The organism is Pandoraea cepalis (assembly GCF_902459665.1).
GTDB classification, from domain to species: Bacteria; Pseudomonadota; Gammaproteobacteria; order Burkholderiales; family Burkholderiaceae; genus Pandoraea; species Pandoraea cepalis.
On record NZ_CABPSL010000007.1, the window covers coordinates 1 to 224710 of the forward strand.

A 224710-nucleotide genomic window follows, 5' to 3' on the forward strand; every position below is an offset into this window, starting at 1 on the left:
AATTGCCCGTGAGGCTTGATCCTATAACCAGTGTGTTTTTCCTGGTGTGAGTGTCGTGCAGTGTGCCGATACAACTCGCAACCCAACCAATGTAGTACTACGCTTCTTCCGAATTGGTTTTGTTGAGCCCCGCTCAGCAAAACATACAAGTTATGCCTGATGACCATAGCGAGTTGGAACCACCCCTTCCCATCCCGAACAGGACCGTGAAACAACTCCACGCCGATGATAGTGCGGATACCCGTGTGAAAGTAGGTAATCGTCAGGCTCCCCTAAAAACCCCTTGCTAACTCGTGTAGCAAGGGGTTTTTGCTTTTCCCCGGTGATAACGCCCAGCTCTGGCGCGGCTGCGCGGCTCGACGACATGGTCGTGTCGACAGCGATAACGCCCAGCGCCGGCGCGCCTGCATGGCTTAATGCCATGGTCGTGTCCACGTCGGTAATGCCCAGCGCCGGCGTGGTCGCGCGGTTCAATGCCCAGGTCGTGTTGCGTCACCCTGACCCATAGGGCGAATCGGCGCCAGGATTTCCGCGTCGTTCGCGGCCCCCATCGCTCTACGCCGTGGCGAGTAAAGGCTTGGAGGCGACGGGGGCGTGGGAAAGTCCTCGAAATATGGTCAAAATCTCGTAATTTGGTCTTTTGTTCGCTATCGTGCGGCGATTCCAATTTGCAGGATAGGCGCCGCGCCGTCGCGGCGCGAGCGCGCGGCGATGTTCCAGAATCCTATTTCACCCTCCAAGTTTCCCCCGGTTGTCGTCATCTCTCTTGTGGACAGCGATGTTCGTCGCGCACACATGATCGAGCAGTTGGCGGCAGCCGACGTTCCCTTTCAATTCTTCGACGCCAAACGTATCAGCGACTATCCGTCGACGTATGACGTTTCCGAACGCCTTCGGATATACGGCAATCATCTGACGCTCGGAGAGGTCGGCTGCTATGACAGTCATTACCGGGTCTGGGAGGCGCTGGCGAACTCCAACGACGATATCTGGTGCGTCCTGGAAGACGATGTCGAACTGACTCCTGGGTTCTCGCAATGTCTCGCGTCGACACTGAATGTGACGGTCCCCTGGGGCATCATGCGATTGAAGGAGGGGGGCGCCGCAGGGGCATGGCGCGTTGGCCAACTGCCTGGTGGTGGGATTCTGCGCGACCACAGGAAGCAGCCGGGCGGCGCGCATGCCTACCTCATCCGGCGCGCGGCAGCGCTTGTGCTTCTGGCCTACGCCAGGCGCACCATTCACCCCGTCGACGACATGCTCAACCGGAACTGGGAGCATGGCATCGACATGATCTCGATGACGCCGGATATCGTGCTGGATCGAGGCGATGATTTCGGTACCACCATCGTCGGCCGTCATAAGGTCAGGCGCAATCCATGGCAGAAACTCAAACGAGAATTCCACCGGGGGAGGGATAGTCTGAGTCGCTATGCCGCCGCCTGGCGTCGGCGTTGGTTTACCCCGGTGCGTCATTGGCATTGAGTCAACGCTTGAGCGAATCGATATCATCAAGTAAATCAACGGCTTGCTGCTAATGGTGAAAATCCGCAGAGCAGCAGGCACAAAAACTGCGTATTTAACGCATGGCAGGTGTTGACAAGGCGGGGCGACATCTCCATAATTGCAAATTCTCTGCGGAGGGGTGCCCGAGTGGCTAAAGGGGGCAGACTGTAAATCTGTTGGCTTACGCCTACGTTGGTTCGAATCCAACCTCCTCCACCAGAATGCGGAAGTAATGAGCGCCGGAAACTAAAATTTCCGGCGCTTGTTGCCTGAGGCGAGAGTCGGAATCCAAGCGGGTGTAGCTCAATGGTAGAGCAGAAGCCTTCCAAGCTTACGACGAGGGTTCGATTCCCTTCACCCGCTCCAGGTGACGCGCAGATGCAGCAGTAGTAATGGATTCGCCCATGTGGCTCAGTGGTAGAGCACTCCCTTGGTAAGGGAGAGGTCGGCAGTTCGATCCTGCCCATGGGCACCAAAGATAGTGTGAAGCGCGGCAATCATCATGCCGAGCAACCTCGGCAAAAGATAACCTCGTTAGGAGTCGGAAATGGCAAAGGAAAAGTTTCAGCGGACCAAGCCGCACGTCAACGTCGGCACCATCGGTCACGTCGACCACGGCAAGACGACCCTGACGGCCGCTATCGCAACGGTGCTTTCGTCGAAGTTCGGCGGTGAAGCCAAGAACTACGCGGACATCGACGCGGCACCGGAAGAAAAGGCACGCGGCATTACCATCAACACCGCGCACATCGAGTACGAAACGGCTAACCGCCACTACGCACACGTTGATTGCCCGGGCCACGCCGACTACGTCAAGAACATGATTACCGGTGCTGCCCAGATGGACGGCGCCATTCTGGTTTGCTCGGCTGCCGACGGCCCGATGCCGCAAACGCGCGAGCACATCCTGCTGGCCCGTCAGGTTGGCGTGCCGTACATCATCGTGTTCCTGAACAAGTGCGACATGGTCGACGACGCCGAGCTGCTCGAGCTGGTCGAAATGGAAGTTCGCGAGCTCCTGTCGAAGTACGACTTCCCGGGCGACGATGTGCCAATCATCAAGGGTTCCGCCAAGCTGGCGCTGGAAGGCGACAAGGGTCCCCTGGGCGAAGAAGCCATCATGCAACTGGCTGAAGCCCTCGATACGTACATCCCGACGCCGGAACGCGCCATCGACAAGGCATTCCTGATGCCGGTGGAAGACGTGTTCTCGATCTCGGGTCGCGGTACCGTGGTGACCGGTCGTGTTGAGTCGGGTGTCGTCAAGGTCGGCGAAGAAATCGAAATCGTCGGTATCACCCCGACGGTCAAGACGATTTGCACGGGCGTCGAAATGTTCCGCAAGCTGCTCGACCAAGGTCAAGCAGGCGATAACGTCGGTATTCTGCTGCGCGGCACGAAGCGTGAAGACGTCCAGCGTGGTCAGGTTCTGGCCAAGCCGGGCTCGATCACGCCGCACACGGAATTCACCGGCGAAGTGTACGTGCTGTCGAAGGACGAAGGTGGTCGTCACACCCCGTTCTTCAACAACTACCGTCCGCAGTTCTACTTCCGTACGACGGACGTGACGGGCTCGATCACCCTGCCGGAAGGCAAGGAAATGGTCATGCCTGGCGACAACGTGTCGATCACCGTCAAGTTGATCGCTCCGATCGCCATGACTGAAGGTCTGCGTTTCGCAATTCGCGAAGGTGGCCGTACTGTCGGCGCCGGCGTGGTTGCAAAGATCGTAGCGTAAGCCGGTACCTTAACGGTCCGCGCTTACGGGGTCAGCTTTTGGCGGCTGGCCCCACTGCTGTTTTAGGGGTATAGCTCAACTGGCAGAGCGTCGGTCTCCAAAACCGAAGGTTGGGGGTTCGATTCCCTCTGCCCCTGCCAAACAACTGTCTGCAAGCTGGAAATGGCGAATTCTCCCGTAGAAACTGTACGTACGACTGGCGACAAGCTGCTGCTGGCACTGGCCGGGCTGCTCGTGATTGCTGGTGTCGTGGCCTTCTACGCGCTGGGGCAACAGGCACTGTATGTGCGCGTTGCTGCCATCGTCGTCGTTCTCGCCATCGCAGCAGGTGTTGCATTGGCATCGCAAACCGGCAAAAGCTTCCTGGCTTTTGCCAAGGATGCGTATCGGGAAGTGGGTAAGGTCGTTTGGCCGACCCGTAAAGAGGCCGCTCAAACGACTGCGATTGTCTTCGCGTTCGTCATCGTGATGGCGCTGTATCTCTGGATCAGCGACAAGACGATTGAATGGGCGGTGTTCTCTTTGATTCTTGGCTGGAAGTGATATGTCTGATACCGGGGCTGCACCGAGTAAGAAGCGCTGGTACGTCGTTCATGCGTATTCCGGCATGGAAAAGAGCGTAGCCAAGGCGCTGCGTGAGCGTATTGTGCGTGCCGGCATGGAAGACTTGTTCGGCGAGATTCTTGTCCCGACCGAAGAAGTCGTTGAAATCAAAGGTGGCCACAAGTCGGTCACCGAGCGTCGTTTCTTCCCCGGCTATGTGCTGTGCGAGATGGAAATGACGGATGACACGTGGCACTTGGTGAAGAATACCGCCAAGGTCACCGGTTTTGTCGGCGGTACGGGCAATCGCCCGATTCCGATTCGACAGGCCGAGGTCGACAAGATCATGTCGCAAATCAAGGACGGGGTGGAAAAGCCGCGTCCGAAGACGTTGTTCGAGGTGGGCGAGCTGGTTCGAGTCAAGGAAGGTCCTTTCACGGACTTCAACGGCTCGGTGGAAGAAGTGAACTACGAAAAATCTCGCCTCCGTGTTTCCGTCACCATTTTCGGACGGGCAACTCCGGTAGAACTGGAGTTCGGGCAAGTCGAAAAGATCTAAGAATAAAATGCGCCGGCGCGACGTCCGGCGCGTTTTTGCGTTGGTGACAGCCGTCGCCGAGGAGCGTCAGTAGCCCGTTTTTGGTGAACGCGCGCTATGACTCAACCCCGAATATGCGCCACATATTCGTTCCGGAGTAAACCATGGCAAAGAAAATCATCGGCTTTATCAAGCTGCAGATTCCTGCAGGTAAAGCCAACCCGTCGCCCCCCGTGGGCCCGGCCCTGGGTCAACGTGGCCTGAACATCATGGAGTTCTGCAAGGCGTTCAACGCGCAAACGCAGAGCCTCGAGCCGGGTCTTCCGACCCCGGTGGTGATCACCGCATTTGCGGACAAGAGCTTCACGTTCGTCCTGAAGACCCCGCCGGCAACGGTGCTGATCAAGAAGGCTGCCAACCTGCAAAAGGGTTCGAGCAAGCCGCACACCGACAAGGTGGGCAAGATCACCCGCGCACAAGCGGAAGAAATCGCGAAGACCAAGATGCCTGACCTTACCGCCGCCGATCTGGACGCCGCGGTTCGCACCATCGCTGGCAGCGCACGTTCGATGGGCATCACGGTGGAGGGTCTGTAATGGCTAAGATCTCTAAGCGTCAACAAGCACTGGCCGCCAAGGTCGACCGCAACAAGCTGTACCCGGTCGGCGATGCTCTGGCCCTGGTCAAGGAATGCGCAAGCGCCAAGTTCGACGAGTCGATCGACGTCGCCGTGCAACTGGGCGTGGATGCGAAGAAGTCGGACCAAGTGGTTCGCGGCTCGGTCGTTCTGCCGGCCGGTACCGGTAAGTCGGTTCGCGTGGCTGTGTTCGCTCAAGGCGAAAAGGCCGAGCAAGCGAAGGCTGCCGGCGCTGAAATCGTGGGTATGGAAGACCTGGCCGAGCAAATCAAGGCCGGCAAGATGGACTTCGATATCGTGATCGCTTCGCCGGACACGATGCGCGTCGTCGGTACGCTGGGTCAGATTCTCGGCCCGCGCGGCCTGATGCCGAACCCGAAGGTTGGCACGGTGACCCCGGACGTCGCTACGGCAGTGAAGAACGCCAAGGCCGGTCAGGTGCAGTTCCGCGTTGACAAGGGCGGCATTATTCACGCGACCATCGGTCGTGCGTCGTTCGACCCGGCAGCGCTGCGTCAGAACCTGTCGGCCCTGCTGGAAGCCCTGACGAAGTCGAAGCCGGCTTCGAGCAAGGGTGTCTACCTGCGCAAGATCGCCCTGTCGAGCACGATGGGCGTTGGCGTGCGTGTGGATCAGGCCAGCCTGGCTGCCTAAGCCAGACCGTATCGCAATCGCAGGGTGATGGCGTCCCCTGCGACGACTGCGATCCTCAGGATCGACAGTCAGCAGCAAAAGACTTTGGGCGGAAGCGGATTCTTCGGAAATCGCTTCCGGTTATCAAAGACCGTTGGCGGGAATGGGCATGTGTTGACGCTCCCTTAATACGCCAGCCAACGCAGATGGCGAACCCGAACAAGTTATGCAGTCACATCGCCTCACCTGGGCAACCGGGCGTGGTGGTTGAAACTCCAGACATGTCGGTAAGCCGTTAGTGGAACGGCATCACCATGAGGTGATGTCAATTTTGGAGGTTAACCGTGGCACTTAATCTTGATGATAAGAAAGCCGTCGTGGCAGAAGTTTCGGCGCAAGTCGCCGGCGCTTCGACCATCGTTGTGGCTGAATATCGCGGAATCACGGTTGGCGATCTGACGAAGCTTCGCGCCAATGCGCGTCAGCAAGGCGTCTACCTGCGCGTTCTGAAGAACACGCTGGCTCGCCGCGCGGTGGAAAACACCCCGTTTGCTGACCTGGCTGAGCAGATGACCGGTCCTCTGATCTACGGTATCTCGACGGATCCCGTAGCCGCTGCGAAAGTCTTGAACGACTTTTCGAAGGGCAACGACAAGTTGATCTTGAAGGCCGGCTCGTACGACGGCAAGGTGATGGACAAGGCAGGCGTGCAAGCGCTGGCCTCGATCCCGAGCCGCGACGAACTGCTCGCGAAGTTGCTGGGTGTCATGCAAGCGCCGGTTTCCGGCTTTGCTCGCGTCCTGGCTGCCGTGGCCGAGAAGAAGCAAGCAGAAGCTGCTTAATTCTCGTCCCGGTTACACGATCGCTGACTTCGGTCCGAACACAATCTAGGAGTTTTACAAATGGCAATCACGAAAGAAGACATCATCGACGCCGTTGGCGCAATGTCGGTTATGGAACTGAACGACCTGGTCAAGGCGTTCGAAGAGAAGTTTGGCGTGTCGGCTGCTGCCCTGTCGGTGGCTGGCCCCGCGGGTGCTGGTGCTGCTGCTGCAGCCGAAGAGCAAACCGAATTCAACGTCATCCTGGCGGAAGTCGGTGCGAACAAGGTCGGCGTGATCAAGGCCGTCCGCGAAATCACGGGCCTGGGCTTGAAGGAAGCCAAGGACGTGGTTGATGGTGCTCCGAAGGCTGTCAAGGAAGGCGTCGACAAGGCTGCTGCTGACGAAGCCAAGAAGAAGCTGGAAGAAGCCGGCGCCAAGGTCGAAATCAAGTAATTCGGCTCTGCGCGTAGGGAAGGCTGGCGACGAAACGTCGTCAGCCTTTTTGTGCTTTCAGGAGAGCCAAATCCCGAAAGGGGCGCACGCAACTCGAAAGCCGGCGCGAAAGTGTGCCAAGAGGTTGAAAGCAAAATGATTTCGCCGATGCATCCGTGATTTTTGCCGTTTCAAGCGCACGCATCATCGAGGGTACTGGCGATACACAGCAACAGAGAGGACGCGAGGGTAGTACCGAAGAAATACCGAAGAGGCCAAAGAAAAGATCGCGCCGGGATTCGACCCGTGGCGGTTTTCTCTTTGTCTTCTGAAGCGACTGCAGAAGGCAAGTTTGGTCGGGCGACGGGCAACACAGGCATCCGTCGCCGTCAGCCAGCGGTTGGTAGCGGCCAACCACCAAGCTCGTTGCTCCACGGCAAGCCCGCCGCGGGGGACGTCTGGTCTCAGTCGATGAACACCCGTTGACGATGCCTGCCGTCGTCGCCAGCGTAGTGATTCGGAGATCGTAATGCACTATTCCTTCACCGAGAAGAAACGCATTCGCAAGAGTTTTGCGAAGCGTCCGACCGTGCACAAGGTGCCGTTTTTGCTGGCCACCCAGCTCGCCTCGTACACATCGTTCTTGCAAGCCGAAGCGCTTGCATCGGAGCGGAAGCCGGAGGGTCTGCAAGCAGCCTTTTCCTCCATTTTCCCGATCGTTTCTCACAACGGGTTCGCACGCCTGGAGTTTGTCAGCTATCTGCTCGGCACGCCCGCGTTCGATGTCAAGGAATGTCAACAGCGCGGCCTGACTTTTTGCTCGGCCCTGCGCGCCAAGGTTCGTCTGGTGATTCTCGACCGTGAATCGCCGAACAAGCCCGTCGTCAAGGAAGTCAAGGAACAGGAAGTGTACATGGGCGAAATTCCGCTCATGACCTCGACGGGTTCCTTCGTCATCAATGGCACGGAGCGTGTCATCGTCTCGCAGCTGCACCGCTCGCCGGGCGTGTTCTTCGAACACGACAAGGGCAAGACGCACAGCTCGGGCAAACTGCTGTTCTCCGCGCGTATCATCCCCTACCGCGGCTCGTGGCTGGACTTCGAATTCGATCCGAAGGACATCCTGTACTTCCGCGTCGACCGCCGTCGCAAGATGCCGGTCACGATCCTGCTCAAGGCGATCGGCCTGACGCCGGAACAGATCCTCGCGAACTTCTTCGTGTTCGATAACTTCAAGCTGATGCCGGAAGGCGCACAGATGGAGTTCGTGCCGGAGCGTCTGCGCGGTGAAGTGGCGCGCTTCGACATTACGGATCGCGAAGGCAAGGTCATCGTCCAGAAGGACAAGCGCGTCAACGCCAAGCACATCCGCGACCTGGAGAACGCCAACACCAAGTTCATCTCGGTGCCGGAAGACTACCTGCTCGGCCGCGTGCTCGCGAAGAACGTGATCGATGGCGATACCGGCGAAGTGATCGCCAACGCCAACGAAGAAATCACCGAAAGCGTGCTGGTCAAGCTGCGCGAGTCGGACGTGTCGGACATCCAGACGCTGTTCACGAACGATCTGGACCAGGGGTCTTACATCTCGGCCACGCTGCGCATCGACGAAACCGCCGACCGCACGGCCGCGCGTATTGCGATCTACCGCATGATGCGCCCGGGCGAGCCGCCGACCGAAGATGCGGTCGAGGCCCTGTTCAACCGTCTGTTCTACAGCGAAGAAGCGTACGACCTGTCGAAGGTGGGTCGTATGAAGTTCAACCGTCGTGTCGGCCGTGACGAAGTGCTCGGACCGATGACGCTGGGCGACGACGACATTCTCTCGACCATCAAGATCCTCGTGGATCTGCGTAATGGCCGCGGCGAAGTCGACGACATCGACCACTTGGGCAACCGTCGTGTGCGTTGCGTGGGTGAGCTGGCCGAGAACCAGTTCCGCGCCGGTCTGGTGCGTGTCGAGCGTGCTGTGAAGGAACGTCTGGGTCAGGCCGAGTCGGAAAACCTAATGCCGCACGACCTGATCAACAGCAAGCCGATCTCGTCGGCCATCCGCGAGTTCTTCGGTTCGTCGCAGCTCTCGCAGTTCATGGACCAGACCAACCCGCTGTCGGAAATCACGCACAAGCGTCGCGTGTCCGCACTGGGCCCGGGCGGTTTGACGCGCGAGCGTGCTGGCTTCGAAGTGCGCGACGTGCACCCGACCCACTACGGCCGCGTGTGCCCGATTGAAACGCCGGAAGGTCCGAACATTGGTCTGATCAACTCGCTGGCACTGTACGCCCGCCTGAACGAGTATGGCTTCCTCGAGACGCCTTACCGCAAGGTGGAAGACGGCAAGGTCACCGACCAGATCGACTACCTGTCGGCCATTGAAGAAGGTCGCTACGTGATCGCTCAGGCGAACGCGTCGATTGGCGAAAACGGTGAACTGACCGACGAACTGGTGTCGTCGCGTGAAGCCGGCGAAACGCTGATGGTCACGCCGGACCGCATCCAGTACATGGACGTGGCACCGTCGCAGATCGTCTCCGTCGCCGCGTCGCTGATTCCGTTCCTCGAGCACGACGACGCGAACCGCGCGTTGATGGGTTCGAACATGCAGCGCCAGGCCGTGCCTTGCCTGCGTCCGGAAAAAGCGGTGGTCGGTACGGGTATCGAACGTACGGTGGCTGTCGACTCGGGTACGACCGTGCAGGCGTTCCGTGGCGGCGTGGTCGACTACGTCGACGCAGGCCGTGTGGTGATTCGCGTGAACGACGATGAAGCCGTTGCCGGTGAAGTCGGCGTGGACATCTACAACCTGATCAAGTACACGCGTTCGAACCAGAACACCAACATCAACCAGCGCCCGATCGTGGAAGAAGGCGACAAGGTAGCGCGCGGCGATGTGATCGCCGACGGCGCGTCGACCGATCTGGGTGAGTTGGCGCTGGGTCAGAACATGCTGATCGCGTTCATGCCGTGGAACGGCTACAACTTCGAGGATTCGATCCTGATCTCGGAGCGTGTCGTTGCGGAAGACCGTTATACGTCGATCCACATCGAAGAGCTGAACGTGGTCGCTCGCGACACCAAGCTCGGACCTGAGGAAATCACGCGCGATATTTCGAACCTGGCGGAAGTCCAACTCGGCCGTCTGGACGAGTCGGGCATCGTGTACATCGGCGCGGAAGTCGAAGCCGGCGATGTGCTGGTGGGCAAGGTCACGCCGAAGGGCGAAACCCAGCTCACGCCGGAAGAAAAGCTGCTGCGCGCGATCTTCGGCGAGAAGGCATCGGACGTGAAGGACACCTCGCTGCGCGTGCCGTCGGGCATGAGCGGCACCGTCATCGACGTGCAGGTGTTCACGCGTGAAGGCATTCAGCGCGACAAGCGCGCCCAGCAGATCATCGACGATGAACTCAAGGGCTACCGCCTCGACCTGAACGACCAGCTGCGTATCGTGGAAGGCGATGCGTTCCAGCGTCTGGAGCGCTTCCTGGTGGGCAAGACGGCCAATGGCGGTCCGAAGAAGCTCGCCAAGGGCACCAAGCTCACGAAGGAATACCTGGCGGATCTGGACCGTTACCACTGGTTCGACATCCGTCTGGCGGAAGACGAAGGTGCGCAACAGCTCGAGCAGATCAAGGAATCGATCGAGCAGAAGCGTCACTCGTTCGATCTGGCCTTCGAAGAGAAGCGCAAGAAGCTCACGCAAGGCGACGAACTGCCGCCGGGCGTGCTGAAGATGGTCAAGGTGTACCTGGCGGTCAAGCGTCGTCTGCAGCCTGGCGACAAGATGGCAGGCCGTCACGGTAACAAGGGCGTGGTCTCGAAGATCGTGCCGATCGAGGATATGCCGTACATGGCCGATGGCCGTCCGGCAGACATCGTGCTCAACCCGCTCGGCGTGCCGTCGCGGATGAACGTGGGTCAGATTCTCGAGTCGCACCTCGGCTGGGCAGCGAAGGGTCTGGGCTGGCGTATCGGCGAAATGCTGCAGGCGCACACCAAGGTCCAGGAAGTTCGCAAGTTCCTGACGAAGATCTACAACGAGAGCGGTCAACAAGAAGATATCGACAGCCTGTCGGACGACGAGATCATGTCGCTGGCGCGCAACCTGCAGAACGGCGTGCCGTTCGCAACGCCGGTGTTCGATGGTGCCCATGAAGACGAAATCCGTCGCATGCTGGATCTGGCGTTCCCGGATCACGTCGCGAAGGAACTCGGCATGACGCCGTCGAAGAACCAGGTCACGCTGTTCGACGGCCGTACCGGCGAAGCCTTCGAGCGTCCGGTCACGTGCGGCTTCATGCACATGCTCAAGCTGCACCACTTGGTCGACGACAAGATGCACGCGCGTTCGACCGGTCCGTACTCGCTGGTGACGCAACAGCCGTTGGGCGGTAAGGCCCAGTTCGGTGGTCAGCGCTTCGGTGAAATGGAAGTGTGGGCACTGGAAGCATACGGCGCATCGTATGTGCTGCAGGAAATGCTGACCGTGAAGTCGGATGACGTGACGGGGCGTACGAAGGTGTACGAGAACCTCGTCAAGGGCGATCACGTAATCGATGCCGGCATGCCGGAGTCGTTCAACGTGCTGGTCAAGGAAATCCGTTCGCTCGGTATCGATATCGACCTGGAGCGCAGTTAATTGCGTTCAGGCAACAGGAGAAAGCAATGAAAGCTTTGCTCGATCTATTCAAGCAAGTTCAGCAGGTCGAACAGTTCGACGCGATCAAGATCGGTCTGGCTTCGCCGGACAAGATCCGCTCGTGGTCGTTCGGCGAAGTGAAGAAGCCGGAAACGATCAACTATCGGACGTTCAAGCCCGAGCGTGACGGCCTGTTCTGCGCAAAGATCTTCGGTCCGATCAAGGATTACGAGTGCCTTTGCGGCAAGTACAAGCGCCTGAAGCACCGTGGCGTGATCTGCGAGAAGTGCGGCGTGGAAGTCACGCTGGCGAAGGTGCGTCGCGAGCGCATGGGCCACATTGAGCTGGCCTCGCCGGTCGCGCACATCTGGTTCCTGAAGTCGCTCCCGTCGCGTCTGGGCATGGTGCTCGACATGACGCTGCGCGACATCGAACGCGTGCTGTACTTCGAAGCGTATGTGGTTCTCGAACCGGGCATGACGCCGCTCAAGCGGTGCCAGATCATGACCGAGGAGGATTACTACAACAAGGTCGAGGAATACGGCGACGAATTCCGTGCCGAGATGGGCGCGGAAGGCGTGCGCGAGCTGCTGCGCTCGATCGACATCGACCAGCAGGTCGAGCATCTGCGCGCCGAGCTGCAAGCCACGGGCTCGGAAGCGAAGATCAAGAAGTACGCCAAGCGCCTGAAGGTGCTCGAGGCTTTCCAGCGTTCGGGCATCAAGCCCGAGTGGATGGTGCTCGAAGTGCTGCCGGTGCTCCCGCCCGAGCTGCGCCCGTTGGTGCCGCTCGACGGTGGCCGCTTCGCGACCTCGGATCTGAACGATCTGTATCGCCGCGTCATCAACCGTAACAACCGTCTGAAGCGTCTGCTCGAGCTGAAGGCCCCGGACATCATCGTGCGCAACGAAAAGCGCATGCTGCAGGAATCCGTGGACTCGCTGCTCGATAACGGCCGTCGCGGCAAGGCGATGACCGGTGCGAACAAGCGCCCGCTCAAGTCGCTGGCCGACATGATCAAGGGCAAGAGCGGTCGTTTCCGTCAGAATCTGCTCGGTAAGCGCGTGGACTACTCGGGCCGTTCGGTGATTACCGTGGGCCCGACGCTCAAGCTGCATCAGTGCGGTCTGCCGAAGCTGATGGCGCTCGAACTCTTCAAGCCATTCATCTTCCACAAGCTGGAAGTGTTGGGCGTGGCCACGACCATCAAGGCCGCGAAGAAGGAAGTCGAGAACCAGACGGCGGTGGTGTGGGACATCCTCGAAGATGTGATCCGCGAACACCCGATCATGCTGAACCGTGCACCGACGCTGCACCGCCTGGGGATTCAGGCGTTCGAGCCGGTGCTGATCGAAGGCAAGGCGATCCAGCTTCACCCGCTGGTTTGCGCGGCGTTCAACGCCGACTTCGACGGTGACCAGATGGCCGTTCACGTGCCGCTGTCGCTCGAAGCGCAGATGGAAGCGCGTACCCTGATGCTGGCCTCGAACAACGTGTTGTTCCCGGCCAACGGCGATCCGTCGATCGTGCCGTCGCAGGATATCGTGCTGGGTCTGTACTATGCGACCCGCGACAAGATCAACGGCCGCGGCGAAGGCCTGTCGTTCATCGACGTCTCGGAAGTGCTGCGCGCGTACGACAACAAGGAAGTCGAACTGGCTTCGCGCGTGAACGTGCGTATCACGGAGTACACGGTCGATCCGGAAACGGGCGAGAAGACGCCGAAGATCACGCTGTACCCGACCACGGTCGGCCGCGCGATCCTGTCGGAAATTCTGCCGCCGGGCCTGCCGTTCTCGGTGCTGAACAAGTCGCTCAAGAAGAAGGAAATCTCGAAGCTCATCAACACGGCGTTCCGCCGCTGCGGTCTGCGCGAGACGGTGATCTTCGTCGACAAGCTGATGCAGTCGGGCTTCCGCCTGGCAACGCGCGCCGGTATCTCGATCTGCGTCGACGACATGCTCGTGCCGACGAAGAAGGAAGAGCTGATCGGCGAAGCGTCGAAGAAGGTCAAGGAATACGACCGTCAGTACATGTCGGGTCTGGTCACGGCGCAAGAGCGTTACAACAACGTCGTGGACATCTGGGGTGCGACCGGCGACGCCGTGGGCAAGGCGATGATGGAGCAGCTCTCGAAAGAGAAGACGACCGATCGCGACGGCAATATCGTCGACCAGGAGTCGTTCAACTCGATTTACATGATGGCCGACTCCGGTGCTCGCGGTTCGAGCGCCCAGATTCGCCAGCTCGCGGGGATGCGTGGCCTGATGGCCAAGCCGGACGGCTCGATTATCGAGACGCCGATTACCGCGAACTTCCGCGAAGGCCTGAACGTGTTGCAGTACTTCATCTCGACCCACGGTGCACGTAAGGGTCTGGCCGATACGGCACTGAAGACGGCAAACTCGGGTTACCTGACGCGTCGTCTGGTCGACGTGACGCAGGATCTGGTCGTGGTCGAAGACGATTGCGGCACGAGCAACGGCGTTGCGATGAAGGCGCTGGTCGAGGGCGGTGAAGTGGTCGAAGCCCTGCGTGACCGTATCCTCGGTCGCGTGGCCGTGGCCGACGTCGTGAATCCGGAAACGCAAGAGACGGTGTACGAATCGGGCACGCTGCTCGACGAGGACGCCGTCGAGATGATCGAAGCGCTGGGTGTCGACGAAGTGCGCGTGCGCACGCCGCTGACCTGCGATACGCGCTTCGGTCTGTGCGCCGCCTGTTACGGCCGTGACCTTGGCCGCGGCTCGCGTGTGAACGTGGGCGAAGCGGTCGGTGTGATCGCTGCGCAGTCGATCGGTGAACCGGGCACGCAGCTCACGATGCGTACGTTCCACATCGGTGGTGCGGCATCGCGTGCGGCCGTGGCTTCGTCGATCGAAGCCAAGTCGAACGGTACGGTTCGCTTCTCGGCGACCATGCGTTACGTGACGAACGGTCGCGGCGAACAGATCGCCATCTCGCGTTCGGGCGAAATCCTGATCACGGACGATCATGGCCGTGAGCGCGAGCGCCACAAGGTGCCGTACGGCGCCACGCTGCTGCATCTGGACGGCGCACAGGTCAAGGCCGGTGCCCAACTGGGTACGTGGGATCCGCTGACGCGCCCGATCATTACCGAACACGGCGGTTACGCCCGGTTCGAGAACGTCGAGGAAGGGGTCACGGTGGCCAAGCAGATCGACGATGTGACGGGTCTGTCCACGCTGGTCGTGATCGATCCGAAGCGTCGTGGTCCGGCGTCGAAGAACGTGCGTCCGCAGGTCAAGCTGCTCGACGAACATGGTGTGGAAGTGAAGATCCCGGGGACCGATCACGCAGTGACGATCGGCTTCCAGGTGGGCGCACTGATCACCATCAAGGACGGTCAGCAAGTGCCGGTGGGTGAAGTGCTCGCACGTATCCCGACCGAAGCGCAGAAGACGCGCGATATTACCGGGGGTCTGCCGCGTGTGGCCGAACTGTTCGAAGCGCGCGCACCGAAGGACGCCGGCATTCTGGCCGAAGTCACCGGTACCACGTCGTTCGGCAAGGACACGAAGGGCAAGCAGCGTCTGGTCATTACCGATCTCGACGGCAACCAGCACGAGTTCCTGATTCCGAAGGAAAAACAGGTGCTGGTGCACGACGGCCAGGTGGTGAACAAGGGCGAAATGATCGTGGACGGTCCGGCCGACCCGCACGACATCCTGCGTCTGCAGGGTATCGAAGCGCTGGCGCGTTACATCGTCGACGAAGTGCAGGACGTGTACCGCTTGCAGGGTGTGAAGATCAACGACAAGCACATCGAGGTGATCGTTCGCCAGATGCTGCGTCGTGTGCAGATCACCGACAACGGCGATACGCGCTTCATCATCGGCGAACAGGTCGAGCGCTCGGACATGCTGTACGAGAACGACGCCATGAACGCCGCGGACAAGCGTCCGGCGCAGTACGAGAACGTGCTGCTGGGGATTACGAAGGCGTCGCTGTCGACGGATTCGTTCATCTCGGCAGCCTCGTTCCAGGAAACGACGCGCGTGTTGACCGAAGCCGCGATCATGGGCAAGAAGGACGACCTGCGTGGCCTGAAGGAAAACGTCATCGTTGGCCGTCTCATCCCGGCAGGTACGGGTCTGGCGTATCACAAGGCCCGCAAGGCCCGCGAGACGTCGGATCGCGAGCGTCACGACCAGATCGCTCTGGAAGAAGCGTTTGCACCGATGCCAAGCTCGGTGGAAGAGCCTACGGCGGAGTAATCGGGCGGGCGGCGCTGGCGAGAGCGGGCGCTGCCAACCTGACACCCACGTCGTAACGAAAACGGCACCCTCGCGGGTGCCGTTTTTTTTCGTTTACCGATCCTGCGGCGATCAGAACCCGAAGTGGCCCTGCACGTAGATCATGCGCGGCGCGCCGACCATGCGGCCGGCGTTGCCGTCGACGTTGCGCGTATAGAAGCGTTTATCGAAGACGTTGTTCAGACCCACCGTGACGTCGGCGTTCTTGTAGCCGGGGACCTTGTACATCGCCTGCAGGTTCCACAGACGGAAGCCGGGCACCTTGCCATTGCTGCCGTCGGCCGATTCCGCTTCCGTGTTGGCCAGATCCGAATACTGCGCGCTCTGGTGCGTGGTGGAGACGTTGAATGTCCACGCGCCGATGTCGTAACGGGCGCCGAGCGTGTCCGTGAAGCGCGAGTAGAACGGCACGTCGAGACCGGCGGTCGCGCCCGATTTCTGGATCGCACGCGTGTAAGTGAAGTTCGCGTACACGTTCAAGCCGCGCAGCACGCTGTCGCGGTCGAAGGTGTAATCGACGGCGGTTTCGATGCCGTCGTGGTTCGTCGCGCCAATGTTCTGGAAGACGGGCGGGGTCGAGCCGGGCACTTGCAGAATCTGGTTGTCGAACTTCATCTTGAACGCCGTGAGCTCGGCCTTCCAACGCGAGTCCGACCAGCGGGTGCCGATTTCATAGGTGCGCGCGAGCTCCGGCGTCAGCGGGTTCGTGGCCGACATCGAATTCAACTGCGTGTTCTGCACCGGTCCGAACGACGTGCTGTAGTCCGCATAGACCGTCCACGCGCTGTTCACCAGGTACGACAGGTTCACCGAGGGCAGCGGCTTGCTGTTGTCGGAGCGGAAGGTGTTGCCCGTCGATTTGTCGACGCGCTGCGAGTTGATGACCTCGTAACGCACGCCCGGCGTGAGTCGCCAGTTGCCCCAGGCCATGCGGTCGTCGAGGTAGAACGCGTTCGCGCTGGTGTAGTTGTAGAACGTCTGCGTGGTGGAGTTGCGCCCGGTGGCCAGGGTCGTGGTCCAGTTGTTGTCGTCGCCACGCTCGTGCACGTAGCGATAGCCAACGGTCACGTCGTGCGCGGTCGGACCGACGAACAGGCGCTGCGTGAAGCGTGGCTCGATACCGAACGTCTCGTAGTTGCGAGGCTGGTGTGTGGTCTGCGTGCCCGCTGCGTTGATCAGCGTGCTCTGACGATAGCTCTCGTTGTAGAACGTGCGGATCTCAAATTCCTGTGTCTCGGAGATCGTGTTCAGATAGCCGACGTCGAGGCCGGTGCGGTTGCCGCTCCAGTAGTCGTTCGGCCGCGTGTTCTGGAAAGGATCGGCATTGAATTGCGCGACGCTCAGGCCGCCGGGCGTCTTCGACTTCACGTCGTAATACGAGACCTTGCCGTACACCTGCTGGCTCGACGAGATGTCGTACCGCCATTTCAACGCGAGGTCGTTCACGCGCTCGTCGCTGCCCTTGCGCCAGTCGCGCCCGACCATGCCGGAATACAGCAGCGCGAGTCCCAAACCGTTATCCATCTGCGTGCCGAGGAACGCGCCGTATTGGGTGTTGGCGCCGCCACCGATCGTGTAGATGTTCTCGCGCACGGTGGCGTCGGCCGTAAGGCCCGGCGTGCTGGGGATCGCACGCGTCTTGAAGTTGATCACGCCGCCGACGTTCTGCGGCCCGTAGCGCACGGCACCGCCGCTGCGCACGACGTCGATGGTCTCGATGTTGAAGAGGCTGACCGGCGCAAAGGACAACTGCGGCTGACCGTAAGGTGCGACGGCCATCGGAATGCCGTCGAGCAACACGGTCGAGCGCGGCGAGTAACGGCCGGTGAGGCCGCGCACGCCGATGTTCAGCGAGATGGCGCTGCCCGCGGTACCCGAGTTGTCGCTCGCCTGCACACCGGGGATGCGGCGCATGACATCACCAATGTTCGTTGCACCCGATGCCTCGATCTGCGCCTTCTTCACGACCGTACGCGCACCGGGGAAGGTCTTCGCGCTGCTGTCGAGACCGGTCCCGAGCCAGTCGCCGGAAACGTTGACTGCGTCGAGTTGGACTTCGGCCCGGGATTCTGCCGCCGTCGCACCTGTGGCCTGCTGCGCATACGCGGTGCCGAGCGTTGTCACGAGCAGCGCGGCGGCGCTGGCGATGGCGTGCGGCAGACGAGGACGGGAGGGGAGGCGGGCGGCGCAGGGGCGGACGCGGGGGGTGTCGGCGGCCACATGTGCGCGGCGACGCGGAGACATCTTCATCTTGGCTGACCTTCTTGACGGCGAGAGTGTGGCGAACCCGAGCGTTGACCGGAACGGCAGCCGACAGCATTCGGTTCGGTTTGCGTAATGCCTTGTAATAAAGCGTTGCGAATTATAAATGCAAATCACTCTCATTTATAAATTGTGTTGACGATACCTGACTGGCGGAAGGTATCCGGCGGCGTTCGATTATCCAGTTTTGCTTATCAATGTCCCTGAATCGATTGATTGTTCCTGGCGCCGGGGGCCGCAAGAATAGGCGTTATCGACCGACAAGAGTGCGTTGCCCGTAGCGGGTGGCGCCATGGAGACCCCCCGATGCCGACGCTGGACGCCGCGACCTGCCAGGCCCTTGCCCGCGAGCTGCACGACGCCGAACGCCGTCGCACGCCGGTCATGCAGTTCTCCCGCCGGTATCGCGAGATGACGACGGCCGACAGCTACGCGATCGCACAGGCGTGGCTGGCGTTGAAGTTCGCCGAAGGGCGTCGCGTGATCGGTCACAAGATCGGGCTGACGTCGCGCGCCATGCAAGTCGCTGCCCAGATCACGGAACCCGATCACGGCACGTTGCTCGACGACATGCTTGTGACCGATGGCGCGACCCTCGATGCCTCGCGGTTCATCGTGCCGCGTCTCGAAGTGGAGTTGGCATTCATTCTGGCCAAGCCGCTCAAAGGCCCCGGGGTTACCTTGTTCGACGTGCTCGACGCCACCGCCTGGGTGACGCCGGCGCTCGAATTGATCGATGGCCGCATCGAGCTTTTCGACCGCGACACGAAAGCGCCGCGCAAGGTCGTCGACACGATTGCCGACAACGCTGCGAATGCGGCCGTGATTCTCGGTGGACGTCCCGTGAAGCCGGACGCGGTCGATCTGCGCTGGACGGGCGCGCTGCTCTATCGCAATGGCGTGATCGAAGAGTCGGGCCTGAGTGCGGCGGTGCTTAACCATCCCGGCAACGGCATTGCGTGGCTGGCGAACAAGCTGGGCGCCTTCGACGAAGGGCTGCAAGCGGGCGAGATCGTGCTGGCCGGGTCGTTCACGCGACCCGTGGCCTGTGCGGCGGGTGACGTGTTTCACGCCGACTACGGCCCGCTCGGCGCGATCGGCGTGCGCTTCGTCTGACGGCGCCGAACGTCCCCGATGGTTCGCACCTCACTGGAGAGGTTGATATGAAAACACCCCCGAATGCCTTCAAGCAGGCGTTGGCCCGTGGCGAGCGCCAGATCGGCCTGTGGCTGGGACTCGCCACGCCGTACGCCGCCGAGTTGTGCGCCGGCAGCGGCTTCGACTGGCTGGTGATCGACGGCGAGCATGCCCCCAACGATCTGCGCACGATGCTGGCGACGTTGCAGGCGGTGGCCCCATATCCGACACACCCTGTGGTGCGGTTGCCGCATGGCGACGCTGCGCTCATCAAGCAGGTGCTGGACATCGGGGCGACGACGCTGCTGGTGCCGATGGTCGAGTCCGCCGACATGGCGCGCGCGCTCGCGAGCGCCACGCGGTATCCGCCGCAAGGCACGCGCGGCGTCGGCAGCGGATTGGCGCGGTCTTCGCGGTGGAACGGCTACGACGACTATCTGCACGCGGCGAACACAACGACCTGCCTGCTCGTGCAGGTAGAGACGGCCGACGCGCTAGCGCAGGTCGACGACATTGCCGCCGTCGATGGCGTCGACGGCGTGTTCATCGGCCCGGCCGATCTCGCGGCATCGATGGGGCATCTCGGACACGCGACGCATCACGACGTGCGTTTGGCGATCGGCGACGGCATCGCCCGAATCCGTCGAGCGGGCAAGGCGGCAGGGATCCTGTGCGCCGACGAGGCGCTTGCCCGTCACTACCTCGACCTTGGCGTGACGTTCATGGCGGTGGGCATCGACACCACGCTGCTCGCGAACGCGAGCCGTGCGCTGGCCGCGAAATTCGCTGCCGTCGATGACGAAAAGCGCTGAACGATTCGCAAGGCCTCGGACGCGTTCCTCAACGGTTCCCCCAACCGCTGCGCCAAACACTTCCCACGAGACATCGCATGAGTGCTCCTCGTTTTGACGTCGCCGGCGTATCCGTTTCGCCGGATCACTATATCGACGGCCGCCGCGTGGCGTCCGGCGACACGTTCGCGTGCGTCTCGCCTATCGACCAGACACATCTGGCGGAGATCGCCAGCGGCAATGCGGCGCACGTCGATGCCGCGGTGTCGTCGGCGGCGCAGGCCTTCGCCGCGTGGGCGGCGCTTGGTGCGTCGGCACGCCTGCCGTATCTCCAGCGATTTGCCGACGAAGTCGGGCGTCGTGCCGAGGCGTTCGCCACGTTGGAGAGCGTCGATGCCGGGGTGCTGCGCTCGCGCATGGCGCATGGCGTGGTGCCGCGCGCCATGCAGAACATCACGTGGTTCGCCGAGCATGCCATGACGTTGCAGGACCGTGTGATCGAGACGCCGCAGGCGCGTCATCTCGTGCGTCACGATCCTGCGGGTGTCGTGGCGGTCATCACGCCGTGGAACTCGCCGCTGATGCTCGCGACATGGAAGATCGGCCCGGCATTGGCGTGCGGGAATACGGTAGTGCTCAAGGCGCCGGAGTGGGCGCCGCTCACGTCCTCGCTACTCGCGGACTGCGCGCACGAGGCGGGGCTGCCGCCGGGCGTGTTGCAAGTGTTGCAAGGCCCGGGAGCCGTGACCGGGGCAGCGCTCGTGAGCGACACGCGGCTTGCGCGCATCTCGTTCACCGGCTCGGTCGCGACCGCCAGGTGGATCGCCACGGCGGCGGCGGCCAATCTCGTGCCGTGCAGTCTGGAACTGGGCGGCAAGTCGGCCTTCATCGTGCTGGCGGACGCCGATCTCGACGCCGCTGCCGCCACCGCCGCGCTGATGTATCGCAACGCCGGGCAGGTGTGCCTGGCAGGCACGCGTCTGCTCGTGCATGCGGACGTGGCGCCGGCGTTCACCGACAAGCTGCGCGTGCTGGTCGAGCGCCTCGTCGTGGGGGACCCGCGCGATGGGCAGACCGAGGTCGGTCCGATCATCCACCCGCGGCAGCTCGAACGCGTGCAGGGCTTCGTCGACCGGGCCGTGACAGCGGGCGCGCGCGTGCTGTGGGGCGGCACACGGCATACGTTCGGCGCGCAATACTTCGCGCCGACGCTGCTCACCGATCTGCGTCAGCACGATGAGATCGTGCAACAGGAGGTCTTCGGCCCGGTGCTCACGCTGCAAACGTTCGCAAGCGATGACGAGGTCGTCGACATGGCTAACGGCACCGACTATGGGCTGGGCGGCGTTTGTTATGGCGACGAGGCGCACGCCATTGCCGTCGCGCAGCGCGTTCGCACGGGCTTTCTCTGGATCAACAGCTTCGGCATTCGTGATCTGGCGGCGCCGTTCGGCGGCACCAAGCGCTCCGGCATTGGACGCGAAGGCGGCGACTGGAGCTTCGATTTCTTTTGCGACGTGAAGGATGTCGTCGTGCCGAAACAGCCGTTCAAGGCCAGCTTCAGCCATCGCTGATGCGCCCGCGGCATCACAACGAGAGAAGAGGAGAGCCCCATGGGACAGATCGTCGGCGCGGCGCTAGTCTCGCATCACCCAGGACTGATGCAGTGTGAGGAATTCCGCGTGCTGCAGGGCGCGGGCACCGATTCGGACTTGATCGCCGGTTATGCGCGGGTGCGTGAGCGCGTCGTGGCGGCGCGTCCGGACGTCATCGTGATTTTCGACTCGCATTGGTTCACCACCGGTTATCACCTGATCGACGGCGGGGCGCACTATTCGGGCATGTACATCTCCGACGAGATGCCCTGGTATCTGCATGGCGTGCCTTACGATTATCGTGGGCATCCCGAGCTGGCGCTGAGCGTCGAAGCCGTGGCACGCGAGCGCGGCGTGCGCGCCCGCGCTGTGTTGCATCCCGACTTGCCGCGCCATTACCCGACGATCAACGTCATCAAACAGATGCGGCTCGACGTGTGGCCGGTCGTGACCGTGAGTTCGTGTCAGAACTGCGAGGCGAAGCATTTTCTGCAATCGGGTGATGCGATCGGCGAGGCGATTCGCCGCAGTCCTCTGCGCGTGGTGATGCTGGCATCGGGTTCGTTGAGTCACCGGTTCAACGGCATCGACTGGCAGCCCCATCATCCGCGCATCTTCCACGAGAGCAATGTGTCGCGCCCCGAGAACATCGAGAGCGACAAGCGTGCCATCGAGGCTTTTCGGGAAGGGCGTCACGACCGGATTCTGGCGAACTGGGACGAGGACTACCGCAAGCGCCCGTGGGAGGCGCACGGCGCGCATTACCTGCAGATGATCGGGGCGCTGGGCGGTGCGGCGAGCCGTCACCCGGGCACGGTGCTGTCTGAATACGAGAACGCACGCGGCACCGGCAATGTGCATGTCTGGTTCGATACGATTTGACGGGGCGCGACCATGGACTTCGAATTTCCGCTGCGAGAATTGCCTGCCGTGATGCGCGGCCCGCGCGTCGAGCGTCGTCGCGTAATGTTGGCCGGCAGTGCGTTCTGGGGCACGATCGTCGAGGACGGTCACGAGCGCGGGTTGTTGCGGCTCGACGATGGACGTACGGTGGACCCGCAGGCGGTGGCGCATCTGTCGCCGGTGGATCCGTCGAAGATCATCGCCGTGCATATCTCGTATCGCTCGCGTAGCATGGAGACGCGCAACCGGCCCAAGCCGACCGACACGCCGACGTACTTCACGAAGCCACCGACCTCGTTGAATGGGCATAACGGCCAGATCCTCAAGCCGGCGGATTGTCGGTATCTGAACTACGAGGGCGAGTACGCGGTGGTGATCGGGCGTACGTGCCGCAATGTGCTTCCCGATGAGGCGTGGGATTACATCGAGGGGTTCTGCCCGGCGCTGGACATGGGTTTGCAGGACTTTCGCGACACCGATCAAGGGTCGATGTTGCGCGTGAAGGGAGCCGACACCCTGTTGCCGATCGGCCCGGGCATCGTGCGCGGCGTGAACCTGTTCGAGCAGACGTTGCGCACTTATCGCAATGGACGGGTCGTGCAGGAGGCGCACATCGGTGACGAAACGATCTGGGGCCCGCACTACGTGATCTCAGACATTGCGCGACATATCACGCTGCTGCCGGGCGACGTGATCCTGATGGGCACGCCCTGTCATTCCCGCTCGGTGGACGCGGGGGATCGGGTGGCGTGCGAGATCACCGGACTCGGTTGCCTTGTGGGGCAGGTCGTGGGGATCGATGCACCACGCGCGGCGGCGCTCGGTGTGGGGCACCCGCCGGGCGACAGTCCTGAAGTGCGCCGTGTGGCGCTGGGGTTTGACGAACGTGTGCCGGAGCGATTCAAGGAAAACTATCGACTCGCGGCGCAACGACAGGAGTGAAGGGATGAAGGTGACGATCATTGGCGCGGGCGCCATCGGCGGCTTGCTCGGCGCGCGACTGGCGGCGGCGGGGGAAGCGCGCGTGAGCGCGTTGGCGCGCGGTGCGACGCTGGCGGCGTTGCGCGAGCATGGCTGGCGCGTGAAGCAGGGCGAGACGGTGACGACTGCGCTCGTGGACGCGGCGCATCCGCTGGAAGACGCCGGCAAGCTCGGCGTGCAGGACCTGATCGTTATTGCGGTGAAGGGGCCCGCGCTTGCGCAGGTTGCGAGCGCCGTGGCGCCCCTGCTCGGCCCGCAAACACTGGTGTTGCCCGCGATGAACGGCGTGCCGTGGTGGTTCTGCAAGGGGGTGGCGCCCTTTGGCGACGATCCGCTGACGAGCGTCGATCCGGACGGGGCGATTGGCGCGGCGATTCCGCTGGCCAACGTGATCGGGTGCGTGGTGCATGCGAGTGCGGCGACATCGGCGCCGGGGGTGGTCGATCACAAGATGGGGCGTGGGCTCATCGTCGGCGAGCCGGGCGGCGGGCAGAGCGAGCGCGTGCAGCGGCTCGCGGGGTTGCTGACGCGGGCGGGTTTTGACGTCAAGGCGTCGGAGCACGTGCGTCTCGACATCTGGTACAAGCTGTGGGGCAACCTGACGATGAACCCCGTGTCGGCGATCACGGGCGCGACGATCGACCGGTTACTGGACGACCCGCTCGTGCGCGCGTTCTGCTCGGCGGCGATGGCGGAGGCGGCGGCGATTGGGGCCAAGATCGGCTGCGCGATCGAACAGTCGCCCGATGACCGGCATGCCGTGACGGCGAAGCTGGGGGCGTTCAAGACGTCGATGCTGCAGGACGTGGAGGCGCACCGTCCCATCGAACTCGACGCGCTGGTGAGCGTGGTGCGCGAGATCGGTCAGCGCGTGTCGGTTCCTGCGCCCAACATCGACGCATTGCTCGGCCTGACGCGCCTGTTCGGGCGGGTACATGGCCTGTACCCGCAGTGACGGATTCCTTGGCGCGGACAATGACGTTCGGCAGGGCGGTCCTCGCTTCAATGGGAAGTGCGCAAGCCGCTGGTGAGCGCCACGCGTCTTCGGGACAATCCATCGATGCCGGTATATTCGTAGGCGAGACTTGATCATCGACACGACATGCCCCTGACCCGCATCACACTCCGCCAGTTCGAGGCGCTGGTGGCCATTGCCGAATTGCACAGCTTCGCCGAGGCGGGCAATCGCCTGGGGCTTACCTCGTCGGCCGTGAGCCAACTCGTTGCCGAACTCGAATCGGTCCTCGGCTTTCGGCTCTTCGACCGCACCACCCGGCGTGTGGCGCTCTCCAGTGCTGGGCGTGATTTTCTTGCGTCGGCGGAGTCGGTGATTCGGCATGTGCAGGCGGCTGAGAAAACGGCTGACGACGTGCGCAACCGTGCTGCCGGCATCGTGCGCGTGGGCGCGCCGCTGGTGCTCGCGAGCATGGCGCTGCCCGCCGCGATTCGCGCTTACGCCGACCTACGGCCCAAGGTCGTGGTGCGCGTGGTCGATACGCCGGTCGATGCGCTCGTCGATCACGTGGCCAACGGCGACCTCGATCTGGCGATCGGCCCCAATCGCGCAACGGGCGCGCATGTCGCCGGGGCGCCAGCATTCGACAGCCCGTGGGTGTTGTGGTGTGCGCCGGGCCACGCGCTCGCGCGACGCCGGCGCGTGCGATGGGCGGATCTGCGCGATACGCCGCTCGTTGCCGCGGGACGCGATCACGAACGCAGCGTTGCGCAGATGCGCTTGTCTGCGCCGCCCGATGCGCGCATTACACCTATCGACGTGGTCGATAACGTGACGACCGCGCTCGGCGTCGCGTCGCAAGGGCTGGCCGCCACCCTGACACCCGGCTACGTGGCGGCGCTCGCGCCACCGTTCGGTCTGGTGATGCGCCGCGTTGTCTCGCCCGAGACGATTCGTCAGGTCTGTGTGTACCGACCGCTCTCGCGTGCAGCGTCGCCGGCGGCTGAGGGATTCGCGCAGTTCTTGCTGACGTGGCTGCCGCAATGGAACGCGCAAATCATGGCGGCGTCACGGGATTGACGCGTTCGTTATCGCGCGACTCCATCAGCGGCGCCTGGCGTCAAGTGACGGTGACGGCGGCAATGCGGCGAGATCCTCGCGCAATTGCGCGCGCAATGTCGCGATGGCTGCCGTGGTGTCGGCCGGTTTCAACGTCTCGCGCGCGATGGCGTCGCGCAGATGACGGCGCAGCATCGGGTCGCGCGTTTGCGTGAGCGTCTCGCGATAGAACGGCAGGACATCTTCGGGATGACCGCCAACGCGGTACCAGTGCGCAATTTCGTCGATGGTGCGAATGGCTGCGAAGGCAGGCGCGGCCCCACCCTGCGGACCCGGTCCGCCGACGGGCCGACCCATGCGCGGCGGTGGGGGCGGCATGTCGATGGCGTCGTGCATGTCGTGCTTGTTGTCGGCGTCGGCCGCCGGCGGCGCGCTCTGCGCTCGCGCGGTGCTCGACAACGTGTCGGCCGTGGCAATGCCGGTGGCTGTCAATGCCAGCGACATTGCAATGGTGCTGATGGCATGGCGCGTTGCTATCTTCATGATATGGATTCCGTATTAAATTGGATCGCGGCAGTATCGAATGCCTGTGGCAAGCGTAACGCGCATCCGTCGACCGGCCCGGGGGCGGTAACGACATGTAAGGGGCATCACGGGGGATGGCGAGAGGGCTAAGGGACGAAACGACGAAACGATGAAGCGACGGTGCCCGCTCAGCGTGATCGGAAGGTTTGGGTTCGGTCGTCGAAACGGCGCACCTCACCGCATCTGCGATACAAGTAGAGTGAGCCGAGAGATGCGAAAGTGGGCACGCGTCGTGCCCCCTGCAGGGCCTTGTGCGGCGGGCTTGGCCGAGCGCTGTGCGCGAGCGCGAAAGTGCCTATACTGATTCGGCCTGACTGCGCGCGGTCGCGCCCGATCCCTGCAGTGGCTCGGTGGTTGTCGCGCGCGGGCAATTCCCCTTTTTTTGATGGAGCAACTTCCGTGTCGAACAGTCAATGGATCCGTGTCGAAACCGTGGACGGCGCCTTCGATGCCTATCTGGCATTGCCGCCGTCGGGGCCGGTCGCAAAGGCACCGGGTATTGTGCTGGTGCAGGAAATCTTCGGCGTGAACGAACACATTCGCGGCGTTGCCGATCAATACGCGATGGACGGCTATGTGGTGCTCGCGCCGGATATCTTCTGGCGTGCCGCCCCGCGCGTCGAACTTGGCTACTCGGGCGACGACTGGGCGCGCGCGATGGAACTGCGCCAATCGATCGACATCGAGAAGGCCGTGACCGATATCGAAGCGACGGCCAAGGCGCTGCGCGGCAAGCTCGATGCCCATGCAAAGATTGCCGCCGTCGGCTATTGCTTCGGCGGACTGCTGTCCTACCTGAGCGCCGCACGCGGGCTGGTCGACGCCGCCGTGCCGTACTACGGTGGCGGCATTCACAACTATCTGGGCGAAGCCGCCCGGCTGAATGTGCCGGTGCAGTTCCACTACGGGGCGCTCGATAGCCATATCACGCCGGATATCGTGACGTCGGTGAGCGAAGCGGTGAAGTCGCGTCCGAACACGGAAGTGTTCGTGTATCCCAACGCCGACCACGGTTTCAATTGCTGGGCGCGCGCGTCTTACCATCAGCCGTCGGCGGCGCTCGCCCACGGTCGCGCGCTCGAGTTTCTTGCGACGTCGCTGTCGAAGTAAGCGTTGTCCGTCGTCCCATCAACGACCAGAAGCCCGCTTAGGCGGGCTTCGTCGTTCCCTGTCACGGGATCGCGGGCCTCCTGAAGGCTGCCAGGTCCGCTAAAAAAGCCCGTCGCCGGAGCGACGGGCAAAGTCCTGTGCGTTGAACCACTACGCACAGCGACAGGAGTCTTGGGTCGGGGGCCGACCGGAGATCACAGTGAGCGCCAGCAATCGCCGGCGCGTCGTTATGCGCAGAATGCGCGCCGCGCCGCGGCCCCTTTGGAGAGGCCCGCGGCGCGGCGAGTTACATTAGGAGCCGAAATAAGTCGAGCCGGCGCGTTGCTGTCCACCCACCGAACCCATCGTGATCGAGGCGCTGGCCGCCGTCGGTTGGGCGCTGGGCGTAGCCTTCGGGTACACGGCATCGTGTTGAACCACCAGGCCGGCTTGTTGCGCCTGGACCAGTTCCTGGCGGACTTGGGCACGACTCAGGACGCTGGTTTGCGGCACCCACGAGAATTCCGAGGGGCCGTCGAACGCGTCGCTGGCGAAAGCCGAGCCGGCCGAGAGGGCCAGCATTGCGGAAACCAGGGCAGAGGTAATGAGGGTGCGTTGCATGATGTTTTCTCCTGTCTTTTGAAAGAGGCGATGTGTTATTCATCGTCGACAGTTGAAGTGTATTGCTGCTTCATTTAGCGATAAAGATGAGTTGAGACAAGCAACTGTTGCTGAATTTGAAATAATAAATCGAAGCCCTGAGGAGACCGCAATGCTCTATCTATGGATCAAGGCCATCCATCTGATTGCAGTGATCACGTTTATCGCCGGCCTGGTGGCGATGGCGTTGGGCGGGCGTCTGACGCAGCCCGAGTGGCGGCGCATCGCGCGGCGGGCGGATTACGGACTGGCGTCGCCCGCGTTGATCGTGGTGTGGATAACCGGCCCCGCGATGGCCATCATGGCGAACTGGTGGAGTGCGCCATGGCTGATGGCCAAGCTCGTTTTGGTGGTGATCGTCTCGGGATTGCACGGACGCCTGTCCGCCACGCTCAGGCGGCTGGAGCGCGATGGCGTGACGACGTCCCCGGCGCTCTTTCGGCGAGCGCTCCCCATTACGCTGGTCTCGATGGCCGCGATCGTCTCGCTCGTGATCGTCAAGCCGTTTTGAGCCGTGTTGGCTTTGCGCCGACGCAGCAAGGGATTCGGTTTGGTGGGCTGCGCTACCCGGTGTTACGCTGGCGCAATTGCCAAAAACGACCCAAAAATTACGCCTTTGAAAGGCCTGGTGCCGATGCCGATCACAACTGGGGTACCCCTGGGATTTCAGGGTCAAGACCGCCCCGTGGGCGCGTTGGCGAAAGATTACCCGGATGGCTTCGTCGTGCACCCGCACCGCCACGGGCGCGCGCAACTGATGTACGCGAGTGCCGGCATTCTCGAAGTGCGCACCGAGACGTCGCTCTGGGTCATACCGCCGCAACGCGCGCTGTGGATGCCGGGGGAAGTCACGCATGAAGTGCGCATGCGGGGCCGAGTCGAAATGCGCACGATCTACGTCGACGTGGCGCGATGCGGGATGTCGGCGCCCAGCGCGCCGGTGGTCATCGGCGTGTCCGCGCTGTTGCGCGAGTTGATCCTGCGCGCGATGGCGCTTCCTGCCGATTGGTCGCCCGACGGCAAGGACGCCCTCGTCATGGCACTGTTGCTCGAGGAAGTGGAATGGAAGAGCGAGTCGCCGCTGCACTTGCAGGTGCCGCGCGACGCCCGTCTGCGCAAGATCTTCGATATCTACCTGAACACGCCTTCGGATCCCCGCAGCCTGCAGGATTGGGCGCTGGATGTCGGCGCATCGAGCCGCACGTTGGAGCGGCGCTTTACGACAGAGTTCGGCTTGCCGTTCCGGGAATGGCGTCAGCACATGCGCCTGCTGGGTGCGCTGCCAATGTTGGGGGCTGGGCGGCCCATCACGCAGGTGGCGCTCGAAGTCGGTTATGACACCCCGAGCGCGTTTTCCACCATGTTCCGCCGCTTCATGGGCGTGACGCCAAGCGAATACCTGATGCGCGTCCGCGGCCCGGCGTGAGCCAGTGCATGGCATCCCACATATCGTCGTAGACGGGCACCCCTTCGGCGCATAGCGGCGAGCGCGAGCGGCGTGAGCCGATCCCAACGAAATCAATGCCGAGACGGCGCGCGACTTTCAGGTCCCACATCCCGTCGCCGATCGAGACGACCGCACGCGGATGCGTAATGCCGTAGCCGGCTTGTGCCCGCTTGATCGCCTCCGCGACGAGTTGTTCGCGTGAACTGTATTCGGAGGAGGTGATGAGCATCGCGTCGGTGTATTCGATAGCGACGGAACGCAGCTTCCGATGGCTGACCTGCCGGATGCCCCCTGTGGCGAACACGACCCCCCAGCGCGATCGGTGTGCCGCGTCGACGAAAGCACGAGCGCCCGGGATTTCGGCCAGACCGTGCGCGTTGAGCAGCGCGGTGAAGCGCTCGTCGATCTCGTGCTCGAAGCGCGCCAGATCGTGCGGCTGCGGCAGCGCGCGTCCGTGCTCCGCGTGGGCATGAATCAGAATGCCGGTGTCGGTGTGATGCGGGTAGCTGCCCCAGTCGGTGTTCAGGTCTTCGAATTCCAGCGACGTCATGGCGCCGAGCAGCGCGCGCTGATGAATTCGCTCCGAATCGGTCAGAGTGCCGTCGACATCGAGCACCAGAATGCTGTCTTTTTCGAAACTCGCCTGCATGGCTGATAGTGGGCTCGCGTCAGGGCAGGAGGACTCACCGCCTAAACCTCCGAGTGTACGAATTCGCGCCTCCGTGAAAAACGCGCGAGATGACACCGGCTACGCCGGACACGACAGGCGCGGCTGCGAGATTTGATAGGGCGTGCATATCCTCTCAGGATGACGGACCGGGGACGTGACTCCCGGCCGTCGTTCCCGGGCGAGGGCGCCGGGCGAAGCATTGTCCCGCTCACCCGAAGCGAGGGCGTCCCAGCGAACGGTAACGCTTGTCCAGACGCTCTAGCATCGCGATGGCTTCCTCGATTTCGGCGATCGAAGGCTGTCCAGCGCGCGGCGAACGGGCGAGGGTCGGGGCCGTGTCAGTCGGCGGTGGCGCCTCGGCCTGTACCAATGCTTGGGTCTGCGGCGGCGTCTGCGCGGCGGTCGTTGTTCGGGGCGGGGTGGCCGACGGGCATGCTTGCTGTACGACGTGGCGATGCGATTCCGGTGCGAGACTCTCGCGCGTTTCGCCGCGGGCGAAGTCGCGATAGCGTTGATGACCGTCATGGAGCCACTCTGCGAGTGTTCGCACGATGTCGTCGCCCGGCCCTACCGTGCGCATCTGCAAACGAGTGGCCTGAAAGTATCCCGGAACGTCGCCGAAGAGGGCTGGCAGGTGCTGGTCGGCGTGGGTGCGCGGATCCTGGCGAATCACCTCAATGGTATTCGGCGTGGCGAGCGAGACGAGGAACGTGTGGACGGCGCCCCCGATCGGGAGCCGGATGTAGGCGCCAAGCATGGCGTCGTGCACGTCCGGGGCGCCGGTGACGTGACGAATGGGCGGGTCGGTGAAGGCGGCTGTGACGTGATGGCGTCGGGCTTCCTGCTGGCTGGTCAGCACGCGCAGGAACGTGACCCGCGGCATCTCGAGGTAGACGTCGGCGCGGCGCAGCAGGTGATGCATGCCCGGCGACATTTCGCGAAGGCGCTGGGTGATCCGTCGCTCGATCGCCGCGACGGAGAACTTCCCCTGCGACTCCGCAGCGAAGGTTGCGGAAAATGCACGCTCGAGGGCGCTGGCATCGCGTCCGTCGCGCGAGAGCGCAGCGCTGACCGTCGCCGGGAGCGACGCTTCGCAGCCCGCCAGCATCAGACGGCTTGCGCTGACGTTGACGTTCAGGCCCGGTGTGAGGTCGAGCAAACAATTCTCGCGGTCGTTACCGCTGCCGACCACGCAAACTGGCCGTACGTCCTTCAGCCGCTCGGCGAATACCCGCGCGCGGGTCGCCGGGGGCTGCGACCAGTCGAACGACGCGCCGTTGGCGACAGCGTCCGCATGGCGAGGCGTGGCACGTTGAGCGCCGGCCGAGACCGGCGCCGACGCGATCTGCCTGAGGTCGGTCGTGATGCTGTGTGTGTGCGCGGCATGGTGCGGGTCCGGCATTGCGTTCGACACCGCCAGCGCGGTCGTGAGCCATTCTCCAATCGCAAAATACATCGCGGTCACTCCAATGGATGTCACAGGACGCTTCCCGTGGTGGCCCGGAGTATTCCTGTTGCAACGAATCCGGTTGTCGCGTCGGAACGCCGACGTTTGCGGTTTGGCACCCGCGAGGACATTCGCTCAACCCATGCCGCCGCGTGGCGACCCAAGGCGGCGCTCGGCAACGCGTTAACAATCAACGACTTACGGGGCGAATTTGCGTGCAAGTGCATTGACACTTGCGCTGACCAGAGGTATAGTCGCAGGCTCCGGTTTTTCCGGCGGTATGCGCGTGTCCAATGCAAAATGCTTATGCATCAAGCGTTTAGGTGCGGGCAATCCGCAAGAATAGCCGGGTGAGTGCGCAGTAAATCTGCATGACGGCCCGCCTTGGTTTTCATGCTTTTGACACATTTAGGAAATCACAATGCCAACGATTAACCAATTGGTCCGCAAGCCGCGCACCTCTGCTCAAATCAAGAGCAAGAGCCCGGCCCTGCAGGACTGCCCGCAGCGTCGCGGCGTGTGCACCCGTGTGTACACGACGACGCCGAAGAAGCCGAACTCCGCATTGCGTAAGGTTGCCAAGGTGCGCCTGACCAACGGTTTCGAAGTCATTTCGTACATCGGCGGTGAAGGCCACAACCTGCAGGAACACTCGGTCGTGCTGATTCGCGGCGGTCGTGTGAAGGACTTGCCGGGTGTGCGTTACCACATGGTGCGCGGTAGCCTCGACACGCAAGGCGTCAAGGACCGTAAGCAGTCCCGTTCGAAGTACGGCGCGAAGCGTCCGAAGGCCTAAGCGGCTCAGCGGACATACGTTCGGTGATGGTGTACATCGTCACTGAGTAAGTGGTCACTCGGCCAGGAAGTGGCTAGTAGGTGACTTGGAGCGAAGCTCCAACTGAATTTATTAAGGAAGAAATCATGCCGCGTCGTCGCGAAGTCCCCAAGCGCGAAGTGTTGCCCGATCCGAAGTTCGGCAACGTTGATGTCGCTAAATTCATGAACGTGCTCATGCTTGCCGGCAAGAAGTCGGTTGCAGAGCGCATCGTTTATGGTGCTTTCGAGCAGATCCAAACCAAGGCGGGCAAGGATCCGCTGGAAATCTTCAACACGGCGCTCGGTAACGTGAAGCCGGTGGTTGAAGTCAAGAGCCGCCGCGTTGGCGGTGCAAACTATCAGGTTCCGGTCGAAGTGCGTCCGTCGCGTCGTATGGCATTGGCGATGCGTTGGTTGCGTGAGGCCGCGAAAAAGCGTAGTGAGAAGTCGATGGCCCTGCGTCTGGCAGGTGAGCTGATCGAAGCCTCGGAAGGCCGTGGCGGCGCCATGAAGAAGCGTGACGAAGTTCACCGCATGGCCGAAGCCAACAAGGCATTCTCGCACTTCCGCTTCTGACGCTGGCAAGCAGTACCTAGAGCAGAAACCGGGGCGGGTGCGCATGAGAAATTGCGCCTCGCCCGTTTGTGTTAGTAGCCCCCTCAAAAATGGCGGCTACATTGAAAGAGGCTTAAAGTGGCTCGTACAACCCCTATCGAGCGCTACCGCAACATCGGTATTAGCGCTCACATCGACGCAGGCAAGACCACGACGACCGAGCGCATTTTGTTCTACACCGGTGTGAACCACAAAATCGGTGAAGTGCACGATGGCGCCGCGACGATGGACTGGATGGAGCAGGAACAAGAGCGTGGCATCACGATTACGTCGGCTGCCACGACCTGCTTCTGGTCCGGCATGGCGAACAATTACCAGAAGCACCGCATCAACATCATCGACACCCCGGGTCACGTCGACTTCACGATTGAAGTCGAGCGCTCGATGCGTGTTCTCGATGGCGCGTGCATGGTCTACTGTGCCGTGGGTGGCGTGCAGCCCCAGTCGGAAACCGTTTGGCGTCAGGCCAACAAGTACGGCGTGCCGCGTCTGGCGTTCGTCAACAAGATGGACCGTACCGGCGCGAACTTCTTCAAGGTCTACGACCAGTTGAAGACTCGCCTGAAGGCCAACCCGGTGCCGGTGGTGGTGCCGATCGGCGCGGAAGAAAGCTTCACGGGCGTGGTCGACCTCATCAAGATGAAGGCGATCATTTGGGACGAAGCGTCGCAAGGCATGAAGTTCGACTACGTCGAAATTCCGGCCGAGCTGCTGGCGGAAGCCCAGAAGTGGCGCGAAGGCATGGTCGAGGCCGCTGCCGAGTCGAGCGAAGAGATGATGAACAAGTACCTGGAAGAGGGTGACCTCTCCGAGGCTGACATCATCGAAGGTCTTCGTCTGCGTACCATCGCCTGCGAAATCCAGCCGATGCTGTGCGGCACTGCGTTCAAGAACAAGGGTGTGCAGCGTATGCTGGACGCCGTGATCGACTTCCTGCCGTCGCCGGTCGACATTCCGCCGGTCAAGGGTACGGACGAGAAGGAGCAGCCGATCGAGCGTCGCGCTGCGGACGACGAGAAGTTCTCGTCGCTGGCCTTCAAGATCATGACGGACCCGTTCGTCGGCCAGCTGATCTTCTTCCGCGTCTATTCGGGCGTGGTGAACAAGGGCGACACGCTGCTGAACTCGGTCAAGGGCAAGAAGGAACGCCTGGGCCGTATCGTGCAGATGCACGCGAACCAGCGCGAAGAAATCGACGAAGTGCGCGCAGGCGACATCGCCGCAGCCGTCGGTTTGAAGGATGCGACCACGGGTGACACGCTGTGCGACCCGACCGCCCCGATCGTGCTCGAGCGCATGGTGTTCCCGGAGCCGGTGATTTCGCAGGCTGTCGAGCCGAAGACCAAGGTCGACCAGGAAAAGATGGGCCTCGCCCTGAACCGCCTGGCGCAGGAAGACCCGTCGTTCCGCGTGCAGACCGATGAAGAATCGGGTCAGACCATCATTTCGGGCATGGGCGAGCTCCACCTCGAAATTCTGGTTGACCGCATGAAGCGCGAATTCGGCGTGGAAGCCAACATCGGCGCGCCGCAGGTTGCCTACCGCGAAACCATTCGCAAGTCGGCCGCGGACGTTGAAGGCAAGTTCGTCAAGCAGTCGGGCGGTCGCGGCCAGTTCGGTCACGCTGTCATCACGCTGGAGCCGAACGAGCAAGGCAAGGGCTACGAATTCTTCGATGAGATCAAGGGTGGTGTCATTCCTCGCGAATACATCCCGGCGGTCGACAAGGGGATTCAGGACACGCTCAAGAGCGGTGTTCTGGCCGGCTTCCCGGTGGTGGACGTCAAGGTTCGCCTGACGTTCGGTTCGTACCACGATGTGGACTCGAACGAAAACGCGTTCCGCATGGCCGGTTCGATGGCTTTCAAGGAAGCCATGCGCCGCGCCAGCCCGGTCATTCTCGAGCCGATGATGGCCGTGGAAGTGGAAACGCCGGAAGACTACATGGGTAACGTGATGGGCGACTTGTCGTCGCGTCGCGGCATTATCCAGGGCATGGACGACATGGTCGGCGGCGGCAAGATCGTGCGCGCCGAAGTTCCGCTGTCGGAAATGTTCGGCTATTCGACGTCGCTGCGTTCGGCCACGCAAGGCCGCGCCACGTACACGATGGAGTTCAAGCACTACGCTGAAGCTCCGAAGAACGTGAGCGAAGCCATCATCAGCAACAAGAACAAGTAATTGAATTGTCGGGCGTCTGCACCACGAGGTGCAGCGCCCGGCGCACTGTTTAATCGTCTATTCAGTATCTGAGGATTCGGAAATGGCAAAGGAAAAGTTTCAGCGGACCAAGCCGCACGTCAACGTTGGCACCATCGGTCACGTCGACCACGGCAAGACGACCCTGACGGCTGCTATCGCAACGGTGCTTTCGTCGAAGTTCGGCGGTGAAGCCAAGAACTACGCGGACATCGACGCGGCACCGGAAGAAAAGGCACGCGGTATTACCATCAACACCGCACACATCGAGTACGAAACGGCTAACCGCCACTACGCACACGTTGACTGCCCGGGCCACGCCGACTACGTCAAGAACATGATTACCGGTGCTGCCCAGATGGACGGCGCCATTCTGGTTTGCTCGGCTGCCGACGGCCCGATGCCGCAAACGCGCGAGCACATCCTGCTGGCCCGTCAGGTTGGCGTGCCGTACATCATCGTGTTCCTGAACAAGTGCGACATGGTCGACGACGCCGAGCTGCTCGAGCTGGTCGAAATGGAAGTGCGCGAACTCCTGTCGAAGTACGACTTCCCGGGCGACGATGTGCCGATCATTCACGGTTCGGCCAAGCTGGCGCTGGAAGGCGACAAGGGTGCCCTGGGCGAAGAAGCCATCATGAAGCTGGCTGAAGCCCTTGACACGTACATCCCGACGCCGGAACGCGCTGTGGATGGCACGTTCCTGATGCCGGTGGAAGACGTGTTCTCGATCTCGGGTCGCGGTACCGTGGTGACCGGTCGTATCGAGCGCGGCATCATCAAGGTCGGCGAAGAAATCGAAATCGTCGGTATCGCCATGGACGGCGACAAGCCGAAGATCGACAAGACGACCTGCACGGGCGTCGAAATGTTCCGCAAGCTGCTCGACCAAGGTCAGGCAGGCGATAACGTCGGTATTCTGCTGCGCGGCACGAAGCGTGAAGACGTCCAGCGTGGTCAGGTTCTGGCCAAGCCGGGTTCGATCAAGCCGCACCGCAAGTTCTCGGGCGAGGTCTACATCCTGTCGAAGGACGAAGGTGGTCGTCACACCCCGTTCTTCAACAACTATCGTCCGCAGTTCTACTTCCGTACGACGGACGTGACGGGCTCGATCTCCCTGCCGGAAGGCAAGGAAATGGTGATGCCGGGCGACAACGTGTCGATCAAGGTTGACCTGATCCAGCCGATCGCCATGGAAGAAGGTCTGCGTTTTGCAATTCGCGAAGGTGGCCGTACTGTCGGCGCCGGCGTGGTTGCGAAGATCGAAGACTAATGACGGATTGACGGATGACGGGGGCCTTGGCGCTCCCGTCACCGAAGCTGTGTTTGCTCTTTGTGATTTACCCGGCACCCGAACGAGGGCTGCCATGCTCTTTGGAGAATTGACATGCCGAACCAAAAAATCCGCATCCGCCTGAAGGCGTTCGATTACCGCCTGATCGACCAGTCGGCCGCCGAGATCGTTGAAACCGCCAAGCGCACCGGCGCGATCGTCAAGGGCCCGGTGCCCCTGCCGACGCGCATCGAGCGTTTCGACATCCTGCGTTCGCCGCACGTCAACAAGACCTCGCGCGACCAGCTCGAAATCCGCACGCACCAGCGCCTGATGGACATCGTCGATCCGACGGACAAGACCGTTGACGCACTGATGAAGCTGGACCTGCCGGCTGGCGTCGACGTCGAGATCAAGCTGCAGTAAGGCTTGAGCGCGACTTTGCGCTGGAAAGCCCCGCCAATACTGACTCGGCGGGGCTTTTGTTATGCGAATTAGCAACACTTGTCAAGCGATAAAAGCTCGTCTATAATGGCGGGCTCAAGTGTAGTTTTTAAAAGATGGCCCACGTCCGTGGACCATCCTTTTATCATTTAGCCCCGGCCAATCGCAGTCGGGAATGGAGAAAATCATGAGCCTTGGCCTTGTCGGTCGCAAGGTTGGCATGACGCGTATTTTCACGGACGACGGCGATTCGATTCCCGTCACCGTGCTCGACGTGTCTAACAACCGTGTGACGCAAATCAAGACGGATGAAACGGACGGCTACACGGCCGTTCAAGTCACTTTCGGTAACCGTCGCGCCACGCGCGTGACCAAAGCCGCCGCCGGCCACTACGCGAAAGCGGGTGTCGAAGCCGGTGAAATCCTCAAGGAATTCCGCGTCGAAGCTGCCAAAGCTGCTGAACTGCAGCCGGGCGCAGCCGTTGGCGTCGATCTCTTCCAAGTGGGCCAGAAGGTCGACGTGCAAGGCGTGTCGATCGGTAAGGGCTACGCCGGTACCATCAAGCGCTACAACTTCGCTTCGGGCCGCGCTTCGCACGGTAACTCGCGTTCGCACAACGTGCCGGGTTCGATCGGTATGGCGCAGGATCCGGGCCGTGTGTTCCCGGGTAAGCGCATGACGGGTCATCTGGGCGACGTCACCACGACGGTGCAGAATCTCGAAATCGCGCGCATTGACGCTGAACGTGGCCTGATCTTCGTGAAGGGTGCCGTTCCGGGCGCCAACGAAGGCAAGGTTTTCGTGACCACGGCAGTCAAGGCCAAACTCGCGAAGGGAGCGTAACAATGGAACTGAAGCTCCTGAATGAGCAAGGTCAGGAAGGCGCAGCGGTCAACGCGTCGGACGTCGTGTTCGGCCGTGACTACAACGAAGCGCTGATCCATCAGGTTGTGGTGGCTTACCAAGCCAACGCCCGCAGCGGCAATCGTGCGCAGAAAGACCGTGAACAGGTCAAGCACACGACCAAGAAGCCGTGGCGTCAGAAGGGTACGGGCCGTGCTCGTGCCGGTATGTCGTCGAGCCCGTTGTGGCGCGGCGGTGGCCGTATCTTCCCGAATTCGCCGGAAGAGAACTTCACCCACAAGGTCAACAAGAAGATGTACCGCGCCGGTGTGTGCTCGATTCTGTCGCAGCTCGCCCGTGAAGGTCGTCTGTCGGTGGTCGAGGACATCAAGCTGGATGCGCCGAAGACCAAACTGCTCGCTGAAAAGATCAAGGCCATGGGTCTTGAGTCGGTGCTGCTGATCACGGATAGCGTGGACGAGAACCTGTTCCTGGCCTCGCGCAATCTGGCTCACGTTGCCGTCACCGAGCCGCGTTTCGCCGACCCGCTGTCGCTCATCTACTTCAAGACGGTGCTGGTGACGAAGGGCGCGATCGCCAAGATTGAGGAGATGCTGTCATGAGCGACGTGCGTAAAAATGACCATCGTCTGTACCAGGTCCTGCTCTCGCCGGTGATCTCCGAAAAGGCGACGCTGGTGGCTGACAAGAACGAACAAGTGGTGTTCCAAGTCGCACGCGACGCGAACAAGCAAGAAGTGAAGGCTGCGGTTGAGCTTCTCTTCAAGGTGGAAGTCGAGTCGGTGCAGATTCTGAACCGCAAGGGCAAGCAAAAGCGCTTTGGCCGCTTCATGGGTCGTCGCGACCATGAAAAGAAGGCCTACGTGAGCCTGAAGCCGGGTCAGGAAATCAATTTTGAAGCGGAGGCCAAGTAATCATGGCACTCGTCAAAACGAAACCGACGTCGCCGGGCCGCCGTTCGCTGGTCAAGGTCGTCAACAAGGATCTGCACAAGGGCAAGCCGTTCGCCCCGCTGCTCGATACCAAGAGCAAGACCGCTGGCCGTAACAACAACGGTCACATCACCACCCGTCATATGGGTGGCGGTCACAAGCAACACTACCGTATCGTCGATTTCCGTCGCAACAAGGACGGCATCACGGCGAAGGTTGAGCGTCTGGAATACGATCCGAACCGCAGCGCGAACATTGCTCTGCTGTGCTACGCCGACGGCGAGCGTCGTTACATCCTTGCACCGAAGGGCATGACCGTCGGCCAGCAAGTGGTGAGCGGCTCGGAAGCCCCGATCAAATCGGGTAACACCCTGCCGATCCGTAACATCCCGGTCGGTACGACGATTCACGGCATCGAACTTCTGCCGGGCAAGGGTGCGCAAATCGCCCGTGCCGCCGGCACGTCGGCCATGCTGCTGGCTCGCGAAGGCACGTACGCTCAAGTGCGTCTGCGTTCGGGTGAAGTGCGTCGCGTGCACATCGAGTGCCGCGCGACCATCGGTGAAGTCGGTAACGAAGAGCATAGCCTGCGCCAATTGGGCAAGGCCGGTGCAAAGCGTTGGCGCGGTATTCGTCCGACCGTTCGCGGTGTGGCGATGAACCCGGTGGATCACCCGCACGGTGGTGGTGAAGGTCGTACGGCGGCGGGTCGTCATCCGGTCAGCCCGTGGGGTCAGCATACCAAGGGTAAGCGTACCCGTTCGACCAAGCGCACCGACAGCATGATCGTTCAGCGTCGCAAGAAGCGTTAATTGGAGCTAGCAAATGACTCGTTCTGTTAAAAAAGGTCCGTTTTGCGACGCTCACCTGCTGAAAAAAGTGGAAGCGGCGGCTGCATCGCGTGACAAAAAGCCGATCAAGACCTGGTCGCGTCGTTCGACCGTCCTGCCCGATTTCATCGGCCTGACGATCGCTGTGCATAACGGCCGTCAACACGTGCCGGTGTACGTGACGGAAAACATGGTCGGCCACAAGCTGGGTGAGTTCGCTCTCACCCGTACCTTCAAGGGCCATGCGGCCGACAAGAAGGCGAAGAAATAAGGGGCCGACCATGGAAGTAAAAGCAATTCATCGCGATGCTCGTATCTCAGCGCAAAAAACGCGTCTGGTCGCTGACCAGATCCGTGGACTGCCGCTGGAGCGCGCACTCAATGTCCTGACCTTCTCGCCGAAGAAGGCCGCGGTCATCATCAAGAAGGTGCTCGAGTCGGCTATCGCCAACGCCGAGCACAATGAAGGTGCTGACATCGACGAACTGCGCGTCAAGGGCATTTTCGTCGACAAGGCGACCTCGCTCAAGCGTTTCACCGCGCGTGCTAAGGGCCGTGGTAACCGCATCGAGAAGCAAACCTGTCACATCACTGTGACGCTGGGCAACTAAGGGGTCACGATGGGACAGAAAATTCATCCGACTGGCTTCCGTCTGGCGGTCAGTCGTAACTGGGCTTCGCGTTGGTACGCCAACAACCAGAACTTCGCGCAGATGTTGAAGGAAGACATCGGCGTTCGCGAATACCTGAAGAAGAAGCTGAAGAACGCTTCGGTCGGCCGCGTCATCATCGAGCGTCCGGCACGTAATGCTCGCATTACGATTTTCAGCTCGCGTCCGGGTGTTGTGATCGGCAAGAAGGGCGAGGACATCGAAATCCTCAAGGCCGAGCTGCAAAAGCGCATGGGCGTGCCCGTGCACGTGAACATCGAGGAAATCCGCAAGCCGGAAACCGATGCGCAGCTCATCGCCGATTCGATCGCTCAGCAGCTCGAGCGCCGTATCATGTTCCGTCGCGCCATGAAGCGTGCGATGCAGAACGCGATGCGTCTGGGTGCCCAAGGCATCAAGATCATGAGCGCGGGCCGTTTGAACGGTATCGAAATCGCCCGTACCGAGTGGTATCGCGAAGGCCGTGTGCCCCTGCACACGCTGCGTGCCGACATCGACTACGCAACTTCGGAAGCGAAGACGACGTACGGCATCATCGGTATCAAGGTGTGGGTGTACAAGGGTGACACGCTGGGCCGCAACGACGCTCCGGTGGCTGAAGAGCCGGCCGAAGACAAGCGTCCGCGCCGCAACGCGCGTCCGGGCGGCGACCGTCGCCCCCGTCGTGACGATGCTGGCGATAAGGCCGGCGCGAAGCGCGGTGGTGCACGACGCCCGGCTGGCAAGCCTGAAGGCGACGCCAAGACTGGAGAATAATCATGCTGCAACCGAAACGCAGAAAGTATCGCAAAGAGCAGAAGGGCCGTAACACTGGCGTTGCCACGCGTGGTAACGAAGTGTCGTTCGGCGAATTCGGTCTGAAGGCGGTCGGTCGTGGACGTCTGACGGCTCGTCAAATCGAAGCCGCGCGTCGTGCCATGACTCGCCACATCAAGCGCGGTGGTCGTATCTGGATCCGTATCTTCCCGGACAAGCCGATCTCGCAAAAGCCGGCAGAAGTGCGTATGGGTAACGGTAAGGGTAACCCGGAGTACTACGTCGCCGAGATTCAACCGGGCAAGATGCTGTACGAAATGGACGGTGTGGATGAAGCGTTGGCGCGCGAGGCGTTCCGCCTGGCTGCTGCCAAGCTGCCGATTCAGACGACGTTCTTCGTACGTCGCCTTGGCGCCTGAGGGGAGAATTTGAAATGAAAGCATCCGAACTTCGTGCCAAGGATCTCGACGGCCTGAACAAGGAACTGTCGGATCTGCTGAAGGCCCAATTCGGTCTTCGCATGCAAGCGGGCACCCAACAGCTGAGCAACACCAGCCAGCTGAAGAAGGTGCGCAAGGACATCGCGCGTGTGCGTACCGTGTTGACTGAGAAGGCGAGCCAGAAATGAACGATACCGCTAAGACCGCGCTGAAGCGTACCCTCGTGGGTAAGGTTGTCAGCGACAAGATGGACAAGACGGTTACCGTGCTGGTCGAGCGTCAAATGAAGCACCCGCTCTACGGCAAGTACATCGTGCGCTCGAAGAAGTACCACGCGCACGATGAGACCAACCAGTACAAGGAAGGCGATACGGTCGAGATTCAAGAATCCCGCCCGCTGTCGAAGACCAAGGCCTGGACGGTCTCCCGTCTCGTGGAAGCCGCTCGCATCATCTAAAGCGCGCTGAAGCGAAGGCTTGACTTGCAAGTCCGGAATTATCGATGTATAATTCCGGACTTTCCGCTTCTTTCGCTAAAACCGGTCTTTGGTTTCGCAAGGGAGTGGATGGCTTCCGAAGCCGATTCGTATCCTCTACGAGTCTGGTCGAGGTAGCAAAGTTGTCCACTTTTGAACGACTCAACCCAAACGGCACCCTTTGGTGCTGACGGGGACCAAGACTGACCGATGCGTATGTGTCGGATTAAGTTGGGAAGATAACACCATGATTCAAACTGAAACCCGGCTCGAAGTAGCCGACAACACCGGTGCGCGCGAAGTGATGTGCATCAAGGTGCTGGGCGGCTCCAAGCGTCGCTACGCCGGCATTGGCGACATCATCAAGGTCAGCGTGAAGGATGCTGCCCCGCGTGGTCGTGTCAAGAAGGGCGAAATCTATAACGCAGTGGTCGTGCGCACCGCCAAGGGCGTGCGTCGCCAGGACGGCTCGCTGGTCAAATTCGACGGCAACGCCGCCGTGCTGCTTAACACCAAGCTTGAGCCGATCGGCACCCGTATCTTCGGGCCGGTTACGCGTGAACTGCGTACCGAACGCTTCATGAAGATCGTGTCGCTGGCCCCGGAAGTGCTGTAAGGAGCCGACACATGAACAAGATTCGTAAGGGTGACCAGGTCATCGTGCTGACGGGTAAGGACAAGGCCAAGCGTGGCACGGTCCTGGCCATTGATGGCGACAAGTTGGTCGTCGAGGGCGTGAACGTTGCCAAAAAGCACGTCAAGCCGAACCCGATGAAGGGTACGCAAGGTGGCGTGGTCGACAAGACGATGCCGATCCACGTGTCGAACGTGGCGCTGGTGGATGCCAATGGCAAGCCGTCGCGCGTGGGCATCAAGGTCGAAGACGGCAAGAAGGTCCGCTTCCTCAAGACGACCGGTACGGTCGTCGGTGCCTAAGTCGCAGGGAGTATAGATAATGGCCCGTTTGCAAGAATTCTATAAAGACAAGGTTGTCGCCGAGCTGACAAAGCAGTTCGGTTACAAGTCTGTCATGGAAGTGCCGCGCATCACCAAGATCACCCTGAACATGGGCCTTGGTCAAGCCGTTGCTGACAAGAAGATCATTGAGCACGCCGTTGGCGACCTGACGAAAATCGCCGGCCAAAAGCCGGTGGTGACGAAGGCTCGCAAGGCAATTGCCGGTTTCAAGATCCGCGAAGGTTACCCGATCGGTACGATGGTGACGCTGCGCGGCGAGCGTATGTTCGAATTCCTGGATCGTTTCATCACCGTGGCTCTGCCGCGCGTGCGTGACTTCCGTGGTATTTCGGGTCGTGCGTTCGATGGTCGTGGCAACTACAACATCGGTGTGAAGGAACAGATCATCTTCCCCGAAATCGAGTACGACAAAATCGACGCGCTGCGTGGTCTGAATATCAGCATCACCACGACCGCGAAGACTGACGAAGAAGCGAAGGCTCTTCTGTCGGCGTTCAAATTCCCGTTCCGTAACTGAGGTAATCGTGGCTAAACTGGCACTTATCGAACGCGAAAAGAAACGCGCCCGTCTGGCGCAGAAGTTTTCTGCCAAGCGCGCCGCCCTCAAAGCGACCATCGAAGACACCAGCAAGTCGGAAGACGAGCGTTATGAAGCACGTCTGGCGCTGCAACAGCTGCCGCGTAACGCCAATCCGACGCGTCAACGCAATCGTTGCGACCTGACTGGCCGTCCGCGCGGTACCTTCCGCAAATTCGGCCTGGCCCGTAACAAGATCCGTGAAATCGCCTTCCGTGGCGAAATCCCGGGCGTGACCAAAGCAAGCTGGTAATAGGAGAAGCACCATGAGCATGAGCGATCCTATCGCCGATATGCTGACTCGCATCCGCAACGCTCAGATGGTTGAGAAAGCATCGGTGAAGATGCCCTCTTCCAAGCTGAAGGTCTCGATCGCCAAAGTCCTGAAGGACGAAGGCTACATCGAAGACTTCGCGGTTGAAGCAGAAGAAACGAAGGCAGTGTTGAACATCGCACTGAAGTACTACGCTGGCCGTCCGGTGATCGAGCGCCTCGAGCGCGTGTCCCGCCCCGGTCTTCGTGTGTACAAGAGCCGCAACGACATCCCGCAGGTCATGAATGGCCTCGGCGTTGCAATCGTCTCGACCCCGAAGGGCGTGATGACTGATCGCAAGGCACGCGCCACCGGCGTGGGCGGCGAAGTCATCTGCTACGTCGCCTAACCGAGGAGCGTTGAAATGTCTCGAGTAGGTAAGAGTCCCATTGCATTGCCGAAGGGCGTAGAAGCAACGCTGGCAGGCAATGTGCTGACGATCAAGGGTGCCCTGGGTTCGCTGACCCGCGGTGTGAATGCCCTCGTGAACGTCAAGATCGAAGACGGCACCATCACCTTCGCCCCGGCCGACGAAAGCCGCGAAGCGAATGCGCTGTATGGCACCGAACGTGCACTGGTCAACAATATGGTGACCGGTGTGAGCAAGGGTTTCGAAAAGAAACTGCAACTCGTTGGCGTGGGTTACCGCGCCAAGGCTGAAGGTGCAAACCTGAAGCTCGAGCTGGGTTTCTCGCACGATGTCGTGCATGCCATGCCGGAAGGCGTGAAGGCCGAGACCCCGACGCAGACGGAGATCATCATCAAAGGCGTTGATAAGCAACGCATCGGACAAGTGGCTGCGGAAGTTCGCGGTTACCGTCCGCCCGAACCCTACAAGGGCAAGGGCGTCCGCTATGCGGACGAGGTGGTGATCCTCAAGGAAACCAAGAAGAAGTAAGGGTGCGAAACATGGACAAGAAACAATCTCGTGTGCGCCGTGCTCGCCAGACTCGTATCAAGCTGGCAGCTCAAAAGGTGCATCGCCTTTCCGTGCATCGCACCAACGTGCACATCTACGCGCAAGTTTTTTCGGAAGACGGCACGCAAGTGCTGGCCAGCGCTTCGACGCTGGAAGCCGAAGTGCGCAAGGAACTGGGCGACAAGGAAGGCAAGGGTGGCAACGCTGCGGCCGCTGCACTGATCGGCCGTCGTATCGCCGAGAAGGCGAAGGCTGCCGGCATCGAAAGCGTGGCTTTCGACCGCTCGGGCTTCCGCTATCACGGTCGCGTCAAGGCTCTGGCCGACGCTGCCCGTGAAGCCGGCCTCAAGTTCTAAGTAAGGATCCGTCATGGCAAAGATGCAAGCGAAAGTTCAGGCTGACGAACGCGACGACGGCCTTCGCGAGAAGATGATCGCGGTCAACCGTGTCACGAAGGTTGTGAAGGGTGGCCGTATTCTCGGTTTTGCCGCGTTGACCGTGGTTGGTGACGGCGATGGCCGCATCGGCATGGGCAAGGGCAAGGCGAAGGAAGTGCCGGTTGCCGTTCAAAAGGCAATGGAACAAGCCCGCCGCAATATGTTCAAGGTGCCCCTGAAGAACGGCACCCTGCAACACAACGTTCTCGGCCAGCATGGCGCCTCGCGCGTCCTGATGTCGCCGGCGAAGGACGGTACCGGTGTTATCGCCGGTGGCCCGATGCGCGCGGTGTTCGAGGTGATGGGCGTGACCAACGTGGTGACGAAGAGCCTTGGCTCGACGAACCCGTACAACCTGGTCCGCGCCACGCTCGACGGCCTGAAGAAACAATCGACTCCTGCTGACATCGCCGCCAAGCGTGGCAAGTCGGTGGAAGAGATCCTCGGCTAAGGGTGATCAATATGTCGCAGCAAACTGTGAAAGTTAAGCTGGTCAAGAGCCTGATCGGTACGCGTGAAGAACATCGCGCGACCGTGAGGGGCCTGGGCCTGCGTCGAATCAATTCGGTCAGCGAGTTGCAGGATACGCCCGCTGTGCGGGGCATGATCAACAAGGTCTCGTACCTTGTGGCGATCGTCGACTGAGCGAGGGCAAAATGGAATTGAATTCGATTAAGCCGGCAGAAGGCGCCAAGCACGCCAAGCGCCGCGTTGGCCGTGGCATCGGTTCGGGTCTGGGTAAAACCGCCGGCCGTGGTCACAAGGGTCAAAAGTCGCGTTCGGGCGGCTTCCACAAGGTTGGCTTCGAAGGCGGTCAAATGCCGCTGCAACGTCGCCTGCCGAAGCGTGGTTTCAAGTCGCTGACGCGTCGTTTCGTGGGCGAAGTTCGCCTGTCGGACCTGAACAACCTGCCGGTCGACGAGATCGATCTGTTGGTTCTGAAGCAGGCCGGTCTGGTGAGCGAGCTGTCGCTGTCGGCCAAGGTCATCGCCTCGGGCGAGATCACCCGCAAGGTCGTTGTGAAGGGTCTGGGCGTCACCAAGGGTGCGCTCACGGCAATTCAAGCGGCTGGCGGTTCGGTTGCAGAGTAAGTTAGGTCACCCCGGAGCCAGCATTGGCCAAGTCTCCTAATCTCGCTAAGCCTGGTACGCAGGGCCCGAAGTATGCGGATCTGCGCCGGCGGCTGGTTTTCCTGCTGCTGGCGTTGATCGTCTACCGTATTGGTGCGCATATCCCGGTGCCGGGCATCGACCCCGATCAGCTGGCGCAGTTGTTCCAGCGCCAGTCGGGCGGGATCCTGGGCATGTTCAACATGTTCTCGGGTGGCGCGTTGTCGCGTTTCACGATCTTCGCGCTGGGGATCATGCCGTACATTTCGGCGTCGATCATCATGCAGCTGTTGGCGATGGTTTCGCCGCAGTTGGAAGCGTTGCGCAAGGAAGGTCAGTCCGGACAGCGCAAGATCACGCAGTACACCCGGTATTTCACGGTGCTACTCGCGCTCTTCCAAGCCGCAGCGATCGCAGTGACGTTGGAGAGCGAGCCTGGGCTCGTCGTCGATCCGGGCATGCTGTTCCGCCTGACGACGGTGATCACGCTTGTGACCGGCACGATGTTCCTGATGTGGCTTGGTGAGCAGATCACCGAACGCGGCCTGGGTAACGGTATCTCGATCATCATCTTTGGTGGTATCGCGGCCGGTTTGCCGAACGCTGTGGGCGGTTTGTTCGAGCTTGTCAGCACGGGTTCGATTGGTCCGTTCTCGGCCATCGTGATCTGTGCCCTCGTGGTGCTCGTGACGTTCTTCGTCGTGTTTGTCGAACGAGGTCAGCGCAAGATCCTCGTGAACTACGCCAAGCGTCAGGTGGGCAACAAGGTGTACGGCGGCCAGGCTTCGCACCTGCCGCTCAAGCTGAACATGGCAGGCGTGATTCCGCCGATCTTCGCATCGTCGATCATCCTGTTCCCGGCAACGATCGCGAATTGGTTCGGCGCAGGCGAAAGCACGCGCTGGCTCAAGGATTTCGCCGCGAAGTTGTCGCCGGGTCAGCCGATCTACGTGATGCTCTACGCTTTGGCGATCGTGTTCTTTTGCTTCTTCTACACCGCACTGGTGTTCAACAGCAAAGAGACCGCGGACAACCTGAAGAAGAGCGGCGCGTTTGTACCGGGCATCCGTCCGGGCGATCAGACGGCGCGGTACATCGACAAGATCCTGACGCGTCTGACACTGGCCGGTGCGGCTTACGTCACGCTGGTGTGTTTGCTGCCTGAGTTTCTGGTGTTGCGTTGGAACGTTCCGTTCTACTTCGGTGGAACCTCACTGCTGATTATCGTGGTGGTGACGATGGATTTCATGGCTCAAGTGCAGTCGTATGTGATGTCGCAACAGTATGAGTCGCTGCTCAAAAAGGCGAATTTCAAGGGCGGCAATAACATGACGCTTCGCTGACCTTGGGTCATGTCGAAAGACGACGTTATTCAAATGCAGGGCGAGGTCGTTGAAAACCTCCCCAATGCCACCTTCCGGGTAAAGCTGGAAAATGGCCATGTAGTACTCGGACATATTTCCGGCAAGATGCGGATGCACTACATCCGAATCTTGCCTGGAGATAAGGTGACGGTAGAGTTGACGCCCTACGATCTGTCGCGTGCGCGGATCGTCTTCCGGGCGAAGTGATTAGAGAGAGGGAATTGTCATGAAAGTTTTGGCATCTGTTAAGTGCATCTGCCGCAATTGCAAGTTTGTGAAGCGCAAAGGCGTGCTGCGCGTGATCTGCAGTTCGGATCCGCGCCACAAGCAACGTCAGGGCTAATCGGCCTTTAACGCTATTTAGTTGGGGAATTACGAATGGCTCGTATCGCAGGGGTTAACATCCCGAACCACCAGCACACCGCAATCGGCTTGACGGCCATTTACGGTGTCGGCCGCACGCGCGCTCGCCAGATTTGCGACGCCGCCGGTGTGCCGTTCTCGAAGAAGGTCAAAGACCTCGACGACGCTGATCTCGAAAAGCTGCGTGATCAAGTCGGTCAACTGACGGTCGAGGGCGACCTGCGCCGTGAAGTGACCATGAACATCAAGCGCCTGATGGACCTGGGCTGCTATCGTGGTATGCGTCACCGCAAGGGCTTGCCGCTTCGCGGTCAGCGCACCCGTACCAATGCGCGTACCCGCAAGGGCCCGCGTAAGGCCGGCGTCTCGCTGAAGAAGTAACCAGAGGATAGGAACTCATGGCTAAGCAACAGAACAACGCCGCTTCGCAGCGCGTTCGCAAGAAGGTCAAGAAGAGCGTTGCCGAGGGCGTCGTGCACGTCCACGCTTCGTTCAACAACACCATCATCACGATCACCGATCGTCAGGGCAACGCACTGGCATGGGCGACCTCGGGTGGCCAGGGCTTCAAGGGTTCGCGCAAGTCGACCCCGTTCGCTGCCCAGGTTGCTGCCGAGTCGGCTGGCCGCGTGGCACTGGAATACGGTGTGAAGAACCTGGAAGTTCGCATCAAGGGCCCGGGCCCGGGTCGCGAATCCGCGGTTCGTGCGCTGAACGCGCTGGGTATCAAGATCACGGCCATCTCGGACGTGACGCCGGTCCCGCACAACGGCTGCCGCCCGCCGAAGCGTCGTCGCATCTAAGACGCAGAAGCAAATCCTGCTATAATCGCGGGTTCGCGCACGGTCTCGGCCGTGCGCGTAGCAATTTCTAAGACCACCGTCCGGTACACAGGTACCGGACTTGCGTAGTGAACAAAGTTCGCTGCGTCAGATTTTGAGATAAAGGAACAACCGTGGCACGTTATATCGGCCCGAAGGCCAAACTCTCCCGCCGTGAAGGTACTGACCTCTTCCTGAAGAGCGCACGCCGCTCGCTCGCCGACAAGTGCAAGCTGGATAGCAAGCCGGGTCAGCATGGTCGCACCTCGGGTGCTCGTACGTCGGATTACGGCAACCAACTGCGCGAAAAGCAGAAGGTCAAGCGTATCTACGGCGTGCTTGAGCGCCAGTTCCGTCGCTATTTCGCGGAAGCCGATCGCGTCAAGGGCAACACGGGTGAAAACCTGCTGCAACTGCTCGAGTCGCGCCTCGACAACGTCGTGTACCGCATGGGCTTTGGCTCGACGCGTGCTGAAGCGCGCCAGCTGGTCGGCCACAAGGCGATCTCGCTGAATGGTGTTGTTTCCAACATCCCGTCGATCAAGGTCAAGGCCGGCGACGTGATCACTGTGCGCGACGCTGCCAAGAAGCAAGTGCGTATTCAAGAAGCACTGTCGCTGGCGGAGCAAGTCGGTTTCCCGATCTGGGTTTCGGTTGACGCCAAGAAGATGGAAGGCACTTTCAAGGCACTGCCGGAACGTAGCGATATCGCAGGCGACATCAACGAAAGCCTGATCGTTGAATTGTATTCGCGTTAATATCCGTATGCTGACGCGCCTCACGGCGCGTTTTTGCGTTCCGTGCAGGTTGTCACGCATCAGCCTTATCGGTGTAACGAGCCGAGGGTATTGAAAAGGAAACCTATGCAAACCAGTTTGTTGAAGCCCAAGATCATCGCGGTTGAGCCGGTCGGTGAGCATCACGCCAAAGTCGTGATGGAGCCGTTCGAACGTGGCTACGGCCACACCTTGGGTAACGCGCTTCGCCGCGTGCTGTTGTCGTCGATGGTCGGTTATGCCCCGACCGAAGTGACGATCGCCGGCGTTGTGCACGAATATTCCACCATCGATGGTGTCCAGGAAGATGTCGTTAACTTCCTGTTGAACCTGAAGGGTGTGGTGTTCAAGCTGCATAACCGTGACGAAGTCACTGTTACGCTGCGCAAGGATGGTGAAGGTGTGGTGCGCGCTTCGGACATCGAAGTGCCGCATGATGTAGAACTGATCAATCCCGACCACGTGATCGCGCATCTGGCCAAGGGCGGCAAGCTCGACGTACAGATCAAGATCGAAAAGGGTCGTGGTTATGTCCCGGGTAACGTGCGCCGTTACGGCGACGAATCGGCCAAGGTGATTGGCCGCATCGTTCTGGATGCGTCGTTCTCGCCGGTCAAGCGTGTGAGCTACGCGGTCGAATCGGCCCGCGTGGAGCAGCGTACGGACCTGGACAAGCTCGTGATGAACATCGAAACCAACGGTGTGGTGTCGCCGGAAGAAGCGATCCGTCTGTCGGCTCGCATCCTCGTCGACCAACTGTCGGTGTTCGCTGCGCTGGAAGGCACGGAAGCCGCCAGCGAAGCACCGTCGCGTGCGCCGCAGATCGATCCGATCCTGCTGCGCCCGGTGGACGATCTCGAGTTGACGGTGCGTTCGGCCAACTGCTTGAAGGCTGAAAACATCTACTACATCGGCGACCTGATCCAGCGTACCGAGAACGAATTGCTCAAGACCCCGAATTTGGGTCGCAAATCGCTCAACGAGATCAAGGAAGTGCTTGCCTCGCGTGGCCTCACGCTGGGCATGAAGCTCGAAAACTGGCCGCCGGCCGGTCTCGAGAAGTAAAGGTGTAACGACATGGCCGCCTTGGGGCGGTCGTGTCGCTACGTAAGTGCGGCGCGTCGGAATGTCCTTGATGTTCCGATACGGCCGATAGCAAAGGTACCGGCCCGCGGTGGTTGTCACCGATAGAAGAGCTAGGTCGAAAACTCTGTTTAAAGGAAAGTTGAAATGCGTCACCGTCATGGTCTTCGTAAGCTGAACCGTACCAGCAGCCACCGTCTGGCAATGCTGCGCAATATGTCGAACTCGTTGATCCAACACGAAGCGATCAAGACCACGCTGCCGAAGGCGAAGGAACTGCGCAAGGTCGTCGAGCCCCTCATCACGCTGGGTAAGAAGGATTCGCTGGCCAACCGTCGTCTGGCGTTCAACCGCCTGCGCGATCGTGACATGGTCACCAAGCTGTTCAACGAACTGGGCCCGCGCTTTGCCAACCGTCCGGGCGGCTACCTGCGCATCCTGAAGATGGGTTTCCGCGTGGGCGATAACGCACCGATGGCGTTCGTCGAACTGCTGGACCGCCCGGAAGTCGACACGGAAGCGCCGGAAGTGGCTGAGTAAGCGACACGCGCAACGGTCTTTTCAAGGCCGTGAGCCGTAAAAAGAAGCCAGGTCAACGACCTGGCTTTTTTCATTTTAAGGCGTCGTCTGAACCCGTCTGCTCTGCAGTCTGGAAATCGCTGGCTGATTGGGCACATTTCGCGGCGTCGGTGTACAGTGAACGATCCTCACGCTCGAATGGTCTACGCCACATCATGGACGCCCTTCTTATCGTCACGACGACGTTTCCCGACGAGGCCAGCGCCAACGCCGCCATCGACGGTATGCTGGCCGAGCGGCTGGCGGCGTGCGTGCAGCAAATGGCACCGGTGCGTTCGAGCTATCGCTGGCAAGGCAAGCGCGAGACGAGCGTGGAAGTGCCGCTCATGATCAAGACGACGGCGGCGCGTTACAGCGCGCTGGAGCAATACATTAAAGAACATCATCCCTACGACGTGCCGGAGATTGTGGCGTGGCCCGCCACGGCAGCGCTGCCTGCCTACGCGCGGTGGGTTGAAGATGAAACGCGGGGGGCGTTGCATGTCTGACGTGCAGACAATGGTGGGACGGGGGATCTCGCGAGGCAGTCGCAATGGGCACGGCCCGATGCGACATCGGGTCATATGGTTATGGTCGGTCGCATTACTGTTGGTGGCGGCGGTTCTGTTGCTCGGGGCCGGGCGCGCGCACGCCGCTGACGATTTTCTCGACCCGGATGTCGCCTTCAAGGTATCGAAGACAGAGCAGCCCGGTGCGGTGCTGCTGCATTTCGAAGTGGCCAAGGGCTACTACCTCTATCGAGAACGGTTTGCTTTCGCAGCCGACAATCCTGCCGTCACGCTCGGCGTACCGGTGTTTCCGAAGGGTGAAGTCAAGCGCGACGAGACTTTCGGCAAGGACATGGAGGTGTATCACGAGCCCATCGACGTTCGCATCCCGGTGAGTCGGGCGGGGGCCCCGTTTACGCTGAACGTCACCATGCAGGGCTGCGCCGAGAAGGGGCTGTGCTATCCCCCGATGGACAAGCCGTTGAAGATTTCCGCTGCCGCGATTGGCGGCGCGAATAGCGGGAGTTCAACGGCCGCATCAACGCCGGTCCCCGCAACGCCGGCCTTGCTCGGGGGCATGGCGCAAGCGTCGAGCGGTGGGAAGATCGTCACGTCGCCGGAATCCGTGTCGGCAGCCCCCAACGCTGACACGGCCAGCGGCTGGTTGTCCGCGCGAGACGACTATAGCGAGGCCGAGCGGATCCTCTCCGGCGGCAGCTTCGTGCTGGCATTGGCGATCTTCTTCGCGCTGGGTGTCGGGTTGGCGTTCACGCCGTGTGTGTTGCCGATGGTCCCGATTCTCCTGTCGATTGTCGCAGGGCAGGGAGCCAGTCGAGGCAAGGCCGTGCGTCTGGCCATTGCCTATGTGCTCGGCATGTCCGTGGTGAACACCGTCATTGGTGTGGCCGCCGGATTGCTGGGGCAAGGTCTGATCGCGTTCCTGCAGGCGCCGTGGGTGCTGGTCTCGTTCGCGCTGCTCATGATCGTCCTGTCGTTGTCGATGTTCGGCATGTACGAGATTCAGGTGCCGTTGGCGTTGCGCGCTCGAATCGATGACGCCGCTCGCAAGCAGGCGTCGGGTCAATGGGTCGGCGCGGCGATGATGGGCGTGCTATCGGGACTGATCGTGAGCCCATGTGTGACCGCCCCGCTGGCGGCCGCGCTCGCCTTTATCGCGAAGACGGGAGATTCGGTCTTCGGTGGCGCAACGCTCTTCGCATTGTCGCTTGGGATGGGATTACCGCTTGTGCTTCTCGCGGGCGGCGGCGGCGCGTTGCTGCCGCGTGCGGGGGCATGGATGGGCGGCGTGAAACGCTTCTTCGGCTTCCTGCTTCTCGGTGTTGCGCTGTGGATTGTGCGGCCATTGCTGACCACGCCGGTTCTGTTGTTGGGATGGGGCGCCTTGCTGTTGGTGGCCGCCGCGTTCATGCACGTTTTCGATAGACTGCCCGATGGTGTCGGCGCTGCACGGCGCGTGCTCAAGGGGTTAGGCGTTGTCGTCGCCCTTCTTGGCGCCGTGGCTTTGGTGGGGGCGGCAACGGGGGCGCGTGATGCGCTTGCGCCACTCGCGGGGTTGACAGTGGCCACCTCGGGGAGCGCCAGCGCCAGCGCACCCGTGGTCGAGGGGGCCAGGTTCCGGCGCGTACGCAGCGTTGCAGAGCTCGATCAGGTTATCGCGACGGCAGGGCGTCCGGTGATGTTCGACTTCTATGCGGACTGGTGTATTAGCTGCAAGGAAATGGAGCGCTCCGTTTTCACGGATCCGCGTGTCAAAGCCCGTCTCGATCAGATGGTGCTCGTGCAGGCTGACGTCACGGCCAACAACGCCGACGATCAGGCGTTGCTCAAGCGCTTCGGACTGTTCGGCCCGCCGGGCATCATCTTCTTCGATGGCAGCGGTAACGAGAGGACGGGGATGCGCGTGATCGGCGCACAGTCGGCGGATCAGTTCCTGCGCAGCCTGGACAAGGCCCTCGGCCCGGCCACCTGAGCGCTGCGGCCGGAATCCGAGCGCTGCAGCCCGAACCCGGGCGCGGATCGTCGCGAACGGATTCGGTGGCGCGCCCAGACACGGCTTAGGCTTGCGCGCGAATCAGCCTTGCTGCGTCGAGCGCGAAGTACGTCAGGATGCCATCGGCGCCAGCACGTTTGAAGGCGAGCAGCGACTCCATCATGACCTTGTCGTGATCGAGCCAACCATTTTGCGCAGCGGCCTTGAGCATCGCGTACTCGCCGCTGACCTGGTAAGCGTACGTGGGGAAGCGGAACTCGTCCTTCACGCGGCGTACGATGTCCAGGTACGGCATGCCGGGCTTGACCATCACCATGTCCGCACCTTCCTCGATGTCGAGCGCGACTTCGCGCAGCGCTTCGTCGGAGTTGGCGGGATCCATCTGGTACGTCATCTTGTTGCCCTTGCCCAGATTCGATGCCGACCCGACGGCATCGCGGAACGGCCCGTAAAAGGCCGATGCGTACTTGGCCGCATACGCCATGATCCGCGTGTGGATGTGGCCGCGGGCTTCGAGTGCTTCACGAATGGCGCCGATGCGTCCGTCCATCATGTCGGATGGCGCGACGATGTCCACGCCCGCTTCCGCCTGAGTGAGGGCTTGCTTTACGAGAATGCCGGTCGTCACATCGTTGATGACGTAACCGTTTTCGTCGAGCACGCCATCCTGACCATGGCTCGTGTACGGGTCGAGGGCGACGTCCGTCAACACACCCAGATCCGGGAAGTGGCGCTTGAGCTCGCGCACGGCGCGCGGGACCAGACCGTCCGGGTTGGCGGCTTCGATGCCGTCGGGTGTTTTGAGCGTTGCTTCGATATTCGGGAACAGCGAGATCACGGGGACGCCGAGCGTGACACAGGTGTCGGCCACGCGCAGCAGTTCGTCGACCGAGACGCGTTCGACGCCGGGCATCGAGGCGACGGCCTCGCGGCGGTTCTCGCCTTCAAGGATGAACACGGGATAAATGAGGTCGTCGCACGTCAGGTGGTTTTCGCGCATCAGACGACGCGAGAAGTCATCGCGTCGCATGCGGCGCGGGCGAAGCAGGGGGTAGGAACTCATGCGATCGGTCCTTTGGACGGAGATTGGCGTGTCTAAGATTCCGGTGAAACCGGTCGCGCGCAGCGCCCTAAAACGGCCAGTCGTTGCCGTTGCTGCAACGATCCCATTCGCGGGAAGGCGCGCAAAAAAGGGCGCTCGGCGGGAAACTTTCGAACGCATGGTATATCATACCAACCGGATGTTCGCACTGCGTGTGACGTCCCCCGCTTCTCCTCCCTGAGCGGGCGCCTGTCGTTCTACGATAAGGCTCATTTAAACCCGCCGTGCCTACACGGCGGTTTTTTTATGGGCGCGCGAATCGTCTTGTCGGATCCCCCGACAGCCCTGCTTTCCAACGGATTCGAGGGAGCTCATCCGTTCGGCCTAGGGCACGCTGCGCTGACCGTTGCGCGCATCCCTATCACGCCCAATCCATCGGCAGCCACGCGGCTCGCCGCGACAATCTGTCGCGCTGGCTTCCCGCTTCCCCCGCCGCTTGATGCCAACTTACTTCGTGGCGGCGTCGCGCGGCGGAATGGCGAGCCAGTCTTCGAGCACGCGCTGCGCAGCGTCGACGCCGGTGCGCTTGAGCGACGAGAACAGTTGCGCCGTGAATTGCGGCGCCGTGGCAGGATCGTCGGCAGGCAGGCCGTCGGTGCGGGGCAGCGCAGCCAGGCGCTTTTGTGTGTCACGCAGTACGACCGTCGCTTCCTGACGTGTGAGCTTGTCCACCTTGGTCAGCAGCACATGGATCGGGCGGCCCGTGGTCTTGAACCATTCGATCAACTTGCAATCGAGTTCGGTGAACGGGCGGCGCGAGTCCATCAGAAGGACGAGGCCGCGCAGTTGTGGCCGTTGCACCAGATAATCGCCGAGGAGCTGCTGCCAGTGCACCTTCACGCCACCGCCGACCTCGGCGTAGCCATAGCCGGGCAAATCGACGAGATAGCCGTACAGCTTATCAAGGTGGGCGATCTCGAAGTAGTTGATGTGCTGCGTGCGTCCCGGCGTCTTGCTCGAGAAGGCCAGCCGCTTCTGGTTGCACAGGATGTTGAGCGCGCTGGACTTGCCCGCGTTCGAGCGGCCCGCGAAGGCGACCTCGGGCACGGCCGTGGGCGGCAGGTCGCGCAGATGATTGACGGTCGTGAAGAAGCGGGCTTGATGAAGTAGGGACATGACGGAGACCGAGGAGCGCCGCAGCGACGGGAGTCGGGCTGCAACGCGGACGCAGGGCACGCAAGACGGTGGGTCTGATGCCCCCCGGCGATGGCTCGGGAAGCCCCGTTCTGCGGCCTTCTACATGGAAATCCCCTAAAGTCGGGGAAAGACTTTATTGTACAATATGAAAGTTAACCTTGGCCTGACCAAGGCTTGTCCGAACGTCTCGCGCGCCGTGAGGTTGGAGGAGAAACGCGGCGCCGGACGGTGAGTTCGAACGACCGATTTCCCGACAAAACAGATATAAGGTGTGCGAATGAACCGAGGAGTGTGGAAGTCTCTCGCTGCAACACCGTTGGCACTGGCGTGCTTTCTTCTGAGCGGTGCTGGACAAGCCGCCGAGGCGCAGGCGCCCGCCAAACCCGACCTGAACCGGGGACAGGCCATTGCCAGTCAGGTTTGTGCCGCCTGCCATGCGGCAGACGGCAACAGCGCCGGCGGCGCGTATCCGAAGCTTGCCGGTCAGCACGCCGAATATCTCTACAAGCAACTCACCGAATTCAAGGCCCAGCCCGGCAAAACGCCGGTGCGTAATAACGCCATCATGGCCGGCATGGTCGCCGCACTGTCCGATCAGGACATGCGCAATGTCTCCGCCTATTTCGCCTCGCAGACCATGAAACCGGGTGCCGCGCGCGACAAGGACACCGTGCCGCTGGGCCAGAAGATTTACCGCGGCGGCCTGGCCGAAAAGGGCGTTCCCGCCTGCGCCTCATGCCACGGCCCAACAGGCGCCGGCATGCCATCGCAATACCCTCGGCTGTCAGGCCAGTGGGCGGAATACACCGCCGCCCAGTTGGTGGCGTTCCGCGACGAGGTTCGCAAAAACAACGCGCCGATGCATACGGTCGCGTCGCGGTTGTCGGACAAGGAAATCAAGGCAGTCGCGGATTACATCGCCGGTTTGCGCTGATCGGCAGGCCCTGCCCTGACATCATGTGAACGTCAGGGTATATTCGCTGACTTATAGCGAAACCAGCCGCGGCGCCGCAGGGCGACCGGGTCGAACTGGTTTAGCATACACAGGGTGGCGGGCGCGTAAGACACGCGTCCCCGCCCTTTTTTGTTGTCGGAAACAGGATGAGCCTCAGTACCTCCGGAATGCAGATCAAGGGCGCGCAGCGATGGGTGCGCGACGGCGTCGAGCTGGTCAGCTCGATGCGTTTCGCCATCAGCCTGCTGAGCGTGCTTGCGATTGCCAGCATCGTTGGCACCGTGCTCAAGCAGGGCGACCCGTACCCCAACTACGTCAATCAGTTCGGTCCGTTCTGGGCCGGTATCTTCCGCTCGCTCGGTCTGTACACCGTGTACAGCGCGTGGTGGTTCCTGCTGATCCTTTTCTTCCTCATGGCGTCGACGACGCTGTGTATCGTGCGCAATGCGCCAAAGATGATCGCGGACATTCGGAGCTGGCGAGATCACGTGCGCGAGGGCAGTCTGCGTGCCTTCGGCCATAAGGCCGAATACACCGGCCCGGCGTCGCGCACCGAACTCGTGTCGCGTCTCACGGGCTATCTCGGACGTCGTAGTTATCGTTTCGTCGTGCGCGAGCGCGATGGCGCGACGCTTGTTGCGGCCAAGACCGGCGCGATCAACAAAGTCGGCTACATCTTCGCGCACAGTGCGATCGTGATCATTTGCCTGGGCGGGCTGGTCGACAGCGATCTGCTCATTCGTCTCCAGATGGTGCTGTTCGGCAAGTCGCCGTTGCAGGGCAACGCTGTAATTGCCCAGATTCCCGAGACACACCGTCTCTCGCCGAACAACCCGGCGTTTCGCGGCTACGCGTTCGTGCCGGAGGGCGGCAAATCGAACACGGCGATTCTGAATTTCCAGGACGGCTCGGTCGTGCAGGACCTGCCATTCTCTGTCGAACTGAAGAAATTTCACGTCGATTACTACTCGACCGGCATGCCCAAGTTGTTCGCGAGCGATATCGTGGTCACCGACCCGGAGACCGGCAAGTCGATGAACGCGACAGTGAAGGTCAACGAGCCGTTCATCTACAAGGGCGTCGCGATCTACCAGTCGAGCTTTGAGGACGGCGGCAGCAAGCTGAAGTTGACCGGGTATCCCATGCACGGCGTGTCCGACCGGACGTTCGCATTTTCGGGGAACGTGGGCGGCTCGACGCAACTGCGCAGCGGCGTCGCGGGCCAGGATGAATACACCGTCGAGTTCAGCGATTTCCGCGCGATCAACGTCGAGAACATCAGCAATGGCGCCGGCGAGCGCGACGTGCGCGGCGTGGCGCGCAAAACATTGCGCGACGATCTGAACGCGCGACTGGGCTCGGGGGCTCGCCCCGACGTGGGCAAGGATCTGCGCAACGTCGGGCCGTCGGTACAGTACAAGGTGCGCGACCGCAGCGGGCAGGCGAAGGAGTACCGCAACTATATGCTGCCGATTCTGGTGGACGATGGCGAGCGGGTCTTCATGACCGGTGTACGCGACACGCCAGACGGCCCGTTCCAGTATCTGCGCATCCCGGCGGACGCTGACGGCTCCGTCAAGCAGTGGATGCTGCTGCGCGCCGCGCTTCAGGACGATGGGGCGCGGGCCGAAGCCGCCCGTCGGTTTGCTGCTCAATCACTGCCGTCGCAAACGTCGGCGGCATTGCGAGCGCAATTGCAGGAAAGCGCCAAACGCGAGCTGGATCTGTTTGCCGGCGCCATTCCAGCAAGCAAAACCAGCCAGACGAAGGGCGGCCTGCAGGCGATTGCGGAGTTCGTCAACGAGAAGGTTCCTCAGGATCAGCAATCGAGCGCGGCCGACATGTTCCGTCGTATTCTCGACGGTACCGTCTGGCAATTGTGGCAGGTCGCGCGAGACCAGGCCGGGCAGCCGGCCATGACGCCCACGCCCGAGAACGAGCGCTTCGTGCATACGGCAACCAATGCACTGTCCGACAATTTTCTGTACGACGCCCCGGTTTTCCTGCAGCTCGATTCGTTCGATCAGATTCAGGCGAGCGTCTTCCAGCTCACGCGCTCGCCGGGTAAGAAGATCGTGTATCTTGGCAGCTTGCTGCTGGTACTCGGCATCTTCTCAATGTTTTACGTGCGCGAGCGGCGTCTGTGGCTGTGGCTGAAAGACACGCCGGATGGCGGCAGTTCGGTATTGATGGCGGTGTCGACCACGCGCCGCACACTGGATTTCGAAAAGGAATTCGCCCGTACGAAGGCGGAGATCGACGAGATCGTCACAAAACGATAAGGGTGAGACAGATGGAGTTATCGCAAAACTATTCGGAAGTCTCGTGGCTGCGCCGCCGCAGCGTTGGCGACTGGCTGTTCGCGCTGGCGCTGGCGATCGGGGCGGGCTTTGCTCTGAATCGCTACGGCCATTACATGGATTACTACGAGCACACGATTCTGGTGCTCTGCGTGCCGGCTTTTGCGCTGTTGGGCTGGCATTGGCGGTCCGTGCGGTGGCTGATGGCCGGAATCGCGATTCTCGCCCTTTCGGGCATCGGGTTGTATCACCATGATCTGGCGCGCGCCGATCAGGCCTTCCTGCTCAAGTATTTCCTTTCGAGTCAGTCGGCCATCCTGTGGATGAGTGCGCTGTTCTTCCTGGCGACGAGCTTCTACTGGGGAGGCTTGATCGCACGCTCGCCGTTCGGTGCGAGCGTCGGCTCGACGCTGTGCTGGGCCGCCGTGCTGCTTGGCTTTACCGGCATGATGGTGCGTTGGTACGAATCGTATCTCGTGGGCGCCGACGTCGGCCATATTCCGATTTCGAACCTGTACGAAGTGTTCGTCCTCTTCTGCATGATCACGGCGCTGTTCTACCTTTACTACGAACATCACTACGAGACGCGCGCGCTCGGGCCGTTCGTGCTGCTCGTGATCAGCGCGGCGGTCGGTTTCAATCTCTGGTACAGCGTGGCGCGTAGTGCCTATGAGATCCAGCCGCTGGTGCCGGCGTTGCAGAGCTGGTGGATGAAGATCCACGTGCCCGCGAATTTCATCGGTTACGGCACGTTCTCGCTTGCGGCGATGGTCTCGGTGGCGTATCTGCTCAAGTCGAGCGAAAACAAGCGTCTGGCCCTGGCCGGCAAGCCGCTCGACAGCGGATTCTTCTCGTCGCGCCTGCCGTCGCTCGAACTGCTCGATGACCTGATGTACAAGGCGATCGCCGTCGGTTTCGCGTTCTTCACGATCGCCACGATTCTCGGTGCGCTGTGGGCGGCCGACGCATGGGGCGGTTACTGGAGCTGGGATCCGAAGGAGACCTGGGCGCTGATCGTGTGGCTGAACTACGCGGCGTGGCTGCACATGCGGCTGATGAAGGGATTGCGGGGTGTGGTGGCGGCCTGGTGGTCGTTGACGGGCCTGCTGATCACGACGTTCGCATTCCTCGGCGTGAACATGTTCCTCTCGGGGCTGCACAGCTACGGTCAACTCTGACGGGCGTCGTCGCGCCGGGCGCGACTCGAAAGCCGCCGCACGCGGGTGCCGGCGGCTTTTTTTGTCATGTCGTATGATTTTTCGCACCGGGAGGGAGGGAACGACGCCGTCCCGGTGCCAGTCTCAACGTTGACATGGACAGGTGATTCCGCAAATTTGCGGAATCGGCAACGGTGCCGGAAAGGCCAGGCAGGAGGGGGCATCATGAGTCAAGATCAGTCGCGGCTGCGCGGGGCGGATATTCCGGCGAGCGACATCACGCCTCGCGAGGTGGTGACCGCGCGCCGGCGCTTTCTGCGCGCGTCGGGTGCCGGGTTGACGGGGTTGGGCGGCGCTGCCCTCGGCGTGCTGCCGCAGCGGTCGGCCTTCGCGGCTGACAGTCCTGGCGTCGGACTGGCGAAACTGACGGCTGCGCGCAACGCGCGTTACGTCATCACCGACAAGACGACCGATATCAACGACGTCACCACCTACAACAACTTCTACGAGTTCGGCACCGACAAGTCCGATCCGTCGCGCCGCGCCAGCACGCTCAAGCCGCACCCGTGGCAGGTCGCGATCGAGGGCGAGGTCCGGCAGCCGAAGGTCTTCGACATCGATGCGCTGCTCAAGCTCGCGCCGCTCGAGGAGCGTGTCTATCGCCATCGCTGCGTTGAGGGGTGGTCGATGGTGATCCCCTGGGTCGGCTACTCGCTGTCCGAACTCATCCGCCGAGTGCAGCCGACGGGCAACGCGAGGTATGTGGAATTTGTGACGCTTGCCGATCCGAAGCAGATGCCAGGGCTGTCGTATCCGGTGCTGAGTTGGCCGTATGTGGAGGGACTGCGGATGGACGAAGCGATGCATCCGCTGTCACTGCTGACTTTCGGATTGTACGGTGAGGTGCTGCCAAACCAGAATGGCGCGCCGGTGCGCATGGTGGTGCCATGGAAGTACGGGTTCAAGAGCGCCAAATCGATCGTCGCGATTCGCTTCGTCGAGAAAATGCCGCTCACGAGCTGGAATCGCGCGGCGCCGGACGAGTATGGCTTCTACTCGAACGTGAATCCCAACGTCGATCATCCGCGCTGGAGTCAGGCGACCGAGCGTCGCATTGGCGACGGCGGTATTTTCACGCCCAAGCGCAAGACGCTGATGTTCAATGGTTACGGCGATCAGGTGGCCAGCCTGTACCAGGGCATGGATCTGCGAAAATTCTTTTGAACGGACGCGCCGCGTCGATTTGCCGATATGTCCATCACGCCACGTCATCCGTGCGAGGGTTCTGGCGCCACCGTCGAGGCGGCGGCGCCCATCCCCGGTAACGGTTTGCCGTCAGCCGGTGCCGATGCGCGCGCGGCTAATCATTCGGCGCAACACCGGCAACAATGGCTGCCCTGGGTGAAAGCGGTCATGTTCCTGTTCGCGCTGTCGCCGGGGCTGCGACTGATAGCGTATGGCATGACGGATCGGTTGGGCGCCAATCCGGTCGAGTTCATCACTCGTTCGACCGGCACCTGGACGCTGGTCATGCTTTGCGTCACGCTCGCGATCACGCCGATGCGACGCTTGTCGGGCATGGTTTGGCTGCTGAGGTTACGTCGCATGCTTGGACTGTTCGCGTGCTTCTACGGCGCGCTGCATTTCGCCACGTATGTCTGGCTGGATCAGTGGTTCGATTGGTCGAGCATCCTGCACGACGTGTCGGGCAAGCGTCCCTTCATCACCGTGGGGTTCGCGGCGTTCGTGCTGATGGTGGCGTTGGCGCTGACGTCGCCGCACGCGATAGTGCGACGCATGGGCGGGCGGCGCTGGCAGCGGCTGCATCGCTTGATCTATGCGATTGCCGTGCTGGCAATCCTGCACTACTGGTGGATGAAAGCGGGCAAGAACGATCTGGCGCAGCCGGCGATCTACGCGGTCGTGGTCGCGAGCCTGCTCGGCGCCCGTGTGTGGTGGGCGCTTCGCAGACGGCGGACTCAGGCGTGGTCGGGCAGCAGTCGTTCGCCCGCGAAGAGCGACTCGACCGTTTCACGTTCGCGAACGAGGTAGGCTTCGTTGCCGTCGACCATGACTTCGGCGGCGCGCGGGCGCGTATTGTAGTTGGAGCTCATTGTGAAGCCGTAGGCGCCTGCCGAGCGAATGGCGAGTAGATCGCCGGGCGCAATCGCCAAGGCGCGGTCTCGACCCAGCCAGTCGCCGCTTTCGCACACGGGGCCCACGACGTCGTAAATCACCGCGTCGACGGCACGTCGCTCGACCGGATCGATGCCGTGATAGGCCTCATACATCGCAGGACGCGCCAGATCGTTCATCGCCGCATCGACGATGGCGAAGTTCTTCGTCTCACCATGCTTGAGGAACTCCACGCGCGTGAGCAGGACGCCGGCGTTGCCGACGAGCGAGCGACCAGGCTCGAACAGCACTTGACGGTGCCCGTGGCCGCGCTGGGCGATGTGATCGAGCAGCGTGGTGGCGAACGCGGTGATATCGGGGGGCGATTCGTCCGTATAAGTGATGCCCAGGCCGCCGCCCACGTCGATGTGGTGCAGCGAGATGCCTGCCGCTTCGAGCTTTTCGACCAGATCGAGCACCTTGTCGGTGGCGTCGAGATACGGCGAAATTTCCGTGATCTGCGAGCCGATATGGCAGTCGATGCCGACGACTTCGAGGTTCGGCATGGCGGCGGCAGCGCGATAGGCGTCGAAGGCTTCTTCGTAGGCTACGCCGAACTTGTTGCCGCGCAGGCCGGTGGAAATGTACGGATGCGTCTTGGCGTCGACGTTCGGGTTCACGCGCAGCGAAACGCGAGCGCGCTTGCCCGCTTGCCCGGCCACGTCATTGAGTCTGTCCAGTTCGGGACGCGATTCGACGTTGAAGCAGAAAACGTTCTTTTCCAATGCGTAGCGCATTTCGTCGGCGTGCTTGCCGACGCCCGAGAACACGGCGCGCTTCGGATCGCCGCCCGCCGCGATCACGCGAGCGAGTTCACCGGCGGACACGATGTCGAATCCCGCACCGAGCTTGGCGAACACGCCCAGCACGGCGAGGTTCGAGTTCGCCTTGGCCGCGTAGTGCACGGCGGCATTGCGGCCTTCGCAGGCCTTGGCATAAGCCTGATAGGCGCTTGTCAGGGCCGCCTTCGAATAGACGTACAGCGGCGTGCCGAAACGCTCGGCGAGGGCCGGCAGTGCAACGCCCTCGGCATGGAGTACGTCGTTGCGGTAGGAAAAGATGGCGTCGGACATCGCGAAAACTCGGTAATCAACTAGGGCACGCCGCGCAGGCGGATGGCTTCCGGCCGGCTGAATTCGGCTTGTTCCGGATGGTCGTGGCTTATTCCGGCTTCGCCGCCGGAAGCGACGCGGCCGGCGGCACGTCCACCGACGGGCCTCGCTGTGGTTCGGGCACGAGCGGTGGCGGGGGCAGCGGGGCCCCCGGCGGCGGCGTCGGTTTCACCGGGCGGGCGGGAATGTACAGTGGCCCGGCCTGACCGCAACCGGCCAATACGCTCAACAGGGCAATCGACGCTACAATCGCGCAGGTTCGAATAGGTGCAGTCATGGGGGTATCGCCGCGTGGTGCGGCATGCAAACGATGACGCAAACCGTGGAGTTTAGCATGACGGAAAGTGAATTCCTGGCGCTGGCCGAAGCTGTGTTGGCGCAGGTCGAGGCGACTGTCGAGGACAGCGATGTGGATATCGATTGCGAACGAACGGGCAACGTCCTGACGCTCGAATTCGAAGACGGCAGCAAGATCATCGTCAACCTGCAAACGCCGATGAGCGAAATCTGGGTGGCCGCGCGTTCGGGCGGCTACCACTACCGTCTCAAGGGCGACGAATGGCGCGATACGCGCGACGGTACCGAACTGTTTGAGGCCCTGTCGCGCTTCGCGTCACAACAGGCGGGCGAAACGGTAACGTTGCAGGCCGAATGACAGCGAAACTGCAGCGCGCGCCAGCACCCTAATCGACGCCTCCGTGCGGCATGGGCGGTCGGGGATTTTCCCTTCCGCCGCCGCTCATTGACCCGTCAGGGCTTGTTGTTGAACATGTCCAGGATGCGCTGACGCTCCTGACGGTCCACCGGCGCGGGACTCGGCTGGGCGGGCATATGACCGGGCAGCGGTCCCGCCGACGGCCCCAAACCCGCCGAGCCGTCCGGCACGGTATCGGCGCTCAGGCCGACGGTACTCACCGCGCGTCCCGGCGGATAGTCGTCGAAGTAGTAATCGCCATTCGCCTGAATGATCCCCGGTGGTACCGCACGTGTCGATTCCGGCACACCACGCAAGGCTTTGGCCATGTAGTCGATCCAGATCGGCAGCGCCAGACCGCCCCCGGTTTCGCGGTCCCCCAGATTGCGTGGCTGGTCGAAGCCGATCCAGGCAACGCCAACCAACTGCGACTGAAAGCCGGCAAACCAGGCGTCGTGCGAGTCGTTTGTCGTTCCCGTCTTGCCTGCCAGATCACTGCGTTTGAGCACATTGGTCTTGGCGGCCGTGCCGCGCGTCGCAACGTCGTGCAACATCGAATCCATAATGAACGCGTTGCGCGCCGAAATGGCCCGGATCGATTCGTCGCCCGCAGTGGACGGCTTTTCCTCCATGATCACATTGCCCTTCGAATCGGTGATGCGCGCCACAATGAACGGATTTACGCGGAAGCCGCCATTGGCAAACACGGCGTAGGCGCTCGCCATTTGCAGTGGCGTGACCATCCCCGCGCCCAGCGCCATCGGCAGATAGGCAGGATGCTTGTCCGCCTCGAAGCCGAAGCGTCCAATGAATTTTTGTGCGTAGCCCGGGGTAATGCTCTGCAGGATACGAATCGACACGAGGTTGCGCGAGCGCATCAGCGCGACGCGCATCGGCATCGGCCCATCGAAGCCGCCGCCGTAGTTCTTCGGCTCCCACGGCTGCCCGCCTGTCTGCGCCGCCGAGAAGTACAGCGGTGCGTCGTTGATGATCGTTGCCGGTGCGAAGCCTTTTTCGAGCGCCGCCGAGTAAATGAACGGCTTGAAGCTGGAGCCCGGCTGACGCCAGGCTTGCGTGACGTGGTTGAACTTGTTTCGGCTGAAGTCGAAGCCGCCGACGAGCGAACGAATCGCGCCATTCTGCGGGTCGAGCGACACGAATGCCGCTTCGATGTCCGGCATCTGCACAATCCGCCAGTTGTGCTTCGCATCCTGGGTCACACGGATCACCGAGCCCGGGCGAATCTTCTGCTTCGGCTGGGCCTTCGCGCTCAATCCCGCCGCCGCGAAGCGCAGGCCCTCGCCGGTCACGGTCACGTCGTCACCGTTCAGGAGCACGGCTTTGACCTGCTGCGGCGATGACGAGAGCACGACGGCGGCGACCATATCGCCGCTGTCCGGATGCTCGACCAGCGTGTCGTCGATCAGTTGTTCGCGCTCGTCCTGGTCGTTTGGAAGGTCGATATTGGCTTCGGGCCCGCGATAGCCATGACGTAACTCGTAGGCCATGACGCCGGCGCGCAGCGCTTCGTAGGCAGCTTCCTGATCGGCCGAATTGATCGTTGTGTAGACGTTCAAGCCGCGCGTGTAGATCTCGTCCTTGAACTGCGCGTAGAGCAGCTGGCGAACCATTTCGGCCACGTACCCGGCATGAACGCTGAACTCGCTGCCCAGCCCGCGTACCACCAGTTCCTGCGCGATGGCCTGGTCGTATTCGGACTTCGAGACGTACCCAAGGTCGTACATGCGCTTGAGGATGTACTCCTGGCGGATGCGGGCGCGCTTGTAATTGACGATCGGGTTATAGGCCGAAGGGGCCTTGGGCAGGCCGGCGAGCATGGCGGCCTCGGCGAGCGTGATGTCCTTCAGATCCTTGCCGAAATAAACCCGCGCAGCGCTGGCGAACCCATAGGCGCGTTCGCCGAGATAGATCTGATTCATATAAAGCTCGAGAATCTGATCCTTCGTGAGGCGCGACTCGATCTTGTAGGCGAGAAGCGCTTCGTAGATCTTGCGCGTGTAGGTCTTTTCGCTTGAGAGGAAGAAGTTGCGCGCGACTTGCATCGTGATCGTGCTGGCGCCTTGCGCGGATCCACCACGCGCGAAGTTGGCGACGCCCGCGCGGAAGATGCCGATGAAGTCGACCCCGCCGTGCTGATAGAAGCGGTCGTCCTCGATGGCGAGGACGGCCTTCTTCATCACGTCGGGAATATCGGAGAAGCGCACCAGATTACGGCGCTCTTCACCGAACTCGCCGATCTGGATGTCGTCGGCGGTGTAGATGCGCAGCGGAATCTTCGGCCGGTAGTCCACGATCGTGTCGAGCGACGGCAATTGCGGCGTCATCACCACCAGGATGTACCCCGCGAGCAGCGCGCCACACACGACCATCGCGGCGAACAGGCCAGCGAACCACAGCGTAATACGCAGCCAGAGAGAGCGGCGCGGCGTGGGTGGGCGCTTGTCGCGGGGTGTCTCGGTTTGGGGTGTGCTTGCCATGGGGGAACCGGAAAAATCAATGAACCGATTATAACGAACGACTCGACGCCTCTCGCCGCAGCCCCCCGAAATCGGAGTTCTGGCCTATGGGGTATAGGAGTCGGACGAGAAAGTACCGGCGCGGATTCCTAAACCGCGTCGCGTTGGCCCGGCGGCCGTGAGGATTCGGACTGGTCCGATTGGGCTGCTGCGTCGCGCTGGATAGCATCGATGACATCGACTGGGTGAGAGACGGGAGGATGTCATGATCGAAGCAGTTCTGCGCGGTGTGCGCCACATGGGCAGCCAACTGGCGGCGGCGTTGCCGCGTGCCGGGGGCGGCGGTTGCGGTATTCATTTCGACGCTGGCGGCATGCATTTCGTTCGCCTGACCCGGGTGGCCGGACCCGCGCAGTTGCGTCTGGACGCCTGCGGGACTGCCGTGCTCGAGGACGACATATTGCGCGGCGCATCGGTTGTCAAGCCGGAGGCCGCCGCGCGTCGGCTGGAGGAGCTGCTGGAGCGACTCGGCACCCATGCGCAGGATCTGCGCGACGACACCCTCGTACTGGCACTGCCCGCCCACGGACTGAAAACGCAGGTCGTCGAGTGTCCGGAGGATTTGCCGCCGCGTGCGTTGCGAGCATGGTGCGAGCGCCGTGCCGCCTTGCTGCTGCCCGGTGACGGTGATCCCGCCTTGCGCCATCGCGTGGGCGTGACGTGGGCCGACCCGGGCAACTATCGGCTGCGGTTGTACGCCTGTGAGGCGGAACTGGTCGATAGCCGCGTCGCGGTGCTCGAAATGTCGGGACTTCGGGTGCATGCGACCGATGCGGCGCACGAGGCCGGGCGGCGGGCCTTCCGATGGGCATGGCCGGTCGGTGCCGAAGCCATCGCGCAGGCGTCGCCGCGGGCACCGATGGGGTTGCTGCAAATCGACGCGCATCACCTCGATCTATCGGTCTTTGATGGACACACCTGCGTGGCCGACGTCAGAGAACGTTTCGACGGTATCGGCGGCCATCCAGACGCGTTGGCAAGCGTGGTGCGCGAGTTGTCGGGCAAGCTGCCCGTCGCCGTAGGCGTCATGCACATCGCGACGCAAGGCGCGAGTCCTGGGGAACTCGTGGCGATCTGCGACGCGCTCGGCGCGGCCTGCGGTATCCCTGTGCGGCCATTCGATCCGCTGAGACGATTCGAATCGTCGCGCCCGCCCGGGCCACGACGCCAGACTTTCGCGCAGCGGACTGCGCTTGCCGTGCCATGCGGACTGGCGTTGCGTGCCATGTCGATGAGGGGCGTGACATGCGAATGAAGGTGCAATTTCCTCCACTCGATTTCCTCCCCACGCTCGCCCAGCGCCGGCAGCGCGAGTTTGCGCGGCAATGGCGAATATGGGGGTGCGTGGCCGCGTGTGGTGGGCTCGCATCGCTCGCGCCGATGGCTCGCGACATCTCCCTGCGCCAGCAAACGCAGGCGCAAGTGACGGCGCTACGTGCGGCAAGCGAGAAACTCGGCGGGCAGATCGCTGCGTTCGAGACGGCCGGGCGTGAGTTGGCGGCCATGGATGCCCATCGCCGGGCGGCCGCGGCGTTGATCGAGCGTCGGCAGCCCGTCGCAAACCGATTGCTCGACATCATGCGCGCGTGCGCCGACGGCGTGCGATTGACATCCGTAAAAATCGGCGAGGATCAAGCGCGCGTCGAGGGCTATGCAACGACGCAATCACGCGTGCGCGAAACGCAGAAGCGATTGCGGACGCTGCCATGGGTGCGCAAAGTCGCGGAAGTCGAATCGAGCGTGGTCCCGGAGGCCGTCAGGCGTCAGTGGGCCGGCGGAGCGACTCAGGCCTCTGTGCCGACCCTTCGCCGCTTCACATTGCGTATCGAACTCAAGCGTGCACCGAGGCCCGTTGCGCTTTCGGTCACCGCGGAGGTCGATGGGCTGCCGAGTGAGGAGGTGCCCGATGTACGGTGAACGCCCTCCGCCGGATGATGTCCGCGACATTTTTCGTGATGCAGCAGACCGCTGGCGTGCGCGATGGACGGCGTGGACGTCAGTCTCGCCGGCCGAGTGGGCGCCGCTGGTGCGCTGGGGACTGGCCATCCTTGCCTGGCTGTTGGGGCTGCTGGTGGCGTGGTCGGTCTGGTGGCTGGTCGGCCTGCCCGTAAGGGCAACCTTGCAGAAGGATCTTGGCGCCGAGCAGCAGAGGTGGGATCGGGCGAACGACGCCGCGCGTCGCTTACCCGCGTTGATGGCAACGCTGCGTGATGCCGAGGCCGAGACGATGGCTTGGCATCGCCGGCTTCCGCTCGCTGCACAGAGGGTGGGGGAAGCGGCAGCCGAGGCGAGCGAAGGCGCGGGCGCGTCGGCACGGCACTCGGCGGCATCCTCGCTACACGACCTCGCTGACGACACGCACTCGGCGTGGCGTGCCGATCTCGAGCGCCTTGCTGCACGTTCGGGCCTGACGCTGGAGGCAGCGCGGCCGGGGCCCGCCGCGTCGAGCGGGGACCTCGAAATCGAGCGTGCCGAAATGCGTGTCGGGGGGCGCGTCGCGAATTTGCTCGATTGGCTCGCCGAGGTCGACCGGATGCCTCGGCATCTATCGATCGAGCGCCTGTCTCTTCAGGGGCCGGCGTTGGGAACTTCCGGTGCGACGGTAGTGGCGGAGGCCGAGGCGGGGGTCACGGCCATGGTGGCCGCCTACGCCTGGCGACGTCCCGCAGACCTTCCCGGTATGCCTGCCGGGCGTTCCTTGCCGGCGTTACCGCCGCCAGCCCCGCCTTGGCAGATGCCGGCGGACACGATCGACGTGTTTCGTACGCCACTGACGCGCCGCTCAGCTCAGGACGCCGCGACGATGGCGGCGTCCGGCCTGCAGTCGTCGGTCGACGACGGCACGCCTGTCGGATCGATGCGTGCGGGATCGCGTCGGGTCGTGCTTCACCGGACGTCGGCAGCCGGATTGGCGGCGACCTGGAGCGAAGGTCCACCGCGACAGGGGCCGGCGGAGGAAGACTCCGACATGTTGAGCGTCGACGTGACGCTCCATGGCGTGGAGGCCGCCGATGCGTTACGGGCGTTCGCCCGTCTGACCGGGCGCAGTGTGGTGATTGGCGAGCGCGTCGTCGGGCGTCTCGACATGGAAGTGCAGCGCGTCTCGGCGGCTGTGGCGTTTGACGTCATGGTCCGGAGTGCCGGTCTCGGCGTTCAATCGTTGAACGGCGTCGACTGGATTGCCCCGCGTGCTGACCTGCTGGCTGACGAGCAGACGCAACTCGAAGCGGCCGCGAAGCGCGAGGCGTTGCTGCCGCTGGCCAGCCGTCGCTTCACGCTGAACTATCCGCGTGCATTGGCGCTGCGGGAGATCATCATGGGCGAAAAGGACCGCAAGGGGCAACGATTGTTGTCCGTGCGAGGCAGCCTGATTGCCGATCCGCGCACGAACCAATTGTTCGTGACCGATTTGCCGGAAAAGCTCGATGCGCTGGCTAAATTCATCGCACGAATCGACGTTCCGGTCCGTCAAGTGCTGATTGAGGCCCGCATTGTCGAGGCCGACGACCGCTTCAGCGAGTCGCTCGGTGTCAGGCTCACGGGACACCACGGTCGCGGCGAAGGCCAGCAGAAGCCCGGCGAGCGGCCGGCCGCGGAGGGGGCGCGGGGTGTCGGGGGCACGAATAACGGAGGGGGAACGCCATCGGGTAGTGCGCTCGACATTGGCTTGCCCGCGGCGGCGCTGGCCGGCGTGGTGCCGCCGAGCTTGGCGATCACGCTTTTTGGCCGCTCCGCCACGCGCTTGCTGCAACTGGAACTCTCGGCATTGGAGACAAGTGGGCGAGGTCGTGTCGTCTCCCGGCCTCGCGTGGTCACGGCGGACAAGGTTCAGGCACTCATTGAACAGGGCACGGAGCTGCCTTACCAGACGCAAAGTGGCCGCCGCAATGCAACGTCGATCCAATTCCGAAAGGCCACGTTGAGGCTCGAAGTGACGCCGCTCATTACCCCGGACGGTCAGGTGATTCTGGATGTCGACGTGCGCAAGGACAGTGTCGGGCAGGCGGTGGCACAGGGATTCGCCGTGGATACCCGACATGTCAAGACGCAGGTGCAGGTCGAGGACGGAGGGACGGTGGCCATCGGCGGGATCTACCAGGAAGAACGTCGCGACAGTCGAGCCGGCGTGCCGTGGTTGAGCGATGTGCCGTTGCTGGGCGCGCTGTTTCGCAACCGCGCCAACGAAGACCGCCGTACGGAGCTGCTGGTGTTTCTGACGCCCAGTGTGGTGCCCGAGGGCCGGAAGGGCGGCGAGGCCGAGGATAAGGGGGCCTCCTCAGGCGCCTCGCCCGAGCCCTCGAAAAACGACCTGCCGTCCGGTCATCCCCGGCTCACCGGAGTGCGCTCCGAGTTGACGCGTTCCGCACGCCCGACGCATATCCCGGTATCATCGGGGGCTGGAACCCAAATATCAGCGATTTATGCTGGAAAACGTAATACTTGTCGGACTGATGGGGGCGGGCAAGACCACGGTTGGGCGCGCAGTGGCGCGACGTCTTGGGCGGCAGTTCTATGACTCCGATCATGAGATTGAAGCGCGCACGGGTGTGCGCATTCCGATCATCTTCGAGCACGAAGGCGAGGACGGCTTCCGTCAGCGCGAAGCCCAGACCATCGACGAACTCACCCAACGCAGCGGAATCGTACTCGCCACCGGCGGGGGCGCGGTGCTGCGCGCGGAAAATCGCGAACACATCAAGTCGCGCGGCACGGTGGTCTATTTGCGCGCCAATCCGCATGACCTCTGGCTGCGCACACGTCGTGACAAGAACCGCCCGTTGCTGCAAACGGCCGATCCACGCGCGCGTCTCGAGCAGTTGTTCAAAGAGCGCGACGCGCTATATCGCGAGTGCGCGACCTTCGTCATCGAAACGGGGCGGCCGAGCGTGAATGCGCTCGTCAACATGGTGTTGATGCAACTGGAGGTCGCGGGAATCGTTCCCAGCAGCGCCGGTCTGCCATCCGATGCGCCTGACGATCGGCATGACGGCGTGCATGGCGACGAGCCGGACGGTGCGCACGGTGACGGTGAAGCCGCTCGGGCGGCCGGGGGCGACGCGAAGCTGGCGCAGGCCGAGCGCGATGATGCATCGCAGACAACGTCCGTATCGCCTGCGCCCGACACCTTTCCTCGCTGATAGCGCCGATATCGCTGACCATGACAACAAGCGGCATGAAGACCCTCAAACTCGATCTGGGCGAGCGCGCCTATCCGATCCACATCGGCACCGATCTGCTCACGCAGGAGGCCTTGTTCGCGCCGCACGTGCGCGGCACGCACGCCGTGATCGTGACGAACACGACCGTCGCCCCGCTTTATGCCGAGCGCGTCGCGGCAACGCTGCAACGGCTCGGAAAGCGTGTGGTCACCGCTGTGCTGCCCGACGGCGAGGCGCACAAGAACTGGCAAACGCTCAACCTGATTTTCGACGAACTGCTTGGCGCTCAGGCGGACCGCAAAGCGACATTGATCGCGCTGGGCGGCGGCGTCGTCGGCGACATGACCGGGTTTGCCGCCGCCTGCTACATGCGCGGTGTCCCGTTCGTGCAGGTGCCAACGACACTGCTTGCACAAGTGGATTCGTCGGTCGGTGGCAAGACGGGGATCAACCACCCACTCGGCAAGAATATGATCGGAGCGTTCTGGCAGCCGAGCGCCGTGCTGGCCGACATCGGCACGTTGTCCACGTTGCCGGATCGTGAGCTGGCCGCCGGTCTGGCGGAAGTGATCAAACATGGCGCGATCGCCGATGAACAGTACTTTGACTGGATCGAGGCGAATATCGAAGCGTTGAATGCCCGCGATACGGCGGCGCTGACCTACGCCGTGCAGCGCTCGTGCGAGATCAAGGCGCAGGTCGTCGCCAGCGACGAACGCGAACAAGGCCTGCGTGCCACGCTGAACTTCGGTCATACGTTCGGCCATGCCATTGAAGCGGGCCTCGGGTATGGCGAATGGCTGCACGGCGAGGCGGTCGGGTGCGGCATGGTCATGGCGTCCGATCTGTCGGCGCGTCTGGGCTTTATCGACGCGGCGTTTGTCCCGCGAATCAAGGCGCTGATCGTGGCGGCCAAGCTGCCGGTCACGGGGCCGGATCTGGGTGAGGATCGCTACATCGATCTGATGCGCGTCGACAAGAAGGCGGAAGGCGGGGACATCCGCTTCGTACTACTCAACCGGCTGGGGCAGGCGTTCATGACGGGCGTTCCCGAGGCCGAGCTTCGCGCGACGTTGCGCGCCAACATCTAGGAAAGGAGGGCTGGCGATGATCGATTACGAAGCGTCGCTTGCCTCCTACGCGGCGCGCTCGAGCGCGTCACGCGGACGGCGGTTTGCGGAACCTGCGCCTACGACGCGGACCGAATTTCAGCGCGACCGCGACCGCATCATTCATTCGACGGCGTTCCGCCGGCTCGAATACAAGACGCAAGTGTTCGTGAATCATGAGGGCGACCTGTTTCGCACGCGCCTGACACACAGTCTGGAAGTGGCGCAGATCGGCCGGTCGATCGCGCGAAATCTGCGCGTCAGCGAGGATCTCGTCGAGGCGATCGCACTGGCGCACGACCTCGGTCACACGCCCTTCGGTCACGCCGGGCAGGACGCACTCAACGCCTGCATGCAAGACTACGGCGGGTTCGAGCACAATCTGCAGAGCCTTGTCGTTGTCGACGAACTCGAAGAGCATTACGGCGGCTTCGACGGGTTGAACCTCTGTTTCGAGACGCGCGAGGGCATTCTCAAGCACTGTTCGCGCGCGAATGCGAGAGGGCTGGGTGAGCTTGGCGAGCGATTTCTGAAGGGGCGGCAGCCTGGGATGGAAGCGCAGATCGCCAATCTTGCGGACGAGATCGCTTACAACAATCACGATATCGACGATGGTGTGCGCTCCGGCCTGTTGTCGCTCGATCAACTCGACGACGTGCCGCTCTGGAAACGCTATTGCGCCGAGGCGCGGCTTGCATGGCCGGAAATTTCCGGCCGGCGGCTGGTGCACGAAACGACGCGACGGATTATCAATGCGCTGATCGTCGACCTGATCACGACCACGCGTCAACGCGTGGCCGACGCTTCGCCGTTCTCCATTGACGATGTGCGTGGCGCGGGACCGTTGGTGGCCTTTAGCGGCGAGATGCGCGAGCAGGCCGGGCGACTCAAGCGGTTTCTGTTCGAGAATCTATACCGGCACTATCTGGTGATGCGCATGGCAGCGAAAGCGCAGCGCATCGTTCAGGAGTTGTTCAACGCGTTTCTTGCCGATCCCCGCTTGCTGCCCCCCAACTACCGCACCGAGCACGCAGCGGATCAGCCACGCTGGATCGCGCACTACATTGCCGGAATGACGGATCGCTACGCAATCAAGGAATACAGCCGTCTCTTTACCATCGAGCCGACGCTCTGACGCGTGCCTCGGGAGACGATGCGAAACAGCCGGCTTTCGCCGGCTGTTTCGCTATTGCCACCTCGCGTGTGACGATGAGGGCCGGTATCCCGACGCATCACGTTCGATGTCTGCCGGTGCACAACGGCACCGCCGGCGAGTGAGTTAGCTGCGTCCCGCAATGAATCCGAGCACGAGCGCAACAGCCGCTACCGTGCCAACGGTCTGCCATGGGCGCTCGTGGACATAACCGTCGGCTTCTTCCCAGACCTCGTTGGCGCGACGGCGCAGGTTGGCGCGGGCATCGCCAAACTCGCTGCGCGCTTCACGAAGCTTGTCGCCGATCTCGGCGCGCAGCGCCTCAACATCCGATGCCGACTTCGCGTTGGACAGCGCGTGGTCCAGATCGTCGAGCAGATCGCGCACGCGTGAAGAGACGTCCTGACTCGCCAGACGTGCCGCGCGTGCGGTACGTCGGCCGGCAAAGCGCGCATCGTCAAGGCTGCTGTTGAGTACGGTTTCCGCTTTCGAGGCAATTCCCATTTTCAGACTCCCAAGAGGTGGTATTGAAATGCGGCGTCCGTCAGACTCGGGGAACGACGACGCCGGTGGAACCCTGAGGCGAACGGCCATTATGGCGCGACCGTTCGCGTGCGTACACCTTCAGAGACTTTCGGGAAGCGAAGAAAGTTGCGTCGCGTTGGCTGAAGATCGTGTGAGAATCGGCCGACATCGCGGCCGGAAATACGAAAACGCCGCACGGGGCGGCGTTTTCTGGACGGCTTGAATCGATTTCGTTGCGCCGAGACAGACCGAATGCAAGCGCTGGCGCGAGCCGGAAAGCTGGCTTGGCGCGGAACTTAGAAGCGGTAACCCAGCGACAGGAACGTGACCACCGGGTTCAGCTTGACCTTGGCTTCGCTGGTCGTGGTGATCGGGCCGCGGGTGGTCGTCAGCTTGGCGGTGGTGCTGACCGGGATGTACGACACGGAGAATGCGAGCGTCCAGTGCTTGTCCATGTTGTAGTTGATACCCGCGTTGAACACTGGCGCCCACGAATTGGTGAGCTTGGCCGTGGTGTTGCCGCCTGGGCCGCCCGTCAATGCATTGCTGGCCAGCGATTGGAAGCCCGGCGTCAGTTCAATGTTCGTGTACCAGGAGTAGCTGACCCCGAGGCCGAGGAAGGGACGCCATGTATCGTTTGCCTGTCCGAAGTAATACTTCAGCAACAAGGCCGGGCTCCACTGCTTGGCCGATGCCAGAGAACCGCCACCTGGCAGCGCGAGGTTGCCCTGTCCGTAGAGGCGGAACTTCGGCGCGAAGCCGGTGACGGCTTCCACGGCGATGTTGTCGGTAAAGAAGTGCGCAAACGTGAGGCCCGCGGTGTCGGCGTCGTCGACTTGGGCACCCGTATTGCCCAGTCGGCTATTCACTGCTGCGGCCAGACCCGGAACGTTCGATCCGGTCACATGCAGCGGATCGCTGGAAACCTGGGGCGAGAGGTGGAACCAGCCAAGGTTGACAACGTTATCGCCGGCTTGCTGTGCAAACGCGGCCCCGGACACCGTGAGCATGGCCACGGCAGCCATCGTCAAATGCTTCAACTTCATCGATTCGTCTCCTGCTCAAGATTCTTTATTGTCGAGAATTTCGGTAAATGAAATTCAGGGCCATTATGCCGACGGGGCATAGCAGCGGAAAGCAAGAGTCTGGAGTGCGCGCTCTAAAGGTGTTGTTTCCATGCATCGACTCATGGAATGCCCCTAGAAAAATGCGCTGGACGGGCGAAAAGCGCGCCCTGACACCCAGGGCACGCCTTTAGGATTTCACTGCGGAGTCCGATATGTCGAACGCATTCTGCGTCCCGCACGCTGAGTCTAGAACTTGTAGCCGAGCGAGACGAAGGTGACAATCGGGTTCAGTTTGATCTCGGCGTCGGAGGAGGAGAGGACCGTTCCGTCCTGCGCCTTGATCTTGATGTTCGCGGTGGTCTTGAGGGGAACGTAAGAAACCGAGGCGCTGGCGACCCAGTGTTTGTCGAAGGCATAGGACACGCCGGCATTGAAAACGGGTTGCCACGACGCCGACGATTTCGCTTCGACGGTGGTCGGCCCGTTATGCCCGGAAGTGAACGCGAGCACGCTGCCGAAATTCTGATTCAACGCCGCTTCGAAATTCGGATTGAGATTGACGTTCGTGAAGAACGTATAACTCACACCGACCCCCAGAAACGGGCGCCAGGTGGAATTGGCCTGGCCGAAGTAATACTGGAACACAAGCGCCGGACTCCATTGACGAACGCTCTGCACAATCGGATTGTTTTGTGGCGCGCCAAGGTCGATACTCGTGAGCGCGCCGGCCAGTCCCGGCGGTGCGATCACGCCTTGTCCGGTAAGCTTGAACTTGGCGGGAATGCCGGCAACCGTCTGTACGGCAATGTTGTCGGTGACAAAGTGGGTAATGACGAGGCCGAGCGTGTCGGCGTTACTGACCTTCGCTCCGCTTCCGGGGGACGTGAAGTTCGACGGCACCAGGCTTGGAGTGAGCCCTTCCTGGGTGACACTTGTGGTCATCGGCTTGCTGGAGTCTTGCGGCGCGATGTGAAACCATCCGAGATTGACGACGTTGTCGCCGGCTTGTTGTGCACTGGCGCGGGTGGGCGCCAGGGAAACGAAGAGTCCGAGCGCGCACAAGCACGCCGCGGACCGATAGGCCCGAGTTGTCATTTGTCTATCCTCCCAAGATTATTTATTTATTTTTCGATGCATTATGCGCTTGGGATTTCACGGCGCAATCGCCGTATCTAGAGCTTTTGTACGAATCAACGGGGTTTGGCTAGATATCAGTATTTAAAGGGGTTTTTATGATGAAACTCCCTCGACGATCGTGATATCGAGCTTTAAAGAATTACATTTGAATCCGCATGGCCCGATTACCGCGACTTTTCATTCCACGCCAACCGCAGCATGTGATTCTGCGCGGCAATAACCGGCAGGCGATCTTCGTCGACGACGAGGACAGGCGTGTATTTCACGACCGGTTGCGCGACGCCGCGCGCGCCAACGGACTGGCGATTCACGCCTGGTGCATGATGCCGAACCACCTGCATCTGGTTGCCACGCCCGCAGACGAGCGCAGCCTTCCGGCCACGCTTCAGGCCGTTGGTCGCTACTACGTGTTGTATTTCAACCGGCGTCACCAGCGCACCGGCACGCTTTGGGAGGGCCGGTATCGCGCCACGGTCATCGAAGCGGAACACTATCTGCTGCTTGCCAGCCGGTACGTCGAGCTCAACCCGGTGCGCGCGGGGCTGGCAGATGCCCCCGGGAATTACCGATGGTCGAGTTACCTCCATCACGTCGGCCTCACGGTCGATAGTCTGGTCACGGACCACGCGCTGTATTGGGCGCTTGGCAATACACCGTTCGAACGTCAACGTGCCTACGCCGAGGGGTTTTCGATCCCGCTGCCGGCACCTGAGATTGACGCATTGCGTACGGCAACGCAGAAAGGATGGCTGCTCGGCGGGCCCGATTATCAGGCTCGCATGTCACTTGCCGCCAACCGGCGCGTGAGTCCGCTCACGCGCGGTCGTCCTCGCAAAGCGATCTCGGACGCGCTCTGACACTGGCTGGCCGCAGGCCGGTTCCGGTCTGCTTCGCTTTCTCCAGCTATTTGAAATCACAGAATTTTTTGACGAGCACAGATCGGATCGAATTGATCTGACCCCAATAAAAATGGGTCTTCGATCAGCGTGGTTTTTAATGCGAATCTGACCCTATTAAATTGTTTTGTCTTTGTGAATTCCTTGGCGTATATTCCAACTTCGGCCGATTGGTGCGATGCGCAAAAGCGTGCGCGCTGAGTCGGCTCCCTGTGGCGACGCCCAAGAACGACCTTCGACGCGCGCGAATCCGCAGTCCTGGCCCACCCGGCCACCCCCACTTAACCCGGTCGAGCGCGACGAGCATGCGCGCGGCGACCTCGCCAAGAGACGGTGTAACTCGTGGAAAAGAAACAGCAACCGATTGCAGCGGCCGTAGCGATGCCGGGTGAGGCGTACGTGGCGCCGGACGCTCAGGGCATGTACGACCCGGCCAACGAACATGACGCCTGCGGCGTCGGCTTCGTGGCCCACATCAAGGGCGTGAAGAGTCACGCCATCGTCGAGCAGGGCCTGAAGATTCTCGAAAACCTCGATCACCGGGGCGCCGTGGGCGCCGACCCGTTGATGGGTGACGGGGCCGGCATCCTGCTCCAGATTCCCGATCAGTTCTACCGCGAAGAGATGGCCCGGCAAGGCGTGACCCTGCCGCCGGCCGGCGAATACGGTGTCGGCATGATCTTTCTGCCGAAGGAACACGCGTCGCGTCTGGCCTGCGAACAGGAACTCGAGCGGACCGTGAAGGCCGAGGGGCAAGTCGTGCTGGGCTGGCGCGACGTCGCGATCGATCGCGACATGCCGATGTCGCCCAACGTGAAGGCGACCGAGCCGGTGATCCGTCAGATCTTCATCGGCCGTGGGCAGGACATCATGGTGACGGACGCCCTCGAGCGTAAGCTGTACGTCATCCGCAAGACGGCAAGCCATCGCATTCAGGCGCTCAAGCTCAAGCACGGCAAGGAATACTTCGTGCCGTCGATGTCGGCGCGCACGATCGTCTACAAGGGGCTGCTGCTGTGCGACCAGGTCGGCCGCTACTACCGCGACCTGGCCGATCCGCGCACCGTCTCGGCACTCGCCCTCGTTCACCAGCGTTTCTCGACGAACACGTTCCCGGCATGGGAGCTGGCGCACCCGTACCGAATGGTCGCGCACAACGGTGAAATCAACACCGTCAAGGGTAACGTCAACTGGATCAACGCCCGCACGGGCGCGATCTCGTCGGCCGTGCTCGGCGACGATCTGCAGAAGCTGTGGCCGCTGATCTACCCGGGCCAGTCGGACACCGCATCGTTCGACAACTGCCTCGAAATGCTCACGATGGCCGGCTATCCGCTCGCCCACGCCGTGATGATGATGATCCCGGAAGCCTGGGAGCAGCACACACTGATGGACGACAACCGCCGCGCGTTCTACGAATATCACGCCGCGATGATGGAGCCGTGGGACGGCCCTGCCGCCATCGCCTTCACCGACGGTCGTCAGATCGGCGCGACGCTCGACCGTAACGGTCTGCGTCCGGCGCGCTTTGTGATTACCGACGACGACATGGTCATCCTGGCCTCGGAATCGGGCGTGCTGCCGATTCCCGAGTCGAAGATCGTCAAGAAGTGGCGCCTGCAGCCGGGCAAGATGTTCCTGATCGACATGGAGCAGGGCCGCATCATCGACGACAAGGAGCTCAAGGACAACCTCGCCAACGCGAAGCCATACAAGAGCTGGATCGACGCCGTGCGCATCAAGCTCGACGAGATCGAGCCGAAGGTCGAAGAGGCCGGTGTGCATCACGATTCGGCCACGCCGCTGCTCGATTTGCAGCAGGCCTTCGGTTACACGCAGGAAGAAGTGAAGCTGCTGATGACGCCGATGGCGATCAACGGCGAAGAAGCCGTGGGCTCGATGGGCAACGACAGCCCGCTCGCGGTCATGAGCAACAAGAACAAGACGCTCTATCATTACTTCCGCCAGTTGTTCGCCCAGGTGACGAACCCGCCGATCGATCCGATCCGCGAGAACATGGTGATGTCGCTGGTGTCGTTCATCGGCCCGAAGCCGAACCTGCTCGACACGAACAACATCAACCCGCCGATGCGTCTCGAAGTGTCGCAGCCGGTGCTGGACTTCAAGGAAATCGCGAAGATCCGTCACATCGACAAGTACACCGGGGGCAAATTCCGCTCGTACGAGCTGAACATCTGCTATCCGGTCGCGTGGGGCAAGGAAGGCATTGAAGCGCGCCTCGCGTCGCTGTGCGCCGAAGCCATCGACGCGGTGAAGTCGGGCTACAACATCCTCATCGTGTCGGACCGCCTGACGAATCGCGAACAAGTCGCCATCCCGGCGTTGCTCGCGACCTCGGCCGTGCACCAGCATCTGGTCGCGCAAGGTCTGCGCACGAGCACCGGCCTCGTGGTCGAAACCGGTTCGGCGCGCGAAGTGCACCACTTCGCATTGCTCGCGGGCTACGGCGCGGAAGCCGTTCACCCGTACCTCGCGATGGAGACGCTCGCACAGATCGCCCGCAAGCAAGGCGGCGACCTCACGCCCGAGAAGGCGGTCAAGCACTTCGTCAAAGCCGTGGGCAAGGGCCTGCACAAGGTCATGTCGAAGATGGGCATCTCGACGTACATGTCGTACACCGGCGCGCAAATCTTCGAAGCCATCGGCTTGTCGCAGGAACTGGTCAAGAAGTACTTCCAGGGCACGGCGTCGAACGTCGGCGGTATCGGCATTTTCGAAGTGGCCGAGGAAGCGGTGCGTCTGCATCGCGACGCCTTCAGCGACAACCCGGTGCTCGCAAACATGCTCGACGCCGGTGGCGAGTACGCGTTCCGCATTCGTGGCGAAGACCATATGTGGACGCCGGACGCCATCGCCAAGCTCCAGCACTCGACCCGTTCGAACTCGTACCAGACGTACAAGGAATACGCGAACCTCATCAACGACCAGAGCAAGCGTCACATGACGTTGCGCGGTCTGTTCGAGTTCCGCGTCGATCCGCAGCGCGCGATTCCGCTCGATCAGGTTGAATCGGCCAAGGACATCGTGAAGCGTTTCGCCACCGGTGCCATGTCGCTCGGCTCGATCTCGACCGAAGCGCACGCCACGCTGGCCGTGGCCATGAACCGTATCGGCGGCAAGTCGAACACGGGCGAGGGCGGCGAAGATGCGCGCCGTTATCGCAACGAGCTGAAGGGAATTCCGATCAAGAAGGGCGAATCGCTCGCATCGATCGTGGGGCACGACGTCATCGAGGCGGATATCGAACTTCAGGACGGCGATTCGCTGCGCTCGAAGATCAAGCAGGTGGCCTCGGGCCGCTTCGGCGTGACGGCTGACTATCTGGTCTCGGCCGATCAGATCCAGATCAAGATGGCGCAGGGTGCGAAGCCGGGCGAAGGCGGTCAGTTGCCGGGTCACAAGGTGACCGAATACATCGGCAAGCTGCGTTACTCGGTGCCGGGCGTCGGCCTGATTTCGCCGCCCCCGCACCACGACATCTACTCGATCGAAGATCTGGCGCAGCTCATCCACGATCTGAAGAACGTGAATGCCTCGTCGTCGATTTCGGTGAAGCTCGTGTCCGAGGTGGGCGTGGGGACGGTCGCCGCCGGTGTCGCGAAGGCCAAGGCCGATCACGTGGTGATCGCCGGTCACGACGGTGGCACGGGCGCTTCGCCCCTGTCGTCGGTGAAGTACGCCGGCACGCCGTGGGAGCTGGGCCTGGCCGAGACGCAACAGACGCTGGTGCTCAATCGCTTGCGCGGTCGTATCCGTGTGCAGGCCGACGGTCAGATGAAGACCGGTCGCGACGTGGTGATCGGCGCACTGCTGGGTGCCGACGAATTCGGCTTCGCGACGGCGCCGCTCGTCGTCGAGGGCTGCATCATGATGCGCAAGTGCCACCTGAACACCTGCCCGGTGGGCGTGGCGACGCAAGACCCGGTGTTGCGCAAGAAATTCCAGGGCAAGCCGGAGCACGTGGTCAACTACTTCTTCTTCGTGGCCGAAGAAGTGCGCGAAATCATGGCGCAACTGGGCATCTCGAAGTTCGACGATCTGATCGGCCGCGCTGACCTGCTCAACACCCGCGCGGGCGTGGAGCACTGGAAGGCGAAGGGCCTGGACTTCGCGCGCATCTTCCATCTGCCGGAAATGGAAGCGGACGTACCGCGTCTGCATGTCGAAACGCAAGATCACGGTCTGGCCGCCGCACTCGATCACGCGCTCATCGAAAAGGCGCTGCCGGCGCTCGAGAAGGGCGAGCATGTCTCGTTCATTCAGCCGGTGCGCAACCGTAACCGTACGGTCGGCGCGATGCTTTCGGGCGAAGTGGCCAGGCGTTACGGCCATGACGGCCTGCCGGACGACACGATCCACGTGCAGCTCAAGGGCACGGCCGGCCAGAGCTTCGGGGCGTTCCTCGCGCGCGGCATCACGCTCGATCTGGTAGGCGACGGCAACGACTATGTGGGCAAGGGCCTGTCGGGCGGGCGCATCATCGTGCGTCCGACCAACGACTTCCGGGGCAACGCCGAAGACAACATCATCGTGGGCAACACCGTGATGATCGGCGCCATCGAAGGCGAAGCCTTCTTCAATGGCGTGGCCGGCGAACGTTTCTGCGTGCGGAACTCGGGCGCCACCGCCGTGGTGGAAGGCTCGGGCGATCACGGTTGCGAATACATGACCGGCGGTACGGTGGTCGTGTTGGGCGAGACCGGGCGTAACTTCGCGGCGGGGATGTCGGGCGGTGTGGCCTACGTGTACGACGCTGACGGCACGTTCGCCGCCAAGTGCAACACCGCGATGGTCGCTCTCGACCCGGTGCTGCCGCACGGCGAGCAGGAGCGCACGGTGAGCCAGGGATTGTGGCATCGCGGCCAGACCGACGAGGCGCAACTGCGCGAGCTGATCGAGCGTCACTTCCAGTTCACGGGCTCGACACGCGCCAAGGCGCTGCTCGAAGACTGGGACGGCGCGCGCCGCAAGTTCGTGAAGGTGTTCCCGAGCGAATACAAGCGAGCCCTCGGCGATATGGCCAAGGCCAACGAAAAACAAGCACTGGCGGCCTGAAGCCGCTGGCGCGGCGGCGCCACGGGGTGAGGGCCCCGATGGCGTGCCGCGCGCGGGTGAGGCACGGTAACCACAAAACTTTCCGACTGAAGAAACATGGGCAAGGTCACAGGTTTTCTCGAATTCGAGCGCCAGGGCGAGTCTTACGAAGCACCGCTGGCACGCGTAAAGCATTACAAGGAGTTCGTGCTCGCACTCTCCGACGAGCAGGCAAAGGTGCAGGGCGCGCGCTGCATGGACTGCGGCATTCCGTTCTGCACCAACGGTTGCCCGGTCAACAACATCATTCCCGACTTCAACGACCTGGTGTATCGCCAGGACTGGAAGTCGGCCATCTCGGTGCTGCACTCGACGAACAACTTCCCCGAGTTCACGGGCCGTATCTGCCCGGCGCCGTGTGAAGCCGCCTGTACGCTGAACATCAACAGCGACGCGGTGGGCATCAAGTCGATCGAACACGCGATCATCGACAAGGCGTGGAGCGAAGGTTGGGTCGAGCCGCAGCCCGCGAAGCACAAGACCGGCAAGACGGTCGCCGTCGTCGGCTCGGGCCCGGCGGGCATGGCCGTGGCGCAGCAACTTGCGCGCGCCGGTCACGACGTCACCGTGTTCGAAAAGAACGACCGTGTGGGCGGACTGCTGCGCTACGGCATTCCCGACTTCAAGCTGGAGAAGTGGCTGATCGATCGCCGCATGCGCCAGATGGAAGCCGAGGGCGTGACGTTCCGCACGGGTGTCTACGTCGGCAAGGACGCGCCGGAAGCGCACGTCAACAACTTCTCCAAAGAGACGATCTCGCCGGAGCAGTTGCAGGCGCAATTCGACGCCGTGGTGATCGCGGGCGGTGCAGAACAGCCGCGCGATCTGCCGGTGCCGGGGCGCGAGCTGGAAGGCATCCATTACGCGATGGAATTCCTGCCCCAGCAGAACAAGGTCAATGCGGGCGACAAGCTGGCCAACCAGTTGCTGGCCACGGGCAAGCAGGTGATCGTGATCGGGGGCGGTGATACCGGTTCCGACTGCGTGGGCACGTCGAACCGTCACGGCGCAAAGAGCGTGACGCAGTTCGAACTGCTGCCGCAGCCGCCCGAGCAGGAAAACAAGCCGATGGTGTGGCCGTACTGGCCGACCAAGCTGCGTACATCGTCGAGCCACGAAGAGGGTTGCGAGCGTGACTGGTCGGTGGCAACGAAGCGCTTCGAAGGCAAAAACGGCAAGGTCGAGAAGCTGATCGCCGTGCGTCTCGAATGGAAGGACGGCAAAATGCAGGAAGTGCCGGGCTCGGAATTCGAACTCAAGGCCGACCTGGTGCTGCTCGCGATGGGCTTCGTGTCGCCGTTGCAGACCGTGCTCGACGCTTTCGGCGTGGACAAGGATGCGCGCGGCAACGTGCGTGCCTCGACCGAAGGCGAGCGCGCCTACACGACGAACCTGCCGAAGGTGTTCGCGGCCGGTGACGTGCGTCGCGGTCAGTCGCTGGTGGTGTGGGCGATTCGCGAAGGCCGTCAGTGCGCCCGTGCGGTGGACGAGTTCCTGATGGGCTACTCGGAACTGCCGCGCTGAGCGCGTGAAAGAGTAATGCCTGCCAAAACCACAAATACGGGGTTGAGAGGAGGGGCGCGGAGGTAGGTCTCTGCGTTGCCGTGAAGAAACCGTCCGGGCGACAACGTCCGGGCGGTTTTTTCTTGCCCGTTCGCTTTGCGTGTCTTTGTTTGCACGGTATTCGGGCGACCGGGACATGCACAAGATCGATGAATATAAGATGTCATATGACGTGGCCGATCTTGCGTCATCGGCCTTCAGGGAAACACCCCTGGTATAGGTGAGCGCCAATGAATATAAGGCTTATTGCGTCGATGCAAGGCATCGAGTGAAATACTAGGGATTCTCCGTAAACCGACCAATTGGCCATTGTCATCGTACATCGTCTGACGTAGGATGCCTCTCCATGCGACCCCCACGTTTTCGATGAGCGTCGGGCGCGCCGACGCGGCGCCGGGTTTGTTGTGGCAAGGCGTCGTCGCATGCACTGCGATCTACCGACGAACAAGGACTGATATGAGCCAGACATCCGGCAAACCCTTCCGCCGTCTGCTGCTGACCGGCGCAGCGGGCAATCTTGGCAAACAACTGCGCGGCAAGCTCGCCGAGTGGGCGGATATCGTGCGCGTGAGCGACATCGTGCCGCTCACGGCCGATGCGCCGCACGAAGAAGCCATGCAGGTCGACCTCGCGGATCGCGCCGCCGTGCACGCGCTGCTCGAAGGCGTCGACGCGCTGGTGCATCTGGGCGGCATCTCCGTCGAGGCGCCGTTCGACGACATCATGCAAGCCAATATTCTCGGCATGTACAACGTCTATAGCGCAGCGCAGAAGCAGGGGGTGAAGCGCATCGTCTACGCCAGCTCGAATCATGCGGTGGGTTTCCATCCCGTGACGGAAGTGCTCGATGTCGACGCGCCGCACCGTCCGGACAGCATGTACGGTATCTCGAAATGTTTCGGTGAAGACCTGTCCCGCTACTACTTCGATCGCTTTGGTCTGGAGACTGTGTGCCTGCGCATCGGCTCGTCGTTCGAGCAGCCGAAGAATCCGCGCATGATGGTGACATACCTGAGCTATCGCGATTTCGTCGAACTCGTGCGCTGCTCGTTGTTCACGAATCGCGTGGGCCATGCCATCGTCTACGGCGTGTCGAACAACCCGACGCTGTGGGTCGACAATACGAAGGCCGCGTTTCTCGGCTTCCGTGCGCAAGACAGCTCGGCGCAATTCGCCGGCCTGTTTCCGGCGCAGGCGCCCGATCCGCGCATGGACGATGTGACGCAGCGCTACCAAGGCGGACCGTTCGTGCTGCTGGGGCCGATGGAACCCAAGGCATGACGGTGTCGATCGAACGGCTCGAACCGTCGCGACAGACGCCTCACGCCGTTGGCGAGAGCCCGTTGTGGCGGGCCGACGAGCAGGCGCTCTACTGGGTGGACATCCCCGCGAAGCAACTGCATCGCGTAACGCCCGCCGACGGCGATCATCGCCAATGGACATTCCCCGAGCAGATCGCGTGCTTTACCTTCGACGCCTCGGGCATGCTGCTGGCGGGCTGCGAAACCGGGCTGTTCGCGGTGCGACTGGGGCCGCCGGGCACGCTTGCGGCGTCTGATTGGCAGCGACTGGCCGCGCCGGTGTTCCCGTTGCCGGGTATGCGCTTCAACGACGGACGCTGCGATCGGCAGGGCCGCTTCTGGGCGGGCACGATGGTGCAGGACATGTCGCTCGCGAGCGACGCAGGCGCGCTCTTCTGTTTCGACACGCACGGCCGTCTGTCGGCGCCGCTCGTCGAGGGCCTGGTGACGCAGAACGGTTTGGGCTTCTCGCCGGACAGCCGCACGATGTACCTGAGCGATTCGCATCCGACGCGCCGCCGCGTGTGGGCGTTCGACTTCGATGCCGAGTGCGGTGCGATCAGCGGGCAGCGGCTGTTCGTCGACATGAATGACTATCCGGGCCGTCCGGACGGCGCGGCCGTCGATGCCGACGGCGCTTACTGGACGTGCGCCAACGACGGTAGCCGCTTGCTGCGCTTCACGCCCGCAGGCGTGCTGGACCGCGAGATCGTGCTGCCGGTGTCGAAGCCGTCGATGTGCGCGTTCGGCGGGCGCGACTTCGACACGTTGTTTGTTACGTCGATTCGTCCGGCAACCGGCGCGACCGAACACGACGGCCATGTGTTGGCCGTGCGTTGCGGCGCGCAGGGATTGCCGGAGGTGCCTTATGCCGGCTAGGCCGCGTCGACCACCCGTGGCGGCGCGACGTCGCCCGCGGCATGCAGCGTCATGGTGTGTTGATGGAAGCGGCCGAGCGTTTCCCGATGGGCCACGCTGACCATTGTGGTGCCCGGCAGGCGCGCATGCAGCGCTTCATACACCGCCTCCTCGGTTTCCACGTCGAGCGCGCTGGTCGCTTCGTCGAGGAACAGATAATCCGGCTTTTGCAGCAAGGCGCGCGCGGTGGCGAGCCGTTGTTGCTCGCCGCCGGACAAGCGGCGAGCCCAGTGAGCGACGGTCAGTAACTCGTCACGATACTGCTCGAGGTTGACGGCGCTGAGCACGTCTCGGCATTCGTCGTCGGTAAAAGTATCGGCATGCGAAGGAAAGGCCAGGGCCGCCTTCAGTGTGTCGATCGGCAAATAGCTTTGTTGTGACAGGAACAGCACGCGGGCGTCGGCGGGAACTTCGATGCGTCCGCTGCCGAACGGCCACAGGCCGGCGAACGCGCGCAGCATGGTGCTCTTGCCGCAGCCCGAGCGGCCACGGATGAGCCATCGCGAGCCAGGCGCGAAGGCAAACGACCCGGCGACCGCGAGCGGTGCACCGTCGGGCAGCGCGAGGCGAAGATCGGTGGCCGTGAAGGCTGACGAGGGCGAACGGGCGGCTTTCACGAGCGCAATGCCTCCGGTGCTCGGTGCTTGCGGCGGTGCGTCGATTACGCGGGTGAATTCGCGCAGCCGGTTGATCGTCGCTTTCCAGTCGGCCAACGTCGAGAAGCTGTTCACGAACCACGAAAAACCGTCGCTCACTTGCCCGAACGCACCGATGATCTGCATGAGCACGCCGAGCGTGAACGCGCCGGCGAAGTAGCGCGGTGCGGCCGCCATGATCGGGAACACGATGGCGATCTGCCCGTAGATCGAATTCGCGAAGATCAGCCGTTTCGTCACGACCATGATCTGCCACCAGTTGTCGCGCACAGCCCCGAAGGCCGACGTCAGGCGCGACAATTCAGCGCCTTCGCCGCGATAGAGCGCGACCTGCTCCGCCGACTCGCGCAGACGCACCAGCAGAAAGCGGAAATCCGCTTCCACCTGCTGCTGACGATAGCTCAGCCCCACGAGCGGCCGACCGACCTTGAAGATGAAGAACGATCCCACCAGGGCGTAGAGCGCCGCGACCCAGACCATGTAGCCGGGAATCGTCACGTTCATGCCGCCCAGCACAAATGACACGGCGCCTGAGATCGTCCAGAGAATGGTGATGAACGAAAACAGCGAGACCAGCGTCGTGAGCAAATCGAGCGACAGCGCCAGCGATGCGCTGACTAGCGTGCGGATGTCTTCCGAAATACGTTGGTCCGGGTTGTCCGCCAGATGGTCTCGCTCGATGCGGTAATAGGCTTGATGCGAGAACCACTTCGACAGGTTGGCATCGGTGACCCACTGCCGCCAGCGAATTTCGAGCATCTGGCGGAAGTAGGTGCGGAACGTCGCAATGACGATGAAGCTGAATGCGAGTACCGCGAATTCGATCAGCGACGACTTGAAGATGGGCCAATCGCGCTTGTCGAGCGCGTCATAGAAGCCGGCGTTCCACGCATTCAGTCGTACGTTGATGAACACGACGGCAAGATTGAGCGCCACGACGAGTGCGAGCAACCGACGGCCCTCCCAGCGCTTTTCCGAGGCCCAGTAGGGCCGGATCAACTGCCACGCAGTGGGGTGCTTCGGTGGCTTGGGGGCAGGGACGGCCGGGTTGCCGGCGGGCGGCGCCTCGGGAGGCGGGGAAGACATCGGCGTGTGGGCCATGATCGTCTGGCGGGGTTGCCGCGGAAATGCAACGTGTTATTAGGGTCGACGGCCCATTTGACCGCAGTTCCGGCGGGTGCGTTGCACAATTTCCGGATTGGGGGCGCTTGTCACTTCGGTTTTAAGTTTACGTGGGGTTACACGGCCCGGGGGATTCGTCAAAAAACGAGACGCATCGCGCGTGCAATCGCCCGATGCCCCGGCTTGCACGGGCATCTGCATCTATGTTGTAATGACTGCGGGCGAAACAGGGGTGCTCCGTGTCGAACGCAGGTGTTGACCATGCGTAACCATACGACGCGGGGCTGAGAGAGACCCTTTGCACCCGACCCGGGTAATACCGGCGTGGGAAGTTTCCGACTACTCCAGTGGGGTAAGGTGTTCAACACCGTTTCGTCCTTTTGCTTTCATGAGGAAAGGACCCCATGCGCTGCCTTCCGCAGATTCCTGCGCTTATCCCTGCGGTTTTCGCCGCAACGACTTCCGAGATTCCGCTCGCGAGTCATCCTTTGCCTGTTTTCGAGTGCCTGCGCGCCGTCCCGGCTTGCGCGGCAGAACGCGTATGAGCGCTTCCACTTCGCGTCCCGACGTTGCCGTGCTCGGCGGCGGCCTGTCCGGGCGTCTGCTGGCGTGGCAACTGATTCGTGCCGGCGCACGCGTGGCGCTCTACGAGCGTGGCGATGCCGACGGGTCGTCGGCTGCCGGCTGGGTGGCAGCGGCCATGCTCGCGCCCTTGGCCGAAGCGGCCGTGGCAGAGCCGAGCATCGTCGAGATGGGCGCCGTCGGCCTGGAACGTTGGCCGGCATTGATCGACGGCCTGCCCGAACACGTCTTCTTCCAACGCAACGGCACGCTGGTCGTGTGGCACCAGCCCGATCGCGCCGAGGCGGTAATGTTCGACCGACGCATGCGGGCCAATGCCCCGCCGGCCTTGCTGCGCGAAGGTGTGCGCCGCGTGTCCGGCGCGCAATTGGCCGACGTCGAGCCGGCGCTGGCCGGACGTTTTCAGGAAGGCTGGTGGCTGCCGAACGAGGGCCAGCTCGACAACCGGCAACTGTTGCGTGCGCTGGCGGCGGGTCTTGCGAAGGCGGGGGCGGCGCTGCATTGGCATACCGAGATCGCCGAGGGCGCGTATCCGGACGCCGGTCTGGTCATCGATTGCCGCGGGCTGGGCGCGCGTGCCGCGCTCACGCAATTGCGCGGTGTGCGGGGTGAGGTGGTGCGAATTCACGCGCCGGGCATTGGGCTGCGCCGGCCGGTGCGGTTGCTGCATCCGCGCTATCCGATCTATATCGCGCCCAAGGAAAACGATCTGTATGTGATCGGCGCGACCGAACTCGAGTCGGAAGATATGTCGCCGATGACCGTGCGCTCCGCGCTCGAACTGCTCTCGGCGGCGCATTCGCTGAACCCGGCGTTCGGCGAGGCGCGCATTGTCGAGCTGAATGTCAACTGCCGTCCGGCATTGCCCGACCATCTGCCGCGGGTGCAGTGGGACGGTGCGCGGGTGCTGCGCGTGAACGGTTTGTACCGGCACGGATATTTGCTCGCGCCGGCGGTCACGGGAGAGGCGTGCGCGCTGGCGCAGGCATTGATGCAAGCGACGAGCGCGCGAGTAGGCGTTGGGCACGCGTTCGACTGGGAGATGTGGCGAGCCAGCCGGCCGTGGCCGGACCTGTTCCGTCAGGCATGAGAGGGGAGGGACACCATGGATATTCATATCAATCAACAGACACTGAGCGTGGCCGAGGCGGCGACGCTGGCCGAGGCGCTCGCCGCCTATGGCGCCAAGCCGCCGTTCGCCGCGGCGATCAACGGGCAGTTCGTGCCCAAGACGCAATATGCCGCCCGCGCGCTCGCGCATGGCGACAAAATCGATGTAGTGCAACCGGTGGCCGGAGGCTGACATGAACGCATTCACCGAATCGGCCAACGTGGCCGCAGGCAGCGTGCGCGACGCGCTCACGCTGTATGACACGCGCTTCGGCAGTCGCTTCCTGCTCGGCACGGCGCGCTACCCGTCGCTGCAGGCGCTCAATGATTCCATCGACGCCGCCCGCCCGGGCATGGTAACGGTGGCGTTGCGCCGACAACTCTCGGGCACCGGGGCGCAGGCGTCGGAAGGCCATTTCTGGGAAACGCTGCGCCGTCTCGCGGTGCCGGTGCTGCCCAATACGGCGGGTTGCCACTCGGTGCAGGAAGCGGTGACGACGGCGCAAATGGCGCGCGAAGTCTTCGAGACCGACTGGATCAAGCTCGAACTGATTGGCGACGACTACACGCTCCAGCCCGACCCGTTCGGTCTGGTGACGGCTGCCGAACAACTGATTCGCGACGGCTTCAAGGTGCTGCCGTATTGCACGGAAGACCTGGTGCTGTGCCGTCGCTTGCTCGACGTGGGCTGTCAGGCGCTGATGCCCTGGGGGGCGCCGATCGGCACTGGCAAGGGCGTGATCAATCCGTACGGCCTGCGACTGCTGCGCGACCGTCTGCCGGATACGCCGCTCATCGTCGATGCCGGCCTCGGACTGCCGTCGCACGCGTGTCAGGTGATGGAGTGGGGCTTCGACGGCGTGTTGCTCAACACGGCCGTGGCGCTTGCCGCCCAGCCGGTGGAGATGGCCGGCGCGTTCGCCGCCGCGATCAAGGCGGGCCGCGCGGCGTGGCTCGCGGGGCCGATGGCCGAGCGCGAGAGCGCCGAAGCCAGCACGCCGGTCGTCGGGGTGCCGTTCTGGCATCAGTCGGGCGCGTGATCCCCGAGGAGACGCGCTTGAATTCCACCGCAACCTCGCACCGCCTGACCCACCGGGAAGCTTCATGACGACGCATAGCGGCGGCGCCACCCTGTCTCACGTGCAATGCCTGCCGGCTAACGCACCCCTCGCCACAGCATGGCAACAGGCCGCCGCCGGCATCCGCGCGCGCCTCGCGCCGTGGCCGGACGACCCCGCTACGCCAAGTTGGCGTGTGCACGCGCAGACGCCGGACCGCGCGGGGGCTGGGGACGTGGTCTGGTGGCCGCTCTCGCCGCAGGGCGCTCCCGGAACCGAAGCCACCGTGCAGATCGACGCATGGCGGGCGGCGCACGCCGTTGTCCTTTGCTCGCGGGCGCTGGCGGCGGGACAGGTGGAAGACACCTTGTACACGCACGACACCGTTTATCGTGTCGCGGGCGCGGACGATCCGGCCTTCTTCCCCGCGTTCGCTGCGTTCCTCGACTGCGGATTCGCCCCGCACGACGCGCTCGTGCTCGCGCGCGCATGGCGCACCGACGGCAGCCACGCGCGCGCGACCGATGCCGACACGCTCGGGGCATGGCCGACGGTGCTCGAAACCTTCCCGGTCGTGCTCGGCCAAGTGCCGTCACCCGGCCGGTTCCCGGCCTGCCCGTCACGGCTCGGTCTGTATCCGGTGCTGCCAGATGCCGGCGCTTGCGAGCGCATGGCCGATCTTCAGGTCGGCACCGTGCAGTTGCGGATCAAGGATCCCGCGGATCCGACGCTGCGCTCTGAGATCGAACGGACGGTGGCGGCCGGGCGGCGCGTGATGCACGACAGTGCCTGGTTCATCAACGACCATTGGCGCGAAGCCGCGCAAGCGGGTGCCTACGGCGTGCACCTCGGACAGGAAGATATGGCGGCACTTTCCGCCGACGAGGTCGCGGCGCTGTTTGCGACCGGCATGCGCCTGGGCATCAGCACGCACGGCTATTACGAGATGCTGGCGGCGCATCACTTCCGGCCCAGCTATCTGGCCGTGGGCGCCGTGTTTCCGACAACCACCAAAGTGATCGCGACCGCCCCGCAGGGGCTCGCGAAGTTGGCGCGGTACGTGAAGCTTATCGCGCCGCACTATCCGCTTGTCGCCATTGGCGGCATCGATGCGGACAACCTCGGGCAAGTGCTCGACACCGGGGTGACCAGCGCGGCCGTGGTGCGAGCCGTCACGCAGGCCGTCGATGTGGCGGCCGCGGTGAAGGGAATGCAGCAGGCGTTCGCGCAACGCGCGTGATGTTTGCCGCGCGCAGCCCGTTATAGCGTGCGCGTCATGAACATGGCGCCGTCGCCGTATCCGGCCAACTTCGCGGCCAACTTCGCGGCCATCTGCGGCGAGGCATCGCTCGTTGCGGCATAACCGAAGCGCGCCCAGAACCCCTGCGATTGCTGCACCGCCACGAGGGCCGACGCGCGCAATCCTGACGACCGTGCCACCGCCAGGGCCGCCGCGTAGAGTTGGCAAGCCACGCCCGCGCCGCGCGTGCGAGGGAGCAGCGCCATGTCGTGCACGTACCAGCAGTCGGCCGCGTCAGGCAGGGCCTTGAGGATGGTGTCCAGTGGCGGCGGGGCGGCCATGCGCCACGGGTGTGTCAGTAGATAGCCGACCACGGACGTATCCGTTGGGCCTGTTCCCTCCGCAACCCAACACGTTGACGGCGACAGCGCATGACGTGAGGCCAATGTCGCTTCCGACTCACGCATCGGACCGACATACGCTGCTGCCTGTACCGTCAGGACTTGGGGAATATCGCAGGATTGCATCGGACGAATCCGAAATTCGATCTTCTCCGTAGCTTGCGGCAGAAGGGGAAGGAAAGGCGTTTGGGTGGCGCGGGGCATCGGGGTCAACGATTTATTGCGTGAAACGGCGTATTGTAGCAACGGCGCAACACCCGTGACCCCCGAGGTCTCGATAAGTCCTTGCTGGCGTTACGTTTTTTGTTCGTTGTGCCGGTCGGCGCGCGACAAGGCGAATGGACGCCGGCCCTGTAGAATGCCGCGGGGCAGCGCCAATCCTCGATTTCGTCCATCGCCGTTGGGCGGCATCAATCGGCATTCCCCCCTATAATTGGCGTTTTGCGCCGCACTATAAGACCCGAAACGTGCCTATCCCGAATCCGGAAAATTTGCTCGAATTGCGCGACGTCAGCTTTGGTTATGGCGAACGATTGGTGCTTTCCGGGTTGAATATGCGGTTCCCCCGCGGCAAAGTCGTTGGGGTGATGGGGGGGTCCGGCTGCGGCAAGACGACCGTGCTGCGCCTGATCGGCGGGCTCGTCCATGCCAGCCGCGGCACCGTCGAATTCGACGGGACGGATGTCGCATCGCTCGACCACGCTGGCTGGTACCGCTTGCGGCGTCGCATGGGCATGTTGTTCCAGTTCGGTGCGCTCTTTACCGACATGACGGTGTTCGACAACGTGGCGTTTCCGCTGCGCGAACACACCCGGCTCGACGATGCGCTCATTCGCGACCTCGTGCTGATGAAGCTCAACGCCGTGGGCCTGCGCGGCGCACGCGACATGAAGCCGGCCGAGATTTCGGGCGGCATGGCGCGACGTGTGGCGCTGGCACGCACGATGGCGCTGGACCCGGACCTCATCATGTACGACGAGCCGTTCACCGGGCTCGACCCGATCTCGTTGGGTATCACCGCGAATCTGATCCGCAAGCTCAACGACGCGCTGGGCGCCACGTCCATTATTGTTTCGCATGATGTGACGGAGACCTTTGCCATCGCCGACTACATCTATTTCATTAGTGAAGGGCGCATCGGTGCCGAGGGGACGCCGGAGGCGCTGCGAGCCTCGAATGACCCGACGGTGCGCCAGTTCATCGATGCGCAACCGGACGGGCCCGTAAAATTTCAGTATCCCGCGCCGTCGCTTGCGGACGATTTTGGGATGGGAGCGCGTGCATGATCACGACCCTCGGTAGTTTTGTTCGCGGTCACGTAGAGCGCCTGGGGTACGGTGCTCGAATGTTTTGGCGCGTGCTCGCGTCGAGCGGGGCGATGCTGCGCCGGCCGCGTCTGGTGACCGACCAGATTCATTTCGTCGGCAACTATTCGTTCGTCATTATTGCGGTCTCGGGCCTGTTCGTCGGCTTCGTGCTGGGCCTGCAAGGCTATTACACGCTTAACCGGTACGGCTCGGAACAGGCGCTGGGTCTGCTTGTGGCGCTGTCGCTGGTGCGTGAGTTGGGGCCGGTGGTCACCGCACTGCTGTTCGCGGGACGCGCTGGAACCTCGCTCACCGCCGAAATCGGTTTGATGAAGGCAGGGGAGCAATTGACCGCCATGGAGATGATGGCGATCGATCCGATCGCGCGCGTGGTGGCCCCCCGCTTCTGGGCAGGCGTGATCGCCATGCCGATTCTCGCGGCCATCTTCTCGGCGGTGGGTGTGTTTGGCGGTTACCTGGTCGGCGTGAAGTTGATCGGCGTGGACCCCGGCGCGTTCTGGTCGCAGATGCAAGGCGGCGTAGACGTGTGGTCGGACGTCGCCAACGGCGTCATCAAAAGCGTAGTGTTCGGGATTGCCGTCACCTTTATCGCCCTGTACCAGGGATTCGAGGCGCAGCCGACGCCAGAGGGCGTGTCGCGTGCGACCACCCGTACGGTGGTGCAGGCGTCCCTCGCGGTACTCGGTCTCGACTTCCTGCTCACGGCCCTCATGTTCAGCTAACGGGCCTGCGTGCCCGCCAAGACATAGATAGATTGCGCACACTGACACAATGAAAAAACACCCCCTCGACTTCTGGGTTGGCCTGTTCGTCGTTCTCGGCTTCGCAGCGCTGCTGTTCCTCGCGCTCAAGGTGGGCAACATGAGTTCGCTGTCGTTCTCGAGTTCGTATCCGGTGACGGTGCGCTTCGACAACATCGGCGGCCTCAAGCCGCGGGCGCCTGTCAAGAGCGCGGGCGTCGTGGTCGGACGCGTGGCGTCGATCAACTTCGACGACAAGCGGTACGTGGCCGACGTGACGCTTAACATCGATTCGCAATATCACTTCCCGAAGGACTCGTCGGCGAAGATCCTGACGTCGGGGCTGCTCGGCGAGCAATACATCGGGCTCGAGGCGGGCGGCGACGATCAAATGCTCAAGGCCGGTGATACGATCACGCTCACGCAATCCGCAATCGTGCTGGAAAATCTGATCGGCCAGTTCCTGTATAACAAGGCGGCAGATGCCGGGGGCGCCCAACCGGGCGGGGCATCGACCGCACCCGCTGCTTTGCCGGCCTCAGGGGCGGCCACGGCAACCCAAGGAAAATAAAAAGATGACCCGCTTCCGTACTTCGGCAGTGCTGGCCGCCGGCGCGATGGCGCTGGCAGGGTGCGCCACTGTCACGAATCCGAGTCCCGCCGACCCCATCGAAGGGTTCAACCGTTCGATGTACACGTTCAATGACACGCTCGACAAGACGGTCATGACGCCCGTGGCCAAGGGCTACCGCTTCGCCGTGCCGCAACCGGCGCGCGACATGGTCACGAACTTCTTCTCGAACGTGGGCGATGTGTACAACTTCGCCAACAACCTGCTGCAACTGGAAGTCACGGCTGCCGTGCAGGATCTGATGCGCCTGACGATCAACACCTTCCTCGGTGTGGGCGGTCTGGTCGACTTCGCCACGCCGGCCGGCTTGCCCAAGCACAGCCAGGACTTCGGTGTGACGCTCGGCAAGTGGGGCCTGCCCGACGGCCCGTACCTCGTGCTGCCGGTGCTCGGCCCGAGCACGGTGCGCGACAGCGTCGGCATGGCTGGCAACATGTTCATCGACCCGACGTCGTATATCAATCCGACTTGGGTCAGCTACTCGATCTTCGGCGTTCGCATCGTGAATACGCGAGCGAACCTGCTCGACGCATCGAACCTTCTCGAAGCCGCCGCCCTCGATCCATACTCGTTCACGCGCGATGCTTATCTCGCACGACGCAAGTATTTGATCAATGGCGGGGCCGCGGGCAACGCGGCGTTGCCGAATTACGAAGAGGAAGACGGCGCCGGCGGCACGAACGCGCAGCCGATGCCTGCCTCAGGCGTTCAAGCCGAACCTGCCTCGGGCGTGAAAGCCGAACCGGACGCGCCGCAAGGTTCGCCCGTACCGGGCAAGATCGTGCCGGGCGGATTGCCGTTCCGCCGGTGATCGGCGCGAGTCGCCTGCCGCAAGGCATCGATGCCTCCTGATGACAGGGCGCCCCGCCTTACGGGGCGCCGTTGGCAGGCCTGTCGGGCAACAGTTTGTTACACGACACTGCCGGTATTTCGCGAACTCCAGACACAACACGGGTATCCAATCCCGCAACACCTGTCACTCGAAAGAGGAAGTCCACAATGAAGAAGTTTTGGCTCATTCCCGTCATGGCTTTGATGACGTACACCGCCGCCGGCGCTGCCGTGGCCCAGGCGCAAGCGCCTGACGTTCTGGTCAAGCAGACCGTGAACGAAGTGATGGCCGCCGCCAAGTCCGATCCGAACATCCAGAAGGGTGATCTGAACAGCATCACCAAGCTGGTCGAGCAGAAGATCTTGCCGCACGCCGACTTCGCGAAGACGACGCAGTTGGCGACTGGCGCCGCATGGCGCACCGCCACGCCGCAGCAACGGCAGCAGCTGACCGAGCAGTTCAAGACGCTGCTGCTGCGTACGTACGCGGGCGCCATCGCGCAGATTCGCGACCAGCAGGTCAACTACAAGCCGTTCCGTGGTCAGCCGGGCGATACCGACGCCGTGGTCTATACCGATGTCCTCAACAACGGTCAGCAGATCGAGCTCGACTATCGTCTGTACAAGTCGGCCAGCGGCGAATGGAAACTGTATGACCTGAACGTGCTGGGCGCCTGGCTCATCCAGACGTACCGCAATCAGTTTGCCGAGCAGGTGAACAAGTCGGGCGTCGACGGTCTGATTCAGTTCCTGACCCAGCGCAACCAGCAACTGGCCGGCGGCAAGTAAGCGCATGCTCGCGTTGCAGACCGACCTCACGCACGACACCGCCGGCGACGTCCTCGCGCAGGCCATCGATCGCATCGACGCGGGCGAGACCCAGATCGATTGCGCCGGGCTGAAGCAGTTCGATTCGTCGGCGCTCGCCGTGTTGCTGGCCCTGCGCCGCCACGCGGTTCGGCGTGGTGCGACGTTGGCGTTCACTAACCTGCCAGCGGGGCTGGCCAGCCTTGCGCTGGTGTACGGCGTCGACCAGTTGCTCTCGATCTGATTCGCCTGGCCGGATCGCCGTCCCGCAGGAAAGCGCCGTCTCGCAACGGCGCTTTTTTTATGGGCAATGCGGTGATGCCGGCCGAGCGCGACGCATACCCGGCCCGAAGGGCCTTGCGGGCGTCGCGCCCGTGATCGACGTTTCCCTTGGGGGGCACTGGACAGGGCGTGAGCACGGCCGCCACCGGCTTCCTTTATAATCAGGGGTTTTCTGCCGACTTTTGGGCAGTTACCCTCATCCGGGCACCCACGCCGCCGATATGGCTGCTGCCGCGATCCCAGCGGTTGCGCCCACGCGCGGGCGTGGCCGGAGAATCTATATGGCGCGCTCGCCAAGGCGGGTGCGTGCAGTCCATGGCCGCCATCGAAATCCGTAACGTCAAGAAACGCTATCAGGCATTGCAGGCGCTCAAAGGCGTCAGCTTTTCGATCGAAGAAGGGGAATTCTTCGGTCTGCTCGGCCCCAACGGTGCCGGCAAAACCACGCTGATCAGTATTCTCGCCGGCCTCGCGCGCGCGGATGCGGGCAGCGTCAGTGTGCTCGGCCACGACGTGGTGCGCGACTACCGCAATGCCCGCCGCAAGCTCGGCGTGGTGCCGCAGGAACTCGTCTTCGATCCGTTCTTCTCCGTTCGCGAAACGCTGCGTATCCAGTCCGGCTACTTCGGTCTGACGCGCAACGACGACTGGATCGACGAAGTCATGGCGAACCTCGACCTGACCGACAAGGCCGACGCGAACATGCGCCAGCTCTCGGGCGGCATGAAGCGGCGCGTGCTCGTTGCGCAGGCGCTCGTGCATCGCCCGCCGGTGATCGTGCTCGACGAGCCGACCGCCGGGGTCGACGTCGAACTGCGCCAGACGCTCTGGAAATTCATCTCGCGCCTGAACCGCGAAGGCCACACCATCGTGCTGACTACGCACTATCTCGAAGAAGCGGAAGCGCTGTGCGACCGCATTGCCATGCTCAAGCGCGGCGAAGTCGTGGCGCTCGAGCGCACCGCCTCGTTGCTGCAGCGTTTCGCGGGCACGCGTCTCGTGCTGCGCTTCAAGCACGGCACGCTGCCCGACGCACTACGCCCGTTGCTGGTCGACCCGCAAAATACGAGTGGACCTCAGTTCGCGCTGCGTCTGGCGGGCTGCGACGAAGTCGAATCGATTCTCGCCACCTGCCGGGCGGCGGGCTGCATCGTTGAGGACATCGACATCCAGAAGGCCGATCTCGAGGACGTGTTCGTGCAGATCATGTCCGGTTCGCGCGCGCAGGAGGTGGCAGCATGATCGGGGCATGGGTCGGATTCCGCACGCTGTTCTACAAGGAAGTGTTGCGTTTCTGGAAGGTCAGCTTCCAGACCGTGGCCGCGCCGGTGCTCACCGCGCTGCTGTACCTGATGATCTTCGGCCACGTGCTCGAAGACCGCGTGAAGGTCTATGACCAGATCACGTACACATCTTTCCTCGTGCCGGGCCTGGTGATGATGAGCGTGTTGCAGAACGCGTTCGCGAACAGCTCGTCGTCGCTGATCCAGTCCAAGATCACGGGCAACCTCGTGTTCGTGCTGTTGCCGCCGCTGTCGCATTGGGAGATGTACGGCGCGTACGTGCTCGCCGCGGTCGTGCGTGGGTTGTGCGTGGGCGCAGGCGTCTTCGCGGTGACGGTCACGTTCACGCATCTGACGTTCGCCGCGCCGCTGTGGATCATCGGCTTCGCGTTCCTTGGGGCGGCGATTCTCGGCACGTTGGGTCTGATCGCGGGCATTTGGGCGGAGAAGTTCGACCAACTCGCGGCGTTCCAGAACTTCCTGATCATGCCGGCAACGTTCCTGGCGGGCGTGTTTTACTCGATTCACTCGCTGCCGCCGCTGTGGCAGGCTGTCTCGCACTTCAACCCGTTCTTCTACATGATCGACGGGTTCCGTTACGGCTTCTTCGGTGTGTCCGACGTTGCCCCGCAGACCAGCCTTGCCGTTGTGGGTGCGACTTTTCTGATACTCGCAACCGTCGCGCTGACTTTGCTGCGCCGTGGTTATAAATTGCGTCACTGAACTTCTCTAGGATCGGCCATGCTGCCTACCCCCGAACAAATCAAACAGTACATTGAAGCCGGTCTGGCTTGCGAGCACGTGGCCGTCGAAGGCGATGGTCAGCACTTCTACGCGACCATCGTGAGCGAGCAGTTCGACGGCAAGCGTCTCATCGCCCGCCATCAACTCGTGTACGCCGCGCTAGGCGATCGCATGAAGGCGGAAATTCACGCGTTGTCCATGAAGACCCTCACGCCTGCGGAGTATCGGGCGCAATGAGGATTACGCAAGAAAGCGCCGGCGTCGCCGGCAACGGCGAGACCGCCACCGGCGAGCGCATGGCCGCAGACCACCTGGTGATCGAGGGCGGCGAGCGGCTGGCGGGAGAGATTACCGTATCGGGCGCCAAGAACGCGGCGCTGCCGATCCTGTGTGCGTGCCTGCTGACGGCCGAGCCGGTGGTGCTCGGCAACGTGCCCGATCTGCACGACGTGCGCACCATGCTGACGCTGCTCGCACGCATGGGCGTGAAGGTCGAGCGTCACGGCGAATCAGTGACGCTCGATGCGTCGCAGATCACCGAGCCGGCGGCCCCCTATGAGCTCGTAAAGACCATGCGCGCGTCGATTCTCGTGCTCGGCCCCCTGCTGGCGCGTTGCGGCGAGGCGCGCGTGTCGCTGCCCGGCGGGTGTGCGATCGGGGCGCGACCTGTCGATCAGCACATCAAGGGCCTGCAGAAGATGGGCGCCGAAATCACGCTGACGCACGGCGACATCGTCGCCAAAGCAACGCGTCTGCGTGGCGAGACGCTTGTGACCGACATGATCACCGTCACGGGCACCGAAAACCTGCTCATGGCGGCCACGCTGGCCGACGGCGTTACGGTGCTGGCCAATGCCGCCCGCGAACCCGAAGTGACGGACCTGGCCGAGCTGCTCGTGAAGATGGGTGCGAAGATCGACGGCATCGGCACTGATCGTCTGGTCGTGACGGGCGTGCCGCGCCTGTCCGGCGCGACACACGATGTTGTGCCCGATCGGATCGAAGCCGGCACGTTCCTGTGCGCGGCGGTGGCGACGCGTGGCGATATCACGCTGCATCGCGTTGTGCCGGGTACCCTCGACGCGGTGATCGAGAAGTTGCGCGAAACCGGCGCGAACGTGACGGCCGGCGCGGATTGGCTGCGCGTGACGATGGATCGGCGCGCGCGGGCGGTCAGTTTCCGAACGTCGGAATATCCGGCGTTCCCGACCGATATGCAGGCCCAGTTCATGGCGTTGAATTGCGTTGCCGAAGGGGCATCGCAGGTCGTCGAAACGATCTTCGAGAACCGGTTCATGCACGTGCAGGAGTTGACGCGTCTGGGCGCGAACATCGGCATCGACGGCAACACGGCGCGGATTTCCGGCGTGAATCGCCTGTCGGGTGCGCATGTGATGGCGACCGACCTGCGCGCTTCCGCCAGCCTGATCGTCGCGGGTCTGACGGCCGAGGGCCGCACGCTCGTCGACCGTATTCACCACCTCGATCGCGGCTATCATCGCATCGAGGCCAAGTTGTGCGCCGTGGGCGCGCAAATCCGGCGCGTCGAAGCGCGCCAGGGAGACATTGCATGAGTTCCGCCAAGCCCGCCCAGCCGCTCGCTCAACCGCTGACGCTGGCGCTCTCGAAAGGGCGTATCTTTACGGAGACGCTGCCGTTGCTGGCGGCCGCCGGTATCGAAGTCACGGAAGACCCCGAGACCTCCCGCAAGCTGATTCTGCCGACGACGGATCCGAACCTGCAGGTCATCATCGTGCGCGCGACCGACGTGCCGACCTATGTGCAATATGGTGCCGCCGACTTCGGCGTGGCCGGCAAGGACGTGCTCATCGAACACGGCGGCGGCGGTCTGTATCAGCCAATCGATTTGAACATTGCGCGTTGCCGCATGTCTGTTGCTGTACCGAAGGGCTTCGATTACGCGAATGCCGTACGTCAAGGGGCACGTTTGCGCGTGGCGACCAAGTACGTGCAAACGGCGCGCGAGCACTTCGCGGCCAAGGGCGTGCACGTCGACCTGATCAAGCTGTACGGCTCGATGGAGCTGGGCCCGCTCGTGGGTCTGGCCGACGCGATTGTCGATCTGGTGAGCACGGGCGGCACGCTGCGGGCCAACAATCTGGTGGAAGTGGAAGAGATCATGGAGATCTCCTCCCGCCTCGTGATCAATCAGGCTGCACTCAAGTTGAAGCGCGAGTCGTTGCAGCCTATTCTGGATGCCTTCGAGCGGGCGTCCCGGCAAACAGCATGAAACTCGATATTCGCAAACTCGATTCCTCCGCCGAAGGCTTCGCGGCGCAGCTTCGCGATGTCCTGGCGTTCGAGGCGAGCGAAGACGCCGCCATCGATCGTGCGGCGGCCGACATTCTCGCCGACGTGAAGGCGCGCGGCGATGTGGCCGTCATCGAATACACCAACAAGTTCGACCGCTTGAGCGCGACGGACATGACGGCGCTGGAGCTGCCCGCCGAAGCGCTGGCGGCTGCGCTCGAGAGCCTTGAGCCGAAGCGTCGCGCGGCGCTCGAGGCCGCAGCGGCCCGCGTGCGCGCCTATCACGAGAAGCAGCGCATCGAGTGCGGCAGTCATAGCTGGCAATACACCGAGCCGGACGGCACGATGCTGGGCCAGAAGGTCACGCCGCTCGATCGGGTGGGCATCTATGTGCCGGGCGGCAAGGCGGCTTATCCGTCGTCGGTGCTGATGAACGCCATTCCGGCGCGTGTGGCGGGGGTGAAAGAGATCGTCATGGTGGTGCCCACGCCGGATGGCGTGCAGAACCCGCTGGTGCTCGCCGCCGCGCAAATCGCCGGGGTGGACCGCGTGTTCACCATCGGCGGCGCACAGGCGGTCGCCGCGCTGGCCTATGGCACCGCCACGGTGCCGGCCGTCGACAAGATCGTCGGGCCGGGCAACGCGTTCGTGGCTGCCGCCAAGCGCCGCGTGTTCGGCACGGTCGGGATCGACATGATTGCCGGGCCGTCAGAGATTCTTGTCATTTGCGACGGCACGACCGATCCCGACTGGGTCGCGATGGACTTGTTCTCGCAGGCGGAACACGACGAACTCGCGCAGTCGATCCTGTTGTGCCCGGACGCCGCGTATCTCGCGCGCGTGCACGCTTCGCTGGAGCGCCAGATCGACGAGATGCCGCGCCGCGAAGTGATTGCCGCCTCGTTGCGAGGCCGCGGCGCACTGATCAAGGTGCGCGACATGGCCGAAGCGTGCGAGATCGTCAACGTGATCGCGCCGGAGCACCTCGAAATCTCCACCGAAACCCCGCAGCAGTGGGGCGACAAGATTCGCCACGCCGGCGCGATCTTCCTCGGCAAGTTCACGAGCGAGAGCCTGGGCGATTACTGCGCCGGTCCCAACCATGTGCTGCCGACGTCGCGCACGGCGCGGTTCTCGTCGCCGCTGGGCGTGTACGACTTCATCAAGCGTTCGAGCCTGATCGAAGTGAGCGAGGGCGGTGCCCGCATGCTTGGCGAGATCGCCGCGGAATTGGCTTACGGCGAAGGCCTGCAGGCGCACGCGCGCAGCGCCGAATACCGTCTGCACCGCGAGTCCTGACATGCGCGACGACGCCCTGCGGCCCGCGTATTGTCCAACGACGTCGGCCACCGCTCGGCGTCGGCCCCGTGCCAGCGCCCTGTCCCCGGGGTCGTTGTCGTGGCCGCTGCCGGCCCGCTTCGCGCGCGCTGTGCGCAGAGTGGCTGTCGTGTGCGCCCTCGCGGCTGCCAGCAGTCCCTCGGCCTACGCCGCCGGTCAGTATTGCCAGCACGCCACCTTCGAGGGCACGTCGGTCGAGCGTATGACCGTGTGCGTGAGCCGTCAGGCGTTCGACAACGATATTTACGTGTTGCGGCTCGGCGGCAAGACCGCGCTGCGCGGCACGGACGACGAAGTGGCCCACGGCGTGTTCGGCCGCGTTGGCAACCGCCTGGTCGCCATGCGTTGCGAGGCGGATGCCGCGCACGCGCACGTGAGCCCGGCGGTGGCGCAGGCGCTGTCCTGGCAGACCGGCGTGCGGTTGCAGCGCATTACCGATGCGCTCGGCAGTGTGGAAACCGGTCGACGCTGCGTCGTCAAGATCGACGGCGCCGACGCCGGACGGCTGACGTTCGCCTTCAACTGATCCTTTATCAATGATTCCGCGCGATGTCGCGCAATCCTCCTCTACTGCCATGTCCGTCGACTCAGTGATCCGCTCCGATGTGCTCGCCATGAGTTCCTACGCCGTGCCTGACGCGAGCGGTTTCCTCAAGCTCGACGCGATGGAGAATCCGTATGGCCTGCCGCCGGCGTTGCGCAGTGCGCTGGGGCAGCGACTGGCCGATGTGGCGCTCAATCGTTACCCGGCACCGCGTCCGCATGTGCTGCTCGAAACGCTCGTCCGCACGATGGGCGTGCCGGCTGGGGCCAAGCTGCTGCTGGGCAACGGCTCGGACGAGATCATCAGCATGATCGCGATGGCCACCGCTCGGCCGGGGGCCACGGTGATTGCGCCTATGCCGGGCTTCGTCATGTACGAGATGTCGGCGCGCTTGGCGGGCATCGAGTTCGTCGGTGTGCCGCTGCGCGCCGATTTTTCGCTCGACATGCCGGCCATGCTGGGCGCCATTGCGGCGCATCCGGGCGCGGTCGTATACCTTGCCTATCCGAACAATCCGACGGGCAATCTGTTCGCCGACGACGACATCGAGACGCTGGTGCGTGCCGCCAGCCGCGGCCTCGTGGTGATCGACGAGGCGTACCAGCCGTTTGCCGGGAAGACGTGGATGCCGCGTCTGCCGGAGTTCCCTCAACTGCTGGTCATGCGCACCGTCTCGAAGCTCGGGCTGGCGGGCATCCGGCTGGGCTACGTGGCGGGCAGCGCACAATGGCTCGACCAGATCGACAAGGTGCGTCCGCCCTATAACATCAATGTGCTCACGCAGGCATGCGCCGAATTCATGCTCGATCACCTTGGCGTGCTCGACGCCCAGGCGGCCGAATTGCGCGCCGAACGCGCTCGGCTGGCCGCCGCCGTGGCGGCGCTGCCCGGGGTGAGCGTGTTCCCGAGCGATGCGAATTTCCTGCTCGTTCGCGTGCCGGATGCCGACAAAACCCACGCGGGTCTGCTCGCTCACAAGGTGTTGATCAAAAACGTGGGTAAAATGCATGTATTGCTGGCCAATTGCCTGAGATTGACGGTCGGCACCCCCACGGAGAATGCGGCAATGGTGAAAGCCCTGGCCGCATCACTCTAACAAGCCATACGACGAGAACTCACCACCATGCGCATTGCGGAAGTCGTTCGCGATACCAGCGAAACGCAAATACGCGTCAAGATCGACCTGGACGGCACTGGCCGCAAGGCCCTCGATACCGGCGTGCCGTTCCTGGACCACATGCTCGACCAGATCGCGCGCCACGGCCTTATCGACATGGATGTCGAAGCCCGCGGCGATACCTTCATCGACGATCACCACACGGTGGAAGACGTCGGCATCACGCTGGGCATGGCGGTGGCCAAGGCGATCGGCGACCGTAAGGGTATCGTGCGCTACGGCCACAGCTACGTGCCGCTCGACGAAGCGCTGTCGCGCGTTGTGATCGATTTCTCGGGTCGTCCCGGTCTCGAATTCCATGTACCGTTCACGCGGGCGCGTGTCGGCAATTTCGACGTGGATCTGACCATCGAGTTTTTCCGTGGCTTCGTCAATCATGCGGGCGTCACGCTGCATATCGACAATCTGCGCGGCATCAACGCCCACCACCAGTGCGAAACGGTGTTCAAGGCGTTCGGTCGCGCGCTACGCATGGCGGTCGAGATCGATCCGCGCGCAGCGGGTGTCGTGCCGTCCACGAAGGGAAGCCTGTAACGCGAGACGGGTCGGCGCAGCCGGCCCGGTAGCCCGATAGCCCGCCGGCCCGCAAGGCCGGCGCCCCTGCGACGATTCACCGACCGGCCGGCCGCCGGCGCCGCGTGCCCCTATGACGCTCGACGCCTTCAAGTTCTTCATCTCGCTGCTGGCCCTGATCAATCCGCTCGGGGCGATCCCGCTTTTCATCAGCTTGACGTCCTCGCAGACGCGCGAGGAGAAGCGCCGTACGATCAATGTCGCGGCGATTGCGGTCGCCCTGGTGGTCGCGGGCTCGGGGCTGTTCGGTGAAGCCATCATCCGCTTCTTCGGTATTTCGATCGCATCGCTTGAAGTGGGCGGCGGCGTCATCATGTTGCTCATGGCGGTGAACATGATCAACGCACAGACCGGGAACACGCGCTCGACGGCGGAAGAGCGCGACGAAGCGGAGGAGCGGCCGAACATCGCCGTGGTGCCGCTCGCGATTCCGCTGCTCACCGGCCCGGGCACGATCAGTACCGTGATCATCTACTCGGGGCGTGCGCACGGCTGGGCCCAGATTCTGATGCTCCTGGCGATCGGCGTGGGCCTGGGCGCGGTGTGCTGGGTGGCACTGAGCAGCGCCGGGCGCCTCGAAGGCTGGCTCGGGCGTACGGGCATCAATATCGGCACGCGTCTGATGGGGTTGATCCTCTCGGCGCTGGCCGTGGAATTCATTATCGATGGTTTGAAAATACTGCTGCCGGGTTTGAGATGAATAAGATTGCGATTGTCGACTACGGAATGGGCAACCTGCGCTCGGTCTATCAGGCGCTGCGTGCCGCCGCACCGGAGGCCGATGTGAGCATCAGCAGCGACGCCGCCGAGATTCGCGCCGCCGACCGGGTGGTGTTGCCGGGGCAGGGCGCGATGCGCGACTGCATGGGCTGCCTGAACGAGTCGGGCCTGCGCGACGCGGTCGTCGAGGCCGCCGCCACCAAGCCGATGTTCGGCGTGTGCGTGGGCGAGCAGATGCTGTTCGACATGTCCGACGAGGGCAACACGCCCGCGCTCGGCCTGCTGCCGGGCCGCGTGGTGCGCTTCGACCTCGAGGGCCAGTTGCAGGACGACGGCTCGCGCTTCAAGGTGCCGCAGATGGGCTGGAACCGCGTGCGTGAGACGCGGCCTCACCCGATCTGGGCCGGCGTGCCCGACGACAGCTATTTTTACTTCGTGCACAGCTACTACGTTGTGCCCGCAAGGCCCGAGTTGACCGTCGGCGAGACCGTCTACGGGGTGCCCTTTACCTGTGCGGTGGCCCAAGATAATATCTTTGCCACCCAGTTCCACCCGGAAAAGAGCGCTCAGGCGGGCCTTACCCTTTATCGCAATTTTGCGCAGTGGAAGCCTTGAGCGTGACCCGTCTGGCGCATTCGCGCCCGGATGTCACTCGGAGCATGCCCTGCGTCACGGCTTATACTGTGTGTCATGTTGATGAATCCGATCCCGACGTGCCGATGCCCGGCAAGGCAGGGGTCGGTTTTGTATTGTCCGCGTAATTTGCGAATTTCTTTTACCTCCCTCTAGCGACGTTTCACGATTGCCTATGCTGCTCATTCCGGCCATCGACCTTAAAGACGGTCAGTGTGTTCGCCTCAAACAAGGCGACATGGATCAAGCCACCGTATTCTCGGAGGACCCCGCGGCCATGGCTCGACATTGGGTCGAGCAAGGCGCTCGCCGCCTCCATCTGGTGGACTTGAACGGCGCATTCGTCGGCAAGCCGCGCAACGAAGCGGCCATTCGCGCCATCATTCAGGAAGTCGGGGCCGATATCCCCGTGCAACTGGGCGGCGGCATTCGCGACCTGGCCACCATCGAGCGCTATCTCGACGACGGTTTGTCGTACGTCATCATCGGGACGGCGGCGGTGAAGAATCCCGGGTTCCTCCGGGACGCATGCACCGCATTCGGCGGGCACATCATCGTTGGTCTCGACGCCAAGGATGGCAAGGTCGCCACCGACGGCTGGAGCAAGCTCACCGGCCACGAAGTCGTGGATCTGGCGCGCAAGTTCGAGGACTACGGCGTCGAATCGATCATCTACACCGATATCGGCCGCGACGGCATGCTCCAGGGCATCAATATCGACGCGACCGTGCGCCTCGCGCAGGCCGTGACCGTGCCGGTGATTGCCAGCGGCGGCCTGTCGAACCTGGGCGATATCGACGCGCTGTGCCAGGTTGAGCGGGAAGGCGTCGAAGGCGTCATCTGCGGCCGCGCGATCTACTCGGGCGACTTGAATTTCTCGGCGGCGCAAACGCGTGCGGACGAGCTTTCCGGAGGAGCGGCATAAGCGAGACCACGGCTGCGGCCGCCTCGCCTGCCAACATCATGGCTCTCGCTAAACGCATCATCCCGTGTCTGGACGTAACGGCCGGCCGCGTGGTCAAGGGTGTCAATTTCGTCGAACTTCGCGACGCGGGCGACCCCGTCGAGATCGCCCGCCGCTATGACGAGCAGGGCGCCGACGAATTGACGTTCCTCGACATCACGGCGACCTCCGACGGGCGCGACCTCATTCTGCCGATCATCGAGGCGGTGGCCGCGCAAGTCTTCATTCCGCTGACCGTGGGCGGTGGCGTGCGCGAAGTGGCCGACGTGCGCCGCCTGCTCAACGCCGGTGCCGACAAGGTCAGCATGAACTCGTCGGCCGTGGCCAATCCGCAGCTGGTGGCCGACGCGGCCGCCAAGTACGGCGCGCAGTGCATCGTCGTGGCGATCGACGCCAAGCGCGTCTCCGCCGACGGCGAAACGCCGCGCTGGGAAGTCTTCACGCACGGTGGTCGCAAAGCCACGGGCCTCGACGCCGTGGCCTGGGCCAAGCGGATCGAGGCCTTGGGCGCGGGCGAAATCCTGCTCACCAGCATGGACCGCGACGGCACCAAGAGCGGCTTCGACCTCGCGCTCACGCGCGCAGTGTCCGATGCCGTGAGCATCCCGGTGATCGCCTCGGGCGGCGTGGGGTCGCTGGCCGATCTGGCCAACGGCGTGACTGAAGGCCATGCGGATGCCGTGCTCGCCGCGAGTATCTTCCACTACGGCGAGCACACGGTCGGTGAAGCGAAGCGCTTCATGGCCGACAAGGGCATTTCGGTGCGGCTCTGAACGGAATTCCACGGATCATGACGCAAGATTGGCTGGACAAGGTAGCTTGGGACGCGCAGGGCCTCGTGCCCGTGATTGCGCAGGAACTCGGCAGCAACGATGTGCTGATGTTCGCGTGGATGAATCGCGAGGCGCTCGCGCGTACGGTCGAGACCGGCGAGGCTGTCTATTATTCGCGCTCGCGCAAGCGCCTGTGGCACAAGGGCGAGGAGTCGGGCCACGTGCAGAAGGTGCATGAGATTCGTCTCGATTGCGACGAAGACGTGGTGCTGATCAAGGTCGAGCAGATCGATGGCATTGCCTGCCACACCGGTCGCCATTCCTGTTTCTTCCAGAAGTTCGAGGGCAGCGTCGAGGATGGCCATTGGGCATCCGTCGAACCGGTGCTCAAGGACCCGCACAAGATCTACAAGTGAGCACCATGAACGATACGCTGGAGCGTGTGGCCGAGGTCATCGCCTCGCGCAAGGGAGCCGACCCCGACAAGTCGTACGTTGCCCGTCTGTTCCACAAGGGTGACGACGCCATCTGCAAGAAGATCGGCGAGGAAGCCACCGAAGTGGTGCTCGCGGCCAAGGATATTCGCATTGGCGGGGCCGACAACCTGCGCCAGAAGCTCGTCAACGAGACGGCCGACCTGTGGTTTCATTGCATGGTACTGCTCGCGCATCACGACCTGAGCCCGAACGAAGTGCTCGCCGAACTGGCGCGCCGCGAAGGGTTGTCGGGGCTCGTCGAAAAGGCGCAGCGCGGCATCCGTGGCGAACACGCGGACTGATTTCCTTTGGCCTCGATGGCCGTGATCATCGATATGCCGCGCTGGCTCACGCGAGGAGACGCTTCATGAACGATTCGCAGCCCCCGGGCGCGACCGGATCGCCCGGCAGCCCCGGCAATCCTTACCTCGCGACACCCCCGAATGCGCCGAGCGCCGAGCAGGAGCGCGCGTTGCGCAAGCTCACGCACGTGCTTTATGCGCTCTATGCGCTGTTCTGGCTCACGGGCGGCGTGACCGCCATCGTGGCGATCATCATCAACTACATCAAGCGCGATGACGCCGCCGGCACGCTCTACGCCTCGCATTTCACGTGGCAGATCCGCACGTTCTGGTGGTCGGTGGTCTGGGGGGTACTCGGCGTGGCGCTTGCCATCGTGATGGTCGGCTTCGCGATTCTCTGGGTGCTGGGCATCTGGGCGCTGTATCGGATCGTCAAGGGCTGGCTCTACCTGAACGACAACAAGCCCATGTACGCCGCGCGCGCCTGAACGATACCGAGCGGCACCTAAGCTCCCAACAAGCATTCGAGAGGAAGACACACGCATGACGCACGACAACTGTATCTTCTGCAAGATTATTGCCGGGCAGATCCCGAGCGCGCAGGTCCATGCCGACGACGATGTCGTGGTGTTCAAAGACATCAATCCGGCGGCCGACCTGCACCTGCTCATGGTGCCGCGCAAGCACATCGCCACATTGCAGGACTGCCAGCCGGAAGATCAGGCGCTGTTGGGCAAGATGATGCTGCTCGCGCCGAAGCTGGCCGCCGAGCAAGGCTATCGTTTCGACGGCGATGCGTCGAACATCGAAGGCAACGGATTCCGCGTTGTGATGAACACCGGACCGGGTGGCGGCCAGGAGGTTTATCATCTTCATATGCACATTCTGGCCGGACCGCGGCCGTGGAAGCGCATGTGAGTGCCGCCGGCGGCAAGATGCGACGCGTTGCCGCATAGTGCTGCCGGAGCGTGCAAGTGTTCCGCATCGACGACGGTTTCACGAAACATTTATTTCTACCCGGTGTCCGACCCGGTTACGATGCAGGACGTGCCGCGCAATGTGCCACAATGGGGCACGTTGCTGCGGGCACAGCGGCAAACATGGAGCGCTTGTTCCTGGCTGTCATGCCAGGGCAACCGTGCACGACAAGATCCCGTCGCGACGCGGCAGGGGTGGGGAAACGCAAGGAGAGTGGTCATGGGTTCGTTGAGTATTTGGCACTGGCTGATCGTGCTGGTGATCGTGATGATGGTTTTCGGTACCAAGAAGCTGCGCAACATCGGCACCGATCTGGGAGGGGCCGTCAAGGGGTTCAAGGACGGCATGAAGGAGGGCGAAGGCGCCCCGGCCGCCAAGGATGACCCGGCGACTGCCAAGGAACTGCGCGACTCGACCACGATCGACGTGCAGGCCAAGGACACGAGCGATCGCAAGCAAGGCTAAGCCGGCGTCGACATGATCGATCTCGGTCTTTCCAAACTGATGTTGATCGGCGTTGTTGCGCTGGTCGTGATCGGGCCCGAGCGCTTGCCTAAAGTGGCGCGCACGGCGGGCGCGCTCTTTGGCCGCGCACAGCGCTATATCAACGATGTGAAGGCTGAGGTGAGCCGCGAAATGGAACTCGACGAGTTGCGCAATATGCGCACGCAGTTCGAGGACGCGGCCCGCAGCGCACAGAACACCATTCAGAAGCAACTGCACGAGCAGGAGGCGTCGCTCAACGACGCCTGGGCGAGTGCCACGGGCACGTCATCCGGCGAGATCGCCGGCGGCGGTACGGATGCGGCGACCGGGTATTCCGACAGCTACCTTTCCGAACCCGTCGTGACGTCCGGTATCCGCGCGTCGACCAAGCGCCGCAACTGGCGCGTACGCCGGACTGCTACGCCGATCTGGTTCAAGCAGGCCAGCGCCACGCGCACGCAGGTGCAGTCGGGGGCGGCGCGTGTGGCGCGTCACACACCGGCCAAGCTGCGCCGGCCCGTCAAGTTCTTCTGAGGCGCTTGCGCACCGAACTTCCCGCCATCTGGCACTGTGCCGGCTTCATTCCTGGATAAGTCGACGTGAGCGACGACAAGCAAATCCCCGACGGGGGCTCCGAAGAGACCTTCATCTCGCATCTGATCGAGCTGCGCAATCGCATCATTCGCGCGGGCGCGGCGGTGATCGTGGCGTTCCTCTCGCTGGTCTACTGGGCACCGGACATCTTCCGCCTGCTCTCTCGCCCGCTGATGCAATCGCTGCCCGCGGGCGGCAAGATGATCGTCACCGATATTACCGGCTCGTTCTTCGTGCCGATGAAGGTCACGATGATGGTGGCGTTCGTCATTGCGCTGCCCGTGGTGTTGTACCAGGCCTGGGCGTTCGTGGCGCCAGGGTTGTATCAGCACGAGAAGAAGCTGGTGATGCCGTTGGTCGTGAGCAGCTACACGCTGTTCCTGCTGGGCATGTCGTTCGCCTACTTCCTGGTGTTCCCGACCGTGTTCCACTTCATGGCGCATTACAACGCGCCATTGGGTGCGGAGATGAACACCGATATCGACAATTACCTGAGTTTTGTGCTCACGATGTTCCTATGCTTCGGGGTGACCTTCGAAGTGCCGGTGGTCGTCGTGGTGCTCGCGCGCATGGGCGTGGTGAGCATCGAGAAGCTCAAGCAGATTCGGCCGTACGTGGTGGTGGGTGCCTTTGTGCTGGCTGCCGTCGTGACGCCGCCGGACATGCTCTCGCAACTGATGTTGGCGATCCCGCTCTGTATCCTTTATGAGTTGGGCCTGATCGCGGCGCGGCTGTTCGTCAAACAGGGCCATCGGCAAGACGAAGGCAGCGAGGGGAACGGCGAGGCGACGCCGTAACCTTGGCGTGACTTGCCGCGGCACAGTCGGCTCGCGACATCGATAATGCAGATACAGAAAAGCACGGGTCTCATGGCCCGTGCTTTTTTTGTGGGCGATTGCCGCAGGCGAGGGCCGAAGATGTACGAGGGCAGGCGTGACAATGGGCGAGGCCCGTTGCGGCGACGCAAATGAAAACGGCCGCGCCCAAGCGCAGCCGTTGTGTCCTTCCGGGCCATCCGACGTGGTCCGACGCCCTCAGTCGGCGCTGTTCCCGTCGGTACCATCGCCGCCGTCGGTGCCGTCCGCACCGTCCTGCGCCGGTCGCTTGGGCGGCGGCGGGCGTTTGCCGATCGTCACGGTAAGATCCATCGCTTTCTTCTTGCGCGTGACGTTCAGCTTGGCCTGCGTGCCCGGCTTGATCTGGGCGATGACGTTGAGCAGCTCGGTGGTGTCGCGAATCGATGCGTCGTTCACCTTTGTCAGGATGTCGCCCGGCTGGACGCCGGCTTTGTCGGCGGGGCCACCCTGCACGACGCCGGCGATGATGACGCCCGAATCCTGCTGCAGGCCAAACGACTCGGCGATATCCGAGGTGATGTCCTGCGGCTCGACCCCGACCCAGCCGCGCGTGACCGAACCGGTGGTGATGATGCTCTCGAGCACCGAGCGCGCCGTCGACACGGGAATCGCGAAGCCGATGCCCATGTTGCCGCCGCTACGCGAGTAGATCGCCGTGTTGATGCCGAGCAGGTTGCCGTTGACGTCGACCAGCGCGCCGCCCGAATTGCCGGGGTTGATGGCGGCGTCCGTCTGGATGAAGTTCTCGAACGTGCTGATATCGAGGTGATTGCGCCCCAACGCGCTGATGATGCCCATCGTAACCGTCTGGCCGACGCCGAACGGGTTGCCGATGGCGAGGACCACGTCACCCACGCGCACCTGTTCCATGCGGCCCAGCGTGATGGCGGGGAGGTTGTCGAGCGTGATCTTGAGCACCGCGAGGTCGGTTTCGGGGTCGCTGCCGACCAGCTTGGCGCGGGCCTTGCGGCCGTCGGCAAGGGCGACTTCGATCTCGTCGGCCCCGTCCACCACGTGATGATTCGTGAGAATATAGCCTTCGCTGCTCACAATCACGCCCGAGCCGAGGCTCGAGACCGGGTCTTGCCGCATTGTGCCGCCGCCGTCGCCAAAGAAATACCGGAACAACGGATCATCGAGGCGCGGATCGCGATTCTGCTTTTGTTCCTTGCTGGAAAAAATGCTGACGACCGCAGGCATCGCCTTTTGTGCGCCATCGGCGTACGAGCCGGTCGACGGCTTCTCGGACAGACTCGGCGCGACTTCCTGCAGGGCGATGATGGGATTGGCCAGTTGCTTGCCGAACGAACCCTGGCGTTGCAGCCACTGAGGCTTGAGGGTGGCGACGATGAAGAGCAACGCAAGCAGCACGGTGACCGCTTGCGCGAACAGTAGCCAGAAGCGTCTGAGCATGAAAGAGCGAGACCTTATATGAATCGTGTTGAACTCGAATTGTATCTGAACGATACCCTGCAAATCGCGCAATTTCGCGATTACTGCCCGAATGGCCTACAGGTCGAAGGGCGCGGCGAGATTCAGAAAATCGCCAGCGGCGTGACCGCCAGCCTGGCTTTTCTCGAAGCCGCCCGCGACTGGGGCGCCGATGCCGTCCTCGTTCACCATGGTTACTTCTGGAAGAGCGAAGATGCCCGAATTACCGGGATGAAGCGACGTCGTTTGGGGGTGTTGATCGGCCACGACATCAACCTGTTCGCCTACCACCTGCCCCTCGATGCCCATCCCGAACTGGGCAACAACGCGCAACTCGGCAAGTTGCTGGGCTTCTCCGACGACGGCGGCCGTTTTGGCCCGGATCAGCTTGGATGGCTTGGCGCACCCGCCGCGCCGACGACATTGGCGGCGCTTGCGGCCCACGTTGAAGCAAGGCTGGGGCGCGCGCCGCTGTTGTTGGGGGACCCGAATCGCGAGGTGCGCCGTGTTGCGTGGTGCACCGGCGGCGCGCAGGGCTTCTTCGAGGCTGCCATCGGGGCGGGCGCGGATGTGTATATCAGCGGCGAAGTCTCCGAGCCTACCCAGCATCTCGCGCTCGAGAGCGGCGTGGGTTATCTGGCGGCGGGCCATCATGCGACCGAGCGTGGCGGCGCGAAGGCCATTGGCGAGCATGTCGCAGCCCGGTTCGGGCTCACGCATCGATTCTTCGATATGCCGAACCCGGCTTGACCTGAGGTGCCTTTCGGGGGCGGCACGAGGCCGCCCTGCGCAGCTTTACCCGTTCTGCTTCTTGAGGCTGTCGCGGATTTCGCGCAGCAGAACGATGTCTTCCGGTGTGGGCGCGGGGGCTGCCGGGGCTTCCGCCTCCGGACGCTTGAGCCGGTTGATCTGCTTGACCATCAGGAAAATGATCACGGCCAGGATCAGGAAGTTCAGGGCGACGGTGATGAAGTTGCCGTAACCGAAGACGGCCACACCGGCTTTGGTCAGATCGGCGTAGGACGTCGGGTTGCCCTTGAAGTCGGGCGGGATGGTGCCAAGCAGAATGAACTTGCTCGAGAAATCTAGGCCACCGAAGATTGCACCCACGATCGGCATGATCAAGTCTTTGACGACCGAATCAACGATCTTGCCGAAGGCCCCGCCGATGATCACGCCGACGGCCAGATCGATCACATTGCCCTTGACGGCAAATTCCTTGAATTCCGACATGAAGCTCATGCCATTTCTCCCTGTTATGTTGCGTGACCCGGAGGAGCATCGCGCTACACCGGGACTCATGAACTGGCATTGATTGACCGGTAATTCCATGCGGGCCGCACGGCTGCGGCGGGGGTCGCGTCAAATAATGTCACGCGAATGCCACAGGCCGCGCACGATGTCACCGGGACGAGACAGGGAAAATGATGACTAAATGTCGTGCACGCGTCAACGAAAGCGGCGATCATGACGGTTCTCGTGCAGCATCCCAGAAGCGAAACCCCGGGTGAGCGCTGGCCACCCGCAGGGTACGTTAATCCTTTGAAAATACGCGAAAACCACTAGGAGGCTGGGGCGTTTTGCCGTTGTTTCAGGCATTCACGCTCGCGTATGATTTAAGGTTGACGGAAATACCAATTCAACCGTGTGGGGCTTGTGATGAGTGACAATCAAGAAAAGGCCGTCGACAGTAGCCGTCGGAATCTGTTGATTGCAACGTCCGTAGCGGGAGGCGTGGGCGGCGTTGCAACGTTGGTTCCCTTTGTCAGTTCGCTCGAACCCTCGGAGCGCGCCAAGGCAGGCGGGGCGCCCGTCGAGGCAGACATCAGCAATCTCAAGCCAGGCGACAAGATGACCGTGTCCTGGCGCGGCTTGCCCGTGTGGATCGTGCGTCGCACGCCTGACGAGATGGCTTCGCTGTCCAAAGTGACGGCGGAGTTGGCCGATCCGGACTCCAAGGAAACGTTTTCCTACCCGATGCCCGACTATTGCAAGAACGCGTTCCGCGCGCGTGTCGAGCACAAGGATCTGCTCGTGGTCGTCGGCATCTGCACTCACCTCGGTTGCATCCCTTCCGGCCCTTACCAGGCGAACGCCAACGCCGCGTTGGGCCCCGATCCGGGTTTCCTGTGCCCGTGCCACGGGTCGACCTACGATATGTCTGGCCGTGTCTTCAAGAACAAGCCGGCGCCAAAGAATCTCGACGTTCCCCGGTTCATGTTCGTGAACGACACCAAGCTCGTGATCGGTAAAGACGAAAAAGGAGAAGCGTAATCATGGCCGCCGACAAACAGGTCGACACGACGGGCTTGCTGGGCTGGATCGATCGCCGGTTTCCGCTCAGCCAGCTCTGGAGGGAGCACGCGTCCGAGTATTACGCGCCCAAGAATTTCAACTTCTGGTATTTCTTCGGATCGTTGGCCATGCTGGTGCTGGTGATTCAGATCCTCACCGGTATTTTCCTGGTGATGAACTACAAGCCCGACGCCAATCTCGCGTTCGCGTCGGTCGAGTACATCATGCGCGAAGTGCCGTGGGGCTGGCTCATTCGCTATATGCACTCGACGGGCGCATCGATGTTCTTCGTCGTGGTGTATCTGCACATGTTCCGCGGGCTGTTGTACGGTTCCTACCGCAAGCCGCGTGAGCTGGTGTGGGTGTTCGGATGCTTGATCTTTCTGTGCCTGATGGCTGAAGCGTTCATGGGCTATCTGCTGCCGTGGGGGCAGATGTCATACTGGGGCGCGCAGGTGATCGTGAACCTGTTCTCGGCGATTCCGTTCATCGGTCCGGACCTGTCGCTGTGGATTCGCGGCGACTACGTGGTGTCGGATGCCACGCTCAACCGCTTCTTTGCGTTCCACGTGATCGCCGTTCCGCTGGTGCTCATCGGGTTGATCGTCGCGCACATCATCGCGTTGCACGAAGTCGGGTCCAACAACCCTGACGGCATCGAGATCAAGGACAAAAAAGACGCCAACGGCCGGCCGCTCGATGGCATTCCGTTCCATCCGTATTACACGGTGCACGACATCATGGGGGTGGGCGTGTTCCTGATGGTGTTCTCGGCGATCGTGTTCTTTGCGCCGACGATGGGCGGTTACTTCCTGGAAGCGAACAACTTCATTCCGTCCGACTCGCTCAAGACGCCGCCGCACATTGCGCCGGTGTGGTATTTCACGCCGTTCTACTCGATGCTGCGCGCCACGACCGACGACTTCAAGCATTTGTTGATGGGGCTGGCGGTGATCGTTACGGCGATCTGGTGGGTCAAGGGCAAAGCGGCCGCGACCACGAAGGTGGCGGCGTCTGGCGGTGTCGTGTTGCTGCTGCTGGCGATGTATCTGACCGAGGCAAAGTTCTGGGGCGTGGTGGTGATGGGCGGCGCAGTGGTCACGCTGTTCTTCCTGCCGTGGCTGGACCATAGCCCGGTGAAGTCGATTCGTTACCGTCCGGGATTCCACAAAGTGTTGTTGGGTATTCTCGTCGTCGTTTTTGCGGTGCTGGGGTATCTGGGCATTCAGGAACCGACGCCCATGAAGACCGCGATTTCGCAGGTCGGCGCGCTGTATTACTTCGGATTCTTCTGGCTGATGCCGCTCTGGAGCAAACGCGGCACGTTCAAGCCGGTGCCGGATCGCGTGACCTTCGCGGCGCATTGAGCGCACGCCAACGACGACTAGGGATATCACGATGAGAAAACTGTTGCTTGTCCTGGCGCTCCTGAGTGGTTTCGCGGCGCCGGTCTTGGCCGAAGAAAGTATGGCGCTGGATACGGCGCCCAATCGGATCGACGACCTGGCCTCGCTGCAGCGAGGCGCGAAGCTGTTCGTGAACTACTGCCTGAACTGCCATTCGGCGGCGTCGATGCGGTATTCGCGCCTGAAGGATCTGGGATTGTCGGATGCAGAGATCAAGAACAATCTGCTTTTCACGACGGACAAGATTGGCGACACGATGACCGTGGCCATGCGTGCGGCGGATGCCAAGGAGTGGTTTGGTGCACCGCCGCCGGATCTGTCGGTCGAGGCCCGGGCGCGGGGGACGGACTGGCTGTATACGTACTTGCGTACGTTCTATCGAGACGATGCGCGGCCGACGGGGTGGAACAACCTGGTGTTCCCGAATGTGGGCATGCCAAACCCGCTTTGGCAGTTGCAGGGACAGCGGGGATTGAAGCATGGGGAGGGGGCGGAGCATGGTCCGGCCCAGTTCGTGCAAATTACGCAGGGGACGATGAAACCGGTGGAATTCGATGCTGCCGTGGCTGATCTGGTATCTTATCTGGATTGGATGTCGGAACCGGCGCAACGCACACGCCGGCAGTTGGGTGTCTGGGTTTTGTTGTTCTTGGGACTCTTTACGGTACTTGCCTGGCGCCTGAATGCGGCCTATTGGAAGGACGTGAAGTAAAATAACGTCTGTACGACGGGGCCAGGGTTTGGGGAGCGTCGATTTCCCGCCCCGGCCCCGTTGGTTTTTAAGGAAGACGCGCTATGATGGTTTTGTACTCGGGCACTACGTGCCCCTTCTCCCAGCGTTGCCGGCTGGTTCTGTTCGAAAAAGGCATGGATTTCGAAATCCGTGACGTCGACCTGTTCAACAAGCCGGAAGACATTGCGGTGATGAATCCGTACGGTCAGGTGCCGATTCTTGTTGAACGCGACTTGATTCTGTACGAATCGAACATCATCAATGAGTACATTGACGAACGATTCCCGCATCCGCAGTTGATGCCGGCCGATCCAGTGCAGCGTGCGCGTGCGCGTTTGTTCCTGTTCAATTTTGAGAAAGAGCTGTTCGTGCATGTGAGCGCGCTCGAGAACGAAAAGGGCAAGGCGGCGGAGAAGACGCATGAGAAGGCGCGTGCGTCGATTCGCGATCGTTTGACGCAGCTTGCGCCGATCTTCGTGAAGAATAAGTACATGTTGGGCGAGGAGTTCTCGATGCTCGACGTGGCGATTGCGCCGTTGTTGTGGCGTCTGGATCACTATGGCATCGAGTTGTCGAAGAATGCCGCGCCGTTGATGAAGTATGCCGAGCGGATTTTCAGCCGTCCGGCCTACATTGAAGCGCTGACGCCGTCCGAAAAGGTCATGCGTCGCTGATGCGTTGATTGAACCGCTGGCGAGGCTGGCCTGCCGAGTGCGGTGGGCGGGTTTCGCGGCGGGATAAGTTGGTCATATGCCTGAAACGTCTACCAAGCCTTACCTTTTGCGCGCGCTGTACGAGTGGTGTACCGACAACGGGTACACACCGTATTTGGCCGTGCATGTCGATGCCAGGACGCGAGTACCGCGCGAGTTTGTGAAAGATGGCGAGATCGTGCTGAACATCAGCTTCGATGCCACGAGCGGATTGCAGATGGGCAACGACTGGATTGAATTCAGCGCCCGCTTCGGCGGCATTTCACAGAAAGTGGAAGTGCAGGTGCCGAACGTGCTGGCGATATATGCTCGCGAGAATGGCCAGGGAATGGCATTCCCGGTCGACAAGCAGGCGTCTGCGGAAGAGGGTGCCGAGTTGGAAGCGGTGCCGTCGGTGCAGGCCTCGAGCGACGACGATTCGGATCCGACGCGCCCGGGTGGCAATGGCGCGGCGGGCGGCAACGCCGGACGGGCTCGCCTGAAGGTGGTGAAGTAATTCGCGAGGGTGGGTGTGCGGGGTGAGCGCTTTGTGCGCATTGCCCCAAAGGCCTGCGTCGCCGGATGATTTTGCCCTGACAGGGGGTCGTCAGTAACCGATGAATCGGTTACAATACGCGACTTCGCCGGCTTAGCTCATCTGGTAGAGCAGTTGATTTGTAATCATCAGGTGGCGGGTTCGAGTCCTGCAGCCGGCACCAATAAATTCAAAGGGCCACGTGATTTTCACGTGGCCCTTTGACGTTTTCAATGGTTCCCGCGCTGCCAATGTGCCGCTTGAGATGGCTCACTAACGCTCCCGGTGCAGGGCGCCGCGGGGACGCCCGACGACGCCCAGTCGCGAGGATCAGCCCGGCGAAACACATAACGCCACGCCAAAACAATCGCTGCACCCAAACCAGCGGATCAGCGCGACTGCCGCTTGTATCCTTCGCCGCCGATGCGTGCTCGGTCTACCGCCGCAATTCGGTTGCGTCCCTGGTCTTTGGCCTGATAGAGCTGCGCATCAGCCAGATTGATAAACGCGGTGATATCGATGTCTCCGGTCGGCACGACGGTGGCTACCCCGAAGCTTGCCGTGACTCGCTGGCCGTGCGGGGAGCGCAGGTGAGCAATGGCTTCCTCCGCGATCAGCGCGCGGCAACGCTCCGCGACACGCACGGCATCATCGGCATTCGTGTCGGCGAGCACGAGTACGAATTCTTCCCCGCCAAACCTGCCCAGGAACGCATTCGGCCCAACTGCCTCTTCGAGCACGCGCGCGAGGCGTTTCAGACACTCGTCGCCTTGTAGATGACCGTAATAATCGTTGTACGATTTGAAGAAATCGATGTCGACCATTACGAGCGAAAGCGGGTTGCCCGATGCCGCCGCACTCGCCCATTCGCGGGCAATGACCGTGTCGAACATGCGACGGTTGCCGACCCCGGTCAAACTGTCTGACAACGAGAGCCGCTCCAGTTCGCGCTGGAGTTCCGCGAGCCGAGCCTCGGTGCGCTTACGTTCACTGATGTCGAACATGAAGCCGATCAGCGCGTCAACGTCACCGTTCGCTTTGCGCACGACGTGGACAACGTCGCGAATCCACACATACCCGCCGTCCGCAGTCAGCGCGCGATAGTCCGCCTCATGATCGGCGCCCGCTTGCGACTGTGCGACGCAAAATTCAACAACCGCTTCACGGTCCTCCGGATGCATCCGCGAGGCCCAGTCCTCGACCGTTTTCCACGTCGACGGCGCGTAGCCAAGCAGCCCCTCAATCTGCGGGCCGATATAGGTGAACTGCATTGTCGCCCAGTCGATCTTCCAGGGGATCGCTCGGGTTGACTCGAGCAACGTGCGATAAACCGCGGGGTTGTCCTCGCCGGGCTGCTGTCCGGACGATACCAGGCTGTCCTCGTGGCGCAGGAATGCGGCTTGAAGCGAGCTGGGCGCTAAATCCTTTTCTTCGTGACTCATCGTGATCTTCCAATACCCTGTAAATCCATTATCGGCAGGTGCGGCAGGGCCTTGAGCACAGCGCGACGATTGATCGCCTGCAGACCCGCAAGTCATCGGTTGCCAACAACCGCACGTTTCCAATTGTCGCCGAGGTTGAGGCAAACTGGGCTGCTGCCGATTCGGTGCGACGTCGCCCCGAATTTGAGCTGCGCGCGGATATAGCGTCCAATCATGTAGTCGGGACATTAGACATGAAGAAGCGAGGCCCGCCGCCGCAGACGGGCCTCCGCTACAGCTACCCCCTCACTTTCGGCGGCAGCCCCTTGCCCGGCGAGTAGAGGATAAGACTCGGGCTAATCAATTTGTCCGACGCGACCACGGCATGTGCCAAGGTGTCGAAATAGATGGCGTGCTCCGGATCGGCAACCGGGGACTTTTTGATTTCCCTTGCCAGTTCGTCCCACTCGAAGCCGAGGTATTTCCTGTGTTCGTAGAACCAGACAACGTGTCCTTCCCTTGCCAGCGACTTCGGGATGTCGCGTCCGTCATCTCCTGAATCTGCACCGCCCTTTCCGTTGTCATTATCTGAAGTACTCATCAAGGCCTCCTGTGATGTGCGCGGGTTCAGCCGAGCTATCGGCCAAGCTCATCATCGCAGCAGTATCGAGCCTTGAGTTTCAGTAACTTCCGAATAACTTCGCCGATGTGTCGACACTCGAAACGTATCGGCTGCCGACAAAAACGCTCGCGACGTACGACGGGTTGAAAACACGAATGCGTCACTCCCTTGCGGCTTCCCGCTCCCGCCGCCGGTTTCCCGCTTCTCCGCGAAGCCGGACGTCGCGTTCGATTCGAACCCGCGCGGCGCAACCGGCGGGCAATGCCGGTGTCACGCCAATCCTTCGGCTTTCAGGCGCCGATACAGGGTGCGCTCGCTCAACCCCAGATGGGCCGCCAACGCCTTGCGTGTGCCCTGAAAATCGCGAACCACCGTGGCGAGATCGACCTCGCCGCCAGTCGTGCGCATCTCCGTCTGGCGGGTTGTGGCCACGTCAAGTGCGAGGTGCTCGGGCCTGATCACGCCGTCGTCGGCAAACAGACGCGCGCGCTCAAGCACGTTTCGCAATTCCCGGATGTTGCCTGGCCAGTCGTATCGAACGAGTTGCGCCATGGCCTCTGGCGAAGTATGCAGTCGTTGATCGGGTTCTTTGCCGCCTCGCTGCAGCAGCGACTCCACGAGCAGGGGAATATCGTCTCGCCGCTCCCGTAACGCGGGCAGGTGAATGGGGAAAGCGCTGATCCGGTAATAGAGATCCTGTCGAAACGCGCCTTCGGCCACCATCGTTTGCAGCGGCTTGTGGGTGGCGGCGACCAAACGGAAATCCGCCTGTTGCGTGTCGACGGAACCGACCCGGCGGTAGGTGCCCGACTCGATCAGCCGCAACAGCTTGACCTGCATTCCCAGCGGTACGTCACCGATCTCGTCGAGGAAAATGGTGCCGCCTTTTGCCGTCTCGACGAGTCCAGCCTTGCGCGTATGCGCGCCGGTGAATGCCCCCTTCTCGTAGCCGAACAGTTCGCTCTCGAACAGGGTTTCGGTCAGCCCCGAGCAGTCGACCACCACAAACGGGCCACGCGAGCGCTGGCTCGCCTCGTGCAACGCGCGCGCAAACAACTCCTTGCCACTGCCAGACTCTCCCAGCAGCAGCACCGGCAGTTCGGCAGTGGCCACCCGCTGCAGTTCGCCAAGGGCGCGATTGAACGCGGGCGACTTGCCGACCAGCCCCTGACGACTGGCTTGCACCGACGCGTGTCGTACGGTCTGCAACCGTTCGACGAATCCAACCACTTGATGATGGCTGTCCACGATCGGCCGGAGTTCAACGTCGACATGCTCCGGACCCCGCGGCGTGTGGTGGATGTGGAGAACGCGATCCGGCCCCTTGCTGATCAGCGCGCTTTGCATAGGGCAATGCTCGCCGGCCTGATCGCAGGGCACCGCGTAATGGTGCGACATCGCATAGCACTTGTGGCCGACGTAAGGCTTTCCTGCCGTCGCGAACTGGCGCTTGTAGGCCGTATTGGCCGCCAGGATCTCGTAATCGGTGTTCATCACGATCATGGGCGCGGATTCGTGATCGAGATAGGAAATCAGGGCCTGGACCTGAAAGGCCTGAAGAACGTCGGGAACGGGGTGCATAGCGGATGCTCGCGATAGTCGACCGGCAACGACTGCCAGTACTGCCATTTGGCAGTATGCCACTGCCAAATGGCACTGTCACGAGCGACAGAAATCGCTCAGTCTCATCCGAGATTTAAGTTTTTATTATTTAAATCATTGAGTTAACGGAATTTCGTGAGTTGGCATGAATTTTGATAGTTATCGGACATTCGACTGATTCATGAGGAGGAGATCATGGAGAACTTGTACATCGAGGGTCACTTCGACCCGGCGACCAGCACCATCAGCTATATCGTGCTGGATCGCGCCTCAAACCAATGCGCATTGCTCGACACTGTGCTTGATTACGACCCGAAGTCCGGCCGGACCTCGACACACAGCGCCGACCACCTTATCGAGCGGGTTCAGGCGCTGGGCGCGACGGTGCAGTGGATTCTGGAGACCCACGCTCACGCCGACCATTTGTCGGCTGCGCCCTATCTCAAGCAGAAGCTGGGCGGTCGTATCGGCATTGGCGAGCATATCCGCCAGGTGCAGGATGTGTTCGGCAAACTGTTCAATGCGGGCAGCGAATTCGCGCACGACGGAAGTCAGTTCGATCACCTGTTCGCGCACGGCGAGCACTTCCAGATCGGCGATCTGAAAGCCCGCGTCATGCATACGCCGGGGCATACCCCCGCGTGCATCACATACGTGGTCGAGGAAGGCGACCAGATCGCCGCCTTCGTGGGCGACACGCTCTTCATGCCCGACTACGGCACGGCGCGTTGCGATTTTCCCGGCGGCAATGCACGCACGCTGTTCCACTCCATCAACGAGGTCCTCAGCCTGCCGGCACATACGCGGCTCTACCTCTGCCACGACTATCAACCCAACGCCCGCAAGCTGGAATTCGTCACCACTGTCGCCGACGAACGCAAGCACAACGTTCACGTGCGTGACGGAATCAGCGAGGAAGAGTTCGTGGCCATGCGCACGACACGCGACGCGACGCTGGACATGCCGACGCTGCTGCTTCCGTCAGTCCAGGTCAACATGCGCGCGGGGCAGTTGCCGCCTGCGGAAGACAACGGCGTGCGCTACCTGAAGATTCCCCTTAACGCTGTCTGAAAACGCGAGGCGCCATCATGAATATCAATGTGGGCGGTGTGGACCGTGGGCTGCGAATCGTCGCCGGCGCGGTGCTGATGATGCTTGCGGCCACCGGGACCATCGGCTGGTGGGGGTGGCTGGGGCTGATTGCCGTGATCACCGGGCTGGTCCGGTTCTGTCCGCTCTACTCGCTGTTCGGCATCAGCAGTTGCAAGACACGGGGTCGCTGACCCCATCGCTCGGACGGCACCGGCGCGGCTTTGCCCCCGAAATGCCGACGCCGAAGCACCTATCGTCACCGAGGAGACACTCCATGAATATCAAGCAACTGACGGCGCAATTGTCCGTCTGCGCGCAGGTCTCGCCTGCCGACGTTCCGGACATTGCTGCCGCCGGCTTCAAGTCCATCATCTGCAACCGGCCGGACGGCGAAGCCGCCGACCAACCCAGCTTTCGCGAAGTGGAGCAGCAGGCTCAGGCGGCAGGGCTGGAAATCCGCTACTTGCCGGTGACACCCGGCAGGGTTTCCGACGAACAGGCCGCGCAGTTCGATCAACTGCTCGACGTGTTGCCCAAGCCGATCCTTGCGTATTGCCGCAGTGGCATGCGAAGCACGACGCTGTGGGGACTCTCGCGCGCCGATCGCCTGTCCACCGGCGAAATCCTCAAGCGCGCCGAAGCGTGCGGCTACGACCTGAGCGCGGTGGTGCGCCGGATCTCACAGACCGCTGCCACGCCGTTCACTGTCGCTGATTCGACCCACCGGGTCGTCATCGTGGGCGGCGGTGCGGCCGGCATATCCGTGGCGTCGAGTCTGCTGGCCCGCCAGCCGGGCCTCGACATCGCCATCATCGATCCCGCCGACGTGCATTACTACCAGCCTGGATGGACGCTGGTGGGCCGCGGGGTATTCAAGCCCGCACAAACCGCCAGGGTCATGGGGTCGCTGATTCCGCGCGGCGTGCGCTGGATCAAGTCGGCTGTCGCAGGCTTCGAACCGGAGCGCAACGCGGTCTTGCTCGAAGGGTGCCGGGTCGTGAAGTACGAGCAGTTGATTGTGTGCCCGGGGTTGAAACTGAACTGGGAGGGTATCGAAGGGCTCACGGATACGCTGGGGCGCAATGGCGTGACGTCGAATTACCGCTACGATCTCGCGCCCTACACGTGGGAGTTGGTCGAGCGCTTCAAAGGCGGCAATGCGCTGTTCACCCAACCGCCGATGCCGATCAAATGCGCCGGCGCGCCTCAGAAAGCGATGTACCTCTCGTGCGACGCGTGGCGACGCGCCGGTGTGCTCGACCAGTCTCACGTGAAGTTCTTCTCGGCCGGTAATGCCCTGTTCGGCGTGCCGGAATACGTACCGGCCCTCATGGAGTATGTGAAGTCCTATGCCATCGATCTCAATTTCGGCCACAACCTGACGGCCGTCGACGGCGTACGCAAGATCGCGACCTTCAGCGCGGCATCCGCCCAGGGTGACGCCGGAAAAATCGAAGTTCCGTTCGACATGATCCACGTGGTGCCGCCACAAACGGCGCCCGACTTCGTCAGCCGCAGTCCGCTGGCCGATCCCGCCGGGTGGATCGACGTCGATCAGGAGACGCTGCAGCACAAGCACTTCAGCAATATCTTCGGACTGGGAGACGCCAGTAACTCGCCCAACGCGAAAACTGCTGCGGCCGCGCGAAAGCAGGCGCCGGTGGTGGCGCACAACGTGCTCTTCAACCTTGGCCTCAAACGCGGGCAGGCACGCTACGACGGTTACGGATCGTGCCCGCTGACGGTGGAGCGCGGCAAGATCGTGCTGGCCGAGTTCAAGTACGGTGGAAAGCTCGCGCCCAGCTTTCCTTCCTGGCTGATCGACGGCACGCGCCCCTCGCGTCTGGCGTGGCTGCTCAAGGAGCGCATTCTGCCGCCGCTCTATTGGGAAGGCATGCTCAAAGGCCATGAGTGGATGGCACAGCCGGAAATGGTCGGCTGATGCGCGCTCGTTCTATGACAACCCATCGAGATCCTTTGCCATGACTGTCAGTCTGTTGCTGGGCGCCATCGTCGGCTGCATCATGGGCCTGACCGGCGCCGGCGGCGGTATCCTCGCGATTCCGCTGCTGGTGTTCGGCCGGCATCTGAGCGTGCCGGAGGCCGGTCCGATCGGCCTGCTGGCCGTGGGCATCGCGTCTGCCATGGGCGCATGGATGGGCGTGCGCGCCGGTATCGTCCGTTATCGCGCGGCAATGCTCATCGCCACCATTGGCATCGTGCTTACGCCGTTGGGTTCGTGGTTGGCGCATCACATGAATACCCGCTATCTGACGCTATTGTTCGCGGCAATCATGATTTGGGTGGCGCTCAAAGGGTTATGGGAAGCCCGCCGCGGCAAGTCGCTGGCGCCGGTGCAGCCCGATTGCCCTTGTTTGCGCGACGAAAGCGGTCGCTTCGTCTGGACGCCGCGCTGCGCCAGCCGGCTCGCGGCGATGGGCGGCGTGGCAGGGGTGCTCTCCGGCCTGCTCGGTGTGGGCGGCGGATTCGTCATGGTGCCGGCGTTACAACGCTTCACCGATCTGGCGATGCACTCGGTCATCGCGACCTCGTTGGCTGTGATCGCGCTGATCTCGCTGGTGAGTGTCGGAACCAGCATCTACGGCGGCCATTTCGATCTTACGATCGGATTGCCGTTCTCGGCAGGTGCGGTGGCCGGCATGCTGGTCGGCGGCAGGCTGCTGACTCGATGGCATCCCTCGCATCTCAAGCAGGCGTTTTCCGTGGTGTGCATGATTGTCTCGATCGGTCTGATCGCCAAGTCGATCTGAGCGTTGCCCCGGTGTTCCGCGAAGCTCCGTCGGAGCGCCTCTTTCGGAATCCGGAAAAAAGTGGTGCGTTCTGCACTGGCGGCCTCAGCGCGACGTGGCGAAGCCGATACGTTGAACGTGGCGGTTACAGGGAGCGTGGCGAGCCAGTCAACTGAACGTCGGGCATCGGGTACCGCTGTATCGCCTCATCGCACTCAAGCCGCCTGCTCCGGCGTCTCACGCCGGTGCCAGTGCGGCGGCGCGTCCAGCGGCTCCAGGGCGCTTGTCTCGTCCAGATGAAACACTGCATCGAACTGGTGGGCGAGTGATGTCCAGAAATAGTGACTTTCACGTTCGCTCTGAGGCAGATAGATCACGCCGATCGCCCGTTCAAGCATGGCTTCGCAAAGCGGCTCCGCCGCAACCTCGTTGAGTGGCAGGAAAAACCGGTCTAGCCCGGTGCTGTGAAACAGGTATTCATAGCTGTCGTGCAATGCCGGACGCACCCACTTGTGCTCGACGTCGCCGTCCCATTGAGACGCGGCCGATACGTGCCCCGTGTAGGTGCTGAAGCCGACCAGCAGCGCCTTCGCACCGGCCGCTTCACGCACCAGTTGACCAAGATTCCATTCGCCGCGCCAATGGGAGTCCGTCGCGCGTGCATCGCCCAGGTGTGAATTGTGTGCCCAGACGACAATCCGCCCCCGTCCACCACGCTGTAGACGATAGCGGGCGAGGGCGGATAGCGTGCGGTACATGTGCGCATCACGCAGATTCCAGGTGTTCAGGCGCCGCCCGAACATCGACCGATAGTAATTCTCCGCGTCGACGACAACTTCAGCATTCTGTTGCGCAAAGAACTGCGCATCGAGCGCTGCGAGGCCATCCTGCAAGAGATGGAGGCGCGCGTCGGCCCGCAGTTGCAGTAACTGGGCGACCACGCCTTCGCGTGCATCCGGCCGGCCGCCGACCGCAGTAGCGTACCCATACGCCTGAGGCTCGCGCACGTGATCGAGCGCCGCGTACCGATCGCGCGCCATGGCAGCCTGCTCGGGATCGACCCGCTCAAGATAGCGGATCACCGCATCCGCCGACTGGTACATGCTGTAGAGGTCGAGTCCATAAACGCCGACCCGTGCTTCGGGCGACAGCGAGGCGTTGTGCTCACGTAGCCACAGGATGAAGTCGCGCACCTCACGATTGCGCCACATCCAGGTAGGGAAGCGCTTGAAATCCGCAAGTGCGGCCTCCGCATCGGCATCGCCTTCGCCTTGCACGAAACAGTTCACGCGCCAGGTATCCGGCCAATCGCCTTCGATGGCGACAGCGTCGAATCCCCCCTCCACGATCAAGCGGCGGGTGATCTGTGCTCGCATCCGGTAGAAGTCTTGCGTGCCGTGCGTGGCTTCGCCAAGCAGCACGAATTCGCGATCGTGCGCCATCTCCAGCAACGCATCGTAATCGCCATCGTTGTCATTGAGCCGTTGCGCGAGCTCGCGCACGGCGAGAAAGGGTGTTGTGGCGGGATGCATCATTGAACATCCTGATGTGCGCGGGCGAGGAGCGCGCGTACTTCGGCGTCGCTCGTCTGCCCAAAGTCCCGATAGAACCGGCCAACGCCACCGAACTCGCGCTCGCTGTGGGGGCAAACGAATTCATCGGCGAGACCATCCAGTCGTTCCGCTGTGCCCTCGGGGGCGACCGGCACGGCAACAACGATCCGCGCCGGTTTGCCAGTACGCAACGCCTCGATGGCGACGCGCATCGAGGCGCCGGTGGCGATGCCATCATCGACAACGATGACGGTGCGCCCCTCGATTTTCAATGGCGGTCGATGCCCGCGGTATAACGCTTCCCGTCGCGCCAGTTCGCGGCGTTCATCGCTCAGTACGGCGACGATCTCCGGCTGGGTGATGCCGGCGGTCCGGATCGTTCGTTCGTCGAGGTAAAGTACTCCGCCAGACGCGATCGCGCCCATTGCCAACTCGGGATAGTGCGGCACGCCCAGCTTGCGCACGACCAGCACGTCGAGTTCGACCCCCAGCGCGTGCGCGACCTCATAGCCAACCGGCACGCCACCGCGCGGCAGTGCCAGTACGATCACGTCGCTGCGTCCCGCATATGGGGCCAGTTGTCGTGCAAGCACGCTTCCGGCCTCGGCGCGATCGCTAAATCGCGGCTCGTTACCCACCCGGTACGAATTCATGAGATCACCGCTTCGGCTGTGGACCTTGCTCCGAGGGGAGAGTTCGCCACGTTGGCGCTCCCTTTGAGGTACGCGGTTCGGCACGAAGCGCGATGCGATCGCCGAGAGCGCGATTCCCCATATGCGAATTGTGGGCGTCCGGTCGAGGCAATCGTTGAGGTTGATCAACAAAGTGGTACAACGAGGCGCCCCTGCCGACGCTGATTGCAACCTGGGGCAATCTCGACCCCCGTCGACGATCGTGTGAAACTGGATCGCTAGCGTGCCGCCCAGCAAGCCGTGACACCGGCGACCGGTGGGGCATCGGGAATGGAAGCGGCCCACCGCATCGGATGGGCCTCGACCTGAGCTATCTCACCAATCGGGGTTTCTCGCCCCGTTTTGCCGAGTGAAGAATGACGCAGGGGCGCATTACGCGATTCGCCGCGACCATCGCCTCCGCGAACCCACCAAAGTAAATCGCGTGGTCGGGGCCGGGCACGTGGGCCCGCTGCGCCCGTCGATCCGACCATGAAGCGACCCGCTTCGGGAGATCGGTAGATCGACGTCGTGTGCGCTCTAGGGACCGAGGTGAACTCCAGTGCAGGAACGACGCGAATGGTTTCGGTCAACGTCTCTGTTGTATCCACGCACGCCCCCGACCTTCGACAGGGTTTTCGGGTAAACGCGTATGCAAGATCTTGCATCCCCGCCGTAAACAGCAAGTGCAAGGGGCAATGCCTTGATCGCGTTTCGAAATATCAGGCCTGTATGGACTGATCTGAAGGCCGAACCCCCTGCATTCCGGTAAAACAAGCGCGCGCGACAGCACGTCGAAAAGCATCAGCCTGTGTCGTACGGCCTCCCTTGGCGGTACGTTTCAGGGCGCTGCCGCGTCGCCACTCACGAAGGAAGAGAAGTGCAGCGATTTGTCTTCACGATCCGATTCAAGTTGATGCTTGCCTTCGGCGCCTGGGCAACCCTGATGTTGGTCGTCGGACTGGTGGCGCTCACCTCGCTCTGGGGCCTCGACGCGAACGCGTCGTCGTCATACCGCCTGTCGCTGACGAGCCTGATCGCCGTGGCGTCGATGGGCGGTGCCGTCGCGATCTATTGCGGTGTGCATCTGAACCGCGTGGTATGCGGTGGGTTGAACCGCATGGGCAAAAAATTCGAGGACATCGCGGTCTCCCTTGACCTGTCAAAGCGCTCATCCAGCCCGCGCATGGACGAGTTCGGCCGCGCCGCCGTGGCGTTCGACAAGTTGATGCGTCGTGTCGAAGCGACTGTGTCCGCCGTGAATGTATCGACCGAATCGGTCGCCACCGCGACGCGCGAAATCGCGGCCGGAAATCTCGACCTTTCCGCGCGCACGGAAGAACAGGCCGCGTCGTTGGAGCAGACCGCCGCCAGCATGACGCAACTGACCGAGACGGTGAAGCAGAACGCCGACAATGCACGCCAGGCGAACGTACTGGCTACGAACGCCACGGACATCGCCGGTACCGGCAGCAACGCGGTGCAAACCATGGTGGCCACCATCGAGCGAATCAACGGCAGCTCGAACAAGATTTCCGAAATCACGAGCGTGATCGAGGGGATTGCGTTCCAAACGAATATCCTCGCGCTGAATGCCGCCGTGGAAGCGGCGCGGGCCGGCGAGCAGGGACGTGGCTTCGCGGTGGTGGCCGGTGAGGTGCGTAGCTTGGCCCAGCGATCGGCGTCGGCGGCAAAGGAAATCAAGGACTTGATTTCCTCGTCGGTCGCCACGATTCAGGATGGCTCGCAACAGGCCGTCGAAGTCAGCGCCGCGATGGACGAGATCAAGAGCGCAATCAAGCGGGTGACGGAAATCGTCGGCGAAATTGCCGGGGCGTCGGAAGAGCAAAGCCGTGGCATCGAACAGGTCAGCCAGGCCGTCACGCAGATGGACCAGGTGACGCAGCAGAACGCCGCGCTGGTCGAGCAGGCGGCCGCGGCGACCCACTCGCTCGAAGACCAGGCGGCCAAGCTGAAAACCGCGGTCTCGTCATTCAGGATTACCGAGTCAGCGCACCTCGCGGTTGCCATCGCCGCATAGCCGCGTCGTCGCGAACGTCACCATTTCGCCGGTGCGGGCACGGCGCACGGCCCCTCAACGCCTACGCTGGTGAACTCCGCCGGGCCTACCACTTCCAGGTATTCCATATCCGGCGAATAGTCGAAAAGGAAGTGGCGGATGCCGGGGCGTTGATGCACGCAATCGCCCGCTTCCACGAGCGTTTCCTTGTCTTCATACATGAACTTGGCCCAGCCTTTGAGCATGTAGACGATATGGAAATCGGCACCGTGGATATGCCACCCCGTACCCGCCTCGGGCGCCTGATTGGCGCGAACCAGATGCGCGATGACTTTGCCGCCGGTGGCGTCGGCAATGCCAAGGTCACGATACATGAAGAAGTCGCGCAGACCGCCGCTCACAAACGCGGTGTCGCCCGGCTTGACGTGGGAAAAATGGCTTTCGTTGCTGTTCATGATGTCGATGACAAATCAATGAAAACTGCGGGTTAGGAATACGAAGTCGCCGTGCCTTGTACTCACGTCACAGCACGTGGGCCCATCGCGCCTCTCGGTCTGCGAGGGCCCGTACCACCGGCCAAGCCTATTGCGCGGTCCAGCCACCATCCGCGGCCCATGTGGCGCCGCGCACCTCAGACGCCAGAGGCGAACAAAGCATCAAGGCAAGGTTGCCAAGCGCCTCGGGCGACACGAATTGGCCGGACGGCTGCTTTTCCCCCAGCAGGCGAGCTCGCGCGTCGTCGGGAGAAAGGCCGTCGCGCAGCGCCAGGTCGTCGATCTGTTTCTGCACCAGCGGCGTCAACACGAATCCCGGGCAGATGGCGTTGCATGTCACGCCGGTCCTCGCGGTTTCCAGCGCCGTGACTTTCGTCAGCCCCACCAATCCGTGCTTTGCGGCCACATAGGCCGACTTGCCCGCGGAGCCAACGAGGCCATGCACCGACGCAATGTTGATGATGCGCCCCCAGTTGCGAGCGCGCATGCCAGGTAACGCGTGGCGGGTCGTGTGGAACGCCGAACTCAGGTTGATGGCGATGATGTCGTCCCATTTGTCGAGGTCGAACGTCTCGATGGGCGCCACGTGCTGAATGCCGGCATTGTTGACGAGAATGTCCACGGTACCGAAGCGATCCCGCGCCGCCGCGAACATGGCGTCGATGGCTTCGGCACTACGCATGTCGGCCGGATGGTGCATGACCTCGGCACCCTCCGATGCGATCGTCGAGACGGCGGCATCCACATCGCCGAAGCCGTTGAGAATGAGGTTGGCACCGGCGTGTGCCAGTGCCCGTGCGATACCCAGGCCAATGCCGCTGGTCGAGCCAGTGACAAGCGCGGTTTTTCCGTTCAGCGTCGTCATGGAATCCATCGTTCACACCAATCCAGTCGTGTAATAGAGCGCGATCACGAAGAACACCGCCATCGTCTTGATACACGTCACCGCGAAGATGTCGCGGTACGATTCGCGGTGCGTCAGTCCGGTGACGGCGAGCAGGGTGATGACGGCGCCGTTGTGCGGCAGCGTGTCCATGCCGCCGCTGGCCATCGCCACCACGCGATGCAGCACTTCGAGCGGGATGTGCATCGTTTGCGCCGCCTTGATGAACGTGTCGGACATGGCCGCGAGCGCAATGCTCATGCCACCGGAGGCCGAGCCCGTAATCCCCGCGAGCGTCGAGACGGACACCGCTGCGTTCACGAGCGGGTTGGGAATTCCCTTGAGCGCATTGGCGACCACGAGGAAGCCGGGCAGGGCGGCAATGACGCCCCCGAATCCATACTCGGAAGCCGTATTGAGCGTGGCGAGCAAGGCGCCGGACACGGCGGCTTTGGTGCCGTTCGCGAAGCGGTGGCGCACCTTGCCGAAGGCCGTCAGCAGCACGAGCAGAATGCCGGTGAGCAGCGCGCCTTCGACAGCCCAGATCGCCACCACGCCATTGATCGATATCGTCAGCGGGGCATGAATGCCGGGAAGAATGTCCGGGGTCACGTCAAAGCGATCGCCATACCAATGCGGAATCGCCTTCGTGAGCGCGTAATTGACCACGCCCACCAGGACCAGCGGCGTAATGGCCAGAATGGGATTGGGCAGGTTCTCGGTGTTCACGCGCTCGGGCTCGTTGTGCAGCGAATCGCCGTAGCCTTCGCCGTTGGCCGCGGCAATGCGGCGACGCCACTCGAGGTAGCTCAGGCCAACCACAACGATGAAGACCGCCCCGGCAACCCCCAGCACAGGCGCTGCCCAGGCCGTGGTCTTGAAGAACGTGGTCGGGATGATGTTCTGGATCTGGGGCGTACCCGGCAGCGAATCCATCGTGAAGCTGAATGCCCCCAGCGCAATGGCACCAGGCATCAGGCGCTTGGGGATATTGCTCTGTCGGTAGAGTTCCGCTGCAAACGGATAGACGGCAAATACCACCACGAACAAGGAGACGCCACCATAGGTGAGCAGCGCACACACCGCGACGATCACGGCGTTTGCCCGTGTGCGGCCAATGTACTTGATCGCAGCGGCAACAATGGACTCGGAGAAGCCGGACAGTTCGATGACCTTGCCGAATACGGCCCCGAGCAGGAATACCGGCAGGTAGAGCTTGACGAAACCGACCAGCTTTTCCATGAAGATGCCGGAAAAGACGGGCGCAACGGCGTCGGGCTGGATCAGCAGCACAGCACCCAGCGCCGCGATCGGGGCAAAAAGAATCACGCTATAGCCGCGATACGCAACAAACATCAGAAACGCCAATGCGGCGAGCACGATGAGAAACGACATTTTGTCTCCAGTATGTTTGCCTGCACGTTGTTGTGCAGGCTGAAGTTCTTACGACCGGCAGCCGCTTACGCAATAATCGTGCCTTCGTTGCTTAAGTCCTTGATCGGGAAGGACTCCGGCAGTTCTCGCCCCGCAGTGAGCAACGAAACGAACAGCGAGGCGCGGCAGGAGGGCGTTGGATTGTCTCGAATTGGAGACGGCTGACGAGCGTTGCTTGGGCTGCAATGCCAAAAATTCCCAACAAATCAGTCTTGATACGGCGTTTTCACTGATGGAGCCGGTGTCTCGGTTTGTGGAATAATCGTCTCGAAATATGGACAAATAGCGATTTCGAGATGACTGATGACAAAACGCCGGACACCGTCACGCTAGGCAAGGCGAGAGGCTTGCTTTCCGATTACGGATTCGTTCGCAAGCACGCCATGCAGTCTCTGTTCGAGACGCTGGACAATTCCAGCGAGGGCACCGTGGTCGTCGACAGCGATGCGCGAATTGTCTGGATCAATCGCAGTTACGCCGCTCGCTTCGGATTCACCAATCCCGATGAAGTGATCGGTCTGGATTGCGAAACCGTGATTCCCAATAGTTTGATGCGCGAAGTTGTGGCGACGGGCAGGCCAATCCTGCTCGATATTCTGGAGACCGGGCAGGAGCCGCTGGTGGTCACACGGCTTCCGATTCGGGATTCGCGCGGTGGAACCATTGGCGCCGTGGGATTCGCGTTATTCGACGAGCTGAAGGCGCTGACGCCGATGTTCAGCAAATACTCGCGACTGCAGTCGGAGCTCCTTGCGACGCGCCAGTCGTTGGCGCAGGCGCGGCGGGCGAAATACAGCTTCTCGAGTTTTGTCGGCACCAGTGCGGCAAGCCTGGAGACCAAGCGCCTCGGGCGTCGCGCCGCACAGCTCGATTCGCCGGTGTTGCTGCTCGGGGAAACCGGGACCGGCAAGGAGTTGCTGGCCCATGCGATTCATGGCGAATCCATGCGCGCAGACAAGCCGCTGGTCACAGTCAATGTCGCCGCGATTCCCGATGCGCTGCTCGAAGTGGAGTTCTTCGGCGCCGCGGCCGGTGCCTATACCGGGGCGGACCGAAAAGGCCGAACGGGCAAGTTTGAACTGGCACACGGCGGAACACTCTTCCTTGACGAAATTGGCGACATGCCGCTATCCCTGCAAGGCAAACTGTTGCGGGTCTTGCAGGAGCGGGAATTCGAGCCGATAGGGTCGAACCGTGTCGTCCAGACGGACGTGCGCATCATCGCCGCCACGTCGGCGGATTTGCCGAACCTGGTCGCGCAAGGGAAGTTCCGGGCCGATCTGTACTATCGCCTCAACGTGTTGATGATTCGGGTTCCGCCGCTGCGCGAGCGTGCGTCGGACATCGAGGCCATGTCATATGCGATTCTGGATAAATTGAGTTCGCGCCGCGATGCGGGGCATCTGGAATTGAACGAAGACGCCATCGGGCGACTCAGGGCCTATCGCTGGCCGGGGAATGTGCGTGAATTGCACAACACGCTCGAGCGCGTGGCATTGCTCTCGGAGAGCGGGCGCATCGACGCGCGTTCATTGGCTCGCTTCATTGGCGACGGCGTCGGCGCGCAAAGCGATACCGATGGGGCGGCGGATGCGGAGACGGTCGTCGGTCAGGCGAACGGCGATCTGGGCGCGGCTGACGTGCCGCGATACGACGAGGCGATGAAAGCGTTCGAGCGTCAGTTGTTGACGGACGCGGTGCGTGCCGCGGGCGGCCGCGTGGCAGAAGCGGCCACGCGATTGGGCATTGGCCGCGCCACGTTGTACAAAAAGATGGCGCTTCTCGACATCACCGCATAGTCTCGTTGTCCGCTCGAGGTTCGGATCCGACTGGGCCGGCAATTACCGGCGGTTGAGCAAGTGCTACGGCACGCACATGCCTGGCGCCGGCCCCGAAGATGCGAAACTGTCGGTGGAAATGCGATCGGCAGCAAGCCCGAGCGCCGTACACGCCTGCACGCACGCCTGGACAAAACCAGGCGAGCCGCTGATCACGGCGCGGTATAACGCCATGGATGAGAATGTCTGTTGAATCCACAAAGGCGCGAGCATTGGCTCGGCGGTATAGCGGCTGACTTCTTCCGTAACGACAATCTGGTACTGAAAATTTTGGTAACGACGCGTGAGCGTCGCCAATCGGTCGAGCGCGAAGACCTCCTGCACTTCGCGAACAGAGAGCATCAGCAGCATTGCGTCGCTGAAACCGTGCGCCAGCGCGTCCTCGAAGATGGCAAGCACCGGGGCAAGCCCCGTCCCGCCAGCAAAGCCGACGACAGGCCCGTCCCCCGGCGGTAATCGGCACGTGCCAAACGGTCCGCGCACCTGAATCCGGTCTCCGACCTTCAGTTCGTCGTGAATGAACCCACTAGCCTGTCCAGACGGATGACGCGAGACGAACAGCTCCATTACGCCAGTCTTCTCATCCGCCGCCGCCAGGCTGTACATACGGTTGGGGGTAACGCCCGGGATCACAAGCTCGACGTAGGCGCCAGCGGGATAAGTAAAACCCACATCTGCCGGCGCAGCCAGGACGACTCGCTTGATCCTGGGCGTCAGGTTCACGGTGCTCAAAACTTCAGAGGAAAACACCGTTGTGGTCTGAGCGTCGACATCCGCGCCCTCGGGAAGCTCGATCTGCAATGTTGGCGTCAATGCCCGAGCCTGGCACAGCAAACAATAGCCCCGCGCTTTCTCGTCATCCGAGATAGCCAACCCCAACGACCAACCATGATCGACGGCCCCGTGTGCGACCTTTACCTTGCAGGTCCCGCAGGATGCGCCTCGGCATTGATGAGGCAGCGAAATTCCCTGGGCGAGTGCGCCATCGAGAATAATGTCTGCCTGATTGACCGAGAATTTCGCCCCGGTGTTAAGCACCGTAACTTCACAAGTTGTCATGACGTCAAACCTATAGTTGGTCCGGCACCGTTCCTCTGCCGGACCCCATTCCACAGCACATCGAAGCGCGATCACCGCTATCGCAGTGGTCGGACGATCACTGCGAATACGCGATTTCCATTAGAAAATGGGGATGACCTTCTCCGGGTCGTAAACCACCTCCTTGCCACTGATGCCCACTTCCGGCAGTGCGGGAAACTCGATGCCGTACGGATCCAGATTCGCCTTCATCCGCAAAACGGCAGTGCGCCAGTTCTCGACACGCTCGTCCAATGTGAGCACGCCGAACCCGGCGGATCGGGCCACGTCTTCCAAAGACCTCTGCGCAGGAATGAACGTCGGCGGAAGGTTCCAGAACTGTGCCGGCGGTTCGTGCAAGATGCCTGACAGGAAGACGAAGCCGGCGCGCAGTTGAATCGAGATCATTTCCTTGTCCTCCTCAGTCAAATGAGGAAGGAGCTTCTGAAGCACTGTGAGGCAAATTCCAAGGTGACGTCCCTCGTCCTGCCCGATTCGGCGGAAAGCTTCCTTGAACACCGGAATCTCCGTCTTTTGGTACATCCCGTGGAACAGCGTGGACGATGCCACCTCCCCAAACAGGAACGATGTGAAGAGAATCGGTAACGGATACTTGTCTACGGCCTTGTTAAAGCCGGTCCAGTATCGCGAGCCGTTGTAGTACAGCCACTGCACGTTATTTCTCGCGAGCTTTCCCAGCGCCGTTTCGGGCTCGTAGCCGAGCGGTCCGCCGGGGGTCAGCAAACGAATCGCACGACCACAAACCTCTTCGTGATTCATCTCGTCCCTGACCACCGAGAAGAAGCATTTCCGAATAGGGTCTTCTTGCTTGCTTTCGTAGGTGTGGATCATGGCTCGCGCGAACACCGTCGGCCCGGACCCGTCGAAGACGGATAACAATGCGAACCAGTAAGCAATGGCATAGCGCTGGTCGAGCGTAAATGCATTGACGTCCAATGTATCCCACGGCAAGGTGTGCGGCGACCAGCCCGGATCTCGGGCCGAATCGTAAATGTCATATAGCTTCGGCGTGTCGACGTTCCATTCGAGCGGGAAGATATTCTTCGGATCGATCGCCGGGGCCGCTGTCGTTGAAAACAGCAATTCGTCCGGCGCCGGCATTTCATCAAGCAGGACCGGCGGCAGCGACATCTGCTCTGCCAACTGATCGGAATTTGACTGAGTCATTAAGCTATCTCCTGATAGTGGGAAAACTACGATTTACGTATTGGATAATTAAATTATCCATCTAGACGGGTAATTAATTAAGCTTGTCTTACCTCGGTTAAGCAGCATGGGGCCGAGAGCGACAAGGCCTCCCATTCCGACGCACCTTTACCGCGTAGCACTTGCTCGACTACCTGATGACAGCGGCCAGCGTGCTCACGGGTGTCGAATTGATGCCGAATCAGCTCCGGGCAGCCAATAAGTGTGCAAAATCGCGCCCAGAATTTGGGTTCGAGCGCCCCCAGTGCAACCATCGTGTTGTCGGCGGTTTCGTAAATGCGATAGCAGGGAAAATCTCCAGACAGGAAGGCGCTGAAGCGATCGTCTGGAACTTGACGGGCAACGTCCGCCAGGAGATTCAAGCCTTCAAGAACCTCCACGATGCTGATCTCGATTTGCCTTCCGTTTCCCGACTTTGATCTTGCGTAGAGCGCGGCGAGCACTTCCGCTTCGGCGGCCAGCACGCCGCCCGCGATGTCTCCGACGGGAAATACTGGAAGCTTTCGCCACGGCGAAAGACCAAGCGCGTGCGCCAAACCACTGGCCGCAAGGAAATTGATGTCGTGGCCCGGTATGGCGGCCGCACCTGCGTTGCTGCCAAACCCTACGATGGAGCAGTAGACGAGTTTCGCATTGCGATCCCGCAGACTCCCTGCGTCGATACCAAGCTTGCCGAGCGTCCCCGGCAGAAAGCTGTCGATCACGACATCGGCTACCTCACATTCACTCAGCGCGCGACGCCGTTGAACATCATCCGTCAGGTCGAGCGACAGTACTTCGCTGCCTGCGTGAAGCCACTCATGCAGCAGGGGCGTGCCACTCGCGTCGACAAACATGGTTCGTGTGGGATCGCCCACGGGCGGTTCGATATGCAGCACCTCCGCCCCTTTTTTCTTCAGGCGCATGGCCAGCATTGGGCCTGGCAGATTGAGGCCGAAATTCACGACTTTCACGCCTTTGAGGGGAAACAAGTCCACTATGCCCCCCTCATTGCCGTAGGAACGGCGCCGGTCGCCAACAACTGCGCAATCCTGCTCTCGTCATATCCCATTCCCTCTAGGATCTGCCGAGCATGTTCGGCAAACATCGGCGGTGGCGCCCGGTACCGCGCAGCGGTTTCCGAGAGTTTGACTGGCGATCCGGTGCCGACATAGTCACCGATCTCCACGACCATTTCGCGATGCCGGGTATGCGGGTGAGTTGCGACCGCCGCTGTATCGACAACCGCGCCGCACGGCACACCGGCCTTCATTAGCGTATCGGCAAGAACAACACCGTCAACGTCATTGATTCGCTGTTCAATGGTGGCCCGAAGCGCCAGACTGTGCTCGAGTCGAAGTGCATTGGTCAGGAATCGCGGGTCATTCGCCAACGCGGCATCGCCCGCGATTTCGGCGAACTTTGCAAATTGACGGTCGTTCCCGATGGCCAGGAAGATGGGGACGGTCGCCGTTGGAAACATGTCGTAGGGACAAATGTTCGGATGCGCGTTTCCGGAGCGCCCTGCGGATTTTCCTGACAGGTGATAGTTCGGCAAATGCGGATGCATCAGCGAAACGCCCGAATCATAAAGCGTCGCTTCGACAAATTGCCCGCGCCCGGAAGATTCGCGTGCGTGTACGGCAAGCAAGATGGCAATCACGGCATTCATGCCCGTGACGATGTCGATGACGGGAACCCCCATTCGAAGCGGCTGGGCGCCTTTTTCTCCGTTCACTGACATCAGGCCCGACATAGCCTGCACCACGGCGTCGTACCCCGGCATGGAGCCAAGCGGTCCTGTCGCGCCAAATCCCGACACTCGGCAGTGAATCAACCGCGGAAAGCGCTTGGAAAGCGACGTCTCGAATCCGAGTCCCCATCGCTCCATCGTTCCTGGCTTGAAGTTCTCGACGAGCACGTCGGCATCCGCCAACATATCGAGCAAGACGTCTTTCGCCTGAGGTTGCGTCAGGTCCAGGGCCATACCCAGCTTGTTGCGGTTAACACCGATGAAATAGGAAGACGCGTCTCCCTTGAACGGCGGGCCCCAACCGCGTGTCTCGTCACCCTGCGGCGGCTCCACTTTAATCACTGTGGCACCGTGATCGGCCAGGAGCTGCGTGCAAAATGGTCCGCCCAGCACGCGCGAGAGGTCGATGACTTTCAGCCCGTGTAGCGACGTCATTGCTCCCCCTTTTCACCCGCCGACCCCGGGCGTTGAACAACGCGAACCGCCTTTGACTCGTACCTGGGCAACGTGCCTTCCTCATGACAGACCACCGTGCAGGCTAAACCGAGGCGCGCCTTGAGCTTCGTCTGCGCCTCCTTCTCCAGTGCTTCACGCGTCAGGGCGGAGTTCGCCATGCGCTCAATGGCTACCTCAACCGTGTCAAGGCTTCCGGTGCCCTTGTCCACGTAGATTTGCCACGCCTCTTTAATCGTTCCATCGAGCCCCGTGATGACGTCTTCGATCTGCGACGGATACACCATCACGCCGCGCACTTTCAGCATGTCGTCGGATCGCCCGACGATACGGCCGATCAAGGGGAATCCGCGTCTGCCGCAAGGACAATCGAAGGGGTGCTCTGATAATCGGACCAGGTCGCGAGTGCGCCAACGAACGACGGGGGACGCTTCCTTGTCGAGGGTGGTGATGACAATCTCTCCGATCTGCCCTGGCGCTACGGGTTGCAGTGTGATCGGATCGAGGATCTCCGCCATGACCGAGTCGTCGTTGATGAGATGCATCTCATCCGATTCGTGAGAGTGCTCACACGAGATGGAGAGAATCGGACCACCGGCCTCCGTCGAACCATAGATATTGTGGGCGACGAATCCCGGCGGCATCATGCCCTCGAGCTCCCTGCGAAATGACGTGGATACCGATTGACCGCCAAACAGACCACACCGCAGACGCCAATCCTTCTTCGGATCGATGCCGGCCTTCTGGGCGAGTGAAATGAGTGTCATCAACCACAGCGGTGACATGGTTGTCGCCGTGTATTCATGATCGCGAAGCCATTGAACGACCAGGTCGCCACGTCCAGGCCCCACCGGGAAATTCACGGCGCCGTAGGCATGTAGCGCCTGATCCATTGAGGTTCCGCCGATCCACAATCCATATCCATAGCCCTGGTAGACGCGATCGCCGGGCGCAATGCCAACCGTTCTGAAGATTCGACTCAACTGCTTGACGATCGTATGCTCCCAATCGTGCCGGGTGAACCCGAAGAGCACGGGCAGGCCCGTCGTCCCGGACGTTGCACAGAACCGGGCGATCTGCTCCAGCGGCACGGTCAGGAAGGGGTAGGGGTAGTGCGAGCGCAAGTCTGCTTTTTCGAGCGTGGGCAGCGCACTCAATGCCTGACGATCTGCCAAGTCATTCGGGGTGAGCCCCGCCCGCTTGAAATGATCCACCCAAGCGGGGAAGGCAGACAGTCGTTTGCCAAGCGACGCCAGCTTTCTGTCTTGCGTGGCAAGTACGTCCTCCCGACACGCGAAATCTCCTTGCAAGTGTTCTGATTCGACTGTCTCCATCACTGTCTCCTTGTCCATCCTGGATTGGACATTATTTATTTGGCCCGGCCAGCCATTGTGGGGAACGCCGCTACCTCATCGCGCCATCGCCACTGGCTCGATCACAACGATTCGTGGCCGACACCACGACACACACGAGAGACATCCAACCGCCTTACAACGACGCTCGCGTTCCAAAAATGGCGGTTGAATGGCTCGACATGTAACCGCCAGGTGCATGGGCAAGCGCGATCTCTGCACCGCTTACCTGGCGCTGTCCGCAATCTCCTCGCAGTTGCAGAACCGACTCGATGATTGTGTAGATCCCGAACATTCCGGGATGCCCGAATGACAATCCGCCGCCATTGGTGTTCATGGGGAACGCGCCTCCCGGTTCGGTGCGCCCGTCCGCCAGGAACGCACCGCCTTCCCCTTTCGCACAGAAGCCGATGTCTTCCGCGAACATGATCGGCATGATCGTGAATGCGTCGTAGAGTTGCGCGACATGTATGTCGTCTGGCGTCAGCCGGGCTTGTGAGAATGCTCGTGAAGCCGAGATCGACGCGCCCGTCGATGTGAGATTTGTCATTTGCGCAATGCTCCGATGGGTAACCGCTTCGCCTGCGCCCAACAGATAGATGGGCTCGCGCCTGTATGACTTTGCCCGGGCAGCCGACGTGATGATCACCGCGCCGCCGCCATCCGTGACCAGGCAGCAATCGCGCACGGTAAATGGCGTGGCGACAGGTCGTGACGACAGCACATCGTCAACCGTGAGCGGCGCACGTTCGCTCGCCAGAGGATTCAGCGCAGCCCACTTGCGGGCAGAGACGGCCACGTTTGCCAACTGCGCCCGTGTCGTTCCGAACTCGTACATGTGCCGTTGCGCCATCAAAGCATAGGCGGCAACCGGCCCGGGATAGGTGTATGGGGTTTCGTACGGGTTTGGCTCAGAATGCGACACAAATTGCGCGCCCGAGGAGCGTTGCGTGCTCCCGTAGACCACAAGCGCCACGTCGCACAACCCCGCCGAAATCGCTGCCTGCGCGTGATTGAGATGTGCGATAAACGACCCCCCGCCGACTTGAGTGGAGTCGGAGTAGCGGGGCTGAATGCCGAGATATTCGCAAATGCTCAACGTCGGCATGAACACTTGCAGGCCCGCGGCGAAAACACCGTCGATTTCCCCTATGGCAACGCCCGCGTCTTGCAGTGCTTCAGCAACCGCTAACGCCATGGCGTCTATCGGCGAACATCCTGGCGGCAATGCCGGGAACGCACTGACACCGACACCGACGATCGCGGTTGAGCCACGAAGATCCTTGCTCACGAATGCACCTCGAATACCACACGAGGCCCGGTGTCGGTTGTCTCGAAGTTGGCCCGCACCCGGGTGCCGATCGGTGCGTCAGACGGTGCGCCGAGGACCGTCGACATCAGCCTGAATCCCTCATCAAGTTCGACGATCGCGATCGAGTAAGGAGGTCTCGACCTGGGATGGAAATGGGTCATCGAATAGACCGTCCCCAGGCCCGCGCTTTCACGCCACTCAAGCGCTTCAGGGCGCCCACTGGGGCCCACCTCGCGCGGGAAGAATACCGGCACGCCGACGGTCCGGTCGAATTGATACATCAACTTCCCGTTTTGCAGGCCATTCAAATACACGTTTCTCGCGGATTGCACCGGGACAGGCCACATGATCATCTCCCGATAAATACTGGGGAGCGCCGCGCCTTGAACGCTGCGAGCCCCTCTTTACCATCGGTTCCACGCATTGCCTCGGCCTGTTTAACGGCCTCATGTTCCGCCATTTCGCCATACGTCTTGCCAGCGTCGAGAATCTCTTTGCTGGCGGCGAACGCCGCGGTGGGACCACTGGCAATCGACATCGCAAGCAAGGTGGCGACGTCATCAAGGTCCGCGGCACCTACACTGCGGTTGACGAGTCCCATCGCGGCGGCTTCGCGCCCCGTCAGCATTCGTCCAGTGAAGATCAGCTCGGCAGCTCGGTGTCGCCCAAGCCGTTCGCGGAGGTAGTAGTGCCCACCTGAATCCATGACCAGCCCGATTTTTCGAAAGGGACTTCCAAGCATCGCGTTATCCGCCACGACGGTCATGTCGCAGGCCAATGCCAATCCGAAGCCGAACCCCAATGCGGGCCCTGCAACGGCCGCAATCGTGGGAACAGGGCAACTTCTTACCACTTCCAGCACCGGATTGATTTTGTGCGCAAGAATGTCGTAGGTATCGTCGCGCTCGGGATCGGTGCCGTTAAGGTCGCGTCCGGCGCAGAAAGCCCCGCCTTCTCCCGAAATGAGAATGCATCGCGCCCCCGCGTCCACCGCCGCTTGCACCGCGGAGCCGACTGCGGTCATCTCGTCGATGGAAAGGCTGTTCTTTACCTCAGGCTTGTTCAAGCTGACTCGCGCCAGCCCCGATTTGACAGTGAGCAGTACGGTGCCGGACGTAGTCAATTTCCGCTCCCGCGACAACTCATGAGAATCTGAATGTCGGTTTTGAGCAGGAGCTCGTTGTTCTGGTTGAAGACATTCCAGCCAAGTTTGAGAACGCCATCTTTTCCCGGTCGCTTATCCCCCTTCCCGATGACTTCGCTCTCGAGTCTGATGGTGTCGCCAATGAATGTCGGCGCGACAAATCGCAGGGCATCCGTGCCGTAGTTCGCCACGATGGCCGGCGCATCTGGCGGGACGCCCAGGCCCGCTGCGACGGCGTGCACCAACAGCCCGGGGGCAATGCGCTGACCAAAGCGCGTGCCTTGCGCGTAGTGCGCATTCGTGTGAAGAACGTACCAATCACCGGTTAGCGCGCACCACTGCACAATGTCCGTCTCGGTAATGGTTCGCCCTCTCGTGACGAACCGCTCGCCCACCTCGATTTCGTCAAAGTACTTGTCCAGAAAGTTCATGTCTCCGCCTCCGTATTTGAAGGCAGTATATATATAATCCGTCTGGACGGTCAATTAATAGAAAAAAATTTAGAGGAGTCCGTGGAGGCACAGGTCAGACGCTTTTCTCGCCAATGTCGGCAGATCCAGCTTGCCCGTCGGCTCGTACCAGGTATAGGTCCAGTTGAGCATTCCATAGATGAGCATGGCGTGAGCCGACACGTCGAGGCGGGACGCAAATTTTGCCGCATTCAGCTCTTCGAGGAGCGCTGAGAGCTGCTCAATCAAACGATGCTCGGCACGCCGCACTTCCTCGCGCACGGGCTCCGGCAAATACTCCGCGTCGCCGAGGAGGACCTTGTGGCAATCACGCGACTCGAAGTAATACTTCAAGTGCGCCAGTATGAACTCGCGCAGCTTGGTTTCCGGAGTCAGCTTGGACGTCGTGATATCGCGCGCGATAGCCAACAGCCCATTCACATGCGCGAGCAGCATTGCTTCGAGCATCGCTTCTTTCGAGGGAAAGTAGTGGTACATCCTCGACTTCGACGCGTTGCAGGCTGCCCCGATATCGATGATGTTCGTATTTCGGAACCCCTTCTCTGCAAAAAGATGTGCCGCTGCTGCCAGGATTTGCGACTTGATATCGTCGAAGTTCTCCGCCCGCGTACGTGCCATGACCTTGCTTTTTTTTTGCGATAGATGATTTCGTCATTCTATCCGATCGTGCTTCAGCACTCCCGGACGCGCCACGCGCGCTGCGCTTTCGCCCGTGTTGTCAGGCGCCCCCTCGCTTGCCGGCTCGACCATGCTGGAGATGCGTCGGGTCGGACCGTCCGGCGAGGAAGCCAACCCCCGTGCCACTCGCCAGAATGTCCCTGGAATGCCGGCGCCGCACCCTGCAGCGGTTCACGGCGCCGTGTGATGAGGCAAGTCGTGCCCTCGTCGGGAAGCGCGTCTTCGGCGCTCCCCCCATCAAAATGCGCGCCGGAAAATCTCCTCGATCTCGGCCTGCACGGCACGCCGCGGGTTGGTGAGCCCACAAGCATCCTGCATCGCATTCGCCGCGAGCGTCGGAACGTCCTGCGCCTTTGCCCCAAGCTCCGAGAGCCCCGAGGGAATCCCGATATCTTTCGATAAACGCCGAATTGCCGCAATCGCGACCTTTGCGCCCTCTTCGTCGCTCAGGCCGTCAACCGATTCGTCCATTGCCTGAGCGATATCCTTCAATCGGGCGGCGCTCACGCTCGCGTTGAATTCTTCCACGTGAGGCAGCAAAACCGCATTGCAAACGCCGTGTGGCAAGTCATAGAATCCGCCGAGCTGGTGCGCCATCGCGTGCACATAGCCGAGTGATGCATTGTTGAACGCCATCCCCGCCAGAAACTGCGCATAGGCCATATTCTCGCGCGCGGCCATGTCATCCCCGTGTGACACGGCACGGCGCAGGTTTCGCGATATCAGCGTGACGGCCTTGAGCGCGCAAGCATCCGTAATGGGTGTCGCCGCCGTCGACACGTACGCTTCGGTGGCGTGCGTCAACGCGTCCATTCCGGTCGCTGCGGTCAACCCCTTCGGCATCGCCGCCATCAGTGTCGGATCGTTGACCGACAACAACGGCGTGACGTTACGGTCGACGATGGCCATCTTCACGTGACGCTTCTCGTCGGTAATGATGCAGAACCGCGTCATTTCGCTTGCGGTCCCTGCCGTCGTATTGATCGCCACGAGCGGCATCTGGGGCTTCTTCGAGCGATCCACGCCTTCATAATCCGAGATATTTCCGCCATTGGCCGCACATAGCGCAATCCCCTTCGCGCAGTCGTGCGGCGAACCGCCACCCAGCGAAATCACGAAGTCGCATTGATGCTGCTTGAGCATTGCAAGCCCCGCTTCCACGTTTTCCGCCGTGGGGTTCGGCTTGACCCCGTCGAACACCGTGGACTGGATGTCTTGTTTGGTCAACAGCTTCGCCACCTTTTCCGCGACACCCGCCTTGGCAAGTCCGGCGTCGGTCACGATCAGTGCATGCCGGAAGTGGTACTGACGCAGTGCGGCGATCGCCTCGTCAAGGCTACCCATGCCCATTACGTTGACTGCGGGGATAAAAAACGTCGTGCTCATGGTCATGCTCCATATCTGTCCCATCGGGGGGGGGCGCACCGCGCACGCACGACATGGTCAATACCCCATGCGAACCCGTGAGCGGTGTAAAGAGTCGTCCTTCGCTAGCAATGAAAGCAGCATCGCACCCATGGTGCGATGCGTCATTGATCTGCCGCAAGCTCAGCGGCGAACAGACTGAGCGCTCAGAAGAAGCCGAGCGGATTGACGTCGTAGCTCACCAGCAGATTCTTCGTTTGCTGATAGTGATCGAGCATCATCTTGTGCGTCTCGCGGCCGATACCGGACTTCTTGTACCCGCCGAACGCGGCGTGCGCCGGATAGAGGTGGTAGCAGTTGGTCCACACGCGTCCGGCCTGAATGCCGCGGCCCATGCGATACGCGCGATTGATGTCGCGTGTCCAGACCCCGGCGCCCAAGCCGAACTCGGTGTCGTTCGCGATCGCCAACGCTTCCGCTTCGTCCCGGAACGTGGTCACCCCAACGACCGGGCCGAAGATCTCTTCCTGGAATACGCGCATGCGGTTATCGCCCTTGAGCAACGTCGGCTGAATGTAAAAGCCCGACGCCAGCGGTCCGCCCAGCGCTTCGATGCCCCCGCCCGTCAACACCTGTGCGCCTTCCTTGCGGGCGAGATCGAGATACGTGAGGATCTTGTCGTACTGCTGCTGCGACGCCTGCGCGCCGACGGCCGTGTCGGTATCGAGCGGATCGCCGCGCTTGATGCGCGCCACCCGCGCCATCACCACTTCCATGAAGGGCTCGTAGATCGATTCCTGCACGAGCGCCCGCGACGGACACGTGCACACCTCGCCCTGATTCAGGAAGCCCAGCACGAGACCTTCGGCCGCCTTCTCGATGAACGCCGGCTCGCCGTGCATGATGTCGTCGAAGAAGATGTTCGGCGACTTGCCGCCCAGCTCGACGGTGCTCGGGATCAGGTTGGCCGCCGCCATCGACAGAATGTGGCCACCGACCGGCGTCGACCCGGTGAACGCGATTTTCGCGATGCGACGGCTCGTCGCCAGCGCTTCGCCGGCTTCCTTGCCGAAGCCTTGCACGACGTTGAGCACGCCGGGCGGCAGCAGATCGCCGACCAGCTCGGCGAACAGCGTGATCGAGAGCGGCGTCTGCTCGGCAGGCTTGAGCACCACGCAGTTTCCGGCCGCGAGCGCCGGCGCGAGCTTCCACGCGGCCATCAGCAGCGGGAAATTCCAGGGAATGATCTGGCCGACGACACCCAATGGCTCATGAAAGTGATACGCGGCCGTGTGCTCGTCGATCTCGGCGGCGGTGCCCTCCTGCGCGCGAATGCAACCGGCGAAGTAGCGGAAGTGATCGATCGCCAGCGGCAGATCCGCCGCGAGCGTCTCGCGCACCGGCTTGCCGTTGTCCCACGTCTCCGCCACGGCGAACCGTTCGAGGTGCGCTTCGAGCCGGTCGGCAATCTGCAACAGAATGCGCGAGCGCGCCTGCACCGACGTCTTGCCCCATTTGGGCGCCGCCGCGTGTGCCGCATCGAGCGCCAGCTCGATATCCGCCCCGTTGGAGCGTGGGAACTCTCCGATAACACCGCCGGTCACGGGCGATGTGTTGGTGAAATAACGGCCTTCCGCGGGCGGAACGAACTTGCCGCCGATGTAGTTCTCGTAGCGCGTCTGCAAAGTCAGCAGGGCACCGGGGGTGCCGGGCGGGGCGTATCGCATGGTGTGTCTCCGGATAATTGTCGTGTCGGTGGCGCGGCGGCCACACAGGGCAATAAGCAAGTCGCGGGCCACCCGGGGCCGGTCGCCGATTCACGGGCCAGACGCCGGTTCGACAACGGGCGATGTGTGCCGAATCCGAGACAGGGTTGTCTCGTGCCATGACACGGTTGTCTCATCCTCATGACAGACAATCGCCCAATGGCCATCGATTGACATACCGCATTGCAATCGCCTCCGGCATGGGACATGCTTCGGGAACGACTACGAGATCATCCGGCACGGGGGAGACGACCAATGCCAGCCAAGACAGAATCCGCGCACGCGCGTCGTGTGCAGGATGTCGTACAAGGTCACCTGTCGTCCGTCGCGACGGCGACGGACCCGAACATCGCGAGTTCATGGCGCCGATGTCTCGACACCTACGCGCTCGATCCGGGGGCGCGCATGACGCCGCGGGTGTTGGCGTCGTCGCAACTGCGCGAGCGGCGCAGCGCGATGGAGCGGCTGTGCCATGTCTCCATGCCGGTGCTCGAGCGTTTGCAGCGTCAGTTGATGAATCCGCGCCAGGCCGTGCTGCTCACGGCCCCTGACGGCGTGATCGTCGACTCCCGGCTGCACGACGACACGCGCGACGACTTCCACCGCGCAGGCTTGTGGCCGGGCGCCGACTGGAGCGAGTCGTGCGAAGGGACCAACGGCATCGGTACCTGCGTGGTCGAGCGCGCGCCCGTCATCATCTGCCAGCAAGATCACTTCCGCGCGCTGCACACGCCGCTCACCTGTACGGCAAGTCCTGTCTTCGCGCCGCAAGGGGACTTGCTTGCCGTGATCGATGTCTCGTCGACGAGCGCCGATGAGACCCGGCAAAGCCAGTTTCATACGCTGGCGCTCGTGAACCTGTCGGCCAAAGTCGTGGAGCGCGACTATTTTTTCCAGCACTATCGCGACGAGTGGCTGCTGCAGTTGCAGGAACCTGGCGACCATTTGGGTGACTTCGCGCAAGCATTGCTTGCGTTCGACGACACCGGCCATATTCTCGCTGCCAATCAGAGCGCGCTCAATCGCCTCGGCGCGACGCGCGACGCGCTGGTGGGCACGCGCGTGGATCGATGGTTCGCGCAAGCGCTCGACACCCTGCTCGCGCAAGCGCATCCGGCGCCGAGTGCGTGCTGGCCGATTCGGACGCATACGGGCGAGGCGCTGGTGGCGATGGTGCGTTCGCCGTTGCGTGCGGCGCGCCGGGCAACGCGTGCGGTGAGCGCGCCGCATGAGGCGGCGGTCGAGCCGTTTTCCGATCCGGTGCTGGCGCGTGAATTTTCGCGTGCGTGCCGCGTTTTCGCGCATGACGTGCCGGTGCTGATTCGCGGTGAGACCGGCAGCGGCAAGGAAGTCTTCGCGCGCGCCGTGCATGCGGCAAGCGCACGGGCCAGCGGCCCGTTCGTGGCGTTGAATTGCGCGGCGATTCCGGAGTCGCTGATCGAGAGCGAACTGTTCGGCTACGTGGGCGGCAGCTTCACCGGGGCGCGCAAGGAAGGGATGGCCGGAAAGCTATGGCAAGCCAATGGCGGCACGCTGTTTCTCGACGAAATCGGCGATATGCCGTTCGCCATGCAAACCCGTTTGCTGCGCGTGCTCGAAGACCGCAGGGTGTCGCCGCTCGGCGGTGGCGAACCGGTGCCGCTCGATATTCGCGTGCTCAGTGCAACGCACCGAGATCTGTCCGAACGGATTGCCGAGCGGCAGTTCCGCGAAGATCTTTTCTATCGGTTGAGCGGCCTCGAGGTTCGCGTGCCGTCGCTGCGCGAGCGCGACGACAAAGTCGACGTGATGCACACGCTGCTGGCGCAGGCCTGCCCTCAGGGTCCCATCGGCCTGACGGACGCCGCGCGGGATCGGCTGTGCGCGTATCCGTGGCCCGGCAATGTGCGTCAGATGCGCAGCGTGATTCGAACGCTGGTCGCGCTCAGCGAGCGCGGCGTCATCACGCTGGACGACCTGCCGGACGCATTGCGCGACGCATCGGGGCTTCCCCCGGTCGACCCGCCGGCGGAGGCGCCCCTGGAAGCGGCGGAACGCCAGGCGTTGCGCACAACACTTGATGCCTGTCAGGGGCAGGTCAGTGCCGCGGCGCGCAAGCTCGGCGTGAGTCGGAATACGCTTTATCGAAAGTTGAAGCGATTCGGCCTGCTGCGCGGATAACACCGGTCGCGCAGCCGCCGAGCGGGGCATTCACTTCATCGGGATCGGCGTTGCTCGATCCACGGGAACGGCGGTCACGCTGTTCTGCGGGGAGCCGTCGATGAGCTTGTCGGAGTAGGTGAGATAGACGAGTGTGTTGCGCGTCTTGTCGACCATGCGCACGATGCGCAGCTTCTTGAAGAGCGGAGACAGGCCTTCCGAGAAGACTTCTTCCTTCTTGGGCAGTGGCCCTTCGAACGACACCGGCCCGACCGCGCGACAGGCAATCGAGGCTTCCGCCTTGTCTTCCGCAAGCCCGACCAGGCCTTTGAGTCCACCGGTTTTTGCGCGCGACACGTAGCAGGTCACGCCATGTACCTTCGGATCGTCGTAGGCATCGACGACAATCTTGTGATCCGGCCCCACGAGCTTGAACGCGGTATCGACGTCGCCGATCTTCTCGGCATGCGCCCAACTCGTGGCGACCATCAGTGCCAGGGCGGCGGCTTTCTTCATGAGAATGTCTTCCGTCAGGAGTCTACGGCGGCTGCGACCGCATCCGCCACGCGTCGCCCGAGTCGGGCGCCGTGCGGCCGATTCTACCCGCGTCGCGCGATCTTCAACATCCTGCCAGGGCGCCTGCCGTGCTTGGGTCGAGCAGTTGCCGGTCGCGATCAAATGCGCTATAGTCACGCCTCTTCGCGCGGGGGTATAGCTCAGCTGGGAGAGCGCTTGCATGGCATGCAAGAGGTCAGCGGTTCGATCCCGCTTACCTCCACCAAACGAATGACGGTTTACGTCCCCTTCGTCTAGAGGCCTAGGACATCACCCTTTCACGGTGAGTACAGGGGTTCGAATCCCCTAGGGGACGCCATCTCACGGCAGCGGTGTGACATCGACACATCGACGCCCGCCGGCGTCAGATTCGGCAAATCGCATCATGAAGCCGGCTGTCTTTCACGACATCCGGCTTCTTGCGTTTACGGGCGGTCTTTCGCGAAGGGCGGCAAGATGGCGACGTGCGCCGCCGTGTGCGCCAGGCCTTGGCCGTTGCCCGGTGTCAGCGGATCAGCGGGCGTTGCCGGTACAATACCGGCTTTGCGCACGCCATGTCGACGCGCGCCGTGGTGAATTCCTCATGAGCAAACCTGCCCTCACTCTCAAGTTCAAGTGCACCCAGTGCGCCAAGCCGGTCACGTTGTATCTGCAGAAGACGACCGCGTGTTCGCACATCACGCCGTATCAGGGCTGGTGCAAGTGCGGTCAGTTGATGCGTCATGCCACGGGCGACAAGAGCGCAGTGGCGTCGTTCGTCGACTCGATGGACCCGCTATGGTCGCATCACCATCACCATTAAGCGCTGCGCCCCGCATTGCGCGTGCCGCCAGTGCGGCCCGAACCGGCGGGGTGTGCCACCCATGACATCCGTGCTCACGCCGTGGCGTCCCGCGCCGAAGGACCCCATGCGCTTCATTGCAGCCTATCCGGCGGGCGTGCTGGCACAAGTGCGCGAACTGATCGACGCGGGCCAGCTGGCCGCGCATCTTGACCGGCGCTATCCCGAGCGCCACACCGTGCAGACGGACCGCGCGCTGTACGACTTCACGGCGCAAATCAAACAGAACTACTTGCGCAGCGCACCGCCCATCCACAAAGTCGCTTACGACGCCAGGATCGACGTCGTGCATCATGCGCTGGGGCTGCACACGGCGATCTCGCGGGTGCAGGGTGGAAAGCTCAAGGCCAAGAAGGAGATTCGGGTCGCCTCATTGTTCCGCGAAGCCCCGCCCGAGTTTCTGCGCATGATCGTCGTGCACGAACTCGCGCACCTCAAGGAAAGCGACCACAACAAGGCCTTCTACCGCCTGTGCGAGTTTATGGAGCCTCGGTACCGTCAACTCGAGTTCGATACACGGCTGTTTCTCGTTCGGCGCGAGCTCGAGGCGGCCTCACCCGCTGACGATTGAGCATTGCGCGCGGGCCAAACGACAACGCCCGCCGGCATGACACCGGCGGGCGTTGTTTTTGGCGATTGCCGTTGCTATAACGCGCGAGCGATCAGTACGGATACACCATATCGTTCGCGACGGCGGCCCGCTGGCCCTGCTGAACGCGCAGCGGCGGCGCTTGCGTGACCGTCGCGACGCGACCGTCGTCCAGGCGCACGGTGATGCGGTACAGCACGTTCGGCTGACCCATGCCGTTCTCGATGCGATTCCCGGCGATGGCGCCGATCACGGCACCCCCGATGGTGGTCGCAGTGCGCCCACGCCCGCCGCCCATCGTATTGCCGAGCAGGCCGCCCGCCGCGCCGCCGAGCACCGTCCCGAGGATGTTCGGGCTGTTATTGGCGCCGTTCACTTGCTCGATCGATTCGACGCGGCCATACAGTGCCCCCGGAATCTGCTGCTGTTGCGGCTGCTGATACCCCTGTTGGTAGCCCGGCTGCTGCTGATAGCCCTGTTGATACCCCGGTTGCTGATAGCCCTGCTGGTATCCCTGTTGCTGATACCCATACTGCGGGCCCGGTGCAACGCAACCGGCCAGCATGAGGGCGGCCAGTGCCGCGCTGATTCCCGTAAGTGTCTTGATGTTCATTTTGGTTCGTCCTCGTGAGCGTGAGGTAAATGCGCCATCACCGACGTTCGCGGTGACACTGCGCACCCTGTGGTGAGTCTATTGCGACCACGACGCGGAATGTAGGGTTCCGCAGACCTTTGTGCTGTAAGAAAAGGTAAGCGTTTGTAATGGCGTGGCGCGTACCGCGACGACGGTTTCAGGCGCATTGTCGCCCTTTCGGGGCGCCCATCGATTATCGTCTCGCCAGATGAGGCATGCGGGCATGTTCTGCACATGCTTCACGAAAAGTGGGAACTTACTAACGATTTACGATTTGAGCGCTGTTTGAGGTCGTTATCCAACAGGGGGGGGCGGCCGCTCCTGACCGCCGAGGCGACGATGCCACGGGCCTGCCCGTGAGCGGGCGGGGGCGTCAGGCGGGCGGGTGCCGACATTTTGAGGCGCGACCCGAAAAAAGCGCCTCGAATGAGGCGCTGTATCCCTGATTGCGCTGCCGTGATCGTCAGGTCAGCTCGGCCGCGACGGTGTGCGGCCCGCCAGCGCGGCGCCACCTCCCATGATGTAATTCTCCAACTGGTCGATGGTGAACTGCTGTTCGGTGATGATGGCCTTGACCAGGTCGCCGATGGAAAGCAGGCCCATCAGTTCGCCGTCTTTCATGACAGGCAGGTGACGAATGCGATGTTCCGTCATCAGCGACATGCATTCGTCGTTGGTCTGCTCGGGGCCGACGTAACGCACGGCTGAGGTCATGACGTCGCGCACCGGGGTATTGACCGAGGTGCGCCCCATGAGGGCGACTTTTCGCGCGTAATCGCGCTCGGTGAAGATGCCGACGATCGTGCGATCGTCTTCGCTGACCAGCACCGCCCCGATGCGTGCTTCGGCCATCAGGGTCAAGGCATCGAGTACCGAATCGGACGGGCGCACCTTGTACACCGTGTCGACCGATTTGGACTTCAGGATCTGAGCGACTGTTTTCATGGTCATCCTCCTGCGGGCTGCGGGTACTTACAGCATAGTTGAGGGCGGACCGCGCGTCATGCTCGCGTTGTCCCCGAGTGAATCCGCGCGCGGCAGACCCGCGCGGGCGCCACGACCGGCCACTTTTTGTGCATTGCGGAACCCGGCGGTGGCCGGGGCCCTCCAGATTGCTGCCCGAATGCCATTTTTTTCCCACGAGCAACGTAGAAAGGCGTATCCTAGCGGGATCGGCGAAAATTCGTCGATCATCGCCTGACGATCGCGAAAAGCTTTATCGGCGTCGCTGACAACCATGTCTTGCGAGCCGGATCACTCGCTGTGCCGATGGCGCAGACCCCACGGTCTTCGCCCTCCCGACACACACTGCTCGTCATTGTGGCACTGCCGCAATGTGCCTTGCTCCTTCGAACCATCGCCGCGTTTCGGTGCCCCGCCATGCTGTCATGGCCAGTCCACCGGGTAGGCTCCTTTTGGCGTTCGATGTGCACCCGGTCACCGCCAGGGTGCGGCGACGGTATTGGCGAACGAACCTTCAGTAACATCGGTGCTGCGCTCTCGCGAGCGGTACCCTCAAGAGGACACGATATTGGCCAAGGAAGAACTGATCGAATTCAGCGGACACGTTTCGGATGTATTGCCGGACAATCGCTTTCGCGTCACGCTCGAAAACGGCGTGGTAGTGATGGCATATGCGAGCGGCCGTATGCAGAAGAACCGCATCCGCATTCTCGCGGGTGACCGCGTGACGCTGGAAATGTCGCCCTATGACCTGAGCAAGGGCCGCATCAACTATCGTCACAAGAATTAAGTCAGCGAAAACGTCTGGCTTTTGCGCGTCGCAAGGCATCGCCTCGACGCGCACGGAAGCGATGCGCGGCGACCCGACGGTCGGTCGCTGCCCATCACTTCGCATTTTCTGCCGAATTTCCCCTCGCGTTTCCCTTCACATTCCCCCCCGGATTTCCCCTCCCGAGTTGTTCCCCGGATAGTCCCCGTATTGCTCGCAGAACGTGCTGCCTGAGCGGCCGCCCGAGCGTCTGCCATTCGCACCCGCCCGACGTCAGCGAGGCATAGGCGAGGCCGGCGGTGCGCGGGTGTCGTGCTGTCAGAGTTGCTCGAAGCGGTCGAATCGGCGGCCCGTGTATTCCACTTCGCTTTCGAAAGCCGTCACGCGCGCGCCAGGCGGGCCGTGCCGCATCCACTCGAGCATTTTGTCGACTTGATCGGGCGTGCCTTGCACCAGCGCGAGAATGTCGCCCTCGGGCAGTGCCTGCACCCAACCGCGCACGCCAATCAGGTGCCCTTCGCGCACGGCCGCCTGCCGGTACCCCACGCCTTGAATCTTGCCGCGCAAACGCACGGCAACGGTTTCTAGCGTGGAACTGGGCGAGAGTGACTTCATGGCGGCGAGCAGCGGAAAAAGCAACGACAAGGATTCGAAAGACGAGCCTTCAGGGAAGCGGCGATTGTAGCGCCATCGTTTGACGCTTGCCCGCCCGGTTGTCCGTGCGCGCGCTCAGTCCTTGCCCGTGACCAGCCGCAGACGCGTGATCTCCGACGGGGCACCGAAGCGCTTGGGCGGCCCCCAGTAGCCCGTCCCCCGACTGACGTAGATGGCCAGCCTGCCGAGCCGGTGCAGGCCATGCACGTAAGGCTGTTGCAGCGGCACGAAGTACATCCACGGCCAGAACTGCCCGCCGTGCGTGTGTCCCGAGAGTTGCAGGTCGAAGCCGGCTTCCTGCGCCGCCGGCGCGCTGCGTGGCTGATGCGCGAGCAACACACGCGGCACGCCTTCGGGGGCTCCGGCCACGGCCGCGAGCGGGTCGCTCGACTTTTCCGGATCGAAATGGTGCGCGGTGAAGTCGGTCACGCCCGCCACGGTAAGCGACGCGCCTTCGTGAGCGAGCACCACGTGTTCGTTTTCGAGCACCGTCAGGCCGATGCGCCGCAATTCTTCGACCCAGGCCGGCGCACCCGAGTAGTACTCGTGGTTGCCGGTACACACGTAGGTGCCGTGGCGCGAGGTAAGCTGCGCGAGCGGTGCGATATGCTCGCGCAAGGCGGGTACCCCACCGTCGACCAGGTCGCCGGTAATGGCGATGAGGTCGGGCGAGAGGTCGTTGGCCGCCTCGACGATGGCCTCGATATAGCTGCGGCGAATCGTGGAACTCACGTGAATGTCGCTCAACTGCACGATCGTGAATCCATGGAGTTCGGGCGGCAGGTTGGTGATGGGTACGTCCACGTCGACCACGCGCGCGAGGCGTCGTGCATTGTAGAAGCCCAGCAACGTGGCGATGGCGGTGAGCATCAGCACGATCACCGCCGAGCGGACGACGAGTTGCGCGTCGAGTGCCGAGATGAGCATCGCCACGCCGAGCACGACGTCGCGCAGCACCGTGAGCACGAACAGTGTCGAGAAGATGCCGATGGCCGTCATGCCGGTCCAGGTCAGCAGCGTTGCGAGCGGCTCCCGTTGGATCGCGCGGCTCATCAGGCCGAGCGGAATGAGCGCGACCGAGGCGGCGAGCCACAGTCCGCCCACCACCTTCCAGCCGACGGCGACCGGTAACGGCGTAAGCAAACGCCAGCCAATGTAAGCATGCAACAGCGCGATGAGCGCGAGCATCAACCAGCGCGGACGCGCGGGCAGGGTGCGCCGTGGCGATTTACCGTGCGCCTGGGCGGCGTCTGGCGAGGGGCGGGATGCGGTTGAAGCGTGTGGGGAGGGTGACATGGCGTTGTCTGTTCGAAATTCGGGGGCGGACGAGCTCACTATCGGGGCGCGCGTCGCAATCGCAAGGGCGGCAGACGAATTACGCAGGCGGTGCCGGGTATTTCTGCGCGTTCATGACGAGCTTGTCTGCCACGGCGCGGTTCAGGTCGACACCAAGTACCGATGACAATCGCACGAGATACATGGCGATATCGGCCAGTTCCTGCTCGACGTGTCGGGCTTCGGTCGTCTGCATGACGGTCTGGGCTTCGGCGTCGGTCTGCCACTGGAAGATTTCGACCAGTTCCGCCACTTCGACGGACAACGCCATCGCGAGGTTCTTGGGCGTGTGGTACTGCTGCCAGTGTCGCGCATCGGCGAACGCCTGCAGAGCCGTTTCCAGTCCGGCCGTCTCGATGAGACGCGCGTGGGGGGCGTCGACGTTACCTTGTGCAGAAGCTTCGTTCAGAGCAGCGGTCATGGGGTGCGAAGTTCGGAGAAGGTCCAGAGGCGACCCACTGGCAGCCGGCGGGCCGACGGCGGACTGGGCAAACGCGACAAAAAGCTGTGCGAACGGAGTATGGTAGCGCGTTGGCGCTGGATGCGCCGTGCACCATCCCTGTCCCTGTCCCTCCTGAGCTCACCACCCTTGGACCGTTTCACGCCCGACCCCGCGCCATCCGACGCAAAGCCCGAGCCGGTCTCCTGCCGCGTCACGCTCGTGCCGTCGGGCTGGCACTTCGACGCCCCGGCCGATACGCCGATTCTGCTCGCGGCGCAATCCGCCGGCATCAAGCTGCCGAGCCTGTGCCGCAACGGCACCTGCCGCGCCTGTCTCTGCCGGGCCCAGACCGGCGGCGAGCCCGCCCCGGTGGCTTACCGCATCGCGTGGCCCGGGCTGTCGCGCGAGGAGAAAACCGACGGATGGCTGCTGCCGTGCTGCGCCTATGCCCGCGCTGACCTCGTCATCGACGCGCCCGACGCCACGCTTTGTTAAACTTGGCGCTATCTGACGCTCGCCCCCGAGCCGACATAACCGATTCAGGATCAGGAAAGCCGAATGGCACAGTACGTATTCAGCATGAACCGCGTGGGCAAGATCGTGCCGCCCAAGCGTCACATTCTCAAGGACATCTCCCTGTCGTTCTTCCCAGGCGCTAAGATCGGCGTGCTGGGCCTGAACGGTTCGGGCAAATCGACCCTGCTCAGGATCATGGCCGGCGTCGACAAGGAGATCGAGGGCGAAGCGGTCCCGATGCCGAACCTGAACATCGGTTATCTGCCGCAGGAGCCGCAACTCGATCCGGAGCAGACCGTGCGTGAAGCCGTTGAAGGCGGCATGGGCGAAGTCTTCGAGGCCCGCACGAAGCTCGACGAAATCTACGCCGCCTACGCCGAACCGGACGCCGACTTCGACGCGCTCGCCGCCGAGCAGGCCAAGTACGAAGCGATTCTCGCCGCGAGCGACGGCAACAACATCGAACAAACGCTGGAAGTGGCCGCCGACGCGCTGCGTCTGCCGCCGTGGGACGCCAGGATCGGCGTGCTCTCCGGCGGCGAGAAGCGCCGCGTGGCATTGGCACGTCTGCTGCTCTCGAAGCCCGACATGCTGCTGCTCGACGAACCGACCAACCACCTGGACGCCGAATCGGTCGATTGGCTCGAACAGTTCCTCACGCGTTTTCCCGGCACCGTGGTGGCCGTCACCCACGATCGCTACTTCCTCGACAATGCCGCCGAGTGGATTCTCGAACTCGACCGCGGGCAAGGCATTCCCTGGAAGGGCAACTACAGCTCCTGGCTCGACCAGAAGGAGCAGCGCCTGAAGCAGGAAGAGGCGACGGAGTCGGCGCGTCAGAAGGCGCTGCACAAGGAACTGGAGTGGGTGCGTCAGAACCCGAAGGGCCGTCAGGCGAAGTCGAAGGCGCGTCTCGCCCGGTTCGACGAACTGAATAGCCAGGAATACCAGAAGCGCAACGAAACCCAGGAAATCTTCATCCCGGTGGGTGAGCGTCTGGGCAACGAAGTCGTCGAGTTCAAGCATGTGTCGAAGGCGTTCGGCGACCGTCTGCTGATCGACGACCTGAGCTTTAACGTGCCGCCGGGCGCTATCGTCGGCATCATCGGCCCGAACGGCGCCGGTAAATCGACCTTCTTCAAGATGCTGACGGGCCGCGAGCAGCCGGACAGCGGCGAGATCAAGATCGGGCCGACGGTCAAGATGGCCTATGTCGACCAGAGCCGCGACGCGCTCGATGGCAGCAAGACCGTATTCGAAGAGATCGCGGGCGGTGCCGACATGCTGACGGTGGGCAAGTATCAAACGCCGTCGCGTGCCTACATCGGGCGCTTCAACTTCAAGGGCTCTGACCAGCAGAAGCAGGTCGGGTCGCTCTCGGGCGGTGAGCGCGGGCGCCTGCACATGGCCAAGACGCTGATTTCCGGCGGTAACGTGTTGCTGCTCGATGAACCGTCGAACGATCTGGACGTCGAAACCCTGCGCGCACTCGAGGACGCCCTGCTCGAGTTCGCCGGTTGCGTGATGGTCATCTCGCACGACCGCTGGTTCCTCGATCGTATCGCCACGCATATTCTGGCCTTCGAAGGCGACTCGCACGTCGAGTTCTTCCCGGGCAACTATCAGGAATACGAGGCGGACAAGAAGAAGCGCCTTGGCGAGGAGGGCGCAAAACCGACGCGAATCCGCTACAAGCCGATCGCGCGGTAAGGCACGAGAGGGCGCCGCAAGGCGCCTTTTCTGTTTGAACGACGGTTCGGCGAGCGCATGACAAGTGCGTGGCGGTAGGCCGGCTGTCATTACCCGTGTTCGACGTGCCATGCTGGCGCCAGGTGCGCTGCATGACCCGCCATTTTGACGAATCAGGAGTGTGCAAATGAGCCAGTCAGTGAATCAGTTGAATGGGAAAGTCGCCGTGGTGACCGGTGCCGCCAGCGGCATCGGCCGCGAAATTGCGCTCACGCTCGCGCGTGCCGGTGCGGCCGTGGCCATTGCCGATCTGAACCAGCAGGGCGCGGACGCCGTGGCGCAAGAAATCGAGGCCGCCGGTGGCCGCGCCATTGGCGTGGCGATGGACGTGACCAGCGAAGAGGCGGTGAACAGCGGCATCGACAAGGTGGCGGCGACCTTTGGGTCGGTCGACATCTTGATCTCGAACGCGGGCATTCAGATCGTCAATCCCATCGAGAACTATTCGTTCGCCGATTGGAAGAAGATGCAGGCGATTCACGTGGACGGTGCCTTTCTCACGACCAAGGCGGCGCTCAAGCATATGTACAAGGACGACCGCGGCGGCATCGTCATTTACATGGGCTCGGTGCATTCGCACGAGGCGTCGCCGTTGAAGTCGGCCTACGTGGCGGCCAAGCACGCGTTGTTGGGGCTCGCGCGCGTGCTCGCCAAGGAAGGCGCGAAGCACAACGTGCGCTCGCACGTCATCTGCCCTGGCTTCGTGCGCACGCCGCTCGTCGACAAGCAGATTCCGGAGCAGGCCAAGGAATTGGGGATTTCGGAAGATGAGGTCATCAAGAAGGTCATGCTCGGCGGTACGGTCGATGGCGTGTTCACCACGGTCGACGACGTTGCGCAAACCGCGCTCTTCCTCGCCACATTCCCGTCGGCCGCATTCACCGGCCAGTCGTTCGTGGTGAGCCACGGCTGGTTCATGCAGTAACGCGCGGACGGTGCGGGGGGCGCCGGCCGCGTCATGCGCCGGCGCCGTCCCGTTCGGTCGCGCTTCGATTCAGCCTCAGAAAGCTTCAGGAGAACGGTCATGACGGCCAACCCGCCGAAAGTCCCCAAACGTGCCATCGACCTCCCGCCTTACGAGACGGTCGCGCTCGTCTTGCAGGGCGGTGGTGCGCTCGGGGCCTATCAGGCAGGCGTATACGCCGGTCTGTTCGAGGCCGGCATCGCGCCGAACTGGATTGCCGGTATTTCCATCGGGGCGCTCAATACCGCGATCATCGCGGGCAATCCCCTCGAGCGTCGTGTGGCACAGCTCGAAGCGTTCTGGCGCACGATCTGCGAGCCCGCTGTTTTCCCGCCGTTGCCGGCACCGCTGGAGGCGGCCATCCTCAATGGCCCCGAGACGGGACGCATCGCCTACAGCGCATGGCAGGCATGGCGCGCCGTCGCCGAAGGCCAGAAGGGCTTCTTCACGCCACGCTGGCCGCAGCCGTTGCCCGCGGCGATGGGCGACCCGGCGCACGCAAGCTACTACGACACCTCGGCGCTGCGCGGCACGCTGGAGCGTTTCGTCGACTTCGATCGAATCAATGCATGCGAGACGCGCGTGTCCGTGGGCGCCGTCAATGTGCAAACGGGCAATTTCGTCTACTTCGACAACACGCGTGAAAAGCTGCGCGCGGAGCATTTCATGGCATCGGGGGCCTTGCCGCCGGGGTTTCCCGCCGTGGAGATCGACGGACAGTATTTCTGGGACGGCGGCCTTGTGTCGAATACGCCGCTCTCGGAGGTGCTCGGCACGTCGCCGCGCCGCGACACGCTCGCGTTCCAGGTGGATCTGTGGAGTGCGCGCGGGCCACTGCCTGACAATCTGAACGATGTCGCGGGCCGCCAGAAGGACATCCAGTTTTCGAGCCGTACGCGCTTGGTGACCGACAACCTGCAGCGCGCCCAGCACTATCGTCGCGTGTTGCGCGAAGTGCTCGAGCGTGTGCCGGCCGACGTTCGCGCGCACGACCCGTGGTGTCACGCGGCGCAGGAGATCGCCTGCAGCAAGCGCTATAACGTCATCCAGCTCATCTATCGCAACAAGGAAAACGAGGGGCACTACAAGGACTATCAGTTCGGACTCGCGACCATGCTCGATCACTGGGCAAGCGGACTCGACGACGTGCGCCGCACGCTCACGCATGCCGACTGGCTGTCCATGCCCGACGACACCTCGGGCTTCGTCACGCACGACATCCATCGTCACGAAGTCGTCTGACCCGTCGTTAACGGGCCTCATCCCGTTCGAACTACCCCTGTGGCGTGCCCCCCGACACGCGACAGGGCCCCGCGACCGGCTCGTGCGAATCGCCGGCATTTCGTTGAACCGATCCGCTCACCCGCTCACACCGCCGACTGCGCCAGCGCCGTCGCCATCCGCTGCTTGAGCGGTTGCAGATCGAGCAGCATGGCCGTGCGCGCGGTGCCGTCTGCGGCGGGCAACTCGACGGCTTCGCGCATGTCGTTGCGCATTTCGTGCGTGGCGCGTCCGAGCAGCATGGCGGGCACCGGCAGCTTGTCCGCCTCGTCGAGCGTGACGATGTTCTCGATGGCGTCGACGAGCAGCCCGAGCTTGTCCTTTCCATGTTCGATGACGAGAATCTTGCGCGCCTGCGCATCGTCCGGGGGCGGCATGCCGTACAGCGTGCGCAGATCGACGATGGCCACCAGTTCGCGTCGCAAATTGAGCATGCCGCGTACAAAGGGCGGTGCGCCCGGCGCGGGCATGATGTCCGCCGAGTCGTGAATGATCTCGCGCAACTGATCGAGACGCACGGCCAGCATATGTTGCAGACGGAACGACACATACGCGTGGCGTGTGCCGCGTGGCGACCTGGCCCCGGTGCCGCGCCATGCCGAATCGCCTGGCGTCGCGCGCTGTGCGCTGTCCGTCTCCCGGTATAGCTCGCGATGGCCGCGCGTGAGCTCGAGCACCTGCGAATGCGTGAAGAGTTCGTCGGCGTTGAGCAGCACGATATCGTCGGCTTGCTCGCGCGCGATGCAGCCCGAGAAGAGCTGCGCGTGCGAGGCGCTGAAGGACGGCATGGCGAGCAACTCGTCGGCGAAGTACGTCACGATGCTGTCCACGGCGTCCACCAGCAGACCGAAATGCACGTCTTCCTGCTTGACGATCAGAATCCGTCGCGGATCCGACGCCGTGCCCGCGATTTCGGGCTCGGGGCGGCAAGGGTGCAGGCCGAGGAAGTGAGCGAAGTCGATGACCGGCACGACGGTGCCGCGCAGATTGAGCATGCCGACGCAAAACACGCTGGCGAGCGCCGAATTCTGCAAGTCGGGAATACGGATGATTTCGCGAATCGCACTCATCGGCAGCGCCAGGCGCGATTGCTCGACCGTGAACGACACGCATTGCAGGCGCTGACGCTGCTGGCGGCGCTGTGGCGCGCTCAGCGCCTGACGCGCGAGCAATTGCGGCATGTTCTCGATGCGCACGAGGGCACGCGGCGCGAGAATCTGCAGGATGCGGTCGCCGTCGTCGAGCTTGATGGCCCCGCAGACGACCTGCGGCGCCGTGCGCGACGGGTCGTATTCGAACCCGGTACGCTGCGATGCGCGCACGCGCAGTATCTCGCTCGTGGTGTCGAACAGCAATCCCACCCGTACGCCCTCGACGTCGACAATCGCAATCTTCTCGCTCGCGGGTGCCGGCCTGTCCGGCGCGTCGGCGACCATTGCCAGCAGCGGCTTGAGATCGACGATGGGAATGAGCGTGCCGCGCAGGTTGAACAGGCCAAGCAGAAAGGGCGGCGAGAGCGGCACGGGCGTGACGCGCGCCGGATAGTTCACCACCTCCTGCAATGCCGCGATGGGCAGCGCGAATTCCACGTCGCCCAGATGAAACGAGCCGAAGACTTCGACGTCGTCCGGCGTTGAAGCGCGCGGCAGCACCGGGGTGTCGGCGACGGCGTCGCGCTGCGGAAGCGGAAATTCTGGTGTCGGTGCATTCATGATGGGGGTCCCGGGCGTCAGAGAGCGGGCGAGGTCGGTGCCGCCGCCGCCCCATGGGTACCGATCGTGCGCACATGAAAAGTGTGGTGCGCGCAGTGGATCGTCAGTTGTCGACCGATTTCGCCACCGACCTCGACGTGCACGATCGGAATGCCGGTCTCGGCCATCAGGGACTGTGCCATCGCGGCGTTCGCCACGCCGATCAGCCCGTGCCGGGCGGGCGGCTGGTGCGGCATCATGTTGCCGCCGCCCGCGATCACCGCCTCGATTTCGCTGCGGCGTGCGCGGTCCGCCCGCATCAGCGCGAGGAGCGACGGCACGGCTTGCGTGACGTACTTCGCCCCGATAGCGAAGGTAGGGTTCGGCGCCTCGGGCAACAGGCAGTGCGCGAGGCCGTAGAGTCCGCGCGCGCGCCACATCAGACCGATACCCACGCACGAGCCGAGGGTAGCGCGCAGCACGTCGTCGCCGCGCCCGATGCGCACCTCGCCCATCAACACCTGGATGTCATGCGACGGCCCCATTCGATACCCCCTGGTTCCGGTAAATGAGCGGTTGCTCAAACTGGTAGCCGGTCGAGAGCCGCGTCAGCGACTCCGATTCTCCGACAATCAACACGCCATCGGGGGTCAGCGTGTGGCGTACGTTCTCGAGAACGCGTTCCTGATCGGCGGATTCGAAATAGATCAGTACATTGCGCAGCATGACGAGATCGAACGCGTCGCGACGCGGCATGCGCTGGTACAGGTTGTGCTCGGCGAACGTGATGTGCGCTCGCAGTTCGGGGGCGACGGTGAAGCTGCCGGCGCCCGGGCGGAAGTACTTTGCGAGCATGGCCGGACGCTGCTGCTTGAGTCCGTCGATGCTGCGCCCGCTGAAGTTGCCGGCCATGGCCACCGCCAACACCTGGCTCGAAATATCGGTGGCGTGAATCTGGTACTGAAAGCCGCTGTGCCGAGCGCGGAATTCCTCGCAGAGCATCGCGGCAGAGTAGGACTCCTCGCCGGAAGACGCCGCTGCGGACCACATCCGGAACATCCGGCCGGGATTCGCGGCATGCCAGCGCGGCAGGTAATGTTGCGCGAAATAATCCCAGACGCGCGGCGTGCGAAAAAACGTGGTCTCGTTCGTCGTGACCAGGTTCACGAAGTTGCGCACTTCGTCGGGCGTGTTCTCGAGCAGCGCCAGATAGTCGCGGTAGCTGCACAGCGAGAGCGTGCGCAGACGCGGGCGAAGACGGCCCTGCAACATCGTCCACTTCTTCTCGTTCATCGAGATGCCGGTGTGCCGGTGGACAGCGCGCAGAAGCGCCTGCTGGGTACCGGGATCGGCGTCGGCTTCGATTTCCATATCGGCCCCTCGTGGCGGACGTGTGATCCGGCGCGGCACGAACGACCGCAACCGGCAGATCCCGGCGAACGGCCCGGGCCGATGCCCGTGGTGTTCGCCGGATGGGGCTTACACCTTGAATCGCGACACGGTCTGGTCGAGGTCTTGCGCACCGTGGTTGAGTCCGGTGGTCGCCTGCGCGATGGTCTCGCAGGCGCCCGCGGATTTCTCCGTCTCTTCCGCCACGTGCTGAATGGCAAGGCTCACTTCGCGAGCGGCAACGAGTTGCTCTTCCGCCGCGCAAGAGATTTCGGAGATCGCCTGCGTGGTACGCGATACGCCGCCGACGATCTTCTCGAACGCCTCACCGGCCTGTCGCGACACGTCGCTACCCTGCGCCACGCGCTTGGTCGACTCGTTGATCAGCTTGGAGATTTCCTTGGTCGCCTGCGACGAGCGTTCGGCGAGCTTGCGCACTTCGTCGGCCACGACCGAGAAGCCGAGGCCGTGTTCGCCGGCGCGGGCCGCCTCGATGGCCGCATTGAACGCGAGCAGATTGGTTTGCCCGGCGATCTCGCCGATCACCTTCACGATCTCGCTGATGTCTTCCGACGACTTGTTGATCAGCTCCATGGCTTCGACAGACCGCGCGATCGCACGGGCGCCGGTTTCGGCTTCCTGTTGCGTTGCCTTGGCGAGCTGGTCGGCGCCCTTGGTGTTGTCCGCAATCGAGTTGATCGATGCCGTCAGCTCCTCGATCGACGCGTTCATTTCCTCTACCGTCGCACCGAGCGCTTGTGCGCCGGTGGCGACGGTATTGGCACGGTCGGCGATATCGCGCGAGGCGCCCGAGAACTCGCCCGCCGATTTGACCACCTTGCCGATCACCCCGCGCAAGTCGTCCATCATGTGGCGAATGCCGTCGGCCAACTGGTCGATGGGATCGTTGCCCGCCACGGCGATCTCGCCCGTGAGGTCGCCCGCCGCCGCGCGATTGACCGTGTCGAGCAGCAGCGCCACCTTGCGCTGGTCGTCTTCGGCGCGGCGTTTCACGCTCGCTTCCAGTTCGACCTGCTGGGTGATATCGGTGGCGAACTTCACAACCTTGTAGGGGCGGCCGCTCGCGTCGAGGATCGGGTTGTAAGTCGCCTGGATCCAGACTTCCCGCCCGCCGCGTCCGATGCGCTTGTAGCGGCCCGCGTCGAACTCGCCGCGATTGAGCTTCCCCCAGAAATCGCGATAGATCGGCGACGCGGCGTAATCCGCCTCGCAGAACATGCGATGGTGTTTGCCGCGAATCTCGTCGAGCGAGTAGCCGAGCGTGTTCAGAAAGTTGTCGTTGGCGGCGATGACCGTGCCGTCAAGGTTGAATTCGATGACGGCCTGGGCGAGGTCCATGGCGCGCACCTTACCTTCGAATTCGGCCTGGCGTGCGCGATCCGCCGTGATGTCCGTGGCGAACTTGATGACCTTGTACGCGGTGCCATGGGCGTCGAACACCGGGTTGTACGACGCGCGGATCCACACCTCGCGGCCGCCTTTGCCGATGCGCTTGTATTCGCCGGCGTCGAGCTCGCCGCGGCCCAGCTTGGCCCAGAAGTCGCGGTACGCACCGGACGCCACGTAGTCGGACTCGCAGAAGATGCGGTGATGCTGCCCCCGTATTTCGTCGAGTTGGTATCCGACGGTCTGCAGGAAATTCTCGTTGGCGTGCAGGATCTGACCCTGCAAATCGAACTCAATGACGGCCTGCACGCGATTGAGCGCCGCGCTGACGGCCTGTAGTTCCTGTTGTTCCATCTGTAAATCAGGCGTGGCGATTTCCATGACGTTCTCCCTTGATACGCTTGCCCCGGCGCGTGTCGTGCGGCCGTCACGAAAGGGATGCTGCGCTAACGCTGCGTTGGCGTGCAGTCCTCTATAGACGCGATTACGACAGGGAAGGCGGCAACTTGAGATCGGGCCTACCCGCATGGCGTTTGTTGCCGCGAACGGTGAATTCCGTCGAAAGCCGCGCCAAATAAGACGCTCACGATAAAGCAACCGTGTGAGAAGTCGACGCGCTTATGTCGTCGATACATTTCAAACGCTCAAATGAAGTGGAATTCGGAGGAGGCTTGCACAGTGGGCGATGCAGGCAAGGCGCGCGACCCGGTGTTGGGCTTCCGGAGGCATGCAGGGCGGAGGATCGGGAAAAAGCCCTCCTCCCGCGTCTGAAACGGGAGGAGGGGTAGACGCAAAGTCGCTCTCTTCGGGGCATTTGAAAGAGCGACCTTCAATCTTCACGCAAGCCTCGTGCCAGATGCGCCGACACTGGAAACCCGCGTCGCTATTGATGCGTGGGGGGGCGCAGTGGGGCGATGTTACGGTGTCCGGTCTGATCTGTTACGTAACAAAGTGCGACGCGTTCGCCGTTTTGGCAACCTTCGCTTACACGGCTTACAGACGTGTGATGGGATTCCTGCCAGCGCGGCGATATAAAGAAGGCGAGCAGAGTCACGTTTCCCCTTCCAGGAGTCAGATCATGAAGTTAGTCGTTGCTGCGCTACTCGCCGTCACGCTTGCCGGGTGCGTTGTCGTGCCGGCCCAACCGTATTACGGCGGGGGCTACGGCCATCGGTGCTGTTATCGCTATTGATCGATGACGCGATTCACGAATGACAAAAATGAAGCCCCGCCGGTTCGACCTTGCGGGGCTTTTTCTATCGTCGCTCGTGATCACGCGGGGCGAGGAAGCTCGCGGGGCGGCGTGGGCGGCGCGACGATGCTGCGAAGTACGAAGGGCGCCGCAAGTCCTGCGTGTCGTTCGGTGAGCGCCAGTAGGGCGTGCGCGGTGTGCCGAGCAGGTCGCCTGGACGATGGGGCGACAGCGGGGGCACCGACGCGGGCCAGACCATCTGACGCCAACGGGCACCGGCAGGCACTACGAGAATCAGCAGGACGAAAACGAGCGTCACGACGGCATAGACGACAACAGGCGAGAGGTGGGTCTCCATCACAAACTCCAGTCGCAAAGATGTCACGCCACGGGAATGCGGTTCGGCAGGCAGCGCGTGGCGCTTTCACTATAGGCCATGGCGGCGCTCACCGATCCTGAGCGTCGGTCTCCCTGCCCAGGCCGCTCCAGCTCGTGGCGACGGGGGGCGCGATCCCGAACAGATCGATCACGCGTGCAACCGTGTCGTCGACCATCGCGTCGAGCGATGCGGGGTGGTTGTAGAACGCGGGAAGGGGCGGGTAGACGATGCCCCCCATTTCCGTGACCGCCGTCATATTGCGCAGATGCGCGAGGTTGAAGGGCGTTTCGCGCACCATCAGCACGAGGCGGCGCCGCTCCTTGAGCGTGACGTCGGCGGCGCGTGCGATCAGGTTGTCCGACAGCCCGTGGGCAACGCTCGCGAGCGTTTTCATCGAGCAGGGGGCCACGACCATGCCCGCCGTGGCGAACGAGCCGCTGGCGAGGTTGGCGCCGACTTCGCGCACGCTGTGATACGCATCGGCCAGTGCCTGCACGTCGGCGCGTTCCAGGCCCAGTTCGTGGCGCAATGTCAGCCAGCCCGCACTCGACACCATCAGGTGGGTTTCGACGCCACCCATCGCGCGCAGTCGCTTCAGCAGGCGCACGCCATAGACGGCACCGGTCGCGCCGGTGATGGCAACGACCAGACGCGTGGGCTGCGAGGCTCCCGTCGACACCATCGTCAATCAGTGGCGTATTACGCCAGGTCGGCGAGGACCTGCTTGAGTTCGCCGCTCTGGTACATCTCCATCATGATGTCCGAGCCGCCGACGAATTCGCCGTTGATGTAGAGCTGCGGGATGGTCGGCCAGTTGGCGAATTCCTTCACGCCTTGACGGATCTCCTCGTCTTGCAGCACGTCCACGGTGAACAGGTTGTCGACGCCGCATGCCTTCAGGATCTGCACGGCACGGCCCGAGAAGCCGCACATCGGGAATTGTGCGTTGCCCTTCATGAAGAGCACGACAGGATGTTCGGTGACGATTTGCTGGATACGTTGCTGGGTGGTCATGGTGGAAAGCCCGTGGAGATACCGGAAAGTCGGCGTATCCGGCATTTTAGCGGTTTTCCGCCGCGTCCGTCGGTGCGCGCTCAGACGCGCCGCCCCCCCGTGGTGCGCTCGATACCCGCGAGATCGCGTTCGGAGGTGACGTCGGCCAAGCCTGCCGCTCGACAAAGCGCGCGTACGTCGGCGGCCTGATGGTAGCCGTGCTCGCAGAGCAGCCAGCTGTTCGGCAGCAGGCGCGACGGCGCACCGGCCACGATCGTGCGCAGGGCGGCGAGACCGTCCGCGTGATCGGTCAGCGCATCGACCGGTTCGAAGCGCAGATCGCCTTGCGAGAGATGCGCGTCGCCCGACACGATATACGGCGGATTCGAGACGATGATGTCGAATGGCGCGGCATTGCCCGGCAATGCGGCATACCAATCGCTGGCGAGGAAGGTGACGGAGGCCGCTAGCCCAAGCTGCCGGGCGTTTTCGCGGGCGACGTCGAGCGCGTCGGCCGAGCGGTCGAGCGCCGTGACGTGGGCGTCGGGGCGGCAATGCGCAATGGCCAGCGCAATTGCGCCGCTGCCGGTGCCCAGATCGAGCACGCGCGGCGCCGGCCGGCCTTCCAGACGCGCCAGCGCCAGTTCGACGAGCAGTTCGGTTTCGGGGCGGGGAATCAGCACGGACGCGCTGACCGTCAGCGTCAGGCCGAAGAATTCGCGTGTGCCGGTCAGGTACGCGATGGGTTCGCCCGCCACGCGACGCGCATGCAGCGCACGGTAGACAGCGAGCGTTTCGGGCGCCAGCGGCTCGCGGTCGCGGGTGATCAGCTGCGTGCGGGACCAGCCCAGCACGTGCGAGAGCAGGATGCGCGACTCCATCGGCGGCAATCCCGGCTCGCGCAGCAGCGAGGCCACCGTGGCGACGTCGTGCCCGGCGTCGGGCGCACCCAGCGACATCAGGCGGCCTCGCCCAGCGACGCCAACTGCTCGGCCTGATGCTCGGTGACGAGCGCGTTGATCATGTCGTCGAGATCGCCGTCCATGATGTATTCGAGCTTGTAGAGCGTGAGATTGATGCGGTGATCCGTCATCCGCCCCTGCGGGAAGTTGTACGTTCGAATGCGTTCCGAGCGGTCGCCCGAACCGATCAGGCTCTTGCGCGTGGCGGCTTCCTTGGCTTGCTGGGCGCGCAGTTGGGCGTCCTTGATGCGCGCCGCGAGTACCTTGAGCGCCTTGTCCTTGTTGCGGTGCTGCGAGCGATCGTCCTGGCATTCGACGACGATGCCCGTGGGCAAGTGCGTGATGCGCACCGCCGAGTCCGTCTTGTTGACGTGCTGGCCGCCGGCACCCGACGCGCGGAACGTGTCGATACGGATGTCGGCCGGGTTGATGTCGACGTCGGCGACGTCATCGGCTTCCGGCATCACGGCCACCGTGCAGGCGGACGTGTGAATGCGGCCCTGCGTTTCGGTGGCCGGTACCCGCTGCACGCGATGGCCGCCCGACTCGAACTTGAGGCGGGAATAGGCCCCCTGACCGATCAGCCGAACGATGACTTCCTTGTAGCCGCCCAGATCGGATTCGCTGGCCGACATGATCTCGACCTGCCAGCGGTGGCGCTCCGCATAGCGCGTGTACATGCGCAGCAGATCGCCGGCGAACAGCGCCGATTCGTCGCCGCCGGTGCCCGCGCGGATTTCGAGGAAGATGTTGCGTTCGTCGTTGGGGTCGCGCGGCAGCAGCATGCGCTGCAGCGAGGCTTCCATGTCGTCCATGCGTGCCCGGGCGCTGGTGGCTTCGTCGTCCGCAAAGTCGCGCATCTCGGGGTCGAGCGCCATCTCCTGGGCCGCGGCGACATCGCTCTGGGCCTGGCGGTAGTGACGATACTGCTCGACGACGGGCGCCAACTCGGCATGTTCGCGCGTGAGCTTGCGATAGTTGTCCAGATCGCGCGTGACGTCGCCCTGGCTCAATAGGCCATCAAGCTCGACCAGACGTTGCGTCAACTGGTCGAGCTTGGCTTGCATGCTCGCTTTCATCTATTTGTCGGCGTTTCCCGAGGTGCGGAACAGTTCGGGAATGAGGTGAAGGATTTGCTCGCGCGAATCGCCGCGCGCCGTGTTCAGCGCGTGCGTCGGGCCGTGCAGGAATTTCTTGGTGAGGGACTGGGACAGCGCTTCGAGCACGGCGGCGGGGTCGTCGCCGCGCGCGAGCATGCGCTGGGCACGCTCGAGTTCGGCGAGGCGCATGGCCTCGGCCGTGCCGTGGATGTCGCGGATGACCGGCACGACGCTGCGGGCGTCGAGCCATTGCATGAAATGCTGAACGCGCGTCTCGATGATGGCCTCGGCCTGAGCGACCGCTGCCTGACGCAGCGCATTGCCTTCGCGCACGACCGCGCCGAGATCGTCGACGGTGTACAGGAAGATGTCGGTCAGACGGCCGACTTCCGGCTCGATGTCGCGCGGCACCGCCAGATCGACCATGAACATCGGCTTGTGCTTGCGAGCCTTGATGGCGCGCTCGACAGCGCCCAGACCGATCAGCGGCAACGTGCTCGCCGTGCACGACACCACGATGTCGAATTCATGCAGGCGCTGAGGCAGCTCGGACAGGCGGATGGCCGAGCCACCCAGCCGCTCGGCGAGCTTCTCGCCGCGCTCAGCGGTCCGGTTGGCGATGTACAGGGCTTTCGGGTTCTGCGCGGCGAAGTGCGTGGCGCACAGGTCGATCATCTCGCCCGCGCCAATGAACAGCACCTTCTGCGTGTTGATGCTTTCAAAAATGCGCTGGGCGAGTCGCACCGCGGCGGCCGCCATCGAGACCGAGTGCGCGCCGATCTCGGTCTGACCACGCACTTCCTTCGCCACCGCGAACGTGCGCTGGAAAAGCTGGTTGAGATAGGTGCCCAGTGCGCCCGCCTCGGCGGCGGTGCGCACGGCGTCCTTCAACTGGCCGAGGATCTGCGTCTCGCCCAGCACCATCGAGTCCAGCCCGCTCGCCACGCGAAACGCGTGGCGCACGGCGTCGGACTGGGGCAGGGCGTAAAGATGCGGCGCCAGATCGCTGGCCGGAATGTTGTGAAATTCGGACAGCCAGTGCACCGCGCGCTCGCGGGCCGCGGCGTCATCGGTGACGCAGTAGATTTCCGTGCGGTTGCACGTCGACAGGATGGCGGCCTCGGGGGCGCTCGACCTGCCCGTCCACAGCCCCTTGAGCCCCGCCAGTGCCGGCTCGATCCGCTCGAACGGAAACGCCACCCGTTCGCGCAGCGAGACGGGCGCCGTGTGGTGGTTCAGGCCGAGAGCGAGCAGTTGCATGATATGGGGGATCTAATAACCGCCGATTATAGCGCGTCGACGTGATGCCCGTTTCGGAGGCGCCACGCGCCCCGCGCGCCGGGACAGCGATGCGCCATGATCGCGCAGCCGCCCGGTTTTGACAAATACGTGTCGCTTATACCCGGCATATCGTTGGTTTTCGGTCCCGGGCCCCCCGGGAGGCCTATTGCCGGCGTGCCTTGCCCCCGCTTGCGACCGGCGGTGGCGGGCGGATGTCGCGACACGCTTGCCGAATCGTCCGATTTCGGGGCTATACTGCGTTCGGGTTCCCATCCTTGGAGAGACGTCATGGGCATCATCGGCACTATCGTTGTCGGTCTGGTCGTCGGTCTCATTGCACGCGCCCTGCATCCCGGAAGGGACAGTCTGGGCATCATCATGACCATCATCCTTGGCATTGCCGGTGCGCTGCTCGCCAAATATGTCGGGCAATTCCTCCATCTCTACACCGAAGGCCAGTCGGCCGGGTGGATCGCGTCGATCGTCGGTGCCATCGTGCTGCTGGTGATCTACGGTGCCGTCAAGCGCAGTCGCGCCGCCTGACATGGCGCGCCGGAGCCGCTCATGAACATTCTCGTGCTCTTGCTTGTGGGGCTGGTGGCCGGTTGGCTCGCCGGCCTCGTCGTGGGCGGCGGCTACGGCATTATTGGCGACATGGTCGTCGGCGTGATCGGCGCGTTCGTCGGCGGCTGGCTGCTGCGACACTTGGGCATTGCCGTCGGATATGGCACGCTCGGGCGCATCATCACGGCGACTATCGGCGCCATCGTGTTGCTCGCCCTGCTGCGTCTGGTGCGACGATAGGCCGCACTTGGCGGGTGTCGTACGCATTTTCCCGTGTTCAGCTATCCTTGACGCCATCGCCTGGCCCAAGTCGTCTTGACGACGCGTGCGGCATTGCCGCCACGTTTGATCCCGCCTTCCGCCATCCGGCGTGACCGCCGCGCCCGACAGGGGGGCGGCGGTCACGCCTCGCAAGTCGCTTCGCCCGATCCCCCACATCAAAAGAACACATGTCTGCGACACGCCCTTCCATGCGGCCATTCATCGTGGCATCCGTCATGGCGGCGACCTCCATGGTTGCCATCGAGGCCACGATCATTTCGACGGCCATGCCGCAAATCGTCGCCCAGCTTGGGGGGCTGTCCCTATATAGCTGGGTTTTCTCCGCCTTTTTGCTGGCGCAGACGGCCATGACCGTGGTGTTCGGCAAACTGGCCGATCTCTACGGCCGCAAGCCGGTCATGCTCGTGGGTATCGCCGTGTTTCTGGTGGCCTCGCTTGGCGGCGGACTGGCGTGGTCGATGCCAGCGATGATCGTCTTCCGTCTGCTGCAGGGCGTGGGAGCGGCGTGCATCCAGCCGGTCAGCCTGACCATCATCGCCGACTACTATCCGACCAGCGAGCGCGGCAAGGTGCAGGGTTACCTGGCGAGCGTGTGGGCCATCTCGGCCGTGCTCGGTCCGATGCTTGGCGGCATCATCATTCGTGACCTGTCGTGGTCGTGGATTTTCTGGATCAACATCCCTATCGGCCTGTTGGCCGCGGCGGGCTTCGTCGCCTATCTGCACGAGGCTGCGCCGCGCCAGCGGCCGAGCATCGACGCGCTGGGGGCCGTGTTCTTTGCGATTGCCGTGGCGGCACTGATGATCGCGCTCACCGATGCGAACGCCCTCTCCGACATGCACGTCTGGGGTGGGGTGCTGGTGTGCGCCGTCGCGGCGCTGCTGTTCGTCTGGCAGGAGCGGCGCGCCCAGGACCCGATGATCTCGTTCGCGCTGTGGAAGCGTCGGCCGATCGCGGCGGCGAATGCGGCGACGCTGCTCTCGGGCATGGTGCTCATGGGGTTGACGACCTTCCTGCCGATGTACGCGCAGGGGGTATTGCGTCAGACGCCGGTCGTGGCGGGCATGGCGCTCACGATGATCATGGTCGGCTGGCCGATCGGCTCGACGTTCGCCGCGAAAACCTTCACGCGCTACGGCTTGCGCCGCATTCTCGTGGGCGGCAGCCTGCTGATGCCGGTGGGCGGGATTGTCTTTGCGCTGCTCGGGCCGAACAGTTCGCCGCTGCTTGCCGGGTTCGGCTCGTTCCTGATGGGATTTTCGATGGGCACGGGCAGCGTAAGCGCGCTCGTGCTGATTCAGGAGCTAGTCGATCCGTCGCAGCGCGGCAGCGCCACGGCGTCGAACATCTTCTCGCGGAATCTGGGCAGCACGCTCGGCGCGACGCTTTTCGGCGCCGTGCTCAACTTTGGTTTGACGCAATCGAGCGGGCTGGCGCCCGTCACCTCCGATCAGTTGCGGCACGTGCTGGAAGACCGGGGCGTGTCGACGCTGGCGGACCAGGCGATTCGCGCGGTGCTGCAACATTCGCTGCACCTCACGTTCCTGTCGATCCTGGCGATCTCGATCGGTGTCGTGTTGCTGCTGCTGTTGGTGCCGACCAACGCTGTCGACCGTTCGCGCGATACGTCGCGGGACAAGCCCGAGTTCGTGCCCGGCGGGCATTGATCGACGCGGCGGTGCCGCCTCAACGCGCGACAACACGTCGTGCACGCGAGGCAGACGACTGGCCGGCCCTGAGTCGTGCGCTGAACGGCTTGCGCGCCGTCGGCATTCGGGGGCTCGATGGGTGCAACGGCGCGCGTGACGGGAGTTGGCTCACCTTCGCGCTCGACGGGTAGCGGCGTCGCACCAGGTACAGCGGCCGACCTTTCGCTTCGTAGTAAATCCGGCCAACGTACTCTCCGATCACCCCGATACCGACGAGCTGAATGCCGCCGAGGAACAGCGTGCCGACGAGCAGCGAGGCGTAGCCGGGCACGTCGATGCCGTGAATGAGCGTGCGCAGCACGATAAAGCCGCCGTAAGCGAGCGAGACGAGCGCGAGCGAGACGCCGAGATACGTCCAGCAGCGCAGCGGCACGGTGCTGAAGCTGGTAATGCCTTCAAGCGCGAAATTCCACAGGCGCCAGCCGGAGAACTTCGACTCGCCCGCGCGGCGCGGCGCGCGCACGTACTCCACGATTTCCGTCTGAAAGCCGACCCAGGCGAACAGCCCCTTCATGAATCGGCGGCGTTCGGGCAACTGCTTGAGCGCGGACACGACGCGTCGATCGATCAGGCGGAAATCGCCAACGTTCTCGGGCAGCTTCACTTCCGAGAGCCGATTGTGAATGCGATAGTAAAGACCCGCCGCGACCCGTTTGGCGACGCGGTCGCTCGCGCGATTCGTGCGCTTGGCGAGCACGACTTCCGCGCCATTGCGCCAGCGCTCGATCATTACGGGAATGAGTGCCGGCGGATCCTGAAGGTCGGCGTCGATGGGGATGACGGCATCGCCACGCGCTTCCTCGATGCCCGCGCTCAGCGCCGCTTCCTTGCCGAAGTTGCGCGTGAAGTCGATCACGCGGATGCGCGCGTCGGCGCGGCGAAGGGCGAGCAGGGTGCCAAGCGTGTCGTCGGTGCTGCCGTCGTTCACGCAGACGATTTCGAAACGCACGTCCGCGACGGCATCGAGCACCGGGGCCAAGGCGCGGTAGAACGTGTCGAGCACCGGGGCTTCGTTGTGACAGGGCACGACGAGCGACACAAGCGGCGTTCGCTGCGCGACGGACGACTGACGACTCTCGGTGGCGCGGGGCATGGCGATTACCTCGTGGGTGCGGGCGCGGTGGCCGACGCGCGGCGATCGGCGCAGGCAGGGTCGACGGCGTGCGGGGGGACAGCGACATGGGACACGGCGGGTACGTCGGACATTTCCGGCACGTGAGCGAGTCGGCGACGGCGGCGCCACAGCATGGCGAGCGTGGCGAGCGTGATGAGCGGCATGAACTGAAACCCGAGGGGCGGCACGCCGATCAGACCGAACGCGGGGGTGAGCCACAGCACGACGAGCCATTCGCGCTCCCCGCGCAGCCAGCCGCGCGCGATGCCGTCGCGCACATACCAGGCGATGACGAGCGAGAGCATCGCGAGATCGTAGTCGTAGAGATAGGGGCTGACGAGCGTGGTGGCGCACACGAGCGTGGCGGCGCGCAGTGCGAAGGCCGCCGGACGCCGCCAGACGTCGATCATTGCCGCCACGGCGCCAAGCGCCACGCCAGCATGGACGATGGCGGCCAGCGTGACGGGTGCGCCCAGCATGCGTGCCATCACGAAAAACGTCGGCATGCGGGCAAGTCGCGCCTCGCCGTCGACGAGGCTTTGGCGTGCCAACGCCGTCGCGTGCAGGAACGTCGGATAGACGTCGAGACCGAAGACCAGGCCGGCGAGCAGGGTGCTTCCGATGCCCACAGCGATGCATGCGGCCAGTGCGCGCCACTCGCGAGCACAGAGAAACGCGAGCGGAAAGAGCAGGGCGACGTGCGGCTTGACGAAGAGCAATCCGGCGAGCGCGCCCGCCCATGCGGGACGCTTGCGCAGCAAGAGCAGTGAGAAGCCTGCGAGGGCGGTGGTGTAGAGCGCGATTTGTCCGGCGGCGATCACGAGCAGCACGCCGGGAAAGCTCATGGTGGGCAGACGGGCGTCGCGCCAGGGGGCCGTGCGTCGCAGTGCGGCGTAGTACAGGCCGAAGCCAATGCAGGCATACGCGGCGTACGCGTAAGAGAAGGGCAGCAGCGCGACCGGCGCGAGCAGAATCATCATCACGGGCGGGTAAAGCCAGGGCATGATGCCGCCCAGCTTTGCCGTCCATGGTTGAGCGGCCATCTGTGCACTCGTCATCAGATCGACGTTGTAGGCGTCGAGCGGATGCCCGTGGAGCACGAAGTAGGACGCTCCCCAGAATGGCAGGAAGTCGAGGCCGATGGGGCCGAGCTTCGGGGGCACGACGAAAAAATGCTGATAGGACCAGATGGCGAACACGGCGAGGGTGACGAACAGGCCTGCACCGCTATAGAGGCGGATGCGGGCGCGGTCGTCGGACCAATGCCGGCGCTCGGACGACGCCACTTCATCGACGGCCGACGGCTTCGATGCCATGCATGAACCTCCCGGTGGGCGCATGAAAACGGCGATGCTCGATTACGGAGACTGCTTTGGCGGGCGTGCGGTGCGACCGACTACGCCAAGCGGGCGATGCGCATGGTTTCGACTATCGACGCATTGCACGCGACGGAAAACACGACGCCATATTAGACGAGACGGTCTCCGAACGGATCAAAATTCCAGCGTGTCGCGACGACGGCGCTACAGCATGTCGTCTGATGCTGGATTCTCATGGGGGCGACGTCGGGGCAAGCGGTTTGCCAGGCGGTGTCGGGCGGGGGAGGTGGGTCGGTGAATCCTCCGCATTTCATCCCTCAAAAACAAAACACCCCGGCGCGATGGCCGGGGTGTTCGTTGTCTTGGTAGACGATCGCGTCAGACGTTGAACAAGAAGTTCATGACATCGCCGTCGTGAACAACGTACTCCTTGCCTTCGGCGCGCATCTTGCCGGCTTCCTTCGCGCCTTGCTCGCCCTTGTACTGGATGAAATCGTCGAAGGCGATGGTTTGCGCGCGGATGAAGCCGCGTTCGAAGTCGGTGTGGATCACGCCAGCGGCCTGCGGGGCCGTATCGCCCACATGGATCGTCCAGGCGCGCACTTCCTTCACCCCTGCGGTGAAGTATGTCTGCAGACCCAGGAGCTTGAAGCCCGCGCGGATCACGCGATCCAGGCCCGGCTCGTCCATGCCCATGTCGGCCAGGAATTCCGCCTTGTCGGCGTCTTCCATATCCCCAATCTCTGCCTCGATGGCCGCACAGACCGCCACCACCGGCGCATTCTCGCTCTCCGCGTACTTGCGCACCGCGTCCAAATGCGGATTGTTCTCGAAGCCGTCGTCCTTCACGTTGGCGACATACATCGTCGGCTTGGCCGTGATCAGGCAGAACGGCTTGATCAGCGCCAGCTCGTCGTCCGACAGCTTGATCGAGCGCACCGGACGCGCTTCGTTGAGCACCGGCACCACCTTTTCCAGCACCGCCACGAGCTTGGCGGCTTCCTTGTCGTTGCCCGACTTGGCCGCCTTCGAGTAGCGTTGCAGCGCCTTTTCCGTCGTGGCCAGATCCGCCAGCGCCAGTTCCGTGTTGATGACTTCGATGTCCGAAATCGGATTCACCTTGCCGGCCACGTGGATGACGTTTTCGTCCTCGAAGCAGCGCACAACGTGCGTGATGGCGTCCGTCTCACGGATGTTGGCCAAGAACTGGTTGCCCAGCCCTTCACCCTTGGACGCGCCCGCCACCAGGCCGGCAATGTCGACGAACTCGACCGTCGCCGGCATGATCCGCTCGGGCTTGACGATCTCGGCCAGCTTGCCCAGACGCGGGTCGGGCACCTCCACCACGCCGACGTTCGGCTCGATGGTGCAGAACGGATAGTTCTCGGCAGCGATGCCCGCTTTGGTCAGCGCGTTGAAAAGGGTCGACTTGCCGACGTTGGGCAAGCCGACGATGCCGCATTTGAGGCTCATGCTAAATCCTGTCTAATCCGATAAATGCGCCGACAAATGCCCCGGGGGTGCGCCGGGTGGCGCCGTGGAATGCGCCGGTGATTGCGTCGCGGAAAGTCCGCTATTGTACCCGTTCTGCCGCTAACGGCGCCTCGGGTGCCTAGGGTAACGAGGGTGCCGGCGTCGCGACGACCTCCGCCCATGCCGTACTCAACTCAGCGACTTCGCCGAGAACGTATCGCATTTGCGCATGTCGCCGTACTGCAACCCCTGGCGCAGCCAATACACGCGTTGCGCGCTCGTCCCGTGCGTGAACGACTCCGGCACCACGCGGCCTTGCGCCTGCTGCTGCAGCCGGTCGTCGCCGATCGCCGACGCTGTCTTCAACCCCTGCTCGACGTCGCCCGGCTCCAGCAACTGCTGATTCGCCTTCTCGGCATTGTTCGCCCAGACGCCGGCAAAGCAGTCGGCCTGCAGCTCCAGGCGCACCGACAACGCATTGGCCTGCGCTTCGCTCATGCGGCGCCGCGCCTCGTCGAACTTCTCGGAAATGCCCAGCAGATTCTGGATGTGATGGCCCACTTCGTGCGCGATCACGTACGCCTGCGCGAAATCGCCCCCCGCGCCGAAGCGCTGACGCAATTCGTCATAGAAGGCCAGATCGATATAGACCTTGCTGTCGCCCGGGCAGTAAAACGGCCCCATCGCTGTTTGACCGGTGCCGCATGCCGTGGGCGTTGCGCCAGAGAACAGTACTAGTTTCGGCGGCACGTATTGACGGTTCACTTGCTGCGGGAACACCGTTCCCCAGGTGCGCTCGATGTTACCGAGCACCTTGCGGGTGAAGACGGTCTTCGGATCGTGAGCCGGCGTGGTGTTCGGCGCGGACTGGGGCTGTGACGATGTCTGGCCCTGAAGCATCTGCGAGCCCTGGATGATGACGCGCGGGTCGATGCCGAAGAAATACGAGGCGGCCAGCGCCACCACGATCGTGCCGATGCCGAGCGTGGTGCGTCCCCCGAAACCGCCGCCCCGTCGATCTTCGACGTTGTCGCTTTCGGATTCGTTGTCGAGGCGCATTGGAGGACTCCCTGTCTGATAATCGGTATGCGCGCAAGTATAGCGCCGGGCTGTGGCACGCGACGCTGTGCCACAGCCGCCCCCGGGCGACCGGGCGTCGCTTGCGCGGCAGGCGTGCGACAATACGCCATCTCGTTTTCTGAACCAGCCGGCTCGCGCGATTCAGGCGCTGGCGCTGCATTCGCCGCATGTCTCTAACGCAAACCTCCAGCCAAACGCACGATGTCGTCGTCGTCGGTGGCGGTCTGGTCGGCAAGGCCGCCGCCCTGCTGCTCTCGCAGGCGCGCCTGTCCGTCGCACTGCTCGCCCAGCCGGCCGTAGCCGCCCCCGCCCCGGGCGACCTGTGGGACGCCCGCATCTATTCGCTCTCGTCCAGCTCGCAAGCCCTCTTCGAGCGCATGCGCGTATGGCAGGCCGTCGATCCCGCGCGCATCAATCCTGTCTACGACATGGAAGTCTTTGGCGACGAGCGCGGCAGCCTGCATTTCTCGGCGTACCAGGCCGCCGTGCCGCAACTCGCCTGGATCGCCGAATCGTCGAATCTCGAGCGCGCGCTCGACGCCGCCCTGCGCTTCTCCCCGCAAGTGCATTGGCTCGACGCCCGGGCCGAGGCGCTCGAAGTCGACGCCGCCGCGGCCTCGGTGCGTCTGTCGGACGGCAAGACCCTGCGCGCGTCGCTCGTGGTGGGGGCCGACGGCGCCCACTCGTGGGTGCGCGGCACCGCCGGGCTGGACGGCTCGGTGCGTCCCTACGAACAACTCGGCGTGGTGTGTAATTTCCGCGCGGAGCGCGCGCACCGCGACACCGCATTTCAATGGTTCCACGACGGCGAGATCATCGCGCTACTGCCGCTGCCCGACCAGCACGTCTCGCTGGTCTGGTCCGCCGCTCATGATCATGCCCAGGCGTTGCTCGCGCTTGATCCCAAAGCGCTGGCCGAGCGCGTCGGCACCTTCTCGAACGTTGAACTCGGCCACCTCACGCCGGTCTCATCGCGCGCCCAGGGTTTCCCGCTCGTGCTGGCGCAGGCCAAACGCCTGATCGCGCCGCGCGTGGCGCTGGTGGGCGACGCGGCGCACGTCGTGCACCCGCTCGCGGGCCAGGGCATGAACCTCGGTTTGCGCGACGTGGCGGCGCTCGGCGACGCGCTCGCCGCCCGCGAATCGTTCCGCGATTGCGGCGATGCGGCGGTATTGCGTCGCTACGAGCGCGCCCGCAAGGAAGACATCGGCAGCATGGCGCTCACCACGGACGGCCTGCACAAGCTGTTTGCCACGCACAGCCCACTGGTCAGGTTTGTGCGCAACGCAGGGCTCGACTGCGTGAACGTGCTGCCTTTCGTCAAGAAATTCCTGATTGGCCGCGCGCTGGGCTGACCCCTCGGCGCGCCTATGCCGGGCCGTGCCACCCAATTCCGGTCGATACCGGGCGTGTCCGGACGCGCCTCTCGCTCGACACACTTCTGGAGATACTCGATGTTGAAACGTTATCGCGCTGCGGCGCTCGCAGCGCTCGGTTTGGCGACAATTTGTGCCGCGACTGTCACGACGTTCGCCGTCGCGCAGAGCAAGTCCGACGCCACCCTCGACCGCGTGAAGGCTGCCGTGCAAAAGACGCTCGGTGCCGAGGCCCCCGTCAAGTCGGTGGCACGTACGCCCATCCCGGGACTCTTTGAGGTAGCCGTTGGCGGCGACATCCTCTATGCCGACGAGAAGGCGAAATACGTGATTGTCGGCGGTAACCTCGTCGATACGAAAACGCGTCAGAACCTGACGGAAGCGCGTCAGTCGGAACTGAACAAGATCGACTTCGCCAAGCTGCCGCTCGATCGCGCCATCAAGTACGTGAAGGGCAACGGCAGCCGCAAGGTCGCCGTGTTCTCGGATCCGAACTGCCCGTACTGCAAGCGCTTCGAGGAAACGCTCAAGACGTCGAAGCTCGACAACATCACCGTCTACACCTTCCTGTACCCGGTGCTCGGCCCCGACTCGGACGCCAAGTCGAAAGCGATCTGGTGCGCCCCCAATCCACTCACCGCGTGGCATGACTGGATGCTCGACAAGAAGGCGCCGCCGACCCCCTCGGCCAAGTGCGACGACACCGCGGTGGTGCAGAACGTGGCGCTGGGGCATCAGTTCAACGTGACCGGAACGCCGACGATCATACTGTCCGACGGCCGCCGTCTGCCGGGCGCCGTGCCCGCGGAAGCCCTGGAAAAGGCGCTCGCCACGGTCAAGTAACCGTCCATTCGCCAGTCTGGCCAACGCCCGACCGTTCCGACAACAAGAAGCCGCCACCTCATGAAAGCCACGTCTGCCCAGCCTGCCATCCGGTATGCGATCGTTCCGAAGTCGCCTGCCGCGCATCTGTTCGAAGTGACCGTCACGGTCTCGAATCCCGCCCCCGAAGGGCAGCGTTTCTCGCTGCCCGCGTGGATTCCGGGCAGCTATATGGTGCGCGAGTTTGCCCGCAACATCGTGACGATCGGGGCGACGTGCCGCGGCCGCAAGGTGGCGCTCGACAAGCTGGACAAGCACACGTGGCAAGCGGCGCCGTGCAAGGGCACGCTGATCGTGACCTACGAGGTTTACGCATGGGATCTGTCGGTGCGCGCCGCGCATCTCGACGACACGCATGGCTTCTTCAACGGCACCAGCGTGTTCCTGCGCGTCGAAGGCCAGGAACAGGCGCCGTGCGAAGTCGACGTGCTGCGCGCGCGTGGCGCGGCGTTCAAGGCGTGGCGCGTCGCGACCGCACTCGCGCCGGCCGAAGGCACGGCGGCGCTCGACTTCGGGCGCTATCTGGCCGCCGACTACGACGAGTTGATCGACTCGCCGGTCGAAATGGGGACCTTCGTGCATGGCACGTTCAAGGCTTGCGGCGTGACGCACGAAGTCGCCATTACCGGACCGGTGCCGAACCTCGATCTCGATCGGTTGCTGCGCGACATGAAGAAGATCTGCGAAGCGCAGATCCGTTTGTTCGAGCCGGGTGCGAGTTCGCGCTCGCGCGTGCCGATGTCCCGCTACGTCTTCCTGCTCATGACGGTCGGCGAGGGGTACGGCGGTCTGGAGCACCGTGCATCCACGGCGCTGCTCGCGAGCCGCAACGATCTGCCGGTGCAGGGACAGGCGCGCATGAGCGAAGCCTATCGGGGCTTTCTCGGCCTGGTGAGCCACGAATACTTCCACACGTGGAACGTCAAGCGCATCAAACCGGCCGTGTTCGCCCCGTACGTGCTCGATCGGGAAGTCTATACGCGGCTGCTTTGGCTGTTCGAAGGCTTTACGTCCTATTACGACGATCTGATGCTCGTGCGCAGCGGCGTGATTCCGCCTGCCGATTACTACGAACTCGTCGCCAAGGCGGTGGCGGGTGTGCTGCGTGGCAGCGGCCGTCTCAAGCAGACCGTGGCCGAGAGTTCGTTCGATGCCTGGACGAAGTACTACCGCCAGGACGAGAACGCACCGAACGCCATCGTCAGCTATTACACGAAGGGGTCGCTGGTCGCGCTCGCGCTCGATCTGACGATTCGTTCGAAGACGCGCGGACAGAAGTCGCTCGACGACATCATGCGCGCGCTGTGGCAACGCTATGGCCGCGACTTCTATCGCGGCGCGCCCGTGGGGATCGACGAAGACGCCGTGCAGCCGTTTTTCGAGGACGTCTCGGGACTCGACCTGTCGGAATTCTTCGCCACCGCCATTCACGGCACGCGCGATCTGCCAATCAAGACGCTGCTCGAACGCGTCGGACTCGCGCTGGAACCGGTCAAGCCCGAGGACGGCCGTCCTGCATTGGGGGTTAAGACGGCAAAGCGCGGCGACGACCTTACGCTTTCGCAGGTGCTCGACGGGGGCGCGGCGCAAGCGGCCGGATTGTCGGCGGGCGATGTGCTGGTCGCCATCGACGGTCTGCGCGTGACGCAGGCCAATCTCGACAAGCTGCTCGATCGATATCGCCCGGGCGACCGGGTGACGGTCCACGCGTTCCGCCGCGACGCCCTGCGCGAAACCACGCTCACGCTCGACGCGCCGGAGATTTCGAAATACCGCATCGCCGAGACGCGCGATCGCGCCGCGGCACAGCGTCGTGACAAGTGGCTGTCGGCCTGAGCGGCCGAGCGCTTTATCCTTGCGCCGGGCCCGGCACGCGCGGGTCCCGGTTTTCCTCCGGACACGACTTGGCGACCGCGAGCATGTGCTCGATGAAGACCTGTGTCTTGCGCGGGAGGAAGCGTCGCGACGGCGTGACTAGATGCACCGGACTGGACGGTAACGACCACTCGGGCAGCACCTTGATGAGACGGCCGGTGCGCAACGCATCCTCGGCCAGGATATCCGTCAGGGCGGCGATGCCGCTGCCCGCCACCGTCATTTCCTTGACCATCCCCATGCTGTTGACCTGAATCGCCCCGTGCATGGTGATGTCGGCGCGCTGACGTCCCTTGTGCAGCGTGTCCGAGTTGAACAGACGCCGCGCTCCTTGCAGGATCACGAAGCGATGGCCCGCCAGCTCGTCGGGCGTGGCGGGCAACCCCGTCGCACTCAGATACAGCGGGCTGGCATACAGACTGCGTGTGAGCGCGAGGAGGGGGCGCGCCACCAGGGTGGAGTCGGAGAGTTGGCCGGCGCGGATGGCGACGTCGATGCGCTCGGCGATCAGATCGACCTGTCTCGAACTCAGATCCACATCGACCGTAATCTCGGGATAGGCCGCGCAGAACGTGGCAAGCGGCACCGCCAGCCATTGCGCCGCAAAGTCGCCGGGCGCCGTGATGCGAAGCCGTCCGCGCGGCTTGCTCGAGAGCTGCGAGGCGAAATCTCGCGTCTCTTCCACTTCCTCGAGAATCGGCAGGCAACGCTCGTAATAGGCCTCGCCGACTTCGGTCAGTTCCAGCCGCCGTGTGGTCTTGTGCAGCAGCTTCGTGCCAAGGCGCATCTCCAGTCGCGACAGACGCCGACTCACCGTTGCCTTGGGCAGATCGAGCCGCTCGCCGGCCCGGGTGATGCTGCCCGAACGCACGACCTCGGCGAAGATCAGCATGTCATTCAGATCGTCAATCATCGCGCGCTCCTCGGTGATGCGGCCATCCGGCAAGGGGAAAGGGATGGCGCGCATTGTTCCAAAATAGGAACAAACAATTCGATTTTACCGGCTTGTTTCATTTTTGTGGGTAACTAGAATTCATACCAAGCCGACGCGCCATTCACGGCCATCCCGAGACGGGGCCCAGCGCGAACGGATTTTCGAACCCCCAGGCTCAGGAGCCAGAGACATGACCACGATTCTCCAAATCAATTCCGCCGCCCGCTCGCAAGGTGCCAACTCGACCACGCTCGCCAACGAATCCGTGGCGCAACTGGTCGCGAAGCACGTGGGTGCCAAGGTTGTCGTGCGCGACCTGCTGGCCGATGGCGTGCCGCATCTGGACGAAGCCGTCATCGGCGCGTTTTTCACGCCGGAAGACCAACGCACGGCCGAACAAAACGCCATCATCGCCCGAAGCGACGAACTGATTGCCGAGATTCAGGCGGCCGACTACGTGGTGTTCGGCGTGCCGCTGTACAACTTCCAGGTGCCGTCGCAACTGAAGGCGTACTTCGACTGGATCGCCCGTGCCCGCGTGACTTTCCGCTATCGTGAAGACGGCACCGTGGAAGGGCTCATCCAGGGCAAGAAGGTGATCGTGGCATTCGCCCGCGGCGGCAACTACAAGGACACGCCGGCCGACAGCCAGACGCCGTACCTCAAGACGATTCTCGGCTTCCTCGGCATGACGGACGTGACGTTCATCTTCGCGGAAGGTCTGGCTCGCGGTCCGGAATCGGCCGCTGCCGGGTTCGCGAATGCTCGCGAAGCCATCGCCGCGCTCTAAGCCCCCGGGCCGACGCTGCTGATTGCGTTGCCACGGCTGTTCTCCCGCACGCGCAGGTACCCCCATGGCCCATCCGACGCCTTTGCATCCGCGTCAGACGAAGCGACCGGCGGCTCATGCCGACGCGAGCGCCATCCCGCGCGTGCTTCCCGTCACCCGACCCGCCCGCTGTGCCGCGGCGGCGGGGGCGGGTGTTTTCGATCAGGTCGCCGAGACGGATCCGTTTTTGTCGATCGATCTCTTCCGCCGTCATGGCGCGTGCATACCGCCACATCCGCATGCCGGATGCGCGGTGGCGACCTACCTGTTCCCCGAGTCGACGACATCGCTGCGCTGCCGCCATGCCCATCAGGGCGACGACAGGCTGCGTGCCGGCGACCTGCTATGGCTCGAAGCCAACTGCGGCACCGTGCATGAGGACGCTCCCGAGAACGCCCATGGCACGGCGCGCGGCCTGCGGATGATCGTGAGCCGTGCCGGCCGCCATGCGCACGGCGCACCCGTGCAGACCGTAGTCCGCGCCGATGCCATGTCGCATTGGCGTGAAGGCACCGTCGATCTGAGTTTGATCTGCGGGCAGTGGGGCGAGCGTCACGTCACCCATGCCGCCGGTATGGAAGGTGAGCGCACGACGCTGCTACAGCTCGACTGGCGCGAAGACGAATTGCGCACCTTGACGATCCCTTGCGACGGCCGTCGCTGGGTCGCCTTGATTGCGCAGGGCGAGGCGGCGCTGGCCCATCACACGTTACGGGCGGAAGGCGGCGGCGCGCAGGCGGTGTTGCTGCCACCCGGTGCGTGGCAACTGGCCGGGCGCACCGGGGCGCGGCTCATGCTCGCCGGTGGCGACCCGCTCGCTGAACCCGTCGTCTATCGCGGCAACTTCGCAGCGCGCGACGAGAGCGATCTCGTCGCGCTCACGCGCCGCTATCAACAAGGCGCGATGGGCACACTAACGCCCATCACCGAACCGTCGAGCGACTGAGTCTCCCCGCATGGTCCTTACGCCGGCAGGCGCCAGTCGATGGGCGTTTTGCCGTGCTGTTCGAGGAAGGTATTGGCGGCGCTGAAGTGGCCGCAGCCCAGGAAGCCGCGATGCGCCGAAAGCGGCGAGGGGTGGGGGGCTTCAAGCAGTAGATGATCGTGGCCGGCAAGCAGCGGCGCCTTGGCCTGTGCATGGCTGCCCCACAGCAGGAACACCAGCGGCCCTTGCCGGGCGGCCAGCCCCTTGAGCAACGTGTCGGTGCAGGCTTGCCATCCCCCCTTCTTGAACGGCTTCGCGTGACTCGCCGCGTTGCCCGCTTCCACGGTCAGCGTCGTGTTGAGCAACAGCACACCCTGCTTCGCCCAGGCATCGAGATTGCCGTGCGGCGGCGCAACGATCCCCAGATCGCGCTCGATTTCCTTGTAGATATTTCTCAGCGACGGCGGCACGCGCACACCGCGCTGCACGGAAAACGCCAGACCGTGCGCCTGCGCGATGCCTTGATCGTCACCGTGATAGGGGTCCTGCCCGAGGATCACGACCTTCACGTCCGAAGGCGAGGTCATGCGCAGCGCGTGAAAGATGTCCGCTGGGTAGACCGTCTTGCCGGCGGCGACTTCGGCGTCGACGTAACGGCACAGTGGCGCGTACGCCTCGCTTTCGACGAACGGCGCGACCAGTGTCTGCCAGTCGTGGGGCAACGCGGCGAACTGATCCTCGATGCGCCCCTTGAGCGGGCCGGCGGCGTCAGCGCTCGCGGCAACCGACTGGGCGATTGCTGTGACCGGCGTCGATGCAGACCTCACCGGCGCGCCCGCTTTCGGCGGACGACCGCGTCGACGCGGTGACGGCGCGGCGGAAACGGTGGGAGCCGCGACACCAGCGACACCAGCGACATCGGCGGGTGGCTGCGGCGAAGCCGCCGTGTCGTTCGTTCCTGCCACTGGCGCCGGGTCGTCGAACAGCGAGCGTTGCCGTTCATTGGCAGGCGATGGGGATGCCGCGCGTGAGCGTGAGGTCATGCGATGAGCCGGTTGAGTGGTCTTGGGAGAGTGACACGTGCATCGTGCGCGTGTCCGTGCGCGACGCTCAGCGACTGAGCACCTTTTGCCGCAGACGATACCCGCGCTGCGCCTTGCTCACGTTGTCGCTCTGCAATTCGGGCAGTACGTCGCGCAATTCCTGCGCGAGCGCGTGCAGAATGCGTTCGCCTTGACCCTCGCGGTCGTCTTCCGGAGCGTCGAGCAATTCCAGTTCGACTTCCACGAGCGGCTCCGTGTGGCGTTTGCCGCCGGCCTCAACCGCGACTTCGCCCCGGTCAAAGGCGATCTCGACCGCTGTGCCGTCCCCTGCGATATAGCGCCACAGGCGTCGCACGAAATTCGTTTCGAACTGGGCGACGACATTCGCCCCCTCGGCGCGCAGCAAATCCGCCGTGCCTGGCACGTCGCAAGCGGCGATCAGCGGCGCGAGTTCGAGCGCTTCGCCCCGCACCGCCTGCTCCCACTCGTGACGCACATGCAGTCCATCGCGGGCCTCACCCACCGACTTGAGCGTTTGCAGCCATTGTCCGGGGTGGCCGTCGCGCGCTACGAAACGCAACCGCAGCGCGGCCTTCGCTTGCGCGAGCGCCAGCGCGGGCGTATCGAAATAGCGATTGACGAGATGCCGCTCCCCGCGGGCTTCTGCCCCGGGCAAACGGTCGAGATGGGAAATCAGCGCGTCGGCGCGCTGGGCTGACAGGTCGCCCGGGAGGGCCAGTTTGAGTTCGCGTTCGATGGCCATCGGGGCCGCTCCTGTGAGGGGGGACGCCGCGCCATCGATCGCTCGCGTGGCGCGTGGCAGGGGATCAGCGGGGCATGTCGAACAGCGTGGCGAGGGCTTCACCCGGCTCGGGCGCGCGCATGAAGGCTTCGCCGACGAGGAAGGCATTGACGCCCGCTGCACGCATGCGCGTCACGTCGTCGCGCGAGAGGATACCCGACTCCGTTACGACCACGCGATCGTCCGGAATGTGTTTCAACAGTCCAAGCGTGGCATCGAGCGACACTTCGAAGGTGTGGAGGTTGCGATTGTTGATGCCCAGCAACGGCGTGCTCAGTTCGAGCCCGGCGTCCAGTTCATGGCCGTTGTGCACTTCGACGAGCACCGCCATGCCCAGCGCGTGGGCTTGCGCTTCCAGATCGCGCATATGGGCGAGCTCCAGCGCCGCGGCGATGAGCAGAATGCAGTCGGCGCCCATCTCGCGCGCTTCATACACCTGGTAGGCGTCGATCATGAAGTCCTTGCGCAGCACCGGCAGATCGCACGCGGCGCGCGCGGCCTTCAGATACTCGGGCGAGCCCTGGAAGAACTGCACATCGGTGAGCACCGACAGGCAGGCCGCACCGCCTTTCTGATACGACTCGGCAATCTCCGGCGGGACGAAATGCTCGCGAATTACGCCCTTCGACGGGCTGGCTTTCTTGATCTCGGCGATTACGCCGGGCAGTCCGCCGTCGAGCTTGGTGCGCACCGCCCCCACGAAATCGCGCGTGCGCAGCGCGCTGTCGGCGACGGTGGCTTCGGCGTCGCGGCGCAGGCTCGCGAGGTCACGCACGCGCTTTGCAGCGGCGACTTCTTCAGCCTTGACGGCCAGGATCTTGTCGAGAACGGTAGACATATCGATGGATGACTCGGGGGCTACTGAATGTGTCGGGCGTCATCGAAAAAGATGCCCGTCGTAATCGAAATCGGGAGGGGCCGACGCGGTACCGTTGGCGGTACCGGCGTCACGCCTTACCCCTTGAATCGCTGCGTGAAGGCGACGAACTCGTCGAGCTTCGCGCGCGCCGCGCCGCTGGCGATGGATTCGCGCGCCAGCTGGATACCTTCGCCAATCGACGCCGCACGGTTGGCGGCATACAGCGCGGTACCGGCATTGAGCGCGACAATCTCGCGCGCGGTGCCCGGCTTGTTGTCGAGTGCTTCGATCAACATCGTCTTTGATTCGTCGGCGCTGCCGACCTTCAGGCCGCGATTGCTCACCATTTGCAGGCCGAAGTCCTCGGGATGAATCTCGTACTCGGTGACCTTGCCGTCCTTCAACTCGCCCACCAGCGTGGCGGCGCCGAGCGACACTTCGTCCATGCCGTCCTTGCCGTAGACCACGAGCACGTGTTCGGCGCCCAGACGCTGCATCACGCGTACCTGGATACCGACCAGATCGGGGTGGAATACGCCCATCAACTGGTTCGGCGCACCGGCCGGATTGGTGAGCGGCCCGAGAATATTGAAGATCGTGCGTACGCCCATTTCCTTGCGCACGGCCGCCACGTTCTTCATCGCCGGATGATGGTTCGGCGCGAACATGAAGCCGATGCCGACTTCGCGCAGACACTCGGCGACCTGCTCGGGCGAGAGCATGATGTTCACGCCCAGGGCCTCGAGCACGTCGGCGCTGCCCGACTTGGAACTCACACCGCGGTTGCCGTGCTTGGCGACCTTGGCGCCCGCGCCTGCTGCCACGAACATCGACGCGGTGGAGATATTGAACGTATGCGACACATCGCCGCCGGTGCCCACGATATCGACGAAATGCTCGCCGGGGGGGGCGTCGACATGGTTGGCGAACTCGCGCATCACTTGCGCGGCTGCGGCGATCTCACCGATGGTTTCCTTCTTCACGCGCAGGCCGGTGATGATGGCCGCGCACATGACCGGGGAAATCTCGCCCTTCATGATGAGACGCATCAGGTGCAGCATCTCATCGTGGAAAATTTCACGGTGCTCGATGGTGCGCTGCAGGGCTTCTTGCGGGGTAATCATGGCTTGCTCTCTCGTCGGTCGGATCGGCTCGGGTGGCTCGGGTGGCTCGGGTGGCACGCTCGGGGCGGCGCTCATGCAGCCTGCGCCGCGCGCGGTGCGGCTTGCAGGAAATTGCGCAGCACGTCGTGGCCGTGCTCCGACAGAATCGATTCGGGGTGGAACTGCACGCCTTCGACATCGAGCGTCTTGTGACGCACGCCCATGATCTCGCCGTCGTCCGTCCAGGCGGTGACTTCGAGGCAGTCGGGCAGCGATGCGCGCTCGATGGCCAGCGAGTGATAACGCGTGACGGCAAAGCGCTTGGGCAAATTCGCGAACACGCCTTGTTGCGTGGTCTCGATCTCGCTCACCTTGCCGTGCATGATCTGCTGGGCGCGTACGACCTTGCCGCCGAACGCTTCGCCGATCGCCTGATGACCGAGGCAGACGCCGAGAATCGGAATCTCGCCGGCGAAGCGCTTGAGCACGTCGAGCGTGATGCCCGCGTTGGCCGGACAGCTCGGACCCGGCGAGAGGCAGATGCGCTCGGGGGCGAGTTCGGCGATGGCGTCGAGCGTGATTTCGTCGTTGCGAAAGACCCGCACGTCTTCGCCCAATTCACCGAAGTATTGGACGATGTTGTAGGTAAACGAGTCGTAGTTGTCGATCATTAACAGCATGATTCCCTCTTGTGCCTTGAATTTATTGAAAATTCTTCGGGGTTTTCCCCGGCATTCTGTGAATTTCGCCCCCAATTTCACCCCGGAGGGGCAAATGCGGACTTGCCCGCGACGGGGGCATACGAGATATGTGGGTGGCTTAACGCCAACCAAAGAAGAGCAGAACGGAGGGGAATCGAGTGCTGTTTCGCATAATTGCATTCTATCAGCTTCGGACAGTGTCAACGCGACCGCCGGTTTGTCTCCACAGGAGAACACGGCCTTGACGTTGACGTTGAAGCAGGCGAAGGCGTGACTGGCAGGCTGGTTCCCGGTTGTTACCCGATTCCCGACACCCCCTGGTGGGGATACCCGCCCTTTGAAGTGGTGTACCTATCCGAACGTGTGTCCGACGATGGCCGCACGCTAGATCAGCGAATCAATGGCGACGGCGCGACAACACCACACGCCCGCCGTTGTCGCTTGGGTGCCGATTGCCGGCACCCACTGCACGCTGGCCGCCAGCTAGCGGTTCACACCAACCAAGCGCCATGCAATGAACTTCTGCGCGCTTCCAAACGCTGAGCCGGAATATCGGTCACGTCAATTGCCGAACGGCTCGGGCGTTCATCGCTGCGGTGTCGAATCAGTCAGGTGAGACCTTTGGGCAGCGGACGCCTGCGTACGAACTGCATATACAGTTCGTCAGGCAGCGCGGGACGGAGCGCAAATCCAGGGGGTGGACCCGACATTCGCGCAGCGCCCCGGAACGGCATGGTGTGCTGCAAACCAATCGGCTCGCCGTGACGTGAACTCAGATCAGCCCCGCATCGCGCATGCGATACCAACTGACGACCGCGGCAAGGTACAACTGCTGCAGGCCATGGAACGGTATCGGCGAGATCCGGGTCAGCGGAAAGGGCAGAGCCCTCGCGTCGCGAGTGACATAGTAACGGGCGAGCGCCTCGCCCATGGCCGTCTCGAGCGCCACGCCACGGCCCATGCAGCCAATATTGACGATCAAACCCGGTTCCGCTTCATGCAGGTGCGGCAGGAAATCACGTGTGACCGACACGTGCCCACACCATCTGTGGTCAAACGCAATGCCCTGTAACTGCGGAAACATCTTCCAGACAGCGCGTTCGAGATGCGCCCAATCATTCTTCGATGCGGGCTGGCGGAATGGGCCTCGTCCGCCCATGAGCAAGCGGCCTGTGTGATCCTTGCGGAAATACAACAGCAGGTTGCGCGTGTCGGACGACACATGTCCTTCGGGCAGCACACTAGCCGCTTGCGCCGCCGTTAGCGGAACGGTGGAGAGCTGGTAGGAGTTGGGCGTGATTACCGTGCTGGCCAATGGCGAGGAAAGCTCGCGCGTGTAGGCGTTAGTGCATACGATCACCGTGCCGGCCAGCACGTGGGGCCCGTGCGCCGTGTCGACTTTCCACGCACTTCCTCTGCGCTGCCAGCCGGTCACATGCGTTCGGCCGTGAATCGTCGCGCCGGCCGCAATCGCCGCCCGGGCCAGCTCTCGCGCGTAACTCAACGGTTGAAGGCCTCCGGCATGGGGATTGAGCCAGCCGCCCTTGTATGCGCGCGTGCCGAGCAGTTGTTTGACACCCGCAGCGTCGAGAAGACGGGCTCCTGTCATGCCCCTTTGTTCCCATTGACGTACGCGTGCCTCGACCGTTTTCATTGCGTTGTCGTTATGCGCGCCCTGAACCCAGCCGTTCCGAACGTGCGGCACCGCGAGCTTCTCGCTGTCGATCAGCCTGAATACGTGCTCCGTCGTCGATCCCGCGAACGCGACAACTGCGCGTCCGGCTTCCCCGCCGAACTTCGCCTCCAGTTCATCCGGATCGTACTTGAGGCCGGGAATGATCTGCCCGCCGTTGCGGCCGGAGCCTCCCCAGCCAGGCTCGCGGGATTCCAGCACGACAACGTTCACGCCACGTTTGGCGAGATGATAAGCGGTCGACAAGCCCGCGTAGCCGGCGCCGATGATCGCAACGTCGGCTGTTCTGCTCGCGCCGAGCGCCGGCGTGGAAGCGGCGGGGACGGCCGTGTCGGCCCACAATGCCGGAGCCAAAGGAAATAGTTTGCTGGACATCGGGAATCAGGAATGCTGAGGAGAGGCCTGACCTGGGTCGCCCGGGCCTGGCGCGTTGAAATTAGACGTGCTCGATAACGCGTTTGAGAAAGTCCTGCGTGCGCGGGTGTTGTGGGTTGCCCAACACCTCTTTGGCCGGCCCTTGCTCCACGATCGTGCCCTTGTCGAGGAACAGCACGCGATCCGCCACGTCGCGCGCGAAGCCCATCTCATGCGTGACAACGATCATGGTCATCTGTTCGTCGGCAAGGCGACGCATGACCGAAAGTACTTCGCCGACGAGTTCCGGATCCAGTGCCGATGTCGGTTCGTCGAAGAGGATTGCCTTGGGCTGCATGGCGAGGGCTCGCGCAATGGCTACGCGTTGCTGCTGGCCACCCGATAACTGCGTCGGATACACATTTTCCTTGGCCGATAGGCCCACACGGTCCAGCAAGCTACGCCCGCGCTCGATCGCTTCCTTCTTCGGCTCGCCTTTGACAAACACCGGCCCTTCGATGACGTTTTCCAGCACGGTTCGATGCGGGAACAGATTGAAGCGTTGAAATACCATCGAGACGTTCGTGCGAATCTCCGAGATCGATCGGTGAGCCGCATCGACCTTGCGCCCCTCGAACTTGATTGAGCCGCTCTGATATGTCTCGAGGCCATTGATACAGCGAAGAATGGTCGACTTGCCCGAGCCGGACGGGCCGATCAGACATACCACCTCGCCTTTTGATACTGAGGCGGACACGCCCTTGATGACCTGAAGTGAGCCGTAACTCTTGTGAATATCCTGTAGCTCAATCATTTGCGTCCGCTCCCGAGTTTCTTTTCCATCCGGCCGACGAGCACGAACAGTGGAACGCACATCACCAGATAGAGTGCTGCGACCAACGTGAAAACCGTCGTGTTCTGGAACGTCGACGTGGCAATCAATTTGCCTTGCATTGCCAGCTCCGCGACGGTGATGGTTGATGCCTGCGAGCTATCCTTGAGCATCATGATCATGGTGTTGCCGTAGGGCGGCAACGCAATGCGGAACGCTTGTGGAAGGAGCACGCGGCGCATCGTCAGCGCGTGGCCCATGCCGATCGACTGCGCGGCTTCCCACTGCCCCTTATCGATAGCTTGAATGCCGGCGCGGAAGTTCTCGGCTTGATACGCCGAATAGGCGATGCCCAAACCCAGGATCGCCGCATTGAGTGCGCTTATCGAAATACCGAACTCCGGCAAAACGAAATAGATCACGAAGAGCTGGACAATGATCGGCACGCCGCGCAGGAAATTGATCACGCAGCGTGCGATGAGATCGAGTGTGCGCACACCAGATACGCGCATCAACGCCCAAACCATGCCGAGCAAGGTCGAGAGGATGAGCGAACCCACGGTGACGGCGATCGTCAATTTCACGCCGCGCAGGAGAATCGGGAGGAATTCGACCGAATAACGGAAAAAATCTTGCATGAATCAAGGTCCTGTTGCCGGAGCTTGCTGGAATGTGCCTTAAAAAAACCACCGAAATGCCGGGGCGAACATTGCCCCGGCGAGCCGGATGTCAGAACCCCCACTTCCTCACGATGGCGTAGATCCTGCCATCGGCCCTGACCTTGGCAATGGCCGCGTTGAGCCTCGCGAGGCGTTCCGGGTGCCCCTTTGCGACTGCGATGCCGACCTGACCCGGCATCACGGCCTTGTAGCTCGTGACGAGACGGATATTGGGGAAGGCACCGTGTGAGAGTTGATAGGCAACGATCGGATAGTCCGCGACGCCAGCATCCAGGCGACCGGAATTCACATCGCGCATCAGATCCTGAAGCGTTTCATACACTCGGACTTCGGCGAACTGGCCCGATTCCTGAAGCGCTTTCAGAAACGGTGTGCCGATCTGTGCGCCAACCACCTTTCCCTTCAGTTCGGTCAGGCTGACATAGTTCTTCGCGTCCGACTTCGGCACGATCACGCCTTCGCCGTACTGGTACACCGGGTCGGTGAAATCGACCACCTTGGCACGGTCGGGCGTAATGAACATCGCCGCGGCGACCACATCGATCTTGCCTGTCGTAAGCGAGGGGATGAGCGCCGACCACGCAAGCGGCACGGTCGTGACTTCGTATCCCGCCTCCTTGGCGACTGCGGCCATGATATCCACCATGACGCCGGTAATTTTGTCAGTCGACGTGTCCAGGAATGTGAACGGTACACCGGTAGGCGTTGAGCCCACCTTCAACGTTTCTGCGCTGGCGGCGCCGCCCAAGACAACCCCCGAGACCATCGCGATACCCGCCAAAAACTTGCTCAGCTTTTTCATTTTCAAAGTCCTTCTTCAGAGTTGTTAGTGCAAACATCAGTCGCGCGAGCAGCGAGGACACGTGCCGGATACAAAGCAGAATTGGCCAGACACGCCAACAGAGGTTAGGACTCCGACAAAATAAGGCGTGGCCGGCCTCCCGATACACCCGCTCTTCTCGTCCCCGAGAACGTTCCCGCGCCCGCATGCAAGCGATGTACACCGGGAGTCCCGATTGCCGGGTGATGGGGCGAGGTATTGTCGGCGGCGCTGCGTGGCTAAAGCGCGTTGGGTATACAGTGGCAAAGTAAAAAATATAAAACAAGAGAAAATAACGAGTGTTCGCTGTTATTTTGAGAAGTTTATAATTTTGGGTATACCCATTGCGGAGCGACGGTCAGGAAATGGTTATGGCGAGGGAAACGATGTCTGAAGACGATGCGGGCTTGGAAGTACCGGGCCAACGGCCCCTGTGCGGCAACGTTTATACGAGCATCAAAGCGGACATCCTGGAAATGAGGTTGCTGGCAGGCGCTCCAGTGCAAGAGGTCGAATTGGCCTCCTATTACGGTGTAAGCCGCACACCGGTGCGCGAAGCGCTCCGGCAGCTACTTGATGAGGGCTTCATCGAGCGCAAAGGCCGCTTCTATCAGGTGAAAGAAATGACGCCTGGCGACATTCGCGACCTTTACGAAGTCCGCGAGAGCTTGGAAGCGACATCCGTGCGGCTATGCGTGGAGCGTGCGGAAAACTCACTCATTGATCGGCTGCGAAAGCTGGTTGCCGATCAGGGCGACGCCTTCAGGAACGGCGATGCGCAGAGATTTTCGGCGCTTGATACTGCGTTCCATCTGACAATCGCGGAGGGCACAGGTAATGCGCTTCTGCTACAGCAACTGACGGTCATACATGAAAAGAGCTGCCTGACGCGCGGTCGCGAATACGACGCGCCGAACTGGATCGCCTATGCAATCGACGAGCATTCTCGCGTGCTGAGCGCACTTGAGCGGCGCGACGGAACAGTTGGCGTTGCAGAGATGCTTTATCACATTCGCGGCGTTGTTGACCTTCACTACGGCGGCCGTCGGCGCAAGGCATAGCGCACGCGTGGAGGCGCTCCAGGCGGGGTGAAGCGATCGAAAATGGAAAAAGCCGGTCATGGTCCTCTGGTGCACTCGGTCGGCAACGTACCGCGTCATCGTTATCGTCGATCTGCGGTATGTGGCTGGGGGCCGGTCGACCACGCCGACATGCCGCCGCCACGGGGCAGACCGGAACAAAACAAGGCCATCAGAAACCGTATTCGAACGATGCCACTGTACGTGCGCAGAGCAAAAAAAACACGTGCAAAGAATGCACAATTAGTCGACAAAAAGGCACTTTATTCCTGCATTTCTGCGTGCTATTTTTCGCACACCCGAGAACTGATCGAGTGATATCGATAAATATCGGAAACCTAATCAAAATGACTATTTGAACGGCGTGATGGCGGATTAAGGCTCGCCCATTCGACACCGCATCGTTCCCAGATATGGGCTGCGCGCCGAGGTTCCGTCAGTACTGGGCATGTCCATCACCGCCGTCTCGGCGGCTCGGCGATACACCAGTTTCGCCCGCCGTGGTGCTTCTTCAGAGAGAAATGTAGCAATGCGCAATGCAAACGTGGAAAGCCTGTTGTTGGAGTTGCTTGGCCCCGAGAAAACCGAGCGTCTGTTCTCAACGCTCAACATGCCGTCTGTCCTGCAGGACTGGGAGGTCGGTACCGTCACGCGCGCCGAACTCGCTCAAGCCATGAATATGGCACTTTTTGACAACCTGTTGCAACGCTCGCCGAACGGACACACGTACACGACCGAAGCCGTGGCCAACGGTGGATCAGTGTATTTCGATCATGGCGCTTTGCGCACGGTTCGCTGGTCGCAGAACGGCGCATTGCCGCCGGGGGAAGGGGCTTTCACGAGAATCCTGCGCCCGTTGGGCTTCCGGCTCAATGGCCGCTATCCGTTGGACAAACTGGGTATGACGGGCCGGGCCTATGCCCACGAAGATGCGGCCGACCAGATCGCGCAGTTCTTCGTCAGTGAGTTGCATCCTGAGCGATTCTCGCCAGCGTTCCAAGCCGCAGTGACCCACGTGCTTGAAACGTCGAAGGATCCATTGACACCCCTGGCCGTTTCGCAATTATCGGAGCTCGAACGCGACGGCTCGCTGCCGCTTGCGGCGGCGCAGTCGCTGTTGCCTGTGATCGTCGGCGCGTTCGCCCGTCAGCACGACAATCCCAGCGAAGCCGACTATGAGACGCTATTGGAGGAATCCGCCGAGATGGCGTGGATTGCGACCGAAGGTAACGCCTTCAACCATGCCACGGATCGCGTAGACGACGTATTCGCGTTGTCGGATGCCGAAAAGGCGAAGGGGCGTCCGATGAAGCCGGACGTGGAGCGATCCCGCTCGGGACGCGTTTTCCAAACGGCCTATCGCGCAGACACGGTCGAGCGGGAATTCAAGTCCGCTGACGGTAAGTCCGTGACGCGGGAGGTGCCGGGCTCGTTCTATGAATTCATCACGCGCAAACGCGAATTCGATAAAGCGGAGCGCGTCTGGAAGACCGATCTGCGCTTCGACGCCGGCAATGCAACCGGTATCTTCAAGATGACCGGCAACGCAGCGAAATAACGTGAAAAGAGCCACCCCGTTTCAGGCAAGCACGACCCAGCTCCAGAAGGTTGAAGCCGAGCTTCGAACAACGATTCGAGGCGAAGTCCGCTTCGATGCGGGTTCGAAGGCGGTCTACGCGTCCGACGCATCGAACTATCGTCAGATTCCGATCGGCGTAGTTGTGCCCGCGAATGTCGACGACCTCGCTGCGGCACTGGACGTGTGCCGCAGAAATGACATCCCATTTCTAACGCGGGGTGGCGGCACGTCGCAGAACGGGCAGTGTGTGAACGTGGCGGTCGTGGCGGACGCAAGCAAGTACGTGAACCGTGTCGTCTCGGTCGACCCGGAAAGCCGTTCGGCAGTCGTTGAGCCCGGAGTCATCTGCGATACGCTGCGAGACGCCGCAGAGGTGCACGGACTCACGTTTGCGCCAGACCCCGCGACACACAGTCGCTGCACGCTCGGCGGAATGATTGCGAACAACTCGTGCGGCGCGCACAGCGTCATGGCGGGCAAGACTGTCGAGAACGTTGAAGCGCTTGAAGTCGTCACTTACGACGGTGCGCGGTTCTGGGTTGGGCCCACGACCGATGCCGAACTTGAGGAGATCATCCGGCAAGGTGGCCGTCGCGGAGAGATCTACCGCAAGCTTCGCGATCTTCGAGACCGTTACTCGGAGCGCATTCGCGCGGAGTTTCCGCAGATCAAACGACGGGTGTCGGGCTTCAATCTCGACCAGCTCCTGCCCGAGAACGGATTCAACGTGGCGCGCGCGCTGGTTGGCACCGAAGGGACTTGCGCAGTGACGCTTAGGGCGAAGGTTCGCCTCGTGCATAGCCCGTCATGCCGCGTGCTGCTCGTTCTCGGGTTCCACGATATCTATACGGCAGCCGACGCCGTGGTTCATTTCAATCGCTTCTCCCCGATAGCGATCGAAGGCCTGGACCGAGCGATCGTCCGCGGACTGCAGGCGCGCTCGCTGAAGGCCGAAGAGATCGCGTTGCTGCCTGAAGGGAATGCGTGGGTTGTGCTGGAGTTCGGTGCCGACACGTCGGCCGATGCCCTCGGGCAGGCCAACGATGCTCATGCGTACTTTTCGGCTGGCCTTGGGGGGAGCGGTGTCACCGGGTTCGTTGTCGAGGACAAAGCGAAGCAGCAGAAGATCTGGTCGATCCGGGAGACCGGCGCCTCCGCCGTGGCATTGTCGATTGACCCTTCGACGCCTGACCCGATGATCGGCTGGGAGGATGCGGCGGTCGACCCGTTGCGACTTGGCGATTACCTGCGGCAATTTCAGGCGCTTGTCGACCGCTATGGGTACGAGACCTCTCTCTATGGCCACTTCGGCGATGGCTGTGTTCACGCGCGCATTACCTTCGACGTGCGCTCCGCGCAAGGCATGTTGACATGGCGCGACTTTCTGCGAGAGGCCGCGCAACTCGTTGTCGACTTTGGCGGTTCGCTATCCGGTGAACATGGTGACGGTCAGGCAAAAGCAGAATTTCTGCCCATTATGTATGGGCCGGAAATCATGCGGGCGATGGAAGAATTCAAAGCTATCTGGGACCCGGCAAACCGGTTGAATCCGGGCAAGGTCGTGAACGCCTATCGTGCCGACGAGAATCTGCGGATGGGGCCGTCGTACAAGCCGGTCACTTTGACAACCAAACTGAACTTCGCCAGCCCGGAAGGCGATGGCCTTCAACGCGCGGTCGAGCGTTGCATCGGAATGGGCAAATGCAGGTCGCTCGATAGCGGCACGATGTGCCCGAGCTTTCGCGCCACGAGAGAGGAGAAGTACTCCACGCGCGGACGCGCGCATCTGCTCTGGGAAATGCTCCAGGGCGAAGTCATTACACAGGGCTGGAACAGCCGGGAAGTGAAGGAAGCGCTCGACGGCTGTCTTGCCTGTAAAGGATGCAGGTCGGAATGCCCGACGCACACGGACATGGCGTCATACAAAGCGGAGTTCCTTTCACACTACTATGAGAACCATCGCCGTCCGAGGCAGGCGATGGTCATGGGGAGAATTGGACAATGGGCACCTCTGGCAAGTCGGCTTCCGCGGTTGATGAACTTCCTGGTGTCGAATCCGCCGCTTGCCCGTATCGGAAAATGGCTCGCTGGCGTCGCGCCGCAGCGCCATTTACCCATGTTCGCGCCGACTACGTTCAGGACGCTGGCGAATCGTCGTGGCGTGGCGAGCGGTAGCAATGGGGTTAACTCGGCAAAGCGGGTCATTCTTTGGGTGGATACGTTCAACGAACACTTTTCACCGGAGATCGCTACCGCCGCGCTCGATGTATTGACCCGGCTCGGCTATGAGGTGGTGCTTCCGCGCAAGCGTTTGTGCTGCGGTCGGCCGCTTTATGACTACGGGCTTCTGGACGCGGCGAAGGCACTGCTGCGCAGCGCCGTCGATGAACTCGCCAGCGATGTGCGTGCCGGCGTGCCCGTCATCGGGCTGGAGCCAGGCTGCCTGTCGATCTTCAAGGACGAACTGCTCAAGCAGTTGCCTGATGACGCCATGGCAAAGGCGCTATCGGAGCAGACGTTCCTTTTCTCGGATTTTGTGGGCCGCGTGGACTTCGACTGGCCGAAGCTCGACGCTAACGTGATCGTGCACGGACACTGCCACCAAAGGTCGTTGTTCGGTATGAAAGGGGACACAACGTTGCTGGACAAGCTCGGCGTGACCTGGGAGCTGCTCGACACCGGATGCTGCGGAATGGCGGGTTCATTCGGATTCAGCACGGAGCACTATGAGCTGTCGATGAGGATCGGGGAAGGCAAGCTACTGCCATTGGTGCGCAATGCGCCGGCTGACACCGTCATCTTGACCAACGGATTCAGTTGTCGCGAGCAGATCGCGCATGGCGCAGGAAGAACGCCGATGCACATCGCCCAACTCGCATCGAAGGCGCTAGCGAATACGCCACCCGCTACGCCGGCGGCTCGCTCACGTGTGGGCGACTTGGCACAACGCTCATAAGACCTGGCATTACCGCAAATCTCGCCGACGGGCCAGAGGACTTTCATGTCCTTCTGGCCGCGTCGATGGCGCCGCGTGGATCGTCAGCGCGTCAGTGCGGTGGTTTGCGTTGACCGATCAGCGCGGTGAGGGCCACTGGCATCACCACTTGACCGTAACCGCCTTCGAAATCAGGTACGGCTCCAACGCTTCCGAGCCGCCTTCCGAGCCGTAGCCGGAGTCCTTCACACCTCCGAAGGGCATCTCCGGCCAGGGCGTGGCTGCTTGATTGATCCACAGCATGCCGACGCTAAGATCCCGGGAGATTTGTTGAACGTCCTTCAGCCGTTGGGCATAGGCGTATCCGGCCAAGCCAAAGGGCAACCGGTTGGCTTCGGCGATGGCATCGTCCAATTTATCGAAGCCTCGGACGGCGGCAATGGGGCCAAAGGGTTCATCGTTGAGCACCGACGCCGTCAATGGAACGTCGGCGAGCACAGTCGGCGCAAAGAAATTCCCCTGCGTTCCAACTTGTTCGCCGCCGGTTGCAACGCACGCGCCAACGCGACGAGCGTCGTCAACGATAGATTTCATCGCGGATAAGCGCCGTTCGTTCGCCAAGGGGCCCAGTGTCGTACCTTCGGCGAGACCATCGCCCACTTGCAACCCATTGGCGTACCGGGCGAGAGCCGCCGTGAAGTCGCTGCGCAAGCTGTTATGCACCAGGAACCGTGTCGGCGAAACACATACCTGGCCGGCATTCCGAAACTTCGCCGCGCCCAGAACCCGCACAGCTTCTTCGACGTCTGCGTCCGCAGCAATGATAACGGGCGCGTGACCGCCCAACTCCATGGTTGCGCGCTTCATATATCGGCCGGCAAGGCTTGCCAGATGCTTGCCGACCTGGGTGGAGCCGGTGAAGGTGACTTTCCGGATCACTGGGTGGGAAATAAGAAACTGCGAGACTTCGCCAGGATCTCCGAAAACCAGCCCGATAACGCCATCGGGCACGCCGGCGTCGGCGAATGCTCCAATGAGCGCAGCCGCGGCGGCCGGCGTCTCCTCCGGGGCCTTCACGATGAACGAGCAGCCCGTCGTCAGCGCGGCGCACAGTTTTCTCGCAATCTGATTGACCGGAAAATTCCAAGGGGTAAAGGCCGCGACGGGACCGACGGGCTCCTTCTGTACCGTTTGCTGCACGTTTGCGCTTCTCGCCGGGACGACCCTTCCGTAGACACGCAAGCCTTCGTCTGCAAACCATTCAATGATGTCTGACGCGAAAGATATCTCGGCGCGGGCCTCTGCGAGAGGCTTGCCTTGTTCTTGTGTCAGCAATCGGGCGACGTCGTCCCGACGTTCCCGCAAGCGGGATGCCGCGCTTCGCATGATCGTCGCTCGCTCGATCGCGGGAACATTGCGCCATTCGGCGAAACCTTTCGCGGCAGCAGACACCGCGCGCTCGAGATCGTCGTTCGTTGCCCGTGCGACAACGCCGATCGTCGCGCCCGTTGAAGGGTTCGTCACGGCGATCGTCGCACCATCCAGTGCGTCGCACCACTGACCGTCGATAAATAGCTTCGTGTCGATATAACTCATTTCACAACCCTTTATTTGCACTGTCTTCTAACGGCGGGCGCTATGCGCGCGCGTGCGTCTGCTTCTGTTTGTCGAAAATGCCGGGCGCGTGTCTCGTGACCGGCATTCGTCAGGGAAATCACATGCCACTGGGGCCGCCAAGTGCTGTTCCGTCGAAGAAGCGTGAGTATCGGAAGGCATATGGATCAACGATGGGCGAATCGTTCGCGACCAGATCTGCCATCAAGCGTCCCGCCCCGAGTCCCAGCCCGAATCCGTGACCGCTGTATCCAGTCGAGAGAAACAGCCCCGGAATTCGCGACACGCTGGAAATGACGGGAATGGCATCGGGCGTGCTATCGATCACGCCTCCCCACGCGTTGGCGATGCGTACGCCTTTGAGGGCGGGATAAGCGTCGATCACGGACGCCAGCGCGGCGCTGACCAGCGTCATATCGGGGCCGGGATCCAGAATCCGCACGCTTTCGAAGGGGGATGCCTCGTCGAGCGACCAGCGGCTGAGCGCACCCGGTCCGCGGAAAAAGGCTGACCCGATGCGAACCTTGAGCCCTTTTCGACGGCGTAGATACGTGGGGAGAAACTGCCGCGCGTACAACAGCCCGCGAGGTGCCAGATCGAGCGTTCCCCGGCCTGATAAGGCCAGCGTGTAACCGCCATCGAATCTCGGCCGCAAGCAGAAAGTGGGCGTCGCAATGGGGCGGTCGACCATCTTGGATTCCGATGTCACTCGCATCGCCGTCGCGTTCACGCCCGCCTGCGGGAGTCTCAGTCCCAGCGAAGCACAAAACATGGACGACCATGCGCCGCCAGCGACGACCGCGGCGTCAGTCTTGATGACGCCACGCTCGGTCACCACCGCTGAGATCCTTCCGGCAGCTTTCTCCACACCACGTGCGGCACACTCCTGATGGAACGAGACCCCTAGGTCGCGAGCGGCCTTGGCGACGGCGAGCGGCGCGATCGACGGCTCGGCCATGCCATCTTCCTCGCAGTAGATGGCGCCGCTCCAACCGTCTTTGGCGCTGCAAAGCGCTGCCTTGGTTTGGGACGGTGTGAGAAGCTCAGCGTGGACGCCGCAGTCTTTCGCACCGGTCACCCAGTGCTGATATTCACCCAACGTTTTTTCGTCGGAGGCGGCGAATAAGAGTCCCGTACGTCGGAACCCTGTGTCATGACCTGTTGTTGCAGCAAAGCCTTCCCACAGGCCTCTGCTGACCTTCATCAACGGCAACTCCCGAAAATCGCGATTCAGTTGCCGTACCCATCCCCAGTTTCGGCTCGATTGTTCGGCGCCGACGAGCCCCTTTTCTACGACCGCGACTTTGAGCCCCTTTTTCGCTAGCTCAAGCGCTGTAGACAGGCCGACAATGCCACCGCCGATGACAACGACATCGGCGGAGCGAGGAAGGGTTGAGTCGGATGGAAAACTACCGATAAGTGCCGTCATTCTCTATTCACGACAAAGACACCGAAATGATGTGTCGATCCTGTTGTTGGTTGAGTGGATTTTCCACGCGCGTTCGAACGTCGAGCGTGCGCGGGGGGGGGGGGGCTTGCGTATCCGGTGTGCCAGGCAGGCTCGCGTTTGCTGTGAAGCGCCTCGCGATGAACGTCTGGCGCGGCGTAGGCGTGTGCGCCATCGACTGGCGCCGGCATGGATAGGTGCCAACGCCTGGGGCAGTGCGTTGTGGGGGGGGCGAAGCGCTTCGGTGTGTCGATCTTGATGATCGCGCAACCTGTCTCGTCCGCCCCCAACTCGCGGCGCCGTTGACGCGCTGCGGCTTAGCGAGTGGCGCGGGGAAGAAGGACGTACATTTTACGTACGGCTTCCGACACGCTGAGCGTACCGACGAATCCGGCAGGGATAACGCCTGTATCCCCGGCGGAGAATTCTTGACGCGGCACGTTCTCGCCTTCAAGCGAGAACGTGCCCTTCAAGACGTGAAAGACTTCGCTTCGGTCCGACGGGTAGGCGAATTTCCAAGCACCGAACTCCGCTTCCCAAAAGCCGATTCCGGTGGCGCCAGCCTGGAAATCGACCACAGGCGTGCTTGTTCGCTTGGGCTTGCCAACAACGCACATGTCATCGGCAGGATAGGTAACCGTCATCGGCAATTCCGCTGTTGCGATCTTGAGAAGTCCGTCCAAACTGATTTGATTCATATTCACTCGAGGATAAACAATGGATTCAATCGACTTTCAGGCGTTTCGCCGCTATCAAGGCGAAGCCGCTTATGACGGCAATGGCGAATAGATACGCTGCCGGCATCATGGGGTTTCCGGTCTTGCTGATCAGCAGGCTGACAATAAGCGGTGTTATCCCGCCGAACAGCGTCTGGGAAGCGACGTAACTTATCGAAACGCCCGTGGTTCTGCGTGCGACAGGGAAAAGCTGACTAAGAACAGACCCGGCGGGCGCGTAGTAGAAGCTGTAGAAGACAAGGCCCATCGCCGCTTGCACCAAAACCAAAGTGCCGACCGACGGGTGGGCGTTGAGCAATAGAAACGCCGGGTAGATGCCGAACGCGCCAACCGCAAGTGCGATCGCCATGACACGAATCGCGCCGAAGCGATCGGCCAGATATCCGCCGAGCAGGGGAAATAGGGTACTGACCAGTCCGCCGCCGATTCCCCCGATGAATGCCGAGGTCGCGGGCAAGTGGAGTTGCGTGATGGCATAGGTCGGCATGTAGATATTGACGTAGCTGGCAACGTTTCCACTGCAAACGATGCCTGCCCCGACGATCAAGCGCCATTTGTCATTCCGAAAGGTGTCGGACAGAGGACGACTGCTCGGCGAGACCGCCTCGAACTCTGGCGATTCGTTGACGTTCCGGCGAATGTAGTACGCGACCGGAGCAATGAGCAGACCGATAAAGAAAGGAATTCGCCAACCCCAACCTTGGAGGGCAACTGGATCCAGGCGATTGTTCAGGACGTACGCAAATACTGACGCGGCGACGATGGCGGCACCCGTGCTTGCAAACTGGAAGCTGCCGAAGAACGCGCGCTTTGCCGAATTCTGCTCGGTGAGGTACGAGTTGGCACTGCCGAACTCACCGCCCGCGGAAAAGCCTTGAATCAGCCGCGCGATGACCAACAACACCGGCGCCGCAATGCCGATCTGCGCATATGTCGGCAGTACCGCCGTCATGAAGGTGCCGATAGCCATGAGCGTCGAGGAGAGGACCAATGCTGCCCGACGTCCTGCCCGATCGGCGTAGCCGCCGATCATGATCGCGCCCAGAGGCCTGATGAGGTACGACGACGCGAACGTCAATAGTGTCAATACCATCGAGGCTGATGGATCTTGCGTCGGGAAGAACAGTTTCGACAGCACAACCGCGAAGCTGGCATAGAGGAGCAGGTCGTACCATTCGAAAAACGTGCCGATGGTCGCGGCCACTATTTCTCGCGTTTTCGACTTCGAACGCGTCGTCTCTCGTCTTTGAGTTATATCGAGATGCATGGTCTTATAGTAAGTAGTTCAACTGGATTGCACCGACCCGTTCAGAGCACGGAGTCGATGGACGTTTGCACCGACGGGCTGTCTACCAACTGCCATTCGAGTGCGACCAAAATAGCACGGCAAATTCGCGGTAAATAGTTGATTTTTTAACGCAACATGTGCATCTGATGCACATGTTGTTGGCGGAATGGTCCGGGAACTGTAAAGTTTGGATAATCCACTGACCGACGCGTTTTCGCGCCGTAGTGATGTCGTTCACCCCGTTTGGTCAGCGCGCTGCGCCCGCGCCAGGAAGCAACATGAAGGAAAACCATACAACGCTGCCCCCCATGTTGCCTCTTCGTGCCTTCGAGGCAGTTGCGCGCTTAGGGGGTGTGACCGCAGCGGCGGCAGAGTTACACGTGACGCACACAGTCATCTCCAAGCACTTAAAGCAGTTGGAGGACTTCCTGGGCGTCAAGCTCACTACGCGAGACGGACGCCGGATCGCGCTGACGCCCTCGGGTCAGGCCTATGCGATGCAGCTCATCGCAGCCTTCTCCTCGGTTCGCCAGGCCACTCGGTCGCTCACAAGATCAGAGTCGGCAAACGATGTGATCGTGACCGTCAGTCCAGCGTTTGCGACTCGATGGCTTTTGCCCCGGCTAGAGAAACTCAAGGCGGCATTTCCAGACCTCCGCATTCACGTTGACATGTCTTACGCCTATCGTGATCTGGACGGTGGCGATGCCGATGTCGCGGTCCGGCACGGGAATAAGCACCTCGAGGGTCTTGTGTCGCTCGAGGTGTGCCACGACAGCATGGTGCCTGTCGCTGCGAAAGGCTCAATTGGCGCCGACATGCTTGCCAACCTCGACTTCGGCGGACTCTGCGGAGTCACGGCCTTGCAGGAGAACTGGGAACATGGGTGGGCGGAGTGGTGCGAGCGCTTCAAGGATGGCCATGCGGATGCCACCCGTCTGAACGTTCGTCAGTTCCCCGACAGCAGTTTGGTTTTCGAGGCAGTGAGGGCGGGCTTGGGCATTGGTTTGGTGAGGCAGTCCTATCTTGAGCACGCTGAAGGTGTCGTCACTTTCCCGCACCTATCGATCCCGGCGAGGGAGTCGACTTGGGTCGTGATGTCTCGACGGAGTTCGCGTCGAGCGAGTGTTCGGATGATTTCGGAGTGGCTGCAGCAGGAGTTCCGTCTTTCCAGGATGGCGAGTGAGGCATAACGCTGCCTATGATGAACGCGCCGTCGCGCATGCGCAGCGTGCAGACGCCGCTCGTGATTGAGCGCGACCGTCGGCAGCCCGGCGTTCGCGAGCTTGTACGATCGTTCCGTCGGTTTGAAATTTGCGAATTCCTCCTGTGCGTGCCCGCACATTGAGTCAGCGTTTTGCGGGGGAGGGCGCCGGGGATTGATGAAGGCGGCGTTGCAGCGTGTCGCGCAGACGCGCCGCCGTCAGTTCGCCCAAATGCGCTTCGACCAGACGGCCCTGCGTATCGTAGAACAGCGTGGTGGGCAGTGCGCGCGCGCTCGCTGCCTGCATGGCTTGCGATGCGGGATCAAGCAGCAGATGGTTGAATTCCAGCCCTTGCGATTGCACGAATGCTTCGACCGTATGCGCGGCTTCGCCCTGATTGATCATCAGGAACGTCACGTCGGGATGGTCCGCTTGGGCCTTCTCCAGTACGGGCATTTCGCGACGGCACGGTGGGCACCAACTTGCCCACAGATTGATCACGACGGGGCGGCCACGATAGGCGTCGAGCGCCACGGGCCGGCCGTCGATTGTCGCGAGCGTTAGAGGCGGCAGCGGCGGTGCGGTGCGCTGCAGGGCGCCCAGCCCAACCTGTGCGGCGCCCCAGAGTGCCACGCCCGCGACGAAGCCGCATAGCATCGGGCGACGCGCTGACGCATCACGGCGCACACGCCACAGCGCCCAGCCCAGTGCGACGGGCAGCCCGACCCAAACCGTGAAGCCGCCGTCGCCAATTGCAACAATGGACAGCGGGGCGGCGGCGTAGTCGGGCCACCAGCGCAGCACATAGGCGGCGCGCGCGGCGAGCAGGCCGATGAAGAGCGCGTCGAGCAGCAGGCTCGCCGCCGTGCGGCGTGCCGTGGCATCTGTGCCGCGCAGGAGGTAGCGCGCGACGAGCCAGGCCAGCAACGCCGCTGCGGCCACGGCGACTGTCGGTATGGAGAATGGGCCAAGGCTGCGGGTCATGCGTTCCCCGCTGCGTCGAGATGGCGCAGGAAGCTACGCGCATCCAGCTCGCCGACCATGCGTTGCGCGCGCACCTCCTGACCGTTCGCATCGATGAGAATGAGCGTGGGCGGGCCGAGCACCCCCCACCGTTTCATCAGAGCCTGATCGATCGCGTCGTTCTTCGTCACGTCCGGGCGTAGCACTTGCATCGTCGCCAGGCGAGCCGCGACCTCCGGATCGCCGAACACATTGCGCTCGATGACATGGCAGCTCACGCACCAGTCGGCGTAGAAGTCGATCAACGTCCATTGCCCCTTCGCGACCGCCTGAGCAATGCGCGCATCGACATCCTCCGCAGACTTGACGCCGATGTAGTTCAATCGCTTGTCACTCTGCCCGGCCGCGCCATGCGTGACCGACGCGTTCGCCCTTGCGAGAGGACTGAGTACCGCGTCGCTGCCAGACGCGGCGCCCACGAGCATGAGTACGGACCAGATGCCGGCCAACGACGACGCGAACAACAGCGTCCATCCTGAGGACTGGCCGCGCATCGTCCATGCCCACGCGCCGAGCCCGACGGCGAGACCGAGGCCGAGCGCGCCCCACAGCATCAGGCTGACGCTGCCGGGCAGGAAGCGGCTCAACATCAGAATGGCCATGCCCGTCATGACATAGGCGAACGCGATTCGCACGCGGACCATCCACGCTCCCGGACGCGGCAGAATCCGCGAGCCGAACAGCGCGATGGCCAGCAACGGCAGTCCCATGCCGACACCCAGTGCAAACAGCGCGAAGCCGCCCATCCACGCGTTGCCCGTCTGACCGATATAGAGCAAGGCGCCGGCCAGCGGGGCCGTCATGCAGGGGCCGACGAGCAGCGCCGAGAGCAGGCCGAGTGCGGCCGCACCGACGAGGCTGCCGCCGGGGCGCGGCTGCCCGGTGGCGTTGAGTCTATTCGTCACGAACGCCGGCAGACGCAGCTCGAACAGACCGAACAACGACGCAGCCAGTACCAGGAAGAGCCCCGCGAAGGCGCCGAGCAGCCAGGGTGATTGCAACGTCGCCTGCAAGTTCGCGCCGGCCAAGCCCGCCGCGACGCCCACCGACGCATACGTCAGCGCCATCGCCAACACGTACGACAGCGAGAGTGCGAGCGCGCGCAACGGCGCCGGACGATTGCCCACGATCATCGTCGAGACGATGGGGATCATCGGCAGCGTGCACGGCGTGAAGGCCAGCAGCAAGCCGAAGCCGAAGAACAGCAGCGTGCCTGTGATGGGGCCCAGCGAGGCGAGTCGTTGCGCTGCCGCCTGGTCCTGTGCGAGAGGCGCAGCGTTATCGGCGGCGCGCGTCGCTGGGATATCAGGGGGAGTCGGCATCCGGGAGGTGCCGAAGGCAACCGGACTGGCCGAGGTGGGCGGGTTCGCCGGGATGGCTGCGCCTGAGGCCATCCCGGCGGGCAAGGCGATCGTCATCGTTTGCGGGGGATAGCAGATGCCGGCGTCGGCGCAGCCCTGCCAGTGCAGCGTTATCGGACCGGGTGTCGTTGCGGGCAGATGTATGCGCAACGCATCTCCGGTATAGATCTCCGTCTCGCCGAAGAACTCATCGGTGTGTGTCGACCCTGCCGAGAGCGTCAGTGCCACAGGGCTGCCCGACGCATCCTCAGCACGCAGCGAATGACGATAAACATAGTAGTCCTTGGCAACATGTCCGACGACGTTGAACCGGCCATCAACATGGCCGACCGGGGCAAGCGTTAGTACCTGAGACGCCTCCAGGAATTTCGGCGCGATCTGCCAGGGCAAGGCATCGGCGGTGCGCGTCCAGCCGATCGCACCGAGAAAAATCACAAACATGAAAAAAGCGCGACGTAGCAAATCTGTTCTCCCGCGGAAATCCCTAAGCAGGCAAGAGTGTGGCCTACGCCGATTAACCGAGAGTTAACGAGCGCTAACGCTTGGGCCGGGTGTGGTGGATACGCCGACACCCGCGGGATCGCCGTCCAATTCATTACGCAAAGTACGTAACATGGCGCGATATTCACAAGAGGTGCGGAATCGTGCGAGTGCTGTTGGTGGAAGACGACGACTTGATTGCGAGCGGCATTGTCGCGGGGCTGAACGCGCTGGGAATCGCGGTCGAGCATGCGGCGTGTGGTGCGGCGGCGGTGGCGGCGCATGCGGAAAACACGTTCGACGCGCTGGTGCTCGATCTGGGTTTGCCCGATGGCGATGGCCTCGACGTCCTGGCCGAGATTCGCGCGATCGAGCGCGACGTGCCCGTCCTGATCCTGACGGCGCGCGACGGCATCGAGCACCGCATTGCCGGCTTGAATGGCGGGGGTGACGACTACATGGTCAAGCCGTTCGACCTGCGTGAGTTGGCGGCGCGACTGCATGCGTTGATTCGCCGGGTGCAGGGGCGTGCGGCCCCGATCATCGAGGCCGGGCCGCTGCGGCTGGAGCCGGCGAGCGGACTGGCGTGGCTCGATGGCGAGCCGGTCGAACTCTCGCGCAAGGAAGTCGACTTGCTGGCGCATCTGGCGAGCTGTCGAGGCCGGTGGCTCACGCCCGACATGTTGCACGAGCGGCTGTATGGGTTGACCGACCGACTGGGCAGCAATGCGTTGAACGTGCACATTCACAACGTGCGTCGAAAATTGGGGGGCGGTGTCATTCAGACGGCGCGAGGCCTTGGCTACCGATTGGGATGGACGTTGTCATGAGTCTTCGGTTGCGTGCGGTGTTGATCGCGGGTGTGGCGCTCGTCGTGCTCTGGGTGGCGGTGGCGGGGTGGATGATGCGAGGGGTGCAAGCCAATCTTGACCGGACACTCGACGAGCGCCTTGCGATGTCGGCCCGGATGGTGTCGGGACTGTTGGCGCGAGCTGCGCTGTCGCCGCTTGCCCCGGGTGTTGGCAAGGCTGACTGGGGCGACGTCATTCGTGTGGGCAGCGACGATGGAATTGCGTGCGAGATTCGGTCGGTGCATGGTGCGGTGCTGGCGCGCACCGAGGGCGGGCCACAGTCGGCCGAGCAATCATTGCCGCTGGGTTTGAGCACCATGGTGTTCGAGGGCAAGCGTTGGCGCATCTACGTGTTGCAGGACGAACGCGGGTATCAGGTGATGACGGCCGACGGGCTCGACAAGCGGGCCGCGCTCACGGGTGCGTTGCTACGAGCCGTGGGAGTGCCGTTCATGATTGCGGTGGTGGGTGGTTTGATGGCGTTGTGGATCGGCATTGGACGCGGGTTGTTGCCGTTGGATGCGTTGCGATTGGCGTTGCGTCGCAAGCACGTCGACGACACGGCGCCCATCGACCTGGGGCGTGCGCCGACCGAGCTGCGCCCGGTCGTCTCGGCGCTTAACGGGTGGCTGGACCGGCTGACCCAGGCGATGGCGTATCAGCGGGCGTTCACCGATGCGGCGGCACATGAATTGCGCACGCCTTTGACGGCGGTGGACACGCACTTGCAGGTGGCGGAGCTCACGCAGGGCGAGCCGGCCAGGCGGGCGTTGCATCAGGCGGGGGTGGGCGTGCGTCGCTTGCGGCATACGCTGGATCAGATGATGACGCTTGCGCGTGCGGAGGCGCCTGAGCATTCGCCGCAGGCGTGCAAGTCGGTGCGCGAGGTTCTGGAGGGCGTTCTTGCCGCGGGGGAGGAGACGGATCGGGGCCCCGTTCCGCTGCGAGTTGGGTCACTGTCTGAGTGGCGGAATGGGGCCCCGGTCCGTCGTGACGTACCTCGGATCGCATTCAGCATGTCGTGCGAGGATGGGGGCACACCGATCCCTCGTTCGATGCTTGGCACGGCGGTGCGCAATCTCGTGGATAACGCGTTGCGGTATTCCCCGGCGGAGTGTCCGATCGAAGTGACGGTAGGGATGGACGACCATCGTCGGCAGTACTGTATCGTCGTGGCGGACCGGGGCCCGGGCCTGGCGCCGGAGCAGGCGATGCGACTGGGTCAGCGTTTCTGGCGTGGCGATCAGGGGCGGCAGCTGGGTGAGGGGTCGGGTCTGGGGATTTCCATCGTGCAGGCCATCGCCTCGCGCTTTGGCGCCACGCTCGAGTTTACGTCGCGCGATGGCGGGGGGTTGCTGGCGCGGTTGTACGTGCCCGTTGGCTGATGAGCGACCCATCGCACCTATCCCACCCATCGCACGCGTTAAGCCATCGAACTGAGCGTGCGACGAAACCGTCGCAGTGAGACGGCGAAGAACACGGCGCCGATGAGCGCGAGCGCCATGAACTGCACCCACACCACGCCGATCCCGGCCCCTCGGAACAGGATCGCCTGACTCAGCTCGACGAAATGCGTGGTGGGCGCGGCCAGCATGATGTCCTTCACCAGCGGAGGCATGCTCTCGCGCGGCGTGTTTGCGCCCGAGAGCATTTCCAGTGGCAGCAGCACCAGAATCAGCAGCATGCCGAACTGCGGCATCGACCGGGCGAGCGTCGCAAGAAAAATCCCCATCGACGTGGTGGCGAACAGGTGCAGCGTTGCCCCCAGCAGGAACAGCGCCACCGACCCGCCGATCGGCACATGTAGCGCACCGCTCACGATCAGCCAAAGTGACATCGCGGCGGCGATCAGCACCACCAATCCCATCGACCAGATCTTCGCCGCCATGATTTCGGTCGGTGTCACCGGCATGACGAGCAAATGCTCGATCGTGCCGTGCTCGCGCTCGCGAATGAGGGCGGCGCCCGTGAGGATGATCGAGAGCATCGTGATGTTGTTGACGATCTCCATGAGCGCGCCGAACCACGCGCGCTCCAGCGTCGGATTGAAGCGCACGCGCAACGCCAGATCGATCGGCAATGCGGGGTTCGATCGGTATCGCTGGAGGAACTCGCGCACCTCCGCCGAAACGATCTGCTGCACATAGCCGCTGCCGGTGAACGCCTGACTCATGCGCGTGGCGTCGACATTGAGCTGGACTTCGGCCGCACGTCCCGCCAGCACGTCGCGCTGAAAATTCGGCGGAATGTTCAACGCGAACGTGAACGCGCCTTCGTCCATGCCGCGATCGACGGCGTCCGCCGTAATCATGCGCGGCGGGGTGAACTGCGGCGGATAGAACGCCGAGACGATGCGCTGCGAGAGCGGTGAAGCGTCTTCGTCCACAATCGCGATCGGCGCAAGATGCAATGTGTCGGGCAGTGCTGTCGCTGCGGAATAGACCGATGCCGTGAACGTATAGACGATGAGCACCAGCATCGTCACATCGCGCGCCAGACTCCATAGCTCCTTAATGCCGAGCCGATAGATGTTCGCCAGATGCCGCGGCCACGGATGCGGGTTCTGCGGGGGTGCCTCGCGACGCGAGGCCGGCGGGAGCGTCGGGCCTGCCATCACCTCTCCTGTTTGTTGAGCAGCAGGATCGTGGCGCCCAGCACCACGGGCACGGCGATCATCAACGGCCAGAACGCGTTGCCGAGGTCGGCAAATCCGAGCGCCTTGTTGAACACGCCGCGGCTGATGATCAACATGTAGGTCGACGGATAGATCTCGCCGATGATCCGGCCGGAGCCCTCCATCGAGGGCACCGGCGTGAGCATCCCGGAAAACTGAATCGCCGGAATCATGGTGCCGATCATCGTGAAGAACAGCGCCGCGATCTGGCTGCGGGTGAAAGTGGACGCCAGCAGGCCAATGCCCGTGGCGACGACATTGAAAATGAAGACGGCGCTCACGAGCGTCAGAAAGCTTCCCTTGATCGGCACGCCGAACAGCGTCACGGCGATGAGCGCCATGAGCAGGAAGTTCAGCATGGCAAGCGCGACGTACGGAATCTGCTTGCCGATCAGGAATTCCGTGCGGGTGACCGGTGTCACATACAGGTTCAGGATCGAGCCGAGCTCCTTCTCCCGCACCACGGACAGGGCGGTAAGCATGGCAGGCAGCATCAGCAAGAGCAGCGGAATCACCGCCGGTACCATCGCGGGAAGGCTCTTCACGTCGGGGTTGTAGCGATATCGGATCTCGATGTCGAGCGACGACGTCGGACGCGCGCCGAGGCGGTGCAATGACTGATCCGCCAGCCAGGTCTGGTGCATCCCCTGCACGTAGCCCTGCACAGTCTCGGCGCGCATCGGCATCGCCCCGTCTATCCATGCGCCGATCTCGACCGCCTTGCCGCGTAACACGTCGCGAGCGAAGCCCGGCGGAATTTCGATGGCCAGCGCCAGGTCGCCTTCGCGCAGTCGCCGGTCCATATCGGCGTCGTCCTTGATGGGCGGTTGTTCGATGAAGTAGCGCGACCCCGCGATGTTGAGCGCGTAGTTCTGGCTCAACGTGGTCTGGTCGCGGTCGAGCACGGCGTAGCGCAAATCTTCCACGTCCATGCTGATACCGTAGCCCATCACCAGCATCAACACGAGCGAGCCCACCAGCGCAAGCGTGGCGCGCACCGGGTCGCGCTGCAGCTCCAGCGTCTCGCGCCAGAGATAGCTGAGCAGGCGGCCGAGCGAGAATGCCTTGTGCCGAGGGGGCGCCGTTTCGACGATGACAGATGATTCAGGCGGGGTGGACGTGTCAGGCGACGCTGGCGCCAGCGATGCGCCACCACCTGCTTCCACGAGATACTCGATAAAGGCCTGCTCGAGCGTGGCCGCGCCCTTGTCGTGCGTGATCTTCGCGGGCGGATCGGATACGAGCACCTTGCCCGCGTGCATCAACGAGATGCGGTCGCAGCGCTCCGCCTCGTTCATGAAGTGCGTGGAGATGAAGATCGTCACGCGATCCCGGCGCGACAGTGCCACCAGCAGACGCCAGAAATTGTCGCGCGCGATGGGATCGACGCCCGACGTCGGCTCATCGAGAATCAACAGTTCGGGCTTGTGCACCATCGCCACGGCGAGCGACAGGCGCTGACGCATGCCGAGCGCAAGGGTGTCGGGCAGTGCGCCCAGCACGTCTGCCAGACCGAAGCGACGTGCCATCTCCGCCACGCGTGCGCCGACCTCGGCCTCGGGCACATGGAACAGCCTGGCGTGCAGCACGAGGTTCTGATGCACCGTCAGCTCGGTATAGAGCGAGAACGCCTGCGACATGTAGCCCACGCGGCGGCGTGTGCCGATGTCCTTCGGATCGACTTCGTGACCGAAGAGCCAGGCCCGGCCGTCGCTCGCTTGCAGCAGGCCGGTGAGCAACTTCATCGTGGTGGTCTTGCCGCAACCGTTCGAGCCGAGGAAGCCGAAGATCTCGCCGCGGCGAATGCGGAAGTCCACGTGATCGACCGCAACGAAATCGCCGAAGCGCATCGTGAGATCCTTGGCTTCGATGGCGATCTCCGTGTGTTCGTCGATCGGCAGCGGCGGAATCGCGACGGGCTCGTAGCCGCGCGTCTTCTCCGCAGGCAGCAGGTCGATGAACGCCGCTTCCAGGGTGTCTCGCCGCGTGTGCGCAAGCAACTCGGCGGGCGTGCCGGTCGCGAGCACCTTGCCCGCGTCCATGGCGACGAGCCAGTCGAAGCGCTGTGCCTCATCCATATACGCGGTGGCGACGATCACGCTCATCGTCGGTCGCGCGCGACGAATGCGCGCGATCAATTCCCAGAACTGAGCGCGCGCGAGCGGATCCACGCCGGTCGTGGGCTCGTCGAGCACCAGCAGATCGGGATCGTGAATCAGCGCGCAACACAGCCCCAGCTTCTGCTTCATGCCCCCCGAGAGCTTGCCCGCCGGCCGGTCGAGAAACGCATGCAGGCCGGTGCTGTGCGTGAGGTCATCGATGCGGCGGCGCCGCTCCGGGGCATCGTGACCGAAGAGCCGCGCGAAGAATTGCAGGTTCTCCTCGACGGAGAGCGTCGGATAAAGATTCTTGCCGAGTCCCTGCGGCATATAGGCGATGCGCGGACACACGCGGTCGCGATGCGCCTTGCTCGCCATGTCGCCGCCGAGCGCTTCGACGGTGCCCGCTTGGACCACCCGCGCGCCCGCGATGAGCGACAGCAGGGTGGACTTGCCGACGCCGTCCGGACCGATCAGACCGACTATGCCATGGGCGGGGAGGTCCAGGCTGACGTTGTCCAACGCGACCGTCTTGCGGCCGTAACGCAGTGTCACGTCGGCGACGCGCACCACCGGCGGCAAGCGGCTGCCGGGCGGGGGCGATATCGAAGGCGAAGGTGGGGGCGGCACCGTCATGATGCGCGGCTCACTGCGGCAGCTTCGTTTGCAATTGAGGCGGCCACGGCACCTGACGGTCGGTCTTCACCCAAGCGACGCCGGGCAGGCCCGTCTTCACTAGCGTCAGATGCTGTTGCAGCAATTCGGGCGCAATCTGCGCGCGCACGCGGAACATCAGCTTCTGGCGCTCGCTCTCGGTTTCGACGGTCTTCGGCGTGAACTGCGCCGTGCTCGAGACGAAGGACAGGGTCGCGGGAATGACGTACTGGGGCGCTGCGTCGAGCACGATGCGAACGTCGGCGCCCATGGCGAGACGGCCGGCCACCGTTTCCGGCAGGAAGAACGTCATGTACACATCCGACAGGTCGACGAGGTTGAGCACCTTGCCGCCCGCCGCCAGCACTTCGCCGGGTTGCGCTACGCGAAATTGCACGCGGCCGTCGCGCGGCGCCTTGAGTTCGCTGTCGGCGATGTCGGCTTCGATACGGTGGATGGTGGCCTGCGCGGCTTCGACTGTCGATTTCGCGCCAATCACCTGGGCGTTGGCCGCCTCCACCGCCGATTGCGCGGCGGCGACCTGCGCGCGCGCCGCGGTAACGGCGGCGCGCGTGCTGCGAACGCGCGCACGATCGTCGTCCAACTCCTGCACCGACGACGCCCCTTCTTTCGACAGGGTCTCCGAGCGCGACAGACGCCGCGCGGCGGCATCGAGTTCGGCCTCGCGTGCCGCCACGTTCGCCTCGGCCGTCGCCTTGTCCGACACGCGCGCGGCGGCCTGTGCCTGAATCGCCGCCACGTTGGTCACAGCCTGTCGATACTGGGCACTGGCCTCGTCGCGCTGCGCGTTGAGCGTGTCGATCTGCATCTTGGCAAGCACCTGGCCCGCTTTCACGAAATCGCCCTCCCGAACGTAGATGGCTTCGACACGCCCGCCGAGTTTGGTGGCGATGTCGACTTCGGTGGCTTCGATACGGCCGTTGCCGCTGGCAAACCCTTCTCCCGGCCCGGCATTTCGGAAGGTCGTCCATCCGTACCAACCCAGACCGATCACGGCGAGCACGATCAGGGCGGGAACCAGTGTCTTGGCGTTGGGGAGCGTCATTGGGGGCTGACCTCGGGCATTGAGTGAGCGGCCGGCGCGGTGTACGCCGGACTCGCTGGGCCGGCCGGGTCGGCAGGCGGCGGCACGGCGAGCCGCGGTGTGCGAGCGAACGGTCCGCCCGGCGCATCCGCAGGGGGTATGCGCCGGCTGCCGCCCCCGAGCGCCGTATAGAGCGACACCCGTGCGGAGAGCAGCGCGCGGCGTGTCTGCACGGTCTGTTGCTCGATGGCGAGTAGGTCGCGTTGGGCGTCGAGCACTTCGAGAAACGCGGCCGCACCGTGGTCGTAGCGCAGCTTGGCGAGCCGTGCGCGCTCGGCCTGGGCGTCCTGCGTGGCTTGCAGGATCGTGACCTGATCGGCCAACCAGCGGCGCGCACTCAGGGCGTCGGCGACATCGCGAAATGCGCCCTGGATCGTCTTCTCGTAATTCGCGACCGACTCCACGCGCCGCGCTTCGGCGAGATCGAGATTGTTGACGAGGCGTCCACCCTGGAAGATCGGCAGACTGAGGCTGGGCGTGAACGTCCATGCGGCGCTGCCGGCCTTGAACAGGCCATCGAGCGCGCTGCTCGCCGTGCCCACCGAGCCGGTGAGCGTGATCTGCGGGAAGAAGGCCGCGCGCGCCGCGCCGATGTTGGCGTGTGCCGCGCGCAACTGATATTCGGCCGCGATGATGTCGGGCCGGTCCTCCAACAACGATGACGGCAGGCCGGGGTCGAGTTCGCGCATCAGACGGGCATCGTCGAGCGTGGTGTCGATGGCCGGCGCTGACGTGTCGATCGGCACGCCCACGAGCACCTGCAGCGCGTGCGCCTGTGCGGCCCGCTGCAGCTGAAGTTGGGCGACGAGCGCGCGGGCCTGCTGCCAGAGGGTCGTGACTTCGGTGAGATCGAGCCTCGAGGTCGCGCCGACCTGCTCGCGGCGAGTGAAGATGCGCAGCGACTCGGCGCGGCTGTCGACCGTCTGCTGCGCCAAGGCGATGCGCTCGTCGAATTCGCGCAGGTTCAGCCACGTTTGTGCGACCTGCGAGATCAGGCTGAGCGCCAGCGCGCGTCGAGCCGCGTCGGACGCCAGGTAGTCGTCGAGCGCGGCATCCTTCAGATTGCGGATCCGCCCCCAGAAGTCCAGCTCCCACGTCGACAGGCCGAGGCCGACCTGATATTGGCTGCTGATATAGGGGTTGCCGGTGAGACTGAGATCGCCGGGCAGACGTTGACGTGTCTGGTTGCCGCCCACGCCGAGCGACGGCAGTTGATCGGCGCGTTGAATCCCGTACACCGCTCGCGCTTGTTCGACCCGGGCGAGCGCGACGCGCAGATCGCGATTGTTGGCCAGGGCGGTTTCGATAAGCACGCGCAGCCGGGGATCGGCGAAATACTCGCGCCAGTCGAGCCCGGACGCCGGCCGCGCGGCCGCCGTGGCCGGCGACGTGGTGGCATCTTGGGGCCACACGTCGGCGACCGGCGGTGCCGGGCGTTCGTAGCGAGGCGCCAGCGAAAGACAGCCGCCAAGCAGGGTCGCGACGAGCGCGGCAATCACGGGCGTCGCGGCGGTGTTCGCGACGCCCGAACGCCTGGGTGAATTGCAGGGTTTCGCCATAGAAGTCCCAACCTCCCGACGGACACTCCACTATAGCGCGGCGACGCCGCAGGGCGCATGCGGGAGGGGGTGAAAATGGCGAACGCTTGTGCTAAATCAACAAGGGCTCCGAGTCGAGGTTCGATTCGGAGCCCTGCTTATTCCGCTATTGCACCCGGCCGATATTACCGAGGCCGCTGCGTCTCGAACGGGCACAGGCGTGACATCGGTGCGGCGGCGCGGCGCCTGGAAGGCTGCGCCGCACGGATCAGTATTCGGCGTCGAGGCCGTCCTGCACCTGCTCGGCCGCCCGCAGCACGGCGCGCGCCTTGTTTTCCGTCTCTTGCCATTCGGATTCGGGCACCGAATCGGCCACGATGCCGGCCGCGGCCTGCACATAGAGATTGCCGTCCTTGACGACACCGGTGCGGATTGCGATGGCGACATCCATTTCGCCGCCGAACGAGAGGTATCCCACGGCGCCGCCGTAAAGGCCGCGCTTGACGGGCTCGAGTTCGTCGATCAGTTCCATCGCGCGAACCTTCGGCGCGCCGGTGAGCGTGCCGGCCGGGAACGTCGCGCGCAGTACGTCGATATTCGACAGCCCCGGTTGCAGCCGGCCTTCCACCGAACTCACGATGTGCTGCACGTGCGAGTATTTCTCAATCACCATCTTGTCGGTGACTTCGACGGTGCCGGTTTGGGCGATGCGGCCGACATCATTGCGCGCCAGATCGATGAGCATGACGTGCTCGGCGATTTCCTTCGGATCTCCAAGCAATTCGGTGGCCAGTTCGGCGTCGCGCTCGGGCGTGGCACCGCGCGGACGCGTGCCGGCAAGCGGGCGAATCGTCACGATTTCCTGCTCGCCGTCGGGCGTTTGCCGACGCTCCTGCCGCACGAGGATCTCGGGCGATGCGCCGACCACCTGGAAGTCGCCGAAGTTATAGAAGTACATGTACGGCGACGGATTGAGCGAGCGCAGGGCACGGTAAAGCGAGAGCGGGGCATCGCGATACGGCTTGATGAGACGCTGGCCCACTTGCACCTGCATCAGCTCGCCGGCGGCGATGGCGTCTTTGGCCTTGGCCACGGCTGCGAGGTAGTCTGGCTTGGCAAATTCGCGGAAAGTTTCGGTGCGCACGCTGCCGGACGTGACCGGCGCGTCGACCGGCGCCTTCAGACGAGTGCGCAGCTCGCGCAGACGCAGGCGAGCCTTCGAAAACGCTTCGGGCTGGGTCGGGTCCGCATAGATGATGAGGTAGAGCTTGCCGGTCAGATTGTCGATCACGGCGAGTTCTTCGGTGAGCAGCAACTGGATGTCGGGCAGGTTCAGGTCGTCGTGCGGGGTGGTGTGCGCCAGTTTCTTCTCGATGTAGCGCACGGCGTCGTAGCCGAAGTAGCCCGCGAGACCGCCGCAAAAGCGCGGCATGCCCGGGCGCAGGGCCACCTTGAAGCGTGCCTGGAACTCGGTGATGAACGCCAGCGGGTCGCCGTCGTGCGTCTCGACGACGACGCCGTCGCGCACGACTTCGGTCTTCGGGCCGAAGCTGCGCAGCAGCGTGTGGGCCGACAGGCCGATGAACGAGTAGCGGCCGAAGCGTTCGCCGCCGACCACCGATTCGAGCAGGAAGGTGTTCGCGCCGCGCCGGTCGCCCAGCGCGAGCTTCAAATACAGCGAGAGCGGCGTGTCGAGATCGGCCAGCGCCTCGGCGATCAGCGGAATGCGGTTAAAGCCTTGGTTGGCCAGCGATTTGAATTCGAGTTCGGTCATTTTGCACTCTGCCTGCAAGTTTGCCGGCGGGCGTTCCCGCAAATTCGGCGTGGATTGGCGTTGAGAATACCTGAGTCGTGTCGGGGTGGGGGTGCTGAACCACGTCGAGCTTCGTGAACGCGCGCGCACCGGCAATGCGATGGCGCTTGCCGCGGCTCGGCGAACCCGCGCACTGTGCGAGACAGCGCGCCGAGGTATGACGTCTTGGGAACAACAACGATGCAAGAAACGGGTTGCCGAAGACGAACTTCAGCGGTCCCGGCCACCCCTTGGAAGGGTTCAGCAGGACCAGCGTCGCCAGGGCCAGGCCCCCCGGTCGATCACGCTCAGACTCCGTTTCTTGTTCAGGAACATGCGCTTGAATGCAGTGTGGAAGATGGCGAACTCAGCTCGCCAGTGCGGGCGCAGCCTTGGGCAAAATCGCCCGGGCGGCGCCCAGAATGGAGCCGACTATACCATCCGTGTCGATCGTTTGTACAGATTCGCCATGGTTGTAGCCATACGGCACGGTCAACGACCGGCAGCCGGCCGCGCGGGCCGCCTGGGCGTCGTTGCCCGAGTCCCCGACCAGCACGGCTTGCGCCGGCGACACGCCGAAGACTTCGCACGCCTTGACGAGCGGCATCGGGTCCGGCTTGCGCCTGGGCCACGAGTCGCCGCCATACACCAGGTCGAACTGATCGGTCAGGTCGTAATGCGCGAGCAACGCGACCGCGAAGCGATGCTGCTTGTTGGTGATGCAGGCCACGGGCAGACCGGCGGCGCGCAAGGCGGCCAGTCCTTCGCGCACTTCGGGATAAAGCGTCGTGTGGGCGCCGTTGATCGACGTGTAGACGGCTTCGTACTTGTCCTGTGCCCGTTCGAACAGGCCGTCGATCTCCGCGTCGGCGAAGCGCTCGGCGAGGGTCTTGCGGATGAGATTGGCGGTGCCCTTGCCGACAAACGTCATCAGGCGCTCGGTCGGCACCGGCGCTACACCCAGATCGGCCAGCATGGCGTTCAGCGCCATGCCGAAGTCGCCCGCCGTGTCGACGAGCGTGCCGTCGAGGTCGATCAGCACCGCGCGAATGCCGTCCAGCTGGAGGTCTTGGGTATCGGTCATGCCACGCTCGCCAGTTGGGCGCGCATCTGGTCGATGACCGCCTTGTAGTCGGGTTTGCCGAAGATGGCGGAGCCGGCGACGAACGTGTCCGCCCCGGCGGCCGCGATCTCGGCGATGTTCTCGACCTTCACGCCGCCGTCGATTTCCAGACGAATCTCGTGACCGGTCTCGGCCGTGTAGGCGTCGATCCGGGCACGCACGGCGCGCAGTTTGTTGAGCGCTTCGGGAATGAACGATTGGCCGCCGAAGCCGGGGTTCACCGACATGATGAGCACCATATCGAGACGATCCATCACGTGGTCGAGGTAATGCAGCGGCGTGCCCGGGTTGAACACGAGACCGGCTTTGCAACCGTGGTCGCGAATCAGGGAGAGCGTGCGGTCGACATGTTCCGACGCTTCCGGGTGGAACGTGATCAGGTTTGCACCGGCCTTGGCGAAATCGGGCACGATGCGATCGACTGGGCGTACCATCAGATGCACGTCGATCGGTACGTCCACGTGCGGGCGGATCGCTTCGCACACCATCGGGCCGATGGTCAGGTTGGGAACGTAATGGTTGTCCATCACGTCGAAGTGAATCCAGTCGGCGCCTGCCGCCACGACGTTGCGGACTTCTTCGCCCAGCCGGGCAAAGTCGGCGGACAGGATGCTGGGGGCGATACAGAATTGCGTCATGGCGGGCGGGGGAAGGGCGTCAAAAGCGACATTTTAAAGCTTTCGCATGATGCCTGCCGGCCGTGGGCCGAACCGGCGGGCGCCGATACCCTTCGAATCGGTCGCCGGCTGGCGTCTTTGCCGGTTGCGACCCGCGACGACTTGCCGCAGAATGCGTTGCAAAACGCCACCAGAGAGCCCGCATGCGCTACAGGAACACCCGATGAGCCAGTATGAATTTACCGTCACAGTGCGCCCGCAATACCTCCCGGAGCAATCGGAACCGGATCGCCGGCAATTCGCCTTTGCCTACACGATCACGATTCGCAACAGTGGGGAAGTGCCGGCACAACTGATCTCGCGCCATTGGGTGATTACCGACGGCGATAACCATGTGCAGGAAGTCAACGGCCTGGGCGTGATCGGGCATCAACCGTTCCTGCAGCCCGGTGAGCAGTTCGAGTATACGAGCTGGGCGATGGTCGCCACGCCGATCGGCACCATGCGCGGCGAGTACTTTTGCGTGGCCGAGGATGGCACGCGTTTCGACGTTCCCATCGCCGAATTCGCGCTGACCATGCCGCGCACGTTGCACTGAGCCGGGCATGCGCGCATCGTTCGGACGTCAGCGGCGGTCGTCGGACCAGTCTTCGCGTTTGAGCGGATCGTCGGCCGCGCCTGCGGCCGCGTCCCGATCGCGCGAATCCACCGGGTCGACGGTATCGCTCGGCATCGGCCGGATCGCCCGCATCGGGCGAACCCTGCGTTGGGGCGACGGCTTGCGACGCATCACCACAATCGCGGCGACGATCGCGATCGCCAGCAACACCTCCGGCAAGACCAGCAAGGCCGGATATTCATCGAACAGATTACCCATGACGCTCTTCCTGACGAAGTTCGGGTGGTGGCGCGCCGGCCGGGGCCTGGCGTTCGCCGCGTTTGCCGCATTGCTCTACGGTTGTTCGAGTGTGCCTCCGACGAGCACGTCCCGTCCAGGTACGCCACCGTCGACCGTGGCCACGCCGCCCTCGGGCGCGGGCCGCATGCAGCCCGTGTCGTGGTCGCAGGTCGACGGCTGGCAGGACGACTCGCTCATCGGCGCGCGCCTCGCGCTCGCCCAGAGCTGCGTGAAGCTCGGCCGTCAAACCAACTGGCAACCTGCGTGCCGCGCGTCCGAGCGTATCGACGATCTGGATCCGGCTGCGGTTCGGCAGTTCTTCGAACAATACTTTACGCCGTTTCGCATCGCGAACGCCGACGGCACACAGACGGGTCTGATCACGGGCTACTACGAGCCGTTGCTGCACGGCTCGCGCGTGCGTGGCGGCGTGTATCAGACACCGCTTTACAAATGGCCCACCGGGCGCCGCGCCGGATCGCTGCCCGCGCGCGCCGAACTCATGCGCAGCGGCATTCTGCGCGGCCACGAGCTGGTGTACGTCGACGATCCGGTCGAGGCCTTCTTCCTGCAGGTGCAGGGCTCGGGGCAGGTATTGCTCGACGATGGCACGATCATGCGCGTGGGCTACGCGGGCAACAACGACCAACCATACAAGTCGATCGGACGCTGGCTGATCGATCATGGCGAGATCACACCCGCGCAGGCGACGATGCAGGGGATTCGCGCGTGGGCGCGTGCCAATCCGTCGCGCGTCGATGCCTTGCTCGATGTGAACCCGCGTTTCGTCTTTTTCCGCGAGATGCCGAATCACGGCGTGGGCGGTATCGAGGGGCCGGTGGGCGCCTTGGGCGTGCCGCTCACGGCGGAGCGATCGATCGCCGTGGATCCGGCCTCGATCCCACTTGGCAGCCCGGTGTTCCTCGCGACCACGCGCCCGCCGTTCGGTGCCCAGGCGAATACCCCGATCAACCGGTTGATGTTCGCGCAGGACACCGGCAGCGCCATCAAGGGCGGCGTGCGCGCCGATTTCTTCTGGGGGCTGGGCGACGACGCCGGCGATCTGGCCGGGCGGATGCGCCAGAGCGGCCGCATGTGGGTGTTCCTGCCCAATCAGTGAGCGTCGAGCGTCAACGAAAAAGCCCGCGAATCGATCGCGGGCTTTTTTTCATCGTGACGGACCACGGCCGGCGCTTATCGCACCCGCTTGTCCAAAACGCGGCGTGCCTTGCCCACCGAGCGCTCGATGGCACCGACCGGCTTCACGCGCACCGCGCACGACACGCCGATGAGCGTCTTGATGTCGCGCTTGAGTTCGCCGCCCGCCGATTGCAGCGCCGTGTCGTCGTGGCTGCCGACGGCGGCCTCGACTTCAACGGCCATCGTGTCCATCGGGCC

The 224710-nt window shown here is 62.8% G+C and carries 220 protein-coding genes, 7 tRNA genes, 1 rRNA gene, 3 pseudogenes and 1 riboswitch (1 of these 232 cut by a window edge); of the genes and pseudogenes, 148 read left to right on the forward strand and 83 right to left on the reverse strand.

Annotated features, from left to right (window positions below; translation table 11 throughout):
* Positions 1-155: 155 nt before the first annotated feature.
* The 15 genes from rrf (at position 156) to rpoC (ending at position 15725) form a co-directional block, all read left to right on the forward strand.
* Positions 156-268: ribosomal RNA gene (gene rrf, locus PCE31106_RS10795) — 5S ribosomal RNA — on the forward strand.
* A 326-nt stretch (positions 269-594) separates the two neighbouring features.
* Positions 595-1485, forward strand: a complete 891-nt coding sequence (locus PCE31106_RS10800; protein WP_150563276.1) for a glycosyltransferase family 25 protein — start codon at positions 595-597, stop codon at positions 1483-1485.
* A 154-nt stretch (positions 1486-1639) separates the two neighbouring features.
* Positions 1640-1725, forward strand: a tRNA-Tyr gene (locus tag PCE31106_RS10805).
* Positions 1726-1798: 73 nt separating this feature from the next.
* Positions 1799-1872 (forward strand) — tRNA-Gly (locus PCE31106_RS10810).
* Positions 1873-1906: 34 nt separating this feature from the next.
* Positions 1907-1981: transfer RNA gene (locus PCE31106_RS10815), tRNA-Thr, on the forward strand.
* A 72-nt stretch (positions 1982-2053) separates the two neighbouring features.
* On the forward strand, positions 2054-3244 hold the full coding sequence (gene tuf / locus PCE31106_RS10820; protein WP_150563277.1) for an elongation factor Tu: 1191 nt from the start codon (positions 2054-2056) through the stop codon (positions 3242-3244).
* A gap of 64 nt (positions 3245-3308) precedes the next feature.
* Positions 3309-3384: transfer RNA gene (locus PCE31106_RS10825), tRNA-Trp, on the forward strand.
* Positions 3385-3406: 22 nt separating this feature from the next.
* A complete protein-coding gene (gene secE, locus PCE31106_RS10830; RefSeq protein ID WP_017232380.1) occupies positions 3407-3787 on the forward strand; it encodes a preprotein translocase subunit SecE in 381 nt (126 codons plus the stop codon).
* A gap of 1 nt (position 3788) precedes the next feature.
* Complete coding sequence (gene nusG / locus PCE31106_RS10835; RefSeq protein WP_150563278.1) at positions 3789-4346, forward strand: transcription termination/antitermination protein NusG; 558 nt, start codon at positions 3789-3791, stop codon at positions 4344-4346.
* 143 nt (positions 4347-4489) lie between these two features.
* Positions 4490-4921 (forward strand): 50S ribosomal protein L11, encoded by a 432-nt coding sequence (rplK, locus tag PCE31106_RS10840; RefSeq protein ID WP_017232378.1) that lies wholly within the window; start codon positions 4490-4492, stop codon positions 4919-4921.
* On the forward strand, positions 4921-5616 hold the full coding sequence (rplA, locus tag PCE31106_RS10845; RefSeq protein WP_017232377.1) for a 50S ribosomal protein L1: 696 nt from the start codon (positions 4921-4923) through the stop codon (positions 5614-5616). Before rplK ends, rplA begins: the two co-directional genes overlap by 1 nt.
* 323 nt (positions 5617-5939) lie before the next feature.
* Positions 5940-6437: a 50S ribosomal protein L10 gene (gene rplJ, locus PCE31106_RS10850; RefSeq protein ID WP_010804162.1), complete on the forward strand. Its 498-nt coding sequence runs from the start codon at positions 5940-5942 to the stop codon at positions 6435-6437.
* Positions 6438-6497: 60 nt separating this feature from the next.
* The gene (gene rplL, locus PCE31106_RS10855; RefSeq protein ID WP_017232376.1) at positions 6498-6872 is read left to right on the forward strand and encodes a 50S ribosomal protein L7/L12; all 375 of its coding nucleotides are present in this window, start codon (positions 6498-6500) and stop codon (positions 6870-6872) included.
* A gap of 508 nt (positions 6873-7380) precedes the next feature.
* Positions 7381-11487 carry a DNA-directed RNA polymerase subunit beta gene (gene rpoB, locus PCE31106_RS10860; protein ID WP_017232375.1) on the forward strand — a complete coding sequence of 1369 codons (4107 nt, stop codon included), beginning with the start codon at positions 7381-7383 and terminating at the stop codon, positions 11485-11487.
* Positions 11488-11513: 26 nt separating this feature from the next.
* Positions 11514-15725 (forward strand): DNA-directed RNA polymerase subunit beta', encoded by a 4212-nt coding sequence (gene rpoC / locus PCE31106_RS10865; RefSeq protein WP_017232374.1) that lies wholly within the window; start codon positions 11514-11516, stop codon positions 15723-15725.
* A gap of 111 nt (positions 15726-15836) precedes the next feature.
* Here the strand turns inward: rpoC and PCE31106_RS10870 are convergent, their stop codons facing one another.
* Positions 15837-18014, reverse strand: a complete 2178-nt coding sequence (locus tag PCE31106_RS10870) for a TonB-dependent receptor family protein (protein WP_150563279.1) — start codon at positions 18012-18014, stop codon at positions 15837-15839.
* Between the two features lie 318 nt (positions 18015-18332).
* Between PCE31106_RS10870 and hpaH the strand changes: the two genes are divergently transcribed.
* The 7 genes from hpaH (at position 18333) to PCE31106_RS10905 (ending at position 25468) form a co-directional block, all read left to right on the forward strand.
* Positions 18333-19142: a 2-oxo-hept-4-ene-1,7-dioate hydratase gene (gene hpaH, locus PCE31106_RS10875; protein ID WP_150563280.1), complete on the forward strand. Its 810-nt coding sequence runs from the start codon at positions 18333-18335 to the stop codon at positions 19140-19142.
* 47 nt (positions 19143-19189) lie between these two features.
* Positions 19190-19975, forward strand: a complete 786-nt coding sequence (gene hpaI / locus PCE31106_RS10880) for a 4-hydroxy-2-oxoheptanedioate aldolase (protein WP_150563281.1) — start codon at positions 19190-19192, stop codon at positions 19973-19975.
* Between the two features lie 77 nt (positions 19976-20052).
* Positions 20053-21528 carry an aldehyde dehydrogenase family protein gene (locus PCE31106_RS10885; RefSeq protein WP_150563282.1) on the forward strand — a complete coding sequence of 492 codons (1476 nt, stop codon included), beginning with the start codon at positions 20053-20055 and terminating at the stop codon, positions 21526-21528.
* 39 nt (positions 21529-21567) lie between these two features.
* The gene (locus tag PCE31106_RS10890; RefSeq protein WP_150563283.1) at positions 21568-22431 is read left to right on the forward strand and encodes a DODA-type extradiol aromatic ring-opening family dioxygenase; all 864 of its coding nucleotides are present in this window, start codon (positions 21568-21570) and stop codon (positions 22429-22431) included.
* Between the two features lie 12 nt (positions 22432-22443).
* The gene (locus tag PCE31106_RS10895) at positions 22444-23394 is read left to right on the forward strand and encodes a fumarylacetoacetate hydrolase family protein (protein WP_150563284.1); all 951 of its coding nucleotides are present in this window, start codon (positions 22444-22446) and stop codon (positions 23392-23394) included.
* Positions 23395-23398: 4 nt separating this feature from the next.
* Positions 23399-24388, forward strand: a complete 990-nt coding sequence (locus tag PCE31106_RS10900) for a 2-dehydropantoate 2-reductase (protein WP_150563285.1) — start codon at positions 23399-23401, stop codon at positions 24386-24388.
* A 147-nt stretch (positions 24389-24535) separates the two neighbouring features.
* On the forward strand, positions 24536-25468 hold the full coding sequence (locus tag PCE31106_RS10905; RefSeq protein WP_150563286.1) for a LysR family transcriptional regulator: 933 nt from the start codon (positions 24536-24538) through the stop codon (positions 25466-25468).
* 24 nt (positions 25469-25492) lie between these two features.
* On the opposite strand, the gene PCE31106_RS10910 is transcribed toward PCE31106_RS10905, so the two are convergent.
* The gene (locus PCE31106_RS10910) at positions 25493-25990 is read right to left on the reverse strand and encodes a hypothetical protein (protein WP_150563287.1); all 498 of its coding nucleotides are present in this window, start codon (positions 25988-25990) and stop codon (positions 25493-25495) included.
* Between the two features lie 441 nt (positions 25991-26431).
* On the opposite strand from PCE31106_RS10910, the gene PCE31106_RS10915 reads away from it, so the two are divergent.
* Positions 26432-27142 carry a dienelactone hydrolase family protein gene (locus PCE31106_RS10915; protein ID WP_017232364.1) on the forward strand — a complete coding sequence of 237 codons (711 nt, stop codon included), beginning with the start codon at positions 26432-26434 and terminating at the stop codon, positions 27140-27142.
* Between the two features lie 291 nt (positions 27143-27433).
* Here the strand turns inward: PCE31106_RS10915 and PCE31106_RS10920 are convergent, their stop codons facing one another.
* Entirely contained in the window at positions 27434-27742 is a 309-nt protein-coding gene (locus PCE31106_RS10920) for a DUF4148 domain-containing protein (protein WP_150563288.1), read from the reverse strand.
* A 151-nt stretch (positions 27743-27893) separates the two neighbouring features.
* On the opposite strand from PCE31106_RS10920, the gene PCE31106_RS10925 reads away from it, so the two are divergent.
* Together PCE31106_RS10925 and PCE31106_RS10930 are read left to right on the forward strand one after the other, a co-directional pair.
* A complete protein-coding gene (locus PCE31106_RS10925; protein ID WP_017232362.1) occupies positions 27894-28292 on the forward strand; it encodes a CopD family protein in 399 nt (132 codons plus the stop codon).
* Between the two features lie 123 nt (positions 28293-28415).
* A complete protein-coding gene (locus PCE31106_RS10930; protein ID WP_026131672.1) occupies positions 28416-29207 on the forward strand; it encodes an AraC family transcriptional regulator in 792 nt (263 codons plus the stop codon).
* Here the strand turns inward: PCE31106_RS10930 and PCE31106_RS10935 are convergent.
* A complete protein-coding gene (locus PCE31106_RS10935) occupies positions 29155-29877 on the reverse strand; it encodes an HAD family hydrolase (protein WP_150552126.1) in 723 nt (240 codons plus the stop codon). The two genes, PCE31106_RS10930 and PCE31106_RS10935, sit on opposite strands and share 53 nt — an antisense overlap.
* Before the next feature lie 229 nt (positions 29878-30106).
* Positions 30107-31354 carry a hypothetical protein gene (locus tag PCE31106_RS10940; protein ID WP_150563289.1) on the reverse strand — a complete coding sequence of 416 codons (1248 nt, stop codon included), beginning with the start codon at positions 31352-31354 and terminating at the stop codon, positions 30107-30109.
* 412 nt (positions 31355-31766) lie between these two features.
* On the opposite strand from PCE31106_RS10940, the gene rpsL reads away from it, so the two are divergent.
* The 35 genes from rpsL (at position 31767) to dsbD (PCE31106_RS11115) (ending at position 53457) form a co-directional block, all read left to right on the forward strand.
* Positions 31767-32141 (forward strand): 30S ribosomal protein S12, encoded by a 375-nt coding sequence (gene rpsL / locus PCE31106_RS10945; RefSeq protein WP_017232358.1) that lies wholly within the window; start codon positions 31767-31769, stop codon positions 32139-32141.
* Between the two features lie 125 nt (positions 32142-32266).
* Positions 32267-32737, forward strand: a complete 471-nt coding sequence (rpsG, locus tag PCE31106_RS10950; RefSeq protein ID WP_017232357.1) for a 30S ribosomal protein S7 — start codon at positions 32267-32269, stop codon at positions 32735-32737.
* Between the two features lie 117 nt (positions 32738-32854).
* Positions 32855-34957: an elongation factor G gene (gene fusA, locus PCE31106_RS10955; protein ID WP_130027429.1), complete on the forward strand. Its 2103-nt coding sequence runs from the start codon at positions 32855-32857 to the stop codon at positions 34955-34957.
* Between the two features lie 82 nt (positions 34958-35039).
* Positions 35040-36248: an elongation factor Tu gene (tuf, locus tag PCE31106_RS10960; protein WP_150563290.1), complete on the forward strand. Its 1209-nt coding sequence runs from the start codon at positions 35040-35042 to the stop codon at positions 36246-36248.
* Positions 36249-36362: 114 nt separating this feature from the next.
* Positions 36363-36674 carry a 30S ribosomal protein S10 gene (rpsJ, locus tag PCE31106_RS10965; protein ID WP_017235803.1) on the forward strand — a complete coding sequence of 104 codons (312 nt, stop codon included), beginning with the start codon at positions 36363-36365 and terminating at the stop codon, positions 36672-36674.
* Between the two features lie 205 nt (positions 36675-36879).
* A complete protein-coding gene (gene rplC, locus PCE31106_RS10970) occupies positions 36880-37536 on the forward strand; it encodes a 50S ribosomal protein L3 (protein ID WP_026132333.1) in 657 nt (218 codons plus the stop codon).
* Between the two features lie 2 nt (positions 37537-37538).
* On the forward strand, positions 37539-38159 hold the full coding sequence (gene rplD / locus PCE31106_RS10975; RefSeq protein WP_017235801.1) for a 50S ribosomal protein L4: 621 nt from the start codon (positions 37539-37541) through the stop codon (positions 38157-38159).
* Positions 38156-38470 carry a 50S ribosomal protein L23 gene (gene rplW, locus PCE31106_RS10980; protein WP_017235800.1) on the forward strand — a complete coding sequence of 105 codons (315 nt, stop codon included), beginning with the start codon at positions 38156-38158 and terminating at the stop codon, positions 38468-38470. Before rplD ends, rplW begins: the two co-directional genes overlap by 4 nt.
* 2 nt (positions 38471-38472) lie before the next feature.
* Entirely contained in the window at positions 38473-39300 is an 828-nt protein-coding gene (rplB, locus tag PCE31106_RS10985; RefSeq protein ID WP_017235799.1) for a 50S ribosomal protein L2, read from the forward strand.
* 13 nt (positions 39301-39313) lie between these two features.
* Positions 39314-39589 carry a 30S ribosomal protein S19 gene (gene rpsS / locus PCE31106_RS10990; RefSeq protein WP_010804133.1) on the forward strand — a complete coding sequence of 92 codons (276 nt, stop codon included), beginning with the start codon at positions 39314-39316 and terminating at the stop codon, positions 39587-39589.
* A gap of 10 nt (positions 39590-39599) precedes the next feature.
* Entirely contained in the window at positions 39600-39929 is a 330-nt protein-coding gene (gene rplV, locus PCE31106_RS10995) for a 50S ribosomal protein L22 (RefSeq protein ID WP_017235797.1), read from the forward strand.
* A 9-nt stretch (positions 39930-39938) separates the two neighbouring features.
* Positions 39939-40745, forward strand: a complete 807-nt coding sequence (rpsC, locus tag PCE31106_RS11000) for a 30S ribosomal protein S3 (protein WP_017235796.1) — start codon at positions 39939-39941, stop codon at positions 40743-40745.
* 2 nt (positions 40746-40747) lie between these two features.
* Positions 40748-41164: a 50S ribosomal protein L16 gene (gene rplP, locus PCE31106_RS11005; RefSeq protein WP_010804130.1), complete on the forward strand. Its 417-nt coding sequence runs from the start codon at positions 40748-40750 to the stop codon at positions 41162-41164.
* A 14-nt stretch (positions 41165-41178) separates the two neighbouring features.
* Positions 41179-41373, forward strand: coding sequence for a 50S ribosomal protein L29 (gene rpmC / locus PCE31106_RS11010; RefSeq protein ID WP_017235795.1), 195 nt, complete (start codon positions 41179-41181; stop codon positions 41371-41373).
* A complete protein-coding gene (rpsQ, locus tag PCE31106_RS11015; protein ID WP_017235794.1) occupies positions 41370-41642 on the forward strand; it encodes a 30S ribosomal protein S17 in 273 nt (90 codons plus the stop codon). Before rpmC ends, rpsQ begins: the two co-directional genes overlap by 4 nt.
* Before the next feature lie 265 nt (positions 41643-41907).
* Positions 41908-42276, forward strand: coding sequence for a 50S ribosomal protein L14 (rplN, locus tag PCE31106_RS11020; RefSeq protein WP_010804127.1), 369 nt, complete (start codon positions 41908-41910; stop codon positions 42274-42276).
* Positions 42277-42287: 11 nt separating this feature from the next.
* Positions 42288-42596, forward strand: a complete 309-nt coding sequence (gene rplX, locus PCE31106_RS11025) for a 50S ribosomal protein L24 (protein ID WP_017235793.1) — start codon at positions 42288-42290, stop codon at positions 42594-42596.
* Between the two features lie 19 nt (positions 42597-42615).
* A complete protein-coding gene (gene rplE / locus PCE31106_RS11030) occupies positions 42616-43155 on the forward strand; it encodes a 50S ribosomal protein L5 (protein WP_010804125.1) in 540 nt (179 codons plus the stop codon).
* A 7-nt stretch (positions 43156-43162) separates the two neighbouring features.
* The gene (gene rpsN / locus PCE31106_RS11035; RefSeq protein WP_017235792.1) at positions 43163-43468 is read left to right on the forward strand and encodes a 30S ribosomal protein S14; all 306 of its coding nucleotides are present in this window, start codon (positions 43163-43165) and stop codon (positions 43466-43468) included.
* 13 nt (positions 43469-43481) lie between these two features.
* Positions 43482-43877, forward strand: coding sequence for a 30S ribosomal protein S8 (gene rpsH / locus PCE31106_RS11040; RefSeq protein WP_017235791.1), 396 nt, complete (start codon positions 43482-43484; stop codon positions 43875-43877).
* A gap of 15 nt (positions 43878-43892) precedes the next feature.
* Positions 43893-44426 (forward strand): 50S ribosomal protein L6, encoded by a 534-nt coding sequence (rplF, locus tag PCE31106_RS11045; protein ID WP_026132332.1) that lies wholly within the window; start codon positions 43893-43895, stop codon positions 44424-44426.
* 11 nt (positions 44427-44437) lie between these two features.
* Positions 44438-44803: a 50S ribosomal protein L18 gene (gene rplR, locus PCE31106_RS11050; RefSeq protein ID WP_010804121.1), complete on the forward strand. Its 366-nt coding sequence runs from the start codon at positions 44438-44440 to the stop codon at positions 44801-44803.
* 13 nt (positions 44804-44816) lie between these two features.
* Positions 44817-45335 (forward strand): 30S ribosomal protein S5, encoded by a 519-nt coding sequence (rpsE, locus tag PCE31106_RS11055; RefSeq protein ID WP_010804120.1) that lies wholly within the window; start codon positions 44817-44819, stop codon positions 45333-45335.
* Between the two features lie 11 nt (positions 45336-45346).
* Complete coding sequence (gene rpmD, locus PCE31106_RS11060; RefSeq protein WP_017235789.1) at positions 45347-45529, forward strand: 50S ribosomal protein L30; 183 nt, start codon at positions 45347-45349, stop codon at positions 45527-45529.
* Between the two features lie 11 nt (positions 45530-45540).
* A complete protein-coding gene (gene rplO / locus PCE31106_RS11065) occupies positions 45541-45975 on the forward strand; it encodes a 50S ribosomal protein L15 (protein WP_017235788.1) in 435 nt (144 codons plus the stop codon).
* Between the two features lie 23 nt (positions 45976-45998).
* Complete coding sequence (secY, locus tag PCE31106_RS11070) at positions 45999-47336, forward strand: preprotein translocase subunit SecY (RefSeq protein ID WP_017235787.1); 1338 nt, start codon at positions 45999-46001, stop codon at positions 47334-47336.
* A 9-nt stretch (positions 47337-47345) separates the two neighbouring features.
* Positions 47346-47564 (forward strand): translation initiation factor IF-1, encoded by a 219-nt coding sequence (gene infA / locus PCE31106_RS11075; RefSeq protein WP_007869286.1) that lies wholly within the window; start codon positions 47346-47348, stop codon positions 47562-47564.
* Between the two features lie 19 nt (positions 47565-47583).
* Positions 47584-47700, forward strand: coding sequence for a 50S ribosomal protein L36 (gene rpmJ, locus PCE31106_RS11080; protein WP_010804115.1), 117 nt, complete (start codon positions 47584-47586; stop codon positions 47698-47700).
* A gap of 35 nt (positions 47701-47735) precedes the next feature.
* Positions 47736-48101, forward strand: coding sequence for a 30S ribosomal protein S13 (gene rpsM, locus PCE31106_RS11085; RefSeq protein WP_017235786.1), 366 nt, complete (start codon positions 47736-47738; stop codon positions 48099-48101).
* 17 nt (positions 48102-48118) lie between these two features.
* The gene (gene rpsK, locus PCE31106_RS11090) at positions 48119-48523 is read left to right on the forward strand and encodes a 30S ribosomal protein S11 (RefSeq protein ID WP_010804113.1); all 405 of its coding nucleotides are present in this window, start codon (positions 48119-48121) and stop codon (positions 48521-48523) included.
* A gap of 152 nt (positions 48524-48675) precedes the next feature.
* Positions 48676-49299 carry a 30S ribosomal protein S4 gene (gene rpsD / locus PCE31106_RS11095; RefSeq protein ID WP_017235785.1) on the forward strand — a complete coding sequence of 208 codons (624 nt, stop codon included), beginning with the start codon at positions 48676-48678 and terminating at the stop codon, positions 49297-49299.
* A gap of 105 nt (positions 49300-49404) precedes the next feature.
* Complete coding sequence (locus tag PCE31106_RS11100) at positions 49405-50382, forward strand: DNA-directed RNA polymerase subunit alpha (protein WP_017235784.1); 978 nt, start codon at positions 49405-49407, stop codon at positions 50380-50382.
* A 165-nt stretch (positions 50383-50547) separates the two neighbouring features.
* The gene (gene rplQ, locus PCE31106_RS11105; protein WP_017235783.1) at positions 50548-50940 is read left to right on the forward strand and encodes a 50S ribosomal protein L17; all 393 of its coding nucleotides are present in this window, start codon (positions 50548-50550) and stop codon (positions 50938-50940) included.
* A gap of 194 nt (positions 50941-51134) precedes the next feature.
* Positions 51135-51467, forward strand: coding sequence for a divalent-cation tolerance protein CutA (gene cutA / locus PCE31106_RS11110; protein WP_017235782.1), 333 nt, complete (start codon positions 51135-51137; stop codon positions 51465-51467).
* 58 nt (positions 51468-51525) lie between these two features.
* Positions 51526-53457, forward strand: coding sequence for a protein-disulfide reductase DsbD (dsbD, locus tag PCE31106_RS11115; protein ID WP_302476050.1), 1932 nt, complete (start codon positions 51526-51528; stop codon positions 53455-53457).
* 85 nt (positions 53458-53542) lie between these two features.
* Here the strand turns inward: dsbD (PCE31106_RS11115) and hemB are convergent, their stop codons facing one another.
* Together hemB and yihA are read right to left on the reverse strand one after the other, a co-directional pair.
* The gene (hemB, locus tag PCE31106_RS11120) at positions 53543-54541 is read right to left on the reverse strand and encodes a porphobilinogen synthase (RefSeq protein WP_150563291.1); all 999 of its coding nucleotides are present in this window, start codon (positions 54539-54541) and stop codon (positions 53543-53545) included.
* Between the two features lie 486 nt (positions 54542-55027).
* Positions 55028-55696, reverse strand: coding sequence for a ribosome biogenesis GTP-binding protein YihA/YsxC (gene yihA, locus PCE31106_RS11125; protein WP_150563292.1), 669 nt, complete (start codon positions 55694-55696; stop codon positions 55028-55030).
* 298 nt (positions 55697-55994) lie between these two features.
* On the opposite strand from yihA, the gene PCE31106_RS11130 reads away from it, so the two are divergent.
* The 5 genes from PCE31106_RS11130 (at position 55995) to msrQ (ending at position 62181) form a co-directional block, all read left to right on the forward strand.
* The gene (locus PCE31106_RS11130) at positions 55995-56651 is read left to right on the forward strand and encodes a c-type cytochrome (protein WP_026132329.1); all 657 of its coding nucleotides are present in this window, start codon (positions 55995-55997) and stop codon (positions 56649-56651) included.
* Between the two features lie 167 nt (positions 56652-56818).
* Positions 56819-58954 carry a cytochrome c biogenesis protein ResB gene (locus PCE31106_RS11135; RefSeq protein WP_254440984.1) on the forward strand — a complete coding sequence of 712 codons (2136 nt, stop codon included), beginning with the start codon at positions 56819-56821 and terminating at the stop codon, positions 58952-58954.
* Between the two features lie 11 nt (positions 58955-58965).
* Positions 58966-60150, forward strand: coding sequence for a c-type cytochrome biogenesis protein CcsB (gene ccsB, locus PCE31106_RS11140; protein ID WP_150563293.1), 1185 nt, complete (start codon positions 58966-58968; stop codon positions 60148-60150).
* Between the two features lie 204 nt (positions 60151-60354).
* Complete coding sequence (gene msrP / locus PCE31106_RS11145; protein ID WP_150563294.1) at positions 60355-61353, forward strand: protein-methionine-sulfoxide reductase catalytic subunit MsrP; 999 nt, start codon at positions 60355-60357, stop codon at positions 61351-61353.
* A 27-nt stretch (positions 61354-61380) separates the two neighbouring features.
* Positions 61381-62181, forward strand: a complete 801-nt coding sequence (gene msrQ / locus PCE31106_RS11150; protein ID WP_174975112.1) for a protein-methionine-sulfoxide reductase heme-binding subunit MsrQ — start codon at positions 61381-61383, stop codon at positions 62179-62181.
* On the opposite strand, the gene lysA is transcribed toward msrQ, so the two are convergent.
* Positions 62109-63377 (reverse strand): diaminopimelate decarboxylase, encoded by a 1269-nt coding sequence (gene lysA, locus PCE31106_RS11155; protein WP_150563295.1) that lies wholly within the window; start codon positions 63375-63377, stop codon positions 62109-62111. The two genes, msrQ and lysA, sit on opposite strands and share 73 nt — an antisense overlap.
* Positions 63378-63465: 88 nt before the next feature.
* Positions 63466-63693: an LPS translocon maturation chaperone LptM gene (gene lptM, locus PCE31106_RS24535; protein ID WP_085982717.1), complete on the reverse strand. Its 228-nt coding sequence runs from the start codon at positions 63691-63693 to the stop codon at positions 63466-63468.
* Between the two features lie 57 nt (positions 63694-63750).
* Between lptM and cyaY the strand changes: the two genes are divergently transcribed.
* The gene (gene cyaY, locus PCE31106_RS11160; protein ID WP_017235772.1) at positions 63751-64071 is read left to right on the forward strand and encodes an iron donor protein CyaY; all 321 of its coding nucleotides are present in this window, start codon (positions 63751-63753) and stop codon (positions 64069-64071) included.
* 95 nt (positions 64072-64166) lie between these two features.
* Here cyaY and PCE31106_RS11165 read toward each other — a convergent pair whose 3' ends face one another.
* The gene (locus tag PCE31106_RS11165) at positions 64167-66608 is read right to left on the reverse strand and encodes a penicillin-binding protein 1A (RefSeq protein ID WP_150563296.1); all 2442 of its coding nucleotides are present in this window, start codon (positions 66606-66608) and stop codon (positions 64167-64169) included.
* 244 nt (positions 66609-66852) lie between these two features.
* On the opposite strand from PCE31106_RS11165, the gene pilM reads away from it, so the two are divergent.
* The 6 genes and pseudogenes from pilM (at position 66853) to PCE31106_RS11195 (ending at position 74050) form a co-directional block, all read left to right on the forward strand.
* A complete protein-coding gene (gene pilM / locus PCE31106_RS11170) occupies positions 66853-67902 on the forward strand; it encodes a pilus assembly protein PilM (protein WP_150563297.1) in 1050 nt (349 codons plus the stop codon).
* Between the two features lie 2 nt (positions 67903-67904).
* The gene (locus tag PCE31106_RS23990; RefSeq protein ID WP_157211563.1) at positions 67905-68564 is read left to right on the forward strand and encodes a PilN domain-containing protein; all 660 of its coding nucleotides are present in this window, start codon (positions 67905-67907) and stop codon (positions 68562-68564) included.
* Complete coding sequence (gene pilQ, locus PCE31106_RS11180; RefSeq protein WP_174975114.1) at positions 68554-71163, forward strand: type IV pilus secretin PilQ; 2610 nt, start codon at positions 68554-68556, stop codon at positions 71161-71163. The genes PCE31106_RS23990 and pilQ overlap by 11 nt, the downstream gene beginning before the upstream one ends.
* A pseudogene (locus PCE31106_RS11185) lies at positions 71069-71587 on the forward strand (shikimate kinase); the annotation flags it as partial. The gene pilQ and the pseudogene PCE31106_RS11185, both read left to right, overlap by 95 nt.
* 233 nt (positions 71588-71820) lie before the next feature.
* Positions 71821-72897, forward strand: coding sequence for a 3-dehydroquinate synthase (gene aroB, locus PCE31106_RS11190; RefSeq protein ID WP_017235766.1), 1077 nt, complete (start codon positions 71821-71823; stop codon positions 72895-72897).
* A gap of 16 nt (positions 72898-72913) precedes the next feature.
* Positions 72914-74050: a deoxyguanosinetriphosphate triphosphohydrolase gene (locus tag PCE31106_RS11195; RefSeq protein ID WP_017235765.1), complete on the forward strand. Its 1137-nt coding sequence runs from the start codon at positions 72914-72916 to the stop codon at positions 74048-74050.
* Between the two features lie 144 nt (positions 74051-74194).
* On the opposite strand, the gene PCE31106_RS11200 is transcribed toward PCE31106_RS11195, so the two are convergent.
* From PCE31106_RS11200 to PCE31106_RS11210, 3 genes are all read right to left on the reverse strand, one after another.
* Entirely contained in the window at positions 74195-74572 is a 378-nt protein-coding gene (locus tag PCE31106_RS11200; RefSeq protein ID WP_165385382.1) for an ElaB/YgaM/YqjD family protein, read from the reverse strand.
* Between the two features lie 317 nt (positions 74573-74889).
* Complete coding sequence (locus tag PCE31106_RS11205) at positions 74890-75639, reverse strand: OmpW/AlkL family protein (protein ID WP_150563302.1); 750 nt, start codon at positions 75637-75639, stop codon at positions 74890-74892.
* A gap of 267 nt (positions 75640-75906) precedes the next feature.
* The gene (locus tag PCE31106_RS11210) at positions 75907-76755 is read right to left on the reverse strand and encodes an OmpW/AlkL family protein (protein WP_017235762.1); all 849 of its coding nucleotides are present in this window, start codon (positions 76753-76755) and stop codon (positions 75907-75909) included.
* A gap of 197 nt (positions 76756-76952) precedes the next feature.
* On the opposite strand from PCE31106_RS11210, the gene PCE31106_RS11215 reads away from it, so the two are divergent.
* The 5 genes from PCE31106_RS11215 to PCE31106_RS11235 all read left to right on the forward strand — a co-directional run bounded on the left by PCE31106_RS11215 (position 76953) and on the right by PCE31106_RS11235 (position 86551).
* Entirely contained in the window at positions 76953-77654 is a 702-nt protein-coding gene (locus PCE31106_RS11215) for a transposase (protein ID WP_017235761.1), read from the forward strand.
* 420 nt (positions 77655-78074) lie between these two features.
* Positions 78075-82769 carry a glutamate synthase-related protein gene (locus PCE31106_RS11220; protein ID WP_150563391.1) on the forward strand — a complete coding sequence of 1565 codons (4695 nt, stop codon included), beginning with the start codon at positions 78075-78077 and terminating at the stop codon, positions 82767-82769.
* A gap of 96 nt (positions 82770-82865) precedes the next feature.
* Positions 82866-84332 (forward strand): glutamate synthase subunit beta, encoded by a 1467-nt coding sequence (locus PCE31106_RS11225; protein WP_150563303.1) that lies wholly within the window; start codon positions 82866-82868, stop codon positions 84330-84332.
* 495 nt (positions 84333-84827) lie between these two features.
* Positions 84828-85652 carry an NAD-dependent epimerase/dehydratase family protein gene (locus PCE31106_RS11230; protein WP_150563304.1) on the forward strand — a complete coding sequence of 275 codons (825 nt, stop codon included), beginning with the start codon at positions 84828-84830 and terminating at the stop codon, positions 85650-85652.
* A complete protein-coding gene (locus PCE31106_RS11235) occupies positions 85649-86551 on the forward strand; it encodes an SMP-30/gluconolactonase/LRE family protein (RefSeq protein WP_150563305.1) in 903 nt (300 codons plus the stop codon). The genes PCE31106_RS11230 and PCE31106_RS11235 overlap by 4 nt, the downstream gene beginning before the upstream one ends.
* On the opposite strand, the gene PCE31106_RS11240 is transcribed toward PCE31106_RS11235, so the two are convergent.
* Positions 86548-88332 carry an ABC transporter ATP-binding protein/permease gene (locus tag PCE31106_RS11240; RefSeq protein WP_174975116.1) on the reverse strand — a complete coding sequence of 595 codons (1785 nt, stop codon included), beginning with the start codon at positions 88330-88332 and terminating at the stop codon, positions 86548-86550. The two genes, PCE31106_RS11235 and PCE31106_RS11240, sit on opposite strands and share 4 nt — an antisense overlap.
* Positions 88333-88586: 254 nt before the next feature.
* A riboswitch (TPP riboswitch) is annotated at positions 88587-88716 on the forward strand.
* A 193-nt stretch (positions 88717-88909) separates the two neighbouring features.
* Between PCE31106_RS11240 and PCE31106_RS11245 the strand changes: the two genes are divergently transcribed.
* The 4 genes from PCE31106_RS11245 (at position 88910) to PCE31106_RS11260 (ending at position 92358) form a co-directional block, all read left to right on the forward strand.
* Complete coding sequence (locus tag PCE31106_RS11245; RefSeq protein WP_150563306.1) at positions 88910-90040, forward strand: FAD-dependent oxidoreductase; 1131 nt, start codon at positions 88910-88912, stop codon at positions 90038-90040.
* A gap of 15 nt (positions 90041-90055) precedes the next feature.
* Complete coding sequence (gene thiS, locus PCE31106_RS11250; RefSeq protein WP_017235755.1) at positions 90056-90253, forward strand: sulfur carrier protein ThiS; 198 nt, start codon at positions 90056-90058, stop codon at positions 90251-90253.
* Between the two features lies 1 nt (position 90254).
* Positions 90255-91100, forward strand: coding sequence for a thiazole synthase (locus tag PCE31106_RS11255; RefSeq protein ID WP_150563307.1), 846 nt, complete (start codon positions 90255-90257; stop codon positions 91098-91100).
* A 64-nt stretch (positions 91101-91164) separates the two neighbouring features.
* A complete protein-coding gene (locus tag PCE31106_RS11260) occupies positions 91165-92358 on the forward strand; it encodes a thiamine phosphate synthase (protein ID WP_150563308.1) in 1194 nt (397 codons plus the stop codon).
* 20 nt (positions 92359-92378) lie between these two features.
* Here the strand turns inward: PCE31106_RS11260 and PCE31106_RS11265 are convergent, their stop codons facing one another.
* Complete coding sequence (locus PCE31106_RS11265) at positions 92379-92963, reverse strand: GNAT family N-acetyltransferase (protein ID WP_150563309.1); 585 nt, start codon at positions 92961-92963, stop codon at positions 92379-92381.
* 269 nt (positions 92964-93232) lie between these two features.
* On the opposite strand from PCE31106_RS11265, the gene PCE31106_RS11270 reads away from it, so the two are divergent.
* The 26 genes from PCE31106_RS11270 (at position 93233) to tatC (ending at position 112031) form a co-directional block, all read left to right on the forward strand.
* Complete coding sequence (locus tag PCE31106_RS11270; RefSeq protein WP_026131562.1) at positions 93233-94045, forward strand: ABC transporter ATP-binding protein; 813 nt, start codon at positions 93233-93235, stop codon at positions 94043-94045.
* Entirely contained in the window at positions 94042-94809 is a 768-nt protein-coding gene (gene mlaE / locus PCE31106_RS11275) for a lipid asymmetry maintenance ABC transporter permease subunit MlaE (RefSeq protein WP_017231779.1), read from the forward strand. Before PCE31106_RS11270 ends, mlaE begins: the two co-directional genes overlap by 4 nt.
* 49 nt (positions 94810-94858) lie before the next feature.
* Complete coding sequence (gene mlaD, locus PCE31106_RS11280; RefSeq protein WP_150563310.1) at positions 94859-95398, forward strand: outer membrane lipid asymmetry maintenance protein MlaD; 540 nt, start codon at positions 94859-94861, stop codon at positions 95396-95398.
* Positions 95399-95402: 4 nt separating this feature from the next.
* The gene (locus tag PCE31106_RS11285) at positions 95403-96269 is read left to right on the forward strand and encodes an MlaA family lipoprotein (protein WP_017231781.1); all 867 of its coding nucleotides are present in this window, start codon (positions 95403-95405) and stop codon (positions 96267-96269) included.
* Between the two features lie 188 nt (positions 96270-96457).
* Positions 96458-97078, forward strand: coding sequence for an MlaC/ttg2D family ABC transporter substrate-binding protein (locus PCE31106_RS11290; protein ID WP_017231782.1), 621 nt, complete (start codon positions 96458-96460; stop codon positions 97076-97078).
* A 4-nt stretch (positions 97079-97082) separates the two neighbouring features.
* Positions 97083-97340: an STAS domain-containing protein gene (locus PCE31106_RS11295; protein WP_017231783.1), complete on the forward strand. Its 258-nt coding sequence runs from the start codon at positions 97083-97085 to the stop codon at positions 97338-97340.
* 353 nt (positions 97341-97693) lie between these two features.
* On the forward strand, positions 97694-98620 hold the full coding sequence (locus PCE31106_RS11300) for an ABC transporter ATP-binding protein (RefSeq protein WP_017231784.1): 927 nt from the start codon (positions 97694-97696) through the stop codon (positions 98618-98620).
* Positions 98617-99384, forward strand: coding sequence for an ABC transporter permease (locus PCE31106_RS11305; RefSeq protein ID WP_017231785.1), 768 nt, complete (start codon positions 98617-98619; stop codon positions 99382-99384). Before PCE31106_RS11300 ends, PCE31106_RS11305 begins: the two co-directional genes overlap by 4 nt.
* 18 nt (positions 99385-99402) lie before the next feature.
* The gene (locus tag PCE31106_RS11310; RefSeq protein WP_017231786.1) at positions 99403-99642 is read left to right on the forward strand and encodes a BolA family protein; all 240 of its coding nucleotides are present in this window, start codon (positions 99403-99405) and stop codon (positions 99640-99642) included.
* 59 nt (positions 99643-99701) lie between these two features.
* Complete coding sequence (gene murA, locus PCE31106_RS11315; protein ID WP_232424490.1) at positions 99702-100979, forward strand: UDP-N-acetylglucosamine 1-carboxyvinyltransferase; 1278 nt, start codon at positions 99702-99704, stop codon at positions 100977-100979.
* The gene (hisG, locus tag PCE31106_RS11320) at positions 100976-101656 is read left to right on the forward strand and encodes an ATP phosphoribosyltransferase (RefSeq protein WP_130027398.1); all 681 of its coding nucleotides are present in this window, start codon (positions 100976-100978) and stop codon (positions 101654-101656) included. The genes murA and hisG overlap by 4 nt, the downstream gene beginning before the upstream one ends.
* A complete protein-coding gene (gene hisD, locus PCE31106_RS11325; RefSeq protein ID WP_150563311.1) occupies positions 101653-102975 on the forward strand; it encodes a histidinol dehydrogenase in 1323 nt (440 codons plus the stop codon). Before hisG ends, hisD begins: the two co-directional genes overlap by 4 nt.
* A 1-nt stretch (position 102976) precedes the next feature.
* Positions 102977-103540 (forward strand): hypothetical protein, encoded by a 564-nt coding sequence (locus PCE31106_RS11330; RefSeq protein WP_174975118.1) that lies wholly within the window; start codon positions 102977-102979, stop codon positions 103538-103540.
* Between the two features lie 49 nt (positions 103541-103589).
* Positions 103590-104654, forward strand: a complete 1065-nt coding sequence (gene hisC / locus PCE31106_RS11335) for a histidinol-phosphate transaminase (RefSeq protein WP_150563313.1) — start codon at positions 103590-103592, stop codon at positions 104652-104654.
* A 27-nt stretch (positions 104655-104681) separates the two neighbouring features.
* Positions 104682-105269 (forward strand): imidazoleglycerol-phosphate dehydratase HisB, encoded by a 588-nt coding sequence (gene hisB / locus PCE31106_RS11340; RefSeq protein ID WP_017234571.1) that lies wholly within the window; start codon positions 104682-104684, stop codon positions 105267-105269.
* Between the two features lie 112 nt (positions 105270-105381).
* Entirely contained in the window at positions 105382-106008 is a 627-nt protein-coding gene (locus PCE31106_RS11345; protein WP_017234572.1) for a MarC family protein, read from the forward strand.
* Positions 106005-106643 carry an imidazole glycerol phosphate synthase subunit HisH gene (gene hisH, locus PCE31106_RS11350; protein WP_017234573.1) on the forward strand — a complete coding sequence of 213 codons (639 nt, stop codon included), beginning with the start codon at positions 106005-106007 and terminating at the stop codon, positions 106641-106643. Before PCE31106_RS11345 ends, hisH begins: the two co-directional genes overlap by 4 nt.
* Before the next feature lie 193 nt (positions 106644-106836).
* On the forward strand, positions 106837-107586 hold the full coding sequence (hisA, locus tag PCE31106_RS11355) for a 1-(5-phosphoribosyl)-5-[(5-phosphoribosylamino)methylideneamino]imidazole-4-carboxamide isomerase (RefSeq protein WP_017234574.1): 750 nt from the start codon (positions 106837-106839) through the stop codon (positions 107584-107586).
* Between the two features lie 38 nt (positions 107587-107624).
* Positions 107625-108398 carry an imidazole glycerol phosphate synthase subunit HisF gene (gene hisF / locus PCE31106_RS11360; protein ID WP_017234575.1) on the forward strand — a complete coding sequence of 258 codons (774 nt, stop codon included), beginning with the start codon at positions 107625-107627 and terminating at the stop codon, positions 108396-108398.
* Positions 108399-108415: 17 nt separating this feature from the next.
* Positions 108416-108814: a phosphoribosyl-AMP cyclohydrolase gene (hisI, locus tag PCE31106_RS11365; RefSeq protein ID WP_017234576.1), complete on the forward strand. Its 399-nt coding sequence runs from the start codon at positions 108416-108418 to the stop codon at positions 108812-108814.
* Between the two features lie 5 nt (positions 108815-108819).
* The gene (locus tag PCE31106_RS11370; RefSeq protein WP_130027390.1) at positions 108820-109176 is read left to right on the forward strand and encodes a phosphoribosyl-ATP diphosphatase; all 357 of its coding nucleotides are present in this window, start codon (positions 108820-108822) and stop codon (positions 109174-109176) included.
* Between the two features lie 65 nt (positions 109177-109241).
* Positions 109242-109664 (forward strand): DUF4870 family protein, encoded by a 423-nt coding sequence (locus PCE31106_RS11375; protein ID WP_017234578.1) that lies wholly within the window; start codon positions 109242-109244, stop codon positions 109662-109664.
* A gap of 55 nt (positions 109665-109719) precedes the next feature.
* Positions 109720-110094, forward strand: coding sequence for a histidine triad nucleotide-binding protein (locus PCE31106_RS11380; protein ID WP_017234579.1), 375 nt, complete (start codon positions 109720-109722; stop codon positions 110092-110094).
* A 279-nt stretch (positions 110095-110373) separates the two neighbouring features.
* Positions 110374-110619 (forward strand): Sec-independent protein translocase subunit TatA, encoded by a 246-nt coding sequence (tatA, locus tag PCE31106_RS11385; protein ID WP_017234580.1) that lies wholly within the window; start codon positions 110374-110376, stop codon positions 110617-110619.
* Positions 110620-110631: 12 nt separating this feature from the next.
* Complete coding sequence (gene tatB, locus PCE31106_RS11390; protein WP_017234581.1) at positions 110632-111174, forward strand: Sec-independent protein translocase protein TatB; 543 nt, start codon at positions 110632-110634, stop codon at positions 111172-111174.
* A 65-nt stretch (positions 111175-111239) separates the two neighbouring features.
* Positions 111240-112031, forward strand: coding sequence for a twin-arginine translocase subunit TatC (gene tatC / locus PCE31106_RS11395; RefSeq protein ID WP_017234582.1), 792 nt, complete (start codon positions 111240-111242; stop codon positions 112029-112031).
* A gap of 237 nt (positions 112032-112268) precedes the next feature.
* On the opposite strand, the gene PCE31106_RS11400 is transcribed toward tatC, so the two are convergent.
* Positions 112269-113504, reverse strand: a complete 1236-nt coding sequence (locus PCE31106_RS11400; RefSeq protein ID WP_150563314.1) for a Do family serine endopeptidase — start codon at positions 113502-113504, stop codon at positions 112269-112271.
* An 18-nt stretch (positions 113505-113522) separates the two neighbouring features.
* On the opposite strand from PCE31106_RS11400, the gene PCE31106_RS11405 reads away from it, so the two are divergent.
* Positions 113523-114272: a Nif3-like dinuclear metal center hexameric protein gene (locus PCE31106_RS11405; RefSeq protein WP_017234584.1), complete on the forward strand. Its 750-nt coding sequence runs from the start codon at positions 113523-113525 to the stop codon at positions 114270-114272.
* Positions 114273-114317: 45 nt separating this feature from the next.
* Here PCE31106_RS11405 and mscL read toward each other — a convergent pair whose 3' ends face one another.
* On the reverse strand, positions 114318-114764 hold the full coding sequence (gene mscL / locus PCE31106_RS11410) for a large conductance mechanosensitive channel protein MscL (protein ID WP_017234585.1): 447 nt from the start codon (positions 114762-114764) through the stop codon (positions 114318-114320).
* A 417-nt stretch (positions 114765-115181) separates the two neighbouring features.
* Between mscL and petA the strand changes: the two genes are divergently transcribed.
* From petA to PCE31106_RS11440, 7 genes and pseudogenes are all read left to right on the forward strand, one after another.
* A complete protein-coding gene (gene petA, locus PCE31106_RS11415) occupies positions 115182-115796 on the forward strand; it encodes a ubiquinol-cytochrome c reductase iron-sulfur subunit (RefSeq protein WP_017234586.1) in 615 nt (204 codons plus the stop codon).
* 149 nt (positions 115797-115945) lie between these two features.
* Positions 115946-117040, forward strand: a pseudogene (locus PCE31106_RS11420) (cytochrome b); the annotation flags it as partial.
* Positions 116980-117219, forward strand: a complete 240-nt coding sequence (locus PCE31106_RS24630; protein ID WP_437343808.1) for a Bbp19 family protein — start codon at positions 116980-116982, stop codon at positions 117217-117219. The pseudogene PCE31106_RS11420 and the gene PCE31106_RS24630, both read left to right, overlap by 61 nt.
* Positions 117216-117935, forward strand: a complete 720-nt coding sequence (locus tag PCE31106_RS11425) for a cytochrome c1 (protein WP_026132066.1) — start codon at positions 117216-117218, stop codon at positions 117933-117935. Before PCE31106_RS24630 ends, PCE31106_RS11425 begins: the two co-directional genes overlap by 4 nt.
* 83 nt (positions 117936-118018) lie before the next feature.
* Positions 118019-118630 carry a glutathione S-transferase N-terminal domain-containing protein gene (locus PCE31106_RS11430; RefSeq protein ID WP_023593906.1) on the forward strand — a complete coding sequence of 204 codons (612 nt, stop codon included), beginning with the start codon at positions 118019-118021 and terminating at the stop codon, positions 118628-118630.
* A gap of 76 nt (positions 118631-118706) precedes the next feature.
* Positions 118707-119165: a ClpXP protease specificity-enhancing factor gene (locus tag PCE31106_RS11435; protein ID WP_150552182.1), complete on the forward strand. Its 459-nt coding sequence runs from the start codon at positions 118707-118709 to the stop codon at positions 119163-119165.
* A 126-nt stretch (positions 119166-119291) separates the two neighbouring features.
* Positions 119292-119367, forward strand: a tRNA-Thr gene (locus PCE31106_RS11440).
* A 205-nt stretch (positions 119368-119572) separates the two neighbouring features.
* Here PCE31106_RS11440 and PCE31106_RS11445 read toward each other — a convergent pair.
* The 4 genes and pseudogenes from PCE31106_RS11445 to PCE31106_RS11455 all read right to left on the reverse strand — a co-directional run.
* Positions 119573-120625, reverse strand: coding sequence for a GGDEF domain-containing protein (locus tag PCE31106_RS11445; protein ID WP_150563315.1), 1053 nt, complete (start codon positions 120623-120625; stop codon positions 119573-119575).
* 277 nt (positions 120626-120902) lie between these two features.
* Positions 120903-121205, reverse strand: coding sequence for a hypothetical protein (locus tag PCE31106_RS11450; RefSeq protein WP_150563316.1), 303 nt, complete (start codon positions 121203-121205; stop codon positions 120903-120905).
* Positions 121206-121496: 291 nt separating this feature from the next.
* Positions 121497-121634, reverse strand: a complete 138-nt coding sequence (locus PCE31106_RS24680; protein WP_369751594.1) for a helix-turn-helix domain-containing protein — start codon at positions 121632-121634, stop codon at positions 121497-121499.
* A 38-nt stretch (positions 121635-121672) separates the two neighbouring features.
* Positions 121673-122807: pseudogene (locus tag PCE31106_RS11455) on the reverse strand (sigma-54 interaction domain-containing protein); the annotation flags it as partial.
* A 216-nt stretch (positions 122808-123023) separates the two neighbouring features.
* Here PCE31106_RS11455 and PCE31106_RS11460 point away from each other — a divergent pair.
* From PCE31106_RS11460 to PCE31106_RS11475, 4 genes are all read left to right on the forward strand, one after another.
* Entirely contained in the window at positions 123024-123899 is an 876-nt protein-coding gene (locus PCE31106_RS11460; protein WP_150563318.1) for an MBL fold metallo-hydrolase, read from the forward strand.
* Between the two features lie 17 nt (positions 123900-123916).
* The gene (locus PCE31106_RS11465) at positions 123917-124111 is read left to right on the forward strand and encodes a YgaP family membrane protein (RefSeq protein ID WP_150563319.1); all 195 of its coding nucleotides are present in this window, start codon (positions 123917-123919) and stop codon (positions 124109-124111) included.
* 83 nt (positions 124112-124194) lie between these two features.
* Positions 124195-125862: a bifunctional protein tyrosine phosphatase family protein/NAD(P)/FAD-dependent oxidoreductase gene (locus PCE31106_RS11470; protein WP_150563320.1), complete on the forward strand. Its 1668-nt coding sequence runs from the start codon at positions 124195-124197 to the stop codon at positions 125860-125862.
* Between the two features lie 40 nt (positions 125863-125902).
* Positions 125903-126691 (forward strand): sulfite exporter TauE/SafE family protein, encoded by a 789-nt coding sequence (locus PCE31106_RS11475; RefSeq protein WP_150563321.1) that lies wholly within the window; start codon positions 125903-125905, stop codon positions 126689-126691.
* Positions 126692-126885: 194 nt separating this feature from the next.
* On the opposite strand, the gene PCE31106_RS11480 is transcribed toward PCE31106_RS11475, so the two are convergent.
* Both PCE31106_RS11480 and PCE31106_RS11485 read right to left on the reverse strand, forming a co-directional pair.
* Positions 126886-128202 carry an erythromycin esterase family protein gene (locus PCE31106_RS11480; RefSeq protein WP_150563393.1) on the reverse strand — a complete coding sequence of 439 codons (1317 nt, stop codon included), beginning with the start codon at positions 128200-128202 and terminating at the stop codon, positions 126886-126888.
* Positions 128202-128876, reverse strand: a complete 675-nt coding sequence (locus PCE31106_RS11485) for a phosphoribosyltransferase (protein ID WP_150563322.1) — start codon at positions 128874-128876, stop codon at positions 128202-128204. Before PCE31106_RS11485 ends, PCE31106_RS11480 begins: the two co-directional genes overlap by 1 nt.
* A gap of 898 nt (positions 128877-129774) precedes the next feature.
* Between PCE31106_RS11485 and PCE31106_RS11490 the strand changes: the two genes are divergently transcribed.
* Positions 129775-130935, forward strand: coding sequence for a methyl-accepting chemotaxis protein (locus tag PCE31106_RS11490; RefSeq protein ID WP_150563323.1), 1161 nt, complete (start codon positions 129775-129777; stop codon positions 130933-130935).
* Positions 130936-130952: 17 nt separating this feature from the next.
* Here PCE31106_RS11490 and PCE31106_RS11495 read toward each other — a convergent pair whose 3' ends face one another.
* From PCE31106_RS11495 to PCE31106_RS11505, 3 genes are all read right to left on the reverse strand, one after another.
* Positions 130953-131369, reverse strand: a complete 417-nt coding sequence (locus PCE31106_RS11495; RefSeq protein ID WP_017234619.1) for a cupin domain-containing protein — start codon at positions 131367-131369, stop codon at positions 130953-130955.
* A 127-nt stretch (positions 131370-131496) separates the two neighbouring features.
* Positions 131497-132273 (reverse strand): 3-hydroxybutyrate dehydrogenase, encoded by a 777-nt coding sequence (locus tag PCE31106_RS11500; RefSeq protein ID WP_150563324.1) that lies wholly within the window; start codon positions 132271-132273, stop codon positions 131497-131499.
* A gap of 12 nt (positions 132274-132285) precedes the next feature.
* A complete protein-coding gene (locus tag PCE31106_RS11505; RefSeq protein ID WP_017234621.1) occupies positions 132286-133686 on the reverse strand; it encodes a GntP family permease in 1401 nt (466 codons plus the stop codon).
* A gap of 335 nt (positions 133687-134021) precedes the next feature.
* Between PCE31106_RS11505 and PCE31106_RS11510 the strand changes: the two genes are divergently transcribed.
* The gene (locus PCE31106_RS11510; protein ID WP_150563325.1) at positions 134022-135524 is read left to right on the forward strand and encodes a sigma-54 interaction domain-containing protein; all 1503 of its coding nucleotides are present in this window, start codon (positions 134022-134024) and stop codon (positions 135522-135524) included.
* Between the two features lie 63 nt (positions 135525-135587).
* Here the strand turns inward: PCE31106_RS11510 and PCE31106_RS11515 are convergent, their stop codons facing one another.
* The 12 genes from PCE31106_RS11515 to exaC form a co-directional block, all read right to left on the reverse strand.
* The gene (locus PCE31106_RS11515) at positions 135588-136622 is read right to left on the reverse strand and encodes a 2Fe-2S iron-sulfur cluster-binding protein (RefSeq protein ID WP_150563326.1); all 1035 of its coding nucleotides are present in this window, start codon (positions 136620-136622) and stop codon (positions 135588-135590) included.
* 120 nt (positions 136623-136742) lie between these two features.
* Positions 136743-137828, reverse strand: coding sequence for a hypothetical protein (locus tag PCE31106_RS11520; protein ID WP_150563327.1), 1086 nt, complete (start codon positions 137826-137828; stop codon positions 136743-136745).
* A 77-nt stretch (positions 137829-137905) separates the two neighbouring features.
* Positions 137906-138844, reverse strand: coding sequence for a CoA transferase (locus PCE31106_RS11525; protein ID WP_174975120.1), 939 nt, complete (start codon positions 138842-138844; stop codon positions 137906-137908).
* Positions 138844-140034 carry a CaiB/BaiF CoA transferase family protein gene (locus tag PCE31106_RS11530; RefSeq protein ID WP_150563329.1) on the reverse strand — a complete coding sequence of 397 codons (1191 nt, stop codon included), beginning with the start codon at positions 140032-140034 and terminating at the stop codon, positions 138844-138846. Before PCE31106_RS11530 ends, PCE31106_RS11525 begins: the two co-directional genes overlap by 1 nt.
* On the reverse strand, positions 140031-141386 hold the full coding sequence (locus tag PCE31106_RS11535) for a phenylacetate--CoA ligase family protein (protein WP_150563330.1): 1356 nt from the start codon (positions 141384-141386) through the stop codon (positions 140031-140033). The genes PCE31106_RS11530 and PCE31106_RS11535 overlap by 4 nt, the downstream gene beginning before the upstream one ends.
* A gap of 154 nt (positions 141387-141540) precedes the next feature.
* Positions 141541-142695 (reverse strand): acetyl-CoA acetyltransferase, encoded by a 1155-nt coding sequence (locus PCE31106_RS11540; protein WP_150563331.1) that lies wholly within the window; start codon positions 142693-142695, stop codon positions 141541-141543.
* Positions 142692-143063, reverse strand: a complete 372-nt coding sequence (locus PCE31106_RS11545; protein ID WP_150563332.1) for a Zn-ribbon domain-containing OB-fold protein — start codon at positions 143061-143063, stop codon at positions 142692-142694. Before PCE31106_RS11545 ends, PCE31106_RS11540 begins: the two co-directional genes overlap by 4 nt.
* Before the next feature lie 2 nt (positions 143064-143065).
* Entirely contained in the window at positions 143066-143857 is a 792-nt protein-coding gene (locus PCE31106_RS11550) for an enoyl-CoA hydratase/isomerase family protein (protein WP_367649265.1), read from the reverse strand.
* Positions 143836-144291, reverse strand: a complete 456-nt coding sequence (locus PCE31106_RS11555) for a MaoC/PaaZ C-terminal domain-containing protein (RefSeq protein ID WP_150563333.1) — start codon at positions 144289-144291, stop codon at positions 143836-143838. The genes PCE31106_RS11550 and PCE31106_RS11555 overlap by 22 nt, the downstream gene beginning before the upstream one ends.
* Positions 144292-144360: 69 nt before the next feature.
* Positions 144361-144948, reverse strand: a complete 588-nt coding sequence (locus tag PCE31106_RS11560; RefSeq protein WP_150563334.1) for a TetR/AcrR family transcriptional regulator — start codon at positions 144946-144948, stop codon at positions 144361-144363.
* A gap of 297 nt (positions 144949-145245) precedes the next feature.
* Complete coding sequence (yiaY, locus tag PCE31106_RS11565) at positions 145246-146394, reverse strand: L-threonine dehydrogenase (protein ID WP_150563335.1); 1149 nt, start codon at positions 146392-146394, stop codon at positions 145246-145248.
* 185 nt (positions 146395-146579) lie between these two features.
* On the reverse strand, positions 146580-148100 hold the full coding sequence (exaC, locus tag PCE31106_RS11570; protein WP_150563336.1) for an acetaldehyde dehydrogenase ExaC: 1521 nt from the start codon (positions 148098-148100) through the stop codon (positions 146580-146582).
* Between the two features lie 294 nt (positions 148101-148394).
* On the opposite strand from exaC, the gene PCE31106_RS11575 reads away from it, so the two are divergent.
* Complete coding sequence (locus PCE31106_RS11575) at positions 148395-150299, forward strand: sigma-54-dependent Fis family transcriptional regulator (RefSeq protein WP_150563337.1); 1905 nt, start codon at positions 148395-148397, stop codon at positions 150297-150299.
* Positions 150300-150329: 30 nt separating this feature from the next.
* Here the strand turns inward: PCE31106_RS11575 and PCE31106_RS11580 are convergent, their stop codons facing one another.
* Positions 150330-150794 carry a CreA family protein gene (locus tag PCE31106_RS11580; RefSeq protein WP_150563338.1) on the reverse strand — a complete coding sequence of 155 codons (465 nt, stop codon included), beginning with the start codon at positions 150792-150794 and terminating at the stop codon, positions 150330-150332.
* A gap of 189 nt (positions 150795-150983) precedes the next feature.
* Between PCE31106_RS11580 and PCE31106_RS11585 the strand changes: the two genes are divergently transcribed.
* From PCE31106_RS11585 to PCE31106_RS11600, 4 genes are all read left to right on the forward strand, one after another.
* A tRNA-Ala gene (locus PCE31106_RS11585) sits at positions 150984-151059 on the forward strand.
* 17 nt (positions 151060-151076) lie between these two features.
* Positions 151077-151152, forward strand: a tRNA-Glu gene (locus PCE31106_RS11590).
* Positions 151153-151416: 264 nt separating this feature from the next.
* Entirely contained in the window at positions 151417-151635 is a 219-nt protein-coding gene (locus PCE31106_RS11595; RefSeq protein WP_017234634.1) for a hypothetical protein, read from the forward strand.
* Positions 151636-151741: 106 nt separating this feature from the next.
* Positions 151742-152245, forward strand: coding sequence for a M48 metallopeptidase family protein (locus PCE31106_RS11600; protein ID WP_150563395.1), 504 nt, complete (start codon positions 151742-151744; stop codon positions 152243-152245).
* 91 nt (positions 152246-152336) lie between these two features.
* On the opposite strand, the gene PCE31106_RS11605 is transcribed toward PCE31106_RS11600, so the two are convergent.
* Both PCE31106_RS11605 and PCE31106_RS11610 read right to left on the reverse strand, forming a co-directional pair.
* Positions 152337-152876 (reverse strand): outer membrane lipoprotein, encoded by a 540-nt coding sequence (locus PCE31106_RS11605; RefSeq protein WP_017234636.1) that lies wholly within the window; start codon positions 152874-152876, stop codon positions 152337-152339.
* A 489-nt stretch (positions 152877-153365) separates the two neighbouring features.
* The gene (locus PCE31106_RS11610) at positions 153366-153842 is read right to left on the reverse strand and encodes a CBS domain-containing protein (protein WP_150563339.1); all 477 of its coding nucleotides are present in this window, start codon (positions 153840-153842) and stop codon (positions 153366-153368) included.
* 586 nt (positions 153843-154428) lie between these two features.
* Between PCE31106_RS11610 and infA (PCE31106_RS11615) the strand changes: the two genes are divergently transcribed.
* Positions 154429-154650: a translation initiation factor IF-1 gene (gene infA / locus PCE31106_RS11615; protein WP_017234638.1), complete on the forward strand. Its 222-nt coding sequence runs from the start codon at positions 154429-154431 to the stop codon at positions 154648-154650.
* A gap of 297 nt (positions 154651-154947) precedes the next feature.
* Here infA (PCE31106_RS11615) and PCE31106_RS11620 read toward each other — a convergent pair whose 3' ends face one another.
* From PCE31106_RS11620 to PCE31106_RS11630, 3 genes are all read right to left on the reverse strand, one after another.
* Positions 154948-155244 (reverse strand): acylphosphatase, encoded by a 297-nt coding sequence (locus PCE31106_RS11620; RefSeq protein WP_026132080.1) that lies wholly within the window; start codon positions 155242-155244, stop codon positions 154948-154950.
* A gap of 114 nt (positions 155245-155358) precedes the next feature.
* Positions 155359-156471: a metallophosphoesterase gene (locus PCE31106_RS11625; protein WP_150563396.1), complete on the reverse strand. Its 1113-nt coding sequence runs from the start codon at positions 156469-156471 to the stop codon at positions 155359-155361.
* 187 nt (positions 156472-156658) lie between these two features.
* A complete protein-coding gene (locus tag PCE31106_RS11630; RefSeq protein WP_150563340.1) occupies positions 156659-157039 on the reverse strand; it encodes a nucleotide pyrophosphohydrolase in 381 nt (126 codons plus the stop codon).
* A gap of 168 nt (positions 157040-157207) precedes the next feature.
* Here PCE31106_RS11630 and PCE31106_RS11635 point away from each other — a divergent pair, with 168 nt between their 5' ends.
* From PCE31106_RS11635 to PCE31106_RS11650, 4 genes are all read left to right on the forward strand, one after another.
* Positions 157208-157555 carry a 2Fe-2S iron-sulfur cluster-binding protein gene (locus tag PCE31106_RS11635; RefSeq protein ID WP_017234642.1) on the forward strand — a complete coding sequence of 116 codons (348 nt, stop codon included), beginning with the start codon at positions 157208-157210 and terminating at the stop codon, positions 157553-157555.
* 63 nt (positions 157556-157618) lie between these two features.
* Entirely contained in the window at positions 157619-159286 is a 1668-nt protein-coding gene (gene ettA / locus PCE31106_RS11640) for an energy-dependent translational throttle protein EttA (protein ID WP_017234643.1), read from the forward strand.
* A gap of 166 nt (positions 159287-159452) precedes the next feature.
* On the forward strand, positions 159453-160250 hold the full coding sequence (locus tag PCE31106_RS11645; protein ID WP_150563341.1) for a 3-hydroxybutyrate dehydrogenase: 798 nt from the start codon (positions 159453-159455) through the stop codon (positions 160248-160250).
* A gap of 99 nt (positions 160251-160349) precedes the next feature.
* Positions 160350-161531, forward strand: coding sequence for a DUF3734 domain-containing protein (locus PCE31106_RS11650; RefSeq protein WP_254440987.1), 1182 nt, complete (start codon positions 160350-160352; stop codon positions 161529-161531).
* A 125-nt stretch (positions 161532-161656) separates the two neighbouring features.
* Here PCE31106_RS11650 and PCE31106_RS11655 read toward each other — a convergent pair whose 3' ends face one another.
* The 10 genes from PCE31106_RS11655 to hemA all read right to left on the reverse strand — a co-directional run bounded on the left by PCE31106_RS11655 (position 161657) and on the right by hemA (position 171943).
* The gene (locus tag PCE31106_RS11655) at positions 161657-163282 is read right to left on the reverse strand and encodes a chemotaxis protein CheW (RefSeq protein ID WP_150563343.1); all 1626 of its coding nucleotides are present in this window, start codon (positions 163280-163282) and stop codon (positions 161657-161659) included.
* Between the two features lie 17 nt (positions 163283-163299).
* Entirely contained in the window at positions 163300-163806 is a 507-nt protein-coding gene (locus PCE31106_RS11660; protein WP_150563344.1) for a chemotaxis protein CheD, read from the reverse strand.
* A complete protein-coding gene (locus PCE31106_RS11665) occupies positions 163790-164632 on the reverse strand; it encodes a CheR family methyltransferase (protein ID WP_150563345.1) in 843 nt (280 codons plus the stop codon). The genes PCE31106_RS11660 and PCE31106_RS11665 overlap by 17 nt, the downstream gene beginning before the upstream one ends.
* A gap of 108 nt (positions 164633-164740) precedes the next feature.
* Positions 164741-166438, reverse strand: coding sequence for a methyl-accepting chemotaxis protein (locus PCE31106_RS11670; RefSeq protein ID WP_150563346.1), 1698 nt, complete (start codon positions 166436-166438; stop codon positions 164741-164743).
* 875 nt (positions 166439-167313) lie between these two features.
* The gene (locus PCE31106_RS11675; RefSeq protein ID WP_017234650.1) at positions 167314-167607 is read right to left on the reverse strand and encodes a hypothetical protein; all 294 of its coding nucleotides are present in this window, start codon (positions 167605-167607) and stop codon (positions 167314-167316) included.
* An 88-nt stretch (positions 167608-167695) separates the two neighbouring features.
* Positions 167696-168310: a UbiX family flavin prenyltransferase gene (locus PCE31106_RS11680; protein WP_017234651.1), complete on the reverse strand. Its 615-nt coding sequence runs from the start codon at positions 168308-168310 to the stop codon at positions 167696-167698.
* Between the two features lie 17 nt (positions 168311-168327).
* A complete protein-coding gene (grxD, locus tag PCE31106_RS11685; RefSeq protein WP_026132086.1) occupies positions 168328-168642 on the reverse strand; it encodes a Grx4 family monothiol glutaredoxin in 315 nt (104 codons plus the stop codon).
* Positions 168643-168722: 80 nt separating this feature from the next.
* Entirely contained in the window at positions 168723-169580 is an 858-nt protein-coding gene (prmC, locus tag PCE31106_RS11690; protein ID WP_150563347.1) for a peptide chain release factor N(5)-glutamine methyltransferase, read from the reverse strand.
* Positions 169580-170662 (reverse strand): peptide chain release factor 1, encoded by a 1083-nt coding sequence (prfA, locus tag PCE31106_RS11695; RefSeq protein ID WP_150563348.1) that lies wholly within the window; start codon positions 170660-170662, stop codon positions 169580-169582. Before prfA ends, prmC begins: the two co-directional genes overlap by 1 nt.
* On the reverse strand, positions 170663-171943 hold the full coding sequence (gene hemA / locus PCE31106_RS11700; RefSeq protein ID WP_150563349.1) for a glutamyl-tRNA reductase: 1281 nt from the start codon (positions 171941-171943) through the stop codon (positions 170663-170665).
* Between the two features lie 309 nt (positions 171944-172252).
* Between hemA and PCE31106_RS11705 the strand changes: the two genes are divergently transcribed.
* The 3 genes from PCE31106_RS11705 (at position 172253) to PCE31106_RS11715 (ending at position 174477) form a co-directional block, all read left to right on the forward strand.
* Entirely contained in the window at positions 172253-172507 is a 255-nt protein-coding gene (locus PCE31106_RS11705; RefSeq protein WP_150563350.1) for a GlsB/YeaQ/YmgE family stress response membrane protein, read from the forward strand.
* A gap of 21 nt (positions 172508-172528) precedes the next feature.
* On the forward strand, positions 172529-172768 hold the full coding sequence (locus tag PCE31106_RS11710) for a GlsB/YeaQ/YmgE family stress response membrane protein (RefSeq protein WP_017234657.1): 240 nt from the start codon (positions 172529-172531) through the stop codon (positions 172766-172768).
* A 209-nt stretch (positions 172769-172977) separates the two neighbouring features.
* Positions 172978-174477 carry an MDR family MFS transporter gene (locus PCE31106_RS11715; RefSeq protein WP_150563351.1) on the forward strand — a complete coding sequence of 500 codons (1500 nt, stop codon included), beginning with the start codon at positions 172978-172980 and terminating at the stop codon, positions 174475-174477.
* A gap of 19 nt (positions 174478-174496) precedes the next feature.
* On the opposite strand, the gene PCE31106_RS11720 is transcribed toward PCE31106_RS11715, so the two are convergent.
* The 4 genes from PCE31106_RS11720 to ypfJ all read right to left on the reverse strand — a co-directional run bounded on the left by PCE31106_RS11720 (position 174497) and on the right by ypfJ (position 179484).
* Entirely contained in the window at positions 174497-175612 is a 1116-nt protein-coding gene (locus PCE31106_RS11720) for a glycosyltransferase family 2 protein (RefSeq protein ID WP_150563352.1), read from the reverse strand.
* A 5-nt stretch (positions 175613-175617) separates the two neighbouring features.
* Positions 175618-176949 carry a glycosyltransferase family 87 protein gene (locus PCE31106_RS11725; RefSeq protein WP_150563353.1) on the reverse strand — a complete coding sequence of 444 codons (1332 nt, stop codon included), beginning with the start codon at positions 176947-176949 and terminating at the stop codon, positions 175618-175620.
* A 381-nt stretch (positions 176950-177330) separates the two neighbouring features.
* On the reverse strand, positions 177331-178425 hold the full coding sequence (ychF, locus tag PCE31106_RS11730) for a redox-regulated ATPase YchF (protein WP_150563354.1): 1095 nt from the start codon (positions 178423-178425) through the stop codon (positions 177331-177333).
* Positions 178426-178614: 189 nt separating this feature from the next.
* On the reverse strand, positions 178615-179484 hold the full coding sequence (gene ypfJ / locus PCE31106_RS11735) for a KPN_02809 family neutral zinc metallopeptidase (RefSeq protein WP_017234662.1): 870 nt from the start codon (positions 179482-179484) through the stop codon (positions 178615-178617).
* Between the two features lie 188 nt (positions 179485-179672).
* Here ypfJ and PCE31106_RS11740 point away from each other — a divergent pair, with 188 nt between their 5' ends.
* The 3 genes from PCE31106_RS11740 (at position 179673) to PCE31106_RS11750 (ending at position 183599) form a co-directional block, all read left to right on the forward strand.
* Positions 179673-180860: a UbiH/UbiF family hydroxylase gene (locus tag PCE31106_RS11740; RefSeq protein ID WP_150563355.1), complete on the forward strand. Its 1188-nt coding sequence runs from the start codon at positions 179673-179675 to the stop codon at positions 180858-180860.
* 99 nt (positions 180861-180959) lie between these two features.
* On the forward strand, positions 180960-181724 hold the full coding sequence (locus PCE31106_RS11745) for a DsbC family protein (RefSeq protein WP_150563356.1): 765 nt from the start codon (positions 180960-180962) through the stop codon (positions 181722-181724).
* A 60-nt stretch (positions 181725-181784) separates the two neighbouring features.
* Positions 181785-183599, forward strand: coding sequence for a M61 family metallopeptidase (locus tag PCE31106_RS11750; protein WP_150563357.1), 1815 nt, complete (start codon positions 181785-181787; stop codon positions 183597-183599).
* A gap of 13 nt (positions 183600-183612) precedes the next feature.
* Here the strand turns inward: PCE31106_RS11750 and PCE31106_RS11755 are convergent, their stop codons facing one another.
* Entirely contained in the window at positions 183613-184551 is a 939-nt protein-coding gene (locus tag PCE31106_RS11755) for a LysR family transcriptional regulator (RefSeq protein ID WP_174975123.1), read from the reverse strand.
* 211 nt (positions 184552-184762) lie between these two features.
* Here PCE31106_RS11755 and PCE31106_RS11760 point away from each other — a divergent pair, with 211 nt between their 5' ends.
* A complete protein-coding gene (locus tag PCE31106_RS11760; RefSeq protein ID WP_150563359.1) occupies positions 184763-185362 on the forward strand; it encodes an FMN-dependent NADH-azoreductase in 600 nt (199 codons plus the stop codon).
* 64 nt (positions 185363-185426) lie between these two features.
* The gene (locus PCE31106_RS11765; protein ID WP_150563360.1) at positions 185427-186347 is read left to right on the forward strand and encodes a pirin family protein; all 921 of its coding nucleotides are present in this window, start codon (positions 185427-185429) and stop codon (positions 186345-186347) included.
* Between the two features lie 17 nt (positions 186348-186364).
* On the opposite strand, the gene PCE31106_RS11770 is transcribed toward PCE31106_RS11765, so the two are convergent.
* The 9 genes from PCE31106_RS11770 to PCE31106_RS11810 form a co-directional block, all read right to left on the reverse strand.
* Positions 186365-187369 (reverse strand): uracil-DNA glycosylase, encoded by a 1005-nt coding sequence (locus PCE31106_RS11770; RefSeq protein WP_150563361.1) that lies wholly within the window; start codon positions 187367-187369, stop codon positions 186365-186367.
* Between the two features lie 67 nt (positions 187370-187436).
* The gene (locus tag PCE31106_RS11775) at positions 187437-188132 is read right to left on the reverse strand and encodes a CYTH domain-containing protein (protein ID WP_150563362.1); all 696 of its coding nucleotides are present in this window, start codon (positions 188130-188132) and stop codon (positions 187437-187439) included.
* 64 nt (positions 188133-188196) lie between these two features.
* Positions 188197-189009 carry an indole-3-glycerol phosphate synthase TrpC gene (trpC, locus tag PCE31106_RS11780; protein WP_150563363.1) on the reverse strand — a complete coding sequence of 271 codons (813 nt, stop codon included), beginning with the start codon at positions 189007-189009 and terminating at the stop codon, positions 188197-188199.
* Positions 189010-189125: 116 nt separating this feature from the next.
* Positions 189126-190154, reverse strand: a complete 1029-nt coding sequence (gene trpD, locus PCE31106_RS11785) for an anthranilate phosphoribosyltransferase (protein WP_017234672.1) — start codon at positions 190152-190154, stop codon at positions 189126-189128.
* A 71-nt stretch (positions 190155-190225) separates the two neighbouring features.
* On the reverse strand, positions 190226-190813 hold the full coding sequence (locus PCE31106_RS11790) for an anthranilate synthase component II (protein ID WP_150563364.1): 588 nt from the start codon (positions 190811-190813) through the stop codon (positions 190226-190228).
* A gap of 793 nt (positions 190814-191606) precedes the next feature.
* The gene (locus PCE31106_RS11795) at positions 191607-192902 is read right to left on the reverse strand and encodes an NAD(P)/FAD-dependent oxidoreductase (protein ID WP_150563365.1); all 1296 of its coding nucleotides are present in this window, start codon (positions 192900-192902) and stop codon (positions 191607-191609) included.
* Positions 192903-192963: 61 nt separating this feature from the next.
* On the reverse strand, positions 192964-193695 hold the full coding sequence (locus tag PCE31106_RS11800) for an amino acid ABC transporter ATP-binding protein (protein ID WP_150563366.1): 732 nt from the start codon (positions 193693-193695) through the stop codon (positions 192964-192966).
* Positions 193692-194351, reverse strand: a complete 660-nt coding sequence (locus tag PCE31106_RS11805) for an amino acid ABC transporter permease (RefSeq protein ID WP_150563367.1) — start codon at positions 194349-194351, stop codon at positions 193692-193694. Before PCE31106_RS11805 ends, PCE31106_RS11800 begins: the two co-directional genes overlap by 4 nt.
* A gap of 91 nt (positions 194352-194442) precedes the next feature.
* A complete protein-coding gene (locus PCE31106_RS11810; protein ID WP_150563368.1) occupies positions 194443-195195 on the reverse strand; it encodes an ABC transporter substrate-binding protein in 753 nt (250 codons plus the stop codon).
* Between the two features lie 404 nt (positions 195196-195599).
* On the opposite strand from PCE31106_RS11810, the gene PCE31106_RS11815 reads away from it, so the two are divergent.
* The 4 genes from PCE31106_RS11815 (at position 195600) to PCE31106_RS11830 (ending at position 200827) form a co-directional block, all read left to right on the forward strand.
* Positions 195600-196274, forward strand: coding sequence for a GntR family transcriptional regulator (locus PCE31106_RS11815; RefSeq protein ID WP_174975125.1), 675 nt, complete (start codon positions 195600-195602; stop codon positions 196272-196274).
* 42 nt (positions 196275-196316) lie between these two features.
* Positions 196317-196610, forward strand: coding sequence for a hypothetical protein (locus PCE31106_RS11820; RefSeq protein WP_150563370.1), 294 nt, complete (start codon positions 196317-196319; stop codon positions 196608-196610).
* Positions 196611-196821: 211 nt separating this feature from the next.
* Complete coding sequence (locus tag PCE31106_RS11825) at positions 196822-197850, forward strand: DUF1338 domain-containing protein (protein WP_150563371.1); 1029 nt, start codon at positions 196822-196824, stop codon at positions 197848-197850.
* 1 nt (position 197851) lies between these two features.
* On the forward strand, positions 197852-200827 hold the full coding sequence (locus tag PCE31106_RS11830; RefSeq protein ID WP_150563372.1) for an FAD-binding and (Fe-S)-binding domain-containing protein: 2976 nt from the start codon (positions 197852-197854) through the stop codon (positions 200825-200827).
* Positions 200828-200968: 141 nt separating this feature from the next.
* Here the strand turns inward: PCE31106_RS11830 and PCE31106_RS11835 are convergent, their stop codons facing one another.
* The 4 genes from PCE31106_RS11835 to PCE31106_RS11850 all read right to left on the reverse strand — a co-directional run bounded on the left by PCE31106_RS11835 (position 200969) and on the right by PCE31106_RS11850 (position 205808).
* Positions 200969-202402 carry an NAD-dependent succinate-semialdehyde dehydrogenase gene (locus PCE31106_RS11835; RefSeq protein WP_150563373.1) on the reverse strand — a complete coding sequence of 478 codons (1434 nt, stop codon included), beginning with the start codon at positions 202400-202402 and terminating at the stop codon, positions 200969-200971.
* A gap of 118 nt (positions 202403-202520) precedes the next feature.
* Positions 202521-203849, reverse strand: coding sequence for an NAD(P)/FAD-dependent oxidoreductase (locus tag PCE31106_RS11840; RefSeq protein ID WP_150563374.1), 1329 nt, complete (start codon positions 203847-203849; stop codon positions 202521-202523).
* Between the two features lie 335 nt (positions 203850-204184).
* Complete coding sequence (locus tag PCE31106_RS11845; RefSeq protein WP_150563375.1) at positions 204185-204565, reverse strand: cupin domain-containing protein; 381 nt, start codon at positions 204563-204565, stop codon at positions 204185-204187.
* Positions 204566-204590: 25 nt separating this feature from the next.
* Positions 204591-205808 carry an MFS transporter gene (locus tag PCE31106_RS11850; protein WP_254440989.1) on the reverse strand — a complete coding sequence of 406 codons (1218 nt, stop codon included), beginning with the start codon at positions 205806-205808 and terminating at the stop codon, positions 204591-204593.
* A 362-nt stretch (positions 205809-206170) separates the two neighbouring features.
* Between PCE31106_RS11850 and PCE31106_RS11855 the strand changes: the two genes are divergently transcribed.
* Positions 206171-207085, forward strand: a complete 915-nt coding sequence (locus PCE31106_RS11855; RefSeq protein WP_174975127.1) for a LysR substrate-binding domain-containing protein — start codon at positions 206171-206173, stop codon at positions 207083-207085.
* Between the two features lie 156 nt (positions 207086-207241).
* Here PCE31106_RS11855 and PCE31106_RS11860 read toward each other — a convergent pair whose 3' ends face one another.
* Entirely contained in the window at positions 207242-208081 is an 840-nt protein-coding gene (locus PCE31106_RS11860) for a TlpA disulfide reductase family protein (protein ID WP_150563378.1), read from the reverse strand.
* Positions 208078-209922, reverse strand: a complete 1845-nt coding sequence (gene dsbD, locus PCE31106_RS11865; protein WP_150563379.1) for a protein-disulfide reductase DsbD — start codon at positions 209920-209922, stop codon at positions 208078-208080. Before dsbD (PCE31106_RS11865) ends, PCE31106_RS11860 begins: the two co-directional genes overlap by 4 nt.
* 203 nt (positions 209923-210125) lie before the next feature.
* Here dsbD (PCE31106_RS11865) and PCE31106_RS11870 point away from each other — a divergent pair, with 203 nt between their 5' ends.
* On the forward strand, positions 210126-210791 hold the full coding sequence (locus PCE31106_RS11870; RefSeq protein WP_150563380.1) for a response regulator: 666 nt from the start codon (positions 210126-210128) through the stop codon (positions 210789-210791).
* On the forward strand, positions 210788-212197 hold the full coding sequence (locus PCE31106_RS11875) for an ATP-binding protein (RefSeq protein WP_150563381.1): 1410 nt from the start codon (positions 210788-210790) through the stop codon (positions 212195-212197). Before PCE31106_RS11870 ends, PCE31106_RS11875 begins: the two co-directional genes overlap by 4 nt.
* Positions 212198-212235: 38 nt before the next feature.
* Here the strand turns inward: PCE31106_RS11875 and PCE31106_RS11880 are convergent, their stop codons facing one another.
* The 7 genes from PCE31106_RS11880 to rpe form a co-directional block, all read right to left on the reverse strand.
* A complete protein-coding gene (locus PCE31106_RS11880; protein WP_254440991.1) occupies positions 212236-213426 on the reverse strand; it encodes an ABC transporter permease in 1191 nt (396 codons plus the stop codon).
* A complete protein-coding gene (gene rbbA, locus PCE31106_RS11885) occupies positions 213426-216221 on the reverse strand; it encodes a ribosome-associated ATPase/putative transporter RbbA (RefSeq protein WP_174975131.1) in 2796 nt (931 codons plus the stop codon). Before rbbA ends, PCE31106_RS11880 begins: the two co-directional genes overlap by 1 nt.
* A 10-nt stretch (positions 216222-216231) precedes the next feature.
* Complete coding sequence (locus PCE31106_RS11890) at positions 216232-217305, reverse strand: HlyD family secretion protein (RefSeq protein ID WP_150563382.1); 1074 nt, start codon at positions 217303-217305, stop codon at positions 216232-216234.
* Positions 217302-218903 (reverse strand): efflux transporter outer membrane subunit, encoded by a 1602-nt coding sequence (locus tag PCE31106_RS11895; protein ID WP_150563383.1) that lies wholly within the window; start codon positions 218901-218903, stop codon positions 217302-217304. Before PCE31106_RS11895 ends, PCE31106_RS11890 begins: the two co-directional genes overlap by 4 nt.
* Before the next feature lie 247 nt (positions 218904-219150).
* Positions 219151-220656 (reverse strand): anthranilate synthase component I, encoded by a 1506-nt coding sequence (gene trpE, locus PCE31106_RS11900; RefSeq protein WP_017233182.1) that lies wholly within the window; start codon positions 220654-220656, stop codon positions 219151-219153.
* A gap of 385 nt (positions 220657-221041) precedes the next feature.
* Positions 221042-221758, reverse strand: coding sequence for a phosphoglycolate phosphatase (locus PCE31106_RS11905; RefSeq protein ID WP_150563384.1), 717 nt, complete (start codon positions 221756-221758; stop codon positions 221042-221044).
* A complete protein-coding gene (gene rpe, locus PCE31106_RS11910; RefSeq protein WP_017233185.1) occupies positions 221755-222435 on the reverse strand; it encodes a ribulose-phosphate 3-epimerase in 681 nt (226 codons plus the stop codon). The genes PCE31106_RS11905 and rpe overlap by 4 nt, the downstream gene beginning before the upstream one ends.
* 202 nt (positions 222436-222637) lie before the next feature.
* On the opposite strand from rpe, the gene apaG reads away from it, so the two are divergent.
* The gene (gene apaG, locus PCE31106_RS11915) at positions 222638-223012 is read left to right on the forward strand and encodes a Co2+/Mg2+ efflux facilitator ApaG/CorD (RefSeq protein ID WP_017233186.1); all 375 of its coding nucleotides are present in this window, start codon (positions 222638-222640) and stop codon (positions 223010-223012) included.
* Positions 223013-223039: 27 nt separating this feature from the next.
* Here apaG and PCE31106_RS24300 read toward each other — a convergent pair whose 3' ends face one another.
* On the reverse strand, positions 223040-223291 hold the full coding sequence (locus PCE31106_RS24300; RefSeq protein ID WP_017233187.1) for a hypothetical protein: 252 nt from the start codon (positions 223289-223291) through the stop codon (positions 223040-223042).
* Between PCE31106_RS24300 and mltA the strand changes: the two genes are divergently transcribed.
* A complete protein-coding gene (gene mltA, locus PCE31106_RS11920) occupies positions 223290-224432 on the forward strand; it encodes a murein transglycosylase A (RefSeq protein ID WP_254440993.1) in 1143 nt (380 codons plus the stop codon). The genes PCE31106_RS24300 and mltA overlap by 2 nt on opposite strands.
* A 74-nt stretch (positions 224433-224506) precedes the next feature.
* Here mltA and paaK read toward each other — a convergent pair whose 3' ends face one another.
* Positions 224507-224710 carry the final stretch of a phenylacetate--CoA ligase PaaK gene (gene paaK, locus PCE31106_RS11925; protein ID WP_150563385.1) on the reverse strand. Its footprint extends 1092 nt past the window's final position, so only the last 204 of its 1296 coding nucleotides appear in the window; its start codon lies off the right edge, out of view; the stop codon is at positions 224507-224509.

Excerpts from the sequence above, each read along its gene's own strand:
- ypfJ (WP_017234662.1), bottom strand. The coding sequence starts at position 179,484 with ATGCGCCTCGACAACGAATCCGAAAGCGACAACGTCGAAGATCGACGG.
- PCE31106_RS11445 (WP_150563315.1), bottom strand. The coding sequence starts at position 120,625 with ATGAGTCACGAAGAAAAGGATTTAGCGCCCAGCTCGCTTCAAGCCGCA.
- PCE31106_RS10930 (WP_026131672.1), top strand. The coding sequence starts at position 28,416 with ATGCCGATCACAACTGGGGTACCCCTGGGATTTCAGGGTCAAGACCGC.
- PCE31106_RS11710 (WP_017234657.1), top strand. The coding sequence starts at position 172,529 with ATGAACATTCTCGTGCTCTTGCTTGTGGGGCTGGTGGCCGGTTGGCTC.
- rplN (WP_010804127.1), top strand. The coding sequence starts at position 41,908 with ATGATTCAAACTGAAACCCGGCTCGAAGTAGCCGACAACACCGGTGCG.
- PCE31106_RS10910 (WP_150563287.1), bottom strand. The coding sequence starts at position 25,990 with ATGAAGATAGCAACGCGCCATGCCATCAGCACCATTGCAATGTCGCTG.
- PCE31106_RS10905 (WP_150563286.1), top strand. The coding sequence starts at position 24,536 with ATGCCCCTGACCCGCATCACACTCCGCCAGTTCGAGGCGCTGGTGGCC.
- PCE31106_RS11475 (WP_150563321.1), top strand. The coding sequence starts at position 125,903 with ATGACTGTCAGTCTGTTGCTGGGCGCCATCGTCGGCTGCATCATGGGC.
- PCE31106_RS11755 (WP_174975123.1), bottom strand. The coding sequence starts at position 184,551 with ATGATTGACGATCTGAATGACATGCTGATCTTCGCCGAGGTCGTGCGT.
- hisD (WP_150563311.1), top strand. The coding sequence starts at position 101,653 with ATGAAACTCGATATTCGCAAACTCGATTCCTCCGCCGAAGGCTTCGCG.
- PCE31106_RS11905 (WP_150563384.1), bottom strand. The coding sequence starts at position 221,758 with ATGACCGATACCCAAGACCTCCAGCTGGACGGCATTCGCGCGGTGCTG.
- infA (WP_007869286.1), top strand. The coding sequence starts at position 47,346 with ATGTCGAAAGACGACGTTATTCAAATGCAGGGCGAGGTCGTTGAAAAC.
- PCE31106_RS11560 (WP_150563334.1), bottom strand. The coding sequence starts at position 144,948 with ATGGCACGTACGCGGGCGGAGAACTTCGACGATATCAAGTCGCAAATC.
- trpE (WP_017233182.1), bottom strand. The coding sequence starts at position 220,656 with ATGACCGAACTCGAATTCAAATCGCTGGCCAACCAAGGCTTTAACCGC.
- PCE31106_RS11515 (WP_150563326.1), bottom strand. The coding sequence starts at position 136,622 with ATGACAACTTGTGAAGTTACGGTGCTTAACACCGGGGCGAAATTCTCG.
- hisF (WP_017234575.1), top strand. The coding sequence starts at position 107,625 with ATGGCTCTCGCTAAACGCATCATCCCGTGTCTGGACGTAACGGCCGGC.
- PCE31106_RS11725 (WP_150563353.1), bottom strand. The coding sequence starts at position 176,949 with ATGGCATCGAAGCCGTCGGCCGTCGATGAAGTGGCGTCGTCCGAGCGC.
- PCE31106_RS11290 (WP_017231782.1), top strand. The coding sequence starts at position 96,458 with ATGAAGAAGTTTTGGCTCATTCCCGTCATGGCTTTGATGACGTACACC.
- PCE31106_RS11820 (WP_150563370.1), top strand. The coding sequence starts at position 196,317 with ATGGAAAAAGCCGGTCATGGTCCTCTGGTGCACTCGGTCGGCAACGTA.
- PCE31106_RS11890 (WP_150563382.1), bottom strand. The coding sequence starts at position 217,305 with ATGACGCTCCCCAACGCCAAGACACTGGTTCCCGCCCTGATCGTGCTC.
- rplA (WP_017232377.1), top strand. The coding sequence starts at position 4,921 with ATGGCTAAGATCTCTAAGCGTCAACAAGCACTGGCCGCCAAGGTCGAC.
- rplC (WP_026132333.1), top strand. The coding sequence starts at position 36,880 with ATGAGCCTTGGCCTTGTCGGTCGCAAGGTTGGCATGACGCGTATTTTC.
- PCE31106_RS11680 (WP_017234651.1), bottom strand. The coding sequence starts at position 168,310 with ATGGTGTCGACGGGAGCCTCGCAGCCCACGCGTCTGGTCGTTGCCATC.
- hisI (WP_017234576.1), top strand. The coding sequence starts at position 108,416 with ATGACGCAAGATTGGCTGGACAAGGTAGCTTGGGACGCGCAGGGCCTC.
- PCE31106_RS10920 (WP_150563288.1), bottom strand. The coding sequence starts at position 27,742 with ATGCAACGCACCCTCATTACCTCTGCCCTGGTTTCCGCAATGCTGGCC.
- aroB (WP_017235766.1), top strand. The coding sequence starts at position 71,821 with ATGAAGACCCTCAAACTCGATCTGGGCGAGCGCGCCTATCCGATCCAC.
- PCE31106_RS11205 (WP_150563302.1), bottom strand. The coding sequence starts at position 75,639 with ATGAAGTTGAAGCATTTGACGATGGCTGCCGTGGCCATGCTCACGGTG.
- PCE31106_RS10935 (WP_150552126.1), bottom strand. The coding sequence starts at position 29,877 with ATGCAGGCGAGTTTCGAAAAAGACAGCATTCTGGTGCTCGATGTCGAC.
- PCE31106_RS11765 (WP_150563360.1), top strand. The coding sequence starts at position 185,427 with ATGGCCCATCCGACGCCTTTGCATCCGCGTCAGACGAAGCGACCGGCG.
- PCE31106_RS11230 (WP_150563304.1), top strand. The coding sequence starts at position 84,828 with ATGAGCCAGACATCCGGCAAACCCTTCCGCCGTCTGCTGCTGACCGGC.
- ychF (WP_150563354.1), bottom strand. The coding sequence starts at position 178,425 with ATGAGCCTCAAATGCGGCATCGTCGGCTTGCCCAACGTCGGCAAGTCG.
- rplO (WP_017235788.1), top strand. The coding sequence starts at position 45,541 with ATGGAATTGAATTCGATTAAGCCGGCAGAAGGCGCCAAGCACGCCAAG.
- PCE31106_RS11800 (WP_150563366.1), bottom strand. The coding sequence starts at position 193,695 with ATGATTGAGCTACAGGATATTCACAAGAGTTACGGCTCACTTCAGGTC.
- PCE31106_RS11460 (WP_150563318.1), top strand. The coding sequence starts at position 123,024 with ATGGAGAACTTGTACATCGAGGGTCACTTCGACCCGGCGACCAGCACC.
- PCE31106_RS11715 (WP_150563351.1), top strand. The coding sequence starts at position 172,978 with ATGTCTGCGACACGCCCTTCCATGCGGCCATTCATCGTGGCATCCGTC.
- dsbD (WP_302476050.1), top strand. The coding sequence starts at position 51,526 with ATGCGACATCGGGTCATATGGTTATGGTCGGTCGCATTACTGTTGGTG.
- rplB (WP_017235799.1), top strand. The coding sequence starts at position 38,473 with ATGGCACTCGTCAAAACGAAACCGACGTCGCCGGGCCGCCGTTCGCTG.
- PCE31106_RS11165 (WP_150563296.1), bottom strand. The coding sequence starts at position 66,608 with ATGGCAAGCACACCCCAAACCGAGACACCCCGCGACAAGCGCCCACCC.
- rbbA (WP_174975131.1), bottom strand. The coding sequence starts at position 216,221 with ATGACGGTGCCGCCCCCACCTTCGCCTTCGATATCGCCCCCGCCCGGC.
- rpmJ (WP_010804115.1), top strand. The coding sequence starts at position 47,584 with ATGAAAGTTTTGGCATCTGTTAAGTGCATCTGCCGCAATTGCAAGTTT.
- PCE31106_RS11555 (WP_150563333.1), bottom strand. The coding sequence starts at position 144,291 with ATGAACTTTCTGGACAAGTACTTTGACGAAATCGAGGTGGGCGAGCGG.
- pilQ (WP_174975114.1), top strand. The coding sequence starts at position 68,554 with ATGTACGGTGAACGCCCTCCGCCGGATGATGTCCGCGACATTTTTCGT.
- tatA (WP_017234580.1), top strand. The coding sequence starts at position 110,374 with ATGGGTTCGTTGAGTATTTGGCACTGGCTGATCGTGCTGGTGATCGTG.
- PCE31106_RS11310 (WP_017231786.1), top strand. The coding sequence starts at position 99,403 with ATGCTGCCTACCCCCGAACAAATCAAACAGTACATTGAAGCCGGTCTG.
- ettA (WP_017234643.1), top strand. The coding sequence starts at position 157,619 with ATGGCACAGTACGTATTCAGCATGAACCGCGTGGGCAAGATCGTGCCG.
- PCE31106_RS11530 (WP_150563329.1), bottom strand. The coding sequence starts at position 140,034 with ATGACGTCGCTACACGGGCTGAAAGTCATCGACCTCTCGCGCGTGCTG.
- PCE31106_RS11630 (WP_150563340.1), bottom strand. The coding sequence starts at position 157,039 with ATGACCGCTGCTCTGAACGAAGCTTCTGCACAAGGTAACGTCGACGCC.
- PCE31106_RS11650 (WP_254440987.1), top strand. The coding sequence starts at position 160,350 with ATGACGGCCAACCCGCCGAAAGTCCCCAAACGTGCCATCGACCTCCCG.
- PCE31106_RS11245 (WP_150563306.1), top strand. The coding sequence starts at position 88,910 with ATGAGCGCTTCCACTTCGCGTCCCGACGTTGCCGTGCTCGGCGGCGGC.
- PCE31106_RS11770 (WP_150563361.1), bottom strand. The coding sequence starts at position 187,369 with ATGACCTCACGCTCACGCGCGGCATCCCCATCGCCTGCCAATGAACGG.
- trpD (WP_017234672.1), bottom strand. The coding sequence starts at position 190,154 with ATGATTACCCCGCAAGAAGCCCTGCAGCGCACCATCGAGCACCGTGAA.
- PCE31106_RS11625 (WP_150563396.1), bottom strand. The coding sequence starts at position 156,471 with ATGCTCGCGCTCATCGCGCTGTTGCATGCTTACATTGGCTGGCGTTTG.
- rpmC (WP_017235795.1), top strand. The coding sequence starts at position 41,179 with ATGAAAGCATCCGAACTTCGTGCCAAGGATCTCGACGGCCTGAACAAG.
- PCE31106_RS11255 (WP_150563307.1), top strand. The coding sequence starts at position 90,255 with ATGAACGCATTCACCGAATCGGCCAACGTGGCCGCAGGCAGCGTGCGC.
- PCE31106_RS11235 (WP_150563305.1), top strand. The coding sequence starts at position 85,649 with ATGACGGTGTCGATCGAACGGCTCGAACCGTCGCGACAGACGCCTCAC.
- PCE31106_RS11220 (WP_150563391.1), top strand. The coding sequence starts at position 78,075 with ATGCCGGGTGAGGCGTACGTGGCGCCGGACGCTCAGGGCATGTACGAC.
- rpsJ (WP_017235803.1), top strand. The coding sequence starts at position 36,363 with ATGCCGAACCAAAAAATCCGCATCCGCCTGAAGGCGTTCGATTACCGC.
- rplX (WP_017235793.1), top strand. The coding sequence starts at position 42,288 with ATGAACAAGATTCGTAAGGGTGACCAGGTCATCGTGCTGACGGGTAAG.
- rplV (WP_017235797.1), top strand. The coding sequence starts at position 39,600 with ATGGAAGTAAAAGCAATTCATCGCGATGCTCGTATCTCAGCGCAAAAA.
- PCE31106_RS11655 (WP_150563343.1), bottom strand. The coding sequence starts at position 163,282 with ATGAATGCACCGACACCAGAATTTCCGCTTCCGCAGCGCGACGCCGTC.
- mlaD (WP_150563310.1), top strand. The coding sequence starts at position 94,859 with ATGAAAAAACACCCCCTCGACTTCTGGGTTGGCCTGTTCGTCGTTCTC.
- PCE31106_RS11480 (WP_150563393.1), bottom strand. The coding sequence starts at position 128,202 with ATGCATCCCGCCACAACACCCTTTCTCGCCGTGCGCGAGCTCGCGCAA.
- PCE31106_RS24680 (WP_369751594.1), bottom strand. The coding sequence starts at position 121,634 with ATGCGCACGACTGGCGGCGAGGTCGATCTCGCCACGGTGGTTCGCGAT.
- rplF (WP_026132332.1), top strand. The coding sequence starts at position 43,893 with ATGTCTCGAGTAGGTAAGAGTCCCATTGCATTGCCGAAGGGCGTAGAA.
- PCE31106_RS11760 (WP_150563359.1), top strand. The coding sequence starts at position 184,763 with ATGACCACGATTCTCCAAATCAATTCCGCCGCCCGCTCGCAAGGTGCC.
- mlaE (WP_017231779.1), top strand. The coding sequence starts at position 94,042 with ATGATCACGACCCTCGGTAGTTTTGTTCGCGGTCACGTAGAGCGCCTG.
- rpsH (WP_017235791.1), top strand. The coding sequence starts at position 43,482 with ATGAGCATGAGCGATCCTATCGCCGATATGCTGACTCGCATCCGCAAC.
- PCE31106_RS11880 (WP_254440991.1), bottom strand. The coding sequence starts at position 213,426 with ATGGCAGGCCCGACGCTCCCGCCGGCCTCGCGTCGCGAGGCACCCCCG.
- PCE31106_RS11790 (WP_150563364.1), bottom strand. The coding sequence starts at position 190,813 with ATGCTGTTAATGATCGACAACTACGACTCGTTTACCTACAACATCGTC.
- PCE31106_RS11195 (WP_017235765.1), top strand. The coding sequence starts at position 72,914 with ATGATCGATTACGAAGCGTCGCTTGCCTCCTACGCGGCGCGCTCGAGC.
- rplL (WP_017232376.1), top strand. The coding sequence starts at position 6,498 with ATGGCAATCACGAAAGAAGACATCATCGACGCCGTTGGCGCAATGTCG.
- PCE31106_RS10940 (WP_150563289.1), bottom strand. The coding sequence starts at position 31,354 with ATGTATTTTGCGATTGGAGAATGGCTCACGACCGCGCTGGCGGTGTCG.
- PCE31106_RS11595 (WP_017234634.1), top strand. The coding sequence starts at position 151,417 with ATGAGCAAACCTGCCCTCACTCTCAAGTTCAAGTGCACCCAGTGCGCC.
- tuf (WP_150563290.1), top strand. The coding sequence starts at position 35,040 with ATGGCAAAGGAAAAGTTTCAGCGGACCAAGCCGCACGTCAACGTTGGC.
- trpC (WP_150563363.1), bottom strand. The coding sequence starts at position 189,009 with ATGTCTACCGTTCTCGACAAGATCCTGGCCGTCAAGGCTGAAGAAGTC.
- PCE31106_RS11645 (WP_150563341.1), top strand. The coding sequence starts at position 159,453 with ATGAGCCAGTCAGTGAATCAGTTGAATGGGAAAGTCGCCGTGGTGACC.
- PCE31106_RS11465 (WP_150563319.1), top strand. The coding sequence starts at position 123,917 with ATGAATATCAATGTGGGCGGTGTGGACCGTGGGCTGCGAATCGTCGCC.
- thiS (WP_017235755.1), top strand. The coding sequence starts at position 90,056 with ATGGATATTCATATCAATCAACAGACACTGAGCGTGGCCGAGGCGGCG.
- PCE31106_RS11855 (WP_174975127.1), top strand. The coding sequence starts at position 206,171 with ATGAAGGAAAACCATACAACGCTGCCCCCCATGTTGCCTCTTCGTGCC.
- PCE31106_RS11300 (WP_017231784.1), top strand. The coding sequence starts at position 97,694 with ATGGCCGCCATCGAAATCCGTAACGTCAAGAAACGCTATCAGGCATTG.
- cyaY (WP_017235772.1), top strand. The coding sequence starts at position 63,751 with ATGACGGAAAGTGAATTCCTGGCGCTGGCCGAAGCTGTGTTGGCGCAG.
- PCE31106_RS10895 (WP_150563284.1), top strand. The coding sequence starts at position 22,444 with ATGGACTTCGAATTTCCGCTGCGAGAATTGCCTGCCGTGATGCGCGGC.
- PCE31106_RS11665 (WP_150563345.1), bottom strand. The coding sequence starts at position 164,632 with ATGGAAATCGAAGCCGACGCCGATCCCGGTACCCAGCAGGCGCTTCTG.
- ccsB (WP_150563293.1), top strand. The coding sequence starts at position 58,966 with ATGGAGTTATCGCAAAACTATTCGGAAGTCTCGTGGCTGCGCCGCCGC.
- PCE31106_RS11505 (WP_017234621.1), bottom strand. The coding sequence starts at position 133,686 with ATGTCGTTTCTCATCGTGCTCGCCGCATTGGCGTTTCTGATGTTTGTT.
- PCE31106_RS11215 (WP_017235761.1), top strand. The coding sequence starts at position 76,953 with ATGGCCCGATTACCGCGACTTTTCATTCCACGCCAACCGCAGCATGTG.
- PCE31106_RS10885 (WP_150563282.1), top strand. The coding sequence starts at position 20,053 with ATGAGTGCTCCTCGTTTTGACGTCGCCGGCGTATCCGTTTCGCCGGAT.
- rpe (WP_017233185.1), bottom strand. The coding sequence starts at position 222,435 with ATGACGCAATTCTGTATCGCCCCCAGCATCCTGTCCGCCGACTTTGCC.
- prmC (WP_150563347.1), bottom strand. The coding sequence starts at position 169,580 with ATGTCGCTGGGTGCGCCCGACGCCGGGCACGACGTCGCCACGGTGGCC.
- apaG (WP_017233186.1), top strand. The coding sequence starts at position 222,638 with ATGAGCCAGTATGAATTTACCGTCACAGTGCGCCCGCAATACCTCCCG.
- PCE31106_RS11860 (WP_150563378.1), bottom strand. The coding sequence starts at position 208,081 with ATGACCCGCAGCCTTGGCCCATTCTCCATACCGACAGTCGCCGTGGCC.
- rpsE (WP_010804120.1), top strand. The coding sequence starts at position 44,817 with ATGGCAAAGATGCAAGCGAAAGTTCAGGCTGACGAACGCGACGACGGC.
- PCE31106_RS11875 (WP_150563381.1), top strand. The coding sequence starts at position 210,788 with ATGAGTCTTCGGTTGCGTGCGGTGTTGATCGCGGGTGTGGCGCTCGTC.
- PCE31106_RS11610 (WP_150563339.1), bottom strand. The coding sequence starts at position 153,842 with ATGAAAACAGTCGCTCAGATCCTGAAGTCCAAATCGGTCGACACGGTG.
- PCE31106_RS11425 (WP_026132066.1), top strand. The coding sequence starts at position 117,216 with ATGAGAAAACTGTTGCTTGTCCTGGCGCTCCTGAGTGGTTTCGCGGCG.
- PCE31106_RS11840 (WP_150563374.1), bottom strand. The coding sequence starts at position 203,849 with ATGACGGCACTTATCGGTAGTTTTCCATCCGACTCAACCCTTCCTCGC.
- PCE31106_RS11130 (WP_026132329.1), top strand. The coding sequence starts at position 55,995 with ATGAACCGAGGAGTGTGGAAGTCTCTCGCTGCAACACCGTTGGCACTG.
- PCE31106_RS11835 (WP_150563373.1), bottom strand. The coding sequence starts at position 202,402 with ATGAGTTATATCGACACGAAGCTATTTATCGACGGTCAGTGGTGCGAC.
- PCE31106_RS11575 (WP_150563337.1), top strand. The coding sequence starts at position 148,395 with ATGCCAGCCAAGACAGAATCCGCGCACGCGCGTCGTGTGCAGGATGTC.
- PCE31106_RS24300 (WP_017233187.1), bottom strand. The coding sequence starts at position 223,291 with ATGGGTAATCTGTTCGATGAATATCCGGCCTTGCTGGTCTTGCCGGAG.
- rpsQ (WP_017235794.1), top strand. The coding sequence starts at position 41,370 with ATGAACGATACCGCTAAGACCGCGCTGAAGCGTACCCTCGTGGGTAAG.
- PCE31106_RS11260 (WP_150563308.1), top strand. The coding sequence starts at position 91,165 with ATGACGACGCATAGCGGCGGCGCCACCCTGTCTCACGTGCAATGCCTG.
- PCE31106_RS11500 (WP_150563324.1), bottom strand. The coding sequence starts at position 132,273 with ATGACGACGCTGAACGGAAAAACCGCGCTTGTCACTGGCTCGACCAGC.
- rpoC (WP_017232374.1), top strand. The coding sequence starts at position 11,514 with ATGAAAGCTTTGCTCGATCTATTCAAGCAAGTTCAGCAGGTCGAACAG.
- PCE31106_RS11305 (WP_017231785.1), top strand. The coding sequence starts at position 98,617 with ATGATCGGGGCATGGGTCGGATTCCGCACGCTGTTCTACAAGGAAGTG.
- PCE31106_RS11605 (WP_017234636.1), bottom strand. The coding sequence starts at position 152,876 with ATGAACATCAAGACACTTACGGGAATCAGCGCGGCACTGGCCGCCCTC.
- PCE31106_RS11535 (WP_150563330.1), bottom strand. The coding sequence starts at position 141,386 with ATGGAGACAGTCGAATCAGAACACTTGCAAGGAGATTTCGCGTGTCGG.
- grxD (WP_026132086.1), bottom strand. The coding sequence starts at position 168,642 with ATGACCACCCAGCAACGTATCCAGCAAATCGTCACCGAACATCCTGTC.
- PCE31106_RS11380 (WP_017234579.1), top strand. The coding sequence starts at position 109,720 with ATGACGCACGACAACTGTATCTTCTGCAAGATTATTGCCGGGCAGATC.
- PCE31106_RS11400 (WP_150563314.1), bottom strand. The coding sequence starts at position 113,504 with ATGCTCAGACGCTTCTGGCTACTGTTCGCGCAAGCGGTCACCGTGCTG.
- PCE31106_RS11810 (WP_150563368.1), bottom strand. The coding sequence starts at position 195,195 with ATGAAAAAGCTGAGCAAGTTTTTGGCGGGTATCGCGATGGTCTCGGGG.
- tatB (WP_017234581.1), top strand. The coding sequence starts at position 110,632 with ATGATCGATCTCGGTCTTTCCAAACTGATGTTGATCGGCGTTGTTGCG.
- cutA (WP_017235782.1), top strand. The coding sequence starts at position 51,135 with ATGGACGCCCTTCTTATCGTCACGACGACGTTTCCCGACGAGGCCAGC.
- msrP (WP_150563294.1), top strand. The coding sequence starts at position 60,355 with ATGAGTCAAGATCAGTCGCGGCTGCGCGGGGCGGATATTCCGGCGAGC.
- rplP (WP_010804130.1), top strand. The coding sequence starts at position 40,748 with ATGCTGCAACCGAAACGCAGAAAGTATCGCAAAGAGCAGAAGGGCCGT.
- PCE31106_RS11895 (WP_150563383.1), bottom strand. The coding sequence starts at position 218,903 with ATGGCGAAACCCTGCAATTCACCCAGGCGTTCGGGCGTCGCGAACACC.
- prfA (WP_150563348.1), bottom strand. The coding sequence starts at position 170,662 with ATGAAAGCGAGCATGCAAGCCAAGCTCGACCAGTTGACGCAACGTCTG.
- PCE31106_RS11200 (WP_165385382.1), bottom strand. The coding sequence starts at position 74,572 with ATGGGAATTGCCTCGAAAGCGGAAACCGTACTCAACAGCAGCCTTGAC.
- hemA (WP_150563349.1), bottom strand. The coding sequence starts at position 171,943 with ATGCAACTGCTCGCTCTCGGCCTGAACCACCACACGGCGCCCGTCTCG.
- PCE31106_RS11470 (WP_150563320.1), top strand. The coding sequence starts at position 124,195 with ATGAATATCAAGCAACTGACGGCGCAATTGTCCGTCTGCGCGCAGGTC.
- PCE31106_RS10870 (WP_150563279.1), bottom strand. The coding sequence starts at position 18,014 with ATGAAGATGTCTCCGCGTCGCCGCGCACATGTGGCCGCCGACACCCCC.
- hpaH (WP_150563280.1), top strand. The coding sequence starts at position 18,333 with ATGCCGACGCTGGACGCCGCGACCTGCCAGGCCCTTGCCCGCGAGCTG.
- nusG (WP_150563278.1), top strand. The coding sequence starts at position 3,789 with ATGTCTGATACCGGGGCTGCACCGAGTAAGAAGCGCTGGTACGTCGTT.
- rpsL (WP_017232358.1), top strand. The coding sequence starts at position 31,767 with ATGCCAACGATTAACCAATTGGTCCGCAAGCCGCGCACCTCTGCTCAA.
- PCE31106_RS11580 (WP_150563338.1), bottom strand. The coding sequence starts at position 150,794 with ATGAAGAAAGCCGCCGCCCTGGCACTGATGGTCGCCACGAGTTGGGCG.
- hemB (WP_150563291.1), bottom strand. The coding sequence starts at position 54,541 with ATGAGTTCCTACCCCCTGCTTCGCCCGCGCCGCATGCGACGCGATGAC.
- rpsS (WP_010804133.1), top strand. The coding sequence starts at position 39,314 with ATGACTCGTTCTGTTAAAAAAGGTCCGTTTTGCGACGCTCACCTGCTG.
- PCE31106_RS11545 (WP_150563332.1), bottom strand. The coding sequence starts at position 143,063 with ATGTGGCCTGTCCCGGTGCAATCCGCGAGAAACGTGTATTTGAATGGC.
- PCE31106_RS11435 (WP_150552182.1), top strand. The coding sequence starts at position 118,707 with ATGCCTGAAACGTCTACCAAGCCTTACCTTTTGCGCGCGCTGTACGAG.
- petA (WP_017234586.1), top strand. The coding sequence starts at position 115,182 with ATGAGTGACAATCAAGAAAAGGCCGTCGACAGTAGCCGTCGGAATCTG.
- PCE31106_RS11670 (WP_150563346.1), bottom strand. The coding sequence starts at position 166,438 with ATGGAAATCGCCACGCCTGATTTACAGATGGAACAACAGGAACTACAG.
- hisC (WP_150563313.1), top strand. The coding sequence starts at position 103,590 with ATGTCCGTCGACTCAGTGATCCGCTCCGATGTGCTCGCCATGAGTTCC.
- yiaY (WP_150563335.1), bottom strand. The coding sequence starts at position 146,394 with ATGAGCACGACGTTTTTTATCCCCGCAGTCAACGTAATGGGCATGGGT.
- PCE31106_RS11815 (WP_174975125.1), top strand. The coding sequence starts at position 195,600 with ATGTCTGAAGACGATGCGGGCTTGGAAGTACCGGGCCAACGGCCCCTG.
- PCE31106_RS11520 (WP_150563327.1), bottom strand. The coding sequence starts at position 137,828 with ATGACTCAGTCAAATTCCGATCAGTTGGCAGAGCAGATGTCGCTGCCG.
- dsbD (WP_150563379.1), bottom strand. The coding sequence starts at position 209,922 with ATGTTTGTGATTTTTCTCGGTGCGATCGGCTGGACGCGCACCGCCGAT.
- lptM (WP_085982717.1), bottom strand. The coding sequence starts at position 63,693 with ATGACTGCACCTATTCGAACCTGCGCGATTGTAGCGTCGATTGCCCTG.
- mscL (WP_017234585.1), bottom strand. The coding sequence starts at position 114,764 with ATGAGCTTCATGTCGGAATTCAAGGAATTTGCCGTCAAGGGCAATGTG.
- PCE31106_RS11805 (WP_150563367.1), bottom strand. The coding sequence starts at position 194,351 with ATGCAAGATTTTTTCCGTTATTCGGTCGAATTCCTCCCGATTCTCCTG.
- PCE31106_RS11745 (WP_150563356.1), top strand. The coding sequence starts at position 180,960 with ATGTTGAAACGTTATCGCGCTGCGGCGCTCGCAGCGCTCGGTTTGGCG.
- rplW (WP_017235800.1), top strand. The coding sequence starts at position 38,156 with ATGAGCGACGTGCGTAAAAATGACCATCGTCTGTACCAGGTCCTGCTC.
- PCE31106_RS11430 (WP_023593906.1), top strand. The coding sequence starts at position 118,019 with ATGATGGTTTTGTACTCGGGCACTACGTGCCCCTTCTCCCAGCGTTGC.
- rpsM (WP_017235786.1), top strand. The coding sequence starts at position 47,736 with ATGGCTCGTATCGCAGGGGTTAACATCCCGAACCACCAGCACACCGCA.
- lysA (WP_150563295.1), bottom strand. The coding sequence starts at position 63,377 with ATGTCCGACGCCATCTTTTCCTACCGCAACGACGTACTCCATGCCGAG.
- tuf (WP_150563277.1), top strand. The coding sequence starts at position 2,054 with ATGGCAAAGGAAAAGTTTCAGCGGACCAAGCCGCACGTCAACGTCGGC.
- PCE31106_RS10900 (WP_150563285.1), top strand. The coding sequence starts at position 23,399 with ATGAAGGTGACGATCATTGGCGCGGGCGCCATCGGCGGCTTGCTCGGC.
- rplD (WP_017235801.1), top strand. The coding sequence starts at position 37,539 with ATGGAACTGAAGCTCCTGAATGAGCAAGGTCAGGAAGGCGCAGCGGTC.
- murA (WP_232424490.1), top strand. The coding sequence starts at position 99,702 with ATGGCCGCAGACCACCTGGTGATCGAGGGCGGCGAGCGGCTGGCGGGA.
- PCE31106_RS11265 (WP_150563309.1), bottom strand. The coding sequence starts at position 92,963 with ATGCCCCGCGCCACCCAAACGCCTTTCCTTCCCCTTCTGCCGCAAGCT.
- PCE31106_RS11375 (WP_017234578.1), top strand. The coding sequence starts at position 109,242 with ATGAACGATTCGCAGCCCCCGGGCGCGACCGGATCGCCCGGCAGCCCC.
- PCE31106_RS11675 (WP_017234650.1), bottom strand. The coding sequence starts at position 167,607 with ATGGAGACCCACCTCTCGCCTGTTGTCGTCTATGCCGTCGTGACGCTC.
- PCE31106_RS11330 (WP_174975118.1), top strand. The coding sequence starts at position 102,977 with ATGCGCGACGACGCCCTGCGGCCCGCGTATTGTCCAACGACGTCGGCC.
- rpoB (WP_017232375.1), top strand. The coding sequence starts at position 7,381 with ATGCACTATTCCTTCACCGAGAAGAAACGCATTCGCAAGAGTTTTGCG.
- PCE31106_RS11740 (WP_150563355.1), top strand. The coding sequence starts at position 179,673 with ATGTCTCTAACGCAAACCTCCAGCCAAACGCACGATGTCGTCGTCGTC.
- PCE31106_RS11450 (WP_150563316.1), bottom strand. The coding sequence starts at position 121,205 with ATGAGTACTTCAGATAATGACAACGGAAAGGGCGGTGCAGATTCAGGA.
- rplK (WP_017232378.1), top strand. The coding sequence starts at position 4,490 with ATGGCAAAGAAAATCATCGGCTTTATCAAGCTGCAGATTCCTGCAGGT.
- PCE31106_RS11795 (WP_150563365.1), bottom strand. The coding sequence starts at position 192,902 with ATGTCCAGCAAACTATTTCCTTTGGCTCCGGCATTGTGGGCCGACACG.
- mltA (WP_254440993.1), top strand. The coding sequence starts at position 223,290 with ATGACGCTCTTCCTGACGAAGTTCGGGTGGTGGCGCGCCGGCCGGGGC.
- PCE31106_RS11240 (WP_174975116.1), bottom strand. The coding sequence starts at position 88,332 with ATGTCTTCCCCGCCTCCCGAGGCGCCGCCCGCCGGCAACCCGGCCGTC.
- yihA (WP_150563292.1), bottom strand. The coding sequence starts at position 55,696 with ATGTCCCTACTTCATCAAGCCCGCTTCTTCACGACCGTCAATCATCTG.
- PCE31106_RS11345 (WP_017234572.1), top strand. The coding sequence starts at position 105,382 with ATGACGCTCGACGCCTTCAAGTTCTTCATCTCGCTGCTGGCCCTGATC.
- msrQ (WP_174975112.1), top strand. The coding sequence starts at position 61,381 with ATGTCCATCACGCCACGTCATCCGTGCGAGGGTTCTGGCGCCACCGTC.
- PCE31106_RS11405 (WP_017234584.1), top strand. The coding sequence starts at position 113,523 with ATGAATCGTGTTGAACTCGAATTGTATCTGAACGATACCCTGCAAATC.
- PCE31106_RS11845 (WP_150563375.1), bottom strand. The coding sequence starts at position 204,565 with ATGAATCAAATCAGTTTGGACGGACTTCTCAAGATCGCAACAGCGGAA.
- rpsC (WP_017235796.1), top strand. The coding sequence starts at position 39,939 with ATGGGACAGAAAATTCATCCGACTGGCTTCCGTCTGGCGGTCAGTCGT.
- hisB (WP_017234571.1), top strand. The coding sequence starts at position 104,682 with ATGCGCATTGCGGAAGTCGTTCGCGATACCAGCGAAACGCAAATACGC.
- exaC (WP_150563336.1), bottom strand. The coding sequence starts at position 148,100 with ATGCGATACGCCCCGCCCGGCACCCCCGGTGCCCTGCTGACTTTGCAG.
- PCE31106_RS11775 (WP_150563362.1), bottom strand. The coding sequence starts at position 188,132 with ATGGCCATCGAACGCGAACTCAAACTGGCCCTCCCGGGCGACCTGTCA.
- PCE31106_RS11660 (WP_150563344.1), bottom strand. The coding sequence starts at position 163,806 with ATGGGGCCGTCGCATGACATCCAGGTGTTGATGGGCGAGGTGCGCATC.
- PCE31106_RS11210 (WP_017235762.1), bottom strand. The coding sequence starts at position 76,755 with ATGACAACTCGGGCCTATCGGTCCGCGGCGTGCTTGTGCGCGCTCGGA.
- rplR (WP_010804121.1), top strand. The coding sequence starts at position 44,438 with ATGGACAAGAAACAATCTCGTGTGCGCCGTGCTCGCCAGACTCGTATC.
- hpaI (WP_150563281.1), top strand. The coding sequence starts at position 19,190 with ATGAAAACACCCCCGAATGCCTTCAAGCAGGCGTTGGCCCGTGGCGAG.
- PCE31106_RS11100 (WP_017235784.1), top strand. The coding sequence starts at position 49,405 with ATGCAAACCAGTTTGTTGAAGCCCAAGATCATCGCGGTTGAGCCGGTC.
- PCE31106_RS11285 (WP_017231781.1), top strand. The coding sequence starts at position 95,403 with ATGACCCGCTTCCGTACTTCGGCAGTGCTGGCCGCCGGCGCGATGGCG.
- PCE31106_RS11135 (WP_254440984.1), top strand. The coding sequence starts at position 56,819 with ATGAGCCTCAGTACCTCCGGAATGCAGATCAAGGGCGCGCAGCGATGG.
- rpsG (WP_017232357.1), top strand. The coding sequence starts at position 32,267 with ATGCCGCGTCGTCGCGAAGTCCCCAAGCGCGAAGTGTTGCCCGATCCG.
- rplE (WP_010804125.1), top strand. The coding sequence starts at position 42,616 with ATGGCCCGTTTGCAAGAATTCTATAAAGACAAGGTTGTCGCCGAGCTG.
- PCE31106_RS11370 (WP_130027390.1), top strand. The coding sequence starts at position 108,820 with ATGAACGATACGCTGGAGCGTGTGGCCGAGGTCATCGCCTCGCGCAAG.
- secE (WP_017232380.1), top strand. The coding sequence starts at position 3,407 with ATGGCGAATTCTCCCGTAGAAACTGTACGTACGACTGGCGACAAGCTG.
- PCE31106_RS11225 (WP_150563303.1), top strand. The coding sequence starts at position 82,866 with ATGGGCAAGGTCACAGGTTTTCTCGAATTCGAGCGCCAGGGCGAGTCT.
- PCE31106_RS11620 (WP_026132080.1), bottom strand. The coding sequence starts at position 155,244 with ATGAAGTCACTCTCGCCCAGTTCCACGCTAGAAACCGTTGCCGTGCGT.
- PCE31106_RS11720 (WP_150563352.1), bottom strand. The coding sequence starts at position 175,612 with ATGCCCCGCGCCACCGAGAGTCGTCAGTCGTCCGTCGCGCAGCGAACG.
- PCE31106_RS11825 (WP_150563371.1), top strand. The coding sequence starts at position 196,822 with ATGCGCAATGCAAACGTGGAAAGCCTGTTGTTGGAGTTGCTTGGCCCC.
- hisH (WP_017234573.1), top strand. The coding sequence starts at position 106,005 with ATGAATAAGATTGCGATTGTCGACTACGGAATGGGCAACCTGCGCTCG.
- PCE31106_RS11495 (WP_017234619.1), bottom strand. The coding sequence starts at position 131,369 with ATGAACAGCAACGAAAGCCATTTTTCCCACGTCAAGCCGGGCGACACC.
- rplQ (WP_017235783.1), top strand. The coding sequence starts at position 50,548 with ATGCGTCACCGTCATGGTCTTCGTAAGCTGAACCGTACCAGCAGCCAC.
- PCE31106_RS11295 (WP_017231783.1), top strand. The coding sequence starts at position 97,083 with ATGCTCGCGTTGCAGACCGACCTCACGCACGACACCGCCGGCGACGTC.
- PCE31106_RS11750 (WP_150563357.1), top strand. The coding sequence starts at position 181,785 with ATGAAAGCCACGTCTGCCCAGCCTGCCATCCGGTATGCGATCGTTCCG.
- rpsK (WP_010804113.1), top strand. The coding sequence starts at position 48,119 with ATGGCTAAGCAACAGAACAACGCCGCTTCGCAGCGCGTTCGCAAGAAG.
- PCE31106_RS10925 (WP_017232362.1), top strand. The coding sequence starts at position 27,894 with ATGCTCTATCTATGGATCAAGGCCATCCATCTGATTGCAGTGATCACG.
- PCE31106_RS11600 (WP_150563395.1), top strand. The coding sequence starts at position 151,742 with ATGCGCTTCATTGCAGCCTATCCGGCGGGCGTGCTGGCACAAGTGCGC.
- pilM (WP_150563297.1), top strand. The coding sequence starts at position 66,853 with ATGATCGAAGCAGTTCTGCGCGGTGTGCGCCACATGGGCAGCCAACTG.
- PCE31106_RS11510 (WP_150563325.1), top strand. The coding sequence starts at position 134,022 with ATGACTGATGACAAAACGCCGGACACCGTCACGCTAGGCAAGGCGAGA.
- rpmD (WP_017235789.1), top strand. The coding sequence starts at position 45,347 with ATGTCGCAGCAAACTGTGAAAGTTAAGCTGGTCAAGAGCCTGATCGGT.
- hisA (WP_017234574.1), top strand. The coding sequence starts at position 106,837 with ATGCTGCTCATTCCGGCCATCGACCTTAAAGACGGTCAGTGTGTTCGC.
- hisG (WP_130027398.1), top strand. The coding sequence starts at position 100,976 with ATGAGTTCCGCCAAGCCCGCCCAGCCGCTCGCTCAACCGCTGACGCTG.
- PCE31106_RS10890 (WP_150563283.1), top strand. The coding sequence starts at position 21,568 with ATGGGACAGATCGTCGGCGCGGCGCTAGTCTCGCATCACCCAGGACTG.
- PCE31106_RS11485 (WP_150563322.1), bottom strand. The coding sequence starts at position 128,876 with ATGAATTCGTACCGGGTGGGTAACGAGCCGCGATTTAGCGATCGCGCC.
- PCE31106_RS11705 (WP_150563350.1), top strand. The coding sequence starts at position 172,253 with ATGGGCATCATCGGCACTATCGTTGTCGGTCTGGTCGTCGGTCTCATT.